Annotated in this window: 159 protein-coding genes and 4 pseudogenes (1 of these 163 cut by a window edge); 71 read left to right on the top strand and 92 right to left on the bottom strand. The window is 66.5% G+C overall.

The window, feature by feature from the left end:
* Nucleotides 1–351: 351 nt before the first annotated feature.
* From ABQZ09_RS12705 to ABQZ09_RS12690, 6 genes are all read left to right on the top strand, one after another.
* The gene (locus ABQZ09_RS12705; protein WP_349777044.1) at nt 352–816 is read left to right on the top strand and encodes a hypothetical protein; all 465 of its coding nucleotides are present in this window, start codon (nt 352–354) and stop codon (nt 814–816) included.
* A gap of 546 nt (nt 817–1362) precedes the next feature.
* Nucleotides 1363–1587, top strand: a complete 225-nt coding sequence (locus tag ABQZ09_RS19910) for an addiction module protein (protein ID WP_039414988.1) — start codon at nt 1363–1365, stop codon at nt 1585–1587.
* The gene (locus ABQZ09_RS19905; protein ID WP_503019063.1) at nt 1587–1883 is read left to right on the top strand and encodes a type II toxin-antitoxin system RelE/ParE family toxin; all 297 of its coding nucleotides are present in this window, start codon (nt 1587–1589) and stop codon (nt 1881–1883) included. Before ABQZ09_RS19910 ends, ABQZ09_RS19905 begins: the two co-directional genes overlap by 1 nt.
* A 537-nt stretch (nt 1884–2420) precedes the next feature.
* A complete protein-coding gene (locus ABQZ09_RS12700; RefSeq protein WP_349777043.1) occupies nt 2421–2777 on the top strand; it encodes a SymE family type I addiction module toxin in 357 nt (118 codons plus the stop codon).
* 249 nt (nt 2778–3026) lie between these two features.
* Complete coding sequence (locus ABQZ09_RS12695) at nt 3027–3818, top strand: hypothetical protein (protein WP_349777042.1); 792 nt, start codon at nt 3027–3029, stop codon at nt 3816–3818.
* Between the two features lie 78 nt (nt 3819–3896).
* The gene (locus ABQZ09_RS12690; protein WP_349777041.1) at nt 3897–4253 is read left to right on the top strand and encodes a YfeK family protein; all 357 of its coding nucleotides are present in this window, start codon (nt 3897–3899) and stop codon (nt 4251–4253) included.
* Between the two features lie 213 nt (nt 4254–4466).
* On the opposite strand, the gene ABQZ09_RS12685 is transcribed toward ABQZ09_RS12690, so the two are convergent.
* The 3 genes from ABQZ09_RS12685 to ABQZ09_RS12675 form a co-directional block, all read right to left on the bottom strand.
* Nucleotides 4467–6566 (bottom strand): methyl-accepting chemotaxis protein, encoded by a 2100-nt coding sequence (locus ABQZ09_RS12685; protein WP_349777040.1) that lies wholly within the window; start codon nt 6564–6566, stop codon nt 4467–4469.
* A complete protein-coding gene (locus tag ABQZ09_RS12680; protein WP_349777039.1) occupies nt 6563–7060 on the bottom strand; it encodes a hypothetical protein in 498 nt (165 codons plus the stop codon). Before ABQZ09_RS12680 ends, ABQZ09_RS12685 begins: the two co-directional genes overlap by 4 nt.
* Before the next feature lie 479 nt (nt 7061–7539).
* Nucleotides 7540–7971: a winged helix-turn-helix transcriptional regulator gene (locus ABQZ09_RS12675; protein WP_228313349.1), complete on the bottom strand. Its 432-nt coding sequence runs from the start codon at nt 7969–7971 to the stop codon at nt 7540–7542.
* Between the two features lie 134 nt (nt 7972–8105).
* Here ABQZ09_RS12675 and ABQZ09_RS12670 point away from each other — a divergent pair, with 134 nt between their 5' ends.
* Nucleotides 8106–8984, top strand: a complete 879-nt coding sequence (locus ABQZ09_RS12670; protein WP_349777038.1) for an SDR family oxidoreductase — start codon at nt 8106–8108, stop codon at nt 8982–8984.
* Between the two features lie 560 nt (nt 8985–9544).
* A complete protein-coding gene (locus ABQZ09_RS12665) occupies nt 9545–10996 on the top strand; it encodes an OprO/OprP family phosphate-selective porin (protein WP_349777037.1) in 1452 nt (483 codons plus the stop codon).
* A gap of 65 nt (nt 10997–11061) precedes the next feature.
* Here ABQZ09_RS12665 and ABQZ09_RS12660 read toward each other — a convergent pair whose 3' ends face one another.
* From ABQZ09_RS12660 to msuE, 3 genes are all read right to left on the bottom strand, one after another.
* Nucleotides 11062–12090, bottom strand: coding sequence for a methionine synthase (locus tag ABQZ09_RS12660; protein ID WP_039411004.1), 1029 nt, complete (start codon nt 12088–12090; stop codon nt 11062–11064).
* Between the two features lie 27 nt (nt 12091–12117).
* Nucleotides 12118–13101, bottom strand: coding sequence for a DUF1852 domain-containing protein (locus tag ABQZ09_RS12655; protein WP_349777036.1), 984 nt, complete (start codon nt 13099–13101; stop codon nt 12118–12120).
* A 145-nt stretch (nt 13102–13246) separates the two neighbouring features.
* Entirely contained in the window at nt 13247–13840 is a 594-nt protein-coding gene (gene msuE, locus ABQZ09_RS12650) for an FMN reductase (protein ID WP_349777035.1), read from the bottom strand.
* A gap of 180 nt (nt 13841–14020) precedes the next feature.
* Between msuE and ABQZ09_RS12645 the strand changes: the two genes are divergently transcribed.
* The 3 genes from ABQZ09_RS12645 to ABQZ09_RS12635 all read left to right on the top strand — a co-directional run bounded on the left by ABQZ09_RS12645 (nt 14021) and on the right by ABQZ09_RS12635 (nt 18252).
* Complete coding sequence (locus ABQZ09_RS12645) at nt 14021–14935, top strand: LysR family transcriptional regulator (protein ID WP_039565700.1); 915 nt, start codon at nt 14021–14023, stop codon at nt 14933–14935.
* Between the two features lie 166 nt (nt 14936–15101).
* A complete protein-coding gene (locus ABQZ09_RS12640; RefSeq protein ID WP_349777034.1) occupies nt 15102–15992 on the top strand; it encodes a methylenetetrahydrofolate reductase in 891 nt (296 codons plus the stop codon).
* A 304-nt stretch (nt 15993–16296) separates the two neighbouring features.
* Nucleotides 16297–18252: a choice-of-anchor X domain-containing protein gene (locus tag ABQZ09_RS12635; protein ID WP_228334597.1), complete on the top strand. Its 1956-nt coding sequence runs from the start codon at nt 16297–16299 to the stop codon at nt 18250–18252.
* Between the two features lie 322 nt (nt 18253–18574).
* On the opposite strand, the gene ABQZ09_RS12630 is transcribed toward ABQZ09_RS12635, so the two are convergent.
* Complete coding sequence (locus tag ABQZ09_RS12630) at nt 18575–19336, bottom strand: SDR family oxidoreductase (RefSeq protein ID WP_228313586.1); 762 nt, start codon at nt 19334–19336, stop codon at nt 18575–18577.
* A gap of 98 nt (nt 19337–19434) precedes the next feature.
* Between ABQZ09_RS12630 and ABQZ09_RS12625 the strand changes: the two genes are divergently transcribed.
* The gene (locus tag ABQZ09_RS12625; protein WP_349777033.1) at nt 19435–20349 is read left to right on the top strand and encodes an AraC family transcriptional regulator; all 915 of its coding nucleotides are present in this window, start codon (nt 19435–19437) and stop codon (nt 20347–20349) included.
* A gap of 90 nt (nt 20350–20439) precedes the next feature.
* Here ABQZ09_RS12625 and purU read toward each other — a convergent pair whose 3' ends face one another.
* The 6 genes from purU to ABQZ09_RS12595 all read right to left on the bottom strand — a co-directional run bounded on the left by purU (nt 20440) and on the right by ABQZ09_RS12595 (nt 26635).
* Nucleotides 20440–21291: a formyltetrahydrofolate deformylase gene (gene purU / locus ABQZ09_RS12620; protein ID WP_184554201.1), complete on the bottom strand. Its 852-nt coding sequence runs from the start codon at nt 21289–21291 to the stop codon at nt 20440–20442.
* Between the two features lie 217 nt (nt 21292–21508).
* Nucleotides 21509–21901 (bottom strand): XVIPCD domain-containing protein, encoded by a 393-nt coding sequence (locus ABQZ09_RS12615; protein WP_039411022.1) that lies wholly within the window; start codon nt 21899–21901, stop codon nt 21509–21511.
* Nucleotides 21902–22323: 422 nt separating this feature from the next.
* Complete coding sequence (locus tag ABQZ09_RS12610) at nt 22324–23199, bottom strand: NAD(P)-dependent oxidoreductase (RefSeq protein ID WP_349777032.1); 876 nt, start codon at nt 23197–23199, stop codon at nt 22324–22326.
* A gap of 37 nt (nt 23200–23236) precedes the next feature.
* Nucleotides 23237–24334: an NADH:flavin oxidoreductase/NADH oxidase gene (locus ABQZ09_RS12605; RefSeq protein ID WP_503019067.1), complete on the bottom strand. Its 1098-nt coding sequence runs from the start codon at nt 24332–24334 to the stop codon at nt 23237–23239.
* Between the two features lie 81 nt (nt 24335–24415).
* A complete protein-coding gene (locus tag ABQZ09_RS12600; RefSeq protein WP_184553471.1) occupies nt 24416–25297 on the bottom strand; it encodes an NAD-dependent protein deacetylase in 882 nt (293 codons plus the stop codon).
* Nucleotides 25298–25699: 402 nt separating this feature from the next.
* Nucleotides 25700–26635, bottom strand: coding sequence for an alpha/beta fold hydrolase (locus ABQZ09_RS12595; RefSeq protein WP_349777030.1), 936 nt, complete (start codon nt 26633–26635; stop codon nt 25700–25702).
* Nucleotides 26636–26724: 89 nt separating this feature from the next.
* Here ABQZ09_RS12595 and ABQZ09_RS12590 point away from each other — a divergent pair, with 89 nt between their 5' ends.
* The gene (locus ABQZ09_RS12590) at nt 26725–27147 is read left to right on the top strand and encodes a MerR family transcriptional regulator (RefSeq protein WP_349777029.1); all 423 of its coding nucleotides are present in this window, start codon (nt 26725–26727) and stop codon (nt 27145–27147) included.
* A 30-nt stretch (nt 27148–27177) separates the two neighbouring features.
* Here ABQZ09_RS12590 and ABQZ09_RS12585 read toward each other — a convergent pair.
* Together ABQZ09_RS12585 and ABQZ09_RS12580 are read right to left on the bottom strand one after the other, a co-directional pair.
* Nucleotides 27178–27285: pseudogene (locus tag ABQZ09_RS12585) on the bottom strand (VOC family protein); the annotation flags it as partial.
* A complete protein-coding gene (locus ABQZ09_RS12580; protein ID WP_349777028.1) occupies nt 27285–28556 on the bottom strand; it encodes an MFS transporter in 1272 nt (423 codons plus the stop codon). The gene ABQZ09_RS12580 and the pseudogene ABQZ09_RS12585, both read right to left, overlap by 1 nt.
* Before the next feature lie 98 nt (nt 28557–28654).
* Here ABQZ09_RS12580 and ABQZ09_RS12575 point away from each other — a divergent pair, with 98 nt between their 5' ends.
* Complete coding sequence (locus ABQZ09_RS12575; protein WP_047694507.1) at nt 28655–29542, top strand: LysR family transcriptional regulator; 888 nt, start codon at nt 28655–28657, stop codon at nt 29540–29542.
* 155 nt (nt 29543–29697) lie between these two features.
* Entirely contained in the window at nt 29698–30366 is a 669-nt protein-coding gene (locus tag ABQZ09_RS12570; protein WP_184553475.1) for a VOC family protein, read from the top strand.
* Between the two features lie 17 nt (nt 30367–30383).
* On the opposite strand, the gene ABQZ09_RS12565 is transcribed toward ABQZ09_RS12570, so the two are convergent.
* Both ABQZ09_RS12565 and ABQZ09_RS12560 read right to left on the bottom strand, forming a co-directional pair.
* A complete protein-coding gene (locus ABQZ09_RS12565; RefSeq protein ID WP_184553477.1) occupies nt 30384–31190 on the bottom strand; it encodes a TatD family hydrolase in 807 nt (268 codons plus the stop codon).
* Nucleotides 31191–31840: 650 nt separating this feature from the next.
* Nucleotides 31841–32758: a LysR family transcriptional regulator gene (locus ABQZ09_RS12560; protein WP_184553479.1), complete on the bottom strand. Its 918-nt coding sequence runs from the start codon at nt 32756–32758 to the stop codon at nt 31841–31843.
* Nucleotides 32759–32884: 126 nt separating this feature from the next.
* Here ABQZ09_RS12560 and ABQZ09_RS12555 point away from each other — a divergent pair, with 126 nt between their 5' ends.
* The 9 genes from ABQZ09_RS12555 (at nt 32885) to ABQZ09_RS12515 (ending at nt 45299) form a co-directional block, all read left to right on the top strand.
* Complete coding sequence (locus ABQZ09_RS12555; protein WP_184553481.1) at nt 32885–33937, top strand: Rieske 2Fe-2S domain-containing protein; 1053 nt, start codon at nt 32885–32887, stop codon at nt 33935–33937.
* Nucleotides 33938–33954: 17 nt separating this feature from the next.
* Entirely contained in the window at nt 33955–34914 is a 960-nt protein-coding gene (locus ABQZ09_RS12550) for a PDR/VanB family oxidoreductase (RefSeq protein ID WP_184553483.1), read from the top strand.
* 256 nt (nt 34915–35170) lie between these two features.
* On the top strand, nt 35171–36484 hold the full coding sequence (locus ABQZ09_RS12545; protein ID WP_184553485.1) for an NCS2 family permease: 1314 nt from the start codon (nt 35171–35173) through the stop codon (nt 36482–36484).
* Between the two features lie 117 nt (nt 36485–36601).
* Entirely contained in the window at nt 36602–38155 is a 1554-nt protein-coding gene (locus tag ABQZ09_RS12540) for an adenosine deaminase family protein (RefSeq protein WP_184553488.1), read from the top strand.
* A 129-nt stretch (nt 38156–38284) separates the two neighbouring features.
* The gene (locus ABQZ09_RS12535) at nt 38285–39469 is read left to right on the top strand and encodes a nucleoside hydrolase (protein WP_184553490.1); all 1185 of its coding nucleotides are present in this window, start codon (nt 38285–38287) and stop codon (nt 39467–39469) included.
* 143 nt (nt 39470–39612) lie between these two features.
* Complete coding sequence (locus ABQZ09_RS12530) at nt 39613–41073, top strand: AtzE family amidohydrolase (RefSeq protein ID WP_184553492.1); 1461 nt, start codon at nt 39613–39615, stop codon at nt 41071–41073.
* Nucleotides 41073–42653: a gamma-glutamyltransferase gene (gene ggt / locus ABQZ09_RS12525; RefSeq protein ID WP_349777027.1), complete on the top strand. Its 1581-nt coding sequence runs from the start codon at nt 41073–41075 to the stop codon at nt 42651–42653. The genes ABQZ09_RS12530 and ggt overlap by 1 nt, the downstream gene beginning before the upstream one ends.
* A gap of 230 nt (nt 42654–42883) precedes the next feature.
* The gene (gene gvpU / locus ABQZ09_RS12520) at nt 42884–43342 is read left to right on the top strand and encodes a gas vesicle accessory protein GvpU (protein ID WP_349777026.1); all 459 of its coding nucleotides are present in this window, start codon (nt 42884–42886) and stop codon (nt 43340–43342) included.
* Between the two features lie 367 nt (nt 43343–43709).
* A complete protein-coding gene (locus ABQZ09_RS12515; RefSeq protein WP_349777025.1) occupies nt 43710–45299 on the top strand; it encodes a hypothetical protein in 1590 nt (529 codons plus the stop codon).
* Nucleotides 45300–45449: 150 nt separating this feature from the next.
* Here the strand turns inward: ABQZ09_RS12515 and ABQZ09_RS12510 are convergent, their stop codons facing one another.
* On the bottom strand, nt 45450–47954 hold the full coding sequence (locus tag ABQZ09_RS12510; RefSeq protein ID WP_349777024.1) for a S9 family peptidase: 2505 nt from the start codon (nt 47952–47954) through the stop codon (nt 45450–45452).
* 171 nt (nt 47955–48125) lie between these two features.
* On the opposite strand from ABQZ09_RS12510, the pseudogene ABQZ09_RS12505 reads away from it, so the two are divergent.
* The 9 genes and pseudogenes from ABQZ09_RS12505 to ABQZ09_RS12465 form a co-directional block, all read left to right on the top strand.
* Nucleotides 48126–48557 (top strand): annotated as a pseudogene (locus ABQZ09_RS12505) (LysR substrate-binding domain-containing protein); the annotation flags it as partial.
* Between the two features lie 493 nt (nt 48558–49050).
* Complete coding sequence (locus tag ABQZ09_RS12500) at nt 49051–50337, top strand: allantoate amidohydrolase (RefSeq protein WP_184553500.1); 1287 nt, start codon at nt 49051–49053, stop codon at nt 50335–50337.
* On the top strand, nt 50327–51583 hold the full coding sequence (locus tag ABQZ09_RS12495; RefSeq protein WP_184553502.1) for a pyridoxal-phosphate-dependent aminotransferase family protein: 1257 nt from the start codon (nt 50327–50329) through the stop codon (nt 51581–51583). The genes ABQZ09_RS12500 and ABQZ09_RS12495 overlap by 11 nt, the downstream gene beginning before the upstream one ends.
* Nucleotides 51580–52470, top strand: coding sequence for an allantoinase PuuE (gene puuE / locus ABQZ09_RS12490; RefSeq protein ID WP_039413980.1), 891 nt, complete (start codon nt 51580–51582; stop codon nt 52468–52470). The genes ABQZ09_RS12495 and puuE overlap by 4 nt, the downstream gene beginning before the upstream one ends.
* Nucleotides 52467–52862: an oxalurate catabolism protein HpxZ gene (hpxZ, locus tag ABQZ09_RS12485; protein ID WP_184553504.1), complete on the top strand. Its 396-nt coding sequence runs from the start codon at nt 52467–52469 to the stop codon at nt 52860–52862. Before puuE ends, hpxZ begins: the two co-directional genes overlap by 4 nt.
* Nucleotides 52859–53350 (top strand): 2-oxo-4-hydroxy-4-carboxy-5-ureidoimidazoline decarboxylase, encoded by a 492-nt coding sequence (gene uraD, locus ABQZ09_RS12480; RefSeq protein ID WP_184553506.1) that lies wholly within the window; start codon nt 52859–52861, stop codon nt 53348–53350. The genes hpxZ and uraD overlap by 4 nt, the downstream gene beginning before the upstream one ends.
* Nucleotides 53347–54768: an FAD-dependent urate hydroxylase HpyO gene (hpyO, locus tag ABQZ09_RS12475; RefSeq protein ID WP_184553508.1), complete on the top strand. Its 1422-nt coding sequence runs from the start codon at nt 53347–53349 to the stop codon at nt 54766–54768. The genes uraD and hpyO overlap by 4 nt, the downstream gene beginning before the upstream one ends.
* On the top strand, nt 54738–55097 hold the full coding sequence (gene uraH, locus ABQZ09_RS12470; RefSeq protein ID WP_184553510.1) for a hydroxyisourate hydrolase: 360 nt from the start codon (nt 54738–54740) through the stop codon (nt 55095–55097). The genes hpyO and uraH overlap by 31 nt, the downstream gene beginning before the upstream one ends.
* A gap of 325 nt (nt 55098–55422) precedes the next feature.
* Nucleotides 55423–55896, top strand: a complete 474-nt coding sequence (locus ABQZ09_RS12465) for a YehS family protein (protein ID WP_184553512.1) — start codon at nt 55423–55425, stop codon at nt 55894–55896.
* A gap of 398 nt (nt 55897–56294) precedes the next feature.
* Here ABQZ09_RS12465 and ABQZ09_RS12460 read toward each other — a convergent pair whose 3' ends face one another.
* Nucleotides 56295–58412: a methyl-accepting chemotaxis protein gene (locus ABQZ09_RS12460; protein ID WP_349777023.1), complete on the bottom strand. Its 2118-nt coding sequence runs from the start codon at nt 58410–58412 to the stop codon at nt 56295–56297.
* 182 nt (nt 58413–58594) lie between these two features.
* On the opposite strand from ABQZ09_RS12460, the gene hrpB reads away from it, so the two are divergent.
* Together hrpB and ABQZ09_RS12450 are read left to right on the top strand one after the other, a co-directional pair.
* Nucleotides 58595–61096 (top strand): ATP-dependent helicase HrpB, encoded by a 2502-nt coding sequence (gene hrpB, locus ABQZ09_RS12455; RefSeq protein WP_349777022.1) that lies wholly within the window; start codon nt 58595–58597, stop codon nt 61094–61096.
* 327 nt (nt 61097–61423) lie between these two features.
* Complete coding sequence (locus tag ABQZ09_RS12450) at nt 61424–61855, top strand: hypothetical protein (protein ID WP_039413958.1); 432 nt, start codon at nt 61424–61426, stop codon at nt 61853–61855.
* 234 nt (nt 61856–62089) lie between these two features.
* On the opposite strand, the gene ABQZ09_RS12445 is transcribed toward ABQZ09_RS12450, so the two are convergent.
* Nucleotides 62090–62662 carry a pseudouridine synthase gene (locus tag ABQZ09_RS12445; RefSeq protein WP_184553519.1) on the bottom strand — a complete coding sequence of 191 codons (573 nt, stop codon included), beginning with the start codon at nt 62660–62662 and terminating at the stop codon, nt 62090–62092.
* Between the two features lie 315 nt (nt 62663–62977).
* Complete coding sequence (locus ABQZ09_RS12440) at nt 62978–63832, bottom strand: class I SAM-dependent methyltransferase (protein WP_039413952.1); 855 nt, start codon at nt 63830–63832, stop codon at nt 62978–62980.
* Nucleotides 63833–64066: 234 nt separating this feature from the next.
* Between ABQZ09_RS12440 and ABQZ09_RS12435 the strand changes: the two genes are divergently transcribed.
* The 3 genes from ABQZ09_RS12435 (at nt 64067) to dkgB (ending at nt 67038) form a co-directional block, all read left to right on the top strand.
* Nucleotides 64067–65035, top strand: a complete 969-nt coding sequence (locus tag ABQZ09_RS12435) for an aldo/keto reductase (RefSeq protein ID WP_349777021.1) — start codon at nt 64067–64069, stop codon at nt 65033–65035.
* Nucleotides 65036–65137: 102 nt separating this feature from the next.
* Nucleotides 65138–66166 carry an NADPH-dependent curcumin/dihydrocurcumin reductase gene (gene curA / locus ABQZ09_RS12430; protein ID WP_039564707.1) on the top strand — a complete coding sequence of 343 codons (1029 nt, stop codon included), beginning with the start codon at nt 65138–65140 and terminating at the stop codon, nt 66164–66166.
* A 68-nt stretch (nt 66167–66234) separates the two neighbouring features.
* Complete coding sequence (dkgB, locus tag ABQZ09_RS12425; RefSeq protein WP_349777020.1) at nt 66235–67038, top strand: 2,5-didehydrogluconate reductase DkgB; 804 nt, start codon at nt 66235–66237, stop codon at nt 67036–67038.
* A gap of 679 nt (nt 67039–67717) precedes the next feature.
* Here the strand turns inward: dkgB and ABQZ09_RS12420 are convergent.
* On the bottom strand, nt 67718–68134 hold the full coding sequence (locus tag ABQZ09_RS12420) for a hypothetical protein (RefSeq protein WP_039412119.1): 417 nt from the start codon (nt 68132–68134) through the stop codon (nt 67718–67720).
* 171 nt (nt 68135–68305) lie between these two features.
* Here ABQZ09_RS12420 and ABQZ09_RS12415 point away from each other — a divergent pair.
* Nucleotides 68306–69146 (top strand): annotated as a pseudogene (locus ABQZ09_RS12415) (DUF2884 family protein).
* A 142-nt stretch (nt 69147–69288) separates the two neighbouring features.
* Here ABQZ09_RS12415 and ABQZ09_RS12410 read toward each other — a convergent pair.
* The 5 genes from ABQZ09_RS12410 to ABQZ09_RS12390 form a co-directional block, all read right to left on the bottom strand.
* Complete coding sequence (locus ABQZ09_RS12410) at nt 69289–69990, bottom strand: alpha/beta fold hydrolase (RefSeq protein ID WP_349777018.1); 702 nt, start codon at nt 69988–69990, stop codon at nt 69289–69291.
* A gap of 166 nt (nt 69991–70156) precedes the next feature.
* On the bottom strand, nt 70157–70585 hold the full coding sequence (locus ABQZ09_RS12405; protein WP_104580196.1) for an organic hydroperoxide resistance protein: 429 nt from the start codon (nt 70583–70585) through the stop codon (nt 70157–70159).
* A 97-nt stretch (nt 70586–70682) separates the two neighbouring features.
* On the bottom strand, nt 70683–71135 hold the full coding sequence (locus tag ABQZ09_RS12400) for a MarR family winged helix-turn-helix transcriptional regulator (protein ID WP_349777017.1): 453 nt from the start codon (nt 71133–71135) through the stop codon (nt 70683–70685).
* Nucleotides 71136–71427: 292 nt separating this feature from the next.
* The gene (zapE, locus tag ABQZ09_RS12395) at nt 71428–72522 is read right to left on the bottom strand and encodes a cell division protein ZapE (RefSeq protein WP_179453411.1); all 1095 of its coding nucleotides are present in this window, start codon (nt 72520–72522) and stop codon (nt 71428–71430) included.
* A 78-nt stretch (nt 72523–72600) separates the two neighbouring features.
* The gene (locus ABQZ09_RS12390; RefSeq protein ID WP_039412159.1) at nt 72601–73263 is read right to left on the bottom strand and encodes an alpha/beta hydrolase; all 663 of its coding nucleotides are present in this window, start codon (nt 73261–73263) and stop codon (nt 72601–72603) included.
* Nucleotides 73264–73329: 66 nt separating this feature from the next.
* Here ABQZ09_RS12390 and ABQZ09_RS12385 point away from each other — a divergent pair, with 66 nt between their 5' ends.
* The gene (locus ABQZ09_RS12385; protein ID WP_228313314.1) at nt 73330–74211 is read left to right on the top strand and encodes an EamA family transporter; all 882 of its coding nucleotides are present in this window, start codon (nt 73330–73332) and stop codon (nt 74209–74211) included.
* A gap of 65 nt (nt 74212–74276) precedes the next feature.
* Here the strand turns inward: ABQZ09_RS12385 and ABQZ09_RS12380 are convergent, their stop codons facing one another.
* Nucleotides 74277–75602, bottom strand: a complete 1326-nt coding sequence (locus ABQZ09_RS12380) for a GTP-binding protein (RefSeq protein ID WP_349777016.1) — start codon at nt 75600–75602, stop codon at nt 74277–74279.
* Between the two features lie 61 nt (nt 75603–75663).
* Between ABQZ09_RS12380 and ABQZ09_RS12375 the strand changes: the two genes are divergently transcribed.
* Nucleotides 75664–76050, top strand: coding sequence for a MerC domain-containing protein (locus ABQZ09_RS12375; RefSeq protein WP_349777015.1), 387 nt, complete (start codon nt 75664–75666; stop codon nt 76048–76050).
* Between the two features lie 42 nt (nt 76051–76092).
* On the opposite strand, the gene ABQZ09_RS12370 is transcribed toward ABQZ09_RS12375, so the two are convergent.
* Nucleotides 76093–77811, bottom strand: coding sequence for an ExeM/NucH family extracellular endonuclease (locus tag ABQZ09_RS12370; RefSeq protein ID WP_349777014.1), 1719 nt, complete (start codon nt 77809–77811; stop codon nt 76093–76095).
* 277 nt (nt 77812–78088) lie between these two features.
* Nucleotides 78089–78607, bottom strand: a complete 519-nt coding sequence (locus ABQZ09_RS12365; RefSeq protein WP_039412147.1) for a c-type cytochrome — start codon at nt 78605–78607, stop codon at nt 78089–78091.
* A gap of 280 nt (nt 78608–78887) precedes the next feature.
* On the opposite strand from ABQZ09_RS12365, the gene ABQZ09_RS12360 reads away from it, so the two are divergent.
* Genes ABQZ09_RS12360 through ABQZ09_RS12345 form a run of 4 tightly spaced genes read left to right on the top strand, consistent with a single transcriptional unit; the run spans nt 78888 to nt 81814 of the window.
* A complete protein-coding gene (locus ABQZ09_RS12360; RefSeq protein ID WP_349777013.1) occupies nt 78888–79532 on the top strand; it encodes a DUF4198 domain-containing protein in 645 nt (214 codons plus the stop codon).
* Nucleotides 79533–79557: 25 nt separating this feature from the next.
* Nucleotides 79558–79869 (top strand): DUF3649 domain-containing protein, encoded by a 312-nt coding sequence (locus ABQZ09_RS12355; protein WP_349777012.1) that lies wholly within the window; start codon nt 79558–79560, stop codon nt 79867–79869.
* Nucleotides 79866–81482: a PepSY-associated TM helix domain-containing protein gene (locus ABQZ09_RS12350; RefSeq protein WP_349777011.1), complete on the top strand. Its 1617-nt coding sequence runs from the start codon at nt 79866–79868 to the stop codon at nt 81480–81482. Before ABQZ09_RS12355 ends, ABQZ09_RS12350 begins: the two co-directional genes overlap by 4 nt.
* A complete protein-coding gene (locus tag ABQZ09_RS12345) occupies nt 81479–81814 on the top strand; it encodes a DUF3325 domain-containing protein (RefSeq protein WP_184553544.1) in 336 nt (111 codons plus the stop codon). Before ABQZ09_RS12350 ends, ABQZ09_RS12345 begins: the two co-directional genes overlap by 4 nt.
* A gap of 12 nt (nt 81815–81826) precedes the next feature.
* On the opposite strand, the gene ABQZ09_RS12340 is transcribed toward ABQZ09_RS12345, so the two are convergent.
* The 3 genes from ABQZ09_RS12340 to ABQZ09_RS12330 all read right to left on the bottom strand — a co-directional run bounded on the left by ABQZ09_RS12340 (nt 81827) and on the right by ABQZ09_RS12330 (nt 83420).
* A complete protein-coding gene (locus tag ABQZ09_RS12340) occupies nt 81827–82348 on the bottom strand; it encodes an RES family NAD+ phosphorylase (RefSeq protein ID WP_228313307.1) in 522 nt (173 codons plus the stop codon).
* Complete coding sequence (locus tag ABQZ09_RS12335) at nt 82345–82719, bottom strand: hypothetical protein (RefSeq protein WP_039406735.1); 375 nt, start codon at nt 82717–82719, stop codon at nt 82345–82347. The genes ABQZ09_RS12340 and ABQZ09_RS12335 overlap by 4 nt, the downstream gene beginning before the upstream one ends.
* An 86-nt stretch (nt 82720–82805) precedes the next feature.
* A complete protein-coding gene (locus tag ABQZ09_RS12330; RefSeq protein WP_184388610.1) occupies nt 82806–83420 on the bottom strand; it encodes a TetR/AcrR family transcriptional regulator in 615 nt (204 codons plus the stop codon).
* 128 nt (nt 83421–83548) lie between these two features.
* Here ABQZ09_RS12330 and ABQZ09_RS12325 point away from each other — a divergent pair, with 128 nt between their 5' ends.
* From ABQZ09_RS12325 to ABQZ09_RS12310, 4 genes are all read left to right on the top strand, one after another.
* Nucleotides 83549–84712, top strand: coding sequence for an isovaleryl-CoA dehydrogenase (locus ABQZ09_RS12325; RefSeq protein WP_349777010.1), 1164 nt, complete (start codon nt 83549–83551; stop codon nt 84710–84712).
* A 10-nt stretch (nt 84713–84722) separates the two neighbouring features.
* Nucleotides 84723–86333 (top strand): carboxyl transferase domain-containing protein, encoded by a 1611-nt coding sequence (locus ABQZ09_RS12320; protein ID WP_349777009.1) that lies wholly within the window; start codon nt 84723–84725, stop codon nt 86331–86333.
* A gap of 184 nt (nt 86334–86517) precedes the next feature.
* Entirely contained in the window at nt 86518–88545 is a 2028-nt protein-coding gene (locus ABQZ09_RS12315; RefSeq protein WP_349777008.1) for an acetyl/propionyl/methylcrotonyl-CoA carboxylase subunit alpha, read from the top strand.
* 99 nt (nt 88546–88644) lie between these two features.
* On the top strand, nt 88645–90732 hold the full coding sequence (locus ABQZ09_RS12310) for a S9 family peptidase (protein WP_349777007.1): 2088 nt from the start codon (nt 88645–88647) through the stop codon (nt 90730–90732).
* A 290-nt stretch (nt 90733–91022) separates the two neighbouring features.
* On the opposite strand, the gene ABQZ09_RS12305 is transcribed toward ABQZ09_RS12310, so the two are convergent.
* Entirely contained in the window at nt 91023–92216 is a 1194-nt protein-coding gene (locus ABQZ09_RS12305; RefSeq protein WP_349777047.1) for a putative peptide maturation dehydrogenase, read from the bottom strand.
* Between the two features lie 158 nt (nt 92217–92374).
* On the opposite strand from ABQZ09_RS12305, the gene ABQZ09_RS12300 reads away from it, so the two are divergent.
* Nucleotides 92375–92671, top strand: coding sequence for an NHLP-related RiPP peptide (locus tag ABQZ09_RS12300; RefSeq protein WP_039406756.1), 297 nt, complete (start codon nt 92375–92377; stop codon nt 92669–92671).
* A gap of 277 nt (nt 92672–92948) precedes the next feature.
* On the opposite strand, the gene ABQZ09_RS12295 is transcribed toward ABQZ09_RS12300, so the two are convergent.
* The 4 genes from ABQZ09_RS12295 to aceB all read right to left on the bottom strand — a co-directional run bounded on the left by ABQZ09_RS12295 (nt 92949) and on the right by aceB (nt 99795).
* A complete protein-coding gene (locus ABQZ09_RS12295; RefSeq protein ID WP_349777006.1) occupies nt 92949–95450 on the bottom strand; it encodes a putative peptide modification system cyclase in 2502 nt (833 codons plus the stop codon).
* 3 nt (nt 95451–95453) lie between these two features.
* Nucleotides 95454–96530 carry a GGDEF domain-containing protein gene (locus ABQZ09_RS12290; protein WP_349777005.1) on the bottom strand — a complete coding sequence of 359 codons (1077 nt, stop codon included), beginning with the start codon at nt 96528–96530 and terminating at the stop codon, nt 95454–95456.
* A gap of 190 nt (nt 96531–96720) precedes the next feature.
* Nucleotides 96721–98016 carry an isocitrate lyase gene (aceA, locus tag ABQZ09_RS12285; RefSeq protein ID WP_047694435.1) on the bottom strand — a complete coding sequence of 432 codons (1296 nt, stop codon included), beginning with the start codon at nt 98014–98016 and terminating at the stop codon, nt 96721–96723.
* A gap of 162 nt (nt 98017–98178) precedes the next feature.
* Nucleotides 98179–99795, bottom strand: coding sequence for a malate synthase A (gene aceB / locus ABQZ09_RS12280; protein ID WP_349777004.1), 1617 nt, complete (start codon nt 99793–99795; stop codon nt 98179–98181).
* 118 nt (nt 99796–99913) lie between these two features.
* Between aceB and ABQZ09_RS12275 the strand changes: the two genes are divergently transcribed.
* From ABQZ09_RS12275 to ABQZ09_RS12260, 4 genes are all read left to right on the top strand, one after another.
* Complete coding sequence (locus ABQZ09_RS12275) at nt 99914–100870, top strand: LysR family transcriptional regulator (protein WP_039406770.1); 957 nt, start codon at nt 99914–99916, stop codon at nt 100868–100870.
* Between the two features lie 366 nt (nt 100871–101236).
* The gene (locus ABQZ09_RS12270; RefSeq protein WP_228313299.1) at nt 101237–102499 is read left to right on the top strand and encodes a cation:proton antiporter; all 1263 of its coding nucleotides are present in this window, start codon (nt 101237–101239) and stop codon (nt 102497–102499) included.
* Between the two features lie 244 nt (nt 102500–102743).
* Entirely contained in the window at nt 102744–103469 is a 726-nt protein-coding gene (locus tag ABQZ09_RS12265) for a helix-turn-helix domain-containing protein (RefSeq protein ID WP_228313298.1), read from the top strand.
* A gap of 73 nt (nt 103470–103542) precedes the next feature.
* Nucleotides 103543–103905, top strand: coding sequence for a VOC family protein (locus tag ABQZ09_RS12260; RefSeq protein WP_184368762.1), 363 nt, complete (start codon nt 103543–103545; stop codon nt 103903–103905).
* A gap of 142 nt (nt 103906–104047) precedes the next feature.
* Here ABQZ09_RS12260 and ABQZ09_RS12255 read toward each other — a convergent pair whose 3' ends face one another.
* Nucleotides 104048–104680, bottom strand: coding sequence for a TetR/AcrR family transcriptional regulator (locus ABQZ09_RS12255; RefSeq protein ID WP_228313297.1), 633 nt, complete (start codon nt 104678–104680; stop codon nt 104048–104050).
* A gap of 124 nt (nt 104681–104804) precedes the next feature.
* On the opposite strand from ABQZ09_RS12255, the gene ABQZ09_RS12250 reads away from it, so the two are divergent.
* Together ABQZ09_RS12250 and ABQZ09_RS12245 are read left to right on the top strand one after the other, a co-directional pair.
* Entirely contained in the window at nt 104805–105833 is a 1029-nt protein-coding gene (locus tag ABQZ09_RS12250; RefSeq protein WP_503019065.1) for an MBL fold metallo-hydrolase, read from the top strand.
* Nucleotides 105830–106759, top strand: coding sequence for an oxidoreductase (locus ABQZ09_RS12245; protein ID WP_349777002.1), 930 nt, complete (start codon nt 105830–105832; stop codon nt 106757–106759). The genes ABQZ09_RS12250 and ABQZ09_RS12245 overlap by 4 nt, the downstream gene beginning before the upstream one ends.
* Before the next feature lie 78 nt (nt 106760–106837).
* On the opposite strand, the gene lepB is transcribed toward ABQZ09_RS12245, so the two are convergent.
* The 6 genes from lepB to arfB all read right to left on the bottom strand — a co-directional run bounded on the left by lepB (nt 106838) and on the right by arfB (nt 112767).
* A complete protein-coding gene (lepB, locus tag ABQZ09_RS12240; RefSeq protein WP_349777001.1) occupies nt 106838–107467 on the bottom strand; it encodes a signal peptidase I in 630 nt (209 codons plus the stop codon).
* A 220-nt stretch (nt 107468–107687) separates the two neighbouring features.
* On the bottom strand, nt 107688–109856 hold the full coding sequence (gene dcp, locus ABQZ09_RS12235) for a peptidyl-dipeptidase Dcp (protein ID WP_349777000.1): 2169 nt from the start codon (nt 109854–109856) through the stop codon (nt 107688–107690).
* 299 nt (nt 109857–110155) lie between these two features.
* Nucleotides 110156–111166 (bottom strand): isoaspartyl peptidase/L-asparaginase family protein, encoded by a 1011-nt coding sequence (locus tag ABQZ09_RS12230; RefSeq protein ID WP_349776999.1) that lies wholly within the window; start codon nt 111164–111166, stop codon nt 110156–110158.
* Between the two features lie 186 nt (nt 111167–111352).
* Entirely contained in the window at nt 111353–111631 is a 279-nt protein-coding gene (locus ABQZ09_RS12225; protein ID WP_052209994.1) for a hypothetical protein, read from the bottom strand.
* 72 nt (nt 111632–111703) lie between these two features.
* Nucleotides 111704–112333, bottom strand: coding sequence for a lysophosphatidylcholine acyltransferase (locus tag ABQZ09_RS12220; RefSeq protein ID WP_039406796.1), 630 nt, complete (start codon nt 112331–112333; stop codon nt 111704–111706).
* Between the two features lie 2 nt (nt 112334–112335).
* A complete protein-coding gene (gene arfB / locus ABQZ09_RS12215; protein ID WP_017156432.1) occupies nt 112336–112767 on the bottom strand; it encodes an alternative ribosome rescue aminoacyl-tRNA hydrolase ArfB in 432 nt (143 codons plus the stop codon).
* Between the two features lie 54 nt (nt 112768–112821).
* Here arfB and ABQZ09_RS12210 point away from each other — a divergent pair, with 54 nt between their 5' ends.
* Nucleotides 112822–113400: a DUF2059 domain-containing protein gene (locus ABQZ09_RS12210; RefSeq protein WP_349776998.1), complete on the top strand. Its 579-nt coding sequence runs from the start codon at nt 112822–112824 to the stop codon at nt 113398–113400.
* Nucleotides 113401–113630: 230 nt separating this feature from the next.
* Here ABQZ09_RS12210 and ABQZ09_RS12205 read toward each other — a convergent pair whose 3' ends face one another.
* From ABQZ09_RS12205 to ABQZ09_RS12190, 4 genes are all read right to left on the bottom strand, one after another.
* Nucleotides 113631–114404, bottom strand: coding sequence for a pseudouridine synthase (locus ABQZ09_RS12205; RefSeq protein ID WP_349776997.1), 774 nt, complete (start codon nt 114402–114404; stop codon nt 113631–113633).
* A 110-nt stretch (nt 114405–114514) separates the two neighbouring features.
* On the bottom strand, nt 114515–115105 hold the full coding sequence (locus tag ABQZ09_RS12200) for an O-methyltransferase (RefSeq protein WP_349776996.1): 591 nt from the start codon (nt 115103–115105) through the stop codon (nt 114515–114517).
* A gap of 111 nt (nt 115106–115216) precedes the next feature.
* Nucleotides 115217–116890: a ubiquinone biosynthesis regulatory protein kinase UbiB gene (gene ubiB / locus ABQZ09_RS12195; RefSeq protein WP_349776995.1), complete on the bottom strand. Its 1674-nt coding sequence runs from the start codon at nt 116888–116890 to the stop codon at nt 115217–115219.
* A complete protein-coding gene (locus ABQZ09_RS12190; protein WP_039406813.1) occupies nt 116887–117531 on the bottom strand; it encodes a ubiquinone biosynthesis accessory factor UbiJ in 645 nt (214 codons plus the stop codon). The genes ubiB and ABQZ09_RS12190 overlap by 4 nt, the downstream gene beginning before the upstream one ends.
* A 331-nt stretch (nt 117532–117862) precedes the next feature.
* Between ABQZ09_RS12190 and ddlA the strand changes: the two genes are divergently transcribed.
* Nucleotides 117863–118969, top strand: a complete 1107-nt coding sequence (ddlA, locus tag ABQZ09_RS12185; RefSeq protein ID WP_349776994.1) for a D-alanine--D-alanine ligase — start codon at nt 117863–117865, stop codon at nt 118967–118969.
* Nucleotides 118966–119448 (top strand): GNAT family N-acetyltransferase, encoded by a 483-nt coding sequence (locus tag ABQZ09_RS12180; RefSeq protein ID WP_349776993.1) that lies wholly within the window; start codon nt 118966–118968, stop codon nt 119446–119448. The genes ddlA and ABQZ09_RS12180 overlap by 4 nt, the downstream gene beginning before the upstream one ends.
* Before the next feature lie 113 nt (nt 119449–119561).
* Here ABQZ09_RS12180 and ABQZ09_RS12175 read toward each other — a convergent pair whose 3' ends face one another.
* The 3 genes from ABQZ09_RS12175 to oleC form a co-directional block, all read right to left on the bottom strand.
* Nucleotides 119562–119720, bottom strand: coding sequence for a DUF1328 domain-containing protein (locus ABQZ09_RS12175; protein WP_003468167.1), 159 nt, complete (start codon nt 119718–119720; stop codon nt 119562–119564).
* A gap of 64 nt (nt 119721–119784) precedes the next feature.
* The gene (gene oleD, locus ABQZ09_RS12170) at nt 119785–120795 is read right to left on the bottom strand and encodes a 2-alkyl-3-oxoalkanoate reductase (RefSeq protein WP_349776992.1); all 1011 of its coding nucleotides are present in this window, start codon (nt 120793–120795) and stop codon (nt 119785–119787) included.
* A gap of 75 nt (nt 120796–120870) precedes the next feature.
* On the bottom strand, nt 120871–122538 hold the full coding sequence (oleC, locus tag ABQZ09_RS12165; RefSeq protein ID WP_184553588.1) for an olefin beta-lactone synthetase: 1668 nt from the start codon (nt 122536–122538) through the stop codon (nt 120871–120873).
* A gap of 293 nt (nt 122539–122831) precedes the next feature.
* Between oleC and ABQZ09_RS12160 the strand changes: the two genes are divergently transcribed.
* Nucleotides 122832–123215 (top strand): YkgJ family cysteine cluster protein, encoded by a 384-nt coding sequence (locus ABQZ09_RS12160; RefSeq protein WP_039406853.1) that lies wholly within the window; start codon nt 122832–122834, stop codon nt 123213–123215.
* A 142-nt stretch (nt 123216–123357) separates the two neighbouring features.
* Here ABQZ09_RS12160 and ABQZ09_RS12155 read toward each other — a convergent pair whose 3' ends face one another.
* The 4 genes from ABQZ09_RS12155 to ABQZ09_RS12140 form a co-directional block, all read right to left on the bottom strand.
* Complete coding sequence (locus tag ABQZ09_RS12155) at nt 123358–124260, bottom strand: alpha/beta fold hydrolase (protein ID WP_228313284.1); 903 nt, start codon at nt 124258–124260, stop codon at nt 123358–123360.
* 143 nt (nt 124261–124403) lie between these two features.
* A complete protein-coding gene (gene fic / locus ABQZ09_RS12150) occupies nt 124404–125543 on the bottom strand; it encodes a protein adenylyltransferase Fic (protein ID WP_349776991.1) in 1140 nt (379 codons plus the stop codon).
* Nucleotides 125544–125629: 86 nt separating this feature from the next.
* Complete coding sequence (locus ABQZ09_RS12145) at nt 125630–126646, bottom strand: 3-oxoacyl-ACP synthase III (RefSeq protein WP_039406862.1); 1017 nt, start codon at nt 126644–126646, stop codon at nt 125630–125632.
* Between the two features lie 101 nt (nt 126647–126747).
* Nucleotides 126748–127068 (bottom strand): DUF4156 domain-containing protein, encoded by a 321-nt coding sequence (locus ABQZ09_RS12140; protein ID WP_039406865.1) that lies wholly within the window; start codon nt 127066–127068, stop codon nt 126748–126750.
* A 384-nt stretch (nt 127069–127452) separates the two neighbouring features.
* Here ABQZ09_RS12140 and ABQZ09_RS12135 point away from each other — a divergent pair, with 384 nt between their 5' ends.
* The gene (locus tag ABQZ09_RS12135) at nt 127453–127914 is read left to right on the top strand and encodes an XAC0231 family protein (RefSeq protein WP_349776990.1); all 462 of its coding nucleotides are present in this window, start codon (nt 127453–127455) and stop codon (nt 127912–127914) included.
* A 26-nt stretch (nt 127915–127940) separates the two neighbouring features.
* Nucleotides 127941–128417: a tRNA (cytidine(34)-2'-O)-methyltransferase gene (locus ABQZ09_RS12130; protein WP_039406870.1), complete on the top strand. Its 477-nt coding sequence runs from the start codon at nt 127941–127943 to the stop codon at nt 128415–128417.
* A 338-nt stretch (nt 128418–128755) separates the two neighbouring features.
* Here ABQZ09_RS12130 and ABQZ09_RS12125 read toward each other — a convergent pair whose 3' ends face one another.
* From ABQZ09_RS12125 to poxB, 6 genes are all read right to left on the bottom strand, one after another.
* Nucleotides 128756–129985, bottom strand: a complete 1230-nt coding sequence (locus tag ABQZ09_RS12125) for an MFS transporter (RefSeq protein ID WP_349776989.1) — start codon at nt 129983–129985, stop codon at nt 128756–128758.
* Between the two features lie 104 nt (nt 129986–130089).
* A complete protein-coding gene (locus tag ABQZ09_RS12120; protein ID WP_349776988.1) occupies nt 130090–130713 on the bottom strand; it encodes a hypothetical protein in 624 nt (207 codons plus the stop codon).
* A gap of 101 nt (nt 130714–130814) precedes the next feature.
* Nucleotides 130815–131576: a hypothetical protein gene (locus ABQZ09_RS12115; protein WP_349776987.1), complete on the bottom strand. Its 762-nt coding sequence runs from the start codon at nt 131574–131576 to the stop codon at nt 130815–130817.
* Between the two features lie 188 nt (nt 131577–131764).
* Nucleotides 131765–133111 carry a sigma-54-dependent transcriptional regulator gene (locus ABQZ09_RS12110; protein WP_349776986.1) on the bottom strand — a complete coding sequence of 449 codons (1347 nt, stop codon included), beginning with the start codon at nt 133109–133111 and terminating at the stop codon, nt 131765–131767.
* Nucleotides 133096–134538, bottom strand: a complete 1443-nt coding sequence (locus tag ABQZ09_RS12105) for a sensor histidine kinase (protein ID WP_349776985.1) — start codon at nt 134536–134538, stop codon at nt 133096–133098. Before ABQZ09_RS12105 ends, ABQZ09_RS12110 begins: the two co-directional genes overlap by 16 nt.
* 49 nt (nt 134539–134587) lie before the next feature.
* A complete protein-coding gene (gene poxB, locus ABQZ09_RS12100) occupies nt 134588–136297 on the bottom strand; it encodes a ubiquinone-dependent pyruvate dehydrogenase (protein WP_349777046.1) in 1710 nt (569 codons plus the stop codon).
* 359 nt (nt 136298–136656) lie between these two features.
* On the opposite strand from poxB, the gene ABQZ09_RS12095 reads away from it, so the two are divergent.
* On the top strand, nt 136657–137253 hold the full coding sequence (locus ABQZ09_RS12095; RefSeq protein ID WP_039415115.1) for an OmpO family porin: 597 nt from the start codon (nt 136657–136659) through the stop codon (nt 137251–137253).
* 257 nt (nt 137254–137510) lie between these two features.
* On the opposite strand, the gene ABQZ09_RS12090 is transcribed toward ABQZ09_RS12095, so the two are convergent.
* The 6 genes from ABQZ09_RS12090 to ABQZ09_RS12065 form a co-directional block, all read right to left on the bottom strand.
* Nucleotides 137511–138536: an NAD(P)H-dependent glycerol-3-phosphate dehydrogenase gene (locus ABQZ09_RS12090; RefSeq protein WP_349776984.1), complete on the bottom strand. Its 1026-nt coding sequence runs from the start codon at nt 138534–138536 to the stop codon at nt 137511–137513.
* 15 nt (nt 138537–138551) lie between these two features.
* Nucleotides 138552–139064 (bottom strand): protein-export chaperone SecB, encoded by a 513-nt coding sequence (gene secB / locus ABQZ09_RS12085; protein ID WP_039565876.1) that lies wholly within the window; start codon nt 139062–139064, stop codon nt 138552–138554.
* 109 nt (nt 139065–139173) lie between these two features.
* Nucleotides 139174–139614: a rhodanese-like domain-containing protein gene (locus ABQZ09_RS12080; protein ID WP_126936691.1), complete on the bottom strand. Its 441-nt coding sequence runs from the start codon at nt 139612–139614 to the stop codon at nt 139174–139176.
* A gap of 76 nt (nt 139615–139690) precedes the next feature.
* Entirely contained in the window at nt 139691–140113 is a 423-nt protein-coding gene (locus ABQZ09_RS12075; RefSeq protein ID WP_349776983.1) for a hypothetical protein, read from the bottom strand.
* 30 nt (nt 140114–140143) lie between these two features.
* Nucleotides 140144–140614, bottom strand: a complete 471-nt coding sequence (locus ABQZ09_RS12070; protein WP_349776982.1) for a YiiD C-terminal domain-containing protein — start codon at nt 140612–140614, stop codon at nt 140144–140146.
* A 275-nt stretch (nt 140615–140889) separates the two neighbouring features.
* The gene (locus ABQZ09_RS12065) at nt 140890–141699 is read right to left on the bottom strand and encodes a glycosyltransferase family 25 protein (RefSeq protein WP_184553604.1); all 810 of its coding nucleotides are present in this window, start codon (nt 141697–141699) and stop codon (nt 140890–140892) included.
* Nucleotides 141700–141896: 197 nt separating this feature from the next.
* Between ABQZ09_RS12065 and ABQZ09_RS12060 the strand changes: the two are divergent.
* The 3 genes and pseudogenes from ABQZ09_RS12060 to ABQZ09_RS12050 all read left to right on the top strand — a co-directional run.
* Nucleotides 141897–142691 (top strand): annotated as a pseudogene (locus ABQZ09_RS12060) (uroporphyrinogen-III synthase); the annotation flags it as partial.
* 103 nt (nt 142692–142794) lie between these two features.
* Nucleotides 142795–143772 carry a uroporphyrinogen-III C-methyltransferase gene (locus tag ABQZ09_RS12055; RefSeq protein ID WP_349776981.1) on the top strand — a complete coding sequence of 326 codons (978 nt, stop codon included), beginning with the start codon at nt 142795–142797 and terminating at the stop codon, nt 143770–143772.
* Complete coding sequence (locus ABQZ09_RS12050; protein ID WP_349776980.1) at nt 143769–145040, top strand: heme biosynthesis protein HemY; 1272 nt, start codon at nt 143769–143771, stop codon at nt 145038–145040. The genes ABQZ09_RS12055 and ABQZ09_RS12050 overlap by 4 nt, the downstream gene beginning before the upstream one ends.
* A gap of 66 nt (nt 145041–145106) precedes the next feature.
* Here the strand turns inward: ABQZ09_RS12050 and ABQZ09_RS12045 are convergent, their stop codons facing one another.
* The gene (locus tag ABQZ09_RS12045) at nt 145107–145649 is read right to left on the bottom strand and encodes a hypothetical protein (RefSeq protein ID WP_349776979.1); all 543 of its coding nucleotides are present in this window, start codon (nt 145647–145649) and stop codon (nt 145107–145109) included.
* A 108-nt stretch (nt 145650–145757) separates the two neighbouring features.
* Complete coding sequence (locus ABQZ09_RS12040; protein WP_039412494.1) at nt 145758–147053, bottom strand: acetyl-CoA C-acetyltransferase; 1296 nt, start codon at nt 147051–147053, stop codon at nt 145758–145760.
* 88 nt (nt 147054–147141) lie between these two features.
* Here ABQZ09_RS12040 and ABQZ09_RS12035 point away from each other — a divergent pair, with 88 nt between their 5' ends.
* Both ABQZ09_RS12035 and ABQZ09_RS12030 read left to right on the top strand, forming a co-directional pair.
* Nucleotides 147142–148026, top strand: a complete 885-nt coding sequence (locus tag ABQZ09_RS12035) for a hypothetical protein (RefSeq protein WP_184553610.1) — start codon at nt 147142–147144, stop codon at nt 148024–148026.
* A gap of 50 nt (nt 148027–148076) precedes the next feature.
* On the top strand, nt 148077–149189 hold the full coding sequence (locus ABQZ09_RS12030; RefSeq protein ID WP_349776978.1) for a TonB family protein: 1113 nt from the start codon (nt 148077–148079) through the stop codon (nt 149187–149189).
* Nucleotides 149190–149231: 42 nt separating this feature from the next.
* Here ABQZ09_RS12030 and ABQZ09_RS12025 read toward each other — a convergent pair whose 3' ends face one another.
* From ABQZ09_RS12025 to glnA, 7 genes are all read right to left on the bottom strand, one after another.
* Nucleotides 149232–149879 carry a superoxide dismutase family protein gene (locus ABQZ09_RS12025; protein ID WP_039412501.1) on the bottom strand — a complete coding sequence of 216 codons (648 nt, stop codon included), beginning with the start codon at nt 149877–149879 and terminating at the stop codon, nt 149232–149234.
* Nucleotides 149880–149925: 46 nt separating this feature from the next.
* Nucleotides 149926–150525 (bottom strand): superoxide dismutase family protein, encoded by a 600-nt coding sequence (locus ABQZ09_RS12020; protein ID WP_184553614.1) that lies wholly within the window; start codon nt 150523–150525, stop codon nt 149926–149928.
* Between the two features lie 522 nt (nt 150526–151047).
* Complete coding sequence (gene ntrC / locus ABQZ09_RS12015; protein WP_039565892.1) at nt 151048–152472, bottom strand: nitrogen regulation protein NR(I); 1425 nt, start codon at nt 152470–152472, stop codon at nt 151048–151050.
* On the bottom strand, nt 152465–153520 hold the full coding sequence (locus tag ABQZ09_RS12010; protein ID WP_039565894.1) for a two-component system sensor histidine kinase NtrB: 1056 nt from the start codon (nt 153518–153520) through the stop codon (nt 152465–152467). The genes ntrC and ABQZ09_RS12010 overlap by 8 nt, the downstream gene beginning before the upstream one ends.
* A 265-nt stretch (nt 153521–153785) precedes the next feature.
* Entirely contained in the window at nt 153786–155228 is a 1443-nt protein-coding gene (locus ABQZ09_RS12005) for an ammonium transporter (protein ID WP_184553616.1), read from the bottom strand.
* A gap of 22 nt (nt 155229–155250) precedes the next feature.
* Complete coding sequence (locus ABQZ09_RS12000; protein WP_002808480.1) at nt 155251–155589, bottom strand: P-II family nitrogen regulator; 339 nt, start codon at nt 155587–155589, stop codon at nt 155251–155253.
* A gap of 273 nt (nt 155590–155862) precedes the next feature.
* Nucleotides 155863–157272 carry a type I glutamate--ammonia ligase gene (glnA, locus tag ABQZ09_RS11995; protein WP_005992704.1) on the bottom strand — a complete coding sequence of 470 codons (1410 nt, stop codon included), beginning with the start codon at nt 157270–157272 and terminating at the stop codon, nt 155863–155865.
* Between the two features lie 223 nt (nt 157273–157495).
* On the opposite strand from glnA, the gene ABQZ09_RS11990 reads away from it, so the two are divergent.
* Nucleotides 157496–158290, top strand: a complete 795-nt coding sequence (locus ABQZ09_RS11990; RefSeq protein WP_039415041.1) for an undecaprenyl-diphosphate phosphatase — start codon at nt 157496–157498, stop codon at nt 158288–158290.
* A 133-nt stretch (nt 158291–158423) separates the two neighbouring features.
* Nucleotides 158424–159236: an META domain-containing protein gene (locus ABQZ09_RS11985; protein ID WP_349776977.1), complete on the top strand. Its 813-nt coding sequence runs from the start codon at nt 158424–158426 to the stop codon at nt 159234–159236.
* 366 nt (nt 159237–159602) lie between these two features.
* Here ABQZ09_RS11985 and ABQZ09_RS11980 read toward each other — a convergent pair whose 3' ends face one another.
* The 12 genes from ABQZ09_RS11980 to ABQZ09_RS11925 form a co-directional block, all read right to left on the bottom strand.
* The gene (locus tag ABQZ09_RS11980) at nt 159603–160214 is read right to left on the bottom strand and encodes a YbhB/YbcL family Raf kinase inhibitor-like protein (RefSeq protein ID WP_349776976.1); all 612 of its coding nucleotides are present in this window, start codon (nt 160212–160214) and stop codon (nt 159603–159605) included.
* Nucleotides 160215–160780: 566 nt separating this feature from the next.
* Entirely contained in the window at nt 160781–162853 is a 2073-nt protein-coding gene (locus tag ABQZ09_RS11975) for a tetratricopeptide repeat protein (protein ID WP_349776975.1), read from the bottom strand.
* 57 nt (nt 162854–162910) lie between these two features.
* Nucleotides 162911–163897, bottom strand: a complete 987-nt coding sequence (locus ABQZ09_RS11970; protein ID WP_039415099.1) for a YheT family hydrolase — start codon at nt 163895–163897, stop codon at nt 162911–162913.
* 63 nt (nt 163898–163960) lie between these two features.
* Complete coding sequence (locus tag ABQZ09_RS11965; protein WP_202903035.1) at nt 163961–164860, bottom strand: lysophospholipid acyltransferase family protein; 900 nt, start codon at nt 164858–164860, stop codon at nt 163961–163963.
* Nucleotides 164861–164881: 21 nt separating this feature from the next.
* A complete protein-coding gene (locus ABQZ09_RS11960; RefSeq protein WP_349776974.1) occupies nt 164882–165310 on the bottom strand; it encodes a hotdog fold thioesterase in 429 nt (142 codons plus the stop codon).
* Between the two features lie 241 nt (nt 165311–165551).
* Complete coding sequence (locus ABQZ09_RS11955; protein WP_349776973.1) at nt 165552–167567, bottom strand: phospholipase D-like domain-containing protein; 2016 nt, start codon at nt 167565–167567, stop codon at nt 165552–165554.
* On the bottom strand, nt 167564–168136 hold the full coding sequence (locus ABQZ09_RS11950; protein ID WP_349776972.1) for a YceI family protein: 573 nt from the start codon (nt 168134–168136) through the stop codon (nt 167564–167566). Before ABQZ09_RS11950 ends, ABQZ09_RS11955 begins: the two co-directional genes overlap by 4 nt.
* Before the next feature lie 3 nt (nt 168137–168139).
* Nucleotides 168140–168616 (bottom strand): SixA phosphatase family protein, encoded by a 477-nt coding sequence (locus ABQZ09_RS11945; protein ID WP_005992684.1) that lies wholly within the window; start codon nt 168614–168616, stop codon nt 168140–168142.
* A gap of 13 nt (nt 168617–168629) precedes the next feature.
* Complete coding sequence (locus ABQZ09_RS11940; RefSeq protein WP_005992682.1) at nt 168630–169262, bottom strand: nucleotide-binding protein; 633 nt, start codon at nt 169260–169262, stop codon at nt 168630–168632.
* A gap of 163 nt (nt 169263–169425) precedes the next feature.
* Nucleotides 169426–170490 carry a hypothetical protein gene (locus tag ABQZ09_RS11935; RefSeq protein ID WP_349776971.1) on the bottom strand — a complete coding sequence of 355 codons (1065 nt, stop codon included), beginning with the start codon at nt 170488–170490 and terminating at the stop codon, nt 169426–169428.
* Nucleotides 170491–170557: 67 nt separating this feature from the next.
* Complete coding sequence (locus ABQZ09_RS11930; RefSeq protein WP_039414872.1) at nt 170558–171475, bottom strand: AEC family transporter; 918 nt, start codon at nt 171473–171475, stop codon at nt 170558–170560.
* 596 nt (nt 171476–172071) lie between these two features.
* A complete protein-coding gene (locus tag ABQZ09_RS11925; RefSeq protein WP_349776970.1) occupies nt 172072–172707 on the bottom strand; it encodes a tetratricopeptide repeat protein in 636 nt (211 codons plus the stop codon).
* 195 nt (nt 172708–172902) lie between these two features.
* On the opposite strand from ABQZ09_RS11925, the gene ABQZ09_RS11920 reads away from it, so the two are divergent.
* Entirely contained in the window at nt 172903–176610 is a 3708-nt protein-coding gene (locus tag ABQZ09_RS11920) for an indolepyruvate ferredoxin oxidoreductase family protein (RefSeq protein WP_349776969.1), read from the top strand.
* A 761-nt stretch (nt 176611–177371) separates the two neighbouring features.
* Here the strand turns inward: ABQZ09_RS11920 and ABQZ09_RS11915 are convergent.
* The 3 genes in view from ABQZ09_RS11915 to egtB are tightly spaced (at most 15 nt apart) and all read right to left on the bottom strand, a layout consistent with a single transcriptional unit that may run on beyond the window.
* Nucleotides 177372–177641: a DUF3253 domain-containing protein gene (locus ABQZ09_RS11915; protein ID WP_349776968.1), complete on the bottom strand. Its 270-nt coding sequence runs from the start codon at nt 177639–177641 to the stop codon at nt 177372–177374.
* A 15-nt stretch (nt 177642–177656) separates the two neighbouring features.
* Nucleotides 177657–178643: an L-histidine N(alpha)-methyltransferase gene (egtD, locus tag ABQZ09_RS11910; RefSeq protein ID WP_349776967.1), complete on the bottom strand. Its 987-nt coding sequence runs from the start codon at nt 178641–178643 to the stop codon at nt 177657–177659.
* A protein-coding gene (egtB, locus tag ABQZ09_RS11905) for an ergothioneine biosynthesis protein EgtB (protein WP_349776966.1) crosses the window boundary here: on the bottom strand, nt 178640–179001 show its end. Its footprint extends 922 nt past the window's final position; only the last 362 of its 1284 coding nucleotides appear in the window; its start codon lies beyond the right edge, outside the window; it ends in the stop codon at nt 178640–178642. The genes egtD and egtB overlap by 4 nt, the downstream gene beginning before the upstream one ends.

The following is a 179001-nucleotide window of genomic DNA, read 5'->3' as shown; positions in this document are numbered from 1 at the left end:
CTTCTTCACGTCCAATCTCCTTCGGTTAGGGAATTGGACTCCAAACTGGCGTGCTACTCAAAATTGGGGGGACGTCGCGTTATTTTCGCGAACGATCAGAAGCCTTTGTGAGCGCCCCAGGTCGAAGGCGAATGTTTGATGAGCTCGTTGAGTGGAACAACCAGTTGTCTAAGGCCGACGATGAGCTCTCTCTTGTTGTTGCACCCGCAGCGGATCGAGCAGGACTCACGCCTGACCTGCAAGACAAATTATTCAGCGAGCTTCTTGAGCGGGCGCAGCATGATCTCTGACAATTCATTCAAGCCGACTCTGCTTCGCGGCGCCACTTAACTCAGACGTAAGACCGCACTAATGCCGTCCCACAATCTCAAACTATTCGCCGACTACTTCCAGTTCTACCTGCAGGATGAAGGGGCCAGCGGCGACCTCTCGGATGCATGGAGCCCTGCCGCCACTCAGCGCATGTTTGCTGTATCAACGGGAGTAGTTGGTATCGGTACCGCTCGCAACATGGACGTGCCAGTGACACTTGAGTTCTTGGACTCAGAGCCGCCCGCTGACCTTGCTGACTTCGACCATGTCGTAGAGGGTTCACTAGTGGTCACAAGCGGTCCGCTCGTGGTTGCCGGCTGCACAGACTATTTCCCGGACGCGGCACGCTTTGATCTTGAGCCAGGCACGTATAGAGTGAGACTCTCCTCCTCCGGCTTAAGTTCACTGTCGGAGGATGGGCTTGATGGCCAAGATCACTACCGTCTGCAGCTATGGCAAGCTTCGCTCGTTCAGCCAATCGTCCTCAAACAGGGTGCGGTCTGACAATTCGTTCAACCCGACGCCGCTTCGCGGGTCGTCTTAATTCAGGCGTTAGGCCGACATGAAACGTATGCTGCGAGTCGGACTTTGCATGGTGGGCGCCTGGATCATGGCCGCGGCCCTGTCGCTCGGCACGTACTTTGCTTATTGGCCATCCCGCTGGAACATAACGACTCCAGACACCTCTCTTTGGATTGGCCTTTCAGGTGTATCTTTCACAAGTCTTCTGCCAATACTCACGTTGGGTGGCTTGAGTATTCGCAAGATTCCAAATCCAGCCACATGCGCTTTTATTCCCACTGCCTGGCTGTTGGCAATCTGCGTTATTCGCATATCCAAGCCATGGCGCTACTATGGTGCCTTCCCCGCCTGGATGCTCTACGGGGACTTCCTTCAACCTCTCCCCGTGGCCTTGGCGTGCGGCTTAACTTTCGGCTTGCTAGCCCGTCGTCTAGTGGGCCCTAACATTTCATTCAAGCCGATGCCGCTTCGCGGCATGGCTTGACTCATACGTTAGCTCCCAGAAGTGCATCGGTCTATACTGCCCCTATGAGCAAGCCCAGACCCGATTTCCTCAAGCTCTCCATAGCCGAGCGTATCCAGCTTGCGGAAGACATTTGGGACAGTATTGCTGCTGAGAGTCCGGAGTCTGCGACGTTGACACCTGCCCAGCTCCAGGCAGTGCAGGCTCGGTTGCAAGAGCATGACCTGGATCCGGCGACTGCGGTGCCCTGGGATCAGGTCCGCGCTGATCTTTTCCAGCGCAATCACTAATGCGTGTCTTATTTCGGCCTCAAGCCAGGACTGAGGCTCTTGAGGCGCAGGCCTGGTATGAGTCCCGCGCTGCTGGACTTGGCTTGGAATTTGCTCGGGCCTTGGATGCTACTGTGGCCGCAGCTGTAAGAAGCCCAGAGACGTTCGAGGCTGTTGCCGGTAGCTGTCAGCGGGTTTTGTTGCGCAGGTTTCCGTTCTCACTGGTTTATCGGGTTCACGGTGATGAGTTTCTTGTCGTTGCGGTGTTCCATCATCGGCGTGATCCATCAGCACTGGTCCGTCGCGCTGGAGGCTAACAATTCGTTCAAGCCAGACCCACCTTGCGGAATGGCTTGTTGAGGCGTCAGGGCGCATATGAAGATTACTTGGCGAGAGCTGAGAGTAGACCTTTCAGGCCAGTCACCTGATGTCCTGATGACCGAGTAGCGCTGGCTTGTCTCTGAGGCTAAGTCGCTTTGGATGGTTTCAACCGCAGGCCTCTAGTTTTAGTTGGTACGGAAATGCGAGGAATCGACACCGGGAAAACCCTTGGTGAGGCCTAAGTTTATCGAGGCCCGGCCGCCGGGCAGTTGACATCCCAACAAACACGCAGCAATCTCTTCCTCAAGGAGCGTAGAAACTCCTAAGACAGCGGTACCCACCTCCGAAATCCTGGTGGGTTTTTTGTGCCTGCAGTTTCCTGCTGGCGCAGCCGACGCGATGCTCTGCGTCGGGAGGGCGGCCAATACAACACCCGCAAGGGGAATACGCCCGCCGTCTGTCTTCGGTTTCTAACCTCCCGACATCCCGTCGCCGCCCGGCGACGGGGCCTGTTGGTCAAGGAGGGCTTTGCCATGCGTCGATCCCCATCCCCACCCCGTCCTACATCGGCGCGCAAGCGCGCCACGGTGCCGCCGCCTACCGAGATCGGCTGGCGCACGCTCGACCCTTCGATTCCGCCACGGGTGTACGCCGAGCGCACGCCAATCCCCGAGCCACGCGGCGAACCCCGCACGCCGCGGCCATGGCATCCACGCGCCCCGCACCACTGCACCATCGGCTGTGGCTACTACCCGGCCAGCAACCACCGCATCCCCACCCTGCGCTTGCGCGGACGTTGGCTGGAACAACTGGGCTTTGCCATCGGCAGCAAGGTGCAGATCCGCCTGCGCGACGGCGAGCTGGTCGTCAGTGTGGTACCTACGGATTAACTAGGCGTGCCGTGCACGTAACGCAGGCGTACATGCTCTACATTCAACGCATCGCGTGTGTCCCGCATCATGCACACTCGCCGCTAAGCACTGAGAAATCGATAGCATCCACGGTGCGTGGTGTAACCAAGTACGTTCCGGCTGCGGTGGCGGCGTTGAATGGTCATTCGACCCAGGCCGCGCTGACATTTCAGTTTGTCCGGATCTTGCCTACCACACTTTCCCTCACGCCATACCGCCAAGGACAGCATGTTCTCCATCTTCAAGAAGAAAGCCCCCGCATTACTGAGTGTTCAAGCCAATGGACGCGAGCTGTTTCGGATCAGCCAAAGCGATCTTCCGTGCGAGATCAAACCGTGTGTGTGGTTGGAAGCCGATAGCATCCTAGAGTTTGTCGATTCGACAGGAGACGTGCACCGACATGAACTCGGTGCCGCATCTGGGTGGTTCCACTTTTCCATTCGGGTGCATGCCAACCTGGGTTGCCAGGCGGACTGCGTCATTTCCCAGACCGAGCAGCTCGACCCCGATGCGTTTGCCACGGGCAAGGCAGCGGGGATCCGGTTTCAGCCGTTCTTCCTGCCGGGTGCGGCCATTTCCAACGCGGCCCTTGCAGGCAAGGGGCTGTTTGCGAGGGGGCTGCATTTCAGCGGGCTTGTCACCAACAGCAACGTGCTGCTTTCCTGCGAGTGCGAGCACTGCAAGCGCTCGTTCCTGATCCGCTCCTACCATGCCGGCTTCAGCGAGGCGGGTTACTTCTATTCCGGGTCCGGCAGCTACACCATCACCGTCGACAGCCAGTTGCCCGGCAGCCCCGCAGCGCTGTCCGAGCCCGATGCCCAGGCGCTTGCTGCGCTGGAACAGGCACTGCCCTTGGCGCCGGACGGGTCCAGCTACGCCTACCTCAATCCGTTTCGCTGCCCGCATTGTTCCGAGCCTTACATCGACTTTGAGGGGAACCCGGGGTTGCGGCAGAACGAGTACTACGGGAATTACTTCGCCGGTTCCACGTTGTTACGCTACGTCCCTGAGCCTGTTTAGCGTCAGTGGGCTGAGCCATGTCGCTTCAGCCGGTTCGCGTGCCTACTGAGGGATGCTTGCTCCGCGCTAAAATCAATGATGAACGCTAGATTTCTTCTGATTGCCCTGCAGCTTGGTACCTCTGCATCGGCGCAGGATGTTTCGCCGGCCACGTCGCGTGAAGTTGGTGAGCTTTTCAAGGTCCTTGCGCAATCCAATTGCGAGTTCTCGCGCAATGGGTCGTGGTACGCGGCGCCGAAAGCCAGCGAACATTTGCAGCGCAAGTATGCGTACCTGCAGAAGAAGGGGCTGGTGACCTCCACCGAGTCATTCATCGAACTTGCCGCTACCAAGAGCAGCATGTCGGGCACGCCATATCAGGTGCGTTGCGGCAACGTTGCGCCGGTATCCAGCCAATCCTGGTTCACTGGCAAGCTGCGAGAGTTGCGCAAGTAATCGGCAGGCGTCAGCATCAGGCCTGCGCTGCAGCATCTGCGTTGCAGGCTCGCCTGCTGTAGGCGCTGGCAACTACTACTGGATCGCTTCTGTGGACCGGCCGGCCGAAATCGCTGGTTGCATCGATCGGCGCTGGAAAGGCCGGCGTCAGCACCGGCGATCGGGCAAGATCAGCCGCGGCACTATCGCGCGCCAACGAGAGGCCAGCGTTGATCAGGCAACGCGTAGCCTTTGCACGACAGCAGCGCGGCCATCGAAGCCATCCGCCACAAACGCACTCACCGCATCTTGCAGCCGCGCGGCATGGTCGCCCATGGCGCGCGCGGCGGCGCTGGCGTCCTGCATGCGGGTGACGCCGTCGCGCATGTCGGTGTCAACGCCGGTAAGGGTGTGATGCACCTGCGCGATGCTGCCGGCTTCCTGTTGCGAGGCCAGCGCGATCTTGCTGAGCGTGCCGCTGACCTGGCCGATGGTGGCGACGATGTGCTGCATGCCTTCGCCTGCGTGGCGGACTTGTTGCACACCCGCTTGCATCTGCGTGACCGATTCGCCGATGAGTGTCTTGATCTGGCTGGCCGCAGTGGACGAGCGTAGCGCCAGCGCGCGCACTTCGCTGGCGACGACCGCAAAGCCGCGGCCTTCATCGCCAGCGCGTGCAGCTTCGACGGCGGCATTCAGAGCCAGGATATTGGTCTGGAAGGCGATGCTGTCGATGACCGAGACGATGTCCTGGATGCGAAGCGAGGCCTGCTCCATCTGCTGCATGGTGCCCATCGCCTGCTGCATGGTGTGGCCACCGCTGCGTGCGGCCTCGGATGCGGCAGCGGTAAGTTTGTCGGCGTCTGCGGCCTGCGCGGTGTGCTGCTGCATGGTGCCGAGCACGGCCTGTACCTGGGTGGCGGTGCGGCCCAAGGTGGCCGACTGCCGCTGCACTTGCTGCTCCAACGCATCGTTGCGGGTGAGGATGTGGCCGGCAGCGTCATTGATGGCGGTACTGGAGCTGCGAATCTGCGCAATGATGCGGGCGAGTTCGTCGGCGGTGGCATTGGCATCGCGCTTCATCTGTTCGAACACGCCGTCGCACTGGCGATCGATGCGTTGCGAGAGATCGCCGCGCGACATTGCGGCCAGCATCTGGCGCATGTCCTGCAGGCTGTCGTCGGTGATGGCGAGAAATTGATTCACTCCATCGGCCAGCTGGCCGAGCGTGCCGCCCTTGGCGTGGCCCTGCAGACGAGCGCCGAGCTCGCCACGCGTGGCGTGTGCAATGACGGTGGCCAACTGTTCTTCCAGCGCCAGCTCCTGGGTGCGGTCTTGCCACTCCACCACCACGCCCAGCGAAGCGCCGTCGTGATCGCGGACGGGGGTGATGTTTTCCTGCAGCTGCAACGCTGCCAGCGCGCGCGTTCTGCTGGTGCCGGCGTCATGCCGCAACTGCACGGCATCGGCAAGCGCGGCGTGCAGCACGTTGCTGTCGACCTGCGTGCTCAGTTGCTGGAACGATTGATTGCGGTAGATGGCGGTGCCCTGCCCGTCGACGATTGCCACGGCCATGGCCGACGCATCCAGGGCCAGACGGATGCGTCGGTTTTCCAGCAGCAGGTGCTGTTGCTGTGCGATGCGCTCTTCCACCTGCACGCTCATGCGCACCAGCGCCTGCGCCAGCGAGCCGCTGCGGAAGGTCTGCCGCAGGATCGCCGGCGGCAAGGTGGCGCCGGCTGCCAGCGTGTCGGCCAGTTCGGCCAGCGCTTCGGCTTCGTGATCGAGCGCATCGACCTGGCGCCGCAACTGGACCGCCATGACGCAGACGAAGGCGGTTTCCACGATCACATAGCCGGCGTGCAACACCACGATGCCGAAGCCGCTGCCCACGGTGAACGCCTGCACCGGCATGCCGCGCGATTGCAGCCAATAGAAGGCCAGGTGATGCACGGCGATGGCGCCGGCGGCGACCACCACCGGCAGCCAGTCGCGGTAATAGAGCAGCAGCGCCAGGATCACGAAGACGCCGAAGTGCATTTCCACCAGGCCATGCGCTTGCTGGATGGTGGCCGCGACCAGGGCCATCAGCACCAGCGCGTTGGTAATGCGGGTCAGGCGCGTGCCGGGGTTGGCGTGCACTTGCCAGGCCATCAGCACCAGGCTGGGCAGCGTCACTGCCAGGAACGTGGTCAACTGGCCCTGGCTCCACGCCAGTGCCAGCGAGCCGGCGCCTTGCAGCACGGCAAGCCACAGAAACAGACGGTCGGCCTTGATCGCCAGGCGCGTGGCGTAGTTGGAGCTCGGTGGCACCGATGCGGGCAGCTCAATCATGACAGCGACTCCACGGCACACGGACAAGGGAAGGCCAACGCGGCACTCGGGGTACGCGCCAGCACGTTGGGAAGCCAACGCGACCAATCAGCCGCGCCGGCCGTGCCGCACACGGCACCGCCATCGGCCGGGCCGGCGTAGCGCGGTTGGCCGTCAGCACCGAGCAACCACACCGAATAGTCGCTACCGCGCAGTGCGGGGCTGTCGAGCAGGCGCACCTGGCCGCCGCGGGCCCGCACTGCGCTGCTGAGCATGGCCCAGGCGCGATCGCTCGCCAGATCCGCGCAGGCGCAGGCACCTGCGACGCCGATCAGCATCGGCCCCGGCTGGGCCGCTGGCAGGCTGGCCTGGACCTGCGCCCAGGCGCTGGCCAGATCACCTGCGTGCGCGCGAGGCGTTGTCCACGCCACCGCGATCCAGCCACACCACAGCGCGAGCAGGGCGGCGCCCAGGGTGCGTCGGGATGCAGGAGAGATGCTGCCGAACAAGGGCATGGCGCAGTTTCGCGAGAGAAGGTGAGCCCTTATCGGATGCGGCCTGCTGCGCTTGAGGCGGCTTGCGATTGAAATTTGTGATGGCGGCGATAGCCAAGGACGTTTTTATTGCGGGGCAAGGTTCTATGAGCTACCGGCACTAGTTGCACGCCGCGCTGCGTTTAGCCAAACCGGGTATTTGTGAGCGCGCCTTCACGTTTGCGGCGGCGGGGGATGGCGGGGCATCGTGTCGCCGGTGACACGATGCCCTCACGCGCTGACCCGCGTTGGTCAGCGGCTGGGAAAGCGGCATCGGAAACTTGCAAGCTGTAGCAGAGGCTGCCCAGCGCAAGCTCATCGATCGCCGGGCCGCCTATCCAGCACACCAGCCAGTGGTTGTTGCGCTGTCAGCCCGGCGACCGGTAATCGACCGGGCGCCTAGCGCATCTGTGCACTTGAGGCGTCCCAGCGTGCGCGCTCCACCCCAGACACGGCTGCGCCTACGCCATCGCTTCTTCGGGATCCATTGCCACGAGCGCCTGTTGCGCGCGGTCGAAGCGCTCGCGGGCGGCGCGGATGCTGGCGTGGTGTTCGCCGGCCCAGTTGAGCAATTGCGAGACCGGGCCGAGCAGCGCGATGCCCAGCTTGGACAACGCATATTCCACGCTGGGCGGTTTGGTGGCGTAGACCTTGCGGGTGATCATGCCGTTGCGCTCGAGGTTGCGCAGGGTCTGGGTCAGCATGCGCTTGGAGATGTCCGGCACGGCGCGCTGGATGGCGCTGAACCGCGACGGCCCGGGAATCAGCGTCAACAGGATCAGCAAGGTCCACTTGTCACCGATCTGGTCGAGCACATCGCGCACGGGGCACTTGGTAGCGTCGAAGGGACCTTCAAGAGAAGGCGGCGGCGGGAACAAGGCAATCGCATTCACGGGGTATCTCTCGGTAACCAGGAGGAGGAAAACTGCCTCCTTGCGGAGGCCCGGCCGGCGCTGACACTATGCTGGCGGACAACACGGTCTAGATAGTAGACCAAATCTCTTATACAACCCTATCGGAGCACACCATGGCATCTGCATCCCCCCTGATTCTTGTCACCGGCTCCAGCGGGCAGCTGGGTGCGCTGGTTGTCGAAGCGCTGCTTGAACGCGTGCCCGCCAGCCGCATCGTAGCAACGGCCCGCGATACCGCGTCACTTGCCGAGTTCGCAAAACGCGACATCGCGGTGCGTCGGGCCGACTATGCAGACCCGCAGAGCCTGGATGCGGCCTTTGCCGGCGTTGGCCGGGTGTTGCTGGTGTCGTCCAACGCGGTGGGCGCGCGCGTGCCGCAGCATCGCAATGTGATCGAGGCGGCCAAGCGCGCCGGGGTGGACCTGCTTGCCTATACCAGTGTGTTGCATGCCGAGACCAGCACGCTGTCGCTGGCCGACGAGCACGTAGCCACCGAAGCGCTGCTGCGCGAGAGCGGCGTGCCGCATGTGCTGCTGCGCAACGGCTGGTACACCGAGAACTACACCGGCTCGATCGCGGCCGAAGTGGAGCACGGCGCGGTGATCGGCAGCTCCGGCGAGGGCAGGATCAGCGCCGCCACGCGTGCCGACTATGCAGCGGCAGCGGCAGCGGTGCTGGCCTCGGAGGCGCCGCAGGCCGGGCAGGTGTACGAACTGGCCGGCGATACCGCCTTCAACATGGCCGAGTATGCCGCCGAAGTGGCACAGCAGTCGGGCAAGCCGGTGGCCTACCACGACCTGCCGGAAGCCGATTACGCGGCGGCGCTGGTGCAGATCGGCCTGCCGGCCGGCTTCGCCCAGGTACTGGCGCAGTGCTCTGCGTCCTCACGCGGTGGCAGCCTGTTCGATGACAGCCACACCCTGAGCCGGCTGATCGGCCGCCCCACCACTCCGCTGCGCGATGCCGTGGCGGCGGCGCTGGCCGCACGCTGAGCAGCACCCGACGCCTTGCCCGCGCGGCAGGGCGTCGCTGCCGGCAGGCGCCCACGCGCCTGATCGCGCCTGGATGATCGGAGGCGGCCCCGCCCGCCTCGGCATCCATCAGCAGTCGATAAGCGTCCCGCCACGACAGACTCGGCACGCGGCACGTAGTGGGTGGGTGTGGTGAATGCGCCTGCGTCGGCTGATACGTCTTGGCGTGCTCGGTCGCGCATCCGGCAAGCGGGCCAGGCGTGGTGCTGTGGCGCGCGCCAATCGACCCCGCGCGCTCCGGCGGCCCGATCCTACCGCCCGCATCTGCGCAGACGCGCCCGCCTTGCAGCCGTCGCGCAATTGCCATCGCGCGGACACGCGGCTGACACAAGGCCCCGGGCCGCTGGCACCGGCGATGTCACCAAACTGACATCAAATCTAAATATAACTGTTCGCCATTGCCGCACCGTCAGGGATGACCGGGCGCCCTGGTGGGCACGTCGGCGCCGTGTTTGCCGCCCCCGCGGGGCGCACCGGCCCACATTGCCGCCGACCCGTTTCCCCTTGCACGAGCCGGACCAATGAAAAAACGCAATTTCGCCACCGTCCTGTGCGCGCTCAGCGCCACCGCCAGCGGCAGCACGCTGGCCGCCGAGCTGGAGCTGTACGTCGACCGCAAGACCAAGCAGATCTTCGCCGAGCCGGCGCCGGGCCGCGACAAGCTGGGCAAGTTCGTGCAAGTGGACGAGAACGGCAAGCTGCCGGCGTCGGCGATGCCCGCCGCCCCCGCACAGCCGCTGCCGCCTGCGCCGGGCGTCACCACGCCGGCCGATACCGCCGTTGCCCAGGCCGCCCCCGCCCCGGTTCCGGCGCCCGCACCGGCCAAGGCCAGCGATGCCGGCAAGAAGTGGTACGACAAGCTCAGCCTGCGTGGCTACACCCAGATCCGCTACAACCAGGGCATCGGTGGCGACGCGCAGGACCTGCGTGCGCCGGGCGACCGCTTCATCGGTAACGACCAGAGCCTGGGCATCCGGCGCGCGCGCCTGGTGCTCAGCGGCGATCTCAACGAGCACGTGTCACTGTATTTCCAGCCGGACTTTGCGAGCACGCCGGCCGGCACCAACACCACCAACTTCGCGCAGCTGCGCGATGCGTACGCCGACATCTTCTTCGACAAGAAGCGCGAGTACCGCGTGCGTGTGGGCCAGTCGAAGATGCCGTACGGCTGGGAAAACCTGCAGTCCAGCCAGAACCGCCTCACCCTGGACCGCGCCGACGCGCTCAACTCCGGCCTGCGCGACGAACGCGATATCGGTGCGGTGTTCTATTACAGCCCCACCGTGGCCAAGGGCCGCTTCCAGGACCTGATCAAATCCGGTCTGAAGGGCTCGGGCGACTACGGTGTGCTGGGCGCAGGCGTGTACAACGGCCAGGGCGCCAACCGCGCCGAGCGTAACGACAGCATGCATGCGGTGGTGCATGCCACCTACCCGTTCAAGTTCGCCAACGGGCAATACCTGGAAGTGGGCGCCGATGCGTATAGCGGGCGCTTTGTGCCGACCGCGGCGGCAGTGAACATCGGCGGGCGCAACTTCACTCCGGCCATCACCGACCCCAACGGCTACACCGACCAGCGCGTGGCCGCGCATGTCATCTACTACCCGCAGCCGTTCGGTCTGCAAGCCGAGTGGACGGTGGGACGCGGCCCGGAACTGGATGTGGAACAGCGCCGCATCCGCACCCGCTCGCTGAGCGGCGGCTACGTGCAGGCGATGTACAAGCACGATGGCAACTACGGCACCCTGCTGCCCTACCTCAAATGGCAGACCTACCGTGGCGGCTCCAAGTTCGATACCAACGCCCCGCGCATGCGCCTGGACGAAGTGGAAGCCGGTATCGAGTGGCAGCCGATGGACGCGCTGGAGCTGGTGTTCGCCTATTCGAAGATGAAGCGCACCGACGTCACCACCGCGCCGTACCCGGTGGTGGAAGGCGATCTGCTGCGGCTGCAGTTGCAGGTCAATTACTGATCCCTGCAACGCGATGGAAAACGAAAAAGCCCCCGCTTGCGGGGGCTTTTTTGTGCCGCTGGTCCCTAAGCCGACAACTCTCCACGCACGATCTGCGCGCCTGCGCTAAGCGCACTGAGTTTGCCACGCGCGACATGCCGGGCGAGCGGCGCCATGCCGCAGTTGGTGGACGGGTAGAGCTTGTCGGCATCGACAAAGCGCAGCGCCTTGCGCAAGGTCTCAGCCACTTCCTGCGGCGTTTCGATCGTGGTGCTTGCCACGTCGATGGCGCCGACCATCACCTTCTTGCCGCGCACCAGTTCGATCAGATCGATCGGCACGTGCGAGTTGTGGCACTCCAGCGAAATGATGTCGAGCGAGGATGTCTGCAGCTTGGGGAACGACTCCTCGTACTGGCGCCACTCCGAGCCCAGGGTCTGCTTCCAGTCGGTATTGGCCTTGATGCCGTAGCCGTAACAGATGTGCACGGCAGTCTCGCAGGTGAGCCCTTCCACCGCACGCTCCAGGGTGGCGACACCCCAGTCGTTGACCTCGTCGAAGAACACATTGAAGGCCGGCTCGTCGAACTGGATGATGTCCACGCCGGCCGCTTCCAGTTCCCTCGCTTCCTGGTTGAGGATCTTGGCAAATTCCCAGGCCAGTTTTTCGCGGCTCTTGTAGTGCGCGTCAAAGAGCGTATCGATCATGGTCATGGGACCCGGCAGCGCCCATTTGATGGGCTGGCGGGTTTGCTGGCGCAGGAATCTGGCATCGTCCACGAACACGGATTTGGGCCGGCTCACCGCGCCAACGACGGTCGGCACGCTCGCGTCGTAGCGGTCGCGAATCCTGACCGTTTCGCGCTTTTCGAAATCGACGCCGCTGAGGTGTTCGATGAAGGTGGTGACGAAATGCTGACGGGTCTGTTCGCCGTCGCTCACGATATCGATGCCGGCGTGTTGCTGTTCCTGCAGCGACAGCCGCAAGGCGTCCTGCTTGCCTTCGATCAGTGCGTCGTCCTGCAGTTTCCAGGGCGACCAGAGTGTTTCCGGCTGTGCCAGCCAGGACGGCTTGGGCAGGCTACCGGCGGTTGAGGTGGGGAGCAGCTTCGTCATGATGTTGGTGTCTTGTAGGCGTGGTGATCAGGAGGCGTGCCGGGAGGCCCATTGCGCGAGCAGGTTGCCGTAGGGCCGGATGAAGTGCTCCTGGGTGAACCTGCCCTGCGTGACAGCGAGGCGGCTGCGTTCTTCGCGGTCGTAGACGATCTGGGTGGACGAATAATCCTGGTGTTTCAGGCTGGGCTGATAGATCGCCCCCGCTGCGGAATTGGCGTTGTAGATTTCCGGCCGGTAGATCTTCTGGAAGGTTTCCATCGTGCTGATGGTGCCGATCAGCTCCAGGTTGCTGTAGTCGCTCAGCAGGTCGCCGACAAAGTAGAACGCCAAGGGCGCGACGCTGCCGGGCGGCATGAAATAGCGCACCTTCAGGCCCATTTTCGCGAAATACCGGTCCGTCAACGAACCCTCGTCCTGGCTGTATTCGATGCCCAGGATGGGGTGCTGGTTTCCGGTGCGGTGGTAGGTCCTGCTGCTGGAGACGCTGATGCAGATGACCGGTGGCTTGTCGAAGCGCGCGGTGTAGGCATCCGAGTGCAGGAACTGCTTGAACAGCGTGCCGTGCAGGCTGCCGAAATCCTCCGGGATGGCGAAGCCGGTGGCGTCCTGATTGTGTGCGGGCAGCAGGATGCTGAAATCGTAGTCGCGTACGTAGGACGAAAAATTGTTGCCCGCAATGCCGTCGATATGCGCGCCGGTGTGTTGGTCGACGATGGTGGGCTTCAGGATTTCGATCAACGGAAACGCATCGCCCGCTGCGTTGCTGTCGATGTGCATCTGGGCAGAGATGATCTCCAGCGCGACACCATAGCGGTCACGCGTGGGGTTGTCCCAGTGCGCCAGGTCGTTGAAGCGGTTGTTGATCATCGCCAATGTGTTGCGCAGGTTCTCCCGACGACGCTCGCCTCTGGCCAGGTTGGCGAAGTTGGTGGTGTTGCGCGTGTTGGCCGCGGGTTGATAGTCCTCGTCGAAGCGGAGGCTCTTGATGGTGAAGGTGAATTGCTGAGTCATTGCAACTGATGCCTTGATTCGTTGGGTGAGACGCGCGCTCTGCGGCGCGGCGGTGGGTGTCGGATGGATGCGCGCCCTGCCTTTGGATCAGCGGGCGGGCGCCAATGGCTCCTGCCGCAGATGACCGCCGTGGAGCGAATGCCGCTCAGGCGGCGGCCACCGTGGTTGCGGCGCCGGGGCTTGCGGGCCGCGTCAGTGCGATCAGTGGCAGTGCGCGCTGCACCGCCAGGCTGGCGCGCTCGGCCAGCGCCTCGTTGTGCACGCGGTAATCCAGAAAGTCGCGGTCGGTGGCGTAGACGCCCAGCGGCAACGTGCGTGCCTGGAAGAAGCTGAAAAGCGGCCGCAATTGGTGGTCGATCACAAGCGCGTGGCGTTCGCTGCCGCCGGTGGCCGCCAGCAGCACCGGGGTGTCGACCAGGGCATCCTGGTGGATGAAGTCGAAGAAATGCTTGAACAGCCCGGTAAACGAGCCGCGATACACCGGCGTGGCCACCACCAGCACGTCGGCCTGCTCCACGGCGGCAAGTTCCTGCTCTACCGTGTCATGCAGCTGCGAGCGCCACAGCGCGCCGGCAAAGTGCGGTGCCAGGGCGCCGAGTTCGACCAGATGCTGCTCACACCGCATCGCTTCGCCGATCAGGGCCATCAGGTGTTGCGCCAGGGCAGCGGCCTTGGAGGGGCGTTGCAGGCCACCGGAAACGGCAACGACGCGGAGCGGATGGGGCGGGTGTGCAGTCATGTGGGGTGACCTGAGCAGTGGGGAGGCGCGTGGCGCCGTCGGAAGTGGGGCCGCCCGTGAAGACATCTGGTTGCAGGCGTGTCCCGAAGTGGGCGAGCAACGACGATCCCGATGCTAGGGGTCGCATTCAATGAAGTAAAATGGTGTTATCTCAACAATCCATGAATTCGGATCATCTGAATGCTTGAACGCATCCATCTCACCATCGTCCAGCAGGTCGAGCAGCAAGGTTCATTGACCGCAGCGGCGGGCGTGTTGAACCTGACCCAGTCGGCGCTGAGCCACAGCATGAAAAAGCTGGAGCAGCAGTTGGGCACCGACATCTGGCTGCGCGAAGGGCGCAGCCTGCGCCTGACCCAGGCCGGCCAGTACCTGCTGGCGGTGGCGAACCGGGTGCTGCCGCAGCTGGATCTGGCCGAAGAGCGCCTGGGGCAGTTTGCGCAGGGCGAACGCGGTGCGCTGCGTATCGGCATGGAGTGCCATCCGTGCTACCAGTGGCTGCTCAAGCTGGTGGCGCCGTATCTGGCCACCTGGCCGGACGTGGATGTGGATGTGAAGCAGAAGTTCCAGTTCGGCGGCATCGGCGCGCTGTTCGGCTACGAGATCGATCTGCTGGTCACGCCGGACCCGTTGTTCAAGCCGGGGCTGCGGTTCGAACCGGTGTTCGACTACGAGCAGGTGCTGGTCGTGGCCAAGGGTCATGCCTTGGCATCGGCGGCCTACGTCAAACCGCAGCAGCTGACACGCGAGGTGCTCATCAGCTACCCGGTAGACCTGGAGCGGCTGGACATCTACAGCCAGTTCCTGCTGCCGGCCGGTGTCACGCCGCGGCGCCACAAGGCCATCGAAACCACCGACATCATGATGCAGATGGTGGCCAGCGGCCGCGGCGTGGCCGCCATGCCGCGCTGGCTGGTGGAGGAATACGCGGCCAGGATGGCCGTGGTGCCGGTGCGGCTGGGTGCGCGCGGCATCCCCAAGCAGATCTACCTGGGCGCACGCGAGGCCGATATCGCCGTCGACTATCTGCGCGCCTTTATCGAACTGGCGCGCCAGCCTGCCAATGCCACCGCTGACGCACCGGCGGCCACCTGATGCGCGCCACTGGCCTGTGCACGCCACCTGGGTTGCCCGGCGGCCACGTGCTGCATTGCTGCAGCGCGCCGCACTCTGGTGCGTTGATGAAGGTCATGCCGATACCCGGCCTTTTGTCATCAGTGCGGACATGCCTGCGCCACTCCATCAAAGAACGGAACGCCTGTTGATGCATCCAGCCACGCCCAGGCCCGCCAGCACACTGACCGATGCCTATTCGCTGGAGGTGGGCGCACACGATATTGCCGCGTTGTCTGCGGTGGCACCGCGGATCGTGCCTGGCACCCTCATTGCCATCCCGTCGCTGCCCGGCCAGGACGACGCGACGCGGCTGGCTGCCGCACAGCGGGTGCGCGGGCTTGGCTTTGCGCCCATGCCCCACCTGTCCGCGCGTCGCATCGCCTCGCTGGACGCGCTGCAGGCCTTTGTCAGGCGCGCCGTCGATGACGCCGGCGTTGCGCACTGCCTGGTGGTTGCAGGCGATCCGTCGTTACCGCTCGGGCCGTATCCGGACAGCCTGGCGCTGATCGCGACAGGCGTATTCGAGCGCGCAGGCATCAAGACCATTGCCGTGGCGGGACATCCGGAAGGACATCCGGCCATGCAGGCAGACGACCGATGGACGGTGCTGCAACGCAAGTGTCGCAGCATCGCCGAGCGCGGCATGGCACCCCTGATCGTCACCCAGTTCGCGTTCGATGCCGACCTGGTGCTGACCTGGTTGAACGCACTGCGCGCGCATGGCATCGAAGCTCCGGTACGCGTGGGCGTGCCTGGTCCTGCCGGCGTCGCGGTACTTGCGCGCTATGCCGCACGCTGCGGCGTGGGCGCAAGCGCAGCGATGCTGTCCAAGTACGGCATCTCGCTCGGCAAGCTGTTGGGGACCGCAGGGCCGGACCACTTTGTCGATCGCCTCGCGTCAGGTCTGAGGCCAGCGCACGGCGATGTGCGCCTGCACATGTTTCCGTTCGGCGGCATCGCACGGTCGCTCGCGTGGGCCGAGCACCACCGCTCCCGCATGGCGCTTCCCGCTGCCACCGATCTGCCGACGACCTAGGCAGAGGGTGCCCGCCCCCCGGTGGCGCGCACGCTTGCCGGTTCGGCGCTCAGCAGCCGCCCTGGGCGGCAGATTGATCGGCAAAAACAGGGCGAACGTGGGCGTGTCCGCGACCGGAATCACAGAACGTACTATTTGAGTCTGGTGTTTTTCTGCTGCACGCGTGAGGTGTTGCAGCGCACAGCAGGCTTGTCATACGCGCGGGGTATAACCATCGGCGAATCGCGGCGAGGGGGCGCTGCATCCGATGCCGTTGCTGCGTGCGATGGCATTGCATCCGCAACGTCCAAGGAGAGATGTCGCCATGCCCAAGCCCTCGTTGTTGTCCGTGATGTGCACCCTGTCGCTGGTCTCGCTACCGCTGGCGGCGGCCGAGCTGCAACCCAAACTGCTTGCCGGCCCACCGGAGGAATTCGCGCAGATGCGCGCGCCCGATCCGGCCGAATCGGCGATCCTGTCCAAGAGCGCCCTGTTGCCGGTGGAGCTGGCACCGGCCGGTAACGCCGCACGCTGGCAGGGCACGCTGCCGGTGGAAAACGGCCACCTGCGTTTCATGGTGCTGGCGGGCGACCAGGCATGGGACGCCGCCGTGGCGGCACCACGTGTTGCCGGCGCACGCGCCGCTGCCGCGCCGCAACTGCAGGCACAGCGCACATTGCTGGGCACGGCGGACAACGGCACCACCGGCATGCGCTACGCGGTGGACGCCGCGCAGAATGGCAACTGGTCATTGACCCTGCAATCGGCCTCGCCGGTGGCGCAGCGCGGGTATGTGCTGATGGAGGGCGATGCACGCACGCAGCTGGCCTCGTACCCGCGTGACCGCCAGCAGCTGGTGGGCAAGTCGCTGACGCTCAATGCGATGCTCAGCGGCAGCGATGCACGTGGCACCACCTTGCTCGCCGGCCAGGCGGGGCAGATCGACGACGCCAGCCTGCGGGTGATCGATCCGCAAGGCACGGTGCGTGTCCTGCCGATGGCCGACGACGGCGCGCACAACGATGGCGCTGCGGGCGACGGCGTGTATGGCGGGAGCTTCCAGCCAGGCCGCGAGGGCACCTGGATTGCGCAGGTCATCGTGCGCGGCCACGATCAGGCCGGGCAGCCGTTCGTGCGGACCAGCGAGCACGTGATGCCGGTGCTGGATACCTCGCTGCGCCTGCTGGGCAATGCGCTCAGCGCACGCGCGACCGACGGTACCCGGCTGACCCTGGCATTGCCGGTGGCGGCACGCGGAAATGCACCGTCGCACTATCGCGTGTTCGGCCAGGTCTGGGGCACCGATGCCAAGGGCAAGGACGTGCCGGTGGCGTGGATCGGCGGCATGCTCACGCCGCAGCAAGGGCAGCTGCCGCTGAGCCTGGACGAGCGCTGGATCGCACGCGCGGGTGCGCGCGCACCGTTCTCGCTGCGTGGGCTGCGCATCGAAGACCCGGACCATTACATCCCCTTGGTGCAGGCCGGCAGCTTGCCGTTGCAGCTGCCCGCATTGCGGCGCGCCAGCATCGCGCGGGCCACCGGCGGCATCGACGAAAGCATGCGCATGGGGCCGCGCCCGACCGCGCTGGCCAGCGCCACCGCGATGGCGCAGCCGCAGGCGGCCGGCTCGCAGCTGGTGCTGGTGCACGGCTACTGCTCCAACGGCGTGTGGCCGCAGGCGCAGTTCACCAATGCGTCCACGTTCCTGGACGCCAAGCAGAACCGCAGCAACGACCAGTTCGCACAGCGCATCGCGCAGTTCGCCAGCCAGTGGTCGTCGTTTTCCACGGTGGCGCACAGCCAGGGCGGCATGGCCGCGCTGCACCTGTACACCTACTACTGGAGCGGGCTGGATAACGCCAGCGGCGGCCGCGTGATGCAGTCGGTGGGCACGCCGTATCAAGGCACCAATCTATCCGGCGTCCTGGCCGCGGTGGGGTCGTGGTTCGGCGTGGGCTGCGGCACCAACTCGGACATGACCTACGACGGCGCCAAGGCCTGGCTGGCCGGCATTCCCGCCGATGCGCGCGCCAAGGTCAACTACTACACCACCTCGTTTGCCAAGACCAACTGGTATACCAACGACTACTGTAATGCGGCCTCGGACCTGGTGTTGAACGACCCGGAAGACGGCACCGTGGAGCAGGTCAACGCGCAGCTGCCCGGCGGCGTCAATCGTGGCCACACCACTGGCCAATGCCACACCACCGGCATGCGCGACCCGGCGCAGTACCTGGATGCCAACCGCAATGCGGTGATGAATGCGAATGCGGCCAGGTAGTGCGGTGTTCGCGGTACGCACGAAGATGGCCGGCGCGCGTGTCACCATTGCGGCATGCATGGGAGCACCGGTGCGTTGCTGCAAACAGAGCGGGCCACGAACAATCGCTGCCTGAAATCGAGATGGCCGGCATACAAGCCTCTCGATAGGGACACCAGCAAACGGCCTGCTGCGGTGTGCTGACCGATTGCGGAACCGTTGGCGGCACGGATGCCGCCAACGCAACTCCACGGACGGATTCACGGTGTGCCTCACCATCGGTGACGGCGCCGCATGTGCGACACACTGAGCCGCCAGCGTGCGGCGCAGTGTTCGAGCGGTCTTATGGGCCGATCCGAGCCGCTTCGGATGCCCATAGTTCTGCATCTGCACCCGCAGGGATGAACATCGGCGCGTCCAGGTCGGTGGCTGCGCGCCAGATCGCCTCGGCAACATCGATCGACTGGGTTCCCGGGCCAGTGGACGCGCTCATGCGTGCCATTGTCTGCTGCATAAACGGTCCATAGACCGCGTTGTCGAGACCACGCAGACCGGTGCGAGCGGTGGCACGGAATGCCGTCTCTCCGCACGAGCCTGGCGAGACGACCCGCACGCGAATGCCGAAGTCCTCCAGCTCGGTGGCCAGCGATTCGCTCAGCGCGTTCACCGCGGCCTTGGCTGCACGATAGGCACCGATCAGCGGAAGCGGCTTGAGCGTTGCGCTCGACGACACGTTGACGATGACCCCGGCGCGGCGCGCACGCATCTGAGGCAAGAGCGCCTGCGTCACTGCAAGCGTACCGAAGGTGTTGGTTTCGAACAGCTCGCGTACCGACTGCAGGCTTGCAAGTTCCAGCGGCATGGGCGCACCGAAGCCTGCGTTGTTGACGAGGACGTCGATCGTGCCTGCCGCAGCAACCGCGGCCTGGATGCTGTCGGTATCGGTGACATCGAGCTGCAATACCTTCAACCGGGGCGACGCCGGAAACAGGTCATCGCGTGGCGTGCGCATGGTGGCGACCACGCGCCAGTCGCGCTCCAGGAAATAGTTGGCGGTTGCCAGGCCAAAGCCCGACGAGCAGCCAGTGATGAGTACGGTTTGCATGAAGCACCCTCAGTGACGTGACGAGAGATGTACGTTAGGCTTCAAGAACCATACTTTCGATACCTGAAAGTATTTAATCCATTTGCCAGAGTCCAACGATGCTCGACCCGCTTGCCGAGGTTGTACTGCTGCTCCGGCCGGCGGCACGGTTTTCCAAGCTTGTGGTTGGTGCTGGTGCGTGGTCGGTATGCCGCTCCGATGCGCCAGGCCCGTTTTACTGCGCGGTGATCGAAGGGACGTGCCGGCTGGCACTTGAGGATGGCGAGGTGCGCGTTCTTGAAGCGGGCGACTTCGTTTTGGCACCCGCCATGCTCGCCATCACGCTCTCCAGCGTGCTGGCGTCGGCCGGGCAGGCCCACACGGTGCCGACCGATATGGGCGATGGCAGTTTCCGTATCGGTGCGCAGGACGGCCCCGCGGATCTTCGTGTCGTGATTGGCCATTGCAGCTTCGGTTCGCCTGATGCGGCGCTACTGGTGTCGCTGCTGCCCCGGCTGGTGCATGTGCGTGGTGAGCCACGCCTTGCCACGTTGGTGAATCTGGTGGGCGAAGAGGCACGCGCAACCCGACCCGCACGCGCGGAAGTGCTTGCGCGGCTATTGGAAGTGCTGTTGATCGAAGCCTTGCGCTCGCTGACAGCGAGCGACACAACGCCAGGGGTGGTGCGCGCGCTCTCCGATGTGCGCCTGGCAGCGGCGATGCGGGCACTGCACGCTGCACCGGCGCATGCGTGGACGGTCGAGGCGCTCGCCAGGGAAGCGGCGCTGTCGCGATCCTCGTTCTTCACGCGCTTCAATCGTGCGATGGGCATGGCGCCGATGGAATATCTGCTGGCATGGCGCATGGCGCTAGCAAAGACACTGCTGTCAGAACACGGGCTTGGCGTTGCGCAGGCGGCGCAGCGGGTGGGTTACGGCTCGGCCAGCAGCTTCAGCGTGGCCTTCACTCGTCACACCGGCAGTGCACCCTCGCACTATGCGCGCGCGCAGAGTGCGGCGGCGGAAGCGCTATGACGCCACGGCCGGCATGCGCACACGCGCGCATGATGCGAGCCGATTGCGTCGACGCAACCAGCCCGTGGTGACGGGGATGCGGCCTGGACGCTAGCGAAACACCACCGTGCGATGGCCGTTGAGCACGATGCGGTGTTCGACATGGCGGCGCACCGCGCGGGCGAGCACCAGCGATTCGGTATCACTGCCCAGGCGCACCAGGTCGCGTGGCGTCATGGCATGGTCGACGCGCGCAACGTCCTGTTCGATGATCGGGCCTTCGTCCAGGTCTTCGGTGACGTAGTGCGCAGTGGCACCGATGATCTTGACCCCGCGCGCGTGCGCCTGGTGATACGGCTGGGCGCCCTTGAAGCTGGGCAGGAAGCTGTGATGGATGTTGATGGCGCGCCCGGCCAGCGCGCGGCACAGGCCGGGCGAGAGGATCTGCATGTAGCGCGCCAGCACCACCAGATCGATGTGCAGATCATCCACCAACGCGAGCAGCTGCGCTTCCTGTGCGGCACGCGTGTCGGCGCTGACCGGCAGATGATGAAAGGCGATGCCGTAGGACGCCGCCAACGGCGCAAAGTCGGTGTGGTTGGAGACGACCGCGGCGATGTCCACCGGTAATTGCCGGCTATGCATGCGGAACAGCAGATCGTTGAGGCAATGGCCCTGCTTGCTCACCAGCACCAGCAGCCGCGCGCGCCGACGCGCATCGTGCAACTGCCACGTCATCTGAAATGCGTTGGCCAACATGGCAAACCGCTGCTCGAGGCTGGCGATATCCGTGCCCGGCGGCTTGTCGAAATGCACGCGCAGGAAGAAGCGGCCGCTCTCGTCATCGCCAAATTGCTGGGCGTCGAGAATATTGCAGGCCAGATCGAACAGCAGCCCGGTGACGCGGTACACGATACCGGTGCGATCAGGGCAGGACAGGGTAAGGATGTAGTCGGAGCGCATCGGCGCAATGATAGCCAATGCATGACGCCGCTGGCGCAGTGCTTGCGTCGGTAACTGTTGCATGGTGCGAGCGAGGCGATAGCACCGATGACGCTGCAACGCGAACGATGGTGATGGTCGCCGCGGCGCCGCTGGCGTGACCCGAGCAGCAGCCTATCGATTGGCAAGGTGGCGGTCACACCATCGCCCAGGCCCGGGCTGGAGATGGCGCGTGCGCTCAGCGCGGCGGCAGGCGCAGCATCAGGCGACGATTGATTTCATCCAGCTGCGCGAGCGAGTCTTCTACCGAGGTGTCCATTGCGTCCTGGGTGGTGATGTGCGCCCGCAGATGCGCCGGGTCGCCCAGATCACCGCGCACCAGGAACACGTTTTCGCCGACCTCGCCCAGATGACGGCTGAGCACCACGTGGTCCACCTGGTCGAAGCCATGCTGTTTTGCCAGCGGCAACAAGCGCGCGGCCATGCGCTCGCTGGCCGCGTCGGTGGGCTTGTTCAATTCGGCATCGAGCACACCCACCGCTTCACGAATCTGCGCGAACAGATAATGGTCCGGATGCTCGGGATGGTCCGGGCCGACCTGGCCCTGGCTGACGACCGGCGGGGTGGTCATTGCGCGTCACCGGCACAGGCTGCTGCGCGCGAAGGGCACGCGGTGGAACCGGGCCTGTTGTGCAGGTATCGCATCGCATTCTCCGTGAAGGCGCTGGTGGTGGCCGGACCGCGTTGCGCATCGCGCAGCGCAGTGCCTGGCCGAATCGAGCAGGCACCTTAGCCGCTTGCGCAGATTGCCTCAAGCCAGCCAGCACCTGGAGCGCGGCATGACGGTGTGGCGGCGCTCTGACGTGCAGTGCAGCGGCGTTGGCGTCTGCCGCGCCCGCTCCTTGACCGCAATGCGGTGCAGATGCCGGTGCGTCATCGCGCCTGGCCATGATGTTCGTTGCACTGAAGGTGCGCCTGCAGCAGCGTCTACGTTTCTTGAACCAACCCACCTCGCAAGCAGTACGCCTACTGACGCCAGTGCGTTCGACCGCGCTACGCCTGCCCCGCCCGACGTGCGGCCACTTCCGCCAGCACTGCCCAATCGGCGTTGCCATCGCCATGGGCAATGGCCTCGTCCAGGTTGGCGCGCAGCAGTTCGCCCAGCGGCATCGGCACCTGCCTGTCGGCACCAGCCTGGATGGCCAGATCCACATCCTTGCGACCCAGGGTGGCGGTGAAGCCGGCCGGCGTGTACTGGCGTTGCATGATCAACTTGCCGTAGCCCTGGTACGCGGGCGCGGCGAACAAGGTGCTGGTGAGCATGCCCAGGAACTGGGTGGCGTCCACGCCGTGGCCGCGTGCCAGTGCACTGGCTTCGGCCATGGCGCCGATGGCGCTGGCCAGGCAGAAGTTGGCGGCCAGTTTGACGGCATTGGCCTGCTCGGGCGCGCTGCCGATGTGCCAGGTCTGTTGCCCCAGCACATCGAACATCGGCTGCACGCGGGCCAGCGCGGCATCATCGCCGGCAGCCAGGATGTTGAGCTTGCCGGCTGCAGCCACATCGACACGGCCGAGTACCGGCGCGGCCACATAAGCCACCCCGCGCTCGGCGTGCAGGGCGGTCAACTCATGCGCCAGCGCCACCGAGATGGTGGCCATGTTGACGTGCACGCTGCCGGCCGGCAGCGCATCCAGCACGCCACCGTCCAGCACGGTCTGGCGCACCGCATGATCGTCGGCCAGCATCGAAAACAGCAGTGGGCCATGCGCGGCATCGCGCGGTTGCTCCACCACCGTGGCGCCAGCATCGCGCAGCGGCTGGGCGCGTTCCGGCGAACGGTTCCACACGCTCAACGCAAAGCCGCCACGCAGCAGGTTGTGCGCCATCGGCAGGCCCATCGTGCCCAAGCCCAGAAACCCTATCGGCATGCGGTGTCCTTGTTCGGAATGGCGTTGATGGTGCGGATCAAGTGGCGAACACGCCACGCGCATCGCGCGGTTCGCAGCGCAGGTATTGCGGCGCAGGCGTGACCGAGGCACCCAGCGCGGCGGCGGCATGCCACGGCCAGCGCGGGTCGTACAGGATGCCACGCGCCAGCGCGATGGCATCGGCCTGGCCGTCGCGCACAATCGCTTCGGCCTGCGCCGGCTCGGTGATCAGGCCTACGCCGATCACCGGCGTGGCGACCTGCGCCTTGATCTGCTCCGCGAACGGAATCTGGTAGCCGGCCTGCACCGGAATGTGCTGACGCGGGTCCAGCCCGCCGCTGGAGACATGGATGTAGTGCGCACCGCGTGCATCCAGCGCCTTGGACAAGGCGATGCTTTGTTGCAGATCCCAGCCACCGTCCACCCAATCGGTGGCCGAAATGCGCACACCGACAGCAATGCGCGCGGACACCGCCGCGCGCACGGCGTCGAAGATGCGCAGCGTCAACCGCATGCGGTTTTCCAGCGATCCGCCATACGCATCGCTGCGCTGGTTGCTCAGCGGCGAGAGGAACTGATGCATCAGGTAGCCGTGTGCGGCATGCAACTCGATCAGGTCCAGGCCCAGGCGTTCGGCGCGTGTGGCCGCGTCCACGAAGGCGGCGACCACCGCGTCGATGCCGGCCTCGTCCAATGCCTGCGGCGCCGGTTGGCCGGCCTTGAACGGCACGGCCGAGGCAGACACCGTCTGCCAGCCATGCGCGTGATCGGGGGCGATGGCCTCGCCGCCCTTCCAGGGAAGATCGGTGGACGCCTTGCGGCCGGCATGTGCCAGCTGGATGCCGACCGGCATCGGCGACCAGCGGCGCACCGACTGCAGCACCGCGTCCAGCGCCTGCTCGGTAGCGTCGTCGTACAGACCCAGATCGGCGTAACTGATCCGCCCTTCCGGCAGCACCGCAGACGCTTCCAGAATCAACAGGCCGGCGCCGGATTGCGACAAGGTGCCCAGGTGGATGCGGTGCCAATCGCCGGCACGGCCGTCCTGCGCGGAGTACTGGCACATCGGCGCGATGACGATGCGGTTGGCGAGCGCAAGCGGACCGAAGGCGATGGGGGAGAACAACTGGCTCAAGGCAGCATCCAGACGCAACATGGGGGCGCCCATTGCACTGCGCCCGGCGCTGCGACACAACCGCTGCAATGGATCACAGCGTCATGCAGAGCGCGCACTGTCGTACCTGGCCTGCGCGCTGCGCAGCGGGTCCGGCGGCTGATGCAGGAAGGCCAGCGCCTGCGCGCACGACTGCTCCACTTTCAAGGTGAGCAGATCGTCGGCGCGGGTGCGCCCGAAATTGAGCGCGGCGATCGGCAGGCCGTTGCGCGCGGCGGCCTGCACGAAGCGAAAGCCCGAATACACCATCAGCGACGAGCCCACCACCAGCACCGCATCGGCGGCCTGCAGATGCGCAAAGGCGCGCTCCACCCGCTCGCGCGGCACGTTCTCGCCGAAGAACACCACATCCGGCTTGAGCACGCCACCGCAGACCGGGCACGGCGGCACTACGAAATGCTCGAAGGCCACACCGTCCAGATCGGCATCGCCGTCGGGTGCTTGCGCGGCCTCAAGCGCTGCCCAGCCCGGATTGTCCTGCTCAAGCAACAGTTGAAATTCGGTGCGCGGCATGCGGCGCTCGCAGCCCATGCAACGCACCACGTCCAGACGGCCGTGCAGGTCGATCACCGCCTGACTGCCGGCCGCCTGATGCAGGCGGTCCACGTTCTGGGTCAGCAACAGTTCCAGCTGCCCGCGCGCCTCCAGTGCGGCCAGCGCGTGATGGGTGGCGTTGGGTCTGGCCTGCCCGAAGCGCGGCCAGCCGATCAGGCTGCGCGCCCAGTAGCGCTGGCGCGTGGAGAGCTCGCCCACGAAGGCCTGAAAGGTCACCGGTTGCGGACGCTTCCAGCCGCCTTGCAGATCGCGGTAGTCCGGGATGCCCGAATCGGTGCTGCAGCCGGCACCACTGAGCACGAACAGGCGCTGATGGCGCTCGATGAACGCCTGCAGCGCGTCGTTGTCGTGGGCGGGAACAGCGGTCATCGAACACCTCCAATAGTCATGGGATCACGTTACGACCGCCCTGCAGGCGCTGCCAGACCGGCCCCCCGCGCCACTGCTCGATGGCGCAGCAAAGATGCAGTGGCATGGCGCGTTGCCACCCGGCGCGGCCCAGCACGTACTACGCAACACCGACGGCGGCGGATGCACGCCGACGGCCGCGCCTGGTGCATGCGCGCGCTCATAGATCTGGGGCTGCGCTGGTCGATTCCAAGCAAGCGCGCAGCGCATGCTGCGCCATCATGAGAAGGCGTGCAGGCGGGACCGGCGCGGCGGGCGGTGTCGGTGGTCAGGCAGCGCCCTGCCGGCCACTGACAGCTGGGACAGCCTTCGCGACCATGCATCCTCTCGTCCGCACGCTCCCGGCGCGGGTGTGCGCAACACTCAGTGCGCGACGCCCGCCTGCTGCACGAACTGCAGCAGATCCCGGTTGAAGCGCGGGCTGTCTTCCAGAAACGGGGCGTGGCCGGCGTCCGGATACAGGTGGATCTGTGCGCGCGGCTGCAACTGGCGCGCACGTGCCAGTGTCGGTTCGCTGAGCACCAGCGCATCGCGGGCACCGTACAGCAGCAGCACCGGCAAGCGGGTGCGCTGCAGGCCGGCGACGTCGATGGACATGCCCTGCACCGCACGCTGCATGTCCCACGAGGCCAGCGCTGCATTGGCCAGCAGGGTGTCGAACACCGGCGCAGGCGGTTGGGTGGCGAAGCACAGCCGCAGGAAGTCCTGGACCGCCTGCAGATGCGTGCGCAGTTCGTCGGAAACCAGGTCGCGATAGATGGCCGGATGCGCCCCCAGCTGCTGCGCGCGCAGTTCGATCACGCCATCGACGTACACCACGCCCGCCATGCCGCGATCGCCGTAGCGGCTCAGATAGTTGCTGATCACCGCGCCACCCAGCGACCACCCCACCAGCACCGCATTGCGGGCATCCGTGGCCTTGAGCACCGCTGCCAGATCGTCGGCCCAGCGCGCGCCGTCCCGATACGCCGATGCCGCGGTCGGTTTGCCGGACAGCCCGTGGCCGCGCAGGTCGTAGCTGATCAACCGGTAGCCCTGCAGTTGCGGGTCGGCCAGCTGTGCATCCCAGTTGATGCGGCTGCCCAGCAGGCCGTGCACGAACACGATCGCCTGGCCGTCGGTGGCGCCATGCTCCTGCACGGCCAGGGCCACGCCATCTGGAGCAGTGACCTGGTAGCTACGCGAGTTGGCGGTTGCAGATGGGCTTGCTGACGCGATCGCGCAGACACACAGCAGCAGGCTGGCCAGCGTGCGCTGCCACCACCGGGCACCGGCAGGTGAAGCGGGTCGAATGGACATGGAGATGCCTTGCAGAACAGGGAAGACGGCATCGTCGGGCCTCACACCAATGTGAGGGTCAAGCGCTGCGTGCCACGTATGCTTGGCAGATGGGCACCTCTTCCACCGCTGACATGCGCATCGGCGCGCTGGCGCAGCGCACCGGCGTCAGCGTGCGCTCGCTCCGCCACTACGATGCCCAGGGCCTGTTGACGTCGTCGCGCAGCGCCAATGGCTATCGGCTGTTTGCGGCCAGCTGCGTGACGCAGGTACGCCAGATTCAACGCCTGATCGGCACCGGCTTCAGCCTGCACGACATCCGCCGGTTTCCCGATTGCATGCGGCTGGTGGAAGGCGCGCCGCTGTGCCCGGAAACCCTGCCGGCGCATCGGCAACGGCTGCAGCTGATCGAACGCCAGCTGGCCGACCTGGAACGCCGACGCGCGCGCTTGCTGGCCACCCTGTCGCAAGATCCGTCAGCGCTGGCCACGCCGCAACGCACGCAACGCAAGCGCACTCCGCCGTCGGGATGATGTGCGTTGGCCGGCCCTGGTGCACGCCGTCTCGCCGAAGCTGATCACCTGCATACCGAGCACGCGTGCGTAGAACGCGCAGGTGGCCTCCACGTCGGCCACGGTCAATAGCAGATGATCGAGTCGCTCGATCTGCATCACTCACCTCGCGCAGGATGCGGCGCAAAGCGCCCGTAGGGTCGCGCGTCGTCCGCGCGTTGGCGCAGGACGTGTGCGGCGGCAAAGGCCAGTACCAGCAGCGTCAGGCACATGCCGACCAGGCCAGACCAGCCGCCGTGCTGCCAGAACCAGCCGCCCAGCGCGCCGACCACGCTGGAGCCGGCGTAATACGCCAGCAGATACAGAGACGCAGCATGGCTGCGATGCGCGCCACCCAGCCGGCTCACCCACGCGCTGGCCGCCGAATGCGCGATGAAAAAGCCGATGGTCAACAACACGATGCCGGCCACCACCAGCGCCAGCACATGCGCCAGGGTCAGCGCCACGCCCAGCACGCACAGCACGATGCCGGCGCTGACCACCGGGCCACGCCCGAACCGGTCCGACGCCGCACCGGCCACCGACGAGCTGACGATACCGAACACGTACGCACTGAAGATCATGCCGATCTGGCTCTGGCTCAGGCCGAATTCCGGCCCGCCCAGGCGAAAGCCGGCGTAGTTGTAGAGGCTGACAAAGACACCCATCAGCAGGAACGGCAACGCAAACAGCCACGGCAGGTTGCGGTCGCGCAGATGCCCGGCCCAGGCGCGCAGATGAAACTGCAGGTTGACGCCATGCCGGCGCACGAAGTGGCGGGAGGGCGGCAGCAGCCACACGAACGCGACAGCGCACAGCAGGTCGACTACGCTCAGCAGCGCCAATGCGGTGCGCCAGTCGGTGTGGTCGGTCAGCACGCTCATCGCGATGCGCCCGGTCATGCCGCCGAAGGCGTTGCCGGCCACATACAGGCCGGTGGCCGCCCCCAGCTTGTTGGCCGGAAGTTCTTCGCCCAGGTACACCATCGCCACCGCGGGCACACCGCCCAACGCAATACCCGACAAGGTGCGCACCACCACCAGCGCGCCCCAGTGCGGCAGGAACGCGGCCACCAGGTTGAGCACGGCTGCCAGCGCGATGGAGACGAACATCAGCCCGCGCCGGCCCAGGTTTTCCGACACCGCGCCAGCGCAGAAGATCGCCACCGCCAGCCCGCCGGTGGCCAGCGACAGCGGCAGCGAGGCCACCGCCGCATCCACGCCGAAGGCGCGGGCGAACTCCGGCAACACCGGCTGCACGCTGTAGAGCAGCGAGAAGGTGGCAAAGCCGGCCAGGAACAACGCCAGGCGGATGCGCAGCGTTGCGGGCGGGCCGGCGTCGGCGCCGGGGGATGGGCCGGACGTGCCGGAACTGCGATCGGAGGAAGACACGGGAGCGCACTGGAGACCAGGGACGGCGAGTATTCGCCTGCGCCCACCCCCTGTCCAATATATGATGCTGGCAGCTTCCATATGTAAAAAAGATGCCCATGGAACTCCGTCACCTGCGTTATTTCCTGGCGGTTGCCGAGGAAGGCAACTTCACCCGCGCTGCGGCGCGGGTAGGCATCGGCCAGCCGCCGCTGAGCCAGCAGATCCAGACGCTGGAACGTGAGCTGGGCACGCCGCTGTTCCGCCGTACCCACAGCGGCGCAGAGCTGACCCCGGCCGGCGAGGCGTTCCTGGGCGAGGTGCGCCGCGTGCTGGCCGACGTGGAGCGCGCCGCCGACACCGCCCGGCGCGTGGCGCGCGGAGAGTCCGGCCGGCTGCGCATGGGGTTCACCGCCTCGGCCGCGTTCAGCCCGGTGGTGCCGCGGCTAATCCGCGATTTCCGCCGGCAATGGCCGCAGGTCGAGCTGCTGCTGGAAGAAACCAACACCGCCAGCCTGCTGGTGGGCCTGGCCGATGGCCGCCTGGATGCGGCGTTCGTGCGCTACGGGCTGAGCACCCCGCCCGACCTGCAACTGCTGCGCTTTGCCGACGAGCCGATGAAGATCGCGGTGCCGGCGGCGCATCCGTTGGCCGCGCGTGCCAGCGCCCCGTTGGCGGCGCTGGCCGGCGAGCCGTTCATCCTGTTTCCGCGCAGCTTCGGATCCAGCCTGTACGACGAAATCCTGGCCGCCTGCCGCGAATCGGGCGTGACCTTGCGCATCACCCAGGAAGCGCCGCAGATGTCGTCGATCATCAATCTGGTCGCCGCCGAACTGGGCGTGTCGGTCGTGCCCGCCTCCACCGCGCAGCTGCAGCGCCCCGGCGTGCGCTACCTGGATATCGAAGGCCGCATGCCGCTGGCGCGGCTGGCGTTGGCGGTGGCACCCGGCGCGTTGGACAGCGCGCCACTGGTGCGGCAGTTATGGGCGCTGGCGGAGCTGATCTGAGGCGTCGTCGGCTCTGCGATGCAGCGCATCGGACGTATGCATCGCGCTGGACGACCGCAGCGGCGCCGCGCCTGGCTGCCGACCGGCGCAGCATGGCTTGACCTCAACTGCGATTGAGGTTGTCCAATGCAGGCCCCTCACCGATCTTGAGTGCCATGCATCTCCGTCACCTTGTGCTGCCCTGCCTGGATCCCGACCTCACCCTGCGGTTTTACCGCGATGTGCTGCAGCAACCGTCGCACGGCAATACCGTGCGTATCGGGTGGAGCACGCTGGAATGCGTGCAGGCCCAGCAATCGGTGGGCAGCGTGCACCTGGCCTTCAACGTGGCCCCATCGCGCTTCGAGGCCGCTGCGCACTGGATCGGCGCGCGCGCCAGCCTGATGGGCGATTCGCAAGGTCGCCGGCATTTCGCTCTGGACGGCCCGTGGCAATCGCAGTCGGTGTATTTCGCCGGCCCCGATGGTGCGGTGCTGGAGTTGATCTCACGCGATGCCTTGCAGGATGCGCCGGCCGGCACCGGCCAGTTCCACGGCGAAGAACTGCTGTGCCTGAGCGAAATCGGGTTACCCAGCGACAACGTCGAGGTGGTAACGCGCAGCGTTGCGCATCACTTTGGCCTGCGGCCATTCGCTCCGCCCGTGGAGGGCTTTGCCGCATTGGGCGATGACCACGGCTTGTTGATCGTGGTCGACCAGCGCCGGCGGTGGTTTCCGCAACAACGGCAGCTGCCCTGGGCCGACGGCCTGCGCGTCAGCGTGGACACGCCGCAACCAGGCCTGCGCCTGCGCGATGCGCAAGGGTGGGAATTACTGGCGGCGTGAGCCGCCGCGCTGCCCACTCATGCAGCGCTGGCCGGCGCCGGCAACCGGAAAAACGCACGTGCCGCCGCGGTGCTGTCGGCGGCGGTCACGGCCACTGCTTCGCCGCGGTCGCGCGCCAGTTCTTCCACGATATGCGCCAGATACATCGGCTCGTTGCGGCGGTCCTTGGGCAGGGGCTTGAGCGTGCGCGGCAGCAGATAGGGCGCGTCGGTTTCGATCATCAACCGGTTGGCCGGGATGTTGCGCACCAGCTCGCGCAAGTGCGCGCCACGGCGCTCATCGCATAGCCAACCGGTGATGCCGATGTAGTAGTCGCGGTCCAGATAGGCAAACAGTTCCTCGCGCGTGCCAGTGAAGCAATGCACCACCGCTGCACCCAGCTTGCCGTCGAAGCTGCGCATGATCGACAGGAAGTCGTCATGCGCATCGCGCTGATGCAGGAACAGCGGCTTGCCGTTGTCGGCGGCCAGTTGTAGCTGCCGTTCGAAGGCCTTGTGCTGGGCCGGGCGCGGTGCGAAGTCGCGAAAGTAATCCAGCCCGCACTCGCCGACCGCCACCACCTGCGGATGTGCCTGCAGGGTACGCATTTCCACTTCGCATTCGGCGGTGAATTCCACTGCGTGATGCGGGTGCACGCCGGCGGTGGCGTAGAGGAATCCAGGGTGTTGTTGCGCCAGTTGCAGGGCCAACGGCGAATGCTCGCGGCTGGCACCGGTGATCACCAACTGCGTCACACCGGCATCGCGTGCGCGTTGCAGTACGGCATCGCGGTCGCGGTCGAATGAGTCGTGGGTGAGGTTGGCGCCGATATCGATCAACTGCATGCTGCGGTGTCGCCTGAAAGAGCAGGTGTGATTGTACTGGGTGGACGTTGCCCTCACTGGGTGCGCGTTGCCCTCATCCGCCCTGCGGGCACCTTCTCCCGCAGGCGGGAGAAGGGAGGTCCGCAATGGGATCGGCATGCGGCCAGTGGTACCTGCATGCCATCGGCCTGCACGAACGCACGGCCTTTCCCTCTCCCGCCTGCGGGAGAGGGGCAGGGGTGAGGGCCGCTTCCGCAACACACTCACCCCACCACAGGCACCGCCTCGGCCGCACGAAAGGCCGTGCCTTTCCCCTCTCCCGCCTGCGGGAGAGGGGCAGGGGTGAGGGCCGCTTGCGCAACGCACTCACCCCGTCACCAGCACCGCCTCGGCCACACGAACGCACACAGCCTTTCCCCTCTCCCGCCTGCGGGAGAGGGGCAGGGGTGAGGGCCGCTTGCGCAACACACTCACCCCATCACCGGCACCGCCCCGGCCGCACGAACGCACGCCTCTCCCCTCTCCCGCCTGCGGGAGAGGGGCAGGGGTGAGGGCCGCTTGCGCAACACACTCAACCGCCACAGCCACCGCCTCGTCCGCACGAACGCACAGCCTTTCCCTCTCCCGCCCGCGGGAGAGGGGCAGGGGTGAGGGCCGCCTGCGCACCATACTCACCCCACCACAGGCACCGTCATCGCATCGATCTTTGCCGCCAGCGCCTGGATCGCCAGCTGCGCCGAGCGCGAGAGCTGCCTTTGGGGGGCCACGCACAGCGCCAGCGTCATCGGTTTGGTCAGGTGCTGGCGGAACGGCACGAAGGCCAGCCGCCCGTCGGCCACGTCGGGTGCGGCGTCCAGCCACGACATCAGCCCCACGCCGGCACCGGCACGCACCAGGCCGCGCAGCGTGCGCACGTCGTTGCAGTGGGTGAGCCGCTTCACGTCGATATGCTGGCGCTGGTACAGCACCTTGGCATGCTCGCCCACGATCAGCGGCGCGGCCGGCAGCAGCAGGCGGTGTTCCAGCGTCTCGCTGAGTTGTAGCTCGGTGCGGCCGCTCAGCGGGTGGCCGACCGGCATGGCAATCCCCAACGGGATGTCGGCGAATGCGCGCACCTCCAGGTCCACGCTGCTCACCGGGTCCAGCAGCAGGCCGATATCCACATCGGCCGAGGTCACCATTTCCATCACACGCTGGTTGCGCGCGGTGGACAGGTTGAAGGTGATGCCCGGGTACTCCTGCACCAGCGCGGCCACTGCCGCCGGCACCACGCCCTCGCTGAGCGCGTCGATCATGGCGATCTCCACATGCCCGCGGCGCAGCCCCTTGAGCTCGTCGAAGCGCTCCAGGGTACGGGCGTAGGCCTTCTCCCAGCCGCGCACGTCCACCAGCAACAGCTCGCCGGCAGCCGTGAGCCGTAGCCGGCCGGGCAGGCGCTCGAACAGCTGCGCGCCCAGCTCTTCCTCGGCCCTGAGGATCTGCCGGTCGATCGCCGAGGCCGACACGTGCAGCACCTCGGAGGCTTTGCGGATGCTGCCGCAGCGGGCCACTTCGATGAAGTAACGGGTGAAGCGGGAAAAGGTCAGCATGCGGCGTAGCTCGGTTGGCGTTGCATTTTTTGCAATGGATTGGCGGAAAAACGATGTTTGATCACACACCCCCGGCTTCCTAGAGTCAATCCGGCACCGCTCCCGCCTCATGCCAGAGACCGCCCCATGGATGTCGCCGTCCCCGCCCTGCCGCTGCACTGCACCTTCGCCGCCGCCGACTGGCAGCGCCTGGCCCAGCACTGGCATGCGGTGGCGCTGAGCAGCGAGGTGAGCGAAGCGCCGTTCAAGGCCACCCTACTGGACGAGCCGCTGGTGCTGTACCGGCTGGGCGGCGAGTTGGTGGCCGCGCGCGACGTCTGTCCGCACCGCGGCGTGCCGCTGAGCATGGGCACGGCCGATGGCGACGGCGTGGTGTGCGCCTATCACGGGCTGCGCTTCGGCAGCGGTGGCCGCTGCAACCACATCCCGGCCAGCCCCAGCCAGAACATCCCGGCCAAGATGCGCCTGCACACCTACGCGGTGGCCGAGCGCTACGGGCTGATCTGGGTGTGCCTGTCCAGACCGGCCGGGGTGAGCGATGCGGAAATACAGATTCCGCCGATGCCGGGCTGGGACGAAGACGGCTTCCAGCAGATCGTGTGCCCGGCCTTCGACATCGGCGGCAGCGCCGCACGCCAGCTGGAAGGCTTCATCGACGTGGCGCATTTCGCCTTCGTGCACACCGCCACCTTCGCCCAGCCGGACAAGCGCGAAGTACCGGCCTACACCACCACCGAAACACCAACCGGCTTCAACGCCGATTACCTCAGCAGCGTGGCCAATTATTCGGTGGACATGCCGCTGCCGGATGTGGACCCCGACTTCCAGTGGCTGCGGCATTTCGAAGTGCATCTGCCGTTTACCGCCACGCTCACCATCCATTTTCCGGTGCCGGGCAAGCGGCTGGTGATCATGAATGCCGCCAGCCCGGTCTCCAAGCACAAGACCCGGCTGCTGGTACCGATCGCACGCAATTTCGACACCCATCTGCCGGTGGAAGACGTGCATGCCTTCAACCTGCGCGTATTCGAAGAAGACCGCGCCATGGTCGAGGCGCAACGGCCCGAATACCTGCCGCTGGACCCGCTGCTGGAAGTGCACATCCCGGCCGACCGCAGTTCCATCGCCTATCGCCGTGGCCTGCGCAGCCAGGGCTACAGCGACTTCTTCCTGCGTTGACCGCCAAGGAGCACGCCATGACCCTGCATGAAGTGCGTGTTGCCGCGGTCATCGACCAGGGCCATCGCCAGCGTGCAATCCGATTGGAACCGATCGATGCCGAACTGCCTGCCTTCGAGGCCGGCGCGCATGTCGACCTGCATCTGCCGGACGGCATGATCCGCCAGTATTCGATTGCCAGCGCGCCGCATGTGCGCGATCACTACCTGTTGTGCGTCAAGTTGGCCGACGCCTCGCGCGGCGGCTCACGGCACCTGTGCGAGCAGCTCAGCACCGGCGACCGCCTGCAGATTTCCAGCCCGCGCAACCTGTTCCCGCTGCATGCGGGCGAACGGCACGTGCTGCTGGCCGCCGGCATCGGCATCACCCCGCTGCTGTCGATGGCCGAAGCGCTGGAAGCGCGCGGCGAGCCCTTCGTGCTGCATTACTACGTGCGCCGGCATACCGATGTGGCGTTTTCGCAGCGCCTGCAGCAAGGCTTTCTGCACGGCCAGGTGCAGATGCACCTGAGCGATGGCGGGCAAAGCCCGCGCGTGCATGTGCCCGAGGAACTCGGACAGGCGCGCGCGCACGACCAACTGTATCTGTGCGGGCCGGCGGCGTTCATGGACCATTTCACGCAGCTTGCCAAGACCCATGGCTGGCGCGCGGCGCAGGTGCACCGCGAGCACTTTGCCGCCGCCGACCCGGGGCGTGCACACGATGCCGATCACGCCTTCGAAGTGGAACTGGCCGCCAGCGGCCGTGTGGTACAGGTGCCAGCCGATTGCAGCATTGCCAGCGCGCTGATGAATGCCGGCATCGAGGTGCCGTTGTCGTGCGAGCAGGGCATGTGCGGCGCCTGCCTGACCGGCGTGGTCGCCGGCACGCCGGATCACCGCGACAGCGTGCTCAGCGACAGCGAACGCGCCAGCAATGCGCAGATCACCCTGTGCTGCTCACGCAGCCGCTCGCCGCGCCTGGTGCTGGATCTGTGAGTGCGTGACCGGCCTGCGGGCCAGGGCCGCCCTGCACGTCGACCGGCAGCGCAGGCGCGATTGGCTGCCGCAGATGCCTGGCGGCATGGCCAGGCCCGGCTACGCTGCCGACCACGCAAGGTGGCAAACCAGCACGCGCAGTGCAAGATGAGCGGCCCGCGCGGTGTGCCTGCGCGGGTTGTCCCTGCATCGAAGAGAGTCTGCTGATGGTTGCCTGTTCGTTCGTCACCCTGTGGCCTGCCGAGGGCGCACGCTGATGCGCTGGCCCGGATTCGCCCTTGCTGCCCATGCCAGCACCCCGCGCACGGAAGTGCTGGCCGGTGCCACCACGTTCCTGACGATGGCCTACATCGTCTTCGTCAACCCCGACATCCTGGCCACCACCGGCATGGACCACGGCGCGGTGTTCGTGGCGACCTGCCTGGCCGCCGCACTGGGCTCGCTGCTGATGGGCGTGCTGGCCAACTACCCCATCGGCATGGCGCCGGGCATGGGCTTGAATGCGTTCTTCGCCTTCACCGTGGTGGGCACGCTGGGCTACAGCTGGCAACAGACGCTGGGACTGGTATTTGTCTCAGGTTGCGTGTTCCTGCTGCTCACCGTCACTGGCGCGCGGCGTTGGCTGGTGGATGGCATCCCGGCGACCTTGCGCAGCGCGATCGCCGCCGGCATCGGCCTGTTTCTGGCATTGATCGGCCTGCAGAAGGCCGGGCTGGTGGTGGCGCATCCGCAGACGCTGGTGACCCTGGGCGACCTGCACCGGCCCGAACCGCTGCTGGCGCTGTCAGGGCTGCTGCTGATCGGGGTGCTGGACGTCCGCCGTGTGCGGGGTGCGATGCTGCTCGGCATCCTGGCGGTCACCGCCGCGGCACTGGCCCTGGGCCTGGTGCACTACCAGGGCGTGCTGTCGCTGCCGCCCAGCCTGGCGCCGACCTTGCTGCAGCTGGATATCGCCGGTGCGCTGCACGGCCATGGTGGCAGCGGCGCGCTCACCGCCGTGCTGCATGTGGTGCTGGTGTTCGTGCTGGTGGAAATGTTCGATGCCACCGGCACCTTGATGGGCGTGGCGCAGCGCGCCGGCCTGCTGCGTACCGAGGCCCAACGCCGCCAGTTCGACCGCGCCCTGCTGGCCGACAGCACTGCCATCCTGGCCGGCTCGCTCCTCGGCACCTCCAGCACCACCGCCTACGTGGAAAGCGCTGCCGGCGTGCAGGTGGGCGGGCGCACCGGCCTGACCGCACTGGTGGTCGCGGCATTGTTTCTGCTCGCGTTGCTGTTCTCGCCGCTGGCCGCCATGGTGCCGGCCTACGCCACCGCACCGGCGCTGATCTATCTGGCTTCGGTGATGCTGCGCGAATGCACGCAGATCCCGTGGGACGACGTCAGCGAAGCGTTGCCGGCCGCCATCTGCATGCTCGCCATGCCGCTCACCTACTCCATCGCCACCGGCCTGGCCCTTGGGTTTATCACCTATGCGGTGCTCAAGCTCGGCAGCGGCCGCTGGCGCGCCGTGCATCCGGCCACCTGGGCGATCGCTGGCTTGTTCGTGCTGCGCCATGCGCTGGAATGAGGCCGCTGCCGCACCGCGTGTACCGCCATTTTTCTGGCCACGCGAGATGCGGTGCGGCACGTTGCATCACGCACTGCAGCGCCATGGCGCCGCCCCCTTTTTTTCAGAGCCCACCGCATGCCCCGTCTTCATCGTTATCTACTCCTGTCCTTATGCGCGGTGCTGCCGAACGTAGCGCTCGCACGCCCTGCGCAAACGCCGGCGCAACAACGCCAGACGCAGGTGGCACAGCTGTTCCAGGCCGCTGTCTCGCAACCTGCGCAGCTGCGCGCGTTGTTGCAGGCCATGCCCAAGGGCGGCGATCTGCACAATCATTTGTCCGGCTCTGTCTATGCCGAGGACTACCTGCAATGGGCCAGTGACGATGGTGCCTGCGTGCAGCTGGACGACCTGAGCCTGCGGGCCCCGCCGTGCGGCAAGGGGCAGCAGCCGGCCAGCGGCCTGGCCGCACGCGATGCTGCGTTGTACGGGCGGGTGGTCGATGCGCTGTCGATGCGCAAGTTCGTCCCCAGCCCCGCGCAACCCACCGGGCATGGCCAGTTCTTCGGCACCTTCGGCAAGTTCGACGCGGTGGTACGCGCGCACGTGGCCGACACCGTGGCCGCGGTGCTCGACCAGGCCGCCCGCGACCGTGTGCCGTACGTGGAGATCATCGCCAACCCGCCGCAGATGGACCAGGCCGCCAAGCGCATGCAGGCGCTGCCCTGGAACGGCGATGACGATGCCGCGAACCTGCGCGCCCTGCAGGATGCCTTGCCGGCACTGGTGCAGGCCGCGCAACGCGAGCTGGCCGCCACCGACACGCAGGTCCGCCGCGTGCTGCGCTGCGACCAGGCCGATGCCCGTCCCGGCTGCAGGGTCGCCTACCGCTACGTGCCGTATGTGTTGCGCGTGCTGCCGCAGCCGATGGTGTTCGGGCAGATGGCACTGGCCCATGCGCTGATCACCGCCGGTGGCAGTCGCGCGGTTGCAGTGAACATCGTCGCGCCCGAAGACAACCCGGTGGCAGTGGCCGATTACACCCGGCACATGGCGATGTTCCGCTTCTTTGCCACGCGCTACCCGGGCGTGCCGCTATCCCTGCATGCCGGTGAACTGACGCTGGGGCTGGTGCCGCCTGCGCACTTGCGCACGCACATCCGCCAGGCGGTGGATGTTGGCGCGCGCCGGATCGGGCACGGCGTGGATCTGCCCTACGAAGACGATGCCCAGGCGCTGCTGCAACAGATGCGCAGCAAGCAGGTGGCGGTGGAGATCAACCTCACCAGCAACGATGTGATTCTTGGCATCAAGGGCGCCGCGCACCCGTTGTCGATGTATCTGCGCGCCGGCGTCCCGGTGGTGCTGTCCACCGACGATGGCGGCGTCTCGCGCGCAGACATGACCCATGAATACCAACGCGCCATGCAGGAGCAAGGCATCGACTACCCAACGCTCAAGCAGCTGGCACGCAATGGCCTGACCTACAGCTTCCTGCCCGGCGCCAGCCTGTGGAATGCGGATGGTGCAGCTGCCCCGGCCTGCGCCTCTGCCTTGCAGAGCGAAACCGACGACGCCGCGTGCCAGGCATTTCGCCAGGGCAGCGAGAAGGCACGGCTGCAATGGCAGCTGGACGCCGACCTGGCACAGTACGAGCGCACGCTGTTGGGGCAACAACACGCTGGCACATGACAGGTAGGAGCGCGCTCGCGCGCGATGAAGCGTTGCCGGCAACGCCATCCGCGCGCAAGCGCGCTCCTACACAGGCGACTTCCTGCTCCCTCTCCACTGCAATGCACTCAACCCACACGACCACGCGCAATGACTTCCCCACACACCGCCCCATCCAAACGCCGCGTCATTCTCGAAGACGATATCGACGGCTTCACGCCCGCGCAGCTGCTGTTGCTGCAATCGCCCGAGGTCGAGGTGCTGGGCATCAGCGCCGTGAGCGGCAATATCTGGCGCGATGAAGTGCTGGCGCACACCTGCCGGCTGCTGGAACTGGCCGGCCATCCGCAGATTCCGGTGCTGCCCGGCCCGGTGCATCCGCTGCTCAATAGCGAGCTGGCCACCGAACGCTGGGAAGCGCTGTACGGCAAGCTGGTGTGGAAAGGTGCGTGGACCAAGCACTGGGTAGAGGGCGACACCGTGCAAAGTGCACCGCGCTATCACGCGCACGACGTGGTGCCGGACCTGCCGCTGGGCAATCCCGGCGTGGTGCGCCCCAGCGACGAGCCGGCAGCAGTGTTCATGCTGCGCATGGTGCGCCAGTACCCGGGCGAAGTGAGCATCATTGCCACCGGCCCGTTGACCAATCTGGCGCTTGCCCAATCGCTGGACCCCGCGTTTGCCACGCTCGCACGCGAGCTGGTGTACATGGGCGGCAGCCTCAATCCGCGGCAGCAGCGCAACAGTGTCAGTGCACGGCAGTTCGCGCGCGAATTCGTCAACTCGCCCCGCCGTGAATTCAATATCCGCTGGGACCCGGAGGCCGCCAGCATCGTCATGCGCGCACCGTGGCGCCAGATCACCATGGTGCCGGTCGACCCCTCCACCGCCACCGAACTCACGCCTGAGCTGCTGGCGCGCATGAGCGCGGCCGACACCACCATTGGCCATGCGCTGCGCCGGCGCGAGCAGGGCTTTCCGATGTGGGACGAACTGGCCACGGCAGTGTGGTTGCAGCCGGCGTTGGCCACGCAGGTGGAGACGCTGTATGTGGACACCAACACCGCCTTCGATGCCGGATATGGCGACATCCTGTCGTGGGCACCGGGCTACCAGCCGGGCCTGGGCGAGCAGGCGCAACGCGTGGTGCATGCGGTGGATGTGCAGGCATTCGAGCAGTTGTTGGTCGACCGCCTCACTGCGCCGCAGCCGCCAGCAGTCGGGTTGCCATTACCCCTTCTCCCACCGGGAGAAGCTGCCCGAAGGGCGGATGAGGGGACGCCAGCCGAGAAAAATGCGACGCCAGTCGAGTACGAAAACGAGCCGGCTAAATGAGCCGCCGACACACCTCCAACTCATGGGGCGCCCTCACCCCAACCCCGCTCCGCGCGCCAGTGGCGCGCAGGTCGTGCCTTCTCGCCCCGGCGGGAGCGGGGCCAGACCAGCACCCGCACCACTCCAGCAACCCAAGGTGACCCATGCAACTCCCAGCGCAGTGGCAGGCCGGCGTCGATCGCAATACCGAAGTGCTGCGCGGCCATGCGCAGCTGCTGGCCACCTTCAACGCGCCCACTACTGCAGCGCGTGACGGCAGCGGCCCACGCGGCCAGATCGCCTCCATCGTCAGCAGCACACGCAGCCAGCCCACACTGGCCGCGCGGCTGGCAACGCAGACGCTGACGCGCATCAACCAGGTCAACGACAGCCTGTGCGCGATTACCCGCCTGCTGCCGGCGCGCGCCGCCGCCGATGCCGCGCGCGTGCAAGCCGCGCTGGCGGGGGGCAGCGACGGCGGCGCATTGGCTGGCGTGCCGTTCGTGGTCAAGGATCTGTTCGATGTCGCCGGGCAGGTCACCACCGCCGGTGCCGCGGTTCGCGCGCACTACCCGCCTGCTGCCCGCGATGCAGCAGTTGTGCAGCGGCTCAGCGATGCCGGCGCGGTGCTGATCGGCACGGCCAACATGGACGAATTCGCCTACGGCTTTGCCACCGTCAACGCGCACTACGGCACCACCGCCAACCCGCATGACCACCAGCATCTGGCCGGCGGCTCATCGGGCGGCTCGGCTGCGGCAGTGGCCGCCGGGCTGGTGCCGTTCGCGCTCGGCTCGGACACCAATGGCTCCATCCGCGTGCCGGCCGCGCTCTGCGGTGTCTACGGCCTGCGCCCGACACATGGTGCGCTGCCGCTGGATGGCGTGTTTCCGTTTGTTGATGCATTGGATGTGGTCGGCCCGTTCGCCACCTCGGTGGCCGATCTGCGTGGTGTTTATGAGGTGATGCGCGGGCATGCGCTGCCCCCGGCCACTACCGGCAAGCTGCGCATCGCACGCCTGGGCGGCTGGTTTCAACGCAATCTGGATCCAGACCTTGATGCCGCGCTGGCGGCAGTGCTGGCCGCCTGCAACAGCACCGCCGCGATCGAACTGCCGGAGGCCGAACGCGCGCGCGCAGCCGCGTTCGTCCTCACCGCTGCCGAAGGCGGACACCGGCACCGCAGCGCACTGGCCACGCACGCCGCGCAGTTCGACCCCGCCACGCGCGATCGCCTGCTGGCCGGCCTGCAGCTTCCCGCCAGCGCCGTGGCCGACGCGCACCGCTTCGCCCGCTGGTTTGCCGGCGCCATGCACGCGCTATGGGACGATGTGGATGTGCTCATCGCGCCGACCACGCCGTGCGTGGCACCGCGCATCGACCAGGACACCATCCAGATCGACGGCCTGCCGGTATCGGCACGCGCCAATCTGGGCATCTTCACCCAACCGCTGGGGCTGGCCGCCTGCCCGGTGCTGGCCGCACCGTTGCCGCGTCCCGGGCGGCTGCCGCTCGGCGTACAGCTGATTGCCGCGCCCGGCCGCGAAGACCGCCTGTTCGCGCTCGCCGCGCAGCTTGAACGCGATGGCCTGCTCGCCTTCAGCCCGCCGCCGGAGACACGCTGATGCTGCACACCCTGCGCGCGCGCCGCGGCATGGTGGTGGCCCCGCACCACCTCGCGGCGCAGGCCGGGCGCGATGTGTTGCGCGACGGCGGCAATGCCATCGAAGCCGCCGTGGCCACCGCCGCCTGCCTGGCGGTGGTGTACCCGCACATGACCGGCATCGGCGGCGATGGCTTCTGGCTGATCCACGAACCCGATGGCCGCGTGCACGCCATCGACGCCTGCGGCCGCGCCGCACAGGCGGCAACGCTGGATTTCTACCGGGGCTACAGCAGCATCCCGTGGCGCGGCCCCGGCGCGGCCAATACCGTGGCCGGCACCGTCTCCGGCTGGGCGCTGGCCCTGCACCACGCGGGCGGCACCTTGCCGCTGCAACGCCTGTTGCAGGAGGCCATCCACCACGCCAGCGACGGCGTACCGGTGACCCTGGGCGGTGCCCAGATCGCCGCCGGCAAGAGCGCCGAACTGCGCGTGCAACCCGGTGCCTACGCCAGCATCTTCGAACCGCACGGCGCGCCCCTGCAGGAAGGCGCGCTGCTGCAGCAACCGCAGCTCGCCCGCACCTTGCGGCGGTTGGCCGACCACGGCCTGGAGAGTTTCTATCGCGGCGCACTCGCCGACGACATCGCCGCCGACCTGCAGACACTCGGCAGCCCGCTACGCGCGCACGACCTGGCACAGCATCAGGCCGACCCCAGCGTGCCGCTCTCGGTCGCCATCCACGGCGCGCGCCTCTACAACCACGCACCGCCAACGCAAGGCCTGGCCTCGCTGCTGATCCTTGCCTTGTTCGACCGCCTGCATGCCGAACACCCCGACAGCTACGCGCATCTGCACGGCCTGATCGAAGCCACCAAACAGGCCTTCCTGATCCGCGACGCGCATGTCGGCGACCCCGCCTGGATGACACTGAACGCACAAGCCCTGCTCGACGATAGCGACGCACTCCATGCCCTCGCCGCGCGCATCGACATGACCACTGCATTGCCCTGGCCGCACCCCTCGCAAGCCGGCGACACCGTGTGGTTCGGTGCCATCGACGCAGACGGCCGCGCGGTCAGCTGCATCCAGTCCACCTATTTCGAATTCGGCTCCGGCCTGGTACTGCCGCGCACCGGCATCACCTGGCAAAACCGCGGCTGCAGCTTCCGTCTGGCACCGGGCGGCTGGAATGCCCTGGCCCCCGGCCGCAAACCCTTCCACACCCTCAATCCGGCGTTGGCCACTTTCGACGATGGCCGCATCATGGCCTACGGCACCATGGGCGGCGAAGGCCAGCCACAAACGCAGGCCGCCGTGTTCTCGCGCTACGCCCGCTACGGCATGCCGCTGCAACAGGCCATCACCGCACCGCGCTGGCTGCTCGGCCGCACCTGGGGCGAAGCCAGCACCTCGCTGAAGCTGGAAGACCGCTTCGATCCGGCAGTGGTGCAAGCACTCCGCGACGCCGGGCATGCGGTGGAGCTGTTGCCCGCCTATACCTCGGTCATGGGACATGCCGGCGCGCTGGTGCGCGAGGTCGATGGCGTACTCAGTGGGGCAAGTGATCCGCGCTCCGATGGTGCGGTATCGGCATGGTGACCACCACGGTCGTATCCCGACTGCAGTGGCGACTCGCCTCGCCCGAGCGATGGCGCGCACATCAGGATAAAAGCGTTCACACGTCGCAAGACCGTCTGTTCGGAAAGGCCCCAGCGAACCCAACTGCGGCAACTTCGGTACGGCGTATGCCATGCTTGCGCACGCCATGCAGGACATCCGCCTCTGCGCTTGTCTGATGCGTCGTTGAATCCAACCAGGGAGAGAGCCACATGACAGACCAAGAGCAACATCAACCCAGCCTGGAAGACGTCAAGCTGGCGTTCGACGGCCAGAGCGTGGACTGGTATCTGCAGAAGCTGGTCGGTATTGCCAACTCCTCGGATGCGCAGTTCGGCATTACACTGTTTGTCGATGGCATCATCGTGTCCGGCCAGTTGGTCAGCGGGAAGCAGTATTTCGAGGCATTTGCTCAGGAGTTTTCTGCCGCCTACCCCGGCGATGCCGAAGAAAGGGAAGAGATCCGCCGCGCGTTTGCCAGCCACGCCAGCATCTACGACAGCGAGGACGATGCGCAGCAGAGCAGCGCACCGCCGCAGTTCGTCCACCTGATCGATGCGCGCTGCTTTTCACCCGCCGGCCAGCCGCTGCCGAGCAACCGTGGCGTGCTCTGGCGTGGCAAGGTCAACGCTGTGTCCGGCTTCACCCTGGGATCGCTTTCTGCGGACTAGCGCTGGCTGACGCTGGCGCCATGATGCCTCGCTCGTCCTGGACTTGCAGGATCGCCGGGCTGCGCCGTCGCAGCGCCACGTCCAGGGTGCGTCCATGCGCCGACGTCATCGTCACTACGTGGCCGGTGCGGCGTTGCGACCTGCCGCCATGTCTTGCGTCGCAGGCATGGCGACAGGTTGAGTCCGACCGACAGCGTGAAGTGCGACGCGCGACGACCATCTCTGTGCATCCCCCGACGCACTGCTGATCCTTTCTGAGCGAGCAAAATCGCGGCAATTTGTGCGCAACGTCGCGTGGCAACGGAACCTTGAGCGCTAGGCTTGCGACTGTGCCGTCAACGGCGACGTGCGAAGGGGAAGGGACACCGTGGCGACATTCACCGTGGCAATCGATGTACTGGACACGCCACCGGCCCCGGCATCGGCAAGTGGCGTCGGCATCTGCCTTTCCGGTGGCGGCAGCCGTGCCCTGTCGTGTGCGCTGGGGCAGCTGCGGGGGCTGCGCTACCTGGGGCTGCTCGACAAGGTCAGCGCGATTTCATCGGTCTCCGGCGGGACCTGGGCCAATGTGTTGTACAGCTACCTGCCGAAGGCCATCAGCGACGATGAATTCCTGGGCCCGGTGGTGCTGGATCCTTCGCAACTGGGCTTGGACGTGCTGGCGCAGATGGCGCCAAACAATCTCGGCCAGGTGCCGTATCGGCTTGGCACGCTGCCGATCCTCAATGAACTGGCCGAGTACCGGCTGAGCAAACGCTATGTCCCATCGGATATGTGGCAAGCGGTCATCGGCAAGCTGGTGCTGGAGGACTACGGTTTGTGGAAGCCCGATGCCACCGGCATCGATCCGCATTATTTCACCGGCACGGCGACGTACCTGGCGCAAGGCCCGCTGCAGCGCAATCCCCAGTTGACCGCGGACAACTTCTACACCTTGCGAGACGGGCGGCCGCTGCCGATCTTCAACACCGCCGTCTTCATCAACGACGGCGTGAGCGCGGATCTGCTGCCGTTCGAAGCCAACTGGTTGCTCGGCATCCGCGGCTTCTTCGACCAGCCTGACCAACTCGGCGTCATGGGTGGTGGTCTCATCGAGTCGTTTGCGATGGGCAGCGACTACACCGCCGACGACGGTACCGGCATGGTCACCGCCCGCGTGCCCCAGCGCGCCTTCAGCCTCAACGACATCGCCGGGTGCAGCAGCATGGCGCCGGCCGAAGACTTCGAAGAGAGGTTTCCCGAGATCAACGGGCTGGTGCCGCGTTACCCGTACTGGCCCGTCGGTGATCGTGAGCAATCGACGGAGAGTTACCGCTTCGCCGACGGCGGCAACCTGGAAAACCTGGGCATCATGCCGCTGCTCGCACGTGGCTTCACGCGCCTGCTGGTGTTCGTCAACTCGGACCAAGGGGTGAACATCGATCCGGAATCGGGCGAAACCGTGGTTGCCGACGACCTGCCGCCGCTGTTCGGGCTGCAGCCGTTCTGCGAGAAAAGCCGCAGCTACCTGGCGTATGCCAACGAGCAATTGTGCGACGACGCCAACGGCATGTTCCGGCACAACCAGGTCTTCGATACCACCGCATTCGATGCATTGAAGCAGGGCCTGCTGGCAGCCAAAAAATCCGGCGGCGCGTTACTGGTGCGGCAGCGCTTGCGCGTGCTGGAGAACGACTGGTTCAACGTGCCTGCGCAGCAGTCTGTCGAGATACTGTGGGTGTACAACGATCTGGTGCGTGCATGGTGGAAACAATTGCCGGATGAAACCCAGATCGAGCTGGATCTGCAAAGCGTGGACGATTTCCCCCTCTATGGCACGGTCACCCAGCTGCATCTGTCCTATCCGCTGGTCAACGCGCTGGCGCATCTGAGTTGCTGGAACGTTGCCTCCGACAGCACGGTGGGCAACCCCGATGGGCAAAGCAACGCCGACGTGGTGCGTGGCATGTTTGCGTGATGCAGGCACGGCGGCGTGGCGGACAATGCCGCCACTCACAAGACGGAGCAGGAGCGCGCTTTACCAGGCAGGATCTGCCTGCAAAGAACGCTCCAACTCCGCGTTGATGCCAACGCCCGTCTCACATAAGACGCGGCTTCAGCACACCACTTACTGCGCCCGCTTGCTGCCCGCATCGCGCGGCGGTGCGTTCTTTACGTAGCGATCGAACCACTCCAGCATCTCGGCCACCACGTCTTCGTTGGATTCGCGGGCGGTGTACCAATGCGGTTCGAATGGCAGCAGCACCAGCCGTGCGGTGCCGCCGTTGCCGCGGATCGCCTGGAACAGGCGGGGTGCCTGGGTGGTTTCGGTCCCGGGGTTGGCGTCGTCCATGCCATGCACGATCAACAGCGGTTCGTTGATCTTGTCGGCGTGGAAAAACGCCGATGCCTGCGCATAGATTTCCGGCGCGGCCCAGAACGAACGGCGCTCGTTCTGGAAACCGAACGGTGTCAGCGTCTTGTTGTAACTGCCGCTGGTGGCGGCGCCGGCGCGGAACAGGTCGGTATGGGCCAACAGGTTGGCCGTCATCAGCGCACCGTGGCTATGCCCGGTGACGCCGATGCGCTGGCGATCGACCACGCCCAGCTCCACTGCCTTGTCCACTGCAGCGGTGGCGTTGTCCACCAGCTGCTGCAGATAGGTGTCGTACGCAGTCTTGGGGTCGCCGACGATGGGGAAGGCGGCATCGTCGATGATCGCGTAGCCGGCCAGCAACAGCAGTTGGTAGTTGCTGAGGCGGGTGAAGTCGCGCTCGCTGGCGCCGCTGACCTGGCCGGCCTTGGAGGGGTCGGCATAGTCGAGCGGGTAGGCGTACAGGATCGCCGGCACGCGCGTGCCTTCGGTGTAGCCGGGCGGCGTGTACAGGGTGAACGACAACTCCACGCCATCCTTGCGCTTGTAAGTCACCAGGCGCTTGCCGATCTTCCGCACCAGCGGGGTCGGATCCGGAAAATGCGTGACCGGCGTGGCGGTGGATGCAACCACCGCTTCGCCAGCGGCCGTGGTCGGCAGTGGCTGGCCCAGCGTGCGCAGATACACGTTGGGTGGGTCGGTCGGCGACTGGTGCCAGGTCAACAGGCGCGACACATCGTCGCCGGCAAACCCGAAGAACAGCTCGTCCACATTGGCATCGCTGCGGAACAGCCGCTGGGTCTTGCCGGTGGCCACCTCATAGCGATCCAGAAACGGCCGGTCGCCCACCGGCGAGGCACCCTGCCCGCTGAGGAACAACGCGCCCTGCGCCTCGCGCAGCACGGCCTGGCCGTTGGCCAGCACGCGCGTCTCCGGCAGGCCTGGATCGGCATAGAGATCGTCGGTGGAAAGATCGAACAACACCCGTCCGGCAACGCCGGGGCGGTCCGCGTCCAGCAACGTGGTGCGCCGCCAGTGGCGGTTTTCGTCGTAGTCGTCCAGCAGCGCCTGGCCGCCCTCGGCAAACCAGGTCAGGCCAGCATAGCGCTGCTGCACGCGGGTCAGTTCATGTGGCCTGGCGGTGAACGGTGCGGCAAGCGTCATCAACTTGTCGCGCGCCGGCACAGTGGTTTTCCAGTCGCCACCATCCAGCGCCTCGGCCCAGACCAGGGTGGCCGGTTGGTTGGCACGCCAGGAATACGCGCGCGGGCCGGTCGGCACGCCTTGCACCGGCACCCGGTCGGCGACCGGCAGATCGGCCAGGACGCGCTCCTTGCCGTTGGCCAGGTCCAGCACCGCCACATCGTGGGCGAAGCGCGCATAGGTGGTGACATACGAATACGGCTGCTTCAGCCGTTGCACCAGCACGTGGCGGCCATCGGGCGCGCCGTCCACGTTGCTGTAAACCGCCGGCGTCCCGAGCTTGCGCTGGCTGCCGTTGGCCGCATCCACCGTGAGCAACTGGGAGGTGGCGTAGTAGGTGAACAAGGCCTCGTCTTCGGGGCTGGCGAGCGTGTCGCGGGCCTCGTAGGTGCTGCTTTCGCCCTTGCCCTGGATGGTTTCCTTGACCTCCGGGCCCGGCGGCACGGCGGCCTTGCGCGGCGCAACGCCCAGGTCCTGCGGCACCGTCTTCAGCAGCAGGGTGTCGCTGCCGCCAAGCCACTGGATCTCGCCGCCCAGGACCGGGTTGAGTTGCACACCGTCGATCCTGCGCACACTGCCGGTGGCCACCTCGCCCACCCAGAGCTCGACGCGGTCGGCGGCGGTGTTGTTGAAGGCGAAGCGGCGCCCGTCCGGCGACCACACCGGCGCTGCCGGGCAGGCGTCGGCCGGCAGGCGCACCGCGGTCTGCTTGCCACTGGCAATATCGACCAGGCTGAAGCCTTGCAGGCACGAACGGATGCCGTAGCCATTGGACATGTCGTGGCGGCCATGCGTCCGCGGCTCCACCCGCACCCCGGCCAGCTTCAGGTACGGCTCGGCCACACGCGCAATCGGCGGGTACTGGGTGCGCTGCACCAGCAACAGGGTCTTGCCGGTTGGGTCCGGCCGCGGCGACGGATTGAGCGGCGCGCGCATCACGCTCAACAACGGCTCCGGCGGCTGCCGGTAACCGCCATCGGGCGTGCCTGCAATGGCGCACACCGGCAAAAGGCTGGCCAGCGCCAGCAAGCCGCTCCATCGGTACCCGGTGAGCATCTTGGTCGTTTCCTGAGCGATGGTGCGGCAACGTAGCACGCACAGTCACCGCCATCTCTGCGCTTTCACGCAGCGCTGTCGCCAGGCCCGCAGTGCTGTGGCGACAATGAGGCACGACATGCCTGGCAATAGGCGCGGTTGGCTCACGCCAATACGCCTGCCACGGGCCCTACCGTGCGTCGCATGGTCTGCGCATCACCGCAGTACCTCGACGCGCATGGCATCCCGCGGCATCCGGACGCGTTGCCGCAGCATGCAACCATCTCGATCTCCGCGGCCGAGCGCCCGGCACCGTGGCTGTTTTGCGTGGACGGGCACGCCCACCTGGTCGATGCCGACTCGCGACTCAGCGTCAACGCCTGCAATGGCGCCATCGCTGCCGCCGTGCAGGGCTGGGGACTCACGCAGGTGCCGTCGTACCAGGTCCGCGATCATCTGCGCAGCGGCCAATTGGCCAGCGTGCTTAATGCCTTCGAAGTCGCGCCGGAGCCGGGGCATGTGGTCTACCTCGAAGGACGCCGTGGCTCCTCAAAGGTGCGAAGCTTCGTGGACGACTGCGTGGACGCGTTGCGGCAGGAGCTGGCGCCGTCGAACGATGCCTGATGACGCGCCCGCGCCGTCAGATCTGAAGACGGTCGCCCGTACCCGCCATCAGCGACAGCCCAGCAACACGCGGGCACCAGTTGCGGGTGGGGCCGATCGAGGGATCGGCCTGGCAACATGCCGCCCGGTGCCTGGCTGCATGCCGGGGCGCTGATCGCGACCACCATCGCGGCGCACGACGTCCTGGCCCATCCGCGATGCAGCGGCTGTGCCTGGGCGGGCCCTGCCTGAAGACGAGGGCGCGCATTGGCCCCGCCTTCGAGCCACCGCGGCCGCGCCGGCCACTGCCGGCGACTTCGCGCGATGGGGCCGGCTGCTCACCAACCGCACCCACGCCTGCTGGCGACAGCATCGCCGCGTTGCATTTTTTGCAGCGCGAACCAGCGAAAAAACTCTTTGATGGCGACAGCAGCGGCTCCCTATAGTCGAAGCGTCACCCCTGCCCGCTTCCGGATCGCCGCGCGCGTCCCGCAGCTCCCTCTCGGTCCTGTCGATGCTTGCTGCCGTTCCCACCGCCCCGCCCGCCACAGACCCCGCCCGCCCCGGCGGCGCGCGTGCGGTTGCGCGTTGCGACCAGCTGGGTGGTGCGCCCTACAGCGATACGCCCGATGGCCTGTTCCGTGCCTGGCTCAGCCCGGCGCACCGCGCCGCCGTCACCCAGGTCAGCACGTGGATGCGCGAGGCGGGCATGCAGGTGCGTGTGGACGCGGCGGCCAACCTGGTCGGACGTTACGAGGCCGCGCGTCCCGAGGCACCTGCCCTGCTGATCGGCAGCCATCTGGACAGCGTGCGCGATGCCGGCCGCTACGACGGCCCGCTGGGTATCCTGCTCGGCATCGAATGCGTCGCCGCCCTGCACGCACAGGCGCGCCGCCTGCCGTTCGCCGTCGAGGTGATCGCGTTCGGCGACGAAGAAGGCTCGCGCTTTCCCGCCTCCATGTTCTGCAGCCGCGCGGTGGCCGGCACGCTGGACCCCGCCGCGCTGGCGGTCAGCGATGCCAGCGGCATCGACGTGGCCGCCGCGCTGGCCGACTGGGGCCTGGATATCGCGCAGATCCGCCATGCCGCCCGTCCGCCGGGCAGCGTGCTGGCGTATCTGGAAACCCACATCGAACAAGGCCCGGTGCTGGAAGCCGAAGCGCTGCCGGTAGGCATCGTCACCGCCATCGCCGCGCAGCGTCGCTTCGCGCTGCGTTTCGATGGCCGCGCCGGGCATGCCGGCACCACCACCATGGCCTTGCGTCGCGATGCCTTGAGCGCGGCGGCCGACGCCTTGCTGGCGATCGAGCGCATCGCGCGCGCCGGCAGCAGCGATCTGGTCGCCACCGTCGGCAAACTGCAGCTCGCCCCCGGCGCCATCAACGTGGTGCCGGGCCGGGTGGACTGCACGCTGGACGTGCGCGCCGGCAGCGATGCCACCCGCGACGCGGCCGTGCGCGAAATCGAACACGCGCTCGCGCAGATCGGCACGCAGCGCGGCATCGCCATCGCCATCGAGCCGCTACAGACACTGGCCGCCAGCCCCTGCGACCCCGCGTTGATGCTCCGGTTGGAACACGCCGTCGCCGCGCAGGGCATCGTTCCACGCCGACTGGTCTCCGGTGCCGGCCATGACGCGATGACGATGGCCGCGCTGTGCCCCACCGCGATGCTGTTCGTGCGCTGCGCCGGCGGCATCAGCCATCATCCGGACGAACACGTCGACCCGGCCGATGCCGACCTCGCCCTGGCGGTTATGCGCCATTTCATCGAACACCTGGGAGACCCCCTTGTCACCTGATCTGCGCCACCTGCACACCTTCGGCGAACTCGATCCCCCGCAGCGGCTATTGATGGGCCCCGGCCCGGTCAATGCGCATCCGCGCGTGCTGCGCGCGATGGCGGCCGATCTGCTGGGCCAGTTCGATCCGGAAATGACCACCTACATGAACGAGGTGATGGCGCTGTACCGGCCATTGTTCGGCACCGAGAATCGCTGGACCTTCCTGATCGATGGCACCGCGCGTGCCGGTATCGAGGCGGCGCTGGTGTCGCTGGTCAGTGCGGGCGACCGCGTGCTGGTGATCAACTTCGGCCGCTTCGGTTTGCTGCTCACCGAAATCCTGCAGCGCCTCGGTGCCGACGTACACAGCGTGCATGCGCCCTGGGGCGAGGTGGTGCCGCTGGACGCCATTGCCGAGGCAATCGCACGGGTAGCACCCAAGCTGGTGGCCACCGTGCACGGCGACACCTCCACTACCATGGCGCAGCCGCTCGACGGGCTGGGCGCACTGTGCCGGGCGGCCGGCGCACTGAGTTACGTGGATGCCACGGCCACCCTCGGCGGCATGCACATCGCCAGCGACCGCTGGGGCGTGGACGTGGTCACCGGCGGCCTGCAGAAATGCCTGGGCGGGCCCTCGGGCTCGGCGCCGATCACCGTGTCCGAGCGTGCCGCCGAGGCCATCTTTGCGCGCCGCCATGTGGAGCGCGGCATTGCGCGCGATGACATCGTCAACGGCAATGGCCCGCGCATCGCCTCCAATTATTTCGACCTGGCCATGATCATGGATTACTGGTCGGACAAGCGCCTCAACCACCACACCGAAGCCACCACCATGCTGTACGGCGCGCGCGAATGTGCACGCGTGGCCCTGCAGGAAGGCCTGCCCGCACGCTTCGCGCGCCACGCTGCCGCCGGCCGCGCGGTGAGCGCCGGCGTGCGTGCGATGGGCCTTGCGGTCTTCGGCGACGATGCGCACCACATGACCAACGTCACCGGCGTGGTGATCCCGCCCGGCATCGACAACGACGCGGTGCGCCGGCGCATGCGCGAGGATTTCGAGATCGAGATCGGCACCGCGTTCGGCCCGTTGCAAGGCAAGATCTGGCGCGTCGGCGCAATGGGCTACAACGCGATGAAGCACAAGGTGCTGATCACCCTGGCCGCATTGGAAGCGGTGCTGCGCGCCGAAGGCTATGCCTGCACCCCCGGCCTGGCCGTGGACGCCGCATTGGCGGCCTGGCATGCGGAGCCGGCGGCGTGAACGCCGCGCGTGCGCTGGTCGGCTATGGCGCCACACCGCCGGCGGCGCAGTGGCCCGGTGGCGCACGCGTCGCCGTGCAGTTCGTCATCAATTACGAGGAGGGCGCAGAAAACTGCGTGCTCAACGGCGACGCCGGCTCCGAGGCGTTTTTGTCGGAAATGGTAGGCGCGCAGTCGCAGCCGGGCGCACGCGCCATGGCCATGGAAAGCCTGTACGAATATGGCAGCCGCGCCGGCTTCTGGCGGCTGCAGCGGCTGTTCACCGCGCGCGGCGTACCGGTCACGGTGTTTGGCGTGGCCAACGCGTTGGCGAGCAATCCCGCGGCGGTGGCGGCGATGCAGGCCGCAGACTGGGAAATCGCCAGCCACGGCCTGCGCTGGATCGACTACCAGCATGTGGACGAGGCCACCGAACGGGCGCATATCGCGCAGGCCATCGCGCTGCACACGCAGGTGACCGGCAGCCGCCCGCTGGGCTGGTACCAGGGCCGCACCAGCCCCAACACCGCGCGCCTGATCGCCGAAGAAGGTGGCTTTGTCTATGACGCCGACAGCTACGCGGACGATGTGCCCTACTACGACGCACGCCATGGCCGCACGCAGTTGATCGTGCCGTACACGCTGGATGCCAACGACATGAAATTCGTCGCCTACAACGGCTTTGCCGATGGCGAGCCGTTCTTCCGCTATCTGCGTGATGGCTTCGAGCAGCTGCGCAGCGAAGGCGGGCGCATGCTCTCGGTCGGCCTGCACGGCCGCATCGTCGGCAAGCCGGCGCGCGCGGCAGCCCTGGCGCGCTTTGTCGATCACGTACTGGCCAGTGGCGACGCCTGGGTGGCGCGCCGCATCGATATCGCGCGCCACTGGTTGCAGGTGCACCCGGCATGAGCATTGCCCTGTCCGAGATCGATCTGCCCGAGGTGATCGCGCAAGTGACCGCGGCCTTCCACGCCTACGAGGACGCACTGATGCGCGACGACATCGCCGCGATGGATGCGCTGTTCCATGCAGCGCCCAGTACAGTGCGCTACGGGGTGGGCGAGGTGTTGTACGGCATCGAGGCGATCCGCGCGTTCCGCATCGGCCGTGGTGGCTCGCCGCAGCGCCAGCTCGTGCATGTGCAGGTACACGGCTTCGGCCACGACTTCGCCACCACGCATGCAGAATTCATCCGTGAAGGCAGCAGTGCACGCGGGCGGCAAAGCCAGAGCTGGGTGCGCTTTGCCGATGGCTGGAAGGTGGTGGCCGCGCATGTCTCGCTGCAGGGCACGCACGCATGAGCGTGGTGGACGATGGCGTGCTGGACGATGCCGCCTTCGTGGCGCGCTACCGCGAGTTGTTCGAGCATTCGCCCTGGGTGGTCGAACGCGCCGCACGGCGGCGTCCGTTCGCCGATGTGTATCGCGGGCTGATGCAGGTAGTGCTGGATGCGTCGCCGGAGGACCAGCTGGCGCTGATTCGCGCGCACCCCGAACTGGCCGGCAAGGCAGCGATCGACCGTACGCTCACTGCCGCATCGGCCGCAGAGCAGGCCGCGGCCGGGCTGGACCGTCTCAGCGAAGACGAGTTCAAGCGCTTCCACGCGCTCAATCAGGCCTATCGCCACCGCTTCGGTTTCCCGTTCGTGATCTGCGTGCGGCTGCACGACAAGGCCGGCATCCTGGCTGCGCTGGAGCGGCGCCTGGACGCGCCGCGCAACGCAGAGATCGCCACCGCCATTGCCGAGATCGGCAAGATCGTGCACCTGCGCCTGGAGGCATTGCCATGAGTCTGGCCCAACTCGAACGCGAGCTCGCCCGTGACCTGCAGCGCCTTGCCCACGGCGGCGACGCCTGGGTGGCGCCGCGCGTGCATCCGGCCGGGCATGTGTTTGATGTGGTGATCGTCGGCGCCGGCCAGAGCGGCCTGGGCGCGGCGTTCGCGTTGCAACGCGAGCGCGTGCACAACGTGCTGGTGATCGACGAAAACCCGGCGGGGCAGGAAGGCCCGTGGGTGACCTACGCGCGCATGCAAACCCTGCGCACGCCCAAGCACATCACCTCGATCGACCTGGGCGTGCCATCGCTGACCTTCCGCGCCTGGTGGGAGGCGCAGCACGGCAGTGCTGCATGGGACGCGCTGGACAAGATTCCACGCGGCCGCTGGATGGACTATCTGCGCTGGTACCGCGCGGTGCTACGCCTGCCGGTGCGCAATGCCACGCAACTGGCGCGTGTCGAACCGGACGTCGCCTCCGGCATCCATCGCCTGCATCTGGCGATGGGCGCGCCGCTGCTGACGCGCAAGCTGATCCTGGCCACCGGCATCCAGGGCGGCGGCCAATGGATGGTGCCGGACTGGATCAGCCGCGCCCTGCCCGCGCACCGCTACGCGCACACCTCCGGCCACATCGATTTTGCCGCGCTGGCCGGCAAGCGCGTGGGCATCCTGGGTGGCGGTGCCTCGGCCTTCGACAATGCGTGCTTTGCGCTGGATCACGGCGTCGCCAGCGCCGAGGTATTCGTGCGCCGCAGCGAATTGCCGCGCATCAATCCGTTCCGCCACATGGAACAGGCAGGCATCATCCCGCGCTTTCTGACGCTGCCGGACGCGGACAAGTACCGCATGATGGCCAGCTTCTTCGCGCACAACCAACCACCGACCAACGACACCTTCCAGCGCGCCTGCGCGCACGCCGGCTTCGCACTGCATCTGGGTGCGCCGTGGCTGGAGGTGGCCGAGCGCGATGGCGAGAGTGTGGTGCGCACGCCGCAGGGCGAACACCGCTTCGATTTTCTGGCGGTGGCCACCGGCTTGGTCACCGACCCGCAGCTGCGCCCCGAGCTGGCCGCGTTGTCCGGGCGCATCGCCTGCTGGGGCGACCGCTATCAGCCACCGCCGGGCCAGGCCAACCCGGTGCTGGACGCGCACCCCTACCTGGGGCCCGGCTTCGAACTGCTGCCACGCACGCCCGACGACGCCGCGCTGCTGCACGGGCTGTTCGCCTTCAACTATTCGGCGCTGATCAACCACGGCCCCTCGGCCGCGGCATTGTCCGGGCTCAAGGTCGCCCTGCCGCGGCTGGCCCGCGCGGTGGCCGACCAGCTGTTTCTGGACGACCGCCAGGCCATCGTCGAGACCTATCTGGCCTACGACCAGCCCGAGTTCGTCGGCCAATGGCCGCAACCGACCCAGGCGGTGGCATGAGCACGCTGTCCACGCATGTGCTGGATACCGCCACCGGCCGCCCCGCTTCCGGCGTGCCGCTACGCCTGTTCGCAGGCGATACCTTGCACTTCGACGGTGTCACCAACCAGGACGGGCGCTGCCCGGAACTGGCCGCACTCACGCTTCCGCGCGGACGCTATCGGCTGGAATTCGAGGTCGCCATATACTGGCGTGCGGCCGGCGTCGCCCTGACCGACCCGCCGTTCCTGGAGCAGGTACCCATCGCCTTCGGCATTGCCAACGACGGCCACTACCACGTGCCGCTGCTGCTCTCGCCGTACGGATATTCCACTTACCGCGGCAGCTGAAAGCCGCTGGCGCGAGAGCTGGGGCGACTGCCACAGCGACCCAGGCTCACCGGTCCCGGCGACGGCCTCATCCCGGCGCAGAACAACAGGCCGCCCCGCGCCGCAGCCTGCCTGGTACGCGCACGCTGCCTCAGGCACCGTGGATCACTACAGAGCATTCGACTGCCACTGCGCGATCTATGCAGCCGCCTGACACCTGCCTGCAACATCTTGGCAGCCTAGGCGGCACCGGCGTCGCAACCGTTCGGCGCGACACACGCCCCGTTCCGCCATGGCCCCGTAGAATGATGCCTTTCCGGCGACAGGCCGGGGCACCGGAACGGTCATGATCCACAACGATGTACTGCGCAGCATCCGCTACATGCTCGACCTCAGCGACGACAAGGTGGTGGAGATCACCCACCTGGCCGACCCCGGGTTCGCGCTCGACAAGCCGCAGGTACAGGCCTGGCTGAAGAAAGAAGACGAGCCCGGTTTCGAGCCCTGCAGCGATGCGATGCTGGCACGCTTTCTCGACGGCCTGGTGCTGCGCTTCCGCGGCCGCGACGAGACCCAACCGGCACGCCCGCTGGAAGCCCGCGTCGGCAACAACCTGGTGTTGAAGAAGCTGCGCGTGGCCTTCGAACTGAAGGACGTCGACATGCACGCCATCTTCGCCAGCGCCGGCTTCCCGCTGTCCAAGCCGGAACTCTCCGCACTGTTCCGCCAGCCCGGCCACAAGAATTTCCGCCCCTGCGGCGACCAGCTATTGCGCGCCTTCCTCAAGGGCCTGACCGCCCGGGTCCGCGAAGCCGGTTGAACGTCACCACCGCCCCAAAGCGCCGCTCCTCGTAGGAGCGCGCTAGCGCGCGAGGCGTCCGCTGAAACGTTCCATCGCGCAGGCGTGCGCTCACGATGGCAATGACCCGCCGGTGTCCGCCGACTGCGCAGACACCACACCGGCCTGTGCCGCACTTGGGAATCTGTGCAGGGCCTGCTTGGCGAGGTCAGTCCGGGCCTTCGGTTCGAAGCAGATAGGGTGGCGCGCTTGAGACAGGCGCCCTGGAGATGCCTGCACGCGACGCGAGCGCGATCAACCGCCGCACACGTGCTTCAGCAGGCGCCAGGCCGGAAGGTGCAGATGCGCCCGGCCCCCCCGGCGCGGCAAGCACCCGTGCGAGCTGGCCAGCATGCACGGCTACGATTCCGAGTCGGCTTCTATGCAGCCGCCGCCAGACGCGGCTTGTGGGCATCCAGACGGAACACAGAGACCGCTTCGCTCAGCTCCACCGCCTGCTCTTCCATCGCCCGCGCGGCGGCCGAAGCTTCTTCCACCAGCGCGGCATTGCGCTGGGTGGTTTCGTCCATGTCATTGACGGTGCGCGCCACCTGTTCGATGCCGGCGGACTGTTCGCGCGATGCGGCGGAGATCTCGGCAATGAGCGTGGTGACCTGCTGCACCGATTGCACGATGTCCTGCATCGTTCGCCCGGCCTGACTTACGCGTGCGCTGCCACGCTCGACGCTGTCCACCGATGCATCGATCAGCTGCTTGACCTCCTTGGCGGCGCCGGCTGAACGCTGTGCCAGCGCGCGCACCTCGGATGCAACCACCGCAAAGCCGCGTCCCTGCTCGCCGGCACGCGCCGCTTCCACCGCAGCGTTCAAGGCCAGAATATTGGTCTGGAAGGCGATGCCGTCGATGACACTGATGATGTCGGCAATCTTCCTGGACGACCCTTCGATTTCGCCCATGGTGCCGACCACGCTGGCCACCATGTCTCCGCCGCGGCTGGCAATCTCGGCAGCCGCCTGCGCACCGCGGCTGGCCTGCTGCGCCGTGTCGGCATTCTGCCGCACGGTGGAGGTGAGCTCTTCCATCGATGCAGCGGTTTCTTCCAGATTGGCCGCCTGCTGTTCGGTACGCTGCGCCAGATCGTTGTTGCCGGCGGCGATTTCGGCGGACGCGGTGCGAATGGTCTGTGCGGCCAGCGTGATATCCCCGACGATATCGGTCAGGCGCTGCACGGTGGCGTTGGCATCGTCACGCATGCGCGCAAAGACGCCTTGCTGGTTGCCGTGCATGCGCGCAGTCAGGTCGCCATCGGCAATTGCCTTGAGCAGCTGCGACAGCTCGGCCAGATTCTGGTCCACGTTCTGCATCAGGCCATTGAGGCCCTCGACCATGCCGCGGAACTCGAATTGATAGGCGCCGGTGTTGCCACGGGTGGCAAAGTCGCCGGCCGCCGCCGCACTGACCAGGCCACGGATTTCGCCGTTGATCGCGGCCAGGTTGCGTTTGGTGGTGTCCATCGCCTCGGTGATCTGCGCCTTTTCGCCCGGCAGGCGCGGCATGTCCACCGACATGTCACCCACCGCGTAATGCTGCATCACCTGCAGCATGGTGCCGATCAACCCCACCTGCGCGCCGATCAGTCCGTTGGTGTCGTCCACCATGCGGCCATACGCGCCAGGAAATGCCTGCGCGTCCATGCGGTAACTCATTTGCCCGGCTTCATGACGCTGGGCCATGTCCGCCTGTGCGCTTGAGACATCGATGAGCGTGGTGACCACCTGCCCCATTGCCTGTCCCAGCAACCCGATCTCGTCACGATTGCCGACCGCCGCGCGTGCCGACAGGTCGCCGGCCGCCACCAGGCGTGCCGCGTGCGCAACCGTTTCGATCGGGCGAACGATCGAGCGCCGTATCCACCAGCCCAATACCGCCACCAGACACAGCGCGGCGCCCACCGTGGCGACTGCCGAATAGACCAGCTTGTGCTGTGCCGATTGCGAGCTGGCCAGCACCGCGGCGTCGGCCAGGGTCTTGCTGCGATTGACCAGCGCTTCGAGCGTCTGGCTGGGCGCGCGGTCCTGGCCCTTGACCAACTGGTCGCCTACCTGGGTGTCGTAGCCGGCTTCGGCAAACCTGCCCAGCGCTGCTTCGTAGTGGCGCTGCAGGCCCAGATGCGCCTGGGCAAAGTCCTGCGCCAGCGTACGCACCTGCGGGTCCCGGGTTGCCTTGGCCAGCGCCTCGGTGCCTGCCTGCACTTTCCTGCCCTGCTCGCGGAAGGCATCCAGGTGCTTGTCCAGCTGCGCCGGGTCGCGCCCGCGGATCAGGACATTCTTCCACTCCTGCACCTGCAGGCGGAAATCGCGGGTGATCTCCTCGCTGGTGGAGGCCTGCGCCACCTCGGGCGGCACCTTGCCCGACAGGCTCAGCCACGCCGTGCCCAAACCACCGAGGGCACACAGCAGGATGATCGACAGACCCAGCGCGAGCGCGCCGAGCAGCTTGCTTTGCAGGCTGACGAATTTCGGGGTGGCAACAGACATGCGGCATCCAGACTGGGGATTGCTCCGGTTATCGACAGATGTACGACCGGTCTGAAGCAGCGCCCGGCACCAGAATCTGCCTTGAATGCCCAAAGAGGTGAGCACTTCCGGATTCCCCGACAGGCTTCACCCGTCCGCCCGACCATCGCGGCATCTGTGGCGGCCCCGTATCCTTCCCGCGCATGACCGACCCCGCCTTTCCGATCTCTCCATTGTTGCCGCAGATTCGCGACAGCCTCGCCGCCCATCCACGGCTGGTCCTGGAAGCGCCGCCCGGCGCCGGCAAGACCACCCAGGTACCGCTGGCGCTGCTGGACGCGCCATGGCTAGCCGGGCGTACCATCGTGATGCTGGAACCGCGCCGCGTGGCGGCGCGCAGCGCGGCGCAGTTCATGGCGCGCCAGCTCGGCGAGCCGGTCGGCGAGACCGTGGGCTACCGCATCCGCTTCGAGAACAAGACCTCCGCGCGTACCCGTATTGAAGTGGTCACCGAGGGCATCCTGACCCGGATGATCCAGGACGACCCCATGCTGGAACACGTGGGCGCACTGCTGTTCGACGAGTTCCACGAGCGCCATCTGGCCGGCGACCTGGGTCTGGCGCTGGCGCTGGATGTCCAGGCGCAGCTGCGCGACGACCTGCGCATCGTGGCGATGTCGGCCACGCTGGATGGCGAGCGGCTGGCCGGCTTTCTGGAGGCCCCGCGGCTGAGCAGCGCCGGGCGCAGTTTTCCGGTGGACATTGCGCATTTCCCTGCGCGACGCGACGAAGCGCTGGAACCGCAGACCCGGCGCGCGGTGGAGCATGCACTGGCCTCCCATCCCGGCGATGTGCTGGTGTTCCTGCCCGGCCAGCGCGAAATCACGCGTGTGCACGGCGCCTTGCAGGAAGCGCTGGACCCGGCCGTGCAGGTGCTGCCGTTGCACGGCGAATTGTCGGTGGAGGCGCAGACGCAGGTCCTGCAATCCGACCCGCAGGGGCGCCGGCGCGTGGTGCTGGCCACCAACGTGGCCGAGTCATCGGTGACGCTGCCGGGCGTGCGCGTGGTGATCGACAGCGGCCAGGCGCGCGAGCCGCACTACGACCCCAACAGCGGGTTCTCGCGGCTGGACGTGGCCACTATTTCGCAGGCCTCGGCCGACCAGCGCGCCGGGCGTGCCGGACGCGTGGCCAGCGGCTGGGCCTACCGGCTGTGGCCGCAGTCGCAGCGGCTGGAACCGCAGCGCCGCGCCGAGATCACCCAGGTGGAGCTGGCCGGCCTGGCGCTGGAGCTGGCCGCCTGGGGCAGCGATGCGCTGCGCTTTGTCGATGCCCCGCCCACCGGCGCGCTGGCCGCCGCGCGCGAACTGCTGCAACGGCTGGGCGCGCTCGGCGACTCCGGTGGCGTGACCGCCCTGGGCCGGCGCATGCTCGCGCTGGGCACGCATCCGCGGCTGGCTGCGATGCTGGCGCAGGCCGATGATGCGCGCCGCCTGGCCCTGGCCTGCGATCTGGCCGCGCTGCTGGAGGCGCGCGACCCGCTGCGTCAGGGCGGCGATGGATTGGCAGCGCGCTGGCGTGCCCTGGCCGCGTTTCGTCAGGGCCGTACCGGGTCCGACGCCAATCGCGGTGGCCTGGCTGCCATCGACAGCGCCGCCAAACAATGGCGACGCCGGCTGCGCTGCGACAGCGCCCCGCCATCCAGCGTGGAGGCGCACGCACTCGGCGATCTGCTCTCCCATGCCTTCCCGGACCGCATCGCCGCGCGCCACCCCGCCGACCCGCTGCGCTACCTGCTGGCCAACGGCCGCAGCGCGCGCCTGTTCGACCACAGCGATCTGCGCGGCGAACCGTGGCTGGTCGCCAGCGAGCTGCGCTACGAAGCCAAGGACGCCCTGTTGCTGCGTGCCGCGCCGGTGGACGAAGGCTATCTGCGCCGCAGCCTGCCCGAGCGCTTCGTGCAGCAGGACGTGGTGCAGTGGGACGCCGACAAACGCGCCTTGGTCGCGCGCCGCCAATCCAGTTTCGACCGCATCGTGCTCGACAGCCGCCCGGCCGGCCGCGTCGACCCGGCACAGGCAGCCGGCGCGCTCACCGACGCGGTACGTCAACTCGGTCTGGACGCATTGCCATGGACTGACAACCTGCAGCAGTGGCGCGCACGCGTGCAGTCGCTGCGCGTCTGGATGCCGGAGCTCGCCTTGCCCGATCTGTCTGACACCACGTTGCTGGACACGCTGGACACCTGGCTACGCCCGGCGTTTGTCGGGAAAACCAGGCTCGACGCGCTGGACGAGGCCAGCCTGGGCGAAGCACTCAAGGCCGCACTGCCGTGGGAGCGCCGCCAGGGTATCGACCGTCACGCCCCTACCCGCATCAGCGTGCCATCGGGCATGGAGCGGCAGATCAGCTACAGCCTCGACCACGCCCAGCAGCCATTGCCGCCGGTGCTGGCGGTCAAGCTGCAGGAACTGTTCGGCCTGGCCGAAACCCCGCGCATCGCCGACGGCCGTATCCCGCTGACCCTGCACCTGCTCTCGCCCGGCGGCCGCCCACTGCAGGTGACCCAGGACCTGAAGAGCTTCTGGGCCAACACCTACCCGGACGTCAAGAAAGAGATGAAAGGGCGGTATCCGCGGCATCCTTGGCCGGACGACCCCTGGACCGCCGCTGCAACACACAGAGCAAAACCACGTGGCACCTGAGCCCCTCTCCCGTCGGGAGAAGGGTTGGGGTGAGGGTACGGGGCGACGCCCCTCACTCATCCAAACCCCCAGGCTTCGCCCCTACCCTTAGCCCCCTTCGGCGCACCTTCTCCCCATCGAGGAAGACAGTGTCCCGAGGGGAGAAGGGACGTTCATCGTCGACACCGGTCAAGTTCAGACCTTCGTCGCTTCCGGGATGAGCATCAGTCGCAGCGGCGCGTCGCGCCCTTCCTAACCGCGAGCCAAACAACGCCCGATCCCGCTAACGCTGTCTATACGGACCAGCCCACACACTGCGGCCACGTACTCAGAAAGGAAACGCCTCCAATGAGCAAGCTGACCGTGATCACCGAACGCGCCCTGGAGCGTGCCCTGGAACTGGCAGGCAACGCGGGCGACCACCTGCGTCACGCCGCCTCCAATGCCGGCGACCAGGCCCGCCATGCCGGCAGCAGCCTGCGTCATTTCGGCCCGGGCGCCAGCGAATGGCTGAAGACCGGCGCGGCACTGGGCGCCGTGCGCACCGGTGGCAAGGTCGCCACCAAGCTGGTCAAGCGCAACCCCGCCGTTACCGTCGCGGCTGCCGTCGCCGGCCTGGGCCTGATCGGCTATGCGGTGTACCGCAAGCGCCAGCGCGACCAGCAGGTGTTGGGTGGCAACGTGCATCGCCTCGATCGCGAACATGCCAGCAACGCCAATGCACGCCGCGCTGCCTACCAGCGCCGCGCTGCCGTGACCCCGAGCGACGGCATCGAATAAGCCATCGTCTCGCCGATCCGGCGATGACCCATGCAGTGCCCGACGCCACGGCTTGCCGCCGTGGCGTCGTCATTTGTGGCGTGTTCCCGCGCTGGCTCGCTGCGGGATCTGGGCGTTCCCGCTGCCTCATCCACCGCATCGATGCGCTTCACGATCGCGATGGCAAACGGGGTAGCCGATGGGACCGATGCCTGCCGTCACGGCCGTGCCCTTGTCTGACCCGACGCAATGCCATCAGCGCGCGTTGCGACGCGGCCGTGCCGGTGACGCGTCTTCCACCCGCCATTGTCCGGGCGCCAGTGTGTCCAGGGTCCACTGCCCGATCGCCACCCGCACCAGACGCAGGGTCGGCAACCCGACCGCTGCGGTCATGCGGCGCACCTGACGGTTGCGGCCTTCGCTGATCTGCAGCTCCAACCATGCATCGGGCACCGTCTTGCGCACGCGTACCGGCGGATCGCGCGGCCAAAGGACAGGTGCGGGGTCGAGCCGGCGAACCTGCGCTGGCCGGGTCGGGCCATCGTTGAGCAGCACCCCTTCGCGCAGTGCCTGCAATTGCGCCTGCTGCGGCTCGCCTTCCACCTGCACCCAATAGGTCTTGGGCTGTTTGTGGCGCGGGTCGGTGAGCCGATGCGCCAGCGCGCCATCGTCGGTGAGCAGCAACAGTCCTTCGCTGTCGTGATCCAGTCGACCTGCCGCATACACGTCTGCCGGCAATCCGAACTCGGCCAGCGTGCGCTTGGGTGGCTGCGAACGGTCGCTGAATTGCGACAACACGCCATAGGGTTTGTTCAACAGCACCAACATGGACAGACCTGTTGCGGAAGGAACGCTGCACACGGCCATCGCCGGGCACGCCATGGTGCGTGATCAGGCTGGGCGTCGCCACCGCGATCGCTGAACTGCGGCACAGAAAGCAGGAAATCCCATCGGGCGCAATGCGCATGCAACGGTCAGCGGCTTCGCTTGGCCAGCGCTCGCCGCCGGTCTTGAACGCTGGCGTCGGAGGCATTGCCTGCGTGCAGAAGACGACAGGCACACCGAAACACCAGGCACGTCGCCGCGGCAGAGGCGGCAAACGCTGCATGCCGGCCGCACCGGGCGCCGGCATGCAGGCACGCGCTACTGCTTGACGAACTTCAGCGTCATGCGGTCGCTCTCGCCGATCGCCTTGTACTTGGCGTCGTCGGCCGCGTCGTGGTTGTTGCTTGGCGGCAGCGTCCACACGCCGCCCGGATAATCCTTGGTGTCGCGCGGATTGGCGTTGAGCTCGCTCTTGCCGGCCAGCTTGAAGCCGGCCGCTTCGGCCATCGCGATCACCTGCGCCTGTCCCACGTAGCCGCTCTTGTCGTCGGCCGGCACGTCGGTCTTGGCGCGATGCTCGACCACGCCGAGCACGCCACCGGGCTTGAGCACCTTGTAGAAGCCGGCAAACATCGCCTCGGCATTGCCGGCCATGCGCCAGTTATGCACGTTGCGGAAGGTCAGTACCAGATCGGCCGAGTTGTCCACGCCGAACGAAGGCGACTTCGGCACATACGACACGAACGACGGCTTGCCGTACAGGTCGGGCTTGGCCTGGAACTTCTTTTCCAGCTCGTCGCGCGCACGCTGGGCGTAGTCGCGTGCGCGGCCTTCGGCAGCAGAGGCCGGGTCGACCACCGCTGCCACGTACTTGCCCTTCTCGCGCAGGTAGGGCGCCAGGATCTCCGAATACCAGCCGCCACCGGGGGTGATCTCGATGACAGTCTGGGTGGGCTTGATGCCGAAGAACGCCAGGGTCTGGCCCGGATGGCGGTATTGATCGCGCTGCACATAAACGCGGTCGCGCCAGTTGCCATTGATGGCCGCCTGCAACGCGGCATCGGGCGCAGGCAGGCTCGCGCTGTCGGCCGGCTTCATTGCCAGCGCCAGCGGCGCGCTCATCGCCACCAGGACACTCATCACACATGCACAGGCCAGCTTGTTGCGGATCATTGCAGCGCCCTCTTCCGGGTAAAAAGTAGCGCGAGCCTAGCATGCGGCCCGGAGCCTGCCATCCGCCCGTCTCGCCACGCGCAGCAGCGGTTCGCAGCGCAGGCCGTGAGCGACTTGTTCACATCCTGTGAGTCGATGGACGCGACCGACGGAACGCTGAATCCACGTTGGTGTCACACGCACGATCGGTGTGCATGACTATCCTGTGGGGAGTTCGAATCAGGAGCCTCCACGATGACTCACCCCCGCGCACTGGGCCGCTCCGGCCTGCAGGTTCAACCCATCGTCTTCGGCGGCAACGTCTTTGGCTGGAGCGCCGATGAAGCGACTTCGTTTGCGTTGCTGGACGCCTTTGTCGATGCCGGTTTCAATCTGATCGATACCGCCGATGCGTACTCGGGCTGGGTGCCGGGCAATCGTGGCGGCGAATCGGAAACCATCATCGGTCGCTGGCTTGCACGCAGTGGCAAGCGTGACAAGGTGCTGATCGCCACCAAGGTGGCCAAGTGGAGCGAGCATCCCGGCCTGTCGCCGGACAACATCGCCGCCGCCGTGGAAGACTCGCTCACGCGCCTGCAGACCGATGTGATCGATCTGTACCAGGCCCACGAAGACGACGAATCGATTCCGCTGGAAGCCACGCTGGCCGCGTTCGGCCGCTTGATCGAACAAGGCAAGGTGCGCGCGATCGGCGCGTCCAATTACACCGCCGCGCGTCTGCGCGATGCGCTGGATATCTCCGAGCAATACACGCTGCCGCGCTATGAAAGCCTGCAACCCGAATACAACCTCTACGACCGCGCCGGCTATGAAGCCGAACTGGAGCCGCTGGCGCGCGAACGCGAACTGGGCGTAATCAGTTACTACTCACTGGCCAGCGGCTTTCTCACCGGCAAGTACCGCAGCACCGAGGACGCCGGCAAGAGCAGCGCGCGCGGCGCCTCGGTAGTCAAGCAGTACGTCAATCCACGCGGGCTGCGCATCCTGCAGGCCCTGGACGACCTGGCAGTCACCCACAATGCCACCCCGGCGCAGATCGCGCTGGCCTGGTTGATTGCGCGCCCGGGCTTGACCGCGCCAATCGTCAGCGCCACCAGCGTGACCCAGCTGCACGATGTACTGGCCGCAGCACAGCTGTCGTTGAGTGCCGACCAGATTGCGCAGCTGGACAGTGCAAGCGCGCCGGAACCGGCTGTGTCCTGACCCCGCGCACCAGCGCACGCCTGCTCATTCCCTCGCGCAGCCGCCCGTGCGGCTGTGCTCCTTTGGCCGCGCACCTGCGGCCCCGCTGCGAGGATTTCCCGCATGACATCGATCACCAACCGCCGCATCGTGCTGGCCTCGCGCCCGCACGGCGAACCCACGGCCGACAACTTCCGCATCGAAGAGGCCAGTCTGCCGCCCACCGGGCACGACCAGATCCTGGTGCGCAACCGCTTCCTGTCGCTGGACCCTTACATGCGCGGCCGCATGGATGAAGGCCCCTCGTACGCCGCACCCGTTGCGATCGATGCGGTGATGGAAGGCGGCACCATCGGCGAAGTCATCGAGTCGCACCATGCCGACTATCACCCCGGCGACCTGCTCGTGCTCGGCGGCGGCTGGCAGACCCATAGCCTGCTCACCCCGACCACGCCCTTGCGCAAGCTGCCCAAGGACGACAGCCTGCCGCTGAGCACCGCACTCGGTGTCTACGGCATGCCCGGCTTTACCGCCTACGCCGGCCTGCATGAAATCGGCAAGCCGCAGGCCGGCGAGACCCTGGTGGTGGCAGCGGCCAGTGGCCCGGTCGGCGCCACGGTAGCGCAGCTGGCGCGCCTGCAGGGGCTACGTGTAGTGGCCATTGCCGGCGGCGAAGAAAAGGTGCGTTACCTGCGCGAGTCGCTGAAGGTGGATGTGGCGCTGGACCATCGCGCCGACGACTTTGCAGAGCAATTGCGTGCCGCCACACCTGACGGCATCGACATCTATTTCGAGAACGTCGGCGGCAAGGTCTTCGACGCGGTGCTGCCGCAGCTCAACGACTTTGCGCGCGTCCCGGTCTGCGGCGTGATTGCCACCTACAACAGCCGTGGGCAAGCGCTGCCTGGCCCGGATCGCCTGCCCGAGTTCATGGGCCAGGTGCTGCGCAAGCGCCTCACGGTGCGCGGCTTCATCCAGCACGACTTCATCCGCCTGATGCCGGCCTTCCTGCGCGAAATGGGCCAGTGGCTGCGCGAAGACCGCATCCAGTACCGCGAGCACGTCCTGCACGGCCTGGACAGCGCTCCGCAAGGCCTGATCGACGTCTTGCGCGGCAAGAATTTCGGAAAAGCCGTCGTCGCCCTCGATTAAGCAACTCGCAGCGCCGCGCAGAACTCACGCTTTTGCGATCCCCCATTCCCCATCCCCAAAGGAACACAATGACTGTCCCCGCATTCGGCCTCGGCACCTTCCGTCTCAAGGACCAAGTTGTCATCGACTCGGTGCGCAATGCGCTTGAGTTGGGATACCGCGCGGTCGATACCGCACAGATCTACGACAACGAAGCACAGGTGGGCGAGGCGATCGCCGCATCCGGCATCGCGCGCGATCAGCTGTATCTGACCACCAAGATCTGGGTCGACAAGTTCGACCGCGGCGCACTGGTGCCAAGCCTGCAGGAAAGCCTGCGCAAGCTGGGCACCGACCATGTCGACCTTACCCTGATCCACTGGCCCTCGCCCAAGGGCCAGGTGCCGATGCGCGAGTACCTGGAAGCATTGGCGCAGGCCAAGGCGCAGGGCCTGACGCGGGCGATCGGCGTCTCCAACTTCACCATCGCGCTGGTCAAGCAGGCAATCGAGATCCTGGGCGCCGAGGCGATCGCCACCAACCAGATCGAGGTACACCCGTACCTGCAGAATCGCGCGTTGACCACCTTCCTGCGCGAACAGGGCATCCACGTCACCTCCTACATGACGCTGGCCGTGGGCGAGGTACTGAAGGATCCGGTGATCCAGGCAATTGCCGACCGCCACGGCGCCACCCCGGCACAGGTAACCCTGGCCTGGGCGTTGCAGCAGGGATACTCGGTGATTCCCTCGTCGACCAAGCGGGCGAACCTGGAGAGCAATCTCAAGGCGCAGGCGCTGCGTTTGAGCGAGCAGGACATGGGCGAGATTGCCGCACTCGACCGTGGCCAGCGCTTGGCCAACCCGCACGCCATTGCGCCGGACTGGGACTGATCCGGCAGTGCGTATCCGCCTTGGCTGATGCGGTGCGGGTGCAGCGCGCGACGTTCGCTCGTCGTCGCGCGCTGGTGGGCTTGCGACGCACTGCTACGGTTCGGCGACAGGGGAGCAGTCTCGCTGACCGAGCCCTGCCCATGCCTGCCGCATCCGTTCTGACCCGCACTCCTGCCGACGTGACGCGGAGATCGCGTACTGGCGCGATCTCCATGCCAACGGGTATCTGGGTGGTTACGCGTTTGACGACGATGCCCGCGCACCGACGCGGGGTGACGCCATCTATCTGGCCTATCCGCAGGCATCCGAAGCGCAGTTGTATCGCGTGTTGCAGGATGCGGACTACCGCTCCCAATCGACGCTATCGGTGCCGTGGTATCGACTGTGCGCGATGCCTGGCGGCACCTGCAACGTGCTGGCACGAAGCACTAGAGATGACTGCAGTCGTAGGAGCGCGCTTGCGCGCGATGGGCGTTACACGGTCCTGCCCGTCGCCATCTGGCGCGCTCCTACAACGGCGGTGCGGTGCTGCGCGATTGAATGGGAGTCGGTCGGTAATGCACTGGCGCTCGGGGGCGCCTACGAGGCAGGCGGCAGGCGACGTCCTTGCTCGAGGCTGATACTTGGGCGTGTACATCCGCGCCCGCTGCCACCCATGAGACGGTGGCGTGGCCGTTGCCTAGTTCAACTGACCCATTGCCATGGCCTGACGATCGATCCGGTGCTTCTCGGCCAATGCCTGCATGCCTTGCAGTGTCGAGGCGATCAGGCTGGCGTAGCGCAGCCGCCACAGGTTGGCACGGTCGTTGTCGTCCTGGGTGCTGCCCAGGCCGTCCAGTACCTGCGGCAGACGGCGGTCAGCCAAGGCCGACGCCGCCAGGTAGGGCTTTGCCGGCGCAATCACGTCCACCGGAGCGCGCCAGTCGTTGGCGACATGGCGGGCGATGCCGGCCAGGTGCGACAGCTGGTGCATGCCGATCAGCGTCTCGTGCAGCATCTCCCGGCACGCCCATTGCCACAGCGCCACCTTTTCCGATGGGTCCTGGGCGATCTCGGTCAACGCCAGGTCAACCTTTTCGATACGTGAGTCGAGCATTGCGGGGCTCCGATGCTGCTGTGCAACATAATTCACACCATCCGCCGTGAGAATCAAGTGATCCTGCCGTTGGAAAACCGTCAGCGCGCCGATGCTCGACCCGGTTCACGCTTTCCAACGACCACCAGCCGGTGTACCGGCACCCCCTGACTTCCTGCCCATGCAGCCTGCGTGGCGCTGCGTAATGCTGCAGTCCCCTACCGCGGCCATCCTCATGCGCCTTGCCCTCCTGCCCATCCTGCTGCTGGCGAGCTGCGCTGTGCGGGCCGAGACGGCCGGGCCGGCCCTGTCCTCGCGGCAATGCGAGGTCGGCACCTCCTACGACGTGCTCGCCGATGGCGGCGGGATCTGGCTGCGCCGCAAACAGGGCGCCCCGCGCGAAATCTTCTTCCACGGTGGCGAGCTCAACGTGGACCGCCAGCCGGCGCCGGTCAGTGCAGCGGATGCGCAGCACTTGCGCGAACTCGAACAACACACCCGCGCGCTGATGCCGGCGGTGACGGGCATTGCCCATTCGGTGGTCGACATCACCTTCGATGCGCTGGGCGGTGTGGTGCATGTGCTGTCCGGTAGCGCGCGCCAGCAGCGCAAGGTCGAGCAGCTGCGCAGCGGCGCGCTGGCCCAGGTCGATGGCAGCCTGGGACGTGGGCGTTGGGAGCAGCAGCTGTTCGATGCGCGCTTCCAGGCCAGCGTCGACGCTGCGGCCGAAGATCTGGCCGGTAGCCTCACCCGCAGCGTGCTGTGGACGGTGATGACCGGCCGCGCAGGACAGCTGGAACGCCGTGGCGCGGCGCTGGATGCGCAGCTGGAGCGGACCATGCAGCAGCGCAGTCAGGCATTGGAGGCACAGGCGCAAGCGGTCTGCGTGCAGGCACAGGCGCTATACGCCATCCAGCAGGCGCTGGAGTACCGCATCGACGGGCAACGCCTGCAGATGCTCGAGCTCAACACCCGTCCGCAGGACGAAGACGCCGCCGTATCCGGCAGCGTGGTGGCGACGCTCGTGCGCTGAAGTGTCAGGTCGGCAAAAGGCGGTGTTCCGAGCGCCGATCATATTGCTGCCGGGGTGCCGCAGCGCCCATGTCACATGTGGCTTGCGCAGGGCACAGTCCGCAGGTGCCGGCTGAGCGATTGGGGCGCGCTGCACGCAGCAGCTAGCGCGCCAGCCAGTTCCGCAGCGCCTGCGACACCGCCTGCGGTTGTTCCAGTGGCGACAGATGCCCGCACGTGGGCAGCCGCACCAGCTGTGCCTGTGGAGCGAGTGCGGCCATCTCTTCGTGCAGGGCTGGCGGGGTGATCGCATCGTCTTCCCCGCACATCACCAGCACCGGCCCAGGGTAGGCGCGCAACAGGTCGCGTCCGTCCTGCCGCTCCAGGCGGTTCTGTCGCACGAACACATCCACGCCCAACCGCCCGGTCATGCCGCGCACGCGCGCGAGCAGCGCCTGGTCGTGCCAGCGCGAGGGATGCACGTAGTGGCGCAGCAAACGCTCGCCAAAGCCATGAAAGCTCTTGCCACCAAGCACGCTGGCTTCCTGCGCGCGTCGCTGCGCAAGGCGTTCGGGCGTGTCGGCGCGTGCGGAGGTATCCAGCAAGGCCAGACGCTCCACCCGCTCGGGCGCCACGCGCAGCAATTCCTGCGCCACGTAGCCACCCAGCGAAAAACCCGCCACCGCGCAACGCGGCGGCAACTGCGCGAGCAATTGCAGTGCCAGCGCGCGCATGCTGTCGGCGCCGGTGAGATCGCCGACCACGCAATCGGCGACGTCGGCCAGTGCCTCGCGTTGCGCATGCCACAGCTCGGCATCGTTGAGCAGACCTGGCAGCAGCAACAGTGTGAGGCGATCGACGCTCATGCGCCGACGCTGCCGGCCGAAGCCGGGGGGGAGATGCAGTGTCATTGCTGCAGTGTGCCGTGTGCCAAGCCCTGGCAACACCCGGCCCCGTCAATGCATCGGCCCGACGCATGCGCCGGGCCGATGCTGACATCGCCATGCGTCTGCCGCACGGCGTCGGCCGATCTCAGGCCAGGGTCAGGGTGACGTCGATGTTGCCGCGGGTGGCGTTGGAGTAAGGGCAGACCTGATGGGCCTTGTCGACCAGCGTCTGCAGCTCGGCCTTGTCCATGCCCGGCACGGCCACGCGCAGTTCGACGGCGATACCGAAGCCGCCCGGGATCTGGCCGATGCCGACGCTGCTGTCGATGCTCACTTCACCCGGCAGCTTGAGCTTGTCCTGCGCGGCCACGGCCTTCATCGCGCCGATGAAGCAGGCGGCGTAGCCGGCGGCGAACAGCTGTTCCGGGTTGGTACCGTCGCCGCCGGCGCCGCCGAGCTCACGCGGGGTGGACAGCTTGGCGTCGAGCGCGCTGTCCGAGGACACCGCACGGCCTTCGCGACCGCCGGTTGCGGTGGCGTGGGCGGTGTAGAGGATCTTTTCGGGTGAGGCCATGGTGGTTCTCCTGATGAGCGCAATGCGCGGTGAGTGAATCGGTAACTATTTAATAGGGTGCGATGTATCAGACGGTAGCAGGGCGCGACGACCCGCCTTATCCCACGCCCAGGCTGGCGCGTAGCTTTTCCAGATCCTGCTTGAGCTGGACCAGTTCATCCAACGAGCAGGACGACGCACACAACACCTGCTCTGGCACGCCACCGGCCTTGCTGCGCAGCGCGCGGCCGGCATCGGTCAGCGCAATGATGACCTGGCGCTCGTCGACGGCAGCGCGCGTGCGCGTCACCAGACCGGCGGCCTGCAGCCGCTTGAGCAGCGGCGTCAGCGTGGCCGAATCCAGGTGCAGGCGCTCGCCGATCTCCGACATGCTGCGGCTGTCGGTCTGCCACAGCACCAGCATCACCAGGTACTGCGGATAGGTCAGGTCCAGCCCCTTCAGCAGCCCGCGGTAGAGCTTGTGCATCGCCAGATTGGCCGAATACAGCGCAAAGCACAGCTGGTTGTCGAGCTGCAGCAGTGCGTTTGTCCGGGCGGTGGCGGTGTCCATGGGCTGCACTTTACATAGCGCGCTACTCAATAGCAAGCGACTTTGCGTGGGCGATCAGCACAGCCACGATTTACCGCAGTCCCGCAGCGCAGCCCTGAGCGATAAATAAATCGGGAGCGCATCGCCGGCCATTGGCTGCGCGACCTTACCGCTGCCCTAAGAGCGCTTCACTTGAAGGGAGGCATCGTCCCTGGTGTAAGACCTGCCGGCCGTGACGCCGGCAGCGGCAAGAGCCTGGCAGCGACGCAATCGGCGCGATGCTCCTGTGGCCTGCGCTTGTCACACCATCAACTCACGCCCGATGCGCCGTTGCCAGGTAGTCCGCGCTCTGCATCTCGATCAGGCGCGAAGCGGTGCGCTCGAATGCGCCGGCCAGGCGCTGGCCGCTGTACAGGTCTGGCGGCGCGTCCTGCGCGGTGCAGACCAGATTGACGTGGCGGTCGTACAACTCGTCGATCAGGTTGACGAAGCGACGCGCGGCGTCTTCATTGATGCGGTCGAAGTGCGGGATGCCGCCAAGCAACACGGTGGTGAATTCGCGCGCGATCTCGATGTAGTCGCTGGGTCCGCGCGGGCCTTCGCACAGCGCGGCAAAGTCGAACCAGGCGATGCTCTTGCCGCGCGCGCGCACCGGGATCTTGCGCGACTCGATTTCGATATTGCCCGCGCGCGCCTCGGCATTGCCGCTCAACTCGCCCCAACGTTGCGCAAGCCAGTCGTCGGCCTGCGCGTCCAGCGGCGCGCGGTACACCGGCGAGCGCGTCAATGCGCGCATGCGGTAATCCTCGGTGCCTTCTGCATAGAGCTCTACGCAGAACTTCTGCAGCAACCCGATCGCCGGCATGAAGCTGTCGCGCTGCAATCCGTTGGCATAGAGGTTTTCCGGCGCGGTGTTGGAGGTGGTCACCAGCGTCACGCCTTCGGCGAACAGGCGCTCGAGCAGGCGTGCCAGCAACATCGCATCGCCGATGTCGGTGACGAAGAATTCGTCCAGCACCAGCACGCGCAGGTTTTCGCGCCATTGCTGGGCAATCTTGGCCAGTGGATCGCTTTGCCCGGCGTGCTCGCGCAGCTGCTCGTGCACGCCGCGCATGAAGCGGTGGAAATGGGTACGGTACTTCTGCTTGATCGGCAGGCCGTCGTAGAACAGATCGACCAGAAACGTCTTGCCGCGGCCGACTCCGCCCCAGAAATACAGGCCGCGCACCGGCTCGGGTTTCTTCCAGAAGGCCGAAAGCCGGTCCAGCCAACCATCCTGCGCGCTGTCCACCAGCGCCTCGTGGATACGGTCCAGTTCCGCCAGGGCCGCCTGCTGGGCAGGGTCGGCGCGCCAGTCGCCACGTTGTACGCCGGCGGCGTAGCGCTGCGACGGGGTCATCTCACTCATTGCGTTCTCCGCGGACCGGCTGCTGCCCTGCCCGCTCAACGGCGCATCGCCAGGCGATACGCGTGGTCCATGCCGCGGTCAGACGGCGGCCGGCAGCCAGCGCCGGACACCATGCTGGATCGCACCGCGCAGGTCGATCAATTTGCGGTGGAAGAAGTGGCTGGTGTCGGGCATGCGCACCAGCTCGGGCTGCTGCTCCAGCGTGTCCAGCCAGTCGTACACCGCCTGCGGGTCGACGATTTCGTCGGCATCGCCCTGGATCACCAGCCACTGCGCCGGCGGCTGCATGTCACTGAAATCCCAGCGCCCCGCCGGCGGTGCGATCGAGATCAACGCCTGCGGCGCCAGCGCTCCGGCGGCGCGCAACGACACATACGCGCCGAAGCTGAAACCGGCCAGCCACAGCGTGTCGTCCGGCCGCTGCGCGCGTACCCACTCGGCCACTGCGCGCAGGTCGTCCTGCTCGCCATCGCCATGATCGAACACACCGGCTGAAGTACCGACGCTGCGGAAATTGAAACGCACCACGGTGATGCCGAGCTCGCGCAGCGCGCGTGCGGCCATGGTGACGACCTTGTTGTGCATGCTGCCGCCCTCGGTGGAGAGCGGGTGGCAGACGATGGCGGTGACCGGTTGCACGGCCACGTCCGCGTCGGGCAGATCCACCGCGACATCGAGCGGACCGACAGGCCCGCTCAGCGTCAGCGCTGCGGATTCGGTGGGGAATGGGGGATTGGACATGGCCTCATAATAGCCGCCCCGCTGGCCGCGTTCATCGCCCTGCCTGCACACTTCGTTGCGTTGCCCATGCATTTTCTGTTGTTTGCCGTCATTTGCAGTGTCCTGGTGTCGGTGTTGTTGAAGCTCGCACCGCGTCGCGACATCGACGTCTTTCAGGCCATCACCTGGAACTACGCCACCGCCAGCGTGCTGGCCGTGGGACTGCTCGAACCGTCGTTTGCCAGCCTGCATGCACCCGGCACGCCATGGCTCGCGCTGCTAGGGCTGGCAGTCGCGTTACCAGGCATTTTCCTGGTGTTGGCGCGCTCGGTGCGGGTGGCCGGAATCGTGCGTACCGATGTGGCCCAGCGGCTGTCGTTGCTGCTGTCGCTTGCAGCCGCATTCACGGTATTCGGCGAGCACGCCGGGGTCTGGAAACTGGCAGGCCTGGGCATCGGCGTGTTGGCCATCGTCGGCATCGTGCAGCGCCCGCGCGCAGCGCCTGCGGTCGAGCCTGTGTCGGAACCGCTGGTGCAGGCACGCGCGTGGCCGTGGCTACTGGGCGTTTGGGCCGGTTTTGCGCTGATCGATGTGTTGCTCAAGACCATCGCGCTGTCGGGCACGCCCTCGCTCACTGCATTGACGCTGTGCTTTGCCCTCGCCTTTGCGCTGCTGCTATGCGCGCAGGTGTTGCGGGTGCGACGTGGTCATCGCCTGCACCTGCCCAGCATCGCCGCCGGCTTGCTGCTGGGCGTGCTCAACTTCGGCAACATCCTGTTCTACGTGCGTGCGCATCAACACCTGGCGCATAGCCCTGCCACGGTGTTTGCAGCGATGAACATCGGTGTGGTGGTGCTCGGCGCGCTGGTCGGCATGCTGGTCTTTGGCGAACGCACCACACGCTGGACCCGCGTGGGCCTGGCATTGGCGGTGGTGGCGATCGCAGTGATCGCGTGGGGATCACGCTGACGCAGCGCGTCGTGGCGTGATGACGTGCACGATGGCCGTGCGCGTCATGCGCCAGCACGCCGGGCTTAGCGCTCCCAGTGCGGGAACGGGTCATCCAGCAGCTGCCAGTGTGCCGGACCTTGTCGCAGTTCCTGGTCGCTGAGCAGGCAGGCATCCAGCGCCGCGCGGGTGCGCGGTGCATCCATGTCCACGCCGATCACCGCCAGCTCCTGGCGGCGATCGCCCCACAGCGGGTGCCAGAGCCGCTGCATGGCGGCATATTCGTTGGGGTCCCCCACTTCGTGCAGCTGCGGCAGCGGCGCGCTCCAGCAGTGCGTCTGTTGCCGCTGCCAGCCGATATCGGTGTAGGGCAGCGGGGTGATGCTGGTTTGCTGTGGCTGGCCGATCGCCTGCGCATCCACGCGATGGCGTGCGGCAAACCAGAAGCCAGCCGCACTGGTCTGGGTGGCGCCACCAACGCTGGACAATTCGCCCACCCAGTCCATACGGCTGGCCAGCCAGAAGAATCCCTTGCTGCGAATCACCTGCGGCAGACCGCTGCCCACCATGCACGCGAAGCGCTGCGGGTGGAATGGCCGACGTGCGCGATACACGAAACTGCTGATGCCGTACTGCTCGGTTTCCGGCGTGTGCTGGCCGCGCAGTTCCTGCATCCACCCCGGCGCCAGTTGCGCACGGGTGAAGTCGAAGCGCCGGGTATCGAGCAGCTGCTGCAAGGGCACATTGCCATGGGCCGCATCCACGATCGCCGCCTCACGATTGAGCGCACGCAGCACCGCGCGCAGGCGCTGCAGCTGCACCGGGTCGATGCGGTCGCACTTGCTGATCACCAGCACGTCGGCGAACTCCACCTGCTCGCCGAGCAATTGCACCAGTCCGCGCGTGTCGTCCGGGCCGGCCTGCTGCCCCAGTTCGGCCAGGGTCGCGGCCGAGCCGAAGTCCTGCAGAAAACGGCAGCCATCCACCACGGTCACCATGGTGTCCAGACGGGCGATATCCGACAGGCTGAAGCCATCGGCATCGCGTACGGCGAAGGTGGCCGCCACCGGCATCGGCTCGGCAATGCCGGTCGATTCGATCAGCAGGTAGTCGTAGCCGCCGTGTGCGGCCAACCGCCGCACTTCCTGAAGCAGATCATCGCGCAGGGTGCAGCAGATGCAGCCATTGCTGAATTCCACCAGTGTCTCTTCGGTGCGCCGCAGGGCCGCACCGCCCTCGCGCACCAGCTGCGCATCGATGTTGATCTCGCTCATGTCGTTGACGATCACCGCCACGCGCAGGCCCTCGCGGTTATGCAGGATGCGATTGAGCAAGGTGGTCTTGCCGGCGCCCAGAAAGCCGGACAACACGGTAACGGGCAGACGCGAATCACGCTTGGGGGACAGGGACATCCTGACGGCCTGGCTGGAGTGAAGTGTTACTATATAACACTTTGCCGACAGGACACCGTAGATGCGCGCCACCGCTTCCCTGCTGGACAGCTCGGCCATCGCCTTGTCCGGGCTGTGCCTGCTGCATTGCCTTGCCCTGCCGCTGTTGGCCGCCGCGCTGCCACTGCTGGGCGCCTGGAGCCGGGCCGAATGGGTGCATGTGGTGTTTGCCACGGCGGCGGTACCGCTCAGCGGCTACGCGTTGTGGAGCACCCACCGCCGGCACGCGCTGCCGCCACCGGTCTGGGTGTTGGCGATCTGCGGACTGACCGGGCTGGTGCTCGGCGCGAGCGGTCTGGCCGGCGGCGCGTGGGAAACACCGATCACCGTCGTCGGCAGCCTGCTGCTGGCAAGCACCCACCTGATGAATCTGCGGCTGCGGCGCCGACACGGAAACTGCACGCGCTAGCGGCAGGAGCGATCACCGCGCCACCTCGATCCCCGGCCTGCGCTACAGCGAGAAGCCCAGCAATACCGGGTCGTGATCGGAGCTGCGCCACGGGCCGGGCAGATTGCGCTTGGCATAGCCGGCCTCGTCCATCGCATCGGCATTGATATGCCATTCAATCGCGCCGCGCAGCTGCTTGGCCATGGCCGGGCTGAGCAGCGCGTGGTCCAGGCGTCCGCTCATGCCGTCGTAGACGTAGCTGTAAGGCTGTTTCACCCCGGCTACCGCAAACGCGTCCTGCCAACCGCTGGCGCGCAGGCTGCGCATCGGCGTTTCCATCGCGTAGGCATTGAAGTCGCCCAGCAGCACGGCCAGCCTGGTCTGCGCGCCGGTGGGGTCGGTCTGCAGCCATTGATGCAGGCGTTTGGCCGATTCGGTGCGGGTGGCGTTCCAGCAGGCCTGGCCGTCCCGCTGGTCGGCATCGGCGCCGCTGGCGGAGCCGCAGCCCTTGGATTTGAAGTGATTGGCGACCACCACGAAGGTCGCCCCGCGCGTGCTGCGGAACGCCTGCGCCAGCGGCACGCGGCTTTGGTTCTCGAACGGCCCGCCGGTCAGCGTGGCCGGCTTGCCCACCGGGGTCACCTGCGAGCTGCGATACACGATGCCGACCCGGATCGCGTCATCGCCCGGGCCGCTGCCGGTATCGACGAACTGCCAGTCCTTGTCCTTGCCGGCGGCGTTGAGCGCAGCCACCAGTTGCGCCACCGCCGTATCGGCGCCGCTGCCGTCGTTTTCCAGCTCCATCAGCGCGGCCACGTCGGCGCGCAAGGGCACGATGGTGGCGACCAGCTTGGCCAACTGCGCCTGGAACTGTTCGTGCGTGCGCGCGCCGCGCTTGGTCGGAAAGCCGCCACCGCGGCCATTGCCGTTGAAGAAATTCTCCAGGTTGAACGAGGCGATGCGCAGGTCGCCACCCACCTGTGGCGCCACTGCGGTGGGCATGGCCGGCACGGCCAGCGGCGTGAGCACCTGGATGCGGTACCGGCCGTCGTAGCGCTGGTCGACGATGCCATCGACCGATTTGAGCAGGCTGCCGCTGCGCAACGCCGCATCGGCCGGCAGGTAGGACACCTGCTTGGGGCTGCGCCCGTTGCGTGCATCGTCCAGCAACACGCGGCGACGCGCGTTATCGGCCTCCACCTGGGCGAAGGCCGGGGTGCCGGCCGCCGCCACTTCGCTCGGCTGCCACAGCCGCCCACCGAACGCGGCAACCAGCTCGCCGTCGGCGTCCAGGCGATCGCTGCCGTTGAGCGTCAGCGCGGTGATGCGCACGTGCTCACCTTCCAGCGCTTCCCAGTTGGCCGGCGGCCCGCTGAGCATGCGCACCGGCACCGGCTGGCCGCTGGCAAGCGGCTCGATACTGCTGGCCTCCAGCGTGGTCAGACTCGCTTCGCCACCTGCCGAGACCTCGCGCACCGTGCCGACGATGCGCACGCGGTCGCCCACCGCCACCTCGGCATTGCCGGCACCGGTGACGAACAGCCCGTGCGAGCGCCGCGGCTCGACGCCCGGCTGCTGCACGAACAGGCCGGCCAGGCCCGCCCGCGTGTCGGCCGTGACGATGCCTTCCACCTCGACCGCCCGGCCATCGTACGGGCTGCGGGTGTCCTCGCCCTGCACGTCGGCAATCGAGAGCCGCTGCGCGGCACCGTCGGCAGCGCTGCAAAGCAGTGGCGCCAATAGACCGACCAGACCGAGCACAAGCAGCGGGCGATGCGACATCGAACGACTCCAAAGGGGATGGATCAAACGCAAGCGCCGCCCGGAAGGCGGCGCGAGAGGGTGAAGCGCGTGAACAGGCTAACAAACCGCAGTGACGTGCCGCCAGGCGTGTTCTTTACGGGACACGCGATGCGACCAGTGCGCTGCATCGACACTCCGCTGCGCTTGCCCGCACCAGGGTCAGGCGACGCATCCGATCAAGCAACCGACAACGCTGGCGATTGGCGGTGCAGGAGCGCCAACGGCACACCACGCTCCGCGATGCCCCACAGCGACCTTACTTCAGATTGCCCAGCATCCAGTCCACCGTTGCACGCACCTGTTCTTCGGTCAGCGCCGGGTTGCCGCCCTTGGGCGGCATGATGCCGCCATCCGGGCCGGTGTAGCCCTCGATCGCGTGCTTGTACAAGGTGTCCTTGCCCTGGGCGATACGCGCATCCCAGTGCGAGTGGTCCAGCGTCGGCGCCTTGCCCACGCCGGTGGTGTGGCAGGCGGTGCACAGGTTGTCGAAGATGGTCTTGCCGTCGGTGGTGCCACCGTAGGCCGACTGCGATGAGGCCTTGGCCAGCGCTGCCGCCTGGGCGGCTGCCTGCGCCGCTGCACCGGTGGTGCCGGCATAGACCGCGCCGGCAGGCGCGATGCGCTGCTGCACACGCTTGGCGGCAGTCGGCGAGACCTCGTCGGGAATGGCGCGTTGCAAATACGCTGCCAGGGCGATCAGGCCCAGGGTGATCACTACCAGTAATCCGATCACCATCGAGAATTTTTTCAGGAACTCGAGGTCGTAATTCCGCACGCGCTCACCCCTGGCTGTTGGTCGAAGACCTCTGCTAGCGCCGGAGTATAGAGCACAGTTCCTGCCAGTCTGACCAGCGTGCGTGACAGTGATTGCAGCCAATGTGCAGCCTGCCCCACCTGGAGATGGTTCCTGCGCACGGGCACGCTCGCGCCTGCCGGCAAATTGCCGCAATGCCGCATGGCGCGTTGGCCTGGCCCGACGGAATTGCGTATCATTCCCATCAATCCACGGGGACGCGCCTGCCGCCTCGCCCGGTCCGTTACCAGGAGTCGCCCCGATGAAATCCTTCCTGCTGTCCTGCCTGGCCCTGGCCAGCCTCAGTCTGTCCGCCCAGGCCCACGAAATCTGGATCGAACGCGATGGCAGCGGCCCGGTGCGCATCTTCTTCGGCGAGCCGGCGCAGGAAACGCTCGATCACGGCCAGGACGAGATCAAGCGCGTGGTCAAGCCGACCGTGTTTGGCGCTGCCGGCAAGGCCGGTGCACTGCAACGCGGCAGCGAGTTCCTGACTGCACCTCTGTCTGGCGCGGGCGATGCCTGGTTGAGCGACGACAGTGTGTTCGAGCCGTGGAAGGGTGAGGCCGGCGGCTTCGAGACGGTGAGCTATTACGCCCGTGCCGGCCGCGCGACCCCGTCGGCCAAGCTGGATCTGGAACTGGTGCCCACCACCGCCAACGGCAGCACGCTCACGGTGCTGTATCGCAACAAGCCGCTGCCCAAGGCCGAGGTCACCGTGATCGACCCGCAGAAGTGGCAGAAGACGCTGACCTCCGACGCCAAGGGCCAAGTCACCCTGCCCAAGCTGCGCCCCGGTCGCCACATCCTGGTGGTGAACAACAAGGAGCCGGTCAAGCGCGAGATCGCCGGCAAGCAAGTGACGCTGGTGCACCACATCAGCACGCTGACCTTCGTCGCCGAATAAACCGGCCACCTCCAACGCTTGCCTGATGTCCAGCACCCCGCCCCTGTCGCTTCCCTGGTTCAGGCGCCCGTGGCTGGGCGTGCTGGCGCGGACGTTGGCCGCGATTGTTGGCGGTTATGCGCTGGCCAGCGCCACCAACCTGTTGCTGGCCCTGGTCCTGCCGCTGCCGCGCAGTGAAGCGGTGTTGACCAGCATGCTGGTCGGCATCGTGGTATGCGCCTGCGCGCCGCTGTGGGCATTTGCCACCGCCAGCGTGTGGCGGGCTTGGGCGGGAATCGCAGTTCCGGCGGCGCTGATGTTCGCGCTGGCGGCCTGGCTGCAGCGGGGAGCGGCATGAAGCAGGGGTTTCGCCAGTCGATGGCATGGCTGCATACCTGGACCGGCCTGCTGGTCGGCTGGGTGCTGCTGCTGATCTTCATGGGCGGCACCGCCAGTTACTACCGCGATGAAATCAGCCGCTGGATGCGCCCGGAGCTGCCCACTACCACGGTGAGCAGCGAGGCCGCCGTCCGCAGCGCCGAGCAGTACCTGCAGACGCATGCAGCAGACGCAGTGAGCTGGAACATCACCTTGCCGGACGCGCGGACGCCGGTGGTCAGCATGTACTGGCAGAACCCCGCACCGGCCGACGGCAAACCGGCCAGCCGCCGCGAGATGTATGGCAACGCCATCATCGACCCGGCCACCGGCAAGGAGATCGCCGCGCGCGACACGCTGGGCGGCGACTTCTTCTACCGGCTGCACTTCGACCTGCATTACCTGCCGGTGGTGTGGGCTCGCTACATCGTCGGGTTCTGCGCGATGTTCATGCTGGTGGCCATCATCAGCGGCGTGATCACGCACAAGAAGATCTTCAAGGACTTTTTCACGTTCCGCCCGGGCAAGGGCCTGCGCTCGTGGCTGGACTTCCATAACGTCAGCGCAGTGACCGCGCTGCCATACCACGCGATGATCACCTATACCGGCATCGTGACCTTGATGTTCATGTACCTGCCCTGGGGCATCAAGGCACGCTATGCCAGCGACGAGATGCGCTTTTACGACGAGTCGGCCAACCGCGTGGCCGACACCCGGCAGGCGGCCGGCACGCCGGCGCACATGCTGCCGCTGGAACAGTTTGTGGTGCGCGCCCGCAGCGACCTGCGCGGGGGCGAGATCGGCAACGTGGCGGTGTCGCTACCCAACGATGCGCATGCGGCAGTCGGCGTCAGCCAACTGGCCGCGCAGCTGTCCAGCACCGCGCCCTCCATCCTGTACGACGGCCTCACCGGCGCGCGCCTGCAGCGCAGCGGCGTGCCCGGCGGCGCGAGCGAAACGCGCGGGGTGATGGTGGGGCTGCACATCGCGCACTTTGCCGGTCCATGGCTGCGGGTGCTGTTTTTTGCTTCCGGCCTGCTTGGCTGCCTGATGGTGGCCAGCGGCGTGGTGATGTGGGCGGTGAAGGAACGCCCCAAGCACCTGAAGGCCGGACGCATCGGGTTTGGATTGCGCCTGGTGGACGCGCTCAACATCGGCACCGTGGCCGGGCTGCCGATCGCCTTTGCCAGCTTCTTCTGGGCAAACCGGCTGTTGCCGGTGGCGCTGGAAGCGCGCGCAGCGATGGAAGCGAACCTGTTCTTTGCCGCCTGGGCCAGCGCGTTGTTGGCTGCGTTCGTCTGGCCGCGCCGCGCGATGTGGAGCTGGCAGCTGTACCTGGGCGGCGCGTTGTTTGCGCTGGTGCCGCTGCTCAACGCGATCACCACCGATGTGCATCTGGGCGTGACGCTGCCGGCCGGCCAATGGATGCTGGCCGGCGTCGATCTGGTCTGCCTGGGCCTGGGTATCTGCCTGGGCATTGCCGGCTGGCGCTTGCAGCACTGGAAGGCGCCGCAACCCGCGGCTGCCCGACGTGCGCGTGCCACGGTCGCCGCCCCGGCGCAAAACAGCGTGCCGATGCAGGAAAGTGCATGAGCGTGATGCTGTTGCTGGCGTTGAATTTTTCCGGCTTCGCGGCGCTGTGCCTGGCGATGGAAAAACACCAGTACGAGCTGCGTGGCCGCAGCCTGGGCGCTGCGCGCACGCGGCAGTTGCGCAGCATCGGCTGGCTGTTGCTGCTGCTCACCTTTGGCCTGGCGGTCCGCGCGCAGGGGTGGGGCATCGGCCCGGTGCTGTGGCTGGGAACGCTGACTGCCGCCGCGGCAGTGCTGGCACTGTGGCTGCTGCCCTATCGGCGTGGCGCGGTGCTGCCGGCCGCCATCGCCGTGCCGGTGTTGGCTGGCGCTGCGCACCTGCTGATGGGCTGAGACCGCGGCCGATTATGGCGGCGGATCGCCCCAGCTGCGCCCATCGCGTGGCAGCCGGCCATCGTCGTGCACCCGCAGCACCTGCTCGGGCTGCAGCATGTCCAGGAACAGCACCACGTTGACCCCGTCCGGCGCTGCCAGGCTGGGAAAGATCACCCCGGGAATCTGCGCCTCACGCAGCAGGTCGCCGAGCACCCAACTCACCGGCTCGACCTTGGTGACCAGGGCCTTGCGCCAGTCGTCGGTCCAGTCGGCCCAGAGCGCGTCCCAGCTGGCATCGAGCAGGCGCAGATCGGCCAGCGCCGGCAGCTCGGCTGCGTAGCTGACCAGCGTGAACGGCGGCAGGAACGGGGCGGCCTGTGCGTATTCGGCCGCCGCCGTGTCCAGTTGCAAAGACAGGTACAGCGCCGGCTGACCGAAACGATTGAAGCGCCCGCCCGAGCGCGCCGCACCGGCACCACTCAGGGGTTCGGCGGCCCAGCGCGGGGTGAAGGCGCGATACAGCGTGCAGTGCGCCGGAGCGCTCAGCTTCAACCGGCGGCCCCCGAGGCGACGGTCCGCAGGTAGGTCAACGCATCGTCGGTGCGGCCCTGCTTGACCACCTCCAGCAGGGTGGCGAACTCGAAGACGGGGATCGGGGTGTTTTTCAGATGGAACACCACCTGGTGTTCGTCCGGCTGGATCTGCGCCATCGCCACCAGCAGCCGCGAGAGATTGCGCAACACCTCCTGCACGCGCGGGCTTTCCGGATGCACGCGCAGGCTGTTGCGATGCACGCCGGCCAGCTCGGCCAGCTCCTGCTGCGACAGCTCCAGCAGGCCGGCCATGGCTGCCGGCGACAGAATGGTGCGGTCGGGCGCGCGCAACCGCTCGGTCAGGGAGAGGGGATTGAGGACGGCGACCATGGGTGTGCTCGGGTAGGTGACGTGCACAGTATATGCACAGCAATCAGCATCCATCCAGCACGGCGGGATGCACGGTCAGCGCAGTGTCAGACCTGCCTCGCCCCCACCGCACGCAGGCAAAAGCCGCTGATCGCTTCGACCAACTGTTCGCCTTGCTGCGGGTCGCCGCGACTGGGCGCGATCGGCCCGACCAGGGCCTCGGTGAAGGCGCCCACGATGCAGGCTGCTGCGGCATCCAGTGACTGTTCGGGAAATTCTCCGGCGGCCACGCCTTCGGCCAACAACTGCCGGAACACCTCGCCGAACAGGCGACGGCCGCGGATGCGCTCGGCATCCACTTCGCCTTCCACCGGCTCGGCGATGAAGGCGTATGCCAGCGCCGGACCGGCCAGCGCGCGTCGTACGAAGGTGGCAATGGCGGTGCGCAGGCGCTCGGCCGCACTGGCATCGGTGGTCGCGATGGCACGCAGGATGGTCATCTCACGCTGCACCGCCGCGTTTAAAACTTCCACGAAAAGCTCGGCTTTGGACGGGAAATGCCGATAAATCTGTCCGGTTGACACGCCAGCGGCTGCCGCCACCGCGGTGATCGGGGCATTGCGGTAGCCGCCCTCGGCGATCAGCGCGCGGGTCGCGTGCAGGATGCGTTCGCGGTTGCCGGCCAGGCGTTCTTCCATCAGGGCGGAGCGTCGATAAGCCATGGTGTGATTCTGGGTTCAATAGTTGAATTTTAGTTCACTTTTTTGCCGGGGACGGCTAGGCTGCCTGCTTACGCCGCGCGGCCCGCCCGCCCCCACCCGGCACGTCCCGATCCCTGTGGAGTTGCTCCATGCATGTGCCGTCCTTGAATTTCGAGCTTGGCGAAGAGATCGATCTGCTGCGCGAAAGCGTTGCGACGTTGGCCAGCCACCATATCGCCCCGCTCGCCGCGGCGGCCGATCACGACAATGTCTTTCCGTCGCAACTGTGGCGCCTGTTCGGTGAGCAAGGCCTGCTGGGGCTGACCGTGGAAGAAGAATACGGCGGCAGCGGCATGGGCTACCTGGCGCATGTGGTGGCGATGGAAGAAATCTCCCGCGCCGGGGGCGCCATCGGGCTCTCGTACGGGGCGCATTCCAACCTGTGCCTCAACCAGCTGCGCAAGAACGCAACGCCCGGGCAGAAGCAGCGTTACCTGCCCAAGCTGTGCACGGGCGAGCATGTGGGCGCGCTGGCGATGAGCGAGGCCGGCTCCGGCTCGGACGTGGTGTCGATGAAGCTGCGAGCGGACGCGCGCGGCGACCGCTACGTGCTCAACGGCAACAAGATGTGGATCACCAACGGCCCCGACGCCGACGTGCTGGTGGTCTACGCCAAGACCGACCCGGACGCCGGCGCGCGCGGCATCACCGCCTTCATTGTCGAAAAAGGCATGCCGGGATTTTCCACCGCGCAGAAGCTCGACAAGCTGGGCATGCGCGGCTCCAACACCTGCGAGCTGGTGTTCACCGATTGCGAAGTGCCGGCCGAGAACGTGCTCGGCACCCTCAACGGTGGCGTGCGCGTGCTGATGTCCGGGCTGGATTTCGAACGCGTGGTGCTGGCCGGCGGGCCACTGGGGCTGATGGCCGCAGCCATGGACGTGGTGCTGCCCTACGTGCACGAGCGCAAGCAGTTTGGCGAGCCGATCGGCACCTTCCAGTTGATGCAGGCCAAGCTGGCCGACATGTATGTGGGACTCAATGCCTGCCGCGCGTACGTCTATGCGGTGGCACGTGCCTGCGATGCCGGGCGCACCACGCGCCAGGACGCGGCTGGCGCCATCCTGTATGCCGCCGAGAAGGCCACCTGGCTGACCGGCCAGGCGATCCAGGTGCTGGGCGGCAATGGCTACATCAACGACTACCCCACCGGTCGCTTGTGGCGCGATGCCAAGTTGTACGAGATTGGCGCGGGGACCTCGGAGATCCGGCGCATGCTGATCGGCCGCGAACTGTTCGAACGTACCGCCTGACGGAGCCCTCATGAGCGTGATCACCAGCCAGCTGCAGATGAGCGGCGAGAGTTTCCAGGCCAACGCGGCGGCAATGCGCGTGGTGGTCGATGATTTGCGCCGCACCCTGGCGCAGACCGCGCTTGGCGGCAACGAGGCGGCGCGGGCAAAGCACACCGCACGGGGCAAGCTGCTGGTACGCGACCGGATCGATGCGCTGCTGGATCCGGGCAGCGCCCTGCTGGAGATCGCACCGCTCGCCGCGCACGGCATGTACGACGACCAGGTGCCGTGTGCCGGTGTGGTGGCCGGTATCGGCCGCGTGTCTGGCGTTGAATGCGTGATCGTGGCCAACGATGCCACCGTCAAGGGCGGCACCTACTACCCGATGACGGTGAAGAAGCATCTGCGCGCGCAGGACATCGCGCAGCAGAACCGCTTGCCATGCATCTATCTGGTCGATTCCGGCGGCGCGTTCTTGCCGCTGCAGGATGAAGTATTCCCCGATCGCGACCACTTCGGGCGCATCTTCTACAACCAGGCCAACCTGTCGGCCAACGGCATTCCGCAGATCGCCTGCGTGATGGGCTCCTGCACGGCCGGCGGTGCGTACGTGCCGGCAATGAGCGATGAGACGGTGATCGTGCGCGAGCAGGGCACGATCTTTCTCGGCGGCCCGCCGTTGGTGAAAGCAGCCACCGGCGAAGAAGTCACTGCCGAAGCGCTTGGCGGTGCCGATGTACATACACGCATCTCCGGGGTGGCCGATCATTTTGCCGACAACGATCTGCAGGCACTGGCACGCGTCCGCGCCATCATCGCGCAGCTCAACTGGCGCAAACCGCCTGCATCCCTGGCACTGCAAACGCCGGTGCCGCCGCGGCATGCCGCCGACGAGCTGTATGGCGTGATTCCTGCCGACACGCGCAAGCCGTTCGACGTGCGCGAAGTGATCGCGCGCATCGTCGACGACTCACGCCTGGACGAATTCAAGCCGCGCTACGGCAGCACCCTGGTGACCGGCTTTGCGCATCTGCATGGCTACCCGGTCGGCATCATCGCCAACAACGGCATCCTGTTTTCCGAGTCCGCGCTCAAGGGCGCGCACTTCATCGAGCTGTGCACACAACGCGGCATTCCGCTGGTGTTCCTGCAGAACATCACCGGCTTCATGGTCGGGCGCAAGTACGAACACGGCGGCATCGCCAAGGACGGCGCCAAGCTGGTGATGGCGGTGGCCTGCGCCAAGGTACCCAAGTTCACCGTGGTGATCGGCGGCTCGTTCGGTGCCGGCAACTACGGCATGTGCGGCCGCGCGTATTCGCCGAACTTTCTGTGGATGTGGCCAAACGCGCGCATTGGCGTCATGGGCGGCGAGCAGGCCGCCAGCGTGTTGGCGACGGTGCGCCGCGACGGCATCGAGGCCAAGGGCGGGGCATGGTCGGGCGAAGAAGAAGACGCGTTCAAGGCGCCGATCCGCGCGCAGTTCGAACAGCAAGGCCACCCCTACTACGCCAGCGCCCGCCTGTGGGACGACGGCATCATCGACCCGGCCGATACCCGGCGCGTACTGGGCCTGGGCTTGTCGGCGGCGTTGAATGCGCCGATCGAACCGACGCGCTTTGGCGTGTTCCGGATGTGAGCACGACCGTTGGCCAGCGTTGCATGTGCCGGCGCATGCGTCTACGTGCGCTGCGGTCAGACACAGCACAACCCGTGCCGGCAGCATGGAACACAGACATCGCAATGGCTGAGCGCAGCACGACATCCACCCGCGCTCATGCGCGCGACCACCGCCACGATGGCGATGTGCAGAGACCGACCCGATGACACAGCACGACCCCGTCGCCACCGCAGCGCAACGCCCCTTCGACAAGATCCTGATCGCCAATCGCGGCGAGATCGCCTGCCGGGTGATCGCCACCTGTCGCACGCTCGGCATCGCCACGGTGGCCGTGTATTCGGATGCCGATCGTGATGCGCGGCATGTGCGCCTGGCCGATGAAGCGATGCATCTGGGTCCGGCGCCTGCACAGCAGAGTTATCTGCGTGGCGAGGCGATCCTGGAGGCAGCGCGCCTCACTGGTGCGCAGGCGATCCACCCGGGCTACGGATTCCTTTCGGAAAACGCGGTCTTTGCCGACGCCTGCGCGCAGGCCGGCATCGTGTTCATCGGGCCCCCGGCCGCTGCAATCCGCGCGATGGGCGACAAGAGTGCGGCCAAGGCATTGATGCAACGCGCCGGCGTGCCGCTGACGCCGGGCTACCACGGCGACGAACAGGCACCGGCGTTCCTGCGTGCGCAGGCCGATGCGATTGGCTACCCGGTGCTGATCAAGGCCAGCGCCGGTGGTGGTGGCAAGGGCATGCGCCGGGTCGATGCCAGCGCCGCGTTCGAGGATGCATTGGCCAGCTGCCAGCGCGAAGCGCAGTCGGCGTTCGGCAATGCCCATGTGCTGGTGGAAAAATATGTCGAGCGCCCGCGCCATATCGAGATCCAGGTCTTCGGCGATACCCGTGGCGAGGTGGTGTATCTGTTCGAGCGCGACTGCTCGGTACAGCGCCGCCATCAAAAGGTATTGGAGGAAGCGCCCGCGCCCGGCATGACCGAGGAGCGCCGCGCAGCGATGGGCAAGGCAGCGGTCGATGCCGCACGCGCGGTGGGTTACGTGGGCGCGGGAACGGTGGAATTCATCGCCGGGCCGGAGGGCGATTTCTATTTCATGGAAATGAACACCCGGCTGCAGGTGGAGCACCCGGTGACCGAATTGATCACCGGCACCGATCTTGTCGAGTGGCAACTGCAGGTTGCCGCAGGCGCACCGCTGCCGCGCCGCCAGCACGAGTTGCGCATCCACGGGCATGCGCTGGAAGCTCGCCTGTATGCCGAAGATGCCGAGCGCGGCTTCCTGCCTTCCACGGGCACCTTGCGCCAGCTGCAGTTGCCTGCCGCCAGCGCACACGTGCGCATCGATGCGGGCGTGGAGCAAGGCGACAGCATCAGCCCCTACTACGACCCGATGATCGCCAAGCTCATCGTCTGGGATGTCGATCGCCCTGCGGCACTGGCACGCATGCACGCTGCGCTGGCACAGGTTCATGCGGTCGGCGTCACCACCAATAGCGCATTTCTGGCACGCCTGATCCGCACCCACGCGTTCGCATCGGCAGATCTGGATACCGGGCTGATCGAGCGCGAACACGCTGCGCTGTTTGCCGACGCCGCCGTCCCCGAGAATGCCTGGTGGTGCCTGGCTGCGGTCACGATTGCCGAAGCAGCGCTGCAGCCTGCGCCGGATCCTGCCGATCCGTTCTCGCCATGGCAGACCGCCGACGGCTGGCGGATCGGCGCACATGCGGCGCGCAGCGTGCAGCTGGAGGCAGCGGGCGAACATCGCACGCTGGGCGTGCGTCGGCTCACCGATGGCTGGCAGGTCACCCATGCCGGCCAGACGCATCACCTGCGCCACCACTGCCACGGCCATGACGTACGCGTGGACATGGATGGCCGGCAGTGGCGTGCGCAGCGTCTGCGCGACGGCAATACGGTGACCGTGATCGGCTCCACGCAGTGCGCGATGTTCCGCCACCACGATGCGCTGGAGAACGCGGACCAGCCCGCGCACGAGGCCGGCGGCCTGACGGCGCCGATGCCCGGGCGCATCGTGTCGCTGGCGGCGGCGGTGGGCCAGCCGGTCACCCGCGGGCAGGCGCTGGTAGTGCTGGAAGCGATGAAGATGGAGCATACCCTGCACGCGCCCGGCGACGGCATGGTCAAGGCCTACCTGGTGGCCGAGGGCGATCTGGTGGCCGACGGTGTCGCCCTGGTGGAATTTGTGTCCGCATCTGCGTAGTGCCGCATGGGCGCGTGACCAACGGCACGTCCGCTGGCGCAGGCGCGGCCCCTAGCGTGGGCACTCGGCCGGACTGGCCGTCTACCCACCGGAGGCTTCATGCAACGTTTGCTCCTTGCTTCCAGCATGCTGCTGGCGCTGTCTGCCTGCAGCGACAAGACCGCTCCTGCACCCGACAAGGCCACACCGCCAGCATCCGCCGCAGCGGCGGCGCCCACGGCGCCCCCTGAACTGATCACCCGCGAGGCGCTGTTCGGCAATCCCGAGCGCGCCAATGTCAGCATCAGCCCGGACGGCAAGTATCTCAGTTGGGTCGCACCGCTGGATGGCGTACTCAATGTCTGGGTGGCGCCAGTGGATGCACCGGACCAGGCGCGCGCCATCACCAAGGACACTGCGCGCGGCATCCGCTCCTATTTCTGGACCTACCAATCCAACACGCTGCTGTATCTGCGCGACACCGGCGGCGATGAAGACTTCCATCTGTTCGCGGTCGACCTGACCGATGGCAGCAGCAAGGACCTGACCCCGTTCAAGAAGACCAATGCCGAGGTGTACCGCGTCAGCGCGCAGCATCCAGACACCATCATGGTCGGCATGAACGACCGCGACGCCAAGTGGCACGACCTGTACCGGGTGGAGCTGGCCTCGGGCAAGCGCACCCTGGTGCAGAAGAACACCGACAGCCTGGACTCCTATCTGCTGGATGGAAACTTCCAGCTGCGTTACGCCACGCGTGCCACCGACGACGCCGGCCGGGAACTGCTGGTGCCCCATGGCAGGGGCTGGAAGCCTGTGGACCGCATTCCATTCGAAGATGTCACCAACACCTTGCCCGACGGGCTGACCGACGACGGCAAGACGCTCTACATGCAGGATTCGCGCAATCGCGATACCGCCGCCCTGTACGCCATCGACACCGCCAGCAATGCACGCACGCTGTTGTTCGAAAGCCCGCGCGCCGACGTTGGCGCCACCTTGAACGACCCCAAGACCGGCGTGGTGCAGGCGGTATCGACCAACTACCTGCGCGAAGAGTGGAAGGCGTTGGATACCGGCGTTGCCACGGATCTGCAAAAACTCAAATCGCTGGGCGCAGGCGATGCCAGCGTTGCCGCACGTACGCTCGACGACCGCATCTGGATCGTGGGCTATTCGGCAGCAGAAACGCCACTGACTTACTACCGCTACGATCGCGCCGATGGCGGCAAGCTGACCAAGCTGTTCTCCGCACGACCTGCGCTGGAGGGCAAGCCGCTGGTACCGATGTGGCCGCAGGAACTGACTGCACGCGATGGCCTCAAGTTGGTCAGCTACCTCACCCTGCCCGCTGAAGCCGACGCCAATCACGACGGCAAGGCCGACAAGCCGGTACCGCTGGTGCTGTTCGTGCATGGTGGCCCGTGGGCACGCGACAGCTACCGCTACGGCCCCTACGAGCAATGGCTGGCCAACCGCGGCTATGCGGTGCTGTCGGTGAACTTCCGCGGCTCCACCGGCTTCGGCAAGGCATTCACCAATGCCGGCAACGGCGAGTGGGCCGGCAAGATGCACGACGACCTGCTCGATTCAGTGCAATGGGCGGTCAAGCAAGGCGTCACCAAGCCCGAGGATGTCGCCATCATGGGCGGCAGCTACGGCGGCTACGCCACGCTGGTGGGCATGACCTTTACCCCGGACGCCTTCAAATGCGGCGTGGATATCGTCGGCCCGGCCAATCTCAACACCTTGCTCGGCACCGTACCGCCGTATTGGGCCAGCTTCTACAAGCAGCTGACCCGTCGCATGGGCGACCCGGCCACGGAGGCCGGCAAGCAGTGGCTGACCGAACGCTCCCCGCTCACCCACGTCGACAAGATCAGCAAACCGCTGTTGATCGGCCAGGGCGCCAACGACCCGCGCGTCAAGCAGGCCGAAAGCGACCAGATCGTCAACGCGATGAAGGCCAAGAACATCCCGGTCACCTACGTGCTGTTCCCGGACGAAGGCCACGGCTTCCGTCGTCCCGAGAACAGCAAGGCCTTCAACGCAGTGACCGAAGGCTTCCTCAGCCAGTGCCTGGGCGGCCGCGCGCAACCGATCGGTGCAGACTTCGACGGCTCCAGCATCACCGTCCCTGAGGGCGCAGACAAGATCAACGGCCTGCCCGATGCGTTGAAGACACATACGCAGGCGATTCGGCAGTAGGGCGCGGCGATATAGAAGTGCAGCACACCTACGCTGCACTGACATCCGATCCGAAGGAGGTCGGCAAGGAGTGCGCCGGCCTTCTTCGTAACAGTTACCAATTAGGAGACGCCGTATGTCTTTACAACGTCGCTCTTGCAGCCTTGCGCATTGGCATCAGACGTCATCGTGCAAGACTATCACTGCATCATTTGAGAAGTCAGTAGCGCACCCGTAGTCACCGGGCAGAGGATGGCTCCCAAAGGCTCTCTTCTTCGATGGAAAAGCCGACCGAAGCCGCCGCATCTTCGTCAATTGTCTTGGTAGCGTTGAGCTCCCTCCGGAAGTCGCCATATCACGCCTTCCGGATCCAGCTCGGCGGTTTCCATCCGCTTTCCACGCAGGCCAAAACCACAAATGGCCATTACGCCTTGTACGGTGGGATCCAGCGAAAAAGCCCGTTCCAAATGCTTCTCGTTGATAGCACCAGTGATGAAGGCGCCCAAGCCGAGATCTGTTGCGGCAAGATAGAGCGTCTGAGAGAGATGCCCAGCCTCCATTGCTACCACCCGGTATCCCTTTGCATGCTGACGGTACTTCCAGAAGGTGCGATCGAAGCGGGGGACGAGGGCGATCAGTACATGCGCGTCGGCAAACCAATGTTGCTGACCAATACATTCCATCACGAAGTCCCGTGTAAGTTTTTTTGCATCAGGAACCGCGGCCAACGCGTGTGTGTCTGATCGATAGTGATAGAGCCCAGGATCGACGCCCTCGACATGCTGGACGATAACGTAGGCATCAATTGGATGCAGGCCTCCGCCTGAAGGCACATTTTTCTTGAGAAAAACCAGATCAGCGCCGACGCGCATTTGGGCCTGGGCTGCGAACACGCGCTGCATCACATGCGAAAACTGCTCCAGGGTCAGGGCCTGGGCAGTATCAAAGTTTCGACACGTCACACGACGGCTCAGCAAAACATCAAACTCCGTAGCGCTGGAGTGTGGCAGCTCAAAAAGCTGCACATCCTCGGCCAAAGCCGTGAACTCCGGCGGGGGTATACCGAGCACCTCCCGCATCTGCAGTGCTGTTTCGGTACCGGAATCGCGCATATTTTTTACAGCATCCACGCCATCCCAGCGGGTGAAGGCATGCAGAATGGCACCAAGTGGATGCCAGTGCGCGGCACGTAAGCGTGCATCACGCAGAGCAGATGGACTCGTTTCGTCGACACGCTCCAACGCCAAACCCGCCTTCAACAGACTTTGGATGACTGAAACGTCCACATCGAGCGATGCGCTGTCGACCCATTCGGTTGGGCTAAGCACGCCCAGCAATTTCAATTCACACGGTGTGACCTTCACCGCCTCATCCAGATGGGGGGCTAAGGCGAACCACACCATCTGGCGACGCAATCCATTGCCACCTGTGAGAAGCGCTCGCAGTTCGAATTCCACAACCTCGCGAGGCTCCAGCATCACCACGCTACAGCGCCTTACCTGCATCCGCCCTTTCTCCTGCTCACGTATACCTCGCGTGTCTGTACGCAAGACACTATCGTCGGTTTTAGGTACAACTTAAGTTTTTTCATCATTGGCGCTAAAGCCCGCGCGAGCTCGGCCGATAGCCGATTTCATTCTTCGGATCTTCAAGCGTCATGCCAATGTTGAAATTAGAGCCAGCTGTCGCCAACGCCCTGGTCCAGCTGCTGTCTCAGGACGATGCGTTCAGAGAACTATTTGTAAAGGACCCTGTTGCAGCCCTGGCGCGGGCGGGGCATATCGCAGAAGATCCCGATGACCTGAAGAATTTCGTCAACGATTGCGGCGCAGTTGAACTGGCAGACAAGCGGACCATTGCCGGTGCACGCGACGAAATCAACGCAATGCTGACCAGTGGCACAAGTCAAACCGTTCCGATGCTCGAAGCCGGTTTCGGTGGCACCAGGACACTCAGATAATTTGATCCAGTACCTGCTTGACAATGGAATCGGTACATAGGCAATAAGCGCTGGCATCCAAGCACGGATTAAAGCAGCGTGGTGTCAAGGCTGGCCCTCGCTTGGTCAGCTCTAAAGCGAATCGTGGCACGGATGCTACAGCGTGGACGTCGGGCACCCGCAAGCGCGGCAGCATTGCTCCGGCAGGTTATTTCCAGGTCTCATCGCCCTCACGACACCACCCAAGTCACCACGCACCTCAATGTTCGGGCACGCATTGATCGTTTCCGTGTATCTGTCATGACCCATCAAACTGATCCGTAGCCGCATCGACAGCGACCACGTTCAGTGGCTGTAGACAATAGCCGCACTCAGCTTCCGCATAAGCCATCCCGCGGCGAGCGCGTAGCCACGATGCGTGCTCGCGCGACATTGATTGATTTCCAGCGTCCGCTGCAGCTCGCATCGCAGCGGCACGGGTCTGAATGCGCGATTGTGTATCGAGGAAGGGTTCAAGCAGCAACAAAGCCTCGAGGGGTTTGCCAGTCACACGTCGCCTTTCTGCGCGCACGATCGCCTCCAGTTCGTTGATGAGACGATTGTCCTTGGCTGGGCCACCTGTCTCCAAACGCTTCAGCGTCATTGTCGCCACCGTTTGATCCCCTGCCTGCTGCGCGACCAAGGCGGCTGCAAGTGCAATCGCCATATCGTCAATCGCATCGGCAGCGCTCTCCTGGTCTAACGCGTCCAGTGCCCCTTTAGCGCCCTGGCGTGCATAAGAGATTGCCGCAGCCGCGTTTCCACTCATCAGTTTTGCTGTTGCAGCCGGTACATAGTAGATCCGTTGGTCTGCACCCGATTGAGCGGGGCCGTTCCTAAGGCCTGACTCTGACCGCACAACGGCAGCGAAGACATCATTGGAATCGAGGGCGACCGATGTGCGCTCGATGTCCGCGTGATAGTTACTCTCCGGGACGCGAGCGAGTAGTTGTTTTGCCTTGGCAAAGTCTTTCTTTGCAGCAGCAACCGATGCTTGGCGTCGCAATGCTCCGCTCCATCCGGATTTGACTGCCCTACCGAGCACGTAGTCGGCAGTTTCAAAATCTCCAAGCGCCAACAAGATCCGGCCATACTGGTCCAGACCGATACTCGTAAGATCCACCTTGCTGTCTGCGACTCGCTTGGCGTACGGCAAGGCTTCACTGAAGCGATTGGCCGCATAAAGTCCTATCGCCGCATTGTGCGAAGCCGGAGCGTAGTCAGGGTACAGCTCTGCCATCCTGATCCACCCATCGGTAGCTGCAGGCGGGTTGACTATCTGAGTGTCCCAATTTTCCACATACATCGCTTCTCTGGCCGGAAGTCTGGCAATCAGCACCTTCGCACGGGCCAAGACCGCCAATGCATTAGCGTAATCAACTTTGGCGAAGTACGCCCGGGTCTGACCAAGCCAAGCCAACGCAAAGTGTGGATCGATATCGGTTGCCTTGCGATAAAAACCTAACGCATTTTCATAATCCCCTCGAGCATATCGTCTTTGTCCGAGAGCGTAGGCGCGTAGCGCATCCAGGCTGGACGTCGTCACTTCAGGAAGCGGATGGCTTTGTTGCTGGATGCTTTTCGCATCTTCGCCCAAGCGATCACGCAAGTCCTGAGCCACCTGATCGACGGCAGCCAGTACGCTCGATCCCGAGCCGAAGGCCGTGCTGACTGCCAATGTTTGCTGGCTCTGAGGCTCTACAACCTCGACCGCAAAGCGTGTCCGCCCCCCGACTGACGCGATGGATGGCAGCAGTACCGCTTTGATTCCCAGACGAACTGCAACTTCTGATGCGGTTGCACGATCCAGGCGATTTATCGTTGGATCTTTACGCATCATTTCCAGAGCTTTCAGCACACGATCGTCGCCAAGCACGTTCACGTAACGGGATTGCTCAAGACTGATGCGAAATGCTTGATCCAACGAGCCATCCATCAGCCCGTCGCCGGTCAGGTTGGTCAAATCACCCACCACCACCCAGTCGCGTTTCGCAAACGCAATGGCCGGTTGTGGGCGAACGAAAAACCACACCGCGATTCCTACTGCCAGTACAACGCCGACTTCTGCCACCAACGCCGCCGGCCGACGCCACAGCGGGACATCGCGCCAAGCTTTGGTGGAGTTCTTCGGGGCGCGTAACGGGGTCAGGCCGATTTCGCCGACTTCGTAGATTTCCATCGGCGTGGGGACGCCTTTGAAGCGCCAGCGGCCATGGGATTTCCACAGGATGCGTTCGACGCGGTCGCCCAGTTCGCGCGCAGCGCGGTGGGTGAGCGATTCGGCGACTGCCGAGACCAGGATCTGCCCCGGGCGTGCCATCGACATCAGGCGTGCGGCGGTCGGTTTGGCCAGGCCTTCGACCTCCAGCGGTTTGGCGCCGATGCTCACCGCCTCGTCGCTGTTGCGCCAGGTCAGCACCTCGCCCACGTGCAGCCCTTGCCGCGCTCGCAGCGGCTGGGCATGGGCATCGCTCATGGCCTTGAGCCCGCGCGCGTAATCCAGCGCGAAGCCCAGGCCGTCGATAGGGCGATCGAACAACAACAACAGCCCGTCGGAACGATCGATCAGGCGGCCGCGCCAGTGCTGCTGCAGCTTGACCACCAGGCGGTCGTGTTCGCGGAACAGGGCGGCGGCGGCGTTGTCGCCGATGCGTTCGACCAGCGCGGTCGAGTCACAGAGGTCGGTCAACAGCAAGGTGCGCAGACGTGGTGCCTGGATAGCCTCCGACGACGCGTCCTTGCGTGCGTTGCGGGCGCTCATGACTTAACGATGGCCCGAATCGGGCGTGGTACCGGGCGGCGGCGAGATCGCCGATGCGATCGCATCGTGCATGGCCAGCACGTTGCCGCCCTGCCGTTTGGCTTCGTACAGGGCGCTGTCGGCAAGGGTGTACCAATCGTTCCAGGCCGCATCCGCATCGATCATGCACAAGCCGACGCTGACCGAGCAGCCTTGCTCGCTCGGTCCGTTGCACAGCCGCGCTTCCACCGCGCGCACGATGCATTCGCCGATGTGGTGCACCAACTCGCGCGTGCCTTGCGCCACCAGCACGCAGAATTCGTCGCCGCCGAGCCGGCAGGCCAGATCGCCTTCGGCGATGACCGACCGCAATGCGTGCGCCACGTTCTGCAACACGCGGTCGCCGGCCAGATGCCCGAATTCGTCGTTGATGCGCTTGAAGCGGTCGCAATCGATCAGGATCAGGCCAACGCCGGGCACGTTGCCGGCGCGGCGGCATTCCTGCAGATACAGCGCCAGGCCGCGGCGATTGTGCAACCCGGTCAGCTCGTCGGTGCGGCTGAGCTCTTCGGTATGGTTGAGCTGGTGCGAGGTGACGTAGAGGTTGTCCAGCGCCGCTTCCAGGTCATGGTTGCGGCGGCGCAGCTGGCGGATCAGCAATTGCTCGTTATTGACCACACGCACGATGGAACGGCGCAGGAAATGCGCCACCATCGACGGGTCGTGGTCGACCAGGCGCTGGAAATCGGCGTGTGCCAGTTCGATCAGGCGGCTGTCCATCGACGCACTGGCGCCCGCGCTACGCGCATGGTCGCCTATCAGCAGGCCGAGCTCGCCAAAAAACTCGCCCGGGCCCAGATGCTTGAGCATCAGGTCTTCGCCGAAATCCAAGTCGATCTGGCCACTGACCACGATGAACATCTGCGTGCCGATCGCGCCGCGCTCGAACAGCGCCTGGCCCGCGGCAAGGTCGCGCAGCCGGCCAAAACGCGCAAAAAATGCAAGTTCCTCGGCAGTCATCGACGCGTGCAGCCCGTCCGAAAGCGTTTTGGCAACGCTTCCCGTCGGCTCGACTGCGCCTGTGGAGTTGTGGCAAGTCATCCAGTTTCCTTAGGCCGGCCTACAACGTTAGCCCATGGACAAATCCTACAGGACCCCCTTGTTCAGTACCAGGTCACACTCTTTCTCACAGGCGAAGAGACGAAATGACGGGTATTGCTGTCAAAAAAGGGGCCCGGTTTTCCGGCCCCTCCCCCTCCCGGGGTGGCGAACGTCTGGCCGCCCGCTGCAGCTAGGCGGCCTTGTCGCCGTGAAACTGCTCTTCTTCGGTAGAGCCGCGCAGCGCGGTGGTGGACGACTGGCCCTGCTGAATCGCCTGCGTCACTGCGTCGAAATAACCCGTGCCGACTTCGCGCTGATGCTTGACCGCGGTGAAGCCTCGATCGGCCGCTTCGAATTCGGCCTGCTGCAAGTCGACAAACGCACTCATCTGCCTGCGGGCGTAACCGTGCGCCAGCTGGAACATGCTGTGGTTCAACGCATGGAACCCGGCGAGGGTGATGAACTGGAACTTGTAGCCGTAGCTGGCCAGCTCGGTCTGGAATCTGGCGATGGTGGCATCGTCCAGGTGCTTCTTCCAATTGAAACTGGGCGAGCAGTTGTAGGCCAGCAACTTGCCCGGATACTTGGCATGGATGGCTTGCGCAAAGGCGCGCGCAAACGCCAGGTCCGGCTTGCCGGTTTCGCACCAGATCAAATCGGCATAGGGCGCGTAGGCCAGGCCACGGCTGATCGCCTGGTCCAGGCCGTTGCGGGTCTTGAAGAAACCTTCGACCGTGCGCTGCCCGGTGGTGAACGGCTGATCGTTGGCATCCACATCGCTGGTGAGCAGGTCGGCTGCTTCGGCATCGGTGCGCGCGATCAGCAGCGTCGGTACGCCCAGCACGTCGGCGGCCAGGCGCGCGGCGTTCAACTTTTCGATCGCCTCACGCGTGGGCACCAGCACCTTGCCGCCCATGTGGCCACACTTCTTGACCGAGGCCAGCTGGTCTTCGAAGTGCACGCCAGCGGCGCCGGCTTCGATCATCGCCTTCATCAGTTCGAAGGCATTGAGCACGCCGCCGAAACCGGCTTCGGCATCGGCCACGATCGGCTGCAGGAAGTCGATGTCATCGTTGCCTTCGGCGTGATGCAGCTGATCTGCGCGCAGCAAGGTGTTGTTGATGCGCTTGACCACCGCCGGCACCGAATCGGCCGGGTACAGCGACTGATCCGGATACATCTGCCCGGCCAGGTTGGCATCGGCCGCCACCTGCCAACCGCTCAGGTAGATCGCCTTCAGGCCCGCCTTGACCTGCTGCATCGCCTGATTGCCGGTCAAGGCGCCCAGCGCGTTGACGAACGGGGTGGCATGCAGGGACGTCCATAGTTTTTCGGCGCCCAGCCGCGCCAGCGAGTGCTCGACATGCACGGTGCCGCGCAGGCGCACCACGTCGGCGGCGGTGTAGTTGCGGGTGATGCCTGTCCAGCGCGGATTGCTGGCCCAGTCCTGCTGCAGTTGTTCGGCGCTTTGCAGAGTGGTGCTCATCTTGCGTTCTCCTGAGAGGGACGACGGATGGAACGGGGAGCGGCGTGCCCGACGGCGCACGCGGCAAGGCAAGGCCATCGTTGCGCGGTGGCGCGCAACGGGCGGTGTGCTGCGGTGGGGCGGGAGCTGCGGCGATACGCGGTGGCGGTGCCGCGGCAGCGATCAATCGATCAGGCGGTATGCCGGCACGGTGAGGAAGTCGGCCAGTGCATCGGCAACGCTCAGCTCCTGCAGCAAGGCGATCGCCTCATCGATGCGGGCGGCGCCGGGCAACGTGGTGGTGGCGCCCAACCGGGCCGGCAACGCACGCAAGGTGGCCTGCAGCAGGTGCTGATCGATGGCGGTGCCATCATCCAGATGCTGGCCGTGATGCAGCCACTGCCACAGTTGCGCGCGGCTGATTTCGGCGGTGGCCGCGTCCTCCATCAGGTTGTGGATCGGCACACAGCCATTGCCGTCCAGCCAGGCAGCCAGATAACGCACGCAGACTTCGACATTGCCGTCGAAGCCGGCGCGGGTGATGGTGCCCTGCGACGGGGCGATCAACATGTCGCGCGTCACCTGCACGTCGTTGCGCAGCACATGCTGCTGATGCGCGGTGGGCATGTGCTCGTCGAACAGTTTCATCGCCACCGGGATCAGCGCCGGGTGTGCCACCCAGGTGCCATCGTGGCCGGCGCTGACTTCGCGCAGCTTGTCGGCACGCACACGCGCCATCGCCTGTTCGTTGGCGGCTTCGTCGTGATTGATCGGGATCTGCGCGGCCATGCCGCCCATCGCATGCGCGCCGCGGCGATGGCAGGTCTTGATCAGTAGTTCCGAATACGCCTTCAGGAAGGGCTGGGTCATGGTGACCTGGCCGCGCTCGGGCAGGACGCGGTCGCGGTGCGCACGGAAGGTTTTCAGATACGAAAAAATGTAATCCCAGCGCCCGCAATTCAGGCCCACGATGCGCTCGCGCAGTGCGTGCAGAATCTCGTCCATCTCGAAGACCGCCGGCAGCGTTTCGATCAGCACGGTCACCTTGATCTGCCCATGCGGCAGGCCCAGCATCGCTTCGATATGCGACAGCGCCGTTTCCCACAGTGCGGCTTCTTCCATGCTCTGCAGCTTGGGCAGATACAGATACGGGCCGCGGTCCCTGGCCAGCAGCGCGCGGCCGTTGTGGAAGGCGAACAGGGCCGCATCGAACAGGCCGCCGGCCAGCGGCTGCCCGTCGATGTGGACATGCTTTTCGTCCAGGTGCCAGCCGCGCGGGCGCACGATCAGCACCGCGCGCTCGGCTTCCGGGCGCAGTGCGTAGTGCTTGCCGTTGGGCGCATCGAAGCTGAGATCGCCGCGCACGGCGGCCGCCAGGGTGCGCTGGCCGGCGAGCAGGTTGCGCCAGGTCGGTGCGGTGGAGTCCTCGAAGTCGGCCATGAACACCTTGGCGCCGGAGTTGAGCGCGTTGATGACCATCTTCGGGTCGGTGGGGCCGGTGATCTCGACGCGGCGGTCCTGCAATGCCGCCGGCAAGGGCGCAACGCGCCAGTCACTCTCGCGGATGGCCCGGGTGTCGGCGCGGAAGTCCGGCAGCTGGCCGGCGTCGAAGGCGGCCTGGCGGGCGCGCCGCTGGGCCAGACGGTGCTGACGGCCGGGCTCGATCGCGCGGTGCAGCGAGACCAGCAGCGCCAGCGCCGCTGGCGGCAGCAGTTCTGCCTGCCCGGCGACCTGGGTGGTCAGCGACAGACCTGGCGTGGCGCGGTCGGTAGGACGTGGAGCAAAAGCGGTGGCAGACATGGGGAGTTCCTTGTGCGTCCGGACCTGCACCGTGCGCGCCAACGGACTATTTGACAAAGCAGTTTTATCAATGCTGTAAATAAGCTGCACTTATATCAAGCAATGATCGCCCATCGGTATGGCGCCAACCCCGCGATTTTCCTACAAATCTGATCGGCTCAAGCCGCTGCGGGCGTTCTGTCAGACCGTGCGACTGGGCTCGGTCTCACGGGCTGCTGAGGCGCTGTACGTCAGTCAGCCGGCGGTGACCCTGCAACTGCAGGCACTGGAACGCGACCTGGGGGTGCCCTTGTTCGAGCGCTCCGGGCGGCGGCTGGCGCCCAGCCGCGAGGGACAGCTGCTGTACGACATGGCGCTGCCGCTGGTGGAAAGCCTGGATGGGCTGGAGGCGAGCTTCCGCGAGAAGGTGCGCGGGCTGGATGCGGGCGAGCTGACCATTGCCGCCAACAGTTCCACCATCCTGTACCTGCTGCCGCGCATCGTGGAAAACTTCCGCGCGCGCCATCCGGATGTGCGGCTGACCTTGCACAACGCGATCAGCGCCGACGGCACCGACCTGCTGCGCGAGGATGCGGTGGATCTGGCGGTCGGTTCGATGCTGGACGTGCCAGCCGACCTCAACTACGCACCGGTGTACCGCTTCGAGCAACTGTTGATCACCCCGCCCGACCATCCCCTGGCGCACAAGCCCACGGTGTCGTTGCAGGATCTGTCGCCGTATCCGTTGATCCTGCCGCCGCGGCGGCAGGTGACCTACCGCCTGGTCGACCTGATCTTTCAACAGGCCCGGGTGCCCTACACCGTGGCGCTGGAAGTGGGCGGCTGGGAGGTGATCAAGCAGTACGTGGCGATGGGCATGGGCATTTCCATCGTGACCGCCATCTGCGTCACCGATGCCGATCGCGACAAACTGGCCACACGCTCGCTCAAGGACTTTTTTCCTACCCGCAGCTACGGCGTGGTGGTGCGCAAGGGCAAGTATCTGTCGCCGCAGGCACGCGCCTTCATCGAACTGATCCAGCCGGATCTGTTTACGCCGCGCGGCTATGACGAGAGCGGCGACTCGGAGCGCTAAGCCGTCAGGTGATCGACGCCACGCGATCACCTGAATTTGCTGGCGCGCCCCGCTACGTGAGTGTGCGTCGCGGCCGAGGTTGCCACGTGCCATGTGTCGATTGCGCAGGCGCCGTGTGCTGTGCAACAAATCCAGCAAACGCGACAGGACGGCGATGCACGGTGTGTGGCTCCTACACGCCGTTCGAGGCGACATTGCGCGCGATGCGTGATCGCGCTATGCACGACGCAATGACGTCCGCATACACTCGGCGACTACGCTGGAGCATGAGCGCACGAGCGCGTGGTCTGTCCAGGGGACGACGGACCGCATACAGCGCGCTCGACCCGCACGTCGAGCCGACTCAACCAATGGAACGTTGACGCAATGAATCCGACCACGTTGTTGCTGGTGCAGTTGGCAGTGATTCTGGGGGCGGCGCGCCTGTGTGGTGCGCTATTGCAACGGGTCGGGCAGCCGCCTGTCATCGGTGAAATGGCGGCCGGCCTGTTGCTGGGCCCGATCGCCTTCGGCGCGTGGCTACCGGAGCTGCATGGCGCGCTGTTCGCCGCCAAGAGCCTGCCACCGTTGTCGGGGCTGGCCAATCTGGGGGTGGTGCTTTTCATGTTCGTCGTCGGCGTGGAGCTGCGTGCACCGGAAGGCACCAAGGCACAGGTGCGCGCGTCGGTGCTGGTTGGTGTGTCGGGCTTCGTGTTGCCGCTGGCACTGGGCCTGGCCGCTGCGCCGTGGCTGTTTCCGCGCTTTGCGCCGCACGGCGTCGGCTTCTGGCCGTTTGCGCTGTTCATTGCGGCAGCCATGTCGGTCACTGCATTTCCGGTGCTGGCGCGCATCCTCAAGGATCGCAACATGACCCGCACGCCGGCCGGCCGTCTGGCGCTGGGCGCGGCGGTCATCGACGACGCCACGGTATGGATCTTCCTGGCAATCGTGCTCACGCTCACCGGCAACACTGCGCACGGCGGCGTGGCATTTACTGCGGCCGGTGCGCTGGTCTTGATCGCGCTGGTGTTCGGTGTGCTCAAGCCGGCGTATGCGCGACTGCTGCGGCCGCGAGCGAGCGATGGCGGCTATGCCTCCACTGCGCTGGTGTGGGTGTTGATCGGCCTGCTGGGCTGCGCGGCGGTGGCCGAATGGATCGGTTTGCATGCGATCTTCGGTGCATTCGTGTTCGGCATCTGCCTGCCGCGCGACGACCGTTTGCTGGAGCATCTGGCCGGACGCATCGAACCGTTGGCGATCAGCTTGCTGATGCCGGTGCTGTTTGCCGTCGCCGGCCAGGCCACCAGCCCCAGTGCGTTTGCCGGCGCCGGCATCGCCGGTTTCGTGCTGGTGATCGGCGTGGCGGTGACCGGCAAACTGGCCGGCTGCACGCTGGGCGCGCGGCTGAGCGGGCACGATTGGCGCGATAGTCTCACCGTCGGCTCGCTGATGAATGCACGTGGCCTGATGGAACTGGTGGTGATCAAGATCGGCCTGGACAGCGGCGTGATCGGCCCGGACCTGTTCACGCTTTTGTTCGGCATGACGCTGGTGACCACGGTGATGACCTCGCCGATGGTGGCCTGGTTTCATGGCCGGCGCCATGCGGCCTCGGCCGACGGCATGCAAGCGGACCGTTCGGGTCACTGACGTGTTGTCTGCCGCTGCACTTGCCGACGTTGCATCAGCGCGCACAGGCAGTCATGCGAGCTACGCGTCGACACCGCACTGCTCGCGCGCGATCGCACCGGCAGGACGTGAAGCACCCTTGCCACCACCGGTAACGCGGGTGGCAAGGAGGATTGCGCTGCGCGATTGCCGCATCGGCGGCATCCGCTTCACAGCACAGTTCTTCCGCCAGGCGCGTTGACGGGTTGTGCCACAGACTGCCGCCATGTCCTCAGAAACCCGGTCCCGCTATACGCAGCTCCCACCTCCGCCCGAGTTGCGCACCCAGCTGCGTTGCAGCTGGCGCCATCGGCAAGGTGCCGCCAATGCGCCGGTGCGGGTGTTACCGGACGGCTGCGTCGACCTGATCTGGGATGGCGCTGCACTGTTCGTCGCCGGCCCTGACCATGTCGCGACCATGGCCTGCGTAGCCGCCGGCACCGTGCTCACCGGCGTGCGATTGACTGCAGGCGCGGCTGCCGGTGTGCTGGGCATTCCGCTGCACCATATTGCCGACCAGCGCGTGGCACTGGATGCGCTGTGGGGCCGCGATGCAGGCGATTGGCAACAGAAGCTGTGCGATGGCAGCGACGTGCTGCAGACGTTGCATGCGCTGTGTCGTCACCGCGCGGTGGCCGTGGACCAACAGATGGCCTTCACCTTCGCCCAGCTGGCCGGGCCTGCAGCGCCGCGCCTGCCGGCGTTGTGCGCAAGCCTGGAGATCAGCGAGCGGCAGCTGCGGCGGCGCTGTCACGCAGCATTCGGCTATGGCCCCAAGATGCTGGAGCGGATCTTGCGGCTGCAGCGTTTCCTGCGGCTGGCAGCCAGCCAGCCCACGCTGACCGCCGCCGCGCTGGAGGCCGGGTATGGCGATGCACCGCATTTGGTGCGCGATGCGCGCCTGCTTGCCCAGCTGAGTCCACGTGAGCTGGTGCAGCAACACGCACGGTGATGGCCGTTTTCGCCAAGCCGCCAGGTCGCTGCGCAGGGCACGCTGTGCAGCCACCGACCGCGAGGACATCGCCATGCAACACAGCGCACAGCATCACCGTATCGACTATCTGGAATTTGCCGTGGCCTCTATCGCCACCGCCAAGGCCTTCTACGCTGCAGCGTTCGACTGGACGTTTCAGGACTACGGACCGGACTATTGCGAATTCCGCGATGGCCGCCTGAGCGGCGGCTTCTTCCATGGAACCGCGCAGCCGGGTGGCGCACTGGTGGTTCTGGCCTCCGACGATCTGGCGGCCTCGCAGGCACGCATCGAAGCCGCTGGCGGCACCATCACCCGCCCGGTGTTCGCATTCCCGGGCGGGCGGCGTTTCCACTTCACCGACCCTGACGGGTACGCGCTGGCGGTGTGGACGCAGGAGCTGGCCGAGGCGTGACTGGCCTGCCTGGCATGCTCCGGCCCAGGCCACGTGGTGCGGCGAAGGCTTCTGCATCCGGCCGCCGTGAGCCGGCAACCTGCGCTGCAGCGTTGCCGGCCCAATGCCCGTCAATAGCCAGCGCCGGTTCGCCCCCGGCCGCTCATTCGCGCCCGTAAAGCCCCAGAAACATCTCCACCGACGATTCGACGACCTGCACCTGCTGCCCGGGCGTCAGCGGCGGCTGCCCCAGCGCAAGCTGCGGCCAGAACGCAAATCCCTTGACCAGCGCCTGCAATTGCTGCGAGGCGAAGTCCGGGTCCACCGGCGCCAGGCGGCCATCGGCCAGTGCGGCGCGCAGCCAGGTGGTGGTGCCCTCTTCCTTGCTGCCCAGTTGGGCCAGCAGCGCGCGTGCGCGCTCGGGCGAGTGGATACCTTCGGCTATCGCCACGCGCGACAGATCGATAAATGCCGCGTCGTCGAGCAGGCGTAATTTCTGCTGCAGCAACTGCGTCAATTGCGTGCGCAATGCTTGGTCGGGGCGGTAGGCCAGGCTCACCGCCTCGGCGCTGCGTTGCCACAAGCCGCGCAGGATCTCCCCAAACAACACGTCCTTGCTGGGGAAGTGGTTATAGACGGTGCGCTTGGACACGCCTGCGGAGGCGGCCACGCGATCCATGCTGGTGGCTTCGAAACCATGCTGGCGGAACTCGACACTGGCCGCTTCCAAGATGGCGTGACGCTTGCGGTCGGTGAGCCGCTGCGGCGCCGGCGCCGAATCGGATGAACTGGACATGGCGCAATGTTACACCGGGCGGTTTACATTCCCCAGAATAAAACTACACTGTGTAGTGTAATTTGTGTTTCCAATATCTCGATACACCACCTCTACGCCGGATACCGTCGTGCCTACCCAATCCCTGCCACTGCCATACGCCTCTTCGCCGCAGTTTCGTCATGGGCGGTTCCGCAACGCGCTACCCACCACCTTGAGTACTCCCGGCGTGTTGGCAGGCCTGCGGCTACTGTGGCAGGTGCTGTTCAACAAGCCGGCGCGCACGGTGCCGTCGCAGGCATTGCCGATTGTGCCGTTGACCGCCACGGACCTGCACAACGCGCCGGACCGCAGCCTGTTCCGGCTCGGTCACTCCACGGTGTTGATGAAACTGGGGAGCGGCCTGTGGCTGACCGACCCGGTGTTCTCCCGGCGCGCCTCGCCATTTGCGTTTGCCGGCCCAAAGCGCTTCCATGCCCCACCGATTGCGCTGGATGACCTGCCGCCCCTGGCCGGCGTGATCCTGTCGCACAACCATTACGACCATCTGGACCGGGCCACCATTGCCGCGCTAGCCGAGCGCGTCGGCGCGTTCGTCGCGCCGCTGGGCGTGGGCGACCTGCTGGTGCGCTGGGGCGTGGATCCGGCCAAGGTGCGCCAGCTGGACTGGTGGCAGTCGGTGCAGATCGACGGCATTACGCTCACTGCCACGCCGTCGCGGCACTTTTCCGGGCGCGGCCTGTTCGACCGCGATCGCACGCTGTGGTGCTCGTGGGCGATCCAGCAGGACGACCTGCGCGTGTTCTTCAGCGGCGACGGCGGCTACGGCCCGCACTTCAAGGCAATCGGCGAGCGGCTGGGGCCGTTCGATGTGGCGCTGATCGAAAACGGCGCCTACGACCACATGTGGCCGGACGTGCACATGCAACCGGAGCAGAGCCTGCAGGCGTTTCTGGACGTGGGCGGCCGCACCTTGTTGCCGATCCATAACGGCACCTTTGATCTGGCCCTGCACGTGTGGACCGAGCCGTTCGAACGCATCGTCGCCCTGGCGGCGGACGCGCAGGTACCGCTGGCCACCCCGCACATGGGCGAGCGCGTGGACCTGCGCCGCCCGGCCACCGGCGAACGCTGGTGGCGCGCGCTGCCCGACACCCTGGCGGTGGCGCGGTGAGCCGCTGGACGCTGGCCAACCTGCCCCCGCAGCGGGCGCGGGTGGCCGTGATTACCGGTGCCAGCCCAGGTGGGCTGGGCTATGAAACTGCGCTGGCCCTGGCCGGTGCCGGCGCCAGCCTGGTGCTGACCGCGCGCAATGCCGCCAAGGGCGAGGCCGCGCGGCAGGCACTGCTGGCCGCGCATCCCGCCGCCACGGTGCGCGTTGAAACCCTGGACCTTGCACAACTGGCATCGGTGCGCGCGTTTGCCGATCGGCTTGCCGCGCACCAGCAACGGGTGGATCTGTTGATCAACAACGCCGGGGTGATGGCCCCGCCGCAGCGGCAGACCACCGCCGACGGTATGGAGTTGCAGTTCGGCAGTAATTATCTCGGGCACTTCGCGCTCACTGCGCAGCTGCTGCCGCTGTTGCGTGCGGCCGTGGCGCCACGCGTGGTCAACCTGTCGAGTCTGGCCCACCGTCAGGCCCGCATCGATTTCGACGACCTGCAGACCGAGCGTCCGTATCGCCCCTGGAAGGCTTATGGCCAGTCCAAACTGGCGATGCTGATGTTCAGCATGGAACTGCAGCGGCGCAGCGACGCGCAGGGCTGGGGGCTGCACTCAGTCGCCGCACATCCCGGCGTTGCACGGACCGCATTGATCGCCAACGGGCCGGCCGCCGGTGGCCGCCGTACGGCGCTTGGCGCGGCAACCGCCTTGCTGGGGCCTTACCTCAGCCACTCGGCCGCGGCCGGCGCCCTCCCCACGTTATATGCCGCCACCGCGCCACAGGCACAGGGCGGTGGGTATTACGGCCCGGACGGCCTGTTCGAGCTCAAAGGCGACCCGGCCCCGGCAAAGATCGCCCGCCAGGCCCACGACCGCCACGTGGCTGCGCGCCTGTGGGAGACCTCCTGCACGCTGGCGGGTGTGGCGTTCTGAGCTCAGGCGGAGCCGTGGTCTGCGCCGCCGGTAAGCGTGCCTGCTTGCATGCAGCGCCGGGGAGCAATCGCGCGCCGCTTACAGCAGGATCCACTCCAGCCCGTCGCCGCGCCGGTAATACACCGCCACCGCCTTGCCATACACCGCCGCCGCATCGACAAAGCCGAAATAGCGCCCATCCAGGCTGTTGCCACGATGGTCGCCCATCACCAGCAGCTTGCCGGCCGGCACCTGTACCGCGTGCAGGTCCGGGCCGCCACCGGCATCCAGGTCGAGCTGCGCCACACGCGCACCAAAACGTTCGTGCGCACCGTCGCCATCGCTCTGCAACGGCTGTCCGTTGATCGACAGATGGCCATCGCGCAGGTCGACACGGTCGCCAGCCACCGCCACCACGCGCTTGATCAGGCGCGTGCCATCGCGCGGCGAATCGAACACCACCACCTCGCCGCGCTGCGGTTGCTCGCCATCGACAACGATGCGGTTGCTCAGCGGCACGCGCCAGCCATAGGCGTGCATGTCCACCACCACCCGGTCGCCCGGCTGCAAGGTGGGCTGCATCGAGCCGGTGGGCACCTGGTAGTGATTGGCGAACGAGGAGCGCGCGGCGGTCAACAGCACCAGCATGACGAGCAGCGGCAACAATTCCTTGCGCGACCAGTGTGCGGCGCGCTGCACACGGGAGCGTGCGAGAGGTGATGGGTTCATGGCAGACCTGTCCGATCAGGGGGAGCCGCGTTGGCTCTCCCCGACAATGCGCGTGGGTGGCGGGCGCACGGAAGTGACGAAAGGCATGGCCCCGTTGATCTGCTTGCTCAGCCGCAACTGCGATGTGCTGCGGCCCGCGCAAACGAAAACGGGATGGCACATGGCCATCCCGTTTCGATGCTGGCTGCACATCACCCGTGCAACCACCTGTTTCGATCACTCACTCGGTCAAGCCACGGTTTTCCAGCAGCGCCTTGACGCTGGGATCCTTGCCGCGGAAATCGCGGTACAGCGTGGCCAGATCGACGGTATTGCCGCGCGAAAGGATCTTGGCGCGGAAGGTGTCGCCGTTCTTGCGGGTCAGGCCACCGTTTTCCTTGAACCATTCGAACGCATCGTCATCGAGCACTTCCGACCAGAAGTAGGCGTAGTAACCGGCCGAATAACCGCCGCCCCAGATGTGGTCGAAGTACGTGCTGCGGTAACGCGGCGGCACTTCGGCCAGGTCCACCTTGAAGCGCTTGAGCGCATCGGCCTCGAACTTGCTCACGTCCTGCAGCGGCGCATCGGCCGGCTGGGTGTGCCAGGCTAGGTCCAGCAGCGCAGCCGACAGGTACTCGGTGGTGGCATAGCCGCTGTTGAAGGTCTTGGCTTTCTTGATCTTCTCCACCAGCTCGGCCGGCATCGCCGCGCCGGTCTGGTAGTGCTTGGCGTAGTTGGCGAAGACCTTGGGATCGGAGGCCCAGTGTTCGTTGAACTGCGAGGGGAATTCCACAAAATCGCGCGAGGTGCTGGTGCCGGCGATCGAGGGGTACTTCACCTTGGAGAACATGCCATGCAGCGCGTGGCCGAACTCATGGAACAGCGTGGTCACATCGTCGAAGCTCAACAAGGCCGGCTGGCCCGCGGCTGGCTTGGTGAAGTTGCACACGTTGTAGACCACCGGCTTGGCGCCGGTGAGGCCGTCCTGTTCGACCAGCACGTCCATCCATGCGCCACCGGACTTGCTGTCGCGCTTGAAGTAGTCGGTATAGAACAGCGCCATCGAGGTGCCATCGGCATCGAAGACTTCATACACCTTCATGTCGGCGTGGTAGGTCGGGATATCGGTGCGCTGCTTGAAGGTGATGCCGTACAACTGCGTAGCGGCATAAAACACGCCGTTCTGCAGCACGTTGTCCAGCTCGAAGTACGGCTTGATCTGCGACTCGTCCAGGTCGTACTTGGCCTTGCGCACCTGCTCGGCGTAGAAGTCCCAATCGGAGGCGGCGAGCTTGAAGCCGCCCTTCTGAGAATCGATCACCTTCTGCATCTCGCCCACTTCGCGCCGCGCCTTGGCGGTGGCAGCCGGCACGGTGTCGGTCAGCAATTTCAGCGCGGCGGCCGGGGTCTTGGCCATCTGGTCGCCAAGACTGTAGGCCGCATAGCTGTCGAACCCGAGCAGCTTGGCCTTTTGCGCTCGCAGCTGCGCCAGGCGCTGGATGGTCTGGCGGGTGTCGTTGGCATCGCCCTTTTCCGCGCGCGTTTCAGACGCCTTCAACACTTCGGCGCGCAGCTCGCGGCTCTTCAGCGACGCCAGCACCGGTTGCTGGGTGGTGTTCTGCAGGGTGAGCAGATACTTGCCATCGAGCTTGCGCGCCTTGGCCGCTTCGGCGGCGGCGGCAATGTCGCCTTCGCTCAGTCCATCGAGCCTGGCCTTGTCGTCCACCACCACCGCAGCGGCAGCCGAGGCGGCCACCAGGCGGGTATGGAACTGGGTGGAGAGCGTGGTTTCTTCCACATTGAGCTTGCGCAGGCTGTCCTTGTCGGCATCCGAGAGCTGCGCACCGGCGCGTACCAGGTTTTCGTAGTCGCGCTCGACCAGGCGCTTTTGTTCCGGATCCAGGTTCAGCGTGTCGCGTTGGTCGTAGATGGTCTTGACGCGCGCAAACAGCTTGGGATCGAGGTTGATCTCGTCTTCGTGCGCGGCCAGCTTGGGCGCGATCTCTTCCTGGATCTTCTGGCGTGCATCGCTGGTATCGGCCTGCACCAGGCCAAAGAAGATGCGCGACACACGCGTCAGCGTCTCGCCGCTGCGCTCCAGTGCTTCGATGGTGTTGTCGAAGGTGGGCGGCTCGCTGTTGTCGGCAATCTTGCGCACCTCGGCCAGATGCAGGCGCATGCCTTCTTCGAAGGCCGGCAGATAATCGCTGTCCTTGATCTTGTCGAATGGCGGCGCCTGGAACGGCAGCGTGCTGGCGGTCAGCAACGGGTTCGGTGCAGCGTCCGCAGCCGGGGCGGTGGCGGTCTTCTCGGGCACGGTGGTGGACTCCTTACCGGATGGCTCTTTTCCAGAACAAGCGGCCAGCGCCAGGGTGATGGCAGCGGCCAGAACGACGGTACGCGACATGGCGTGTGATTCCTGAGTGGGTAGTGCAGCCGGCCACGCTAGCGGGTTTGGGCGGCGCCGGCATGTGCCGTTGGCTGGGGGATTGATGAATGGCGATGTGCGGACAGAGGCGGCCGAGGGTGCGTGCCCTCATCCGCCCTTCGGGCACCTTCTCCCGCGTGCGGGAGAAGGACGAGGCGGCGAGCCAGGCAAGCGGCGGTGGTATGCGGCGACAGGAGCGAAAGCTGGCCATCGGTACCGTTCCGACGGTGGTAGCGCTGCGGGACAGCCAACGCACCGTGCCGGCGCGCGGTGCTCCCTCAAAGCGTCTCGTCCTTGAAGATCGCCACATGCGGGGTGCCGTCGGCGCCGATCCAGCCGCGGTACATACCTTCGGTATTGAACGGAAACGCGATGTTGCCCTGCGCGTCCAGCGCAATGGCGCCGCCGTCGCCACCGGCGGCGGGGATCTGCTGATCGATCACCGTCTCGGCCGCCTGTTGCAACGACTGGCCGGCGTATTTCATGCGTGCGCAGATGTCATAGGCGGCCACGGCGCGGATATAGAACTCGCCCCAGCCGGTACCCGACACCGCGCATTGGCTGTTGGCATAGGTGCCGGCGCCGATGATGGGCGCATCGCCCACGCGGCCATAGCGCTTGTTGGTCATCCCGCCAGTGGAGGTGCCGGCGGCCAGATGGCCGTCGCGATCCAGCGCCAGTGCACCGACCGTGCCGAAGTGCTTGGCGGTTTCCAGCTCCAGCGCGGCCTGGGCCTGGCGGTCGCCGGCTTCGGCCTTGAGCGCTTTTTGCAGTTGCTGCCAGCGTTTGTCGGTGCGGAAGTAGCTCGGGTCCACCAGGGTGATGCCCTGCTCGCGCGCAAACTGTTCGGCGCCCTCGCCGACCAGCATCACGTGCCTGGAGCGGTCCATGACGCTGCGCGCCAGCTGGATCGGATTCTTGACCGCGTGCACGCCGGCGATCGCACCGGCCTTGCCGCTGGCCCCGTCCATGATCGCCGCATCCAGCTCGTTCTTGCCGTCGTGGGTGAACACCGCACCGCGACCGGCGTTGAACTGCGGCGCATCCTCCAGCACGGTGATGGTGGCGGCCACCGCATCCACCGCGCTGCCGCCACCATTCAACACCGCATGCCCGGCGCGCAGCGCGCGCTGCATCGCCTCACGGGCCTGGGTTTGTTCGTCGGGTGAAAGGCTGGATTTCTCCACGCCCGCGCCGCCGTGGATGACCAGCATGGGTGTGGCCGCCAGTGCGGGGCCGGCACATAGCAGCAACGACAGGAATAAGGCGCGAGCGAACAGAGCGATCATGGTGCTTCCTCACTGCAACTCTTGACTGGACCGGCGGTGCCGGACGATAGGGCAAGCGCGCTCACGAAGGCAGCCTGGACATGCGTATCAGTACCGATACGCCACATCGGCTACACGCATGCCACCGTAGCACTCTGATCGCCCGCAAAATGCATCAAACCAAATAAGCGCGGTCGCGTCTTCAGCTCATGGATCGAGCGCGCTCAGGTCGAATGAAGTGCCAGTGCTGTCTGCACTATGGACGTAGAGCTTCTCCTTGGCCGGGCGAACGTCCAGGAAGTAGCCGGTGTTGCAACCTTTACAGAATGCAAGATGCTCCTCATCGCTTCCGCGCTGGTCTTCCAGTGCATTGGCGATGACGGGATGAAAGCAGGTGAAGCAGCAGAACGCTACGTGGTGACCGTTGGCATCCGCCTCGATTAAATCGCCGTTGAAATCCATGACGAGGAAGTTGGTGAGCTGCATGCGTGCCTCTTCTCGCGCGTAGGGTGGCGCCGGTCAGCTGCTGGAAGGCGCATACGCACCTCCCAACTGCCCTCACAACGTATCGCGATGCTTGCCGCGCCACGGCCGGTACCAGGTGCGAATCGCGGCGATGTCGGCGGCCATGTCGTTGCCGGTCCAGAACGGCTCGCCGATGCCCACGGTCTTGCTGGGGTAATCGAAGTACACCGGCAGGATCGGTACCTTGGCATCGGAGGCGATTTTCCAGAAACCGGCCTTCCAGTGTTCGACGCGCTTGCGCGTACCTTCGGGGGTGATCACGTACCACATCTGTTCGGAGTTTCGGATCAGCCGCACCGCCTGGCCGATGGTGCCCTGCGGCGAGCTGCGGTCCAGCGGGATGCCGCCGAGCTTGCGCAGCAGCGGGCCCAGCGGCCACCAGAACAGCTGCGCCTTGCCCAGCACGCGCACCTCGAAGCCGAGCGCGAACTTGGCGGCAAAGCCCAGGAAGCCGTCCCAGTTGGAGGAGTGCGGCGCCACGATCATCACCAGCTTGGGCTCGTCGGGCAGTCGCCCGAGCAGGCGCCAGCCGGTCAGGCGCAGGGCGGTACGGCCCAGCCAGCGGCCGAAACGGCCGTGCGCACGCGGCATTCTGGGCGGGGATGGCTGCAGCAGGATGTTGGCCTGTGTTACCGGTGGCAACGACGGGTCGGGTTGACTCACGCTTACTCCCAGTGGGACGCAGAGCGTCCACGCTTGATCTGACTGCGCTCACGCTTGGCATCCAGCCGCCGCAGCTTGGCACCGTGACTCGGTTTGGTGGCGACCCGGCGCTTGGGCACCGACAGGCACGCGCTGATGATCTCGACCAGCCGCTCGCGCGCATCGTCGCGGTTGCGGTCCTGGGTGCGGAAGCGCTGCGCATCGATCACCAGCACGCCCTCGGCGGTCATGCGGCGGTCGCGCCGCGACAGCAGCCGCGCCCGCAACGGCTCGGGCAGCGAGGGCGACCCGGCCACGTCGAACCGCAGCTCCACCGCAGTGGACACCTTGTTGACGTTCTGCCCGCCTGCGCCGCTGGCACGCACGAAGCGTTCGACGAGTTCGCTGGGCGGAATCGTCAGGCTGGGGGTGATCTGGATCGGGTCGCTGGCCATTGCGCCGATTGTATCGGCAGCAGCGTGGACGCGCGCGCGAACGCCGGCTCCCGTATGCTGCCGCCGGTTCCCCGCTTGCAGGATGCTCCGATGACACCTTCTTTTTCGCTTGCTGCCGCACGCGGCCTTGCCCGCCGGCTGCTGCTGCTCGGCCTGCTGGCCGTGGCGGCCCCTTCCGCGCTGGCGCAGGCGCCCAGCGATGCCGACGTCAACCGTCTGCTGGCCGCCTCGCGCGCGCAGACCATGCTGGACACCATGCTGCCGCAGATCGAAGCGATGCAGCAGCAGCAGTTCGCCCAGCTCACCGCGCAGCGCCAGCTCAGCGGCGACCAGCAGGCGCAGCTGCAACGCATCCAGGAGCGCACCCGCCAGACCGTGCGCAAGGCCCTGTCGTGGTCGGAGCTGCGCCCGATGTATGTGGATATCTACAAGCGCTCGTTCTCGCGCGAGGACGTGCTGGCGATGGCCGAGTTCTACGAGAGCTCGGCCGGCCAGAGCCTGCTCGACAAGACCCCGGCCCTGACCCAGAACCTGATGGGCGCCATCCAGCAGAAGATGCTGCCGCTGTTTGCCGATCTGCAGAAGGATCTGGAGAAGATCGTCAACGAGCCGGCACCGGCGAAGAGGCCCTGAGGGGCGGGGATTCGGGAGTGGGGATTGGGGATTCGTAAGAGCGCAGCTCTCGCCCCTCTCCGTGCGGGGCCAGAAGGCAGCGCTTGCGCGCCATTGGCGCGCGTGCCTTGGAGCGCCCGTGCTGCTTGCGCGGGCCGGGGCGCGCAGCGGGGGTTGGGGTGAGGGTACGGCTCCCCGGACGCCTTGCCGATCGCCACTGCGGCATCGACAGACCGCTGGGCACCCCCGCATCACTGTGCGAGTGGCATCGCCTGCAATTGCGCCACGTCCCAGCCGAACAACGCACACGCCTTGGTGAATTCCGCATCCAGCGGCGCGGTGATGCTGATGCGCCTGCCGTCGGCCGGATGCGGAAATTCAAGCCGTTCGGCGTGCAGCAACATGCGGTGGATGCCGAGCATGCGAAAGCTGCGGTTGTGCCGACCATCGCCATGGCTGGTGTCGCCGATCATGTGATGCGACAGGTGCTTCATGTGCCGGCGGATCTGCCGGAACCGGCCGGTCTGCGGCTGGCAGCGCAACAACGCATAGCGTGAGGTGGTGAAACCGGTGGACGGGATCTCCAGCTCGCCGGTGGCCAGACGCTGGAAATGCGTCACCGCCGGCTTCTTGACCGGTTTGCCGGGGCCGCCATCCAGATCGTGATCGACGCTGAAGCGCTCCTCGGCCGGCCAGCCGCGGCAGACGGTCAGATAATTTTTATCCACCTCGCCCGCCATCAGGGCCTTGCCCAGCGCACTGGCGCTGTCGCGGTCGAATGCCAGCAGCAGGCAGCCGCTGGTGGCGCGATCGAGCCGGTGCACCAGAAAAATCGGCTTGCCCAACTGCTCGCGCAGGCGGTCGGCCAGGAAGTCGTCCTCCCCGCGCGCCAGCTTGCTGTCGTGGACCATCAGGCCCGCGGGTTTGTCGACGACGGCCAGGACAGGGTCCTGGTAGAGAATCTGCAGATGCTTGGGGGATGTGCTCACCGGCGGATTATCCGCGCCGTGGCCGCGGCATGCCATCGCAGTGCCACGCCGCGCCGCCATTGACCGCATCCGGCACCGGTAGAGCCTGTGGCGCGCGCCAGTCGCGCACCTCCAGGCGTGAGGCCTAGCAGGCCGGCGGTGTGTGCTCAGGCCGCGCCGCACACCGCCAGCAATTCGCCGTTGCCCACTGGCACCACGCTGCAGGTGATCGCCGGATCGGCAGCCAGCAGCGCGGTGAACGGCGCCAGTTCGTCGGCGTGCGACAGCGCATTGTCGACCACCAGCAGGCCACCATGGCGCAGCACGCGGCGCAGTGCCGGCCACCAGCGCACATACGCGTCGCGCGCCGAATCCAGGAAGACCAGATCGACGCTGGCGCTGGCTGCCTGCGTCAGCCACGCGCCGCCGTCGCCGTGCACCACATCCACCGACGCCGCCAAGCCACTGCGTGCGAGTGTGGCCTGCGCCAGGGCCACCTTGTCGGCGGCAAGCTCCACGGTGGTGACATGCCCACCGATCGCCGCAGCCGCCTCGGCCAGCCACACCGTCGAATAGCCGTTGGAGGTGCCGATTTCGAGAACGCGGCGCGCGCCGGTGGCACGCACCAGCACGGTCAGCAAGGCACCGGTGTCCGGGGTGATGTTGAGCATGCGCCGGTCGCGCGCGGACTCGCGCGCGTCGTTGGCGCTGCCAAAGCGCGCCAACTCGTCCTTCAATGCCTGCAGATCGCTCGCCACGCCCTTACTCCTTGCCCGCTGCCGGTGTGGCGGCAAGACCGCCGCACACCTGGCACACCGCCGCCGCACCGCCGACATCCGACGGATGAGCGCCCTGGCACAGCCCCTTGCCTAACGGCGCAGCCACGCCACCAGCAGGGCGGCCGAGCCGGCGCCGCCGCTGATCCAGCTCCACACCGGCACCGTGCCCAGGTACCAGCCATCCGGGTGCAGGCCGTACAGCACCGCGGCGACCACCAGCAGCCCGCTACCGGTGATGGCGGTGACCACGCGGGTCTGCAGCTTGCGCAGGCTCGCATCCAGCGCGCGCAGCTCGGCCGAGCGGATCTCCAGTTGATGCCGCCCTTCCACCTGCTGCTTCAACCAGCTATGTACCAGGCGCGGCATGTCCGGTGCGTGCGTCATGATTTCCGGCAGGCGCTTGCTCAACTCACCCAGCACCCGGCGCGGGCTGTAGCGCTCGCGCAGGATGCGCTCCAGCACCGGCCGTGCCACGGCCCAGATATCCAGCTTGGGGTCGAGCTGGCGGCCGACGCCTTCGATGTTGAGCAAGGTCTTCTGCAGCAGGATCAGCTGCGGCTGCAGCGTCAGTTCGTAGCGCTGGGCGACGCGGAACAGCTTGATCAGCACCTGCGCCAGCGAAATCTCCGACAGCGGCCGGGTGAAGTAGGGCTCGCACACCGAGCGCGCGGCCGCTTCCAGTTCGTCGATGCGCACGTTGTCGGGCATCCAGCCCGCCTCGACGTGCAACTCGGCCATGCGGCGGTAATCCTTGTGGAAGATCGCCATGAAGTTCTCGGCCAGGTAGTACTGATCTTCCTGCGAGAGCTGGCCCATGATGCCGAAATCCAGCGCGATGAAGCGTGGGTTGAGGCGGCGCTCCGGGTCCGAATCGACCCAGATGTTGCCGGCGTGCGCATCGGCATGGAAGAAGTTGTCGCGGAACACCTGCGTGTAGAACACCCGCACGCCCTTGGCCGCAAGCGCCTTGCGGTCGATGCCGGCGGCATCGAGCTTGACGATGTCATCGGAGGGAATGCCGTACACGCGCTCAAGCGTGAGCGCGCGTTCGGCGGTATGCGACCAGATCACTTCCGGCACGTAAAGATCGTCCGAGCCTTCCCAGAACCGGCGCAGCACGCTGGCATTGGCGCCTTCGCGCTGCAGGTCGAGTTCGGCCGACAGGGTGCCTTCGATCTCGGCCACCACTTCGCGCGGGCGGATCTTGTCGGCGCGCGGATGGGTGCGTTCGACCAGCGTAGCCAGCGAATGCAGCAGCGCGATGTCGGCATCGATCTGGCGCTCGATGTCCGGGCGCAGCACCTTGACCACCACTTCGCGGCGCACACCATTGGCATCGGGCGGCAACGTGGCCGCATGCACCTGCGCGATCGAGGCCGAGGCCAGCGGCACGGTGTCGAAGGAGGCGAACGCCACGCTGACCGGCAGGCCGAGCGCGCCTTCCACGATCAGGCGTGCGGCCTCGCCGTCGAACGGCTTGACCCGGTCCTGCAGCAGGGTGAGTTCTTCGGCCACATCGGCCGGAATCAGGTCGCGCCGGGTCGACAGGATCTGCCCGAACTTGACGAAGATCGGGCCCAGCTCCTGCAACGCCAGCCGCAGCCGCGCACCGCGCGATTGCGCGGCGATCTCGGCACTGGCACGCGGCACGAACGGCTTGGCCAGGCGCAGCCAGCGCTCGGCGGGGCTGCCCTGCAGCAGGTCGTCCAGGCGGTAGCGCAGGATCACCCGGCCGATGCGGCTTGCCCGCAACAGCGCCTTCATGCGGCACCTCCGGCCGCGCGCAGCCGTGCCACGCGTGCGGCCAGCCGTTCGACGCCGTCGCGCAGCTCGTCCACGTCGTCGTAGAAGGCATCGAGCTCGGCACGCGGCACCACGTCGCGCGATTCCTCGGTGACGAATTCGGCCGCGCTATGGGCCAGGTCCGATGCGCTGCGGCGCGCCTGCTGCAGCGCTGCACGCACTGCGCCGGCGATCTGCACGCCCAGGATCTGCCCGAACACCGCCACGAAGGGCAGTTGCCAGTCCGGATCGAAGCGCCCGGCCAGCTGCTGCAGCTGGCGCGCCAGCTCGGCGTCGCCGGAGACCTTGAGCCGGCCGGCCGGCGGGCCGCTGCGCCGTGCATTGGCCAGCAGCGGCAATTGCCCGAGCAAGCCGGCCAGGCTGCTGCGCACCGCCAGATCCGGCTCCTGCGCCTGGTCGACCGGGCCGACCAGCAACCGGCGCTCGTGCACACGGATCTGCAGGGCCAGCGCCGGCGCATCCAGGGTCAGCGCAATGCGCTGGCCTTCCAGCGGCAACAGGGCGTCGCGGGTATCCGGGTCCAGCGCCAGCGCGCGATTGAGCGCGGCCTGCAGGGCCTGGCCGGCGAGCGGCTTGAGGGAATTGATGAGTGATCCGGGCATGCCCGCATTCTACCGTCCCTGCATGTCGCAGCTGGCTGACGATGTTGGGGTGCTGCGCACCGGAGGCCGCCGCGGTGGCCATGGCACGCGCCTGCTTGGCGGTGGAGCGATCGATGCAGCGGTCGCTGCCTGGAGGGCCTGGCCTGCCGGCACTGTGCGGTAGCGCGTGGGCAGGCTGCGCTGTGCGGGCGGCCCATTGCGACCATCGCGCCCTGCGGCGAGCAGTGCAGCGTCCGTGCGGATTAGCTGGCCGCACCGATCTGCGACTTCCTTCGGCCGGCCGGTCACGGGCATGCTGGCGCCCTTCTCGAACAGTTGGCAGGAGCAGGCAATGCGCAAGATCCGGGTCGGTCTCATCTTCGGCGGCAAATCGGCCGAGCACGAGGTCTCGCTGCAGTCGGCGCGCAACGTCCTGGAGGCGCTGGACCCGCATCGCTTCGAGCCGGTGCTGATCGGTATCGACAAGCAGGGCCAGTGGCATCTGAGTGCGAAGGATGGCTTTCTGCGCGATGCAGACGATCCGAGCCGGATCGCCTTGCACCGCAGCGGTCACGCAGTGGCGGTGCTGCCCGGCGCCGAGCAGGCGCAGCTGCGCCCGGTGGAGTCGGAGCAGGCGCTGGCGCAGATCGATGTGGTGTTTCCGATCGTGCACGGCACCCTGGGCGAAGACGGCTCGCTGCAGGGATTGTTGCGCATGGCCAACCTGCCCTTCGTCGGCTCCGGCGTGCTGGGCTCGGCGCTGGCAATGGACAAGGACATGGCCAAGCGCGTGCTGCGCGATGCCGGCCTGGAGGTGGCGCCGTTCGTGTGCTTCAACCGCCACACAGCCGCGCACGCCGATGTGGATGCGCTGATTGCGCAGTTCGGGCTGCCGTTGTTCGTCAAACCGGCCAACCAGGGTTCTTCGGTCGGCGTCAGCCGGGTGCGCAGCGCAGCGGACTTCGCCGACGCGCTTGCCCTGGCGTTGGCATACGACCACAAGGTGCTGGTGGAAGCGGCCATTGCCGGACGCGAAATCGAATGCGCCGTGCTCGGCAATGCCACCCCGCAAGCCAGTGTCTGCGGCGAGGTGGTGGTGCACGACGCGTTCTATTCGTACCAGACCAAATACATCAGCGCCCATGGCGCCGACATCGTGATCCCCGCCGCGATTGACGCACGGACGCAACAGCGCATCCAGCAGATCGCCGTGCAGGCCTATCAGGCACTGGACTGTTCCGGCATGGCACGGGTGGATGTCTTTCTGGACGCGGAAGGGCGCATCGTGATCAACGAGATCAACACGCTGCCCGGATTCACCCGCATCAGCATGTATCCCAAACTCTGGCAGGCAAGTGGGCTGGACTACACAAGCCTGATCACGCAATTGATCGACCTGGCGTTGCAGCGACATGCCGACGACCAGTTGCTGCGCAGCGCGCTACACACGCGCCAATGACCGCCGCTCCCCTGCGCGCGCTACAACCGTGCGACGCACCGGCATTGCTTGCGCTCAACAATGCACATGCCACCGAGTTGTCGTTGCTCGATACCGACGGGCTGACTGCGCTGTTGCGCAGAGCCTGGCATGCGCGCGTCGTTGCGCCAGCCGATGGCTTGTTGATTGCGCTGGATCAGGATGCTGCCTATGCCAACGCCAACTTCGCGTGGCTGGCCGAGCGCTTTGCGCGCTTCGTCTATGTCGACCGCATCGTGATCGCCGCACATGCCCGGCGGCGCGGCCTTGCCATGCAGCTGTATGGCGACCTCATCCGCAAGGCGCGCGCCGCAGCGCACCTGCGATTGGTGTGCGAGGTGAATATCGAGCCGCCCAATCCGGCCTCGCTGGCACTGCATGAGCAGCTGGGGTTCGTGTCGATCGGCGAGGCGGTACTGGCCAGCGGCAAACAGGTGCGCTACCTGGAAAAGCGGCTGTAATGCAGCGCACTGCATCGCGCAACCCAAAACGCACATGGCCCGCCTCCTTGCGGAAGCGGGCCATGTGAGCGCCGGTCGGCAGCGCCGCTGCCGTGACGTATCGCGTTTAGGCGTTATACCTTGCCGCGACGGAACATCGAGATCACTGCCAGGATCAGGAACACCACGAACAGGATCCAGGCGATGTTGGTCGCTGCACCGGCGATACCACTGAAGCCCAGGACGGCAGCGATGATGGCGATGACGAAGAAGATGATGGCGTAATGCAGCATGGCAATAGTTCCAAAAGTTGTCGTGCCGAATCGGCGCAGACGTATCTTGTGGATGTGCCGGTCTTTATCGGGTGATGGCGATGTCGTTGGAAGATGAGGATCGCAGCCGATTGAGCCCTTCTTCGATGCTGATGCGCGGCACATAGCCGAAATCGCGGCGCGCCGGTTCCATGCTGTACCAGTGCGGCGTGCACAGCTGCTCCACCAGAAAGCGCGTCAACGGCACCTCGCCTGGCAGACGCAACAGTGGCCATAGCGTTTCACACACCGCGCCAATCCGGTACGCGGTCTTGAACGACAGCGAGCGCGTCACTACCGGTGCACCGACCGCCGCCAGCAGGCGATTGAGCAACTCGCGCATCGGCAAGGGTTCGCCGTTTGAGATGAAGTAGGCCTTGCCTGCGCAGGCAGCGTCCGGCGCGAGGTGATCGAACGCATCGAAATGCGCCTGCGCAGCGTTGTCGATGTACGTGCTGTCCACCAGGTTGCTGCCATCGCCCACCATGCGCAGGCGGCCGGCGCGTGCGCGCGCTGCCAGGCGCGGCAGCAAGTGATTGTCGCCCGGCCCCCAGATCAGCCGCGGACGCAAGGCGACGGTTGCCAGTTGCGCATCGTTGGCCGCCAGCACCGCACGCTCGGCAATCGCCTTGGTCGCCGCATATGCGGCACGCAGGTCTTCGCCATACGGCACTTCGTCGGCGCCGAGACCTTCCACCGGATTGGTGGCGCGATGGGTCACGCTGGGTGTGGAGGTGTAGATCAGACGCGGCACGCCGTTGGCGCGACACGCATCGAGCACGTTCTGCGTGCCCACCACGTTGGCCTGGTGATAGCTGTCGTAGCTCCCCCACGCGCCGGCCTTGGCGGCGTTATGGAACACCGCATCGATGCCGGCGAAGGCATGCCGCACCGCCTGCGGGTCGGCCAGGTCGCCGCGGATCTGGCCCACGCCCAGCGTCTGCAGCACGGGGTAATCGCCGCGCTGGAAGCTCACCACGTCGTGCCCACGCGCACGCAACCCGCGGCACAAGGCCTGACCGAGAAAACCGCCACCACCGGTCACCAGAATCCGCACGCACCACCTCCATTGCAAGAACGTAAAGAAGAACAACTACCCGCGCGCGTGGCGACACACGCCGACGCAGCGGTGTCACGCAGCAGCCGATGACGCACGCTGCTGCGCCGCCCAGACTGCCAACGTTTCGCGGCCGATCTTGGCGTTGTGGCGGATGTCCACCGGAAAGCCGGAATGGCGCAGGAAACGCGCGATGCCCGCAGTATGCGGGTGCGCCGCGCCTAGCGCGCGCAAGTCGGTTTGCACCTGCGCAAATGCCGACGCCGGTACGCCCGGCTGTAATTCGACGCACAGCACCGGCTGTTGTTGCCCGGGTGTGCCCACACCGACCAACGCGGTCCGCCGCACCTGCGGATGCACGTTGAAGACCGGCTCCACCTGTTCGGTGTACAGCGGGCCGGTGGCCGTTTCCACGCGGTGGGTCTTGCGCCCGCAGAACCACAAGCGGCCGTCGGCATCGAAATAGCCGACATCGCCCATGCGGTGAACGATGCGCTCGCTGCCATCACTGCGGCGCTCGCGGATCTTGGCGATGCGTGTGGCCGCATCGCGATTGAAATAGGTGTCGGTGGTGGTGGGGCCGGCGACAGTGATTTCACCGACCTCGCCCGTGGCCAGCACGCGCGCACCACTCCACTCGGCAATGGCCGCATCGTCGATGGCGATGATGCGCACCTCGTTGGGTGCGACCACCTGGCCCACGCAGGTGCCGGCGCCGGCCTCGGTGGCCGCGCGTGTGGCATCCAGCGTACGTCCTTCGATCGCGGCCACCGGCAGGCATTCGGTGGCGCCGTACGGGGTCCAGAACTGCGCATCGGCTGGTAGCAGCGCACGGATCCTGGCCACCACATCCGGCGGCACCGGCGCACCGGCCGAGGTGGCCAGGCGTACGTTGGGCAGCGGCTGCCCATAGTCCGCCAACACCCGCATCAGCGCAGGCGAACCGAACAACTGGGTAACACCGAAGCGCGCGATGGCATCGTGCAGCTTGCGCGGGTCGGCGGTGGCCGGGCGCGTCGGGTCCATGTCCGGGATCACCGAGGTCAGCCCCAGGGCCGGGTCGAACAGGGCGAACGGCGGAAACGTCGGCAGATCCACACCGCCGGGCTGCATGCCGAACGCGTTGCGCAGCAATTCGATCTGCCCGACAAAATGCCGGTGCCGGTACACCACGCCCTTGGGCACGCCGGTCGAGCCGCTGGTGAACAGGATCGCGGCCACGTCGTCCGGCGCAGTGTCGGCCAGCTGACTTCCGGCGCCGGCGCCATCGCGCTCCACGCGCGCCAATGTCACCCCACCCCAACCGTAACGGCCGCCGACGCTGACGATCCGTTTCGCCGAGCGCGCCCACCGCAACAGACGACGCGCCAGCTGCGCAAGCGGAATGCCGATGAATGCCTGCGGCTGCGCCTCGTCCAGGCATTGCCTGAGCGCACGCTTGTCGATGCCCGGATCCACCAGCACCGGCACCGCACCGGCCTTGAACAAGGCAAACATCAGCAGGAAGAATTCCGGCGACGGCCGCACCATCACCACCGCACGCACCCCACGGCCGATGCCGTGCAAGGCCAGGCCAGCGGCAATCGCATCGCTGCGCGTGTCCAGCTCGGCATAGCTCAAGGTCACATCATAGGCAGCAAATCCGTTGGCGGCACGGCGACCCGGGCAACGGATGGCGATCTGGTCGGGGCGCTCGCGCGCCAGCTGCGGCAGGGTAGCGGCGATATTGCAAAGAGTCGTCATTGCCGCATTATCACCCATGCGCCGATGGTGCCGGCCGCTTGATTGCGTGCATGTCACTGTCCTGGGGCGTGCCCGCAGCGCGGCTGCGCCTGGTGAGGTGACTGCGCGTCGCCTGGGCGCAGCGATGCCACGCAATGTTCGCGCGAGCCGCTCCGCATTGCGCACACACGCGCCAGTTCGAGCTACGCAGATGAATCGCTAACCGGCGCGGGGCCGCGCCCCTTGTATCGCGGCGTGGTTCGGTCAGAATGCCGCGCTCTCCACGTGATTTCGCCGCGCCAGGCCCGGCTTCCATGGCACACCCCTGCCTTACCTGCGGCGCCTGCTGCGCCTTTTTCCGCGTCAGTTTCCACTGGAGCGAAGCCGATCCCGCGTTGGGCGGCAGGGTGCCGATTGAGCTGACCGACGCATTGCGCACGCACGAGCGGGTGATGCGCGGCACATCGCAATCGCAACCACGCTGCATCGCCCTGGACGCCGACATCGGCCGGTACAGCCGTTGCAGTATCCACGACCGGCGCCCGTCGTCCTGCGCCGCCGTCCCGGCCTCGCTGGAATTCGGGCAGCGCAGTGCGCAGTGCGATAAATCGCGCCTGGCGCATGGCCTGCATGCGTTGACCGAGGCCGACTGGGCTGGCGTGGACGATGCGCAACGCAACCCGTTGCCGACGCTGTAACGCGCAGCGCAACACGCACGCAGTGCCTCCCTGAAGACGGCCGACGCATCGCCTGCACCACCGGTCGGCTGCATCGCCTCGCATTTGCCTGGTACCGCTCGCAGCTGTCGAGCACGGGCGATCCAATGCCGGCGGCAAGGCGTTACAACGGATTACGCTCCAGAAACGCGCGGATCGCCGGGACCAGCACCTCGTGCTTGTCTTCCAGCACGTAGTGGTTGGCATCCTCGAATGCAGTCACCTCGGCGTTCGGCAACGCCTTGCGAAAGCCGGCAAGGAAGTGCTTGTCGAAGCAGATGTCGCGCAAGCCCCAGGCGATGAAGACCGGGCGATCGGCGAACGAGGGCAACGCCTGCGCCGAGCGCTCCAGCAACGACCAGCCCTTGTCGGCCGGCGACAGCGGAATGTCCTGCATGAAGCGGATGGTGGAGATGCGGTTGCGCCAGTTGTTGTACGGCGCGACATAGGCACGCCGCACGGCGGCCGGCATGCGGCGCGACACCCCAAACCAGGATGCGCCGGACGAAAACGCATTGAAGGTGCGGATGAACCATTCGCCCGGCCGCCAATGGCGACCCATCGCAATCTGCCAGGGCATCGGCTTTTCCGGCGGCAACGGGAATGCTGCGGTGTTGGTGATCACCAGCCGTTTGACCTGCGCGTGGTGCGACAGCGCCCAGCCGAAGCCGATCATGCCGCCCCAATCGTGCACCGCCAACGTGACCGGACCGGTGATGCCCAGATGCCGCAACAGCGTGTCCAGATCGTCCACGCGCGATTGCAGCGTGTACGCGTAACGCGGCTGCGCGTCGGGCGCATCATCGGGCTTGTCGGACAGCCCCATGCCGATGTGGTCGGGCACGATGCAGCGGTAGCGATCGGACAAGCCACTCACCAGGTTGCGCCAGAGATAACTCCACGACGGGTTGCCGTGCAGCATGATCACAACCTCGCCATCGCGCGGACCTTCGTCCAGGTACGACATCGCAATGCCGGGACGCACCTCAAGGCGCTTGGGGGTGAAGGAATAGCCTGGGTAGTTCATGCCGAAGGGATCCGGTGTGTTTCGAGAAGCGCGAAAGGGGCAGGCGTACGCCTGGGCGATGCAGAACGGACTCAAGCAGTGATGACATGCCGGGCCATATCAGGCGGCGGCACCGATGCCTGCAATTGCAGAAGTCATAGATGTCATGACATTGCCCGCGGACCTGTCCGATAAGGTGGCAGTTGATGACCGTCAGCGGAGAGCAATTGCAGGAATGCCGGATGCAGGAACAGCTTTTCCTTGCCCAAGCGCTGTTCCTTGAGCACACCAATCGCCACCAGCTCCTTTAGATGACGCGCGGCGGTCTGGCGCGTGACCCCCACCATGTCCACGACATTTTGAATGCGGCAATACGGCTGATTGAAGATCACATCGACAAGCTCGCGGCTATACGCCTTGGGTGCGAGGCTGCGGACATGATCGCGCGCCTGCGCCTCAAGGCCGCGGATCGCCTGGATTTTTGCGGTTGTCCACGCAGCAGTCTCTGCAACGGCAGCAAGCATGTAATGAATCCATTCGGCCCAGTGCCCATGCCGGGTCACGTCCAGCAGCAGGCGGTAATAATCGCTGCGATGGCGAATGATGTAGCGCGACAGGTACAGCACCGGCACATCGAGCAATCCCTGTTCGATCAACATCAGCAGATTCAGCACCCGCCCGGTGCGACCGTTGCCATCGGTAAACGGGTGGATCGCTTCGAACTGGTAATGCGCAACCGCCATCCGAATCAACGGATCGACATCGGTGTGTTCGTGGATGAAATGCTCCCAGTTCGCGAGTTTGTCGCGCAGCAGCGTTTCGCCCACCGGCGGGGTATAGATGATCTGCTGAATCTGGTCGTTGGCCAACGCGGTACCCGGCACCCGACGGATCTGCATCTGCGCCGCTTTGATGCGGCTGCACACCACGACGGCAGTATCGGTACACAGCGGCCGCTGCTGGAGCGATTGAAATCCCTCGTACAACGCACTGCGGTAACGCAGCGCTTCTTTGGTCGCGGGATTCTGGGCACGCTCCTGATCGTCTGCGTAACGAAATAAATCGTCAGTGGTCGTGACGATGTTTTCGATCTCCGAGCTGGCCTGCGCCTCCAGGATCGGAATCGTATTGATCAGCACAGCCGGGTTGGGCAATAGCGCGGTGGCCTGTTTCAACTCGGCCAGGGCGGTGCGGGCAACGATGCACGCCTTGAGCAGACTCCGTGTTTCGATATCTCCCGCCGGCGGCAGCGGCGCAAGCGCGTTGTGAGGCTTGGTCGGGTCGAAGGCGGGCGTGTCGTCCATGTCACGTGCTCATGTCGCGAGAACGAACATGATGCAGGGACGCGTTCTAAAAATCCATTTTTTTTAACGCGTCCCCGCCAGGGTGCTCACCAGACCACTTCCGCCATCGAGCAGTTCAACCCTGAGCCAATGCCCATCAGCGCGATGCGGTCGCCCTTCTTGAGGCGGCCGAGCTCCTTGAGCTTGCTCAGCACGATCGGCACCGAGGCCGGACCGATGTTGCCGTGCTCGCCGAAGATGGTCATGACCTTGGCCGGATCGATACCAAACGACTTCACGAATGAAGCGGTGTGCGGGCGGCTGACCTGGTGGATGACGAACTGGTCCACTTCGTCCACCGCCCAACCCAGCACCTGCTTGGCAGCCAGGAAAGTCTTCTGCGCCAGCTTGATGCCTTCGATCAGCAGCAGGCGGGTATCGGTGACCATCCGGTCCAGGTTGCCCCGGCACAGCTTGTTCCATTCTGTGGCCGAGCGGGTCACGCCGCCCTTGTAGCGCGGGGCGTCCGGTACCAGCTCGCTGCGCGCCATCACCATGGCAGCGGCACCGCAGCCCAGGGTCAGGGCAGCCAGTTCGTTGCGGAACTCCTCTTCGGTGACATCCGGCGAGGTCATCCGCTCCAGGGTCTTTTCATAGACCAGGTTGGCGGTTTCGCCATCGACGACCAGCGCGTAGTCGATCTCGCCGCGCTCGAGCATGCGCGCGGCGATGTCCATGCCGTTGATGAAGGCAAGACAGGCATTGGCCACGTCGAAGGTGACGCAGTGGTCGCCCACGCCCAGGTTGCCGGACACGATGGAGGCGGTGGACGGCTCCAGGTAGTCGCGGCTCACCGAGGTGTTGACCAGCAGGCCGATCTTCTCGATGCCGATCCCGGCATCGACCAGCGCCTTGCGCGCGGCCTGGGTGGCGGCATCGGAGGCCTGCACATCCTGGTCCCACAAGCGCCGTGCGTGGATACCGGCAACGTCGCCCAACACATCGGTCTTGATCCCGAGGCGGTCGTAGGTCGGTTGCAGGCGCTCGTTGATTTCCTTGGAAGTCAGCGTATGCGGCGCATCAATATGCGCCAGTCCCGCGATGGAGACATTCTGGAAGAGCATCGAAGTAGCGCCATGGCGTCAGGCGAGGGGGCGTTAGTCTAGCTGCTGGCTGGTTTTACCGCATCTTTACATTTGAATGGACGGCGCCCCAGCCCAACGGTTCAGCGCGGCGGGCAGCGGAAGGCGCTGAAACGCTGGCTTCCCTCGGCCGGCTGGCCCTGCGCCTGCACCGCGTTGGCGTTGGCGCCCGGTGCCTCGTTGCGCGCCAGGGTTTCCAGCTCCTCCTGCACCCGCAACGGGTTGCGGTTGTAGAAGCCGACCTTGCTCTTGACCGTCACCACCACCTCGCCCTGCTGCTGACAGCCAGCGGGCACAGGGCCTGCGGGCAGGACCTGCACGCTCTTGCCGCTTTGTTCAATCGGTACCCAGGTGCACGCCGCCGTGGTGGTGGCAACCAGAACAGACAGCATCAGCACGCGCATACGTCATCACACCTGTGGGCAAAGCCGGATTGTGCCGCAGTTGGCCGGCGGCTTCGTGCGCGCCGCGCACCCAGCACACGCCCCCATTCAGCGCACCCGACCGTGGCGAGACGACCGCGTTCCCGCTGACGCAGCGCCATCCGCTGCCCACCGTTGCGTCCGGGTGTCCGGACACGGACACCTGCGGCTGCAAAAAACACCATGAAAAACAATGAGTCCCGGGTGGCACGCGGCTTGCTCAGCTACATGCACACCCAGATGCCGGATTTTAAGCTGACTTTTAGCTGAACATTTAGCCGGGCGACGAAAAAATCCTTGCGCGTACTGAAACGGTGTACTACCTTACTACCACACCACTGATTAACCACACCAAGAGACCTCGCCATGAAGACCCAGACCCTGCGCATCGCCTTCTCCGCCGCCCTGTTTGCCGGCGCCAGCCTGGCCGGTGCCGCCCAAGCGGCCAAGCTGACCACCCTGGACACCGTCCAGGTCCGCCCGGCCGCCGACCAGATTGCCCAGCAGGCCCTGGAACGCAGCAGCGACATCCGCACCCTGAGCGCCGTACAGGTACGCCCGTCGGCCGAGCAGCTGGCTGCACTGGCTGCCGGACAGGCTGGCCCGCGCATCGTCACCCTGGCCGCGGTGCAGGTCCGCCCCTCGGCTGACCAGCGCGCCGAGCTGGTGGTCCGCAGCGCCACCGCCACCACCCAGACCGGCGTTGGCCAGGCGGCTGCGGCCGTCGGTGCGTTGATGGGCCAGGTCATCGTCAACCTGCCGGTGCCGCAGCTGCAGCCCTCGCCCGCCGAACTGGAAGCGCTGGTCAGCGCCACCGTCGGCCTTTGAGCACGCGCGCAGCTACACTTGCGCGCATGCCAGCACCCGTCCTCGATGTCATCCTGTTTCAACCGGAAATTCCGCCCAACACGGGCAATGTGATTCGCTTGTGCGCCAACACCGGCGCGCGCCTGCACCTGATCGAGCCGCTGGGCTTCGACCTCAGTGACAAGCAGCTCAAGCGCGCCGGCCTGGACTATCACGAATACGCACCGTTGCAGGTGCATGCCGATCTGCCAGCCGCTTTGGCGGCCATCGGTCCCAAGCGTGTCTTCGCGCTGAGTACCCGCAGCACGGTGCGCTATGACACTCCGCAGTTCGCCGATGGCGATGCTTTTCTGTTCGGCCCGGAAACGCGCGGTCTGCCGGCCGAGGTGCTGGAGTCGATCCCGCCGCAGCACCGGCTCCGCCTGCCGATGCGCCCGGACAACCGCAGCCTCAATCTGTCCAACACCGTTGCGGTGATGGTGTTCGAAGCCTGGCGGCAGTGGAATTTCGCTGGCGGCCAGTAGCCGCAGATTGCGCGCAACCATACGCGCCGACGCACCCGCGGCCCATGCGCCGGGCCACGTGCACGGCGGGATCTTCAGTGACGCGCATGGATCTCCAACGAAGACTCGCCAACCGTGTTGGCTGTTCGGTCGACGGCGAGAGGCATCCATCGACCGGCCCTGGCGGGAACGATGAGGCATGCCACGTCAGCTGCACGCCCGCGGCGCGTCCTGAGACGACAAGACGCGGTTCCGGTCAAACCACACCTGGCCATCCTCGCCAGCGCAGTGCAGTAACCAAAGCGCAAGCTGCATGGCTGTCGGTCAATCGGCGCGTCCTTGCGCGCATGCCGCGCCGATCACAACACGGTCTGCGCCTGCACCGACGTCGCCGTCTGCAACATGCCTCGGCAACCGGCCCACAACGCCACGGCCAGCAACGCGATCGCGCCCAACGCCAGAAACGCGATGCGGTAGCCGAAGGCATGCGCCAGCCAACCACCGAACGCCGGGCTCAGCGCCGCGCCCACGCCCTGCACCGTCATCACCGCACCCTGGCCGACATTCACGCGCCCGGTGCCTTGCAACAACCGCGCCACCAGCGCCGGCACCACCACGCTTTGCAGGCCGGCGCCCAGCCCATCCAGGATCTGCACCGGGAACACGCCCCAACCATGGATCACCGAGGCCGCCACCAGCGCGCGCAATGGCAACGCCATGAAGGCCACCAGCAGCACCCACCAGTGTCCATGTATCCGAATCCAGCGCATCGCCAACAGTGCAACGACGATCATCGTGGCCTGAGCCACCACGATGGTGGTGGCGGTCAGCGCACTCGGGTCGCCGGCATGCGCCGCCACGATCGCCATGCCGTACAACGGCAGCATCGCCGCATTGCCCAGATGGAACAGCCCCAGCGTGACCGCCAGCAGCGCCAGCGGGCGGCAGGTCAGCAACACGCGCCAGCCACTGAGCGCATCGCCGCCATCGCTGGATGCCAGACCGCGTGCTGCGCGGTGGTCCATCGCCGCGGCTGGAATCGCCAGCACCGCTACCAACGCCAGAACGCCGAAGACCGCAGTCAGCAGGAACACCGCAGCAAAGCCGTAGCGCCAGCCCAACCAGCCGGCCAATACCGCCGCCAGCATGTTGCCGGCATGGTTGGCCACCTGGTTGCGCGCCAGCTGATGGTCGAAGCCGCGCGCCTGTACCAGACCCAGCGTGATACCGGTCAGTGCCGGGCCGATGCCGGCCGCCGCCAAGGCCGAGGCGATCTGCGCGGCAGCCACGCCCGTCGAGGTCGGGCGCAGCCAGATGAGCGCGGTGGCAAGCAGGATCGCCAGACAGCCGATGACCACCACTGCGCGCTTGCGCCGGGTCGCATCCACCAGCGCACCGGCCGGCGTGGTGGCGAGCATGCCGGCCATGCCGCCCATGCTCATCACCGTGCCGATCGCCGCCACCGACCAGCCCTTGGACTGCAGGAACACGCTAAGGAAGGGTCCCAGCCCGTCCTGCACATCGGCCACGCTGAAGTGCAGTGCTTCCAGCGCACGTGTGCCGCGCGGCCTGGCCCTGGTCATCGGCATGGCAGTGCTCCGCTGCCGGATGCACTGCCAGCGCATGCACAGACATGCAGGGCAGACCGCAGGACACGCATCTCAACCGCACGCGGTGGCTGCATGTCCGGCTCCTAGTGTTTGGGTTTGGGCTTGGGCTTGGGTTTATGCGCAGGGCCGTGCGGTGGATGCGCGATCTGCTTCAGCGTCGCCGCCTTGCCACCCAGGGCATGGGCATGGATCAGCACACCATGCGGCGTGGCCTTGGTCTCGCCTTCGGCCAGCAGCGGCTTGCCGACCACCAGCTGCCTGGCGAAGTCGGCACCGGCATGCGGTGGAAACCGCACCGTGACCGCATCGTCCAGCAGCACGCCGTGCACCTGCCCGTGCGGGCCGTGCAGCAGCCGGGTGATGGTGCCGCTGTGCCGGCTGACCTCCGGCTTGGGCGGCTTGCCGGGCGGTTTGGGCTTGGGTTTGGCATGCGGCGCATGTGGGCCTTCGTCGAGGATGCGTTTGCCGCCATCCGGATCGATCGCCAGCGCCACCAGCATGTCCACGTCGCGCGGCTTGAGGCCACGCACGGTGAGCGTGCTGCCCGGCTTGAGCGCCTTCAGCAGCGCGGCCGACAGATGCGGCGGCGTGTGCACCTCGGTGCCGTCGGTGAGCAGCAGGCCGTCGATATCGGCCTTGGGATTGAGCAGGAAACGCGCCAGGGTGCCGTGGGTGGCGGGCAGGAAATCAGGGTCGACCCAATGCATGGAATACTCCGAAGAAGAAACCGGCAACGCCGGTTCAGCCGTTGGCCACGCGCTCGGCGTGGCCAACGGAGGGACAACGCACACGAAACGTGCAGTCCGGCTCAACGGCCGGCCGGCGGAACCGGGGCGCCCGGCGGCGGTGGCGGCAGCGGGCCGTCCGGACGCGGCGCGCTGAACAGCGCACGCAGCGAGGCGCGGTCGCGCCCCACCTGGGTGGCCTCGATCGCACGACCGTCCGGGGTGGCCACACCGAATCCGTTGGCGCTCAGTGGTGCGCCCAGGCGCAGCAGGTCGGTGAACTGCAGCGCCAGATGCGGCGGCATCCGCACTACCGTGCCATCGCTGGCCAGCGCCCCATGGACCTCGCCGGCCGGCCCATAGACCAGGCGCTGGATCGTGCCGTCGGACTGCAGCGGGGTGAGCTGGCCCGGGGTCGGCGGCGGCGGTGGCGGAGCGCCGAAGGCGGGTGGGCGGTCGACCACCTCGCGGCCGCTCCGGCCGGAGCGGATCGAGCTGGCCCGCAGCACGGGCAGATTTCCCAGGCGGAAGCCCTGCACGACCACGTTGTCGCCGCTACGCACAGCCGCCTTCACCGCGGTGGACAGATGCGGTGGAAACCCGACCTGGGTGCCGTCGCGCAACCACAGGCCGTCGACATCGCCATTGGGATTGAGCAGAAAGCGCTCCACGCTCCCGCTCACGCGCACCGGCGTGGCGGCGACGGGGGTCGGCGGGGCCGGCGGGGCCGGCGGGCTGCCGACCGGGCCATTGGGGGCGGGCGGCGGTGGCGGGGCGGCAACCTGGGCGGCAGCGGCGCCGATGGTGCAGGCCAGGGCAATTGCAAGAACGGTCTGACGCATCATGGGAATGTCTCCAGCGCGGGGGAAAGGAGCCGCGTGCCGACAAGCAAAGCAGCAATCATGCCAACCTTTAAATTCCTGTTTTTACAGGACTTTTTCAATCAGATTGCGCAGCGGAGACGTCTGCATTTCATCCACCCTGTCCGCTTCGGGGACACCTGCCGGCTATCTGCGATCACTCCGCGCATGCGTTACAGACCGTATTCCTCCAGCTTGCGATAGAGCAATTGCCGGTGGATTCCAAGCCGCCGCGCGGCCTCGGCACGATTGCCCCGGCTCTGCGCCAGGGCGGACTGGATCATCTGTTTCTCCAGCCGTGCGACGGCCTCCGGCAGGGTTCCGATCGGCTCCGGCGCACTGGCGGGCGGCGGCTCGCTGACCTCGGCCAGTGCCTCGTCCAGATCGGCCGCGTCGATGCTGGCTCCGCGCACCAGCACCTGGCTGCGTTGCATGACATTGCGCAATTCGCGCACGTTGCCGGGCCAGCTGTGCGCGAGCAGGCGCTCTTGCGCGGCAGGCGACAGGCGCTGCGCGCGCGCTGCGCTGGCGCCCAGGAAGTGTCTGGCCAGCAGCAGGATGTCCTGGCCACGCTCGCGCAACGGCGGCAGCTCGATCGGCACCACGTTGAGCCGGTAACGCAGATCGCTGCGAAAGCGTCCATCGGCCACGCAGGCCGCCAGGTCGCGATGGGTGGCGGCCAGCACGCGCACATCCACGTTCTGCGGGCCGCTGCCACCCAACGGCGTCACCTCGCTTTCCTGCAGGAACCGCAGCAGCTTGGCCTGCATCGGCAGTGGCATGTCGCCAATCTCGTCCAAGAACAGCGTGCCGCCGTCGGCCTCACGAATCAGCCCCAGACGGTCGCTGCCGGCGCCGGAAAACGCACCCTTGCGATGGCCGAACAACTCGCTCTCCATCAGCTCCAGCGGAATGGCTGCGCAGTTGACCGCAACGAACGGCGCGTTGGCACGTGGGCTGGCGCGATGCAGGGCGCGTGCGGCCAGCTCCTTGCCGGTACCGGTTTCCCCGGTGATCAACACCGACAACTCGGACGCCGCCGCCAGCCCGATGCGCTTGTGCACCGTGCGCATCGCCGGGCTGTGTCCCACCAGCGCGTCGTCGTCCTCGTCTGGCGCGCGTGGCGTTTGCGTTGCTGCAGCCTGCGCGTCGGCGCGACTGAGCAGCGCACGTTGCACCACCTCGACGATGTCGGCGCGGCCCACCGGCTTGACCAGATGATCGAAAGCGCCCAGCGTCATCGCCTCGATGGTATTGCCGCTGGACACATGGGCGGTGAGCATCACCAGCGGCACCTGACGCGCCTGCGCATCGTCCTGACGCGCACGCAGCACCGCGATGCCGTCCATGCCCGGCATGCGGAAATCCACGAACGCCATGTCGATCCCGCCTTCGCTCAGCCGGGCCAGCCCGTCCGGCCCGTTCTCGGCGCTGACCACCGTGTGCCCGAGCGAGCGCAAGGTGGCCTGCAGGGTCATGCGAAACGCGGCATCGTCGTCGATGATCAGGATGCGCGCCATGGCAACTCCAGGATGAAATGGGTCAGCCCGTCGGCATGCGCGTAGCGCGCCTGCCCGCCATGCGCGCGCGCGATCTCGCGCACCAGCGCCAGCCCCAGGCCATTGCCGTCGCTACGGCCACTGACGAATGGTTCGAACAACTGCGCGGCGATCGGTTCGGCGATTGCAGCGCCGTGGTTGGAGACCTGCAGCTGCAGCGTGCCTTCCACCGCTGCCGCCCGCAGCGTGATCGCACTGCCCGGATCGGCGTGCTGCCCGGCATTGCGCAGCAGGTTGTGCACCGCGCGCCCCAGCTGCTGCGGGTCCAGGGTCCAGTGCAGCGGCGCAGCCGGCAGCAGCAAGCGGGGCGGCGGCGTGCCCGGCGGCAACGGACTCGGCTCCAGCAGCGTGGCCAGCCAGTCCTGCACCACCACCGTCTCCAGGTGCAGGCGGATCGGCTGCACCATGCCGAGCAGGCTCTCGACCACCCCGTCCAGGCGCCGGATCTGCGCCAACATCACCTCCGCATGGGCCGCCGAGTCGGGGGTGGCCTCGCGCTGGGCGATTTCGTTCTCCACCGCCAGCCGCATGGTGGCGATGGGGTTGCGAATCTCGTGCGCCACCGTGGCGGTCATCCGGCCCAGCGCGGCCAGGCGTTCGTGCCGCGACAGTTCGTCGGCCAACCTGCGCGTCTGCACCAGCGCCTGCGCCGTGCGTTGCGCATAGTCATTGACCGCCGCGCCCAGCCGATCCAGTTCCGGCGTACCGGTTGGCGGGATCTGCGGCGTCTCGGTGTCGGCGGCCAGCGCCTGCTCGATGCGCTGCAGGCGCTGGCGCCAGCGCCGCACCACCACGCCCAGCGCAATGGCCGACACCGCCACCATCGCGAAGATCAACAGCATGCCGACGACCAGCGGCCGCCACGCGTCGGCCTTGCTGGCCGGCACCCGCGTCATCGTCCATGCCGCACTGTGCGATGCCAACGGACAGGCGCTGATCAACAGGACCTCGCGGCTGCCGTCGCGGCGGTAGTGCACCGGCGTGTCCTCGCTCACGCTCTGCCGCGCGGTGTTGACGATGGTGGTCCATTCCGCAGCAGGAATGTCGGTCTTGTGGTCGCTCCCGTCGTAAGTGGGGTACGCGTAGGCAACGAAGCCCTTGTGCAGGTCCCACACGCCACCTTCCACACCTGGCGCATCGGCCAGCACCAGGTGCACCACCACCGCAGCCAGGCCCACGCCATCGTCGCCGGTACGCGCCGCCTCGCTCGCCCCGACATAGCGCTGCACGATGCGCGCGCATTGCCCGCTTAATTGCTGCCGCGCTTCCTCCAGCCGCACTCCTTCGGTCTGCCGGTACAAGCCGTACAGCATCGTGGCCACGCCCAGACAGGCGGCCACGACCACCACCCAGATCAGCAACAGTTGCCTTAGCAGCGAACGGGGCATGGACGAAGCGGCCTGAAGAGGGCGGCCAGTGTGCGCGAGTGCAACTGAATTAACGCAGGTTGGTCTTGACCAGTTCGATCACCTCATCGCCACGCCCGCTCATCACCGCCTTGAGCAGGTACAGCCCCATGCCCTTGGCCTGTTCGAGCTTGATTGCGGGCGGCACCGCCAGTTCCTGGGTGGCGATGCGCACATCCACCAGCGCCGGACCAGAATGCGCAAAGGCCTGTCGCAATGCACGTTCCAGTTGCGCCGATTCATCGACACGAATGCCGAGGATGCCCATCGCATTGCTCATCGCGGCAAAGTCCGGATTACGCAGCTCGGTGCCGGTATCCAGATACCCGGCCGCCTTCATCTCCATCGCCACAAATCCCAGCGACGCGTTGTTGAACACGACGATCTTCACCGGCAGATTCAACTGCGCCAACGAAATGAAGTCGCCCATCAGCATCGCAAAGCCGCCATCGCCGGACAGTGAGATCACCTGGCGCCCCGGGAATGCCGCCTGTGCGCCCAGCGCCTGCGGCATCGCGTTGGCCATCGAGCCGTGGTTGAAGGAGCCCAGCAGGCGCCGCTTGCCGTTCATGCGCAGGTAGCGTGCAGCCCACACCGTCGGCGTGCCGACATCGCAGGTGAACACCGCATCCTGATCGGCAATCTGGCTGATCAGCCGGGTCACGAACTGCGGGTGCAGCGGCTCGCCCGGGTCGGCCGGCACCGCCAGATCGTCCAGACCTTCGCGCGCCTTGCGGTAGTGCGCAAGTGATTTTTCAAGGAACCCGCGCTCTTCGCGGCGCTGCAGCTGCGGCAGCAACGCGGCGATGGTTTCACCGACATCCGCGGCAATGCCCAGCTGCAACGGCGTACGCCGCCCGAGCGCGCTCGGGTCGCGGTCCACCTGCACGATGGTGGCGTCCTTCGGATAGAACTGCCGGTACGGAAAGTCCGTGCCCAGCATGAGCAAGGTGTCGCAATTGAGCATTGCGTGGTAGCCGGAACTGAAGCCGATCAAGCCGGTCATGCCCACATCGAAGGGGTTGTCCCATTCCACGTATTCCTTGCCGCGCAGCGCGTGCACAATGGGCGCGCCTAGCGTATCGGCCAGTGCCACCACCGCATCGTGCGCACCGGCACAGCCGCTGCCGCACAACAAGGTGACCGCCTTGCTCTGCTGCAGCAACTCGGCCAGCTGTTGCACGTCTTGCGCGGCGGGCAGCACGCGTGGCGCACGCAGCGCCGGCCATGCGCTGGACAGGTGTTTGTCCACTTCCAGCAGGGCGATATCGCCGGGAATCACCACCACGGCAACGCCTTGCTGCAGGATGGCCGAGCGCATCGCCCGGTGCAGCACCTCCGGCAACTGCGCCGGGTTGGTCACCAGTTCCACGAAGTGGCTGCACTCGCGAAACAGCTCCTGCGGATGGGTTTCCTGAAAATAGTTCAGGCCGATCTCCGAGGACGGAATGTGCGCGGCGATCGCCAGCACCGGCTGGCGGCTGCGGTGACAATCGAACAAGCCATTGATCAAATGCAGGTTGCCCGGCCCGCAGCTTCCCGCGCATACCGCCAGTTCGCCGGTGACCGCCGCTTCGGCGCCTGCGGCAAATGCGGCAACTTCTTCATGGCGCACGTGCATCCACTCGATGGTCTGCATCTCGCGCAGCGCGTCGGTCAGGCCGTTGAGGCTGTCGCCGGTCACACCCCAGATCCGCTCCACCCCCGCGCTCTGCAGTGTCTCGGCCAGAAACCGCGCCAACGTCTTCTTCTTCGCCACGATGTAGCTCCGCACTCATCCAGGAACGTGCAATGCTCCCAGCGGCGATGTCAGTACAATGTGCTGACATGCGGAAGCAGCGGGAATCGCGGGGACTTTGCATTTCTCCACACGCATCTCACATTTGCGCCGCATAACCTTCATGCCGTCACGCTTTACGCGTGCGCTACGCGCATCGCCTGAGCGCTACAAGAAAGCGCAGCTGAATCTGGCGCGATGATTCATTCACTGGTCAGTCCTGAATTCATGTCGCGTTCCATCGAATAACGGAGAATTTACATCTCGGCAGCGAACGGCATCCGCCTCAGCGCCGGCCCAAACCATAAGTACAGGTATCGATCATGAAGAACTCACTGCTGGCCCTCGGCCTCCTCGCAGCCCTGCCGTTTGCGGCCTCCGCTGCTGAAAATCTCTCCTACAACTTCGTCGAAGGCGACTACGTGCGTACGCCGACCGAAGGTCGCGACGCCGACGGTTGGGGCCTGAAGGCGTCCTACGCCGTTGCTCCGAACTTCCACGTGTTTGGCGACTACAGCAAGCAGAACGCTGACGACAACGACAACGTATTCGAAAGCTCGAACTCCGACTTCCAGCAGTGGGGCGTGGGCGTGGGTTACAACCACGAGATCGCCACCAGCACCGACTTCGTTGCGCGCGTTGCCTACCGCAAGCTGGACCTGGACACCCCGAACATCAGCTTCGACGGCTACAGCGTGGAAGCCGGTCTGCGTAACGCCTTTGGCGAGCACTTCGAAGTTTATGCCCTGGCTGGCTACGAAGACTTCTCCAAGAAGCGCGGCATCGACATCGGTGACAATTTCTACGGCCGCCTCGGCGCCCAGGTGAAGTTGAACCAGAACTGGGGCATCAACGGCGACATCCGTATGGATGGCGACGGCAACAAGGAATGGTCGGTCGGCCCGCGCTTCAGCTGGTAAGCCGCACGTTTGACTGCAGCGCGACTCTCTCCCGCGCTGCATCGGAAGCCCGGTCCCCCGACCGGGCTTCTTTCTTTTGTGCGATCGGTGAAGCCAGCAGCAGTTGGCGTCAGATGCCGCATTCGGCGTGGCGTTCGGGCAACGCACCGCGTGCGCATCGTGATCGCAGCGCCATCGGCCCTCGTCGGTTACAGCAAAAAGCCCGGCGGTGCCGGGCTTTTGCATTCTGCGCAGCGCACGCGGCGCGCTGGCTCCACTCAGGTAAACAAGGTGTGCGGGTACTCGGGCTTGCGCTCGCGTGCCAGCAGGCCTTTCAAACCGGCCTCCGGCGTGATTTCGCCGTGCAGGACGGCGCGCACGGCATTGGAGATCGGCAGTTCGATACCATGCTGCTCGGCTTGCCGCATCACCTCGTCGGCGGTCTGCACCGACTCGACCACCTGGCCGATCTCGCGGATTGCATCGGTCAAGCTCTGCCCACGTCCCAACGCCAATCCGAGCCGCCGGTTGCGCGATAGATCGCCGGTGCAGGTGAGCACCAGATCGCCCAGGCCAGCCAAACCCATCAAGGTCTCCGGACGTGCGCCGATCGCCGCAGCCAACCGCAACATCTCGTTCAAGCCGCGGGTGATCAGGCCGGCACGCGCATTGAGGCCGAGCTGCATGCCATCGGCCACACCGGTCGCCACGGCGAGCACGTTCTTCATTGCGCCGCCAAGCTCGGCGCCCACCATGTCATCGCCGGTATAGGCGCGGAAGGTGGGGCCATGCATGGCATCGGCCACGACCTGTGCAAACGCGGCATCGTCGCCGTGCACGGTGATGGCGGTCGGCAGGCCGAGCGTGACTTCCTTGGCGAAGGACGGCCCGGTCACCACGGCCAGCGGAACGGCCGGGCCGAGCTGATCGCGCGCCACTTCATGCAGAAACCGCCCGGACCCAGGCTCGAAGCCCTTGGTTGCCCACGCCACGCCGGCGTTGGCCGGACGCAGCGGTGCAATCAGCCGGATGGTCTCGGTGAAGGCATGCGAAGGCACCACCACCAGGATCCAGGCGGCATCGGCAATCGCTGCCTGCAGGTCGGTGGTGGCACGCAGGCTGTCGGGCAGTGGAATGCCCGGCAGGTAACGCGCGTTCTCGTGGGTGCGGTCGATGGTGTCCACCATCGCCGCATCGCGTCCCCACAGCACGGTCGGATGACCGTGCCTGGCGAGCAGCGCAGCCAACGCCGTGCCCCAGGAGCCGGCGCCGAGCACGGCGATTTTCCGGGTCGACTCGCTCATCGGCGCAGACAGTGCTTAGGCGTTGCCGGCCGGCTCGGAATCGGCCAGCGAGGTGCCTTCGCCCTGACGCTGACGCAGGGTTTCTGCGTACAGCGCTTCGAAGTTGATCGGCTGCAGGTAGAACGGCGGGAAGCCGCCGGCCTGGATCAGGTCGCTGACCAGGGTGCGCACGTACGGGAACAGGATGTTCGGGCACTGCGTGCCGAGCAGCACGTCGATCGCCTGCGGCTCCAGGCCGACCAGGCCGAACACGCCGGCCTGCTGCACTTCGGCCACGTAGGCGGTCTTGCCACCGGCGGTGCAGGTCAGGGTCACGGCCAGCACGACTTCGAAGGCGTTGTCGTTGAGGCGCTGCACCTTCTGGTTGAGGTTCAGCTGCAGCTCGGGCTGGTTGGCATCATTGAAGACAGCCGGTGCATTGGGCGATTCGAAGGACACGTCCTTGACGTAAATCTTTTCGATGGTGAAGGCAGGGCCAGCAGCGGCGTCGGCCGGCGCAGCGGCGCCGTTGAGGATTTCGTCGGACATTCCTAACTCCAGAAACGGTTCGGTGGATGCAGCGTTGAGTGATGCAGACGTGAAAGTGCAAGTCTCTCATGCCAGCAATGGGGGCTTGCGGGGGACCGCACAAGGCGGGTCAGCGGCCCTTGATCAGTGGCAGCTCGGCCATCTGCCAGGCAGCAATGCCACCTTCGAGCCAGTACACCTTCTCGAAGCCGGCTTTCTTCAGCGTCTTGGCCGCACCTGCAGAGGTGTTGCCGCTGCGGCAGACCACCACCACGGGAGACGCCTTGGCATTGGCATTGGCCAGCAGCTTGCTGGCCGGGTCGAACTTGGCCAGCGCCACGTTGCGGCTGCCGGCGATATGGCCCTTTTCGAAATCGGCGGTGGGCGACAGGTCGATCACCAGCGCGTCTTCGCTGTTGATCAGGCGGGTCAGCTCGGCCGGCTTGAGTGCGCGGTACCCACGGAACAGGCGCGCGACCTCGGTGACGATCAGGGCGATGGTCAGGCCCACCAGGGCCAGCGACAACATGGGGTTGCGGCCGACAAAGGCCTGCAGCTCTTCGAAATTCACGGGGTCAGGGTCAGTCAAGCGGGCGGGAATTGTCGCACAGCTGGCGCACGCGACGGCCAGCGCGCGCAGGGCCGGGCTACTGGCCCTTCCACAGGTCGGGCAGGCCGTTGGCCAGCCACCAGCGTTTGTGCTCGGCGTCCCAGCGCCACAGCTCGATGCTGCGCACCAGCCGCTCGGCCTGGGTATTGCGGTTGATCACGCGCAGTTCGACCTCGCGGCGCAGGTCGCCATTGGCGTCTTCGCCCACGCGCAGCTCGCGGTAACCGGAAATCTGCACCTGCTCGTAGCGCGAACGTTCCAGGTCGCTGAGCGGATGCGCCTGCGCATAGGTTGGTTCGACAAAACCCTGCGCAGCATCGAAATCGCTCCAGCGCACTGCCGCCGTGTAGGCGGCCTGGGTGGTTTCCAGCGCGCGCGCCTGGGCGCGGCTGCCCGCGCTGGCCACCCCGCTCAGCATCGCCAGCCCCAGCAGGACGAGTGCTCCAATGACTGCACGCATGCGTAATCCCCCTTCCATCCAGCCCGCATCCTACCGTTTTGGAAACGCCACGAAGCGCCCGCTCAACGTGGCCGCTGCCGCGCCGGACCCCAGCGCGATCTGCGCGCGCATGCCGATACGCGCCTTGCCGCGCTGCCGGAAGGTGGACAGAAACGCATCCCAACCGCCCAGCTCGGCCGGCGCGGCGTCGGCCACGAGTTCTTCATAGACGGGCGCGACGTAGCGCAGCTGGCTGTCGGCGACATACACGTCGGCTTCGTGCCCGGCCAGTTGCAGTTGCAGCGTCAGCCACCCCCAGCTAGCCAAGGTCATCAGCGAGGCCAGGCTGCCGCCGAACGCGTTGGCCTTGTCGTTGACGTTGGCCCGCAGCGGCGCGCGCAGGCGCAGCGCGCCGTCGTGCAGCCCGTCGACGGCAATGCCCATCGACAGCACCGGCGGCATGGCGATGAACTGCTGCTGCAGCGACTGCAGGGCGGAGACGAGCGTGCACGAAGGAGTCATCGGAAAGGCAGGAAGACGGCGAAGGGCGGCATCATGCCGCAATGTCCGGCAAGCGTCTTGTGCTGTTCGATGACATGCGGTACCGCATGGTGAACGCGTGCAGCATTGCGGTGCGCGTCGTGTCCGCCGATGCCACATCGAACAGGAGCGCTTGCCCGCGCCAATCGCCGGTCGGACACCACTCCTGCACGCGCAGATGCGGCCCGCATGCGCGCTCCGTGCACATGCGCGACGGCTCCGCCATCGGCAATGCGCACGCGTGCTGCAGCGGCGTTTCAAGGTGCGAACCCCACCTTGCGATAGCCCTGCGCCACGCGCAACAGGGCCGTCGCCTTGGCCTTCCAATGCGCGCTGCGTTGCTTCTGCGCCTGGGTCAGCGGTGCGTCGATGGTGCTGGTGAACACGATCTGCTCCGGCGCTGCGTGGAAGAACTTGTCCTGGATGCAGGCCGCCGGCGACAGCTGGTAGGTGGATAGCTGCTGCGCCACCGGCGATTCGTTCCAGCCGAACAGGAAGATGTCGGCCATGGTGTGCCAGCGCGTCTGCGCCGCCAGCAGCAGGCGCGCCGCATCGCGGCTGATGATCAACGCACCGGCGCACACCGGCCAGCAATGCTGGTGAGGCGATGGACGCACCAAGCGCAGCTGGCGCCCGGCCACGTCGGCGACCTTGGCATCGAGCTTGATCCGGTTGTAGGACGGCTCCAGCCGCACGATGCTGTTGCCTGGCGGGAGCCAGTCGGTGCTGCGCAACAGCACCGGCAGCGCATCGGACAGATGCATGTCGTCTTCGAAGATGGCGGTGTAGGCATCGTCGGACTCGGCCGCGATACGCCACGCGGCGTGGTGGCTCAAAAAGCAGCCGATATTGGAGGCGGTCCATCTCCGGGGGCCGGCGCTGTAGGCATCGCCGGATCCCTCGAGCGGGCGCTCACGCACGAAATCGGCGATCTGCTCCGGGCTCAAGGTGGCGCCATCGACGGCCGGAAGACGCTCAAACGGCAAGCCAAGCGCCTGGAACCGCGCCGACATCGCCTGCAGACGGTCGCCGCTGCGCTGCATGTTGATGAGGTAGGACTTGATCACGCGCCGCTCCAGCTCGATTGTCGTGGCGGATCGTGGCGCGATTGCGCGTATTTGCAAGAGGGGTGGAAATGCGCGTCAAGTCTCGGAGTGATCCGGGCCAGGCTGGGCCCGGGTACGTCCTGGAATGACAGGCCAGGGCGAACAAATCGCCGAGCGCGACATCGCCGTCGCGCTGCACCCGCACAGCGGCCAGGCAGCTCTCGCATAATCGCCCCATGACCCGCCCTGTCCCTGCCACCGCTGCCTGGACCCTGATCTCGCTGCGGCCCAGCGGTGAACACGGCCCGCTGCGACGTGCCGCCGCGCGCCATGGCGCCCGCGTCCTTGCCCTGTCGCCGTGGCGGCTGACACCGAATGACACCGACCAGTCACGCACTGCCCTGCACCAGGCGCTGCGGGCACCGATCGTGGTGTTCACCAGCCCGGCCGCAGTCCAGGTAGCACATCGGCTTGCGCCCTTGCAGCGACCGCCGCAGGCACAGTGGGTCAGCGTGGGCGACGGCACCGCGCGCGCCCTGCATGCCTGCGGTATCGACGAGGTGGTGCGCCCGTCCCGCATGGACAGCGAAGGCCTGCTCGCCCTGCCGCTGTTCCAGCCGCCACTGTCATCGGTGGGGCTGGTCACCGCACCGGGCGGGCGCGGCATGCTTGCCCCCGCGCTGGAACAGCGTGGCGCGCGCATCCTGCGCGCCGATGTCTACCAACGCCTCGCGCTGCCCTTGCGCGCCGGGCAAGTAAAGGCACTGGCCGCCGCAATGCCGCGCAGCGTCCTGGCCCTGAGCAGTGCCGAGGCGCTGGCATTGGTGCTGCAGCAACTTCCGCATGCGTTGGTCCAGGCATGGTGGCAACAGCCAGTGGTGGCGTCCAGCGATCGCATGCTCGCGTCAGCGCAGGCCGCCGGTTTCACCCACGTGGCGCGTGCAGAGGGCCCACTGCCGGTGCAGTTGGCCGCTGCGGCAGCTGCCGTCGTGACATTGTCGCGACCTTGCTGAACTGCGAACTCAAGCACAGCTTGCGGGCGTCTGCCGGCGCACGCCATGCTGTGTGGGATGACTGCGGCGCCTGCGCCCGTTGTGACCGCCCGAGGATGTCCGAATGACCGAAGTCCCCGCTTCCCCGCGACGCTTTCCGCTGGCCTGGCTGCTGCTTGCAGTGGCGGTGGTCGCCGTGGGCGTGGCGCTGTTTCTGGGCTGGCGCGCATGGCAGAGCTATCAAACAGCGCAGCTGCAGGCGGCGCAGGCACAGCAGCAGCGCTGGGATGGCACGCAGCAGTTGCTGGAAACGCTGCGACGCGATCAACGCCTGGCCAACGAGCGGCTGCAGGATGCGGCAGCGACCAACCGCGTGCTGCGCGACGAAATGCTGGGCCTGAGCCAGCGTAGCGCCTTGCTCGAAGACACCGTGCAGAAGCTGGCCGACCCCAATCGTCACGGCGCACAGGCATTGCGGCTGGATGAAGTGGAGCTGCTGCTGCGGCTCGGCCAGCAACGGCTCAGCATCGCCGGCGATGCCGATGGCGCACGCCGCGCCTACGCGCTGGCCAATGGCGCGCTCAATGGCATCGACGATCCGGGCTATCTCAACCTGCGCCAGGCCCTGGTGCAGGAGCGCGATGCCCTGGACCGCCTCGGCGCCGGCCCGCAGGCGCAGGCGGGGCAGACGCTGGACCGCATCGCCGCCGATCTGCAGCACCTGCCCGAACAGTCCGCACAGGCCAGCGACGCGGCCAGACCGTGGTGGCAGAAGGTGCTCGCACCGCTGGTGGATATCCGGCCCAACCGCGGCGATGCGCCGCTGACCCACAGCGACCGCCATGCCGCCGGCGATGCGCTGCAGATCGAACTCAGCCTGGCCCGCGCGGCCGCAGAACGCGGCGATGCGGACGGCTTTGCACACGCGCTGCGCCGCGTGGACACCTGGACCACCCGGCTGTGGCCGGAGTCGCCGCAACGTGCGCAGGTGCTTGCACGCCTGCGCACCTTGCAACAAGCGCCACTGCGTCCGCGCCTGCCGGAACTGGGCACCACCCTGCTGCAACTGCAGGCCATGCGTGAAGGGAGATCCACCCAATGAAAGTGTTGCGTACCGTCTTGATCCTGCTGGTGGCCGTGGCACTGGGCGTGCTCGGTGCGCAGTGGCTGTCGCACCAGAACAGTTACGACCTGGGCAATGTCGTGGTCAGCGTCGGTGGCAACGACTACCGCGCCGCGATGCCGCAGGCGGTGTTGATCCTGATCATCGCGCTGCTGGTGCTGTGGCTGTTGTGGACGTTGATCAGCCTGCCGTTCCGGGTGTGGGGCAAGTACCGCCGCAAGAAAGGCCGCGCACGCCTGATCGAAGGCCTGCGCGCCGCCGACCACGGCCAGTGGCAACGCGCCGAACGTTTGCTGGTCACTGCCAGCGAAGACGATGAAGTCAGCGGGATTGCGCTGGCGAGCGCAGTACGTGTGGCCGATGCACGCGGTGACGAGGCCTCGGCCAATGCGCTTGCGCAGCAGTTGGCCGAGCGCGACCCCACCGCGCATGCGCTGTTGCAGGGCGAACGACATCTGGCGCGGCAACGCCCGGTGGAAGCGATCAATGCACTCGATGCCGCCAATGCGCAGCCGCTGCCGGCGCGCGGGCTGTTGCTGCGCACGCATGCGCTGACCAAGATCGGCCGTGCCGATGAGGCCTACGGCCAGCTCGGCGCCCTGCGTCAGCAAGCGGTGCTGGCACCGGAGGCCTACGGCGCACTGGAAGCCACGCTGGCCGAACAGACCCTGTTGCAGGCCGGCGATGCCAATGCGCTGGCCGAGCGCTGGGAAGCCTTGCCCAAGCCGCTGCGCACCTATCCCGCCGTGGTCGGGGCCTATGCGCAACGGGCAGCGGTGCTGCACTGGGATGACGCCGCCGTGCATAGCCTGGAACAGGCACTGGATGCGCAGTGGGACGAGTCGCTGGTGCGCCTGTACGGCGTGCTGCCGCTGGAAAAATACGATTCGCGCCGGGCCAGTGCACAGCGCTGGCTCACCCAGTACCCGGACAGCCCGGGCTTGCTGTTGACGCTGGCACGCCTGGCACGCCATCAGCAGCAGTGGTCGCAGGCCGAAGAATTCCTGCACCGTGCCATCGCCACCGGCGCCGGCGCCGATGCGTGGGAGGAGCTCGGGCATGGCTTTGCGGCTGCCGGCGACCTGCTCTCCGCCCAGCATTGCTACGCCAATGCCTTGCGCGCCGCACGCGGCGAGCCGGTGCAGCAAGGCATGCCGCAGCAGTCATTGCGCGGTCCGATCGTGTCGGTGGGGCCAACGCCTGCGGCCGACCCGTTTGCGCCCCCACCGGACGACCGGATTCTGTGACACGGGCTCAGGCCGTGGATATGACGGCGCTGGGCCGTCGCGGCAGATAGACAGCGCTGCGCAGTGTCAGCGTCCGCGCGACACCCACGGCGGCGGTGGCAGATCGTCCAGGAATGCATCGCAGGCGCCGAGATAGCGCGCCTGCGTGTGACCGACCCGTGTCGGCGACAACACGCGCGACCCCAGGCGAGCGACAAGCAACATCACGGCCATCACGCCGGCGCCGATCAGCCAGCGGGACGGGCTATCCAGCGATAGCCCGCACACCAGCAGCGCCAGCACGGAGGCCACCGCCATCGCGACATAACGGACGCGGCGACGCTCGTGTTGCTCGCACAGGATGAGCACGTGGGCGCTGCGCTTGCGCAGCGCGATCGCCAGGATCAGATACGGCAGCACGCCGAGCAACAGCGCGGCGTAGATCACCGGGTGATGCCAGTGAAAGATGTAGCGGCGCGGCGGTATATCAGCCGGCGCATTGCACTTGACGCACCGCGGCGGCAGCGTCGCGCCCGGCGTGCAGACCAGCACATCGCCCTCGCGCCAGACATCGCCGTCTACCGGCGGCAGGTACAGGCTGGGCGACGGGCGCGTTGCATCGTTCAACATCCTTGCATCCTTGCAGGTTGGGGATTCGGGATTCGGGATTCGTAAGAGCGGGTTTCGCCTTTGCGAATCCCCAATCCCGAATGCGCAATCCCGCGCTGCGCAGCAGCGTCAGCGCTCGACGATCGCCACCACGCCCATGCCGCCGGCAGTGCAGATCGAGATCAGCGCGCGTCCACCGCCGCGCTCTTCCAGTTGCTTGGCGGCGGTAGCCACCACCCGTGCGCCAGTGGCGGCGAACGGGTGGCCGGTGGCCAGCGACGAGCCCAGCGGATTGATCTTGTCGGGGTCGATGCGGCCCAGCGGCGCATCCAGGCCCAGCCGGTTGCGGCAGTAATCCTCGCTCTCCCAGGCGCGCAACGTGCACAGCACCTGCGCGGCGAAGGCTTCGTGGATTTCGTAGATATCGAAGTCCTGCAAGGTCAGGCCCTGGCGCGCCAGCATCTGCGGCACCGCGATGGTGGGCGCCATCAGCAGGCCTTCGCCGTGCACGAAATCCACCGCCGCCACCTGCGCGTCGCGCAGGTAGGCCATCGGCGTGTGGCCATGGGCCAACGCCCAGGCTTCGCTGGACAGCAGCACGGCGGCCGCACCATCGGTGAGCGGAGTGGAATTGGCCGCGGTGAGCGTGCCGCGGCCGGAAGTCTTGTCGAAGGCCGGGCGTAGGGTGGCGAGTTTTTCCAGCGAGGTGTCGGCGCGCAGGATGTTGTCGCGCGAGACGCCGCGGAACGGAGCAATCAGCGAATCGAAGAAACCGCGCTCATACGCTGCGGCCAGCTTGTGGTGCGAGGCCACCGCCCACTCGTCCTGCGAATCGCGCGAGATATTCCATTCCTTGGCCATGTCTTCGCAGTGGTCGCCCATGCTCTTGCCGGTACGCGGCTCGGCCACGCCGGGAAACTCGGGCTTGAGCTCGCTCAGCTTGAACCCGCGCAGCAGCGCCTTGAGCTTGTCGCCGGTGGCCTTGGCACGGTTGGCGGCAAGCAGCCGCGCGCGCAGCTTCTTGCCGTAGACGATCGGCACTTCCGAGGTGGTGTCCGAGCCGCCGCCGATGCCCGAATCGATCTGGCCCAGCGCAATCTTGTTGGCGATGGTGATCACCGAATCCAGGCTGGTGCCGCAGGCGCGCTGCAGGGTGATGCCCGGCGTCAGCGGCGACAGGCCCGACGACAGCGCGGCCTCGCGGGCCAGGTTCCAGTCCGAGGAGTGCTTGATCACCGCCCCCATCGCCACTTCGCCCAATTGCTGCCCGTGCAGCCCGAAGCGCTCGACCAGCGCGCCCAGCGTGCGCACCGACATGCCCAGGTTGCCCACGTCCGCATAAGCGGTGTTCTGACGACAGAACGGGATACGAACGCCGCCCAGAATGGCGACGGGACGGGCTGCGGGCATCGGTTGACCTGGCATGGAGGACTCGGGGACATGGCCTGCACAGGGCCGGCAGGCATAATGGCCGCAGTGTAGCTTCGACCCCGTGATGGGCCAACCGCGAATCATGAGCAAGACCGAACACAGCATGACCGCCATGGGTGTGATGGCGCTGGAATTGACCGGCGGCACCGCCCCCGAGCGCGGCGCCCTGCCGCCCGAACAAGCCGGCATGCTGGCCGAGCGCATTGGCCGCGACCTGGCGCAATGGATCCCTGAAATCCGCGATCTGGAACTGAGCGTGGCGATGGCGCATTTCGACCCGGCCGAGGTCCTGCGGCCCGGCTGGCCGTTGCATCGCCGCCTGGAAGAACTGCATGCGCGCGCCCCCGGGCGCGATCAGGGCCCGCGAGTGCTGGCCTTCGGCGCCGATGCACAGGGCGAGATTCCGCTGCCGTTCCAGGCCGATGCGCAGCTCACCGGTGGCGGCCTGCGTGTGTTGCCGTTCCTGCTCTCCGGCGATCCGCAGATCGTGGCGACGGTGGCCGATGCGATGGAAGAAGTGCTGCTGGCCCAGGGCATGGCGCAGGCAGATACTGCGTTACTGGCGCAGGAGAGCTTCGGTGCGCGCATCGAACACGCGCGCTACCTCACCGCGCACGACCTGGCGGCGATGATTTCGATGCAGTACGACAACCAGGGCCTGGCGCCGCTGTGGCCGCTGATCGAAGCCGCCCTGCTTGCACCCACCAGCGAAGAATGGCTGGAGCAGGCGCCGGAGCCGGTACTGCGCTATGTCGGCGGCGAAGTGCGCATTGCGCTGTTCGATCCGGCCGGCTGGTGCGATTACTACGCACACGACCGCGAGCATTGCGAACGCCTGCGCGGCGTCTACGAGCAATTCCTCTCGCGCCAGCGGCAAATGGCGGCCGTGCTGGAAGCGCATGGGTTGCCGGTGCTGTACGTGCATGTCGAGCCGGGCCAGGATCCGCGCCAGGCGCTGGCCAGCTAGCGCTTCTTGATCACTCCCGCGGATTACTTGCAGTTCAAGGACGAGTAACTATGAAGCGCAACCCGTATTCCTCGCGACTTGGAGCGTTAGTCATCACCGGGATCTGCGCATGCGGCGTAGTCCATGCAGCTGAGCCCACTCCCATCTCGTCTAACTGCACCGTCGACGCTGATTCGATAGCTGCTTCGCCTGCCGCGCTGGACTCGTACAATTTGCACCTCGATTACGAGATGACAATAGATGTGCTGGCAACCATTGATAAAGACGAGAAAGTAGCAGACACATCCGTTGCCAAATCATCTCGCAACAGACTGGTTGATCGTGCAGCAATGACTGCCGCGAAACGGTGGCGTTACCATTGTCAGGCCACTCCCGGAACGGCATTGCTCACTGTTCGAATTCCTGCGCCGCACTGCAAGCTTGACATGGAGTCGTGGCGAGAACACCGCCCTGTTTATCCTGAGCAGCTAAGACACAATCACGCGAAAGGATCTGTCGATCTCAGCCTACGCCCCGGCGGCATCGCCAATGGCACTGCAGAGGTCAGTCTGAAAACAAGTAGCGGCTATACCGACGCTGACAATGCGGTACTCGACGCCGCGCGCAAATGGCGCTTCTCGTGCGACTCACCTTCCTCGCCAAGGCAAACCGCATTTACGACAGAACAATTCAACTTTTCAGACCGCCCAAGTCAAGAAGAGCTGGAAAAGCTAGAAAGAGCAGAAAGAGCGAAGCGAAAAATTCCACCTTTTAATTCGGATCTCAAGACGACCGTTCGCGACACCCTTCCCATGGAGTACGTGCACGCAAAACCGTTTTTCGAGAGTGTGCCGAAGCAAAATGACGTGGAATTAAGCAAAGATCAGCAGGACACACCCGGGCTGAAGGTCTACACAACCAGTCTCAAGAAGGTCATGGAGCAAATCCTCGCATCCGACCAACTTGAACAGCCAAAGGTGACAACGTGGCTAATGTTTATGCCCCCGCACCCATGGGCCCCGGCGGTAATCAGGACGCGCAGCGAGACAATCACCGACGAGGCGAGTATCCAGCGACGCCCGATTACGCGCGTTAACTATGTTTGTGATTCAAGCCCTGCAAATTGCGCGCAAATCGAAAGTCGCATTAGTCACATGGTCGAGCCAGTGTCAGCCACGCATTGAGCTTCCTCGACGGCGCTCAATCGCCGCCGAGGAAATTGGAATTTAACGTGTCGCCGCCTGCGCGTTATCGGTGGTGATCACGCCGCAGGCCAGGCGGCCGCCGGCGTTGCCGGTAGGCTGGGTTTTGTAGTCGTCGGCATCGGCATGCACGATCACGGCGTGTCCGGCGATGTCGAACTGGTCCGCCTTACCGAGATTGACGTTGCTCGAGACCGGGCCGTCGATGCTGGCATTACCCTGCGCGTCGGCTTTGATGTTGGGCATGTCGCCGCCGTGGTGCGGGTCGGCACTGACGTTGCCGTGGTCGGACTGGGCAGGGTTGAAATGGCCACCGGCGCTGCTGCCGTCCGGGGCGCTGCAGTCGCCCTTTTCGTGGATGTGGAAGCCGTGCTCGGTGTTGGGCTTGAGGCCGCTCAGCTGGCCGGTGACGCGCAGCGCGCCGTCGACCGTCTTGAAGGTCACCGTGCCTTTGACGTCATTGCCCTTGGTCGGCTTGAGCTCGGCGGTGGCCGTCGTGGTGGCCGCCGCTTCGGTGACCATGGAGGCGGCATGCTCGCCACCATGCGCCGCTTCAGCCGGCGTGCCGGCCTGCGGTGCGGGGGCGGGATCGGCCGGCGCGGGCTCCTCGCGCTTGCATGCGGTCAGTGCCAGGGCGGTTGCCAGAAATAGCGTGGTGGGAAGGATGCGCATGGAAAACTCCTGTAGGGGCCGCGCAGGCGGCCATGGATGCCCCAACTCAGGGCTGCGAAGGGGGTGTGCGCCATTGGGTGACGCGAATGACGCCGCAGGCCAGACGTGCGCCGGCGTTGCCGCTGGGCTGGCTGCGATAGTCGTCGGGATCGGCATGCACGATGAGTGACTTGCCGACCACATCGCTGGGCGCGGCATCGCCCAGGGTGATGCCGGAAACGATCATGTCCAGGTGCGCAACGCCTTCGGCATCGGCGCGCAGGTTGTCCATGTCGCCGGCGTGGTGGGGATTGCTGCCAGCGCGCCCGTGTGGCGCACCCGCCGGATTGAAATGTGCGCCCGCGCTGCTGGCATCGGCGGCGCTGCAATCGCCACGTTCGTGCACATGGAAGCCGGCCACGCCACCGGGGCGCAGGCCACCGACAGTCCCGGTCACGCGAATGCCCTGCAATGCAGGCACCAGCACGACGCGACCGCTGACCAGGCTGCCCGAGGCCGATGCCAGCACCGCTTCGGCCTGCTGGACCGGGCGGACAGGGACGACCCGCGCCGCCGGGGGTGGAGGTGGCGGAGGCGGTGGCGTGCTGCTGCAGGCGGCAAGCGCCAGCGCGGTGAGGGCAACGATCGTGGGCGACCGGTAACGCATCGAGCTGTTCTCCTGATCAGGCTGGAAACCTATGCGGGCGCATGTTCACGTGTCATGAAATGCGCTTAGGCAGCCCGGGAGTTTACGGGGGCTAGTGTCGCGAGCCGGGATATGTGCAAAAAGCGCCCCTCACCCCAACCCCTCTCCCGCAGGCGGGAGAGGGGCTCGACTGCGCAGTTTTGCCCGCTTTGCCCGCCTGCCTTGCCCTTGCCCGCCTGCCTGCCTTGTCCGCCTGCTTTGCCCGTGCCTGCCTGCCCTGCCTGCCTTGCCTTCTCCCGCGTGCGGGGGAAGGTGCCCGAAGGGCGGATGGGGGGCGTGTGCGCCGCCAGCTAATCGAGACAGTGGCGCGTGCGAGCAAACCGGCGAGCGCATGCACGCTTGCCGCCGTGATGCGCGTCAAGCTCGCCTGGTTCGCTGCCTGGCTCAAACACCTGCGCACGCAGTACGGCTTTTCGCAGGTGCCCCTCACCCCACCCCCTCTCCCGCAGGCGGGAGAGGGGCTCGACGCCGCATGCGGGCTGATCAGCGGCGCTTGCGCCCCGGCCCGAGCTTGCGGGTTACGGTGTTGCGGCCCAGACCCAGGCGGGCGGCGGCTTCGGCGCGACGGCCCTGGGTGAGTTGCAGGGCGGCTTCCAGCAAGGTCTTGTCCAGGCGTTCGCGGGCTTCGGCATGCAGGCCCTGGGCACCTTCGCTCAGGCGTTGCGCGGCCCAGCTGGACAGCATGTCGTCCCATTGGCCATCGCTGCGGCCGGCCCGCTGACGGCCGCGCGACAGGGCGGCGTCCACGTCGACCACGTCGATGATGTCGGCGGTAGCCAGGGCAGCCAGGCGCCAGCACACGTTTTCCAGTTCGCGTACGTTGCCGGGCCAGTCGTACTGGCGCAGGTCCTCCAGCGCGGCCGACGACAAGCGCTTGGGCAGCATGTCGAGCTTGCGTCCGGCCATGGCCAGGAAGTTTTCCGCCAGTTGCGCGATGTCGCCGCGACGCTCGCGCAGGGGCGGCAGCTGCAGGCGCACCACATCCAGCCGGTGCAGCAGGTCGGCACGGAAGCGGCCCTGTTCGACCAGCGCCTCCAGATCCTGGTGGGTGGCGGCGATCACCCGCACGTCCACGCGGATCAACTCGCGCCCGCCGACGCGGAAGAATTCGTTCTCTGCCAGCACGCGCAGCAGGCGCGTCTGCAGCGGCAGCGGCATGTCGCCGATTTCGTCCAGGAACAAGGTGCCGCCATCGGCTTGTTCGAAGCGGCCGATGTGGCGCTTGGTGGCACCGGTAAAGGCGCCGGTTTCGTGGCCGAACAACTCGCTTTCCAGAAGTTCGGCGGGAATGGCGGCGGTGTTGAGCGCCACGAACGGTTTGCGCGCGCGCGGCGATTCGTTGTGCAGCGCGCGTGCGACCAACTCCTTGCCGGTGCCGGTTTCGCCGTTGATCAGCACCGACAACGGGGCTTGCGCCAGCCGGCCGATGGCGCGGAACAGCGCGCGCATGGCCGGGGTGTCGCCGATCAATGCGGCCGAGCCCTCGGCCAGCGGCGTGCCGATGATCTCGTCGACACCGGCATCGGCGTCGGGCAAGGCGCGTGCGGCCAGCGCGACGGCGTCGTCCAGGTCGAACGGCTTGGACAGGAATTCATGCGCCCCGCCGCGGAAGGCACCGGCGGTGCTGGCGACATCGGTGTAGGCCGACATCACGATCACCGGCAGCTGCGGGTGCTTGGCCTTGAGCTTGTCCAGCAGGGTCAGGCCGTCCTCGCCGGGCATGCGCACGTCGGTGAACAACAGGTCCGGGGTGGGCCGCATCGCCAGCGCCTGCAATGCAGCGGCAGCGCTGTCGAAGCCATCCACGGCATAGCCGGCATCGCGCAGCGCGGTGGACAGCACGAATCGGACCGAACGGTCGTCGTCGACTACCCAGATATGGTGGGATGCGGCGGCGGCCTCAGCCATGCAGGTGCTCCTTGTCGTGATCGCCGGCCAGCTCGGGCAGCAGCAGGGTGAAAACGGTATGGCCCGGACGCGAGCGGTAGGTCAGCGTGCCGTGGTGTTCGCGCGAGACCTGCTGGGCCAGCGCCAGGCCCAGCCCGCTGCCTTCGGCACGGCCGCTGACCAGCGGCAGGAACAGGTGCTCGGCCAGCTCTTCGGGCACGCCGCCGCCGTCGTCGATGATTTCCAGCCGCAGCGACATCGCATGCACGCGGTCGCGGATGCGCTGGCCGTGTTCGACGCGGGTGCGCAGGGTCACCCGGGTGGCGCCGGCCTGGAAGGCATTGCGCACCAGGTTCCACACCGCCTGGGTCAGGCGGTCCACGTCGCCGAGGATGTCCGGAATGCTGGGGTCGTAGTCGCGCTGCACCTGCACCGACCAGCCGCCTTCGGCCTCGGCCAGGCGCAGCACGCGCTCGAGCACCACATGGATGTTGAGGCCCTCGTGCGGGCGCAGCGGCGAGGGTGAGAGCAGGCGCTCGAGCAAGGTGTTGAGGCGTTCGATCTCGGTGCCGATCAACTCGATCAGCTCGCGCTCGTCCTCGTCGCGGCCGGCCGAGCGGCGGGCCAGCAGCTGCGCTGCGCCCTTCAGGCCCGCCAGCGGGTTGCGCAGTTCGTGCGCCAGCCCCTTGAGCGCGGCGCTCAAGGCGTTGGGCAAGGCATGCGTGGGGTCTAGCGCGGGGAATTCGTCGACCGGATGGGTTTCCAGCAGCCAGCCGCCGTCATCCAGCCGCGACAGCCAGCCTTCGGCAAAGCGTGGCGCGTCGTTGGGCAGGCCCAGGGCCAGGCGATGCAGGCGCAGCACGTCGCGCTCGTCGTTGAGCAGGAAGCGCGCCAGCGCATCGCCCTGCACTTCCAGCGCGGCCAGCGGTTGGTCGACCAGGCGCCGGGCGCTGACGCCGAGCCAGCGCGCAAAGGCCGGGTTGACGCCCAGCACGCGGCCCTCGCGGTCGGCCCAGGCCACCGGCGTGCCCAGGCTGTCGAGCGACGGTGTGGGGGTCGTCATCAGCATTGCACCAATTTAGTGCAAGCAGCGCCGGCGTGCGCGTGTGGCGCGCCGAACGAAGCATGCATCAGGACATCCGGGGTCCGACGGTGGTGGCGTGCACCGACCCGACGCGCATCCGCGCCGACAGTGACGGGCGGGGGGCTGGTCATGCAGGCACCTCGGTAGTGGATCCGCGCCAGCACGGGCCGCGGGAAAAACCGTCCCCGGCACGGCAGCGCCGGCCGGGTCGTTGCGCCACCCGCGGCCAGGGAGCCGCGGGTGGCCATGCTCAGGACTCGTAGGCGGCTTCGCCGTGCGAGGTGATGTCCAACCCCTCGCGCTCGGCTTCTTCGGTGACGCGCAGGCCGAACACCAGCTTGGCGACCACAAAGCCCACCACCGACACCACGCCGATCCACACCACGGTGATGCCCACGCCCAGGGCCTGGATGCCGACCTGATGCACGATGTCGTAATCGCCGCCCTTCTGGCCGCCCAGCGAGGCCGCCGAGAACACGCCGGTCAGGATCGCGCCGATGATGCCGCCCAGGCCATGCACGCCGAACACGTCCAGGCTGTCGTCGGCGCCGAGCAGGCGCTTCAGACCGGTGACGCCCCACACGCACAGCACGCCCGCCGCCAGGCCAATGACGATGGCGCCGAACGGACCCACGGTGCCGCAGGCCGGGGTGATGCCGACCAGGCCGGCCACCATGCCCGACGCCACACCCAGGGCGGAGGACTTGCCCTTGATGATCTTCTCGGTCAACGACCAGCCCAGGATGGCCGCGGCAGTGGCCAGCAAGGTGTTGAGGAAGGCCAGCGCCGCACCGGCATTGGCCTCCAGGTTGGAGCCGGCGTTGAAGCCGAACCAGCCCACCCACAGCAGCGAGGCACCGACGAAGGTCAGGGTCACGTTGTGCGGCTTGATCGCCTCACGCCCCAACCCGGCACGCTTGCCGACGAAGTAGGCGCCGACCAGGCCGGCGATACCGGCATTGATGTGCACCACGGTGCCGCCGGCAAAATCCAGCGCGCCCAGGCCAAACAGATACCCACCGGTGGCCCAGACCATGTGCGCCAGCGGCAGGTAGCCGAAGGTGAACCAGATCACCGAGAACAGCAGCACCGCGGCGAACTTGGCGCGTTCGGCAAAGGCGCCGACGATCAGCGCACCGGTGATGCCGGCGAAGGTGGCCTGGAAGGCGACGAACACGTATTCCGGCAGGCTCACGCCCTTGGTGAAGGTGGCCGACAGGGTCTCGATGGTGACGCCCTTAAGCAGCGCCTTGTCCAGGTTGCCGATCCACGCGCCTTCACCGGAGAACGCCAGGCTGTAGCCGTAGATCACCCACAGGATGGTCAGCAGCGAGAACACCGTGGCCACCTGGATCAACACCGAGAGCACGTTCTTTGCCCGCACCATGCCGCCATAGAACAGCGCCAGGCCCGGCACCACCATCAGCAGCACCAGCAGGGTGGACGTCAGCATCCAGGCGACATCGCCCTTGTCCACCACCGGCGCGGCCTCGGCGACGGCCACCGGCGCGGCGGCCGGCTGCGCGGACGGCAGCGGCTCGGTGGTGACCGGCTCGGTCGGCAACGGGGTGACCTGCGGGGTGGACTGCGCCTGCGCGCTGCCCATGCCGCCCACCACCAGCGCGCTGAGCAGCATCAGCATGCACACGCTGTAGAACCGGGCTTTCCACCCGGCAAAAAGAGCTGTCTTCATACGAACTCCGGAGGTGGTGGACTCAGAGGGCATCGGCGCCGATTTCGCCGGTGCGGATACGCACCACCTGCTCGATCGCGGTGACGAAGATCTTGCCGTCGCCGATCTTGCCGGTGCCGGCCGCGTTCTGGATCGCTTCGACCACGGCATCGAGCCGGTCGTCGGTCACCACCGTCTCGATCTTGATCTTGGGCAGGAAGTCCACGACGTACTCGGCGCCGCGATACAGCTCGGTGTGGCCTTTCTGGCGACCGAAGCCCTTGACCTCGGTAACGGTGATACCCGACACGCCAGCGGCGGACAGGGCCTCGCGGACCTCGTCGAGCTTGAACGGCCGGATGATGGCGGTGATCAATTTCATGCGCATACCCCGAAAGGTGGAAGGAACCGGCCGGCATTGCGCCGCCCGGCGGTGTCAGTCACCTGGATGCCAACCCCGGCATCCAATCGTTCGCAGATCGCGCAGACCCCGGCCGATGCGATGCATCTGCCGCGTGGGAGAGGTCAGGCCCGCGCGCCGCGAACTGTGTGCTCTCTCGTTCCCCTCACTCCACGGCCGGTGCCGTGGAGCGTCAAACATGTGCGGCGATGGCGGAGGTGGGAGGGGGGGCCTCCGCCATCACCGCGGTGGAACTCAGTTACCGTAGTACAGCTGGTATTCCAGCGGATGCGTTGCCGCACGGAACTTGGTCACTTCCTGCATCTTCAGCGCGATGTAGCCGTCGATGAAGTCGTCGCTCATCACGCCGCCGGCCTTGAGGAACTCGCGGTCCTTGTCCAGCGCTTCCAGGGCCTGATCCAGGCTGGAGCACACCTGCGGGATCAGCTTCTCTTCTTCCGGCGGCAGGTCATACAGGTCCTTGTCGCTCGGTGCACCCGGGTCGATCTGGTTCTTGATGCCGTCCAGGCCGGCCATCATCAGCGCGGTGAAGGTCAGGTAGCCGGACTGCAACGGATCGGGGAAGCGCATTTCGATGCGGCGCGCCTTGGGGTTGGTGACCCACGGAATGCGGCAGGAGGCCGAACGGTTACGCGCCGAATAGGCCAGCATCACCGGCGCTTCGAAGCCCGGTACCAGACGCTTGTAGCTGTTGGTGCCGGAGTTGGAGAACGCATTGATGGCGCGGGCGTGCTTGAAGATGCCGCCGATGTACCACAGCGCCATCTGCGACAGGCCGCCGTAGCCGTCGCCGGCGAACAGGTTGGTGCCGCCCTTGGTCAACGACTGGTGCACGTGCATGCCCGAGCCGTTGTCGCCGACGATCGGCTTGGGCATGAAGGTCGCGGTCTTGCCGTTGCGGTAGGCGACGTTCTTGATGATGTACTTCATGGTCAGCAGTTCGTCGGCCTTCTGCACCAGCGAGCTGAACTTGGTGCCGATCTCGCACTGGCCGGCGGTCGCCACCTCGTGGTGGTGCACTTCGGTCTCGATGCCGACCTGTTCCAGCGTCTTGATCATTTCCGCGCGCAGGTCGTGCAGGGTGTCGGTCGGCGGTACCGGGAAGTAGCCGCCCTTTACGCCCGGGCGGTAGCCGCTGTTGCCGCCATCGTACTTGGCGCCGGTGTTCCAGGCGGCCTCTTCCGAGCCCACCTGGAAGAAGGTGTGGCCCATGTCGTTGGCAAAGCGCACCGAATCGAAGATGAAGAATTCCGGTTCCGGGCCGAAGAACGCCTGGTCGGCGGTGCCGGAGGACTTGAGGTAGGCCTCGGCGCGCTTGGCGATGCCGCGCGGGTCGCGCTCATAGCTCTGCATGGTGGCCGGGTCGAGGATGTCGCAGGTCAGCACGATGGTCGGATCGGCGAAGAACGGATCCAGATACGCGGTGCCGGCGTCGGGCAGCAACACCATGTCCGACTCGTTGATGCCCTTCCAACCCGCGATCGAACTGCCGTCGAACATCTTGCCTTCTTCAAACAGCGCCGGCTCGATGATGTTGGCCGGAAAGGTGATGTGCTGCTGTACACCACGCATATCGACGAAGCGCAGGTCGACAAACTCGACCTTGTTGTCCTTGATCAGCTTTTCAACGTTTTCCACGGACATCGGAAGAAACCTCGGATTGGAGTGAAGTGGCTCGTGGACGGAAATACAGCAGGGACCATGCCAAATCGCGGAGTTTCACAAGTCGTTGATTTTGCTTGCATCACTTGAAACCGCCACAGCGGCGCTAGCACCAGTAAGGTGCTGGCGGGATCCATGCTGCACCAATATGGTGCATGCCGCAATGCACTATCCTGACGCCTCCCCCAACCCTCCCTCCAGTCCGATGTCCGATCTGATTTCCGCCCTGCTGTTGGGCATTCTCGAAGGCCTCACCGAATTTCTGCCGATCTCCAGCACCGGCCACCTGTTGATCGCCGAACAATGGCTCGGACGCCGTTCTGACTTCTTCAATATCGTCATCCAGGCCGGCGCCATCCTGGCCATCTGCCTGGCGCTGCGACAGAAGCTGTGGACCCTGGCCACCGGCCTGGGCGAGCGCGCCAACCGCGACTACGTGCTCAAGATCGGCGTGGCCTTCCTGGTCACGGCGGTGGTGGGGCTGATCGTGCGCAAGGCCGGCTGGCAGCTGCCGGAAACCGTGCACCCGGTGGCCTGGGCGTTGTTGATCGGCGGTGTCTGGATGCTGGTGGCCGAGCACTTTGCCGGCAAGTTGCCCGAGCGCGACGTGGTGACCTGGAAGGTGGCGATTGCCGTCGGCCTGGCGCAGGTGGTGGCCGGCGTGTTTCCCGGCACCTCGCGCTCGGCCTCGGCGATCTTCCTGGCGATGTTGCTGGGCCTGAGCAAGCGCTCGGCGGCGGCGGATTTCGTGTTCATGGTGGGCATCCCGACCATGTTCGCGGCCAGCGGCTATGCACTGCTGGAGATGTACAAGGAAGGCGGCGTCGGCAGCGAAAACTGGACCGATGTGGCAGTGGCCTTCGTGGCGGCCACCCTCACCGGCTTTGTGGTGGTGAAGTGGCTGCTGGGCTACATCAAGAAGCACCGCTTCACGGTGTTTGCGGTGTACCGCATCGTGCTCGGCGCCGCCCTGCTGCTGTGGTTGCCGGTCGCGGCCTGACCCGCCACGGCCGTGGCCCTGCCTGTCGCTGCTTGAGCAGCGAGGCAGGGCAACTGCACGGGCAGTGACGCCGGTCATTGCCCTGGCGCCACGCCGGCGGTATCACTGAGGCCTTGCCCACCGGGAGCCGCCCATGCGTGCCGTGTTCTTCGCCCCAGCCCTGCTGGCGGCGGGCGTGACGGCCTGCGGTTCGGGTGCGCTGCCCGATGCGCAGGATCCTGGTGGTACCGGGCCTGGCGGTACCGGGTCCGGCGCGACCGCCGCCGCTGCGCCGTTGGCCGATAACGCCCCCTTGCGCGCGGCATTGCAGGCCAGGCACTGGCAACTGCTGCAGGCCAGCGATGCCCATGGCACCGCGTTACGCAGCCTGTTCGTTGCCGGTAGCGCACCGCTGCAACTGGACTTCAGCGACCAGCGCATCCACGTCAGCCAGACCTGCAATGCCCTGGGCGCCAGCTACAGCGTGGCTGGGACGCAGCTGCAGATCGGCCGGGTGGTCTCGAGCAAACGCCTGTGCGCGCAACCGCGCAAGATGGCGCAGGAACGTGCTGCCAGCGACCTGTTGTCCGGCCGTTTTGCGGTGACGATGGACAGTGCGCAGACCACGCCGCAGCTGGCCCTGACCCGCAGCGATGGCACCCGCCTGCTGTTCGGCAGCACGCCCACGGCCGCCACCCGCTACGGCGGACCCGGACAGACACTGTTGCTCGAGGTGGCCGCCGACACCGTGCCCTGCCCCGCAAACCCGTCGCACGCATGTCTGCAGCTGCGCGAGCAGACGGCGGACGGCCAGCCCGCGACCGCCCCCTGGCGCCCCTTCGATGGCCGGATCGAGGGCTTCGACCACGAAGCGGGCATCCGCACCTTGCTGCGCGTCACCCGGTATCCCGGCGCGGATGGTGCCCCGGTGTATGTGCTGGATCAGATGATCGAGGCCAGTGGGTAGGTTCGGGATTCGGGATTCGGGATTCGGGATTCGGGATTCGGGGGTCGGGGTCTATGGTTGGGCCGCGACGCTCGAATTCATTGCCGAGCGTTATGTGGCCGGCAATGCGGTCGGCGGCCTGCGCAGGCGATGCCGATCCGGCACAAGCGGGAGACTGCAACCGGGATCAATGGTCGTTCCGCTGACTGACCAGGCAAGCAGAAACAAACCGGAACCAACGCGGCCGCGATGGCCTCCTGATTGCGAATGCCATGCAGGGATTGAGCGTGCGGCGTGTCGGTGCGCCGGTCGGTCACGGTGACCGATCCAGCCAGCCGTTGCGCGTACCCCGCGCGCTTGGTCGTGCGGGGTGCGTGAGCCGGTCTCTCAGCGCAGGGCAGGATTCAGTGTGTAGGTGCCATGCAGCGCGGCTTCGGCAAGTACGTGGCCCTGGATCGCCGACAGCACATCGGCGGCCGTGAAGGGCTCGGGCAGGCCGAGCTTGGCCACGTCCAGCGCGAACACGCGGAAGAAATAGCGGTGCACGCGCAGGTCGTTGAACGGCGGGTACGGTCCGTCGTAGCCCAGATAATTGCCGGCCATGTCGGGATTGCCGGCAAACCACTGCGTGTACGAATTCAGGCCCTGGCGCGCACCGGCCGGGCCGGCCGGCTGCTGCTTGCCCTTGGCCACGAAACCGTCGCTGCAACTGCCTGCCGCAATTTCATGCACGTCGGCGGGGATATCGGCCATGGCCCAATGCACAAAATCGGTGCGTGGCTGTTCCACCGGGATTTGGATATCGTCGCGGCCGACGGTCTCCGGCACGGTGGGCACATCCGGGTCCAGGCACAGCAGCGCGAACGACTGCGTGCCGGCCGGCACCTCGCTCCAGGCAAGCTGCGGGTTACGGTTGGGTGCAAAGCCGTCCGGAGTGCCGGCGGCGAATTCCACCGCGATAGGCTTGCCGTTTTCGATGCTGGTGCTGGTCAGACGCATGAAGGGTCTCCGTGGATCCAAGCACCCAGCCTGCCTGGATTGGCACCGCAACGGAAGCCGTCGCAGTGGAACCTTGTGTGGCACAGCAGGCGCGTTTGGTGCGCGTGTCGTCAGCCAATTCAGCGTGCGGCAGAGCGCAGCGAGAGTGGAGCGCGCGATGCGCCAACCAAGGCGAACAACACGCGAAACAGCAAGCTGCACTATCCCCGAGCACGGATCGCAGGCATCGTTGAACGCCGTCGGTGTCCACGCGTGCCGCATCGCCGGGGTCTCTGGATCTCCGTAGGAGCGGACCTGGCCGCGACTGGCTTCACCGGTATCGGTAACGCCTCGTCGCGGCCGGGTCCGCTCCTACAACAGCCTTGCGCATCGGGGATCTCCGGGCATGGATTGCAGGCACCGTGAACGCCATCGGCGTCCACGCGTGCCGCGTCGTCCGGGTCTCCGGATCTCCGTAGGAGCGGACCTGGCCGCGACGGGCTTCACCGGTACCGGTAACGCCTTGTCGCGACCGGGTCCGCTCCTACGACGGCGTCGCGCTTGCGGGATATGCGGCAGGCCGCGCGTCAGTCCTGCGGATACCCGAAGCGCACCGCGATCAGGGTGAGCTGGTCGAACTGGGCACTGAGCACGCTGCGGTAGTTGCGCCAGCGGCCGGAGGCCAGGCGGGCGGGGCCGCGTGGTTCGACCAGCGGGAAGCGCAGCCCGAAGGCCTGCTCCAGCGCGTCGGAAATCCCCTGCGGGTCGCTTTCGATGCCGTCGAGCCGGATGATCCGGTGCGGGTAGAGATCGCGCTCGTGTAACACCGCCAGTTGTTCCAGCGCGGCCAGCAACCAGTCGGTGGCCTGCTGCGGCGACTGCAGCGCCAGCGGTGCCGGCGCGCCGGCCGAGAGCCAGTCCAGCAGCATGTCGCGCGGGTCGCGCAGCGCGATCGCCAGCCGGCCCTCGGGCAGGTGCGGGCGCAGCGCAGTGAGCAGGGTGTTGTCCCACCACAGCAGCCAGTCGATGACGTTGCCGTCGTCGATGCCGCGACGCGGCAGCTGCGCTTTCCAGCCTTCCACCAGCGCCATCGGCGCCAGCTCGTCGGACGCCAGTTGCTCGACCGTGCGGTAGCTCTGCAGCGCATCGGACGGTGGAGTGGTGCCGTAGCGATCGCCGCGCACCAGCGGAGTGGCAGCGTCCATCACCGCGATCAGGCGTTCGACATGCGAGCCGGGCGTGCCCCACACGAACAGCGGGCGCGCGGTGACGCTGTCCGGAATGCTGCCCAGCGCCGGCCATTGCATCGGCTGCCTGGCGGCCTGCGGCGGCAACGGCAGCCGGTGCTGGGCCTGTTCGCGATGGAACTGCATCCAGGTGGCCAGCGCGGCGTCGGGCTGACCGGCGCGGTCCTGCACATTGCCCAGCCACGGCCGCAGCACGGTCTGCTGTGGCGGCGGCAACGACTCGATCAGCGATTCGACGCAGGCGATCGCCGCTGGCGGGTCGCGTTCCAGCAAAGCCTCGACAATGCGCTGCTCGCCGCTGATGCGGCCCGGTTCCACCGCCACGATCTGGCGCGCCACCATTTCCGCTTCGTCGGCATGACCCTGCATGTCGTGCACGCGCATCAGCGCTTCCAGTGCCGGCAGGTGCTCGGGCATGGCCAGCAGCCAGCGCTCGATCACCGCCTGCGCCTGCGGCCCGCCGACCGGCTCCACCGCCAGGCGCGCCAGCCACAGATCGTGCGCCGTGGCCGAGGTGGCCAGCGCCGCGTCCAGCGTGTCGCGCGCATCGTCCGTCGCGCCCAGCCGTTCCCAGGCGGTGAGCAGCGCGTGCAAGGTGCGGCGGTCGGCCGGCCAGTGGGCCAGCGCCAGGCGCAGGTGCGCCACGGCGTGGTCGGGGCGGCCGGCCTGCAATTCCATCTCGCCCGCCAGCCGGCGCATGGCCGGCAGGTCGCCATCGGGTTGCGCCAGCACGGCCTGCATCGCGGTCAGCGCATCGTCCAGACGACCCTGGCGCTGGGCCAGCTGGGCGATGAAGGCGCGCAGCGCGGTGCCAGGGGGATTGAGTTCGACCACGCGCTCGAAGGCGCGCTCGGCAAATGCAAAATGCTCCTTCTGCAGATATGCAAAGCCCAGCGCGAACATCACCCGCGGGTCGTCCGGCAGTTGCTCGGCGGCGCGGGTCAGCAGCGCCAGCGCGCGGTCGCTCTGGCCGCGGCGCATCTCCACCACGCCATCGACCGCGAGCAGCTGCGGATGCTCCGGCGCCAATCGCGCGGCAGTGCGGCTGAGCCGCTCGGCCTCGTCCAGATCGTCGCGTGCCACGGCCAGGTGCGCCTGCATCACGTAAGCGTTGAACTGGTTCGGGTCCAGCGCGGTGCTGCGCGACAAGGCGGCGTCGGCGGCGGACAGGTCGCGTGCCGCCAGCAGCAGGCCGGCGCGCAGCAGGTGCAGGTCGGCGTCTTCCGGTGTGAGGGCCAACGCGGTGTCGATGCTGGTCAGCGCCAGTGCCGACTGCCCCTGCTGCTGCAGGGCCAGCCCGAGCCAGCGGTGTGCGGCGGCGCTGTCGGGCGCGCTGATCGCCCACTCGCGGGCCAGCGCCACCGCATCGTCGGCCGCATTGCGGCGCAGGGCTTGAAGAATGGCGTCTTGCATGGCGGCGGGGTGTCCAGGACAAACCGCTATTGTAACGATGCGCGCTGTGACGCCGACCTACCTGGCAGCGGCCAGCCGCTCGGCCACCCAGCGTTCGGCGAAGCCGTCGCCGCGGGCATTTTCCAGAAACCCGCAATGCCCACCCCAGCGCGCGATTTCCAGGTGCGCATGCTCGGGCAACTGCCAGCCGGCGAAATCCTCGAACGGAATCACCGGGTCGTCTTCGGCCATCAGGATGTCCGAGGGCACCTGCAGGCCGGCCAGGCGCGCGCCGGCAATCGAATAGCTGTTGAAATACGCTTCCAGCGACCCGTGGCCGGTGTGCTGCACGGCCAGCCAGGCCATCAGCTCGCGCATGTCCAATGCCAGGGTGGCATCGTCGTAGCCGTGCTGGTCCGGAAACAGCTTGCGCTTGCGTAGCAGCGATTCGCGCCATTTGCGGCGGAAATACCAGTCGTAGAACTGCGGGCCCTTTTCCAGCTGGGTCATGGTGGCCGCCGGGTCCAGCAACGGGCACACCGCCGCCACGCGTGCCAGCGGCAGGCCGGCGGCCGGTGCGCGCAAGGCCAGCCGCAGCGCGAAATTGCCGCCCAGCGAATACCCGGCCGCCAGCAGCTGCGGCGCAGGAAAGCGCCGCCACAGATCGCCCGCAGCGTTGACCACCTCGTCGATGCGATCGGAGTGGAACAGGTCCACGTTGAGGTGATGGGTGCCGCCGTGGTCGCGGAAATTCAGCCGGAACACCTGGTAGCCCAGGCCGAGCAAACGCGCGGCGGTCAGCCGCATGTAATTGGAATCGGCGCTGCCTTCCCAGCCGTGCAGCAGCAGCACGGTGCCGCGCACCGGCGCATCGCCGGGCGGCACGCTCATCCAGCCCTGCAGGCGCACGCCGTCGCCGCCATCGAGAATATGTTCGCGGGTGACTGCGCCGCTGGCGCTGAGCAACTGACGGCTGCGCAGGCGACGCAAGGCGCTACTGCCCAGCACCGACTGCACGTGCGGGTTACGCAGCCAGCGCGGCGGCTGGAAGTCGGAGGCGTTCATGCGCGCAGCGGGCCCGGCAGCAGGACGCTGGCCGCAAGGAAGATACGCCCGTGCATGGTCGGCTCAGGACTCCATCGCGGCGATGATGCGTTGCCGCGAGGTATCGGCCAGGCGACGACGTCCTTCGAGATCGAATGCGGCGATCGGCTCAAGGAAATGCACCTCGGCCAGCCGCGGCGGCTCGCCGAGCAGGCGCACGATATTGGCGAAGAAACTCTCGCGCTCACCGAAGGCCACCACCGCCTGCGCGCTGCCGCGCACGCCGTAGCGCAGCGCCACCGGCTGCACCGGCACGCCGGCCTCCACCGCTGCCTGAAAGATGCGCGCATGGAACGGGCCGACTTCGGTGCCGCCGCGGGTGCGCCCTTCCGGGAACACGCCCACCGGCTTGCCGCTGCGCAGGCGCTGCAGCATTTCCAGCAGCACCCCGCCCAGCGATTCGGTATTGCCGCGCTGATGGAAGATGGTCTGGCCCTTGGTCGCCAGCCAGCCCACCAGCGGCCAGCCGGCGATTTCGCGCTTGGCTACAAAGCCCATCACGCGCTGGCTGTGCAGCATCGAGATGTCGACCCAGCTGACGTGGTTGGCCACGAACAGGGTCGCGCCGGACAGCGGCGTGCCGAAGCGGCGCAGCCGGAAGCCGAAGATGCGCATCAGGTTGCCCTGCCACCAGCGGATCATCCGCTCGTCCAGGGTGTCTGCAGGGCCGGTGCGGATGCGCGCCAGCGGCGGGGCCACCACGCACAGCATGGTGATCGGCAGGCCGATGCACAGGTGCAGCAGCAGCAACGGCACCCGATACAGGTACCGGAACCAACGCGACGCGCCGCCAGCCTCGCGCGTGGCGTCCAGGGATGACTCGCTCATTCGACCAACGGGACCGGTGACAGGGAAAGGGAGCACGACGATTGTGACAGCAGCCTGGGCGCGGCGCAGCGCCGGCAGCGGATGGCGCTGTTCCACCCATGCCGTTGCCGGGCGTGCTCAGCCATTGCTGCGTGCCACCACGGCCAGGGTCAGGCGCGACACGCAGACCCGCTTGCCGGCCGGGTTCTCGATGACGATGTCCCAGACCTGGGTGCTGCGCCCCACATGCACTGCGCGCGCGGTGCCGATAACCAGGCCCTCGGTGGCCGCGCGCAGATGGTTGGCGTTGATTTCCAGCCCCACGCACATCTGCGTGGTCATATCCACGCACAGATTGCCGGCGCTGCTGCCCAGGGTTTCGGCCAGCACCACCGATGCGCCGCCGTGCAGCAGGCCGTAGGGCTGCCTGGTGCGCGTGTCCACCGGCATGGTGGCGCGCAACCAATCGTCACCGGCCTCGGTGAACACGATGCCGAGATGGTCGATCAGGGTGTTTTTGCTGGAGGCGTTGAGGGCAACGAGGTCGACGGGAGCGCGGAAGGTCATGGGCAGGGAATCGGGAATCGGGAATCGGGAATCGGGAATCGGGAATCGGGACAGCATCGGCGGCGCTGGGGTCTGATGCAACTGCCTTTCGGCTATCTGCAGGCCGAATTGCGCCAGCGACTCTCAGCAGGTTGGCGGCGCGCCGCGGCCAATTTTCGCGCAACATGCCATTGCAGAGGCGCAACACGGCACTCCGCCACGCGCCGTCTGCGCGCCGGCCCAGGCCAGCACGCCGCAGCGATCAGAGAATCGGCACCAGGCCTGCACCGAACGCGGTCAGCATGCGTACCAGCAGCCATTTCGGCCCGACGTTGACCTCGGGGAAATCGCCCACCGCCACATAGCACTGCCGGAACTGCGGGTCCTGTCGCTTGAGCGGGAACGGGCAGCCCGGGCCGGGCTGGAACTCGTAATTGGTCGCATAGCGCCAGGGCCAGAAATCCAGCACCGGCAAGGCTTCCGACACCTTGCCCACGCTGTAGTTCAATCCACTGAACAGCGGCGGTTTTTCGCGCGGAGCCACCGTCCAGGCATTCTCCGGGCTCATGTCGCGCTCGATGCTGGCCGCCAGCGCCTGCGCAAAGCGCACATCGTCGATGACGACCGCGGCCTCGGTGTTGTAGTTCTCGCTGCGCGGATCGAAGTTGTGCGTCCCGATCACCCCGATGCGGCGGTCCACCACCAGCGATTTGGCGTGCAGCCCCATGCGCGCACCGGCGCGGGTCACCGGCAGCGGTTTGTTGACCGCGCGCGTGCCCAGGAACGAAGGCCGCGTTTCAGTGCGGAGCACGCGGCGATCGACTTCGCTGCCGCCGGGTGCACGGCCGCCGCCACTGCTGCCGCGAATCACGCTTCCGGCACTTGTGCGCCCGTCCCCGCCGCTGCTGCCCCGCATCGCATTGCCGGCCGCGCTGCCGCCGATCAACCGGTTGTCGCGGCTGTCCTCGTTGACCTCGGAAGCGGGGTTGAGCGGATCCGGCACCAGGTTGGCGTAGTCCACCGGCGCATCCAGCGGGAACGGCTTAAACTCGTATACGTTGAAGCCCAGCTCGCGCAGGTTGCGCCGTTTGAACTTGTACGAGAGCGCGTACACGATGGGGTTGTCGGTGGCGGCCAGGCTATTGCTCGACACCACGACGCGCGGCGGCTGCGGGCGTTTGCGCAGATCGCGGAAGATGGCCTGGGCCTCGTCGGACAACACCAGGTACGGCGTCTGCAGCAGTACTTCCTGCTGCGCATTGGCGATCAGGCCATCGAGTTCCGGCGCGGTGGACACCGCCTTTGCGCCATGTTCCTTGCGGTGCTTTTGCGGCAGGTCGGCCACGTACAGCACGCGCTGCACCGGCATGGCCGGAGTCACGAAGGCGTCGCGTATGAACTGCGCGTCGCCGGCCTCGCGATCAACCCGCGCCACCCGCTCCGGGCGCCGGAACTGTGCCGGCGGCATCTGCGGGGCGCCCTGCTCCAGCAACAGCCGGCCTACATCATTCAGGCGCTCGGCCGGAATGCTGCGCCGCGCGCGCCAGAACGCATCGAAATTGGCCGCCATCGCACGCACTTCCGGCCCGGCCAGAATCACGTCGCGGTCGCGGAAGTTGTACTCGCTGTCCCAGTCGTAATAGTCGTCCTGGTAATTGCGCCCGCCGACCACGCCGAGCACGTCGTCCACCACCAGCAGCTTGTTGTGCATGCGCTGGTTGAAGCGACGGAAACAGCACAGCACGCTGCCTGCATAGTCAAAGTAGTTGAGTTTGACCTTGCCGAAGGTGGGGTTGTAGATGCGTAGTTGCAGGTTGTCGTGGCTGCTGGCGAGTGCGCCCAGGATCTGCAGATCGGCGATCGCCGACAGCTGGTCGATCAGGATGCGCACCTTGACCCCGCGGCGGGCGGCGTCAGTCAGCGCGTCCAGCACCATGCGCGCGCTGTCGTCCTTGTCGAAGATATAGGTCTGCAGGTCGATGCTGCGGGTGGCGCTGCGGATCAGGTTGAGCCGCGCCACCAGCGATTCCTCGCCGTGGTCGAGGATGGTGGCGTAATGCCGTGGCGCGGCCGGCGTGGAGGCAGTGATGGCCTGCCCACCCAGCGCGCGCAAGGGCGAAGGCTGGGCGCAACGGTTGGCCTGGGTGCAGTCCACCACCGTGCTGCGCGCGGCAGCGGCCACACCGGCCGCGCGGTTGCGTTCGGTTTGCGACAGGCCGGCGCATCCGGTGCCGAGCAACAGGGTTGCCAGCACCAGGACCCTCAACAGGAACCTCACGGGCGCCGCGCCTCCTGCAGCCGCCCACGCAGAATGAACGTCACCCTGTCGCCCAGGGCCATCTGCCACGCATTCATTCCGTAACGTCCACGCAGGACCGTACCTCGGCTGATCACGTCGCAATCATAGCCCGGCCGTGCGCATTCAGCTGGCGCCACATGCAGGGTCTCGATGTGGGTGATTCCGCGAATGGTCAGGTTGCCGGTGATGTCGCCGCCCCCCTTGACCACCTCTTCGGCGTAAGGCAACGACTCGAATTCCACCACCGGGTAACGCGCCACGTTGAAGAAATCTTCGCCGCGCATCCAGCTGGTGTAGCGGTCCTTGCCGGGAATCTCCACCTGGGTGGCGTCCAGCCGGAAGCGCACTTGCATGCGCCGGTCCGGCAATTCCACCAGCTCACCGCGAAAACGCGGGAAGAACCCCTCCATCTTCATCCCGAAGCGGGTCTTGATCTCGAACCCAAAGCGCGACTGCGCCGGGTCGATGGTGTGCACCTTCTGCTGTGCGAGGCAGGGCAGCGCGACCCAGAGCGCGAGCCAGGCGAACCAGCGCAGCGACGATGTCACGGATCAAGGCCACCAGAAGGCGGTCAGGCGGGCGATGCCCGGCTCGATGGTGGCATCCAGCGGCAGGGCCAGCAGGGCGATCGAGGCGGTCGGCATGCCGCGGTAATCGCCGGTCTGCCCGCTGTGCATCAGCGCGGCCAACCGCTCCAGGCCCGGGTTGTGGCCCACCAGCAGCAGCCGCTCGGCCTCGCGATGTTCGTCCACCAGGCTGGCCAGGGTGCCGGGCGTGGCCTCGTAGATGCGTTCGTCCAGCCGTTGTTCGATATAGCCGGTGAGCTCGAGGACCGCTTCCAGGGTCTCGCGGGCACGCCGCGCCGGCGAACACAGCACCCGGTCGGGCACCAGACGCTGCTCGCGCAGCCAGCGCCCGGCCGATTCGGCCTCGGCGATGCCGTGCGGCGACAACGGGCGGTCGAAATCGGCCTGGCCGGTGTCGGCCGGTTCGGCGTGGGCGTGTCGCAACAAGATCAATTCGCGCATGGGAACTTTCCGGTTAGGACTTCTTGAGCCACTTCAACAGCGGCTCCCAGTCCTGTTGATGGTCGCGCACCTGCGCCGAGCGGTAATCGAACAAGCTGCGCCCCAGCCCGGCCATGACCACGTAGGCCTGGGTGTCGCGCAATTGGGTCACCAGCGGATAGGGCCAGGTGCCGATCATCTCGGCGGCCTGCTGCGAGGTCTGGGTCCACGGACGTGCGCGGTTGAGCACCAGGCCCACCGGCAGCTTGCGCTGGTGCACGCGCGGCACCTTGGCGAGCGTATTGAGGAAGCCCACCACCGCTTCGATGTCCAGCGCCGAGGACAGCACCGGCACCACGATGGCGTCGACATGGTCCAGGAAACCGCTCAAATCGTCGGCCATGGCGCCGGCCGGGGCATCGATGATCAGCTGGTCGGTGCCATCGGGCACCGCGGCCTGCCAGTTGCGGCGCTTGGTGGCATCGATCGGCAGCACCGCACTTTCGAGGCTGGCGCGACGCTGCGCCCAGCGGGTGGACGAGCCTTGCGGATCGGCATCTGCCAGCACGGTGCGCTGGCCCTGCAATGCCGCGTGTGCGGCCAGATTGGTGGCGATCGTGGTCTTGCCGACGCCGCCTTTGGAGGCGGCCACCAGGACTGTCTTCATGCACGCCTCGCTTCCGGGAGCAAGCCGGCAGCGTACACCGCAGTTGGGTGAGGAAGTAGTCGAAAGGCGTTAAACGTCGAACGGCGGAAGGTGTCGCAACGCAGCATGGCTTCCCCAGCACCTAGCTGCCGGAGGCATACGACAGCCGGCGGGGTTATCGGAATTACTGGATCGCTGCGCTCGGCTGCCATTGCGCAGGTGGCTGCGTTGCAAGGCCTTGACGCTGCGCCCGCGCGCGCAGCGCCGGCACTTCGCCTTGCGTCAGGAGGGTGTCCAGATCGATGGCTTGGTCGGTGGGCGTGGGCGCGCGGCGTTGGTATTGCTGCTGCAGCCACTCCAGCTCTCGCAGCCGCGCCTGCCAGCGCGTGGCGTCGGCACCACTGCTCAATGCGGCCATGCGCTTGGCCCCGACCATGGCCGTCAGCATGGTGGACTCGTCATTGGCCACGCTGTTGAACACTGCCATGCATTCGTCGCGCAATGCGGGCGTAGCGACATTGGAAGTGCAGCGGCGCACCAAATCGCCTAACGCGGGGAGTGCATGTGCAGACCAGGCGCCCATCACGAACATCGCGGCCATGCCCGCGCCAGTGGAAGGCAGGCCTTGCGCGTCGAGTTGCGCGCGCAAGCTGACCGAGGTCAGCGATGGCCATTGCACGCCGTCGTAGGTGGCACGCAGGGCGTTGCCAAGTTCCAGCGCGCCGCTGTCGAAATGATCCGCCTGCACCGCCGCCTGCCAGGCGCGTTCGGCACCCGGCTGATCGCTGCGACGCATTGCAGCGGCGTAGGCACGCAGGTGCACATCCGCATTGCCGGCATCGGCCTGCTCCAGGAAGGCAAGCGCTGCGTCTGGATCGCAGCGCAATCCAGACGCGCAGCCGGCTGCTTCCATCCGCGCCACCATCGGGTCGCGCGGCCGCGCGTCCAGGGCGCGCTGCAGCCAGACGCGCTGGATCGGCGCGTAGCCGCCCTCTGCGGCGGGCGCGGTGTCGTCGTACTCGGAACCGGCCCACAACAGACCGGCCAGATACAGCTGCCTGGGTTCACCGCTGTCCGCCATGCTGCGCAGGCGTGCCTGCATGGTCTGGCCGACCTGCTGCGCCCATTGCTCCACGACAGGGTCATTTGCCGGAGCCGATAAATTGGAGGACGGCGCCGAGGCGGCATGTGCCATGCAGACGCTACCAATCCAAAGCAGCGTACTGCCGATCACGCGATATCCGTACATGTGCTGCTCCTGTCCATGTGCTGGTGCACGTTGTCGAGGATCAGCATTTCATAAGGGTTACGGGCCATCAAGCCACCAGCTGCGCCAGCAGCCAGGCCCACGCGGGCAGCGTGAGCAACGACAGCAGGATGCTGTAGCCCACCATCGCCGCCGCCAGCCTGGGGGCCAGCCGATGCGAGATGGCCAACGCGGCGGCGGTGATCATGGTGGGCATGGCCGATTCGAGCACATTGGTCTGCAGCAGCAGGCCGCGCAGACCAAGCGCCCAGGACAACGGCAGCGCCAGGACCGGCATCACCGCCAGCTTGAACACCAGGCCGACCGCCAGCGGCTTGAGCTCGTCGGCAGGCAGACGCAACTGCAGCGAGAAGCCGACCGCCAGCATGACCAGCGGCAGCATGGCGTCGGCCAGGCTCTTGAGCCCGGAGCCAATCCAGGCCGGCGGCTGCTCGGGCATCAACGTCAGCGCGAACAGCAGTGCCCACAGCGGCGGGAACTTCAACACCCGGGTCAGGATGGTCCTGGCGGTCGGCGGGGTGTCGCCGCTGTAGCGCGCCAGCACGTACAGCCCGAAGGTGGACAGCAGCACGAAGGTGCCGAACTGGTCGTAGACCACCGCATACGGCAAGGCCCGATCGCCAAGCAATGCGCGCACCATCGGAAACCCGATGAAACTGGAGTTGGTGAACACCACGCACATCAGCAGCGCGGCGTAGTCGGCACGGCCCAGTCGCAGCAGGCGGCTGCAAGCCCACAGCAGCGGCACGATGATCGCGGTGAGCAGCCACGGCGTGGCGATCACCCCGCCCAGCGAGGCATCCAGGTGCAGGCGCGGCACGTAGGTCAGCACCGAGGCGGGCAGGCAGATGTACAACACCACGCGATTGAGCACGTCGGCGCTGTTGTCGGGCAGCACCCGCAGACGGGCAAACAGCAAGCCAAGGCCCAGCATCGCCAGGATCAACGCAAAGGCATCCACCGCCATGCGGGGTCAGGTCCATCGGAAACAGAGGCACAGGATCGCATGACGCAGCGCGGGCGTCGGCAGAACGCTGGCGTGGGTGCGCTGACGCGAGGCGCGGCATGCAATTCGGTCATCTGGTCTATCCCGATGTCGGCATCCCGCATGAGCGCTTACGTGACGTACCTGCGGCGTGTTCCGCGAGGTGGCCGGGTAAGAGAAGTGCAGCAATGCCGCAGCGTCGAGGGCGCGGTGCCCTCACCGCTCGCGGGACACGCCGCAAGTACGTCCCTGTAGGCTCGGTGGCGGCATCCATGCCGCCACACGGTCCCGCAATCGGCGAGGACACCACGCCAGACAGTTGGCTGGTGGCTTTGTTGAAGAGCAAAGACACCGCGTCGCCAGCTTGCTAGTCGCTATTGAGATCCTTGCGCACCGACCACCTCGACTGGTCCTTGCCCGCCCACCGTCGCGGGACCTTGAGCGGCATGGATGCTGCGCCAAAGCCCACATGGACGCACTCGCAGCGTGTCCTGCGATGGTGGGCGGGCAAGGGCCCTGCAGCAACTCGGCCCGGTGCACGGCCCGCTGCGCGACATTCCCGCAGCGGGGCGAAGCGCTTACGGGAACGCGGGCGGGTTGGCCTGCCATGCCGCGAAGACCTCGGCCAGGCTGGCGCGCTCTGCTTCGCGCCAGTCCGGCAGCAGACTGGCGTAGCTGGCGGTACTGCTCCAGCGATCGGGCCAGGTGCGCACGGCGGCGGCATACCACTCGGTAGCCTCCTGCTTGCGCCCGGCGCGCCATAGGGCCAGCGCCGCCGTCACGGGCAGCCACTCCGGCGTGGCCGGGCGGCCATTGGCCAGGTTGGCCCACTGCTGCAGCGCCTTGTCGGGCTTGTCGGCGCGCAGCAGGTCCCAGCCGTAATTCCAGGTAATCGTGCGGTATTGCTGGCTGCCGTTGGACACCAGTGCCAGCGCGCCCTGGTATAGCTCATCACCCAGTTGCGTGCGCCCGCCCGCATAGGCCAGCGAGGCCAGCTGGGCGCGCGGTTCGGCCGCGCGCGCGTCACGTTGCACCATCGCGGCCAGGCGGTCGACCACGGCATCGCCCTGCCCCTGCACCGCGACCACCGCCTTGGTGGTGCTGCGGTCTTCGTCGAAATAGAACTCCTTGGGCTTGGGCAGGCTCTGTGCCTGCGCCAACGACCACACGCCCCCGAGCAGGGCCAAGGCGGCCCATGCGTATTTCCTTTTCACTGTATTTTCCCCTGACAGCAAACGACCCCTTCCCGTCCCCATCCTAACCGCAGCGCGACGGCTGCGCATCCGCATGCGAACGGGCGCGTGAAGGCTGACTGTTACACTTTGCGCCGCCGTTTTGGAATCCGTCGGGCGAATCATCTGGTTTCAGATGATACGCACCGGGTCCCAGCCACCCTTTCCGGGCACGCCATGACCAGTACCGCTGCACTTTCTTCTCCCGACTCTGCCAACACGCCGGAGCTCGGCCGGGTGGATGCGGACTACACGCTGGACCACAAATACACGCGCACCGACGGGCGCATCTATCTGTCCGGCGTGCAGGCGCTGGTGCGGTTGCCGTTGCTGCAGCGCCTGCGCGACGAGGCTGCCGGCCTGGATACTGCCGGCTTCATCAGCGGCTACCGCGGCAGCCCGTTGGGCGGGCTGGACCTGGAACTGTGGCGCGCACGCAAGCATCTGGACGCGGCCCGGGTGACCTTCACCCCCGGCCTGAACGAGGACCTGGCCGCCACCATGGTGTGGGGCACCCAGCAGACCAACCTGTTCCCCGGCGCCAAGGTGCAGGGCGTCTACGGCATGTGGTACGGCAAGGGCCCGGGCGTGGACCGCAGTGGCGACGTGTTCAAGCACGGCAATGCGGCCGGGACCTCGCCCTTTGGCGGCGTGCTGGCGCTGGCCGCCGACGACCACGCCTGCCGCAGCTCGACCCTGCCGCATGGCTCGGAAGACGAATTCGTCAGCGCGATGATGCCCATCCTCAACCCGGCCGGGGTCCAGGACATCCTGGACATGGGCTTGCTGGGCTGGGCGATGAGCCGCTACACCGGGCGCTGGATCGGCTTCAAGACGATTGCCGAAACGGTGGAATCGTCCGCCTCGGTGGACGTGGACCCGTTCGCACGCACGATCGTGCTGCCGGAGGACTTTGCGCTGCCGCCGGGCGGGTTGAGCATCCGCTGGCCGGACCCGCCGGTGGACCAGGAAACGCGCCTGCACCGCTATGCGGTGGCCGCGGCGCAGGCCTTTGCGCGGGCCAATCGGATCGACCGCATCGTGCTGGATTCGCCACGCGCGCGGCTGGGTATCGTCACCACCGGCAAGAGCTACCTGGACGTGCTGCAGGCACTGGAATACCTGGGCCTGGATGCGCAGGCCTGCGCGCAGATCGGCATCCGCGTGTACAAGGTCGGCATGACCTGGCCGCTGGAGCCGGTGGGCATCAGCGCGTTTGCGCGCGGGCTCGAAGACATCGTGGTGGTGGAAGAGAAAAAGGCCTTCATTGAGCGCCAGATGAAGGAGCTGTTCTACAACTGGCCGGCCAGTGCAGGGGCGCGGCCGAGCATCGTCGGCAAATACGACGAGCAGGGCGCGTGGATCCTGCCGTCCACTGGCGAGCTGACCCCGGCCACGATTGCCGCGGTGATCGGCAGGCGCATCCAGCGGTTCGGGTTGCCATCGGGCACATTCGCCGACGCGATCGAACAGCGGCTGCGCTGGATGGAGACCAAGGAAGCGGAGATGGCCTTGCCCCGCGCGCAGTTCCCGCGCGTGCCGCATTACTGCTCCGGCTGCCCGCACAACACCTCCACGGTGGTGCCGGAAGGCTCGCGCGCGCTCGGCGGCATCGGTTGCCACTACATGGTGACGTGGATGAATCGCGCCACCGACACCTTCACCCACATGGGCGGCGAAGGCGTGACCTGGTCGGGGCAGGCGCCGTTCACCGACACCCCGCACGTGTTCCAGAACCTGGGCGATGGCACCTACTTCCACAGTGGCTCGCTGGCGATACGGCAGTCGGTGGCCACCGGCGTCAACATCACCTACAAGATCCTCTACAACGACGCGGTGGCCATGACCGGTGGCCAGCCGGTGGACGGCACGCTCACCGTGCCGGACATCGCGCATCAGCTACGCGCCGAAGGTATCCACGAGATCGCCATCGTCAGCGACGACATCGGCAAATGGACACGCCGACGCGACCTGTTTCCTGCCGAGGTCGCGTTTCACGATCGTGGCGAACTGGATGCGGTGCAGCAGCATCTGCGCACGGTCAAGGGCGTGTCGATCCTGATCTTCGACCAGACCTGCGCCACCGAAAAACGCCGCCGCCGCAAGCGCGGCAAGCTGATCGACCCGCCCAAGCGAGTCATGATCAATTCGCTGGTGTGCGAAGGCTGCGGCGATTGTGGCGAGAAGAGTTTTTGCGTGTCGGTGCTGCCGAAGGACACCGAATTTGGGCGCAAGCGCGAGATCGACCAGTCCAACTGCAACAAGGACTATTCCTGCGTGTCGGGTTTTTGCCCGAGCTTTGTCACCGTGCATGGCGGCGCGCCGCGCAAGGGCAAACAGCGCGACGCCAGTGCGCTGCTGGACAGCCTGCCCGCGCCACCACAACGCACCACGCTGGAGCGGCCCTGGAACATCCTGATCACCGGCGTAGGCGGTACCGGCGTGGTCACCATCGGCGCGCTGCTCGGCATGGCCGGGCACCTGGAGGGCAAGGGCGCCACGGTGCTGGACCAGACCGGCCTGGCGCAAAAGGGCGGCGCGGTCACCACGCATATCCGCATTGCACGCACTCCCGGCGACATCCACGCGGTGCGTATCGCTGCGGGCGAAGCCGACCTGGTGCTGGGCTGCGACATGGTGGTGGTCAACGACTATTGGGCGCTGTCCAAGGTGCGCGATGGGCGCACCCAGGTGGTGCTCAACACCTACGAAGCGATGCCGGGCAGCTTCACCACGCAGCCGGATCTGCAATTTCCGGCCGCCGAGATCATCGCCGGCGTGCGCACTGCACTTGGCGGGCAGGAGCCGTTGTTGCTGGATGCCACGCAACTGGCCACCGCACTGCTGGGCGATGCGATCGCCAGCAATCTGTTCGTGCTGGGCTACGCCTGGCAACACGGGTTGGTGCCGTTGTCGCATGCGGCGCTGATGCGCGCGATCGAGCTCAATGGCGCGGCCGTTGCGATGAATCAGCAGGCCTTTGCGTGGGGCCGGCTGGCGGCGGTGGATCTGCCGGCCGTGCGTCGTGCAGCAGGCCTGGGCACCACGGACGCACCTGCGCACCTGCACGGCGACACGCCGGCCGCACGCGCACCGGGCAGCTGGGAAGAACACGATCTCAGCGGTGCCAGCGCACCGCGTGCACTGGCGCAGACCGATGGCAGCACGCTGCATGGCGGTGCCGATGCACCGGCACATCCACTCGATGACGAACAGCTGGCGCAATCGCTGGACGAGGCCATCGCACGCCGCGTCGCATTCCTCACCGACTATCAGGACGCCGCCTATGCGCAGCGCTATCGCACGTTGGTGGAACGCGTGCGCACGCACGAAACCCAACGCGCGCCGGGCAGCAGCGCCTTGACCGAAGCGGTGGCGCGCTACGCATTCAAGCTGATGGCCTATAAGGACGAGTACGAAGTGGCGCGCCTGTACACGCGCGGCGATTTCCAGCGCCGGCTGCAACAGCAGTTCGAAGGCGACTACACGCTGCGCTTCCACCTGGCGCCGCCGTTGCTGGCCAAGAAGGATGCCAACGGCAACCTGCTCAAGCGCGAATACGGGCCGTGGATGTTCACCGCCTTCAAGCTGCTGGCGAAGCTGAAATTCCTGCGCGGGGGCAAGCTCGACGTGTTTGGCTACACCGCCGAGCGACGTGGCGAGCGTCAGCTCATCACCGATTACATCGCCACCGTCGAGCGCCTGCTGGAGCGCCTGGATACCGACAACGTAGGCCTGGCCGCGCAGATCGCCAGCATTCCCGAACACATCCGTGGCTACGGTCATATCAAGCACGCGCATCTGCAGGAAGCCAAGGCACGCGAGGCGGCGCTATTGGCGCAGTGGCGTAACCCGAAGGCGTTACACGTAGTGCAGGCGGCCTGAGGCAGCCTGCAGCAATCACTGCAGCGCGACCGCTGCGGCCACGGAGCTACAGGGATGTACTTGCAGCGTGTCCCGCAAGGGTGGGCGGGCAAGGGCCCTGCAGCAAAGGCGTAGACCATCCGCTCTGCGCCTGATCTGCCCGTAGCGAGCAACCAGGTTGAGACACCTGCAATGTGCGTATCGCGAGCGCTTGGCGATCTTCAAGCCTGGTCGAGGGCGCGGTGCCCTCACCGCTCGCGGGACACGCCGTCAACCCGTCCATGGGGGCTCGGTGGCGGCATCGATGCCGCCACACGGTCCCGCAATCGGCGAGGACACCACGCCAGACAGTTGGCCGGTGGTTTTGTTGAAACGCTTTGTTGAAAAGCAAAGACACCGCGTCCCAGCTTGCTAGTCGCTGTTGAAATCCATGCACACCGACCATCTCCACTGGTCCTTGCCCGCCCACCGTCGCGGGACCCTTGGCGGCATGGATGCCGCCGCGGAGCCTACAGGGATGTACTTGCGGCGTGTCCTGCGATGGTGGGCGGGCAAGGGCCCTGCAGCAACGGCGCAAACTATCCGCTCTTCGCTTTTGCTGCCCGGGTCAAGCAATCAGGTAGCGACGCTTGCATCGTGCGTGTCGTGATGGTTGGCTGTCTTCAAGTCTGGTCGAGGGTCCTGCAGCCAAGCTACAGATCACAGCTTTCGCCTGGATCATCCACCCTGCAGTGAACCGGCCCGAAGTGATTGCGCGTACCGCTTATCGTGCAGGCCAAACCTCAGTCGAACTGCGGCCCGCGCATCAAGCGGATCGGCCCGCGTACGGCGGGCAGCTGCACGGTTCTGCCTTGCTGGGTGACACGGACGACGCCGGCCTCTGCGGCCGCTGCAGCTACCGCGCGCACCTGCGGCATCAGGGTGCGCCACACGGACGCATCATCGCTCAGTGCGCGCGCAACCTCCGATGGGCAGATCGATTGCTCGGGCCGCCGTTGCGCGAGCAAGCGCCGAATCAGCGCGGCAATCTGTGCGTCATCGGGCGGTTGCACGCCTGCACCGCGTCATTACAGGGGACGCAGCAGGCGCAGGCCGAACCAGTCCCTGGCGTCGTTCCAGCCGTGCGTGACCTTGAGCCCTGCCGCGGCGGCCAGCTCGGCAAAGCGCGCGTCGGTGTATTTGTAGCTGTATTCGACCTGCATCGCCTCGCCCTCGGCAAACGCGATGTCCTGGCCGCCGACCTGCACGCGTTGCGCGCGTTGGCTGATCAGGAAGGTTTCGATGCGGCCGCGCTCGCGCGCGTAAACCGCGTGATGACGAAAGCCGTCCAGATCGAAGTCGCTGCCGATCTCGCGGTTGAGGCGCGCCAGCAGGTTCAAGGTGAATTCGGCGGTGACCCCGGCCGCATCGTTGTAGGCGGCTTCGATCAGGCTGGCGTCCTTGTCCAGGTCGATGCCAATCAGTGCGCAGCCGTCGCTGCCCATGGTCTGGCGCATGGCATCCATCAACGCAACTGCCGCAGTGTCGGTGAAATTGCCCAGCGTCGAGCCGGGGAAGAACACCACGTGGCGACGTGCCGGGCGCTGTGCGTCAGGCAGACGCAGCGGCTTGGTGAAGTCGGTGCAGACCGGCAGCATCTGGATCTGTGGAAACTGCTGGGCCAGCCGCGCGGTGCTGTCCAGCAGCGCGGTGCGCGAGATTTCCAGCGGCGTGTAGGCCACCACATCGCGCAGGCCCTGCAGCAGCAGTTCGGTCTTGCGCCCGCTGCCGCTGCCGTATTCCACCACATGCACACCGGGGCCGATTGCCTGCGCGATCGAGGCCATGCTGGCCTCCAGCAGGCCCAGCTCGGTGCTGGTGAGGTAATACTCCGGCTGCCGGGTGATGGCTTCGAACAGCTCCGACCCGCGGGCGTCGTAAAAATACTTCGACGGCAGCGTCTTGGGCGTCTGCGACAGACCGGCCAGGGCATCGGCAGTGATGTCGTCCGGCTGCGGGCGCAGATCGGTCAGCGCGGCATGGGCGCGTTGCATGGCATGGGCGGCGGCGTTCAAGGCAGATCCTTGGCAAGGCGCACGCCGGCAAATTGCCAGCGCGCATCGGAAGGGAAGAAGTTGCGGTAACTGGCGCGCATATGGCTGGCCGGCGTGGCACAACTGCCGCCGCGCAGCACCCACTGGGCGTTCATGAACTTGCCGTTGTATTCGCCCAGCGACCCAGGCCACGGCGCAAAACCGGGATACGGCAGATACGCGCTGCCGGTCCATTCCCAGACATCGCCGAACAGTTGTTGCAACCCGGTGTCCACGGCCTCGGCGCCCCGTGGGTGCAGCGCATCACCGTCGACGAAATTGCCCTGCACCGGCACGCCGGTGGCGGCCTGTTCCCATTCGGCTTCGGTGGGAAGGCGCG

The organism is Xanthomonas sp. WHRI 6106, assembly GCF_040202405.1.
Taxonomy (GTDB): Bacteria; Pseudomonadota; Gammaproteobacteria; order Xanthomonadales; family Xanthomonadaceae; genus Xanthomonas; species Xanthomonas cannabis.
Note: the sequence above shows the minus strand (reverse complement) of the source record. Positions and strands in the feature narration are given on the sequence as shown.

Coding starts and splice junctions, on each gene's coding strand:
- ABQZ09_RS12705 (WP_349777044.1), top strand. CDS start 352: ATGCCGTCCCACAATCTCAAACTATTCGCCGACTACTTCCAGTTCTAC.
- ABQZ09_RS19910 (WP_039414988.1), top strand. CDS start 1,363: ATGAGCAAGCCCAGACCCGATTTCCTCAAGCTCTCCATAGCCGAGCGT.
- ABQZ09_RS19905 (WP_503019063.1), top strand. CDS start 1,587: ATGCGTGTCTTATTTCGGCCTCAAGCCAGGACTGAGGCTCTTGAGGCG.
- ABQZ09_RS12700 (WP_349777043.1), top strand. CDS start 2,421: ATGCGTCGATCCCCATCCCCACCCCGTCCTACATCGGCGCGCAAGCGC.
- ABQZ09_RS12695 (WP_349777042.1), top strand. CDS start 3,027: ATGTTCTCCATCTTCAAGAAGAAAGCCCCCGCATTACTGAGTGTTCAA.
- ABQZ09_RS12690 (WP_349777041.1), top strand. CDS start 3,897: ATGAACGCTAGATTTCTTCTGATTGCCCTGCAGCTTGGTACCTCTGCA.
- ABQZ09_RS12685 (WP_349777040.1), bottom strand. CDS start 6,566: ATGATTGAGCTGCCCGCATCGGTGCCACCGAGCTCCAACTACGCCACG.
- ABQZ09_RS12680 (WP_349777039.1), bottom strand. CDS start 7,060: ATGCCCTTGTTCGGCAGCATCTCTCCTGCATCCCGACGCACCCTGGGC.
- ABQZ09_RS12670 (WP_349777038.1), top strand. CDS start 8,106: ATGGCATCTGCATCCCCCCTGATTCTTGTCACCGGCTCCAGCGGGCAG.
- ABQZ09_RS12665 (WP_349777037.1), top strand. CDS start 9,545: ATGAAAAAACGCAATTTCGCCACCGTCCTGTGCGCGCTCAGCGCCACC.
- ABQZ09_RS12660 (WP_039411004.1), bottom strand. CDS start 12,090: ATGACGAAGCTGCTCCCCACCTCAACCGCCGGTAGCCTGCCCAAGCCG.
- ABQZ09_RS12655 (WP_349777036.1), bottom strand. CDS start 13,101: ATGACTCAGCAATTCACCTTCACCATCAAGAGCCTCCGCTTCGACGAG.
- msuE (WP_349777035.1), bottom strand. CDS start 13,840: ATGACTGCACACCCGCCCCATCCGCTCCGCGTCGTTGCCGTTTCCGGT.
- ABQZ09_RS12645 (WP_039565700.1), top strand. CDS start 14,021: ATGCTTGAACGCATCCATCTCACCATCGTCCAGCAGGTCGAGCAGCAA.
- ABQZ09_RS12635 (WP_228334597.1), top strand. CDS start 16,297: ATGCCCAAGCCCTCGTTGTTGTCCGTGATGTGCACCCTGTCGCTGGTC.
- ABQZ09_RS12630 (WP_228313586.1), bottom strand. CDS start 19,336: ATGCAAACCGTACTCATCACTGGCTGCTCGTCGGGCTTTGGCCTGGCA.
- ABQZ09_RS12625 (WP_349777033.1), top strand. CDS start 19,435: ATGCTCGACCCGCTTGCCGAGGTTGTACTGCTGCTCCGGCCGGCGGCA.
- purU (WP_184554201.1), bottom strand. CDS start 21,291: ATGCGCTCCGACTACATCCTTACCCTGTCCTGCCCTGATCGCACCGGT.
- ABQZ09_RS12615 (WP_039411022.1), bottom strand. CDS start 21,901: ATGACCACCCCGCCGGTCGTCAGCCAGGGCCAGGTCGGCCCGGACCAT.
- ABQZ09_RS12610 (WP_349777032.1), bottom strand. CDS start 23,199: ATGCCGATAGGGTTTCTGGGCTTGGGCACGATGGGCCTGCCGATGGCG.
- ABQZ09_RS12600 (WP_184553471.1), bottom strand. CDS start 25,297: ATGACCGCTGTTCCCGCCCACGACAACGACGCGCTGCAGGCGTTCATC.
- ABQZ09_RS12595 (WP_349777030.1), bottom strand. CDS start 26,635: ATGTCCATTCGACCCGCTTCACCTGCCGGTGCCCGGTGGTGGCAGCGC.
- ABQZ09_RS12590 (WP_349777029.1), top strand. CDS start 26,725: ATGGGCACCTCTTCCACCGCTGACATGCGCATCGGCGCGCTGGCGCAG.
- ABQZ09_RS12575 (WP_047694507.1), top strand. CDS start 28,655: ATGGAACTCCGTCACCTGCGTTATTTCCTGGCGGTTGCCGAGGAAGGC.
- ABQZ09_RS12570 (WP_184553475.1), top strand. CDS start 29,698: ATGCATCTCCGTCACCTTGTGCTGCCCTGCCTGGATCCCGACCTCACC.
- ABQZ09_RS12565 (WP_184553477.1), bottom strand. CDS start 31,190: ATGCAGTTGATCGATATCGGCGCCAACCTCACCCACGACTCATTCGAC.
- ABQZ09_RS12560 (WP_184553479.1), bottom strand. CDS start 32,758: ATGCTGACCTTTTCCCGCTTCACCCGTTACTTCATCGAAGTGGCCCGC.
- ABQZ09_RS12555 (WP_184553481.1), top strand. CDS start 32,885: ATGGATGTCGCCGTCCCCGCCCTGCCGCTGCACTGCACCTTCGCCGCC.
- ABQZ09_RS12550 (WP_184553483.1), top strand. CDS start 33,955: ATGACCCTGCATGAAGTGCGTGTTGCCGCGGTCATCGACCAGGGCCAT.
- ABQZ09_RS12545 (WP_184553485.1), top strand. CDS start 35,171: ATGCGCTGGCCCGGATTCGCCCTTGCTGCCCATGCCAGCACCCCGCGC.
- ABQZ09_RS12540 (WP_184553488.1), top strand. CDS start 36,602: ATGCCCCGTCTTCATCGTTATCTACTCCTGTCCTTATGCGCGGTGCTG.
- ABQZ09_RS12535 (WP_184553490.1), top strand. CDS start 38,285: ATGACTTCCCCACACACCGCCCCATCCAAACGCCGCGTCATTCTCGAA.
- ABQZ09_RS12530 (WP_184553492.1), top strand. CDS start 39,613: ATGCAACTCCCAGCGCAGTGGCAGGCCGGCGTCGATCGCAATACCGAA.
- ggt (WP_349777027.1), top strand. CDS start 41,073: ATGCTGCACACCCTGCGCGCGCGCCGCGGCATGGTGGTGGCCCCGCAC.
- gvpU (WP_349777026.1), top strand. CDS start 42,884: ATGACAGACCAAGAGCAACATCAACCCAGCCTGGAAGACGTCAAGCTG.
- ABQZ09_RS12510 (WP_349777024.1), bottom strand. CDS start 47,954: ATGCTCACCGGGTACCGATGGAGCGGCTTGCTGGCGCTGGCCAGCCTT.
- ABQZ09_RS12500 (WP_184553500.1), top strand. CDS start 49,051: ATGCTTGCTGCCGTTCCCACCGCCCCGCCCGCCACAGACCCCGCCCGC.
- hpxZ (WP_184553504.1), top strand. CDS start 52,467: ATGAGCATTGCCCTGTCCGAGATCGATCTGCCCGAGGTGATCGCGCAA.
- uraD (WP_184553506.1), top strand. CDS start 52,859: ATGAGCGTGGTGGACGATGGCGTGCTGGACGATGCCGCCTTCGTGGCG.
- hpyO (WP_184553508.1), top strand. CDS start 53,347: ATGAGTCTGGCCCAACTCGAACGCGAGCTCGCCCGTGACCTGCAGCGC.
- uraH (WP_184553510.1), top strand. CDS start 54,738: ATGGCCGCAACCGACCCAGGCGGTGGCATGAGCACGCTGTCCACGCAT.
- ABQZ09_RS12465 (WP_184553512.1), top strand. CDS start 55,423: ATGATCCACAACGATGTACTGCGCAGCATCCGCTACATGCTCGACCTC.
- ABQZ09_RS12460 (WP_349777023.1), bottom strand. CDS start 58,412: ATGTCTGTTGCCACCCCGAAATTCGTCAGCCTGCAAAGCAAGCTGCTC.
- hrpB (WP_349777022.1), top strand. CDS start 58,595: ATGACCGACCCCGCCTTTCCGATCTCTCCATTGTTGCCGCAGATTCGC.
- ABQZ09_RS12450 (WP_039413958.1), top strand. CDS start 61,424: ATGAGCAAGCTGACCGTGATCACCGAACGCGCCCTGGAGCGTGCCCTG.
- ABQZ09_RS12445 (WP_184553519.1), bottom strand. CDS start 62,662: ATGTTGGTGCTGTTGAACAAACCCTATGGCGTGTTGTCGCAATTCAGC.
- ABQZ09_RS12440 (WP_039413952.1), bottom strand. CDS start 63,832: ATGATCCGCAACAAGCTGGCCTGTGCATGTGTGATGAGTGTCCTGGTG.
- ABQZ09_RS12435 (WP_349777021.1), top strand. CDS start 64,067: ATGACTCACCCCCGCGCACTGGGCCGCTCCGGCCTGCAGGTTCAACCC.
- curA (WP_039564707.1), top strand. CDS start 65,138: ATGACATCGATCACCAACCGCCGCATCGTGCTGGCCTCGCGCCCGCAC.
- dkgB (WP_349777020.1), top strand. CDS start 66,235: ATGACTGTCCCCGCATTCGGCCTCGGCACCTTCCGTCTCAAGGACCAA.
- ABQZ09_RS12420 (WP_039412119.1), bottom strand. CDS start 68,134: ATGCTCGACTCACGTATCGAAAAGGTTGACCTGGCGTTGACCGAGATC.
- ABQZ09_RS12410 (WP_349777018.1), bottom strand. CDS start 69,990: ATGAGCGTCGATCGCCTCACACTGTTGCTGCTGCCAGGTCTGCTCAAC.
- ABQZ09_RS12405 (WP_104580196.1), bottom strand. CDS start 70,585: ATGGCCTCACCCGAAAAGATCCTCTACACCGCCCACGCCACCGCAACC.
- ABQZ09_RS12400 (WP_349777017.1), bottom strand. CDS start 71,135: ATGGACACCGCCACCGCCCGGACAAACGCACTGCTGCAGCTCGACAAC.
- zapE (WP_179453411.1), bottom strand. CDS start 72,522: ATGAGTGAGATGACCCCGTCGCAGCGCTACGCCGCCGGCGTACAACGT.
- ABQZ09_RS12390 (WP_039412159.1), bottom strand. CDS start 73,263: ATGTCCAATCCCCCATTCCCCACCGAATCCGCAGCGCTGACGCTGAGC.
- ABQZ09_RS12385 (WP_228313314.1), top strand. CDS start 73,330: ATGCATTTTCTGTTGTTTGCCGTCATTTGCAGTGTCCTGGTGTCGGTG.
- ABQZ09_RS12380 (WP_349777016.1), bottom strand. CDS start 75,602: ATGTCCCTGTCCCCCAAGCGTGATTCGCGTCTGCCCGTTACCGTGTTG.
- ABQZ09_RS12375 (WP_349777015.1), top strand. CDS start 75,664: ATGCGCGCCACCGCTTCCCTGCTGGACAGCTCGGCCATCGCCTTGTCC.
- ABQZ09_RS12370 (WP_349777014.1), bottom strand. CDS start 77,811: ATGTCGCATCGCCCGCTGCTTGTGCTCGGTCTGGTCGGTCTATTGGCG.
- ABQZ09_RS12360 (WP_349777013.1), top strand. CDS start 78,888: ATGAAATCCTTCCTGCTGTCCTGCCTGGCCCTGGCCAGCCTCAGTCTG.
- ABQZ09_RS12355 (WP_349777012.1), top strand. CDS start 79,558: ATGTCCAGCACCCCGCCCCTGTCGCTTCCCTGGTTCAGGCGCCCGTGG.
- ABQZ09_RS12350 (WP_349777011.1), top strand. CDS start 79,866: ATGAAGCAGGGGTTTCGCCAGTCGATGGCATGGCTGCATACCTGGACC.
- ABQZ09_RS12345 (WP_184553544.1), top strand. CDS start 81,479: ATGAGCGTGATGCTGTTGCTGGCGTTGAATTTTTCCGGCTTCGCGGCG.
- ABQZ09_RS12335 (WP_039406735.1), bottom strand. CDS start 82,719: ATGGTCGCCGTCCTCAATCCCCTCTCCCTGACCGAGCGGTTGCGCGCG.
- ABQZ09_RS12330 (WP_184388610.1), bottom strand. CDS start 83,420: ATGGCTTATCGACGCTCCGCCCTGATGGAAGAACGCCTGGCCGGCAAC.
- ABQZ09_RS12325 (WP_349777010.1), top strand. CDS start 83,549: ATGCATGTGCCGTCCTTGAATTTCGAGCTTGGCGAAGAGATCGATCTG.
- ABQZ09_RS12320 (WP_349777009.1), top strand. CDS start 84,723: ATGAGCGTGATCACCAGCCAGCTGCAGATGAGCGGCGAGAGTTTCCAG.
- ABQZ09_RS12315 (WP_349777008.1), top strand. CDS start 86,518: ATGACACAGCACGACCCCGTCGCCACCGCAGCGCAACGCCCCTTCGAC.
- ABQZ09_RS12310 (WP_349777007.1), top strand. CDS start 88,645: ATGCAACGTTTGCTCCTTGCTTCCAGCATGCTGCTGGCGCTGTCTGCC.
- ABQZ09_RS12305 (WP_349777047.1), bottom strand. CDS start 92,216: ATGCAGGTAAGGCGCTGTAGCGTGGTGATGCTGGAGCCTCGCGAGGTT.
- ABQZ09_RS12300 (WP_039406756.1), top strand. CDS start 92,375: ATGTTGAAATTAGAGCCAGCTGTCGCCAACGCCCTGGTCCAGCTGCTG.
- ABQZ09_RS12295 (WP_349777006.1), bottom strand. CDS start 95,450: ATGAGCGCCCGCAACGCACGCAAGGACGCGTCGTCGGAGGCTATCCAG.
- ABQZ09_RS12290 (WP_349777005.1), bottom strand. CDS start 96,530: ATGACTTGCCACAACTCCACAGGCGCAGTCGAGCCGACGGGAAGCGTT.
- aceA (WP_047694435.1), bottom strand. CDS start 98,016: ATGAGCACCACTCTGCAAAGCGCCGAACAACTGCAGCAGGACTGGGCC.
- aceB (WP_349777004.1), bottom strand. CDS start 99,795: ATGTCTGCCACCGCTTTTGCTCCACGTCCTACCGACCGCGCCACGCCA.
- ABQZ09_RS12275 (WP_039406770.1), top strand. CDS start 99,914: ATGGCGCCAACCCCGCGATTTTCCTACAAATCTGATCGGCTCAAGCCG.
- ABQZ09_RS12270 (WP_228313299.1), top strand. CDS start 101,237: ATGAATCCGACCACGTTGTTGCTGGTGCAGTTGGCAGTGATTCTGGGG.
- ABQZ09_RS12265 (WP_228313298.1), top strand. CDS start 102,744: ATGTCCTCAGAAACCCGGTCCCGCTATACGCAGCTCCCACCTCCGCCC.
- ABQZ09_RS12260 (WP_184368762.1), top strand. CDS start 103,543: ATGCAACACAGCGCACAGCATCACCGTATCGACTATCTGGAATTTGCC.
- ABQZ09_RS12255 (WP_228313297.1), bottom strand. CDS start 104,680: ATGTCCAGTTCATCCGATTCGGCGCCGGCGCCGCAGCGGCTCACCGAC.
- lepB (WP_349777001.1), bottom strand. CDS start 107,467: ATGAACCCATCACCTCTCGCACGCTCCCGTGTGCAGCGCGCCGCACAC.
- dcp (WP_349777000.1), bottom strand. CDS start 109,856: ATGTCGCGTACCGTCGTTCTGGCCGCTGCCATCACCCTGGCGCTGGCC.
- ABQZ09_RS12230 (WP_349776999.1), bottom strand. CDS start 111,166: ATGATCGCTCTGTTCGCTCGCGCCTTATTCCTGTCGTTGCTGCTATGT.
- ABQZ09_RS12225 (WP_052209994.1), bottom strand. CDS start 111,631: ATGCAGCTCACCAACTTCCTCGTCATGGATTTCAACGGCGATTTAATC.
- arfB (WP_017156432.1), bottom strand. CDS start 112,767: ATGGCCAGCGACCCGATCCAGATCACCCCCAGCCTGACGATTCCGCCC.
- ABQZ09_RS12210 (WP_349776998.1), top strand. CDS start 112,822: ATGCTGCCGCCGGTTCCCCGCTTGCAGGATGCTCCGATGACACCTTCT.
- ABQZ09_RS12205 (WP_349776997.1), bottom strand. CDS start 114,404: ATGGCATGCCGCGGCCACGGCGCGGATAATCCGCCGGTGAGCACATCC.
- ubiB (WP_349776995.1), bottom strand. CDS start 116,890: ATGAAGGCGCTGTTGCGGGCAAGCCGCATCGGCCGGGTGATCCTGCGC.
- ABQZ09_RS12190 (WP_039406813.1), bottom strand. CDS start 117,531: ATGCCCGGATCACTCATCAATTCCCTCAAGCCGCTCGCCGGCCAGGCC.
- ddlA (WP_349776994.1), top strand. CDS start 117,863: ATGCGCAAGATCCGGGTCGGTCTCATCTTCGGCGGCAAATCGGCCGAG.
- ABQZ09_RS12180 (WP_349776993.1), top strand. CDS start 118,966: ATGACCGCCGCTCCCCTGCGCGCGCTACAACCGTGCGACGCACCGGCA.
- ABQZ09_RS12175 (WP_003468167.1), bottom strand. CDS start 119,720: ATGCTGCATTACGCCATCATCTTCTTCGTCATCGCCATCATCGCTGCC.
- oleC (WP_184553588.1), bottom strand. CDS start 122,538: ATGACGACTCTTTGCAATATCGCCGCTACCCTGCCGCAGCTGGCGCGC.
- ABQZ09_RS12160 (WP_039406853.1), top strand. CDS start 122,832: ATGGCACACCCCTGCCTTACCTGCGGCGCCTGCTGCGCCTTTTTCCGC.
- ABQZ09_RS12155 (WP_228313284.1), bottom strand. CDS start 124,260: ATGAACTACCCAGGCTATTCCTTCACCCCCAAGCGCCTTGAGGTGCGT.
- fic (WP_349776991.1), bottom strand. CDS start 125,543: ATGGACGACACGCCCGCCTTCGACCCGACCAAGCCTCACAACGCGCTT.
- ABQZ09_RS12145 (WP_039406862.1), bottom strand. CDS start 126,646: ATGCTCTTCCAGAATGTCTCCATCGCGGGACTGGCGCATATTGATGCG.
- ABQZ09_RS12140 (WP_039406865.1), bottom strand. CDS start 127,068: ATGCGCGTGCTGATGCTGTCTGTTCTGGTTGCCACCACCACGGCGGCG.
- ABQZ09_RS12135 (WP_349776990.1), top strand. CDS start 127,453: ATGAAGACCCAGACCCTGCGCATCGCCTTCTCCGCCGCCCTGTTTGCC.
- ABQZ09_RS12130 (WP_039406870.1), top strand. CDS start 127,941: ATGCCAGCACCCGTCCTCGATGTCATCCTGTTTCAACCGGAAATTCCG.
- ABQZ09_RS12125 (WP_349776989.1), bottom strand. CDS start 129,985: ATGCCGATGACCAGGGCCAGGCCGCGCGGCACACGTGCGCTGGAAGCA.
- ABQZ09_RS12120 (WP_349776988.1), bottom strand. CDS start 130,713: ATGCATTGGGTCGACCCTGATTTCCTGCCCGCCACCCACGGCACCCTG.
- ABQZ09_RS12115 (WP_349776987.1), bottom strand. CDS start 131,576: ATGATGCGTCAGACCGTTCTTGCAATTGCCCTGGCCTGCACCATCGGC.
- ABQZ09_RS12110 (WP_349776986.1), bottom strand. CDS start 133,111: ATGGCGCGCATCCTGATCATCGACGACGATGCCGCGTTTCGCATGACC.
- ABQZ09_RS12105 (WP_349776985.1), bottom strand. CDS start 134,538: ATGCCCCGTTCGCTGCTAAGGCAACTGTTGCTGATCTGGGTGGTGGTC.
- ABQZ09_RS12095 (WP_039415115.1), top strand. CDS start 136,657: ATGAAGAACTCACTGCTGGCCCTCGGCCTCCTCGCAGCCCTGCCGTTT.
- ABQZ09_RS12090 (WP_349776984.1), bottom strand. CDS start 138,536: ATGAGCGAGTCGACCCGGAAAATCGCCGTGCTCGGCGCCGGCTCCTGG.
- secB (WP_039565876.1), bottom strand. CDS start 139,064: ATGTCCGACGAAATCCTCAACGGCGCCGCTGCGCCGGCCGACGCCGCT.
- ABQZ09_RS12075 (WP_349776983.1), bottom strand. CDS start 140,113: ATGCGTGCAGTCATTGGAGCACTCGTCCTGCTGGGGCTGGCGATGCTG.
- ABQZ09_RS12070 (WP_349776982.1), bottom strand. CDS start 140,614: ATGACTCCTTCGTGCACGCTCGTCTCCGCCCTGCAGTCGCTGCAGCAG.
- ABQZ09_RS12055 (WP_349776981.1), top strand. CDS start 142,795: ATGACCGAAGTCCCCGCTTCCCCGCGACGCTTTCCGCTGGCCTGGCTG.
- ABQZ09_RS12050 (WP_349776980.1), top strand. CDS start 143,769: ATGAAAGTGTTGCGTACCGTCTTGATCCTGCTGGTGGCCGTGGCACTG.
- ABQZ09_RS12045 (WP_349776979.1), bottom strand. CDS start 145,649: ATGTTGAACGATGCAACGCGCCCGTCGCCCAGCCTGTACCTGCCGCCG.
- ABQZ09_RS12040 (WP_039412494.1), bottom strand. CDS start 147,053: ATGCCAGGTCAACCGATGCCCGCAGCCCGTCCCGTCGCCATTCTGGGC.
- ABQZ09_RS12035 (WP_184553610.1), top strand. CDS start 147,142: ATGAGCAAGACCGAACACAGCATGACCGCCATGGGTGTGATGGCGCTG.
- ABQZ09_RS12030 (WP_349776978.1), top strand. CDS start 148,077: ATGAAGCGCAACCCGTATTCCTCGCGACTTGGAGCGTTAGTCATCACC.
- ABQZ09_RS12025 (WP_039412501.1), bottom strand. CDS start 149,879: ATGCGCATCCTTCCCACCACGCTATTTCTGGCAACCGCCCTGGCACTG.
- ABQZ09_RS12020 (WP_184553614.1), bottom strand. CDS start 150,525: ATGCGTTACCGGTCGCCCACGATCGTTGCCCTCACCGCGCTGGCGCTT.
- ntrC (WP_039565892.1), bottom strand. CDS start 152,472: ATGGCTGAGGCCGCCGCCGCATCCCACCATATCTGGGTAGTCGACGAC.
- ABQZ09_RS12010 (WP_039565894.1), bottom strand. CDS start 153,520: ATGCTGATGACGACCCCCACACCGTCGCTCGACAGCCTGGGCACGCCG.
- ABQZ09_RS12005 (WP_184553616.1), bottom strand. CDS start 155,228: ATGAAGACAGCTCTTTTTGCCGGGTGGAAAGCCCGGTTCTACAGCGTG.
- ABQZ09_RS12000 (WP_002808480.1), bottom strand. CDS start 155,589: ATGAAATTGATCACCGCCATCATCCGGCCGTTCAAGCTCGACGAGGTC.
- glnA (WP_005992704.1), bottom strand. CDS start 157,272: ATGTCCGTGGAAAACGTTGAAAAGCTGATCAAGGACAACAAGGTCGAG.
- ABQZ09_RS11990 (WP_039415041.1), top strand. CDS start 157,496: ATGTCCGATCTGATTTCCGCCCTGCTGTTGGGCATTCTCGAAGGCCTC.
- ABQZ09_RS11985 (WP_349776977.1), top strand. CDS start 158,424: ATGCGTGCCGTGTTCTTCGCCCCAGCCCTGCTGGCGGCGGGCGTGACG.
- ABQZ09_RS11980 (WP_349776976.1), bottom strand. CDS start 160,214: ATGCGTCTGACCAGCACCAGCATCGAAAACGGCAAGCCTATCGCGGTG.
- ABQZ09_RS11975 (WP_349776975.1), bottom strand. CDS start 162,853: ATGCAAGACGCCATTCTTCAAGCCCTGCGCCGCAATGCGGCCGACGAT.
- ABQZ09_RS11970 (WP_039415099.1), bottom strand. CDS start 163,897: ATGAACGCCTCCGACTTCCAGCCGCCGCGCTGGCTGCGTAACCCGCAC.
- ABQZ09_RS11960 (WP_349776974.1), bottom strand. CDS start 165,310: ATGACCTTCCGCGCTCCCGTCGACCTCGTTGCCCTCAACGCCTCCAGC.
- ABQZ09_RS11945 (WP_005992684.1), bottom strand. CDS start 168,616: ATGCGCGAATTGATCTTGTTGCGACACGCCCACGCCGAACCGGCCGAC.
- ABQZ09_RS11940 (WP_005992682.1), bottom strand. CDS start 169,262: ATGAAGACAGTCCTGGTGGCCGCCTCCAAAGGCGGCGTCGGCAAGACC.
- ABQZ09_RS11935 (WP_349776971.1), bottom strand. CDS start 170,490: ATGTACGGATATCGCGTGATCGGCAGTACGCTGCTTTGGATTGGTAGC.
- ABQZ09_RS11930 (WP_039414872.1), bottom strand. CDS start 171,475: ATGGCGGTGGATGCCTTTGCGTTGATCCTGGCGATGCTGGGCCTTGGC.
- ABQZ09_RS11920 (WP_349776969.1), top strand. CDS start 172,903: ATGACCAGTACCGCTGCACTTTCTTCTCCCGACTCTGCCAACACGCCG.